The 226,209-nt window shown below is 60.5% G+C and carries 222 protein-coding genes, 2 other RNA genes, 3 pseudogenes and 1 riboswitch (2 of these 228 only partly in view); of the genes and pseudogenes, 134 read left to right on the forward strand and 93 right to left on the reverse strand.

What is annotated here, in order from left to right:
* A protein-coding gene (locus AAIA72_RS14895; protein WP_369600308.1) for an ISNCY family transposase crosses the window boundary here: on the forward strand, positions 1–371 show its end. 799 nt of this gene lie to the left of the window's left edge; only the last 371 of its 1,170 coding nucleotides appear in the window; the start codon falls outside the window, past its left edge; the stop codon is at positions 369–371.
* Positions 372–542: 171 nt separating this feature from the next.
* Here AAIA72_RS14895 and AAIA72_RS14900 read toward each other — a convergent pair whose 3' ends face one another.
* Positions 543–2,162: a diguanylate cyclase gene (locus AAIA72_RS14900; protein WP_369601079.1), complete on the reverse strand. Its 1,620-nt coding sequence runs from the start codon at positions 2,160–2,162 to the stop codon at positions 543–545.
* A gap of 196 nt (positions 2,163–2,358) precedes the next feature.
* Between AAIA72_RS14900 and AAIA72_RS14905 the strand changes: the two genes are divergently transcribed.
* Both AAIA72_RS14905 and AAIA72_RS14910 read left to right on the forward strand, forming a co-directional pair.
* A complete protein-coding gene (locus AAIA72_RS14905) occupies positions 2,359–4,338 on the forward strand; it encodes an EAL domain-containing protein (protein ID WP_369601080.1) in 1,980 nt (659 codons plus the stop codon).
* A gap of 21 nt (positions 4,339–4,359) precedes the next feature.
* Complete coding sequence (locus tag AAIA72_RS14910; protein ID WP_369601081.1) at positions 4,360–5,409, forward strand: DUF2333 family protein; 1,050 nt, start codon at positions 4,360–4,362, stop codon at positions 5,407–5,409.
* Here the strand turns inward: AAIA72_RS14910 and AAIA72_RS14915 are convergent.
* Both AAIA72_RS14915 and AAIA72_RS14920 read right to left on the reverse strand, forming a co-directional pair.
* On the reverse strand, positions 5,400–6,215 hold the full coding sequence (locus tag AAIA72_RS14915; RefSeq protein ID WP_369601082.1) for an aldo/keto reductase: 816 nt from the start codon (positions 6,213–6,215) through the stop codon (positions 5,400–5,402). The two genes, AAIA72_RS14910 and AAIA72_RS14915, sit on opposite strands and share 10 nt — an antisense overlap.
* The gene (locus AAIA72_RS14920) at positions 6,212–7,402 is read right to left on the reverse strand and encodes an FAD-dependent oxidoreductase (RefSeq protein ID WP_369601083.1); all 1,191 of its coding nucleotides are present in this window, start codon (positions 7,400–7,402) and stop codon (positions 6,212–6,214) included. Before AAIA72_RS14920 ends, AAIA72_RS14915 begins: the two co-directional genes overlap by 4 nt.
* Before the next feature lie 177 nt (positions 7,403–7,579).
* Between AAIA72_RS14920 and AAIA72_RS14925 the strand changes: the two genes are divergently transcribed.
* Genes AAIA72_RS14925 through AAIA72_RS14935 form a run of 3 tightly spaced genes read left to right on the forward strand, consistent with a single transcriptional unit; the run spans position 7,580 to position 10,123 of the window.
* Positions 7,580–8,806, forward strand: coding sequence for a hypothetical protein (locus AAIA72_RS14925; RefSeq protein ID WP_369601084.1), 1,227 nt, complete (start codon positions 7,580–7,582; stop codon positions 8,804–8,806).
* A gap of 55 nt (positions 8,807–8,861) precedes the next feature.
* The gene (gene waaA, locus AAIA72_RS14930; protein WP_369601085.1) at positions 8,862–9,926 is read left to right on the forward strand and encodes a lipid IV(A) 3-deoxy-D-manno-octulosonic acid transferase; all 1,065 of its coding nucleotides are present in this window, start codon (positions 8,862–8,864) and stop codon (positions 9,924–9,926) included.
* Positions 9,896–10,123, forward strand: a complete 228-nt coding sequence (locus tag AAIA72_RS14935) for a hypothetical protein (RefSeq protein WP_369601086.1) — start codon at positions 9,896–9,898, stop codon at positions 10,121–10,123. Before waaA ends, AAIA72_RS14935 begins: the two co-directional genes overlap by 31 nt.
* Here the strand turns inward: AAIA72_RS14935 and AAIA72_RS14940 are convergent, their stop codons facing one another.
* A complete protein-coding gene (locus tag AAIA72_RS14940) occupies positions 10,124–11,455 on the reverse strand; it encodes a TolC family outer membrane protein (RefSeq protein WP_369601087.1) in 1,332 nt (443 codons plus the stop codon).
* A 162-nt stretch (positions 11,456–11,617) separates the two neighbouring features.
* Here AAIA72_RS14940 and AAIA72_RS14945 point away from each other — a divergent pair, with 162 nt between their 5' ends.
* The 6 genes from AAIA72_RS14945 (at position 11,618) to AAIA72_RS14970 (ending at position 16,557) form a co-directional block, all read left to right on the forward strand.
* Entirely contained in the window at positions 11,618–12,349 is a 732-nt protein-coding gene (locus AAIA72_RS14945; RefSeq protein ID WP_369603015.1) for an RHS repeat-associated core domain-containing protein, read from the forward strand.
* A 495-nt stretch (positions 12,350–12,844) separates the two neighbouring features.
* On the forward strand, positions 12,845–13,795 hold the full coding sequence (locus AAIA72_RS14950) for an IS5 family transposase (protein ID WP_369601089.1): 951 nt from the start codon (positions 12,845–12,847) through the stop codon (positions 13,793–13,795).
* A gap of 155 nt (positions 13,796–13,950) precedes the next feature.
* Entirely contained in the window at positions 13,951–14,283 is a 333-nt protein-coding gene (locus AAIA72_RS14955; protein WP_369601090.1) for a hypothetical protein, read from the forward strand.
* Positions 14,284–14,697: 414 nt separating this feature from the next.
* Positions 14,698–15,099: a hypothetical protein gene (locus AAIA72_RS14960; RefSeq protein WP_369603016.1), complete on the forward strand. Its 402-nt coding sequence runs from the start codon at positions 14,698–14,700 to the stop codon at positions 15,097–15,099.
* A gap of 53 nt (positions 15,100–15,152) precedes the next feature.
* A complete protein-coding gene (locus AAIA72_RS14965; protein ID WP_369601092.1) occupies positions 15,153–16,037 on the forward strand; it encodes an RHS repeat domain-containing protein in 885 nt (294 codons plus the stop codon).
* Positions 16,030–16,557 (forward strand): hypothetical protein, encoded by a 528-nt coding sequence (locus AAIA72_RS14970; protein WP_369601093.1) that lies wholly within the window; start codon positions 16,030–16,032, stop codon positions 16,555–16,557. The genes AAIA72_RS14965 and AAIA72_RS14970 overlap by 8 nt, the downstream gene beginning before the upstream one ends.
* A gap of 101 nt (positions 16,558–16,658) precedes the next feature.
* Here AAIA72_RS14970 and AAIA72_RS14975 read toward each other — a convergent pair whose 3' ends face one another.
* A complete protein-coding gene (locus AAIA72_RS14975) occupies positions 16,659–17,111 on the reverse strand; it encodes a hypothetical protein (protein WP_369601094.1) in 453 nt (150 codons plus the stop codon).
* Here AAIA72_RS14975 and AAIA72_RS14980 point away from each other — a divergent pair.
* The 5 genes from AAIA72_RS14980 to AAIA72_RS15000 all read left to right on the forward strand — a co-directional run bounded on the left by AAIA72_RS14980 (position 16,995) and on the right by AAIA72_RS15000 (position 22,447).
* Complete coding sequence (locus AAIA72_RS14980) at positions 16,995–18,347, forward strand: RHS repeat domain-containing protein (protein ID WP_369603017.1); 1,353 nt, start codon at positions 16,995–16,997, stop codon at positions 18,345–18,347. The genes AAIA72_RS14975 and AAIA72_RS14980 overlap by 117 nt on opposite strands.
* Positions 18,344–18,895: a hypothetical protein gene (locus AAIA72_RS14985; RefSeq protein WP_369601095.1), complete on the forward strand. Its 552-nt coding sequence runs from the start codon at positions 18,344–18,346 to the stop codon at positions 18,893–18,895. The genes AAIA72_RS14980 and AAIA72_RS14985 overlap by 4 nt, the downstream gene beginning before the upstream one ends.
* 345 nt (positions 18,896–19,240) lie before the next feature.
* Positions 19,241–20,989, forward strand: a complete 1,749-nt coding sequence (locus AAIA72_RS14990; RefSeq protein ID WP_369601096.1) for a hypothetical protein — start codon at positions 19,241–19,243, stop codon at positions 20,987–20,989.
* Between the two features lie 53 nt (positions 20,990–21,042).
* Complete coding sequence (locus AAIA72_RS14995) at positions 21,043–21,927, forward strand: RHS repeat domain-containing protein (RefSeq protein ID WP_369601092.1); 885 nt, start codon at positions 21,043–21,045, stop codon at positions 21,925–21,927.
* Positions 21,920–22,447 (forward strand): hypothetical protein, encoded by a 528-nt coding sequence (locus AAIA72_RS15000; RefSeq protein ID WP_369601093.1) that lies wholly within the window; start codon positions 21,920–21,922, stop codon positions 22,445–22,447. Before AAIA72_RS14995 ends, AAIA72_RS15000 begins: the two co-directional genes overlap by 8 nt.
* A gap of 101 nt (positions 22,448–22,548) precedes the next feature.
* On the opposite strand, the gene AAIA72_RS15005 is transcribed toward AAIA72_RS15000, so the two are convergent.
* A complete protein-coding gene (locus tag AAIA72_RS15005) occupies positions 22,549–23,001 on the reverse strand; it encodes a hypothetical protein (RefSeq protein ID WP_369601094.1) in 453 nt (150 codons plus the stop codon).
* Between AAIA72_RS15005 and AAIA72_RS15010 the strand changes: the two genes are divergently transcribed.
* From AAIA72_RS15010 to AAIA72_RS15025, 4 genes are all read left to right on the forward strand, one after another.
* Positions 22,885–24,273 carry a polymorphic toxin type 17 domain-containing protein gene (locus AAIA72_RS15010; RefSeq protein ID WP_369603018.1) on the forward strand — a complete coding sequence of 463 codons (1,389 nt, stop codon included), beginning with the start codon at positions 22,885–22,887 and terminating at the stop codon, positions 24,271–24,273. The two genes, AAIA72_RS15005 and AAIA72_RS15010, sit on opposite strands and share 117 nt — an antisense overlap.
* Before the next feature lie 7 nt (positions 24,274–24,280).
* Complete coding sequence (gene imm31 / locus AAIA72_RS15015; RefSeq protein WP_369601097.1) at positions 24,281–24,565, forward strand: Imm31 family immunity protein; 285 nt, start codon at positions 24,281–24,283, stop codon at positions 24,563–24,565.
* 317 nt (positions 24,566–24,882) lie between these two features.
* Positions 24,883–25,239 carry an immunity 8 family protein gene (locus AAIA72_RS15020; RefSeq protein ID WP_369601098.1) on the forward strand — a complete coding sequence of 119 codons (357 nt, stop codon included), beginning with the start codon at positions 24,883–24,885 and terminating at the stop codon, positions 25,237–25,239.
* 396 nt (positions 25,240–25,635) lie between these two features.
* On the forward strand, positions 25,636–26,037 hold the full coding sequence (locus tag AAIA72_RS15025; RefSeq protein ID WP_369601099.1) for a hypothetical protein: 402 nt from the start codon (positions 25,636–25,638) through the stop codon (positions 26,035–26,037).
* A gap of 285 nt (positions 26,038–26,322) precedes the next feature.
* Here the strand turns inward: AAIA72_RS15025 and AAIA72_RS15030 are convergent.
* Positions 26,323–27,410 (reverse strand): IS3 family transposase gene (locus tag AAIA72_RS15030; protein ID WP_369600744.1). Its coding sequence is split into 2 segments (ribosomal slippage): positions 26,323–27,155 and positions 27,155–27,410, totalling 1,089 coding nucleotides; the frame shifts between segments, so codons are not numbered across the junction.
* 110 nt (positions 27,411–27,520) lie between these two features.
* Between AAIA72_RS15030 and AAIA72_RS15035 the strand changes: the two genes are divergently transcribed.
* The 11 genes from AAIA72_RS15035 (at position 27,521) to gcvPB (ending at position 37,263) form a co-directional block, all read left to right on the forward strand.
* On the forward strand, positions 27,521–27,772 hold the full coding sequence (locus AAIA72_RS15035; RefSeq protein ID WP_369601100.1) for a type II toxin-antitoxin system Phd/YefM family antitoxin: 252 nt from the start codon (positions 27,521–27,523) through the stop codon (positions 27,770–27,772).
* Positions 27,769–28,191 carry a type II toxin-antitoxin system VapC family toxin gene (locus AAIA72_RS15040; protein WP_369601101.1) on the forward strand — a complete coding sequence of 141 codons (423 nt, stop codon included), beginning with the start codon at positions 27,769–27,771 and terminating at the stop codon, positions 28,189–28,191. Before AAIA72_RS15035 ends, AAIA72_RS15040 begins: the two co-directional genes overlap by 4 nt.
* Before the next feature lie 79 nt (positions 28,192–28,270).
* Positions 28,271–28,393: riboswitch (TPP riboswitch) on the forward strand.
* A gap of 39 nt (positions 28,394–28,432) precedes the next feature.
* On the forward strand, positions 28,433–30,292 hold the full coding sequence (gene thiC, locus AAIA72_RS15045) for a phosphomethylpyrimidine synthase ThiC (RefSeq protein WP_369601102.1): 1,860 nt from the start codon (positions 28,433–28,435) through the stop codon (positions 30,290–30,292).
* Positions 30,293–30,297: 5 nt separating this feature from the next.
* Complete coding sequence (nudF, locus tag AAIA72_RS15050; RefSeq protein ID WP_369601103.1) at positions 30,298–30,921, forward strand: ADP-ribose diphosphatase; 624 nt, start codon at positions 30,298–30,300, stop codon at positions 30,919–30,921.
* Positions 30,918–31,376 carry a DUF1249 domain-containing protein gene (locus AAIA72_RS15055; protein ID WP_369601104.1) on the forward strand — a complete coding sequence of 153 codons (459 nt, stop codon included), beginning with the start codon at positions 30,918–30,920 and terminating at the stop codon, positions 31,374–31,376. Before nudF ends, AAIA72_RS15055 begins: the two co-directional genes overlap by 4 nt.
* A gap of 92 nt (positions 31,377–31,468) precedes the next feature.
* The gene (cpdA, locus tag AAIA72_RS15060; RefSeq protein ID WP_369601105.1) at positions 31,469–32,278 is read left to right on the forward strand and encodes a 3',5'-cyclic-AMP phosphodiesterase; all 810 of its coding nucleotides are present in this window, start codon (positions 31,469–31,471) and stop codon (positions 32,276–32,278) included.
* 6 nt (positions 32,279–32,284) lie between these two features.
* Positions 32,285–32,851: a YqiA/YcfP family alpha/beta fold hydrolase gene (locus tag AAIA72_RS15065; protein WP_369601106.1), complete on the forward strand. Its 567-nt coding sequence runs from the start codon at positions 32,285–32,287 to the stop codon at positions 32,849–32,851.
* 77 nt (positions 32,852–32,928) lie between these two features.
* Positions 32,929–34,011: a glycine cleavage system aminomethyltransferase GcvT gene (gene gcvT / locus AAIA72_RS15070; protein ID WP_369601107.1), complete on the forward strand. Its 1,083-nt coding sequence runs from the start codon at positions 32,929–32,931 to the stop codon at positions 34,009–34,011.
* 23 nt (positions 34,012–34,034) lie between these two features.
* Positions 34,035–34,430: a glycine cleavage system protein GcvH gene (gene gcvH, locus AAIA72_RS15075; RefSeq protein WP_369601108.1), complete on the forward strand. Its 396-nt coding sequence runs from the start codon at positions 34,035–34,037 to the stop codon at positions 34,428–34,430.
* A gap of 8 nt (positions 34,431–34,438) precedes the next feature.
* On the forward strand, positions 34,439–35,806 hold the full coding sequence (gene gcvPA / locus AAIA72_RS15080; RefSeq protein WP_369601109.1) for an aminomethyl-transferring glycine dehydrogenase subunit GcvPA: 1,368 nt from the start codon (positions 34,439–34,441) through the stop codon (positions 35,804–35,806).
* Positions 35,803–37,263 carry an aminomethyl-transferring glycine dehydrogenase subunit GcvPB gene (gene gcvPB / locus AAIA72_RS15085; protein ID WP_369601110.1) on the forward strand — a complete coding sequence of 487 codons (1,461 nt, stop codon included), beginning with the start codon at positions 35,803–35,805 and terminating at the stop codon, positions 37,261–37,263. The genes gcvPA and gcvPB overlap by 4 nt, the downstream gene beginning before the upstream one ends.
* A 48-nt stretch (positions 37,264–37,311) precedes the next feature.
* Here the strand turns inward: gcvPB and AAIA72_RS15090 are convergent, their stop codons facing one another.
* A complete protein-coding gene (locus tag AAIA72_RS15090) occupies positions 37,312–38,187 on the reverse strand; it encodes an HDOD domain-containing protein (protein WP_369601111.1) in 876 nt (291 codons plus the stop codon).
* A gap of 139 nt (positions 38,188–38,326) precedes the next feature.
* Between AAIA72_RS15090 and AAIA72_RS15095 the strand changes: the two genes are divergently transcribed.
* Positions 38,327–38,593 (forward strand): hypothetical protein, encoded by a 267-nt coding sequence (locus AAIA72_RS15095; protein WP_369601112.1) that lies wholly within the window; start codon positions 38,327–38,329, stop codon positions 38,591–38,593.
* Positions 38,594–38,617: 24 nt separating this feature from the next.
* On the opposite strand, the gene AAIA72_RS15100 is transcribed toward AAIA72_RS15095, so the two are convergent.
* Entirely contained in the window at positions 38,618–39,088 is a 471-nt protein-coding gene (locus AAIA72_RS15100) for a DUF962 domain-containing protein (RefSeq protein WP_369601113.1), read from the reverse strand.
* Between the two features lie 81 nt (positions 39,089–39,169).
* Positions 39,170–39,658 carry an Lrp/AsnC ligand binding domain-containing protein gene (locus tag AAIA72_RS15105; RefSeq protein WP_369601114.1) on the reverse strand — a complete coding sequence of 163 codons (489 nt, stop codon included), beginning with the start codon at positions 39,656–39,658 and terminating at the stop codon, positions 39,170–39,172.
* 133 nt (positions 39,659–39,791) lie between these two features.
* On the opposite strand from AAIA72_RS15105, the gene ald reads away from it, so the two are divergent.
* Positions 39,792–40,916 carry an alanine dehydrogenase gene (gene ald / locus AAIA72_RS15110; RefSeq protein WP_369601115.1) on the forward strand — a complete coding sequence of 375 codons (1,125 nt, stop codon included), beginning with the start codon at positions 39,792–39,794 and terminating at the stop codon, positions 40,914–40,916.
* Here the strand turns inward: ald and panP are convergent.
* From panP to AAIA72_RS15130, 4 genes are all read right to left on the reverse strand, one after another.
* A complete protein-coding gene (panP, locus tag AAIA72_RS15115; RefSeq protein ID WP_369601116.1) occupies positions 40,913–42,577 on the reverse strand; it encodes a pyridoxal-dependent aspartate 1-decarboxylase PanP in 1,665 nt (554 codons plus the stop codon). The two genes, ald and panP, sit on opposite strands and share 4 nt — an antisense overlap.
* A gap of 67 nt (positions 42,578–42,644) precedes the next feature.
* On the reverse strand, positions 42,645–43,172 hold the full coding sequence (locus AAIA72_RS15120; protein WP_369601117.1) for a hypothetical protein: 528 nt from the start codon (positions 43,170–43,172) through the stop codon (positions 42,645–42,647).
* Positions 43,173–43,226: 54 nt separating this feature from the next.
* A complete protein-coding gene (locus AAIA72_RS15125) occupies positions 43,227–44,906 on the reverse strand; it encodes an acyl-CoA dehydrogenase family protein (RefSeq protein ID WP_369601118.1) in 1,680 nt (559 codons plus the stop codon).
* Positions 44,907–44,916: 10 nt separating this feature from the next.
* Complete coding sequence (locus AAIA72_RS15130) at positions 44,917–45,546, reverse strand: TetR/AcrR family transcriptional regulator (RefSeq protein WP_369601119.1); 630 nt, start codon at positions 45,544–45,546, stop codon at positions 44,917–44,919.
* Between the two features lie 130 nt (positions 45,547–45,676).
* Between AAIA72_RS15130 and AAIA72_RS15135 the strand changes: the two genes are divergently transcribed.
* The 3 genes from AAIA72_RS15135 (at position 45,677) to AAIA72_RS15145 (ending at position 50,973) form a co-directional block, all read left to right on the forward strand.
* The gene (locus AAIA72_RS15135; protein ID WP_369601120.1) at positions 45,677–49,450 is read left to right on the forward strand and encodes a DUF1631 family protein; all 3,774 of its coding nucleotides are present in this window, start codon (positions 45,677–45,679) and stop codon (positions 49,448–49,450) included.
* 11 nt (positions 49,451–49,461) lie between these two features.
* Entirely contained in the window at positions 49,462–50,052 is a 591-nt protein-coding gene (locus AAIA72_RS15140) for a TetR/AcrR family transcriptional regulator (protein WP_369601121.1), read from the forward strand.
* Between the two features lie 126 nt (positions 50,053–50,178).
* Positions 50,179–50,973 carry a DUF3592 domain-containing protein gene (locus AAIA72_RS15145; RefSeq protein WP_369601122.1) on the forward strand — a complete coding sequence of 265 codons (795 nt, stop codon included), beginning with the start codon at positions 50,179–50,181 and terminating at the stop codon, positions 50,971–50,973.
* Here AAIA72_RS15145 and AAIA72_RS15150 read toward each other — a convergent pair.
* Positions 50,945–53,122, reverse strand: coding sequence for an FAD-dependent oxidoreductase (locus AAIA72_RS15150; protein ID WP_369601123.1), 2,178 nt, complete (start codon positions 53,120–53,122; stop codon positions 50,945–50,947). The two genes, AAIA72_RS15145 and AAIA72_RS15150, sit on opposite strands and share 29 nt — an antisense overlap.
* Positions 53,123–53,302: 180 nt before the next feature.
* Between AAIA72_RS15150 and hemB the strand changes: the two genes are divergently transcribed.
* From hemB to AAIA72_RS15170, 4 genes are all read left to right on the forward strand, one after another.
* The gene (hemB, locus tag AAIA72_RS15155; protein WP_369601124.1) at positions 53,303–54,316 is read left to right on the forward strand and encodes a porphobilinogen synthase; all 1,014 of its coding nucleotides are present in this window, start codon (positions 53,303–53,305) and stop codon (positions 54,314–54,316) included.
* Between the two features lie 26 nt (positions 54,317–54,342).
* Positions 54,343–56,466, forward strand: coding sequence for a polyphosphate kinase 1 (gene ppk1, locus AAIA72_RS15160; RefSeq protein ID WP_369601125.1), 2,124 nt, complete (start codon positions 54,343–54,345; stop codon positions 56,464–56,466).
* 3 nt (positions 56,467–56,469) lie between these two features.
* Complete coding sequence (locus tag AAIA72_RS15165; protein ID WP_369601126.1) at positions 56,470–57,543, forward strand: AI-2E family transporter; 1,074 nt, start codon at positions 56,470–56,472, stop codon at positions 57,541–57,543.
* 140 nt (positions 57,544–57,683) lie between these two features.
* Positions 57,684–58,721: a HAMP domain-containing protein gene (locus AAIA72_RS15170; RefSeq protein ID WP_369601127.1), complete on the forward strand. Its 1,038-nt coding sequence runs from the start codon at positions 57,684–57,686 to the stop codon at positions 58,719–58,721.
* Positions 58,722–58,747: 26 nt separating this feature from the next.
* Here AAIA72_RS15170 and AAIA72_RS15175 read toward each other — a convergent pair whose 3' ends face one another.
* Complete coding sequence (locus AAIA72_RS15175; RefSeq protein ID WP_369600308.1) at positions 58,748–59,917, reverse strand: ISNCY family transposase; 1,170 nt, start codon at positions 59,915–59,917, stop codon at positions 58,748–58,750.
* A 136-nt stretch (positions 59,918–60,053) separates the two neighbouring features.
* Between AAIA72_RS15175 and AAIA72_RS15180 the strand changes: the two genes are divergently transcribed.
* From AAIA72_RS15180 to AAIA72_RS15190, 3 genes are read left to right on the forward strand one after another with little or no spacing between them, the layout of a single operon-like run.
* Complete coding sequence (locus AAIA72_RS15180; RefSeq protein WP_369601128.1) at positions 60,054–60,683, forward strand: GGDEF domain-containing protein; 630 nt, start codon at positions 60,054–60,056, stop codon at positions 60,681–60,683.
* Positions 60,676–61,935 (forward strand): hypothetical protein, encoded by a 1,260-nt coding sequence (locus AAIA72_RS15185; RefSeq protein ID WP_369601129.1) that lies wholly within the window; start codon positions 60,676–60,678, stop codon positions 61,933–61,935. Before AAIA72_RS15180 ends, AAIA72_RS15185 begins: the two co-directional genes overlap by 8 nt.
* 2 nt (positions 61,936–61,937) lie before the next feature.
* Positions 61,938–62,360 (forward strand): hypothetical protein, encoded by a 423-nt coding sequence (locus AAIA72_RS15190; RefSeq protein WP_369601130.1) that lies wholly within the window; start codon positions 61,938–61,940, stop codon positions 62,358–62,360.
* A 34-nt stretch (positions 62,361–62,394) separates the two neighbouring features.
* Here AAIA72_RS15190 and AAIA72_RS15195 read toward each other — a convergent pair whose 3' ends face one another.
* From AAIA72_RS15195 to AAIA72_RS15225, 7 genes are all read right to left on the reverse strand, one after another.
* Entirely contained in the window at positions 62,395–62,937 is a 543-nt protein-coding gene (locus AAIA72_RS15195) for a hypothetical protein (RefSeq protein ID WP_369601131.1), read from the reverse strand.
* Positions 62,938–63,007: 70 nt separating this feature from the next.
* Positions 63,008–64,492 carry a gamma-glutamyltransferase gene (locus AAIA72_RS15200; protein ID WP_369601132.1) on the reverse strand — a complete coding sequence of 495 codons (1,485 nt, stop codon included), beginning with the start codon at positions 64,490–64,492 and terminating at the stop codon, positions 63,008–63,010.
* Positions 64,492–64,752 (reverse strand): YfhL family 4Fe-4S dicluster ferredoxin, encoded by a 261-nt coding sequence (locus AAIA72_RS15205; RefSeq protein WP_369601133.1) that lies wholly within the window; start codon positions 64,750–64,752, stop codon positions 64,492–64,494. The genes AAIA72_RS15200 and AAIA72_RS15205 overlap by 1 nt, the downstream gene beginning before the upstream one ends.
* Positions 64,753–64,796: 44 nt before the next feature.
* A complete protein-coding gene (coaD, locus tag AAIA72_RS15210; protein WP_369601134.1) occupies positions 64,797–65,285 on the reverse strand; it encodes a pantetheine-phosphate adenylyltransferase in 489 nt (162 codons plus the stop codon).
* Between the two features lie 72 nt (positions 65,286–65,357).
* The gene (locus AAIA72_RS15215) at positions 65,358–66,950 is read right to left on the reverse strand and encodes a GMC family oxidoreductase N-terminal domain-containing protein (protein WP_369601135.1); all 1,593 of its coding nucleotides are present in this window, start codon (positions 66,948–66,950) and stop codon (positions 65,358–65,360) included.
* Entirely contained in the window at positions 66,898–67,536 is a 639-nt protein-coding gene (locus tag AAIA72_RS15220; protein ID WP_369601136.1) for a hypothetical protein, read from the reverse strand. The genes AAIA72_RS15215 and AAIA72_RS15220 overlap by 53 nt, the downstream gene beginning before the upstream one ends.
* 71 nt (positions 67,537–67,607) lie before the next feature.
* The gene (locus AAIA72_RS15225) at positions 67,608–69,077 is read right to left on the reverse strand and encodes a coniferyl aldehyde dehydrogenase (protein ID WP_369601137.1); all 1,470 of its coding nucleotides are present in this window, start codon (positions 69,075–69,077) and stop codon (positions 67,608–67,610) included.
* A gap of 160 nt (positions 69,078–69,237) precedes the next feature.
* Here AAIA72_RS15225 and AAIA72_RS15230 point away from each other — a divergent pair.
* Positions 69,238–69,908: pseudogene (locus AAIA72_RS15230) on the forward strand (TetR/AcrR family transcriptional regulator).
* On the opposite strand, the gene yihA reads toward AAIA72_RS15230, so the two are convergent.
* On the reverse strand, positions 69,873–70,523 hold the full coding sequence (yihA, locus tag AAIA72_RS15235; RefSeq protein ID WP_369601138.1) for a ribosome biogenesis GTP-binding protein YihA/YsxC: 651 nt from the start codon (positions 70,521–70,523) through the stop codon (positions 69,873–69,875). The pseudogene AAIA72_RS15230 and the gene yihA overlap by 36 nt on opposite strands.
* Before the next feature lie 211 nt (positions 70,524–70,734).
* Between yihA and AAIA72_RS15240 the strand changes: the two genes are divergently transcribed.
* From AAIA72_RS15240 to AAIA72_RS15250, 3 genes are all read left to right on the forward strand, one after another.
* Positions 70,735–71,349 carry a cytochrome c gene (locus AAIA72_RS15240; protein ID WP_369601139.1) on the forward strand — a complete coding sequence of 205 codons (615 nt, stop codon included), beginning with the start codon at positions 70,735–70,737 and terminating at the stop codon, positions 71,347–71,349.
* Positions 71,350–71,476: 127 nt separating this feature from the next.
* Positions 71,477–72,103, forward strand: coding sequence for a thiol:disulfide interchange protein DsbA/DsbL (locus AAIA72_RS15245; RefSeq protein WP_369601140.1), 627 nt, complete (start codon positions 71,477–71,479; stop codon positions 72,101–72,103).
* A 4-nt stretch (positions 72,104–72,107) separates the two neighbouring features.
* Positions 72,108–72,971 carry an endonuclease/exonuclease/phosphatase family protein gene (locus tag AAIA72_RS15250; protein WP_369601141.1) on the forward strand — a complete coding sequence of 288 codons (864 nt, stop codon included), beginning with the start codon at positions 72,108–72,110 and terminating at the stop codon, positions 72,969–72,971.
* Positions 72,972–73,047: 76 nt separating this feature from the next.
* Here the strand turns inward: AAIA72_RS15250 and rpmG are convergent, their stop codons facing one another.
* From rpmG to radC, 3 genes and pseudogenes are all read right to left on the reverse strand, one after another.
* Positions 73,048–73,203 (reverse strand): 50S ribosomal protein L33, encoded by a 156-nt coding sequence (gene rpmG / locus AAIA72_RS15255; RefSeq protein ID WP_369601142.1) that lies wholly within the window; start codon positions 73,201–73,203, stop codon positions 73,048–73,050.
* Between the two features lie 11 nt (positions 73,204–73,214).
* Entirely contained in the window at positions 73,215–73,451 is a 237-nt protein-coding gene (gene rpmB, locus AAIA72_RS15260; protein ID WP_369601143.1) for a 50S ribosomal protein L28, read from the reverse strand.
* Positions 73,452–73,589: 138 nt separating this feature from the next.
* Positions 73,590–74,269 (reverse strand): annotated as a pseudogene (gene radC / locus AAIA72_RS15265) (DNA repair protein RadC).
* Between the two features lie 75 nt (positions 74,270–74,344).
* On the opposite strand from radC, the gene coaBC reads away from it, so the two are divergent.
* From coaBC to argB, 4 genes are read left to right on the forward strand one after another with little or no spacing between them, the layout of a single operon-like run.
* Positions 74,345–75,562 (forward strand): bifunctional phosphopantothenoylcysteine decarboxylase/phosphopantothenate--cysteine ligase CoaBC, encoded by a 1,218-nt coding sequence (gene coaBC / locus AAIA72_RS15270; protein WP_369601144.1) that lies wholly within the window; start codon positions 74,345–74,347, stop codon positions 75,560–75,562.
* A gap of 10 nt (positions 75,563–75,572) precedes the next feature.
* Positions 75,573–76,028: a dUTP diphosphatase gene (gene dut, locus AAIA72_RS15275; protein ID WP_369601145.1), complete on the forward strand. Its 456-nt coding sequence runs from the start codon at positions 75,573–75,575 to the stop codon at positions 76,026–76,028.
* 29 nt (positions 76,029–76,057) lie between these two features.
* A complete protein-coding gene (locus AAIA72_RS15280; RefSeq protein WP_369601146.1) occupies positions 76,058–78,682 on the forward strand; it encodes a phosphomannomutase/phosphoglucomutase in 2,625 nt (874 codons plus the stop codon).
* Positions 78,683–78,697: 15 nt separating this feature from the next.
* On the forward strand, positions 78,698–79,603 hold the full coding sequence (gene argB / locus AAIA72_RS15285; RefSeq protein WP_369601147.1) for an acetylglutamate kinase: 906 nt from the start codon (positions 78,698–78,700) through the stop codon (positions 79,601–79,603).
* 6 nt (positions 79,604–79,609) lie between these two features.
* Here argB and AAIA72_RS15290 read toward each other — a convergent pair whose 3' ends face one another.
* A complete protein-coding gene (locus tag AAIA72_RS15290) occupies positions 79,610–80,659 on the reverse strand; it encodes a GGDEF domain-containing protein (protein WP_369601148.1) in 1,050 nt (349 codons plus the stop codon).
* A 179-nt stretch (positions 80,660–80,838) separates the two neighbouring features.
* Between AAIA72_RS15290 and AAIA72_RS15295 the strand changes: the two genes are divergently transcribed.
* Genes AAIA72_RS15295 through argA form a run of 3 tightly spaced genes read left to right on the forward strand, consistent with a single transcriptional unit; the run spans position 80,839 to position 84,616 of the window.
* Positions 80,839–82,143, forward strand: a complete 1,305-nt coding sequence (locus tag AAIA72_RS15295; protein WP_369601149.1) for a hypothetical protein — start codon at positions 80,839–80,841, stop codon at positions 82,141–82,143.
* Positions 82,140–83,297, forward strand: a complete 1,158-nt coding sequence (gene argE / locus AAIA72_RS15300) for an acetylornithine deacetylase (RefSeq protein WP_369601150.1) — start codon at positions 82,140–82,142, stop codon at positions 83,295–83,297. Before AAIA72_RS15295 ends, argE begins: the two co-directional genes overlap by 4 nt.
* The gene (argA, locus tag AAIA72_RS15305; RefSeq protein WP_369601151.1) at positions 83,294–84,616 is read left to right on the forward strand and encodes an amino-acid N-acetyltransferase; all 1,323 of its coding nucleotides are present in this window, start codon (positions 83,294–83,296) and stop codon (positions 84,614–84,616) included. Before argE ends, argA begins: the two co-directional genes overlap by 4 nt.
* Here the strand turns inward: argA and AAIA72_RS15310 are convergent.
* Positions 84,562–85,671: an aminopeptidase gene (locus AAIA72_RS15310; protein WP_369601152.1), complete on the reverse strand. Its 1,110-nt coding sequence runs from the start codon at positions 85,669–85,671 to the stop codon at positions 84,562–84,564. The two genes, argA and AAIA72_RS15310, sit on opposite strands and share 55 nt — an antisense overlap.
* An 89-nt stretch (positions 85,672–85,760) precedes the next feature.
* On the opposite strand from AAIA72_RS15310, the gene AAIA72_RS15315 reads away from it, so the two are divergent.
* Both AAIA72_RS15315 and AAIA72_RS15320 read left to right on the forward strand, forming a co-directional pair.
* Entirely contained in the window at positions 85,761–88,694 is a 2,934-nt protein-coding gene (locus AAIA72_RS15315; RefSeq protein ID WP_369601153.1) for a DUF1631 family protein, read from the forward strand.
* Positions 88,691–89,662, forward strand: coding sequence for an EAL domain-containing protein (locus AAIA72_RS15320; RefSeq protein ID WP_369601154.1), 972 nt, complete (start codon positions 88,691–88,693; stop codon positions 89,660–89,662). Before AAIA72_RS15315 ends, AAIA72_RS15320 begins: the two co-directional genes overlap by 4 nt.
* A gap of 42 nt (positions 89,663–89,704) precedes the next feature.
* Here the strand turns inward: AAIA72_RS15320 and glnG are convergent, their stop codons facing one another.
* The 4 genes from glnG to glnA all read right to left on the reverse strand — a co-directional run bounded on the left by glnG (position 89,705) and on the right by glnA (position 94,390).
* Positions 89,705–91,132, reverse strand: coding sequence for a nitrogen regulation protein NR(I) (glnG, locus tag AAIA72_RS15325; protein ID WP_369601155.1), 1,428 nt, complete (start codon positions 91,130–91,132; stop codon positions 89,705–89,707).
* A complete protein-coding gene (glnL, locus tag AAIA72_RS15330) occupies positions 91,129–92,199 on the reverse strand; it encodes a nitrogen regulation protein NR(II) (RefSeq protein WP_369601156.1) in 1,071 nt (356 codons plus the stop codon). The genes glnG and glnL overlap by 4 nt, the downstream gene beginning before the upstream one ends.
* Positions 92,200–92,372: 173 nt before the next feature.
* Positions 92,373–92,885, reverse strand: coding sequence for a DUF4124 domain-containing protein (locus AAIA72_RS15335; protein WP_369601157.1), 513 nt, complete (start codon positions 92,883–92,885; stop codon positions 92,373–92,375).
* Positions 92,886–92,980: 95 nt separating this feature from the next.
* Positions 92,981–94,390: a glutamate--ammonia ligase gene (glnA, locus tag AAIA72_RS15340; RefSeq protein WP_369601158.1), complete on the reverse strand. Its 1,410-nt coding sequence runs from the start codon at positions 94,388–94,390 to the stop codon at positions 92,981–92,983.
* A 358-nt stretch (positions 94,391–94,748) separates the two neighbouring features.
* Between glnA and typA the strand changes: the two genes are divergently transcribed.
* The 11 genes and pseudogenes from typA (at position 94,749) to AAIA72_RS15395 (ending at position 107,168) form a co-directional block, all read left to right on the forward strand.
* Entirely contained in the window at positions 94,749–96,569 is a 1,821-nt protein-coding gene (gene typA / locus AAIA72_RS15345; protein WP_369601159.1) for a translational GTPase TypA, read from the forward strand.
* A gap of 175 nt (positions 96,570–96,744) precedes the next feature.
* Entirely contained in the window at positions 96,745–97,194 is a 450-nt protein-coding gene (gene dtd, locus AAIA72_RS15350; RefSeq protein WP_369601160.1) for a D-aminoacyl-tRNA deacylase, read from the forward strand.
* 491 nt (positions 97,195–97,685) lie between these two features.
* On the forward strand, positions 97,686–98,696 hold the full coding sequence (locus AAIA72_RS15355; RefSeq protein WP_369601161.1) for a porin: 1,011 nt from the start codon (positions 97,686–97,688) through the stop codon (positions 98,694–98,696).
* Between the two features lie 82 nt (positions 98,697–98,778).
* A complete protein-coding gene (locus tag AAIA72_RS15360; protein ID WP_369601162.1) occupies positions 98,779–99,636 on the forward strand; it encodes an inorganic triphosphatase in 858 nt (285 codons plus the stop codon).
* A gap of 54 nt (positions 99,637–99,690) precedes the next feature.
* A complete protein-coding gene (locus tag AAIA72_RS15365) occupies positions 99,691–100,488 on the forward strand; it encodes a DUF547 domain-containing protein (protein ID WP_369601163.1) in 798 nt (265 codons plus the stop codon).
* A 46-nt stretch (positions 100,489–100,534) separates the two neighbouring features.
* Positions 100,535–101,554, forward strand: a pseudogene (locus AAIA72_RS15370) (bifunctional glutamine synthetase adenylyltransferase/deadenyltransferase); the annotation flags it as partial.
* Positions 101,530–103,380, forward strand: coding sequence for a bifunctional [glutamate--ammonia ligase]-adenylyl-L-tyrosine phosphorylase/[glutamate--ammonia-ligase] adenylyltransferase (gene glnE, locus AAIA72_RS15375; protein WP_369603019.1), 1,851 nt, complete (start codon positions 101,530–101,532; stop codon positions 103,378–103,380). The pseudogene AAIA72_RS15370 and the gene glnE, both read left to right, overlap by 25 nt.
* A 33-nt stretch (positions 103,381–103,413) precedes the next feature.
* Positions 103,414–104,337, forward strand: coding sequence for a branched-chain amino acid transaminase (locus AAIA72_RS15380; protein WP_369603020.1), 924 nt, complete (start codon positions 103,414–103,416; stop codon positions 104,335–104,337).
* Entirely contained in the window at positions 104,337–105,386 is a 1,050-nt protein-coding gene (gene waaF, locus AAIA72_RS15385) for a lipopolysaccharide heptosyltransferase II (RefSeq protein WP_369601164.1), read from the forward strand. The genes AAIA72_RS15380 and waaF overlap by 1 nt, the downstream gene beginning before the upstream one ends.
* Complete coding sequence (gene waaC / locus AAIA72_RS15390) at positions 105,379–106,410, forward strand: lipopolysaccharide heptosyltransferase I (RefSeq protein WP_369601165.1); 1,032 nt, start codon at positions 105,379–105,381, stop codon at positions 106,408–106,410. Before waaF ends, waaC begins: the two co-directional genes overlap by 8 nt.
* Entirely contained in the window at positions 106,407–107,168 is a 762-nt protein-coding gene (locus AAIA72_RS15395) for a glycosyltransferase family 2 protein (RefSeq protein WP_369601166.1), read from the forward strand. The genes waaC and AAIA72_RS15395 overlap by 4 nt, the downstream gene beginning before the upstream one ends.
* Here the strand turns inward: AAIA72_RS15395 and AAIA72_RS15400 are convergent.
* From AAIA72_RS15400 to lpxL, 7 genes are read right to left on the reverse strand one after another with little or no spacing between them, the layout of a single operon-like run.
* Positions 107,119–108,147: a glycosyltransferase family 9 protein gene (locus tag AAIA72_RS15400; protein WP_369601167.1), complete on the reverse strand. Its 1,029-nt coding sequence runs from the start codon at positions 108,145–108,147 to the stop codon at positions 107,119–107,121. The two genes, AAIA72_RS15395 and AAIA72_RS15400, sit on opposite strands and share 50 nt — an antisense overlap.
* Entirely contained in the window at positions 108,144–109,337 is a 1,194-nt protein-coding gene (locus AAIA72_RS15405; protein WP_369601168.1) for an O-antigen ligase family protein, read from the reverse strand. Before AAIA72_RS15405 ends, AAIA72_RS15400 begins: the two co-directional genes overlap by 4 nt.
* Positions 109,334–110,443, reverse strand: a complete 1,110-nt coding sequence (locus AAIA72_RS15410) for a glycosyltransferase family 9 protein (RefSeq protein ID WP_369601169.1) — start codon at positions 110,441–110,443, stop codon at positions 109,334–109,336. Before AAIA72_RS15410 ends, AAIA72_RS15405 begins: the two co-directional genes overlap by 4 nt.
* Positions 110,433–111,521 (reverse strand): glycosyltransferase family 4 protein, encoded by a 1,089-nt coding sequence (locus AAIA72_RS15415; RefSeq protein WP_369601170.1) that lies wholly within the window; start codon positions 111,519–111,521, stop codon positions 110,433–110,435. Before AAIA72_RS15415 ends, AAIA72_RS15410 begins: the two co-directional genes overlap by 11 nt.
* Positions 111,518–112,642 (reverse strand): glycosyltransferase family 4 protein, encoded by a 1,125-nt coding sequence (locus AAIA72_RS15420; protein ID WP_369601171.1) that lies wholly within the window; start codon positions 112,640–112,642, stop codon positions 111,518–111,520. Before AAIA72_RS15420 ends, AAIA72_RS15415 begins: the two co-directional genes overlap by 4 nt.
* A complete protein-coding gene (rfaQ, locus tag AAIA72_RS15425) occupies positions 112,639–113,754 on the reverse strand; it encodes a putative lipopolysaccharide heptosyltransferase III (protein WP_369601172.1) in 1,116 nt (371 codons plus the stop codon). The genes AAIA72_RS15420 and rfaQ overlap by 4 nt, the downstream gene beginning before the upstream one ends.
* Positions 113,744–114,676, reverse strand: a complete 933-nt coding sequence (lpxL, locus tag AAIA72_RS15430) for an LpxL/LpxP family Kdo(2)-lipid IV(A) lauroyl/palmitoleoyl acyltransferase (protein ID WP_369601173.1) — start codon at positions 114,674–114,676, stop codon at positions 113,744–113,746. Before lpxL ends, rfaQ begins: the two co-directional genes overlap by 11 nt.
* Positions 114,677–114,864: 188 nt before the next feature.
* Here lpxL and AAIA72_RS15435 point away from each other — a divergent pair, with 188 nt between their 5' ends.
* Together AAIA72_RS15435 and hldE are read left to right on the forward strand one after the other, a co-directional pair.
* A complete protein-coding gene (locus AAIA72_RS15435) occupies positions 114,865–116,034 on the forward strand; it encodes an ISNCY family transposase (protein ID WP_369600308.1) in 1,170 nt (389 codons plus the stop codon).
* Between the two features lie 134 nt (positions 116,035–116,168).
* Positions 116,169–117,599: a bifunctional D-glycero-beta-D-manno-heptose-7-phosphate kinase/D-glycero-beta-D-manno-heptose 1-phosphate adenylyltransferase HldE gene (gene hldE / locus AAIA72_RS15440; RefSeq protein WP_369601174.1), complete on the forward strand. Its 1,431-nt coding sequence runs from the start codon at positions 116,169–116,171 to the stop codon at positions 117,597–117,599.
* Between the two features lie 78 nt (positions 117,600–117,677).
* Here hldE and ppa read toward each other — a convergent pair whose 3' ends face one another.
* Together ppa and AAIA72_RS15450 are read right to left on the reverse strand one after the other, a co-directional pair.
* Complete coding sequence (gene ppa / locus AAIA72_RS15445) at positions 117,678–118,205, reverse strand: inorganic diphosphatase (RefSeq protein WP_369601175.1); 528 nt, start codon at positions 118,203–118,205, stop codon at positions 117,678–117,680.
* Between the two features lie 83 nt (positions 118,206–118,288).
* A complete protein-coding gene (locus tag AAIA72_RS15450) occupies positions 118,289–118,918 on the reverse strand; it encodes a class I SAM-dependent methyltransferase (protein WP_369601176.1) in 630 nt (209 codons plus the stop codon).
* 108 nt (positions 118,919–119,026) lie between these two features.
* Between AAIA72_RS15450 and AAIA72_RS15455 the strand changes: the two genes are divergently transcribed.
* From AAIA72_RS15455 to arsA, 3 genes are read left to right on the forward strand one after another with little or no spacing between them, the layout of a single operon-like run.
* On the forward strand, positions 119,027–119,371 hold the full coding sequence (locus tag AAIA72_RS15455) for an ArsR/SmtB family transcription factor (RefSeq protein WP_369601177.1): 345 nt from the start codon (positions 119,027–119,029) through the stop codon (positions 119,369–119,371).
* Between the two features lie 9 nt (positions 119,372–119,380).
* A complete protein-coding gene (arsD, locus tag AAIA72_RS15460; RefSeq protein WP_369601178.1) occupies positions 119,381–119,740 on the forward strand; it encodes an arsenite efflux transporter metallochaperone ArsD in 360 nt (119 codons plus the stop codon).
* 15 nt (positions 119,741–119,755) lie between these two features.
* Entirely contained in the window at positions 119,756–121,516 is a 1,761-nt protein-coding gene (gene arsA / locus AAIA72_RS15465; protein ID WP_369601179.1) for an arsenical pump-driving ATPase, read from the forward strand.
* Between the two features lie 16 nt (positions 121,517–121,532).
* On the opposite strand, the gene AAIA72_RS15470 is transcribed toward arsA, so the two are convergent.
* Together AAIA72_RS15470 and rpiA are read right to left on the reverse strand one after the other, a co-directional pair.
* Complete coding sequence (locus tag AAIA72_RS15470; RefSeq protein ID WP_369601180.1) at positions 121,533–122,669, reverse strand: acyl-CoA dehydrogenase family protein; 1,137 nt, start codon at positions 122,667–122,669, stop codon at positions 121,533–121,535.
* Between the two features lie 93 nt (positions 122,670–122,762).
* A complete protein-coding gene (gene rpiA / locus AAIA72_RS15475; RefSeq protein ID WP_369601181.1) occupies positions 122,763–123,443 on the reverse strand; it encodes a ribose-5-phosphate isomerase RpiA in 681 nt (226 codons plus the stop codon).
* A gap of 135 nt (positions 123,444–123,578) precedes the next feature.
* Here rpiA and ilvA point away from each other — a divergent pair, with 135 nt between their 5' ends.
* A complete protein-coding gene (ilvA, locus tag AAIA72_RS15480) occupies positions 123,579–125,147 on the forward strand; it encodes a threonine ammonia-lyase, biosynthetic (RefSeq protein WP_369601182.1) in 1,569 nt (522 codons plus the stop codon).
* 79 nt (positions 125,148–125,226) lie between these two features.
* A complete protein-coding gene (locus AAIA72_RS15485) occupies positions 125,227–125,379 on the forward strand; it encodes a hypothetical protein (RefSeq protein ID WP_369601183.1) in 153 nt (50 codons plus the stop codon).
* Here the strand turns inward: AAIA72_RS15485 and AAIA72_RS15490 are convergent.
* From AAIA72_RS15490 to AAIA72_RS15505, 4 genes are all read right to left on the reverse strand, one after another.
* On the reverse strand, positions 125,361–125,972 hold the full coding sequence (locus AAIA72_RS15490; RefSeq protein ID WP_369601184.1) for a 5-formyltetrahydrofolate cyclo-ligase: 612 nt from the start codon (positions 125,970–125,972) through the stop codon (positions 125,361–125,363). The two genes, AAIA72_RS15485 and AAIA72_RS15490, sit on opposite strands and share 19 nt — an antisense overlap.
* 8 nt (positions 125,973–125,980) lie before the next feature.
* Positions 125,981–126,161, reverse strand: a non-coding RNA gene (gene ssrS, locus AAIA72_RS15495) — 6S RNA.
* Between the two features lie 51 nt (positions 126,162–126,212).
* A complete protein-coding gene (locus tag AAIA72_RS15500; RefSeq protein WP_369601185.1) occupies positions 126,213–126,503 on the reverse strand; it encodes a cell division protein ZapA in 291 nt (96 codons plus the stop codon).
* Between the two features lie 2 nt (positions 126,504–126,505).
* Positions 126,506–126,712, reverse strand: a complete 207-nt coding sequence (locus tag AAIA72_RS15505) for a TIGR02449 family protein (protein ID WP_369601186.1) — start codon at positions 126,710–126,712, stop codon at positions 126,506–126,508.
* 148 nt (positions 126,713–126,860) lie between these two features.
* Between AAIA72_RS15505 and AAIA72_RS15510 the strand changes: the two genes are divergently transcribed.
* The 4 genes from AAIA72_RS15510 to AAIA72_RS15525 are packed head-to-tail and all read left to right on the forward strand — an operon-like array spanning position 126,861 to position 131,253.
* Positions 126,861–127,406 (forward strand): UPF0149 family protein, encoded by a 546-nt coding sequence (locus AAIA72_RS15510; protein WP_369601187.1) that lies wholly within the window; start codon positions 126,861–126,863, stop codon positions 127,404–127,406.
* Positions 127,407–127,416: 10 nt separating this feature from the next.
* Positions 127,417–128,745 (forward strand): Xaa-Pro aminopeptidase, encoded by a 1,329-nt coding sequence (gene pepP / locus AAIA72_RS15515; protein WP_369601188.1) that lies wholly within the window; start codon positions 127,417–127,419, stop codon positions 128,743–128,745.
* A complete protein-coding gene (gene ubiH / locus AAIA72_RS15520; protein ID WP_369601189.1) occupies positions 128,745–129,983 on the forward strand; it encodes a 2-octaprenyl-6-methoxyphenyl hydroxylase in 1,239 nt (412 codons plus the stop codon). Before pepP ends, ubiH begins: the two co-directional genes overlap by 1 nt.
* Positions 129,976–131,253: an FAD-dependent monooxygenase gene (locus AAIA72_RS15525; RefSeq protein WP_369601190.1), complete on the forward strand. Its 1,278-nt coding sequence runs from the start codon at positions 129,976–129,978 to the stop codon at positions 131,251–131,253. The genes ubiH and AAIA72_RS15525 overlap by 8 nt, the downstream gene beginning before the upstream one ends.
* On the opposite strand, the gene AAIA72_RS15530 is transcribed toward AAIA72_RS15525, so the two are convergent.
* The 9 genes from AAIA72_RS15530 to ubiE all read right to left on the reverse strand — a co-directional run bounded on the left by AAIA72_RS15530 (position 131,204) and on the right by ubiE (position 137,086).
* Complete coding sequence (locus AAIA72_RS15530) at positions 131,204–131,926, reverse strand: 16S rRNA (uracil(1498)-N(3))-methyltransferase (RefSeq protein WP_369601191.1); 723 nt, start codon at positions 131,924–131,926, stop codon at positions 131,204–131,206. The two genes, AAIA72_RS15525 and AAIA72_RS15530, sit on opposite strands and share 50 nt — an antisense overlap.
* Entirely contained in the window at positions 131,923–132,684 is a 762-nt protein-coding gene (gene tatC / locus AAIA72_RS15535; RefSeq protein WP_369601192.1) for a twin-arginine translocase subunit TatC, read from the reverse strand. The genes AAIA72_RS15530 and tatC overlap by 4 nt, the downstream gene beginning before the upstream one ends.
* On the reverse strand, positions 132,677–132,991 hold the full coding sequence (gene tatB / locus AAIA72_RS15540) for a Sec-independent protein translocase protein TatB (RefSeq protein ID WP_369601193.1): 315 nt from the start codon (positions 132,989–132,991) through the stop codon (positions 132,677–132,679). The genes tatC and tatB overlap by 8 nt, the downstream gene beginning before the upstream one ends.
* A gap of 3 nt (positions 132,992–132,994) precedes the next feature.
* Positions 132,995–133,243: a Sec-independent protein translocase subunit TatA gene (tatA, locus tag AAIA72_RS15545; RefSeq protein ID WP_369601194.1), complete on the reverse strand. Its 249-nt coding sequence runs from the start codon at positions 133,241–133,243 to the stop codon at positions 132,995–132,997.
* Between the two features lie 112 nt (positions 133,244–133,355).
* On the reverse strand, positions 133,356–133,694 hold the full coding sequence (locus AAIA72_RS15550) for a phosphoribosyl-ATP diphosphatase (RefSeq protein ID WP_369601195.1): 339 nt from the start codon (positions 133,692–133,694) through the stop codon (positions 133,356–133,358).
* A complete protein-coding gene (gene hisI / locus AAIA72_RS15555; protein ID WP_369601196.1) occupies positions 133,684–134,091 on the reverse strand; it encodes a phosphoribosyl-AMP cyclohydrolase in 408 nt (135 codons plus the stop codon). The genes AAIA72_RS15550 and hisI overlap by 11 nt, the downstream gene beginning before the upstream one ends.
* A complete protein-coding gene (gene ubiB / locus AAIA72_RS15560) occupies positions 134,084–135,733 on the reverse strand; it encodes a ubiquinone biosynthesis regulatory protein kinase UbiB (protein WP_369601197.1) in 1,650 nt (549 codons plus the stop codon). Before ubiB ends, hisI begins: the two co-directional genes overlap by 8 nt.
* Positions 135,730–136,338: an SCP2 domain-containing protein gene (locus AAIA72_RS15565; protein WP_369601198.1), complete on the reverse strand. Its 609-nt coding sequence runs from the start codon at positions 136,336–136,338 to the stop codon at positions 135,730–135,732. The genes ubiB and AAIA72_RS15565 overlap by 4 nt, the downstream gene beginning before the upstream one ends.
* A 1-nt stretch (position 136,339) precedes the next feature.
* Entirely contained in the window at positions 136,340–137,086 is a 747-nt protein-coding gene (gene ubiE, locus AAIA72_RS15570) for a bifunctional demethylmenaquinone methyltransferase/2-methoxy-6-polyprenyl-1,4-benzoquinol methylase UbiE (RefSeq protein WP_369601199.1), read from the reverse strand.
* Between the two features lie 138 nt (positions 137,087–137,224).
* On the opposite strand from ubiE, the gene AAIA72_RS15575 reads away from it, so the two are divergent.
* Positions 137,225–137,509 carry a polyhydroxyalkanoic acid system family protein gene (locus AAIA72_RS15575; protein WP_369601200.1) on the forward strand — a complete coding sequence of 95 codons (285 nt, stop codon included), beginning with the start codon at positions 137,225–137,227 and terminating at the stop codon, positions 137,507–137,509.
* On the opposite strand, the gene AAIA72_RS15580 is transcribed toward AAIA72_RS15575, so the two are convergent.
* Positions 137,469–138,269 carry a hypothetical protein gene (locus AAIA72_RS15580; protein ID WP_369601201.1) on the reverse strand — a complete coding sequence of 267 codons (801 nt, stop codon included), beginning with the start codon at positions 138,267–138,269 and terminating at the stop codon, positions 137,469–137,471. The two genes, AAIA72_RS15575 and AAIA72_RS15580, sit on opposite strands and share 41 nt — an antisense overlap.
* Positions 138,270–138,329: 60 nt before the next feature.
* Positions 138,330–139,253: an alpha/beta hydrolase gene (locus AAIA72_RS15585; RefSeq protein ID WP_369601202.1), complete on the reverse strand. Its 924-nt coding sequence runs from the start codon at positions 139,251–139,253 to the stop codon at positions 138,330–138,332.
* A 263-nt stretch (positions 139,254–139,516) separates the two neighbouring features.
* Between AAIA72_RS15585 and AAIA72_RS15590 the strand changes: the two genes are divergently transcribed.
* The 5 genes from AAIA72_RS15590 to AAIA72_RS15610 all read left to right on the forward strand — a co-directional run bounded on the left by AAIA72_RS15590 (position 139,517) and on the right by AAIA72_RS15610 (position 144,950).
* Complete coding sequence (locus AAIA72_RS15590; protein WP_369601203.1) at positions 139,517–140,956, forward strand: wax ester/triacylglycerol synthase family O-acyltransferase; 1,440 nt, start codon at positions 139,517–139,519, stop codon at positions 140,954–140,956.
* 101 nt (positions 140,957–141,057) lie between these two features.
* Positions 141,058–142,344, forward strand: coding sequence for a hypothetical protein (locus AAIA72_RS15595; protein ID WP_369601204.1), 1,287 nt, complete (start codon positions 141,058–141,060; stop codon positions 142,342–142,344).
* A gap of 112 nt (positions 142,345–142,456) precedes the next feature.
* Positions 142,457–144,076 carry an NAD-dependent malic enzyme gene (locus AAIA72_RS15600; protein ID WP_369601205.1) on the forward strand — a complete coding sequence of 540 codons (1,620 nt, stop codon included), beginning with the start codon at positions 142,457–142,459 and terminating at the stop codon, positions 144,074–144,076.
* 5 nt (positions 144,077–144,081) lie between these two features.
* Positions 144,082–144,543 (forward strand): DMT family transporter, encoded by a 462-nt coding sequence (locus AAIA72_RS15605; protein ID WP_369601206.1) that lies wholly within the window; start codon positions 144,082–144,084, stop codon positions 144,541–144,543.
* 29 nt (positions 144,544–144,572) lie between these two features.
* The gene (locus AAIA72_RS15610) at positions 144,573–144,950 is read left to right on the forward strand and encodes a DMT family transporter (protein ID WP_369601207.1); all 378 of its coding nucleotides are present in this window, start codon (positions 144,573–144,575) and stop codon (positions 144,948–144,950) included.
* A gap of 2 nt (positions 144,951–144,952) precedes the next feature.
* Here AAIA72_RS15610 and AAIA72_RS15615 read toward each other — a convergent pair whose 3' ends face one another.
* Positions 144,953–145,591: a LysE/ArgO family amino acid transporter gene (locus AAIA72_RS15615; RefSeq protein WP_369601208.1), complete on the reverse strand. Its 639-nt coding sequence runs from the start codon at positions 145,589–145,591 to the stop codon at positions 144,953–144,955.
* 92 nt (positions 145,592–145,683) lie between these two features.
* Between AAIA72_RS15615 and AAIA72_RS15620 the strand changes: the two genes are divergently transcribed.
* Genes AAIA72_RS15620 through AAIA72_RS15645 form a run of 6 tightly spaced genes read left to right on the forward strand, consistent with a single transcriptional unit; the run spans position 145,684 to position 149,874 of the window.
* Positions 145,684–146,580, forward strand: a complete 897-nt coding sequence (locus AAIA72_RS15620; RefSeq protein ID WP_369601209.1) for a LysR family transcriptional regulator ArgP — start codon at positions 145,684–145,686, stop codon at positions 146,578–146,580.
* Positions 146,577–148,163 (forward strand): ABC transporter substrate-binding protein, encoded by a 1,587-nt coding sequence (locus AAIA72_RS15625; protein ID WP_369601210.1) that lies wholly within the window; start codon positions 146,577–146,579, stop codon positions 148,161–148,163. Before AAIA72_RS15620 ends, AAIA72_RS15625 begins: the two co-directional genes overlap by 4 nt.
* Positions 148,160–148,402, forward strand: coding sequence for a hypothetical protein (locus tag AAIA72_RS15630; protein WP_369601211.1), 243 nt, complete (start codon positions 148,160–148,162; stop codon positions 148,400–148,402). The genes AAIA72_RS15625 and AAIA72_RS15630 overlap by 4 nt, the downstream gene beginning before the upstream one ends.
* The gene (locus AAIA72_RS15635) at positions 148,380–148,859 is read left to right on the forward strand and encodes a hypothetical protein (RefSeq protein ID WP_369601212.1); all 480 of its coding nucleotides are present in this window, start codon (positions 148,380–148,382) and stop codon (positions 148,857–148,859) included. The genes AAIA72_RS15630 and AAIA72_RS15635 overlap by 23 nt, the downstream gene beginning before the upstream one ends.
* The gene (locus tag AAIA72_RS15640; RefSeq protein ID WP_369601213.1) at positions 148,826–149,107 is read left to right on the forward strand and encodes a hypothetical protein; all 282 of its coding nucleotides are present in this window, start codon (positions 148,826–148,828) and stop codon (positions 149,105–149,107) included. The genes AAIA72_RS15635 and AAIA72_RS15640 overlap by 34 nt, the downstream gene beginning before the upstream one ends.
* Before the next feature lie 17 nt (positions 149,108–149,124).
* On the forward strand, positions 149,125–149,874 hold the full coding sequence (locus tag AAIA72_RS15645) for a substrate-binding periplasmic protein (RefSeq protein ID WP_369601214.1): 750 nt from the start codon (positions 149,125–149,127) through the stop codon (positions 149,872–149,874).
* A 96-nt stretch (positions 149,875–149,970) separates the two neighbouring features.
* Here the strand turns inward: AAIA72_RS15645 and AAIA72_RS15650 are convergent, their stop codons facing one another.
* The 3 genes from AAIA72_RS15650 to AAIA72_RS15660 all read right to left on the reverse strand — a co-directional run bounded on the left by AAIA72_RS15650 (position 149,971) and on the right by AAIA72_RS15660 (position 153,826).
* On the reverse strand, positions 149,971–150,180 hold the full coding sequence (locus AAIA72_RS15650) for a cold-shock protein (protein WP_369601215.1): 210 nt from the start codon (positions 150,178–150,180) through the stop codon (positions 149,971–149,973).
* A 158-nt stretch (positions 150,181–150,338) separates the two neighbouring features.
* Entirely contained in the window at positions 150,339–152,114 is a 1,776-nt protein-coding gene (locus AAIA72_RS15655; protein WP_369601216.1) for a DEAD/DEAH box helicase, read from the reverse strand.
* A gap of 191 nt (positions 152,115–152,305) precedes the next feature.
* Complete coding sequence (locus AAIA72_RS15660; RefSeq protein WP_369601217.1) at positions 152,306–153,826, reverse strand: aldehyde dehydrogenase family protein; 1,521 nt, start codon at positions 153,824–153,826, stop codon at positions 152,306–152,308.
* A 170-nt stretch (positions 153,827–153,996) separates the two neighbouring features.
* Here AAIA72_RS15660 and AAIA72_RS15665 point away from each other — a divergent pair, with 170 nt between their 5' ends.
* Positions 153,997–154,917 (forward strand): helix-turn-helix domain-containing protein, encoded by a 921-nt coding sequence (locus tag AAIA72_RS15665; protein ID WP_369601218.1) that lies wholly within the window; start codon positions 153,997–153,999, stop codon positions 154,915–154,917.
* Here the strand turns inward: AAIA72_RS15665 and AAIA72_RS15670 are convergent.
* The 6 genes from AAIA72_RS15670 to merR form a co-directional block, all read right to left on the reverse strand.
* Positions 154,912–155,331: a hypothetical protein gene (locus tag AAIA72_RS15670; protein WP_369601219.1), complete on the reverse strand. Its 420-nt coding sequence runs from the start codon at positions 155,329–155,331 to the stop codon at positions 154,912–154,914. The genes AAIA72_RS15665 and AAIA72_RS15670 overlap by 6 nt on opposite strands.
* Positions 155,332–155,726: 395 nt before the next feature.
* Positions 155,727–156,233 (reverse strand): DUF2301 domain-containing membrane protein, encoded by a 507-nt coding sequence (locus tag AAIA72_RS15675; RefSeq protein WP_369601220.1) that lies wholly within the window; start codon positions 156,231–156,233, stop codon positions 155,727–155,729.
* Between the two features lie 13 nt (positions 156,234–156,246).
* Positions 156,247–157,323, reverse strand: a complete 1,077-nt coding sequence (arsB, locus tag AAIA72_RS15680; protein WP_369601221.1) for an ACR3 family arsenite efflux transporter — start codon at positions 157,321–157,323, stop codon at positions 156,247–156,249.
* Positions 157,320–157,742, reverse strand: a complete 423-nt coding sequence (locus AAIA72_RS15685) for an arsenate reductase ArsC (RefSeq protein WP_369601222.1) — start codon at positions 157,740–157,742, stop codon at positions 157,320–157,322. Before AAIA72_RS15685 ends, arsB begins: the two co-directional genes overlap by 4 nt.
* Complete coding sequence (locus AAIA72_RS15690) at positions 157,739–158,065, reverse strand: ArsR/SmtB family transcription factor (RefSeq protein WP_369601223.1); 327 nt, start codon at positions 158,063–158,065, stop codon at positions 157,739–157,741. The genes AAIA72_RS15685 and AAIA72_RS15690 overlap by 4 nt, the downstream gene beginning before the upstream one ends.
* 115 nt (positions 158,066–158,180) lie before the next feature.
* Complete coding sequence (gene merR, locus AAIA72_RS15695) at positions 158,181–158,615, reverse strand: Hg(II)-responsive transcriptional regulator (protein ID WP_369601224.1); 435 nt, start codon at positions 158,613–158,615, stop codon at positions 158,181–158,183.
* A gap of 64 nt (positions 158,616–158,679) precedes the next feature.
* On the opposite strand from merR, the gene merF reads away from it, so the two are divergent.
* The 4 genes from merF to AAIA72_RS15715 all read left to right on the forward strand — a co-directional run bounded on the left by merF (position 158,680) and on the right by AAIA72_RS15715 (position 163,749).
* Complete coding sequence (gene merF / locus AAIA72_RS15700; protein ID WP_369601225.1) at positions 158,680–158,931, forward strand: mercury resistance system transport protein MerF; 252 nt, start codon at positions 158,680–158,682, stop codon at positions 158,929–158,931.
* Positions 158,928–160,337 (forward strand): mercury(II) reductase, encoded by a 1,410-nt coding sequence (gene merA / locus AAIA72_RS15705; RefSeq protein ID WP_369601226.1) that lies wholly within the window; start codon positions 158,928–158,930, stop codon positions 160,335–160,337. The genes merF and merA overlap by 4 nt, the downstream gene beginning before the upstream one ends.
* A gap of 212 nt (positions 160,338–160,549) precedes the next feature.
* Complete coding sequence (locus AAIA72_RS15710) at positions 160,550–161,560, forward strand: hypothetical protein (RefSeq protein ID WP_369601227.1); 1,011 nt, start codon at positions 160,550–160,552, stop codon at positions 161,558–161,560.
* Positions 161,557–163,749 (forward strand): hypothetical protein, encoded by a 2,193-nt coding sequence (locus AAIA72_RS15715; protein WP_369601228.1) that lies wholly within the window; start codon positions 161,557–161,559, stop codon positions 163,747–163,749. Before AAIA72_RS15710 ends, AAIA72_RS15715 begins: the two co-directional genes overlap by 4 nt.
* Before the next feature lie 104 nt (positions 163,750–163,853).
* Here the strand turns inward: AAIA72_RS15715 and AAIA72_RS15720 are convergent, their stop codons facing one another.
* The 3 genes from AAIA72_RS15720 to AAIA72_RS15730 all read right to left on the reverse strand — a co-directional run bounded on the left by AAIA72_RS15720 (position 163,854) and on the right by AAIA72_RS15730 (position 166,612).
* On the reverse strand, positions 163,854–164,966 hold the full coding sequence (locus AAIA72_RS15720; RefSeq protein ID WP_369601229.1) for a hypothetical protein: 1,113 nt from the start codon (positions 164,964–164,966) through the stop codon (positions 163,854–163,856).
* Positions 164,967–164,986: 20 nt separating this feature from the next.
* Positions 164,987–165,481 carry a hypothetical protein gene (locus AAIA72_RS15725; RefSeq protein WP_369601230.1) on the reverse strand — a complete coding sequence of 165 codons (495 nt, stop codon included), beginning with the start codon at positions 165,479–165,481 and terminating at the stop codon, positions 164,987–164,989.
* A gap of 300 nt (positions 165,482–165,781) precedes the next feature.
* Positions 165,782–166,612: a mechanosensitive ion channel family protein gene (locus AAIA72_RS15730; RefSeq protein ID WP_369601231.1), complete on the reverse strand. Its 831-nt coding sequence runs from the start codon at positions 166,610–166,612 to the stop codon at positions 165,782–165,784.
* 209 nt (positions 166,613–166,821) lie between these two features.
* On the opposite strand from AAIA72_RS15730, the gene AAIA72_RS15735 reads away from it, so the two are divergent.
* The gene (locus AAIA72_RS15735; protein ID WP_369601232.1) at positions 166,822–168,591 is read left to right on the forward strand and encodes an acyl-CoA dehydrogenase; all 1,770 of its coding nucleotides are present in this window, start codon (positions 166,822–166,824) and stop codon (positions 168,589–168,591) included.
* 55 nt (positions 168,592–168,646) lie between these two features.
* On the opposite strand, the gene AAIA72_RS15740 is transcribed toward AAIA72_RS15735, so the two are convergent.
* Positions 168,647–169,696: an alkene reductase gene (locus tag AAIA72_RS15740; protein WP_369601233.1), complete on the reverse strand. Its 1,050-nt coding sequence runs from the start codon at positions 169,694–169,696 to the stop codon at positions 168,647–168,649.
* 140 nt (positions 169,697–169,836) lie between these two features.
* Here AAIA72_RS15740 and AAIA72_RS15745 point away from each other — a divergent pair, with 140 nt between their 5' ends.
* Complete coding sequence (locus tag AAIA72_RS15745) at positions 169,837–170,430, forward strand: TetR/AcrR family transcriptional regulator (RefSeq protein ID WP_369601234.1); 594 nt, start codon at positions 169,837–169,839, stop codon at positions 170,428–170,430.
* A gap of 374 nt (positions 170,431–170,804) precedes the next feature.
* Here the strand turns inward: AAIA72_RS15745 and AAIA72_RS15750 are convergent, their stop codons facing one another.
* Positions 170,805–171,713, reverse strand: coding sequence for a mechanosensitive ion channel family protein (locus AAIA72_RS15750; protein WP_369601235.1), 909 nt, complete (start codon positions 171,711–171,713; stop codon positions 170,805–170,807).
* Between the two features lie 9 nt (positions 171,714–171,722).
* The gene (locus AAIA72_RS15755; RefSeq protein WP_369601236.1) at positions 171,723–172,499 is read right to left on the reverse strand and encodes a hypothetical protein; all 777 of its coding nucleotides are present in this window, start codon (positions 172,497–172,499) and stop codon (positions 171,723–171,725) included.
* A 172-nt stretch (positions 172,500–172,671) separates the two neighbouring features.
* On the opposite strand from AAIA72_RS15755, the gene AAIA72_RS15760 reads away from it, so the two are divergent.
* The 4 genes from AAIA72_RS15760 (at position 172,672) to prpF (ending at position 178,739) form a co-directional block, all read left to right on the forward strand.
* Positions 172,672–174,114, forward strand: a complete 1,443-nt coding sequence (locus AAIA72_RS15760) for a DUF945 family protein (RefSeq protein WP_369601237.1) — start codon at positions 172,672–172,674, stop codon at positions 174,112–174,114.
* A gap of 164 nt (positions 174,115–174,278) precedes the next feature.
* The gene (locus AAIA72_RS15765) at positions 174,279–174,950 is read left to right on the forward strand and encodes a GntR family transcriptional regulator (protein WP_369601238.1); all 672 of its coding nucleotides are present in this window, start codon (positions 174,279–174,281) and stop codon (positions 174,948–174,950) included.
* A 7-nt stretch (positions 174,951–174,957) separates the two neighbouring features.
* Entirely contained in the window at positions 174,958–177,564 is a 2,607-nt protein-coding gene (gene acnD, locus AAIA72_RS15770; RefSeq protein WP_369603021.1) for a Fe/S-dependent 2-methylisocitrate dehydratase AcnD, read from the forward strand.
* Positions 177,561–178,739, forward strand: a complete 1,179-nt coding sequence (gene prpF / locus AAIA72_RS15775; protein ID WP_369601239.1) for a 2-methylaconitate cis-trans isomerase PrpF — start codon at positions 177,561–177,563, stop codon at positions 178,737–178,739. The genes acnD and prpF overlap by 4 nt, the downstream gene beginning before the upstream one ends.
* Positions 178,740–178,778: 39 nt before the next feature.
* Here prpF and AAIA72_RS15780 read toward each other — a convergent pair whose 3' ends face one another.
* Positions 178,779–179,318: a hypothetical protein gene (locus tag AAIA72_RS15780; protein ID WP_369601240.1), complete on the reverse strand. Its 540-nt coding sequence runs from the start codon at positions 179,316–179,318 to the stop codon at positions 178,779–178,781.
* A 187-nt stretch (positions 179,319–179,505) separates the two neighbouring features.
* Here AAIA72_RS15780 and AAIA72_RS15785 point away from each other — a divergent pair, with 187 nt between their 5' ends.
* The 8 genes from AAIA72_RS15785 to phrB all read left to right on the forward strand — a co-directional run bounded on the left by AAIA72_RS15785 (position 179,506) and on the right by phrB (position 187,790).
* A complete protein-coding gene (locus tag AAIA72_RS15785; RefSeq protein WP_369601241.1) occupies positions 179,506–180,525 on the forward strand; it encodes a helix-turn-helix transcriptional regulator in 1,020 nt (339 codons plus the stop codon).
* Positions 180,526–180,545: 20 nt separating this feature from the next.
* The gene (locus AAIA72_RS15790; RefSeq protein WP_369601242.1) at positions 180,546–181,490 is read left to right on the forward strand and encodes a metallophosphoesterase; all 945 of its coding nucleotides are present in this window, start codon (positions 180,546–180,548) and stop codon (positions 181,488–181,490) included.
* Entirely contained in the window at positions 181,480–181,830 is a 351-nt protein-coding gene (locus AAIA72_RS15795; protein WP_369601243.1) for a hypothetical protein, read from the forward strand. Before AAIA72_RS15790 ends, AAIA72_RS15795 begins: the two co-directional genes overlap by 11 nt.
* Before the next feature lie 109 nt (positions 181,831–181,939).
* On the forward strand, positions 181,940–182,176 hold the full coding sequence (locus tag AAIA72_RS15800) for a ferrous iron transport protein A (RefSeq protein WP_369601244.1): 237 nt from the start codon (positions 181,940–181,942) through the stop codon (positions 182,174–182,176).
* On the forward strand, positions 182,169–184,334 hold the full coding sequence (feoB, locus tag AAIA72_RS15805) for a ferrous iron transport protein B (protein WP_369601245.1): 2,166 nt from the start codon (positions 182,169–182,171) through the stop codon (positions 184,332–184,334). The genes AAIA72_RS15800 and feoB overlap by 8 nt, the downstream gene beginning before the upstream one ends.
* 300 nt (positions 184,335–184,634) lie before the next feature.
* A complete protein-coding gene (locus AAIA72_RS15810) occupies positions 184,635–185,576 on the forward strand; it encodes a YbgA family protein (protein WP_369601246.1) in 942 nt (313 codons plus the stop codon).
* 1 nt (position 185,577) lies between these two features.
* On the forward strand, positions 185,578–186,381 hold the full coding sequence (locus AAIA72_RS15815; protein WP_369601247.1) for a MerR family transcriptional regulator: 804 nt from the start codon (positions 185,578–185,580) through the stop codon (positions 186,379–186,381).
* Complete coding sequence (gene phrB / locus AAIA72_RS15820) at positions 186,378–187,790, forward strand: deoxyribodipyrimidine photo-lyase (RefSeq protein WP_369601248.1); 1,413 nt, start codon at positions 186,378–186,380, stop codon at positions 187,788–187,790. The genes AAIA72_RS15815 and phrB overlap by 4 nt, the downstream gene beginning before the upstream one ends.
* A 7-nt stretch (positions 187,791–187,797) precedes the next feature.
* Here the strand turns inward: phrB and AAIA72_RS15825 are convergent, their stop codons facing one another.
* A complete protein-coding gene (locus AAIA72_RS15825; protein WP_369601249.1) occupies positions 187,798–190,056 on the reverse strand; it encodes an EAL domain-containing protein in 2,259 nt (752 codons plus the stop codon).
* Positions 190,057–190,216: 160 nt separating this feature from the next.
* Between AAIA72_RS15825 and AAIA72_RS15830 the strand changes: the two genes are divergently transcribed.
* From AAIA72_RS15830 to AAIA72_RS15840, 3 genes are read left to right on the forward strand one after another with little or no spacing between them, the layout of a single operon-like run.
* Positions 190,217–191,350: a mechanosensitive ion channel domain-containing protein gene (locus AAIA72_RS15830; RefSeq protein WP_369601250.1), complete on the forward strand. Its 1,134-nt coding sequence runs from the start codon at positions 190,217–190,219 to the stop codon at positions 191,348–191,350.
* Positions 191,334–192,059, forward strand: coding sequence for a rhomboid family intramembrane serine protease (locus AAIA72_RS15835; protein ID WP_369601251.1), 726 nt, complete (start codon positions 191,334–191,336; stop codon positions 192,057–192,059). Before AAIA72_RS15830 ends, AAIA72_RS15835 begins: the two co-directional genes overlap by 17 nt.
* Before the next feature lie 15 nt (positions 192,060–192,074).
* Positions 192,075–192,893, forward strand: coding sequence for an ATP-dependent Clp protease proteolytic subunit (locus AAIA72_RS15840; protein WP_369601252.1), 819 nt, complete (start codon positions 192,075–192,077; stop codon positions 192,891–192,893).
* On the opposite strand, the gene AAIA72_RS15845 is transcribed toward AAIA72_RS15840, so the two are convergent.
* Complete coding sequence (locus AAIA72_RS15845) at positions 192,894–193,781, reverse strand: DMT family transporter (protein ID WP_369601253.1); 888 nt, start codon at positions 193,779–193,781, stop codon at positions 192,894–192,896.
* Positions 193,782–193,979: 198 nt separating this feature from the next.
* Between AAIA72_RS15845 and AAIA72_RS15850 the strand changes: the two genes are divergently transcribed.
* The 7 genes from AAIA72_RS15850 (at position 193,980) to AAIA72_RS15880 (ending at position 199,689) form a co-directional block, all read left to right on the forward strand.
* Positions 193,980–194,852: a hypothetical protein gene (locus tag AAIA72_RS15850; protein WP_369601254.1), complete on the forward strand. Its 873-nt coding sequence runs from the start codon at positions 193,980–193,982 to the stop codon at positions 194,850–194,852.
* A 6-nt stretch (positions 194,853–194,858) separates the two neighbouring features.
* Complete coding sequence (locus tag AAIA72_RS15855; RefSeq protein WP_369601255.1) at positions 194,859–195,518, forward strand: 2OG-Fe(II) oxygenase; 660 nt, start codon at positions 194,859–194,861, stop codon at positions 195,516–195,518.
* 75 nt (positions 195,519–195,593) lie between these two features.
* Positions 195,594–196,439 (forward strand): substrate-binding periplasmic protein, encoded by an 846-nt coding sequence (locus AAIA72_RS15860; protein ID WP_369601256.1) that lies wholly within the window; start codon positions 195,594–195,596, stop codon positions 196,437–196,439.
* Between the two features lie 74 nt (positions 196,440–196,513).
* On the forward strand, positions 196,514–197,140 hold the full coding sequence (locus AAIA72_RS15865; RefSeq protein ID WP_369601257.1) for a methylthioribulose 1-phosphate dehydratase: 627 nt from the start codon (positions 196,514–196,516) through the stop codon (positions 197,138–197,140).
* A complete protein-coding gene (locus tag AAIA72_RS15870; protein WP_369601258.1) occupies positions 197,137–197,688 on the forward strand; it encodes an acireductone dioxygenase in 552 nt (183 codons plus the stop codon). Before AAIA72_RS15865 ends, AAIA72_RS15870 begins: the two co-directional genes overlap by 4 nt.
* A gap of 3 nt (positions 197,689–197,691) precedes the next feature.
* Entirely contained in the window at positions 197,692–198,369 is a 678-nt protein-coding gene (gene mtnC, locus AAIA72_RS15875; protein ID WP_369601259.1) for an acireductone synthase, read from the forward strand.
* 123 nt (positions 198,370–198,492) lie between these two features.
* Complete coding sequence (locus AAIA72_RS15880; protein WP_369601260.1) at positions 198,493–199,689, forward strand: amino acid aminotransferase; 1,197 nt, start codon at positions 198,493–198,495, stop codon at positions 199,687–199,689.
* Between the two features lie 52 nt (positions 199,690–199,741).
* Here the strand turns inward: AAIA72_RS15880 and AAIA72_RS15885 are convergent, their stop codons facing one another.
* Positions 199,742–200,743, reverse strand: a complete 1,002-nt coding sequence (locus tag AAIA72_RS15885; RefSeq protein WP_369601261.1) for a GlxA family transcriptional regulator — start codon at positions 200,741–200,743, stop codon at positions 199,742–199,744.
* A gap of 99 nt (positions 200,744–200,842) precedes the next feature.
* On the opposite strand from AAIA72_RS15885, the gene AAIA72_RS15890 reads away from it, so the two are divergent.
* Positions 200,843–201,628 (forward strand): hypothetical protein, encoded by a 786-nt coding sequence (locus AAIA72_RS15890; RefSeq protein WP_369601262.1) that lies wholly within the window; start codon positions 200,843–200,845, stop codon positions 201,626–201,628.
* Here the strand turns inward: AAIA72_RS15890 and AAIA72_RS15895 are convergent.
* From AAIA72_RS15895 to smpB, 8 genes are all read right to left on the reverse strand, one after another.
* Complete coding sequence (locus AAIA72_RS15895) at positions 201,625–202,095, reverse strand: acyl-CoA thioesterase (protein ID WP_369601263.1); 471 nt, start codon at positions 202,093–202,095, stop codon at positions 201,625–201,627. The genes AAIA72_RS15890 and AAIA72_RS15895 overlap by 4 nt on opposite strands.
* 99 nt (positions 202,096–202,194) lie before the next feature.
* A complete protein-coding gene (locus AAIA72_RS15900; RefSeq protein ID WP_369601264.1) occupies positions 202,195–202,407 on the reverse strand; it encodes a hypothetical protein in 213 nt (70 codons plus the stop codon).
* A 51-nt stretch (positions 202,408–202,458) separates the two neighbouring features.
* Positions 202,459–202,770: a type II toxin-antitoxin system RelE/ParE family toxin gene (locus AAIA72_RS15905; RefSeq protein WP_369601265.1), complete on the reverse strand. Its 312-nt coding sequence runs from the start codon at positions 202,768–202,770 to the stop codon at positions 202,459–202,461.
* A gap of 29 nt (positions 202,771–202,799) precedes the next feature.
* Positions 202,800–203,075 (reverse strand): type II toxin-antitoxin system Phd/YefM family antitoxin, encoded by a 276-nt coding sequence (locus AAIA72_RS15910; RefSeq protein ID WP_369601266.1) that lies wholly within the window; start codon positions 203,073–203,075, stop codon positions 202,800–202,802.
* 143 nt (positions 203,076–203,218) lie between these two features.
* Positions 203,219–203,575, reverse strand: a transfer-messenger RNA (tmRNA) gene (gene ssrA, locus AAIA72_RS15915).
* A gap of 68 nt (positions 203,576–203,643) precedes the next feature.
* Entirely contained in the window at positions 203,644–204,804 is a 1,161-nt protein-coding gene (locus AAIA72_RS15920) for a hypothetical protein (RefSeq protein WP_369601267.1), read from the reverse strand.
* Between the two features lie 261 nt (positions 204,805–205,065).
* Positions 205,066–206,451 carry a wax ester/triacylglycerol synthase family O-acyltransferase gene (locus AAIA72_RS15925; RefSeq protein WP_369601268.1) on the reverse strand — a complete coding sequence of 462 codons (1,386 nt, stop codon included), beginning with the start codon at positions 206,449–206,451 and terminating at the stop codon, positions 205,066–205,068.
* 71 nt (positions 206,452–206,522) lie between these two features.
* The gene (smpB, locus tag AAIA72_RS15930; protein ID WP_369601269.1) at positions 206,523–207,005 is read right to left on the reverse strand and encodes an SsrA-binding protein SmpB; all 483 of its coding nucleotides are present in this window, start codon (positions 207,003–207,005) and stop codon (positions 206,523–206,525) included.
* 80 nt (positions 207,006–207,085) lie between these two features.
* Between smpB and AAIA72_RS15935 the strand changes: the two genes are divergently transcribed.
* The 3 genes from AAIA72_RS15935 to AAIA72_RS15945 all read left to right on the forward strand — a co-directional run bounded on the left by AAIA72_RS15935 (position 207,086) and on the right by AAIA72_RS15945 (position 209,235).
* On the forward strand, positions 207,086–208,513 hold the full coding sequence (locus AAIA72_RS15935; protein ID WP_369601270.1) for a hypothetical protein: 1,428 nt from the start codon (positions 207,086–207,088) through the stop codon (positions 208,511–208,513).
* A 97-nt stretch (positions 208,514–208,610) separates the two neighbouring features.
* Positions 208,611–208,946: a type II toxin-antitoxin system RatA family toxin gene (locus AAIA72_RS15940; RefSeq protein ID WP_369601271.1), complete on the forward strand. Its 336-nt coding sequence runs from the start codon at positions 208,611–208,613 to the stop codon at positions 208,944–208,946.
* A complete protein-coding gene (locus AAIA72_RS15945; RefSeq protein ID WP_369601272.1) occupies positions 208,939–209,235 on the forward strand; it encodes an RnfH family protein in 297 nt (98 codons plus the stop codon). Before AAIA72_RS15940 ends, AAIA72_RS15945 begins: the two co-directional genes overlap by 8 nt.
* Here the strand turns inward: AAIA72_RS15945 and AAIA72_RS15950 are convergent, their stop codons facing one another.
* Positions 209,236–209,640 (reverse strand): outer membrane protein assembly factor BamE, encoded by a 405-nt coding sequence (locus tag AAIA72_RS15950; protein ID WP_369601273.1) that lies wholly within the window; start codon positions 209,638–209,640, stop codon positions 209,236–209,238.
* A 69-nt stretch (positions 209,641–209,709) separates the two neighbouring features.
* Between AAIA72_RS15950 and fur the strand changes: the two genes are divergently transcribed.
* A complete protein-coding gene (gene fur / locus AAIA72_RS15955; protein WP_369601274.1) occupies positions 209,710–210,120 on the forward strand; it encodes a ferric iron uptake transcriptional regulator in 411 nt (136 codons plus the stop codon).
* 92 nt (positions 210,121–210,212) lie between these two features.
* On the opposite strand, the gene recN is transcribed toward fur, so the two are convergent.
* The 4 genes from recN to AAIA72_RS15975 all read right to left on the reverse strand — a co-directional run bounded on the left by recN (position 210,213) and on the right by AAIA72_RS15975 (position 214,558).
* Positions 210,213–211,877, reverse strand: coding sequence for a DNA repair protein RecN (recN, locus tag AAIA72_RS15960; RefSeq protein ID WP_369601275.1), 1,665 nt, complete (start codon positions 211,875–211,877; stop codon positions 210,213–210,215).
* Between the two features lie 90 nt (positions 211,878–211,967).
* Complete coding sequence (locus AAIA72_RS15965) at positions 211,968–213,128, reverse strand: hypothetical protein (protein ID WP_369600498.1); 1,161 nt, start codon at positions 213,126–213,128, stop codon at positions 211,968–211,970.
* 269 nt (positions 213,129–213,397) lie between these two features.
* A complete protein-coding gene (locus AAIA72_RS15970; protein ID WP_369601276.1) occupies positions 213,398–214,402 on the reverse strand; it encodes a hypothetical protein in 1,005 nt (334 codons plus the stop codon).
* A gap of 12 nt (positions 214,403–214,414) precedes the next feature.
* The gene (locus AAIA72_RS15975) at positions 214,415–214,558 is read right to left on the reverse strand and encodes a hypothetical protein (RefSeq protein WP_369601277.1); all 144 of its coding nucleotides are present in this window, start codon (positions 214,556–214,558) and stop codon (positions 214,415–214,417) included.
* A gap of 323 nt (positions 214,559–214,881) precedes the next feature.
* On the opposite strand from AAIA72_RS15975, the gene grpE reads away from it, so the two are divergent.
* From grpE to greA, 7 genes are all read left to right on the forward strand, one after another.
* On the forward strand, positions 214,882–215,472 hold the full coding sequence (gene grpE, locus AAIA72_RS15980) for a nucleotide exchange factor GrpE (RefSeq protein WP_369601278.1): 591 nt from the start codon (positions 214,882–214,884) through the stop codon (positions 215,470–215,472).
* 98 nt (positions 215,473–215,570) lie between these two features.
* The gene (dnaK, locus tag AAIA72_RS15985; protein WP_369601279.1) at positions 215,571–217,499 is read left to right on the forward strand and encodes a molecular chaperone DnaK; all 1,929 of its coding nucleotides are present in this window, start codon (positions 215,571–215,573) and stop codon (positions 217,497–217,499) included.
* A gap of 126 nt (positions 217,500–217,625) precedes the next feature.
* On the forward strand, positions 217,626–218,747 hold the full coding sequence (gene dnaJ / locus AAIA72_RS15990; RefSeq protein ID WP_369601280.1) for a molecular chaperone DnaJ: 1,122 nt from the start codon (positions 217,626–217,628) through the stop codon (positions 218,745–218,747).
* 9 nt (positions 218,748–218,756) lie between these two features.
* Positions 218,757–219,560, forward strand: a complete 804-nt coding sequence (gene dapB / locus AAIA72_RS15995) for a 4-hydroxy-tetrahydrodipicolinate reductase (protein ID WP_369601281.1) — start codon at positions 218,757–218,759, stop codon at positions 219,558–219,560.
* A 174-nt stretch (positions 219,561–219,734) separates the two neighbouring features.
* Positions 219,735–220,868 carry a glutamine-hydrolyzing carbamoyl-phosphate synthase small subunit gene (gene carA / locus AAIA72_RS16000; RefSeq protein ID WP_369601282.1) on the forward strand — a complete coding sequence of 378 codons (1,134 nt, stop codon included), beginning with the start codon at positions 219,735–219,737 and terminating at the stop codon, positions 220,866–220,868.
* Positions 220,869–220,900: 32 nt separating this feature from the next.
* On the forward strand, positions 220,901–224,131 hold the full coding sequence (carB, locus tag AAIA72_RS16005) for a carbamoyl-phosphate synthase large subunit (RefSeq protein WP_369601283.1): 3,231 nt from the start codon (positions 220,901–220,903) through the stop codon (positions 224,129–224,131).
* The gene (gene greA / locus AAIA72_RS16010) at positions 224,128–224,604 is read left to right on the forward strand and encodes a transcription elongation factor GreA (RefSeq protein ID WP_369601284.1); all 477 of its coding nucleotides are present in this window, start codon (positions 224,128–224,130) and stop codon (positions 224,602–224,604) included. Before carB ends, greA begins: the two co-directional genes overlap by 4 nt.
* A gap of 53 nt (positions 224,605–224,657) precedes the next feature.
* Here the strand turns inward: greA and AAIA72_RS16015 are convergent, their stop codons facing one another.
* Positions 224,658–224,978: a YhbY family RNA-binding protein gene (locus AAIA72_RS16015; RefSeq protein WP_369601285.1), complete on the reverse strand. Its 321-nt coding sequence runs from the start codon at positions 224,976–224,978 to the stop codon at positions 224,658–224,660.
* Between the two features lie 62 nt (positions 224,979–225,040).
* Here AAIA72_RS16015 and rlmE point away from each other — a divergent pair, with 62 nt between their 5' ends.
* Together rlmE and ftsH are read left to right on the forward strand one after the other, a co-directional pair.
* Positions 225,041–225,664 carry a 23S rRNA (uridine(2552)-2'-O)-methyltransferase RlmE gene (gene rlmE / locus AAIA72_RS16020; protein WP_369601286.1) on the forward strand — a complete coding sequence of 208 codons (624 nt, stop codon included), beginning with the start codon at positions 225,041–225,043 and terminating at the stop codon, positions 225,662–225,664.
* 92 nt (positions 225,665–225,756) lie between these two features.
* On the forward strand, positions 225,757–226,209 hold the 5' end (the start) of the coding sequence (gene ftsH, locus AAIA72_RS16025; protein ID WP_369601287.1) for an ATP-dependent zinc metalloprotease FtsH. It continues 1,497 nt past the right edge of the window; the window shows 453 of its 1,950 coding nt (coding positions 1–453); the start codon lies at positions 225,757–225,759; the stop codon falls past the right edge of the window.

The raw sequence follows: 226,209 nt of genomic DNA on the forward strand, positions 1-226,209 counted from the left end.
CCAACCGCTACCTTCGGGAGCACTACCTGCCGGCCTTCAACCGGGAGTTCTGCGTCAAACCCGCCGTCGAGGGCAGCGCCTTCGTGCCTTTCATCGGCCCTGGACTGGACGACATCCTGTGTGAGCAGTACGAACGCACCGTGAACAAGGACAACTGCGTCTCGTTCGAGGGACTCAAGCTGCAGATCCCTGCCGACCGCTATCGGCGCCATTACGTCAAGGCCAAGGTTCGGGTACACCGTTATCCTGATCGCTCCCTGGCGATCTTCCACGGCCCCAGAAGACTGGCCAGTTACACCCCAGAAGGCCTGCCCTTCGACCCCCTCGAACCTATTGATCAGGCACCGGCCAACGTCCGCTGCCAAGTCTGATCATCAGTGGACCCAAAGCGGACAGTTTATGTGCTACAAAACCGGACAGTTCTATTTGTTGCTAACAGCACGTTCGCGACACAATGCATCGGACTTTGGTCGCAGTGGCGGGGCAGGCAGAGCAGCTTGCCCGGGAAAAACGGGGCGAAGGAATGGTGGTTGGGTGAAGGGTCAGACTGCAGGCGGTGCGCAGCAGACCTGATTGCGCCCGCGGTGCTTGGCTTCGTAGAGTGCCTTGTCGGCCTGATCCGTGAGCATCTTGACCGTGCCGTCCTGGGTGGCCGCGATTCCGGCACTGAAACTGACCGAGATTTCGTTCCGGTCCGTGGGATGACGGATGGCATGGAAGCGCTGCCGGATGTCGTCGATCAGGGCGCGGGCGTCGGCCAGCCGGGTGTCCGGCAGAATGATGGCAAATTCCTCACCGCCATAGCGCCCGATGCTGTCACTCTTGCGCAGCCGTTGCTTGAGAAACAGAGCGAGGCTTTTGAGGATGCGGTCGCCGACCGGGTGGCCCCAGGTGTCGTTGACCGACTTGAAGTGGTCGATGTCGATCATCACGAAGCTGACCGGGCGGCCCGTCGTGCGTGCGCGGGTGAGGGCATCTTCCAGCAGATTGAGCGTATGGGTGTGATTGAACAGACCGGTCAGGCTGTCGCGGACCATCTGGGCCTTGAGCGCACGGGCGCGCCGGCCCCGGTTGTGGATGGTGGCCAGCAGCTGGCGCGGATTGATGGGCTTGACCAGAAAGTCGTCACCGCCCAGGGACATGGCATGCAACTGCTTGTTGACGTCGTCTTCCGCGGACAGATAAATGATGGGCACCGAAACATAGCGGTCGTCCTGGCGGATGACCTTGGCCAGTTCGGTACCGTTGCAGCCCGGCATGTACATGTCCATGATGATGATTTCCGGGTTGAACTCGTACAGGGCGGTGAGCACATCCATGGGTTCGGTGACAACACGCGGGATCATGCCCGCCTTGCGCAGCACGGTTTCCGCATAGGTGGCCTGTGCCCGGGAATCGTCCACGACCAGCACGCGGTAGGGGGTCTGCAGGTTGTGCCGGGTAAACTGCTCGACCTTCTCCACCACAACGGTCGGGTCCACCCTGCCTTCCAGAAACTCCTCGCCACCGCTGCGCGTGGCGGAAAGCCGGACGGAAAGGGGGGCCGGTTCCGTGCTGATGAAGATCACCGGAATGGGATGGCTGGCCGCCTGCTGTATTTCCAGTGCACAGCGCAGACCGTTCTCGGGACCACCGAAATGGACGTCGATGACCATGGTCTGCGGTGAATGGGCGCGGGCCTGTTCAATAAGGTCCCGGGCACTGTTCACACTGACACCACGAAACCCGAAGATGGACAGCTGATTGACGACCTTGTGCGTGTCAATGGGGTCCGAGAGGGCTACCAGTACCGGGTCCTTGAGCAGGATGCGAGGCTTGGTGTCGGATGCATCATCCGAGCGCCGGCGCGTGATGTCCTGAAGCCGGTCAAACTGGCTGGCCAGCGTGCCCTTCACGTTCTGCAGGTTGACCGCCTGTTCCAGACGCATCTTCTTGAGGACGGACAGCAACTGGTTGGCGGCTGCAATGTGTTCGTGCATGTCGAAGCGGGCCGCGTAACGGCCGAGCTTTTCCGCCTCGTCATAGAGTTCGTCCACCCACCCGTGGTGAGCCGGAGGATTGGCCTGTATGCGGTTCCAGCGGTCGATCAGCAGACGTGCCTGGTTGGTCACCCGGCGCGCAAAGTGCTTCTTCAGTTGTTCCCGCTGGTCTGGACTGGTCATGGCTGAGGTATCGGGTGTGTGTACAGTTTTAATTCCACCTGAGTATAGACAGTGCGTCAGAGTGTGTTAGCTTTAATGCAGTATAGGGAAGAGAAGGTTCACATGGCAGAGCGTTCAGGATGCTGTTTTGTAACAGATTGTAGGCATGTTAACCTGTTCCCGGAAAGCCCGACAATAACAAGACAAGGCACAGAACATGGCATCAGTTTCTGATTCGGATGCCCCCTCCTTCCGGCGTGTCATGGCGTGGGCAGGCATGGCGGGGCTGATCCTGCTGCTGGCAGGCAGCATCGGCGTCAATGCCTGGATCAAGCGTACACATCTCCAGGCGCAACTGAGCAGTGTGGCTCAGGATGCCGCAACGGCCCTCGGATTTGCATTGTCGTCCGCTCCCCGGGTGGACTGGGTGCTGGCCGGCTCCATGGCGGACGCCATGTTTGACAGCGGCACCTACGCAGACATTGTGATTGAAGACGTGCAGGGGACGACCGTCGTTGAGCGGCATGCCCGCCCTGACCGTACCGTACCGGACTGGTTCCGCGCCTGGTTGCCCCTTGAGGCACCGGAAGGCCGGGCGGATGTGGTGTCCGGCTGGCGCAGGCTGGGTACGGTGCGTGTCCGGGCCAGCCTTGAAGACGCCTACATGGAAATGTGGCGCACGCTGGTGAGCTTTGCGGGCTGGTTTGCGGTGGTCGCATTGCTGGTGCTTGCGGTGCTCGGCGTGCTGATCGCCCGGTTGCTTGCGCCGCTCGGGCGCATGGAGGAAGTGGCGGGCCGGCTTGCGGATGGTGAACTGGATGTGGTGTGGCCGAACCCGCGGTTTCGCGAACTGATTCGCGTCCGGGACGCCCTGGCGCGCATGAGCGAGCGTCTGGCGGTGATTTTCCGCGAACAACTGGCCAGTATCGAACAACTGCGCACTCAGGTCATGCAGGACGGCGTGACCCGTCTGCCCAACCGGCGCGCCTTCCTGGCCCAGCTTCGGATTGCACTGGAAAGTCTGGACGAGGGACGGCCGGGAACCCTGGTGTTGCTGCGTTACGACGATTTCGCCCGCTTCAATCGTGAAGAGGGGCACGCACAGGGGGATATTCTGTTGTCCCAGATGGGCGAGGTGATCCGGGACGTGCTGGCACCGCTGGACGGCGCCTTCGCGGGGCGGCTGAAGGCAGCGGAATTCGCCCTGTTCCTGACCGATGTACCGGCCTCGGACATCCCGTCACAGGTGCTGTCGGACCTGCTGCCACGGCTGAGACTGTGCCCCGCGTTTCAGGGGCGCACGGTCGAACGTCTGGCTGCAGCCAAGGTGGAGGTCGGGCCCGGCCTGATGGTGGTTCAGGCCATGGCCGCAGCCGATGCGGCGCTGGAGCAGGCGCTGAGCGATGAGGTGGGGCAGGATTGGGCAACCGGTGAGCCGGAGGGCCATGGCGAACAGGTGGTAAGTGCCACGGACTGGCGGGCGGAGATTGAACAGGCGCTGGCCAAAGAACAGATTGATATCCTGTACCAGCCGGTACTGAGTACAATGGGGCGCGAGGTGCTCTACCAGCAGGTGGTCACGCGCCTGCAGATCGAGGACGACGAGCTGCCCGCCGCGCGTTTTCTGCCGCTTGCCAGCCGGTTCGGACTCGTGGCCCGGCTCGACCGGCATGTCCTGCGCAAGGTGGTTGAGGTGCTGAACTCGGACGCCGGGCTGACGGTGGGCGTGCCGCTGGCGGTGGATACGCTGCGCGAGTCGGATTTCATGGATTGGCTGCGGCGGCTGCTGACGGATTACCCCGGTGTGGGACGGCGCCTGATTCTGGATGTGCCGGAGCCCGCCGTTCTCCATGCCTGGGCGACCGTTGATGCCCTGGCCCGGGAACGGTCGCGTCTTGGGTATGCGCTGGCCATCAACCGCTTCGGGGGTGCCGGTCAGCCCTTTGGCTACATTCAGCGCTGGCGGCCGGACTGGTTGCGCCTGGATGGCGCACTCTGTCACCGCATGTCATCGGGTCAGGACCACCGCTTTTATCTTGAATCCCTGATCATGGCGGCACACAGCCAGGATGCCAGAGTCATTGCCACCCTGGTGGAAAGCCAGAGCCAGGTCGACGCCTGGCGGGATTTGGGTGTGGACGGGGTGATGGGCTATTATCTCGCCAGACCTCAGGCCACGCCTGTGCATTTTGCCTGACCGACGCAAGGAAATTTGACGATGTGGAACCAGATCAAGACGTTTATAAGCGACCGCTGGGATGACCTGCAGGACTACCTCGGCGGAGGCAGAACCGCCCGCCTAGTGGCCGGAATCCTGGGAGTCTATCTGCTGGCGGCGGCCGCGGTGGGCATGTACTGGAGCCTGGAGCCTGATCTGTTCGATGTCCGGGCCGTGGCCGAGCAGGAAGCCCGGGCACAAGGGGTGCAGCCGGCAGTGGGCGTGACCACCACGGCAACCCTGATTCATCTGGCGGATACCCTGCTCAGCAAACCGGGCGGCTATCTCTCCAACGACGTCTTTCCGCCCGGACTCTGGCTGGATAACATGCCCAACTGGGAGTTCGGCGTGCTGGTCCAGATCCGGGATCTCAGCCGGGCCCTGCGCAAGGATATCAGCCGCTCACAGAGCCAGTCTGCCGAGGACCCGGATCTGATCATCGCCGAGCCGCAGTTCCACTTTGACAGCGATTCCTGGATGATTCCCTCTACCGAAGGTGAATACAAGGCCGGCATCAAGGCCCTGCGCCGTTACCTGCGCCGTCTCGCTGACCCTACAAAGCCGGACGCCCAGTTCTATGCGCGGGCGGACAACCTGCGCAACTGGCTTGCCGATGTGGAGACACGCCTGGGCAGCCTGTCCAATCGTCTGAGCGAGAGCGCGGGCAAGATACAGTACAACCTGGATCTGGCCGGAGACAAGGCCGCGCAGCAGTCCACGCCCGGGCTGAGTGTCCAGGAAGTGCGCACACCCTGGCTCAAGGTTGATGACGTGTTCTACGAGGCGCGTGGTACGGCCTGGGCGTTGATTCACATTCTGAAGGCCATCGAAATTGACTTTGCCGAAGTGCTGAAGGACAAGAACGCCCAGATCAGCCTGCGCCAGATCATCGTCGAGCTGGAGTCCACGCAGGACACCGTGTGGAGCCCCATGATTCTCAACGGCAGCGGCTTTGGTGTGCTGGCCAATCACTCCCTGACCATGGCCAGCTACATTTCACGGGCCAATGCGGCCATCATCGACCTGCGCAGCCTCCTGTCTCAGGGCTGATCCGCGTGGCCGGCGCGTGCCAGTGCGCGTCCGGCCTTCTCCACATTCTCCCTCAGGTGCGCCGGATTGATGGTGCCCAGGATCACGCAGCCCGTTGCCGGGTGGGCGAAGGCGTGATCCAGCGCCGTCTGCACCGGGTCCGGATCATCGCGGAGGATCAGGTGACCGCTGGCCAGCGCCTTCTTCACCAGAATGCCCTTGTGGTGTGAGGCGGCATAATCCAGAACCGGGGTTTCGTCATCGTAGCCGGGATGACGGGTGACCATGGCCACATCGCCCTTCTCCAGCGTCGCCAGACCGCCCGCCACTGTCTTGGTGGAAGCACCCACGGCACGGATCAGGCCCCTGGCCTTCAGCTCCAGCAGGCAGTCCAGCGTGCCCCAGCGGTTCAGGGCATCCAGATCCTGACCATCCGAATGAATGAGTACCATGTCCAGCCAGTCGGTCCGCAGGCGTCCGAGACTGCGCTCGACACTGAAGCGCACATGCTCGGGCGTGAAATCAAAGCGCGACTGGCCGTTCTCGAATTCCTCGCCCACCTTGGTCACGATAATCCAGCGCTCCCGGTGGGTGAGCAACTGGCCCAGACGTTCCTCGCTGCGACCATAAGCCGGCGCCGTATCCACCACGTTGATGCCCAGGTCCGCCGCCAGTGCCAGCAGCTCGCGCACGGCCTGGTCGTCGGGGATGCGGAATCCGGTGGGATACTTGACGCCCTGATCCCGCCCGATCTTGACGGTACCCAGACCGACCGGGCTGACGTTCAGGCCCGTATCCCCCAGCGGCCGGAGAGGCAAGGCGCTCATGTGAAGGCCTCCTCCCAGGGAGTCGGCGCCAGCGGCGGCTCGGGCAGCCTGAGCAGATGCAGATCCGGTTGCGGCACGGCGGGGAAAATGTCGTCCGCATGCAGTTGCTGAATAACCCGGTCCGCCAGATTGGGGCTCAGTGCCAGCTTGGTGGGCCAGCACACCATCAGCGGACCCTCGCTGGCCACAAAGGCGCTGTCCGGACGTGTCAGGTTGCTCTGCTTCGGCTCGGCACGGTTGACGCGCAGCGTGGCCCAGTCCGCCTCGCCCAGATCGACCCAGGGGAGCACTTCGCGCAGCAGCGCCTGTGCCTTGCCAATGAGTGCTTCCGGCGTGTCCTGAACGCCATCTTCGGCCAGTTGCCCGCCCAGATACCAGACCTTGCGGCCATCCGGCAGGGCGTGCGTGGTGATGGTCACCAGCGGCTTGCTGCCAGCGCCGATGCAGTGTGCGTACACCGGATGCGGATAGCGATGGCTGACCATGACCATGTGCAGCGGCCGGCGCTGCATGGCCGGTCCCGAAAGCCCGTGACGGGCCAGCAGATCCTCGGTGCCTTCGCCTGCGGTCGTGATGACGCGCCGGGCATGAATGGCCACATCCGGACGCGGCTTCAGCACGAAGCCGTCCCCATCCCGGGTCAGTGAGCCGGGTTCGCCCAGGTCGGCCTGAATGAAGGTGCCCTGATAGGGCAGGGCCAGTGCATTGAGCACTGTCGGCACATCCAGCACAATTTCATTGAGGGCATAGACCGCGCCGTGAAAGTCCGGGTGCTGGAACACCTTGGGGCGTGCTTCGGGCTTGAGGGCATCCACCCGCCCCCGCAGCGCCTTGCTGGCAAAGAAGGTGGTCATCCGCGAGGCGAGACGGCCCCGTGACCACATGTAGTGATGGGTACTGAGCACGCGCGCGGTACCGAGATCCACCTCCCCGTGGCGCTCCAGGCAGTCCTTCCAGCGCTGGGGCATGTCGGCAATGGCATTGGCCGCCTGGGTGAGCACGCCATTGAGGGCATACTTGGTACCGCCATGGATGATGCCCTGGGATTTGACCGTCTGCTCACCGCCAAGATAGCGTTTCTCGAACAGCAACGCCGAATAGCCGGCACGCCGCAGCCGGTTGAGAAGCCACAGGCCGGCAATGCCGCCCCCGAGAATTGCGATATCGACCCGGATTTCCGGTTTCATGGACTACCCTCTGTCTGATCTGGCGGCCATTATAGCGGTCAGAGAAGGGCAGCCCAAGTCAGACTCCGACAATGCCCGAATCCCCGTGAAACCCGGTTGTCACAAACCCGGGTTAAAGTGTCGGGCCGTGTGCCGGAGAGGGTTTCGGTACGAGTGAAAATGCATGAGGAAATGGATATGGGATTTGATCGCTCGCTGGTCTTGGGATGGGTTTTGCTGGCAGGAGGGCAGGCGTTCGCCGGGCAACCGGTTGCCTCGGAAGAGTCGCTGCGCCAGGCATTGCGGGATGCCGCCGGGGCCTCGTCCCCCGTATCCGTGGTGCTGGCCGAGGGTGTGAATATTCCGGTACACCAGCCACTGGTTTATGCCGGGAGCCAGCCGCTCACGATTGAGGGCAATGGCGCGCTGCTGGACGCCGCGCATGCCGGCACCTTCACCATGAATACAGACGGGTCTGCCGTGACGGAGGATGCAACGCTCCTCTTCAGAACTGCGGCATCCGTCACGCTGCGCAATCTTGCGGTGGTCAACAGCGCCACGCGCGGGATTGTCGTGACCGTGCCGGAAACAGCGACCGGAGAAGTTCGGGTTTCGCTTGAACACGTTACCGTGGACCGGGCGGCGCTGTACGGCCTGCATGTGGATGACAATGCCGACGCATTCGATGACGGCCAGAAAGGGTCTGCAGCCGGCATCCATCTGGTACTCGAAGATGTGCTGATCCGGGGTGCGGGTACAGGGGCGCTGGACTTCGACGGCGTGCGCGTGGACGAACGCGGGGAGGGCGGCATCCGCGCAGAGTTCAGGCGGGTGCGCGTTGAGAACAACGGAGGAGATGGCATCGAGCTGGATGAAGCCGGGCCCGGAGATGTGCAGGTGTCCGGTCAGCATGTCGTTCTCAATGACAATGGCTTTTACAATGATGCTGATCTGGATGATGGCTTTGATATTGATGAAGCGGATGAAGGGAACCTGATTGTTGAACTGAGCGATACCGGACTGAACGGCAATCAGGATGAAGGGCTGGATTTTGACGAGGCCGGCGATGGTGATGCCAGGGTGATGATAACGTCATTGCAAGCCCGGCGCACGCGGGGTGAGGCGATCAAGCTCGATGAGTCCGGTGCGGGCGACCTGGAGGTTCAGCTCAGGCAGATCAGGGTAGAGGAGGGTGGAGATGATGGTATTCAGCTCACGGAGCAGGGGCCAGGGCAGATACAGGGCGAACTGACTGACGTCAAGGCTGATCGCAACAGGAAATTCGGCATCAGGATCGGTCAGTGGCTGGTCGAGGATGAAACGGTCACATCGGAACCATCCGGCAGTCTGCGTCTCCGGAACGTGCAACTGCATGGCAATGGCAAGGGAGATGAGATCAGTACGCACCAGGTCCGGCTCAACTGATGCCGGATCGTGCGCCTGTGATACACTAGGCCGCCTCTGAACCCGGAGGCCGCCCGTGCGAGTGATCTACACCCTGCTGTTTTACTTCATCCTGCCCTTTGCCCTGCTGCGCATGCTCTGGCGCAGCCGGAAAGCGCCTGCCTATCGGCAGCGCTGGGGCGAGAGATTGTCACTGACCCCGCGTCGTGCGCCGGCGACCGGTGTCATCTGGTTTCATTGTGTTTCCGTGGGCGAATCCCTGGCCGCGGTGCCCCTGATCCGTGCCGCCCGCGCCCGCTGGCCGGACGTGCCGGTGCTCGTCACCACGACCACCCCGACCGGCAGCGAACGGGTCCGCGCTACCTTTGGTGATACCGTTTACCATGTATACCTGCCGTTTGATCTGCCGGGGATGATGGCGCGCTTTCTCCGGCGCTGGCAGCCCCGGGTGCTGGTGGTCATGGAAACGGAGCTCTGGCCCAACCTGGTGGCGGCCTGCGCACGGCGTCGCCTTCCCGTCATGCTGGCCAACGCCCGGCTGTCAGAGCGTTCGGCCCGGGGTTATGCCCGGATCAGCGGCCTGACACGCCCCATGCTCCGCAGGCTGAGTCTGATTGCCGCACAGTTCGAGCCGGATGCTCGCCGTTTCATCAGTCTGGGCGCGTCGCCCGACCGTGTTCAGGTAACGGGCAGCCTCAAGTTTGACCTGCATATTGACCCGGAAAAGGCCGCGCTGGGCCGGGCGCTGCGCCAGCAATGGCAACGCCCGGTATGGATCGCCGCCTCCACCCATGACGGGGAAGACCGTCCCGTACTGGCGGCACACCGCCGCCTCCTGGCCCAGCACCCGGATCTGTTGCTGGTGCTGGTACCGCGCCACCCCGAACGCTTTGATGGCGTCGCTGCGCTGGTCCAGTCCGAGGGGCTTGCCTGTGCCAGACGCAGCCATGACGAGGCCGTAACGGCGTCAGTCCAGGTCTATCTGGGGGATACCATGGGGGAGCTGCTGGGCCTGTTTGGCGCAGCGGATGTGGCGTTTGTGGGGGAAGCCTGGTGCCCACCGGCGGGCATAACCCGCTTGAGCCGCTCGCCATGGGCGTGCCGGTCATCATGGGGCCGCATGTATTCAACTTTCAGGTGATCTGTGATGCGTTGAAAGAGGCCGGGGCACTGGTCACCGTTCAGGATGATGAAGCCCTGGCGGATGCCATCCGCAGGCTTCTGGAAGACCGAGTGCTGCGGGAAAAACAGGTGGAAGCGGGGCAGGCCGTGCTCGCGGCCAATCGCGGCGCGCTCGACCGTCAGCTCGACGGCCTCGCGCGCCTGATGGAGTGCTAGTTAGTTGGCTGCCACCGTGTTGACGGGCCGGGTGAGCCACTGGTTCAGCTCGTCCACATCCGCCTGACTCAGGGTGCCGGCAGCCTGCTTGAAGGTCAGCAGGTTGACCACGAAGTCATAACGCGCGCTGGCGTAGTTGACCAGTGAATCATAGTACTTGCGTTCCGCATCCAGCACTTCGACGATGTTGCGTGTGCCCACGTCATACCCTGCACGGGTCGCCTTGAGCGCACTTTCGTTGGAGACGATTTCCTGATGCCGCGCCTCAATGGCCTGCACGTTGGTGGTGAGGACAGAGTACAGGCGGCGGAGCTGAACACGGGTATTGCGCTGTGCCGTATCCAGGCTGAAACGGGCCTGACGCAGCAGCGCCTGAGCCTGACGCACACCCGCGGAGATGGCACCGCCGGTATAGAGCGGCACACCCACTTTCAGTGTCAGTGACGCGTCGCGTGTGGTTTCATCGGAAGGATAAAAGCCGTCCAGGTCGCTCCAGCTGTAACCGGCTTCCACGGAGACCACCGGCAGGCGGCCCGCCTGGCTCGCAGCCAGCTGTTTTTCCGCCGCATCCACGGCCCACCGGGCAGCAATCACCTGAGGATTGGTTTTCAGCGCCTTGTCTTCCCAGCCTTCCACGTCTGCAGGCAGCAGAGCCTTGGCAGAGAAATCCTCGCTGAGGGCGTTCACCTCGGTGGTGTATTCACCGATGATCCGCGCCAGATTTTCCAGCGCCACATCCAGTTGCCCGCGTGCGTTGATGCGCGCCACCACGCCGGAGTCGTACACGGCCTTGGACTCGTGCACCTCGGTGATGGCAATCAGGCCCACGTCATAACGCTCGCGCGCCTGCCTGTAGGCCTGCTCGAAGGCTTTCTCCGTGCTCTGGGCCGACTTCAGCGCCTCCCAGGCGCGCAGCACATCAAAATAGGCCCGGGCCGTGCGGACGATGAGATCCTGCCGGCTGGCACGCAGCGCCGCTTCGGCCTGCTCCGCCTGTGCCTGAGCACCGGCGTACTGCTCCCGGACCGCCTTGTCATAAAGTTTCTGACTCAGCGTCAGGCTCAGGCCCTTGGCGGTATAGGTATCATCCGGGCTGACCTTGCGGGTCAGATCGTGCAGGGCATAAGAGCCACCGGCAGAAATGGAGGGCAACAGAGCCGACTTGCTCAGGGCCACCCCTTCGATCTGCGCGTCACGCTGGGCCGTGGCCGCTGCCAGCTCCGAGTCAAAATCGCGTGCCTTGGCATAGGCATCGCTCAGATCCAGTCCATAACTATGTGAGGATACAAGAATAAAGCTGCTTGCAAAAAGGCTCAAAATCGATCGTTTCATCACGCACATCCTGAGTGGGGACCATACAAACGCCTACTATGCGGCCCTTGCGCCGGGATTTCAATAGGCAAACCCACCGAGTGCGGGGATCTGATGGGGTTGATCCCCCATTGGGGGCATGGGCTTCTGGTCTGAGATAGTGCCGGACAGCTGGTCTACTACATCAACGATCACCTTGGCACACCCATGCGCATGGTGGCGAAAAACGGTGCCACCGTCTGGCAGGCGGACTACCGGGCATTCGGTCAACTCACCGGCGAAACGGCCACCATCCCCAACCCGCTGCGCTTTCCGGGCCAGTACCACGACCCGGAAACCGGCCTGTACCACAACACCATGCGCGACTACGACCCGGAACTGGGCCGTTACCTGCAGCGCGATCCCATCGGCCTGGCCGGCGGGCTGAATGTGTATGGGTATGCATATCAGAATCCGGTGAATTACTATGATCCGGATGGTCGGCTGGTTTGGTCGGTTGTTGGGGGTGTTGTAGGCGGGGTGGTCGGTGGCATTACATCGGGCATTGCTGCAGCGAGTGGTGCAGTAGCAGGCGCAATTGCTACTGCTCTGCCAGCAAGTACCACGCTTCTTATCAATGGAGGCTTTTCTTTCGCTGGGACATTGGGAAATCAGCTGTTTAGTAGTCGTGATCAGTTTGATCCTTATATCTTTGGTTTCGACTTTATTGTAGGGTTGGGAGCTGCCTATGCAGGAGGATTGGTTGGTCGAGCGGGTGCAATAAAAATTTTTTCTGGTCTGGCATCTCCTCGAAATAAGGGCAGCGCACTTCCGGCATTACACATGACCCAGGCTATAGGAGCAGGTGCGATAGGTTCTCTCGTTTCAGTAACCGCATCCTATTTTACCAATAATGCTATACATGGCAGAAACTAATATGACATATGATAAATGTGAAAGGTGTGGTAAACGTCTTGGCAGGTTGTCAAAAGAATCCTTGATGAGAGGTTTTTTTCACGAGGGAGATACATACGCGCCGGGCATTAGGTGCAGATATTGTGGGACGCGATATAGAGTGGTGATTTTGTTTCATGTGGTGTGGTTCGGGTTCGCTATATTGGGGCTTCGATTTATACGTGATAGTGGTGTAAAGCTTGAAGGTGAATTCCTATGGTTATTTATATTTGTCATAGGTGGTATTTTATTTCTTGGATATCTCTTGGCGTGGTTGGTGACGCCTTTTACTAAGGTCTAAGAATGTGTGCAATATTCAGTGGTCCTGAATTTTTTGGGTGAATATATGAATATGCACGAAGTTTTGATTGTTTCTATTTTTGAAGAAGGTATGGGAAATATGAAAGGAACCTCTGAAAAACTCCCCGAGTCTGGAATAATACGCCATCAGATACCAGCAACGCCCAGGAGCAGCCCATGGACTATCAGCCCACCTTCGCGGAACTTGAGTATCAGCACAAGAAGCGCAAGATCCGCCGGGAAAAGTTTCTGGAACAGATGGAGGCACTGATTCCGTGGGCGGAGCTGGAGAAACAGGTTGCCCGGTGTTACCGGAAGCATCGTATTGGTTGCAAGCCGTATCCGGTATCGGTCATGCTCCGGATTCACATGATGCAACTGTTCTGGAACCTGAGTGACCCGGCCATGGAGGATCACCTGTACGAAGTCGAATCCATGCGCCGCTTTGCAGGGCTGCGGCTGGACGGCCCCATTCCGGATGAGACGACGATTCTCAACTTCCGGCATCAGCTGGAAAAGTGCAATCTGGGGCAGAAGATTCTGGAAACAGTAAACGGCGTTCTGGCACAGAGAGGGCTGATCCTGCGCAGCGGAACCATCATGGATGCCACGATCATTGAGGCGCCTTACTCGACCAAAAACGCGTCAGGCAAGCGTGACGAAGAGATGCACCAGACCAGAAAAGGAAACCAGTGGCACTTCGGGATGAAGATGCACGTGGGTGTGGATGATGTGGCCGGTATCGTTCATACCGTAGAAACGACGCCAGCCTACGAGCATGACCTGAATGTGGCGGACAAGCTGCTGCATGGCGAAGAGAAGCGCGTCTGGGCGGACGCCGGTTACCGTGGGATCCAGAAGCGTGACGCCCACAAGGACCGGAAGGTTGACTGGCATATCTCGGCGGGACCGGGCCGGCAGCGGAAAATGACAGGCGACTCGAAAGAAGCCCAGAAAATCATCAGCAGCGTACGTGCCAGGGTCGAGCATGTGTTTTTCTGGATCAAGTGCGTATTTGGATACCGCAAGACCCGCTATCGTGGCCTGAAGAAGAATACCAACCGTCTGGCCACGCTCGCCGCACTGGCAAATCTGATGATGGCGAGGCGATTTTTGTTGTCCTCATAGGGCAATTGCGCCCGAAATGCGCCTTCAGGGCGCAGATTGGGCAGAAAACAGGCAGAAAATGGCTGGCTTTCAGCCAAAACAGACCAAAAAGTGACCGCCTGGCTGCTGAAAGGCGGCCAATGGCGCAAAAGGCGAAGTTATTCAGAGGCTCCTGAGTGGCATTTAAATGGCATGTGTTTTTAGTAAATGTAGAAGATGTGGAAAAAAACCTTGATCGATACAGTTTAGAGTCATTTATTCAAGGATTGTTCAAAGATGGTGATACATATGCGCCAGGTATAAAATGTAAAGGATGTGGAGAGCGCTATAGAGTATGTTTTGTTTTTCATGTCGTCTGGGGGTTGATAACAGTTTCTGGTGTAAAGTGTATGAAAATGGTTGGTCCTGAACTTATAGGTGTTGATTTTTTTTATTTTGCTTTATCTATATTTTTGCTGGTTGCCGGTTACTTAATTGCTTGGTGGATTTCACCTTTTACAAAGGTATAAAAGAGGATGTTCAACATTCTGTGTCAATCCTCTGAAATATTGGGTGTCATCCAGGCAACTCACGTCGACTGGCAAAAGCTAACGCCATAGCTGCTCTTTAATAATCAGGCTTATTTTCTTGCGGAGCGGCCCAGCCGCGTCACCGAATACACCTGGACCGCCCACGGCCAGCCGGACAGCCTCCGCATCGAAGGCGAGGGCACCCTCCTGTACGGTCCCTACCTCTGGAATCGCCCCCAGGCCCTGCAACTGCCCGGCGGCACCCGGATCGAATGCTAGTACGACGGCCTGCAGCGGCTCACCGGCCTGAAGGTCACCGACCCCGCCAGCCAGCTGCTGCAACAGCTCACCTACGCCTGGGACGCCGACGACCTCATCCTGCAGAAGGGCGACACCGCCTAAACCTACGACGCCCTGCACCGGCTCACCGAAGCCGTCACCGGTGACAGCACCGACACCTACACCTACGACGGCGTCGGCAACCGCCTCAGCCACAACGACGACAGCGGCTGGACCTACAACGCCGCCCACCAGCTCACCGAACGGCCCGGCGTTAATTACACCTACAACGCCAACGGCCACCTCATCCGGGCACAGTACAGCAACGGCATCGAGCGCACCTACACCTACGACGCCAGCGAACGACTCATCCGCATCGAGGAAAACGGCCTCCTCAGGGCCGAGTTCGGCTATGACCCCTTCGGCCGCAGAACGTTCAAACGTACTCCAGCAGGCACTACCTGGTATCTCTACAGCGAACAGGGCCTGGCCGCCGAATACGACGACAGCGGCAACCTGATTGCCGAATACCACTAACCCCCGGCCAGAGCTGGATGACCGAGCCCGTGTACCAGAGAAGGGGCGGACAGGTGATCTACTGCATCAACGACCACCTTGGCACGCCCATGCGCATGGTGGCGAAAAACGGTGCCACCGTCTGGCAGGCGGACTACCGGGCATTCGGTCAACTCACCGGCGAAACGGCCACCATCCCCAACCCGCTGCGCTTCCCGGGCCAGTACCACGATCCGGAAACCGGCCTGTACCACAACGCCATGCGCGACTACGACCCGGAACTGGGCCGTTACCTGCAGCGCGATCCCATCGGCCTGGCCGGCGGGCTGAATGTGTATGGGTATGCGTATCAGAATTCGGTGAATTTTTCTGATCCACTTGGACTATTTTCAATGGATCCGGTGTTTGGATTTGTTTATGACGTTACTGGTGGGTGGACGCCGGATCAGTCAACAGTAGATATGGTGGCTGGGTTTGGGGATGGGGTTTCTTTCGGTTTATCAAGTTACATAAGAGATTTGCATGATATATCAGGAGGAGTTGATAAATGCTCGGGCGCATATGTATTTGGAAGTCGAATAGGAGAAACCATATCTGCTGTCAATGTGCCCTTAGGAAGGCTAGCATATGCTCTTGAGGCAAAGTCTCTTTATCGCTATAGACTGTTGCCTGCGCATGATATGGATATTGCGAAGCTTATGTTTGAAGGGCGTAACTCGTTAAAGTTAAAATACAGGAGCGTTTTAAGATGGCCTATGGTATTGTTGTCGAAAATTCCTTTTAAACCTTTCAAGGGTTGGGGGCTTAAAAAATGGAGCGAAATTGGTGATAAATATAAAAATCGCTGGAGGGACATTCAGAACGCATCAACAAGAACGAATAATGCATATCATCTGGCAGCGGGTGGTTATGGGGTATATAGATTACGCTCTATCGGAGGCAGATGTAGTTGTGAATAGCATTTATATGGTTGATTATGATTCCTGTGGGCTTCTTTATAGGTTGAACCCTTGTGACGGTATGCTGCATTATTGTGGTTCGATTGATGAAAAGAGGAATAAAGGTGTGCCGACGGTTGGATTTGTTTCTCGGTTTTGGTGCCGCTATGCTGCTTTTTTTTACTATGATGGGGTATTGTGGTTTTCTGATGATAGAGTTGCTTGTGATTGTGGTGATGGCCGGTTTAAAGTTGAACTGGAAGGTTTGCTTCTGAGACGCTTTAAGATATTTTATAATAAGGTTCTGGTGAGTGAATGTAGATATATTTACCCATTATTTTCTTCTCTATTGGGTGATCCATTTGAAAATCCGGAGCCAGACTTTTTTTCATATGTTTATGAGTGCTTTGTTTCATCGGAGGCCTATTCAAGAATGTGTACAAGCTATCAGAAAAGACTTCTGTCAGCTTCTGGCCCACGTTTTTTTCAGACGGGGGGCAGGCCACTGAAGCAGCTTGCGTTTGTAAATTGTAACTTGTGACGATAGTGTTCAAGATTCCGGAGGGCGGGGTTCTTAATATTCTGTGTCAGCCCTCCGAAATATTGGGTGTCATCCAGGCAAATCACGTCGACTGGCAAAAGCTAACGCCATAGCTGCTCTTTAATAATCAGGCTTATTTTCTTGCGGAGCGGCCCAGCCGCGTCACCGAATACACCTGGACCGCCCACGGCCAGCCGGACAGCCTCCGCATCGAAGGCGAGGGCACCCTCCTGTACGGTCCCTACCTCTGGAATCGCCCCCAGGCCCTGCAACTGCCCGGCGGCACCCGGATCGAATACCAGTACGACGGCCTGCAGCGGCTCACCGGCCTGAAGGTCACCGACCCCGCCAGCCAGCTGCTGCAACAGCTCACCTACGCCTGGGACGCCGACGACCTCATCCTGCAGAAGGGCGACACCGCCTACACCTACGACGCCCTGCACCGGCTCACCGAAGCCGTCACCGGTGACAGCACCGACACCTACACCTACGATGGCGTCGGCAACCGCCTGAGCCACAACGACGACAGCGGCTGGACTTACAACGCCGCCCACCAGCTCACCGAACGGCCCGGCGTTAATTGCACCTACAACGCCAACGGCCACCTCATCCGGGCCCAGTACAGCAACGGCATCGAGCGCACCTACACCTACGACGCCAGCGAACGACTCATCCGTATCGAGGAAAATGGCCTGCTCAAGGCCGAATTCGGCTACGACCCCTTCGGCCGCCGCGTCTTCAAGCGCACCGCCTCAGGCACCACCTGGTACCCTTACAGCGAACAGGGCTTGGCCGCCGAATACGATGACAGCGGCAGCCTGATAGCCGAATACCACTACACCCCCGGCCTGAGCTGGATGACCGCCCCCGTGTACCAGAGAAGGGGCGGACAGGTGGTCTACTACATCAACGACCACCTCGGCACCCCCATGCGGCTGGTGGCAAGAAACGGCGCCACCGTCTGGCAGGCCGACTACAGCGCCTTCGGACGGCTCACAAGCGAAACGGCCACCATACCCAACCCGCTGCGCTTCCCCGGCCAGTACCACGACCGGGAAACCGGCCTGTACCACAACTACATGCGCGACTACGACCCGGCACTGGGCCGCTACCTGCAGCGTGATCCCATCGGCCTTGCCGGCGGGCTGAATGTGTATGGGTATGCGTATCAGAATCCGGTGAATTACTATGATCCTTATGGTTTGTGGTCATGGGGTGATCCGCTGCCACAATGGATGGTGGATGGAGCTGCTGGTTTTGGAGATACACTGTCCTTTGGTGTGACAGACTGGATCAGATCACAACTCAATATCAATGGCGTAGTTAACAAATGCTCGGGTGCTTACAGTGCAGGGGAGTGGGCAGGGATTGGCATAGGTTTGGCGTTTAGTGGGGGGACTTTAGGTCGTCATGCTCTGGCCAACGGATGGAAAAGTATAATAAGGGAGAAGCGTACTTTTCAAACAATTAGTAGAAGGTGGCACAGACGGTTTCCGAATGGCGGTATGATAAATCTAGATCATATGTTTATTTCAAGAAGAATAGCGAGTAGGCTCGGAATAAAGAACATCAATATTGGATTAAACCTGGTTCCAATAAGCAAAAGGTTAAACCAAGTTTGGTTGAATCCAAATAATTTCTTCTGGACTAGAAAGCATAGGCTGTTTGGAAAGTTTGTTCCACAAAGTTTGCGCACACTGTTTCAATCGGGGACAGCTGGCTTATGGGGGGCGCGCCCACCGGGGTTGTACGTAAAGCTTCAGGAAAATGTGAGTGTGGATAAACTATGAGAGAATTTTCTCAATCTAAATTACGCAGTGAGATTTTTGGTTTTTTCTGTTCTGCCCTTTTCTGGAGTGTGTTGGCTGGGGGAGCCTACGTTTTTGGGTTGGTATGGTTGGTTTATTTTTTGGGTATAATGGCAGCGATATTTGTGGCGAAGTTGTTGCTGTATTCGTTAGCCCTTTTCTTAGGGGAAGATAAAGGTTTTTCGCCTACAACCTTTTTTGAAAGGCTGAATGACTTGGATAGTGAAGAGGAGGTGGTGAATGTTTACTTGTTTGGAGGTGTGTTTAAGTTGATAAAGTCTAAGGGGCAAGATGTTGATGGCCTCTTAGATTCCTTTAATAATGGTGATATTGATTCAATTCTGTGTGAGATGAGAGGGAAATTGTATGATGTTGTGAAAGGAACTAACCTGGAAGATGCTATTGGTGAAACAATTATTGAAGGGTTTGAGGTTGAGAGTGAGTCTTCATTGTTCGTCTATTTGTCGCCTCCTGTGGGTAGATATATATTGGCCAGATATGATGGTAAAGATTGGGATTTTATTTTCTGAGTTGATGTCAAGATACCTTTTCGCCCGAAAAGGAAGAGGTTGGGGGGGTGTTAAATATTCTGTGTCAGACCTTTCGCGATCAGTAAAAGCTTATGTCAAGGTTGCTCTTTAACAATTAGGCTCTACACCCGGGAGGGTGTTCAATATTCTGTGTCAGCCCTCCGAAATGTTGGGCTTCCTTCGGACAAATCGCGGCGACAGGCAATAGCTAACGCCTGTATTGCTCTTTAAAAATCAGGTTTCACACTCAGCCTGCCGGACGGCACCACCACCCAGTACACCTACGAAGGCCCGGTCACCCGCATCACCCGCAGCGGTCCCGGCATCGTCACCGGCACCGAAATTGTGGAAGAGGATGCCTGGGGCAACGTCATCCGTCATGTGGATGCGCTCGGCAACGTCACCACCTACACCTATGATGACTTCGGCAACCGCAAGACCGAAGTCACCCCCGAAGGCCACGAATGGTCCTGGACCTGGGATGCCGCCGGCAACCTGCTGACCGAAACCAATCCGCTCGGCGAGACCACTCGCTATGACTGGGACGCCGTCGGCCAGCTGATCAAGGTTACCGACCCTGAAGGCGTCGTCTGGCAATACACTTACAATGCCCTCGGCAACACGACGCGCATCGATCTGGACAACCTCGCCCGGCCCCTGCGCCTGACCGACCCGGCCGGCAACCTCATCACCTGGACCTGGGATGCCAACTTCCTCAAGGGCATGGACTATCCCACCTACCGGCAGCAGTACCGCTACAACACCCGGCACCAGCTCTGGCAGCGTGTGGACGAATGGGACGGCCAGAGCCGCAGCACCGTCTATCAGCGCAATGCCGAAGGCGACCTCACCGCCATGACCGACCCCGGCGGTCATACCACCACCTACACCCCCGATGCCCTCGGCCGCGCCGCTGAAATCCGTGACGCCCTCGGCGGCCTCACCCGCATCGACCAGCGGGCCGACGGCCAGCCCAGCGAAGTCACCGACCCGGAAGGGCACACCACCCGCTATGAATACGATGCCCGCGGCCTGCTCATCCGCGAGATCAGCGCTGCCGGCACCGATGAAGAACGCATCCGCCGCTACGACTACGACGCCGACGGTCGCCTCACCACCGTCCACCTGCCGGACGGCGGGCGCAAGGTCTACACCTGGAATGCCGCCGACCGGCTCATCCGGGCCGACTACTACGCCCCCGGCGCCGACGCCCCCGCCATCACCCACACCTGGGACTACGACAAGGCCGGTCGTCTCACCGGCTGGAGCGCCCCCGGCCTCAGCGGCACCTACACCTACAACACTCTCGGCCAGCGCACCGAAGCCACCACCCATTACGGTGCCTTCAGCAAGACCCTGAAATACGCTTACGACCCCGCCGGCCGCCCGCTGCGCTACACCAGCGCCGAGAACCGCGTTACCGAATACACCTGGACCGCCCACGGCCAGCCGGACAGTATCCGCATCGAAGGTGAGGGCACCGTCCTGTACGGCCCGTACCTCTGGAACCGGCCCCAGGCCCTGCAACTGCCCGGCGGCACCCGGATCGAATACCAGTACGACGGCCTGCAGCGGCTCACCGGTCTCAAGGTCACCGACCCCGTCAGCCAGCTGCTGCAACAGCTCACCTATGCCTGGGACGTCAACGACCTCATCCTGCAAAAGGGCGACACCACCTACACCTATGACGCCCTGTACCGGCTCACCGAAGCCGTCACCGGTGACAGCACCGACACCTACACCTACGACGGCGTCGGCAACCGCCTCAGCCACAACGACGACAGCGGCTGGACCTACAACGCCGCCCACCAGCTCACCGAACGGCCCGGCGTCAATTACACCTACAACGCCAACGGCCACCTTATCCGGGCACAGTACAGCAACGGCATCGAACGCACCTACACCTACGATGCCAGCGAACGACTCATCCGCATCGAGGAAAACGGCCTCACCAGGGCCGAGTTCGGCTACGACCCCTTCGGCCGCAGAGCGTTCAAGCGCACTGCCTCAGGCACCACCTGGTACCTGTACAGCGAACAGGGCCTGGCCGCCGAATACGACGACAGCGGCAACCTGATTGCCGAATACCACTAACCCCCGGCCAGAGCTGGATGACCGAGCCCGTGTACCAGAGAAGGGGCGGACAGGTGATCTACTGCATCAACGACCACCTTGGCACGCCCATGCGCATGGTGGCGAAAAACGGTGCCACCGTCTGGCAGGCGGACTACCGGGCATTCGGTCAACTCACCGGCGAAACGGCCACCATCCCCAACCCGCTGCGCTTCCCGGGCCAGTACCACGATCCGGAAACCGGCCTGTACCACAACGCCATGCGCGACTACGACCCGGAACTGGGCCGTTACCTGCAGCGCGATCCCATCGGCCTGGCCGGCGGGCTGAATGTGTATGGGTATGCGTATCAGAATTCGGTGAATTTTTCTGATCCACTTGGACTATTTTCAATGGATCCGGTGTTTGGATTTGTTTATGACGTTACTGGTGGGTGGACGCCGGATCAGTCAACAGTAGATATGGTGGCTGGGTTTGGGGATGGGGTTTCTTTCGGTTTATCAAGTTACATAAGAGATTTGCATGATATATCAGGAGGAGTTGATAAATGCTCGGGCGCATATGTATTTGGAAGTCGAATAGGAGAAACCATATCTGCTGTCAATGTGCCCTTAGGAAGGCTAGCATATGCTCTTGAGGCAAAGTCTCTTTATCGCTATAGACTGTTGCCTGCGCATGATATGGATATTGCGAAGCTTATGTTTGAAGGGCGTAACTCGTTAAAGTTAAAATACAGGAGCGTTTTAAGATGGCCTATGGTATTGTTGTCGAAAATTCCTTTTAAACCTTTCAAGGGTTGGGGGCTTAAAAAATGGAGCGAAATTGGTGATAAATATAAAAATCGCTGGAGGGACATTCAGAACGCATCAACAAGAACGAATAATGCATATCATCTGGCAGCGGGTGGTTATGGGGTATATAGATTACGCTCTATCGGAGGCAGATGTAGTTGTGAATAGCATTTATATGGTTGATTATGATTCCTGTGGGCTTCTTTATAGGTTGAACCCTTGTGACGGTATGCTGCATTATTGTGGTTCGATTGATGAAAAGAGGAATAAAGGTGTGCCGACGGTTGGATTTGTTTCTCGGTTTTGGTGCCGCTATGCTGCTTTTTTTTACTATGATGGGGTATTGTGGTTTTCTGATGATAGAGTTGCTTGTGATTGTGGTGATGGCCGGTTTAAAGTTGAACTGGAAGGTTTGCTTCTGAGACGCTTTAAGATATTTTATAATAAGGTTCTGGTGAGTGAATGTAGATATATTTACCCATTATTTTCTTCTCTATTGGGTGATCCATTTGAAAATCCGGAGCCAGACTTTTTTTCATATGTTTATGAGTGCTTTGTTTCATCGGAGGCCTATTCAAGAATGTGTACAAGCTATCAGAAAAGACTTCTGTCAGCTTCTGGCCCACGTTTTTTTCAGACGGGGGGCAGGCCACTGAAGCAGCTTGCGTTTGTAAATTGTAACTTGTGACGATAGTGTTCAAGATTCCGGAGGGCGGGGTTCTTAATATTCTGTGTCAGCCCTCCGAAATATTGGGTGTCATCCAGGCAAATCACGTCGACTGGCAAAAGCTAACGCCATAGCTGCTCTTTAATAATCAGGCTTATTTTCTTGCGGAGCGGCCCAGCCGCGTCACCGAATACACCTGGACCGCCCACGGCCAGCCGGACAGCCTCCGCATCGAAGGCGAGGGCACCCTCCTGTACGGTCCCTACCTCTGGAATCGCCCCCAGGCCCTGCAACTGCCCGGCGGCACCCGGATCGAATACCAGTACGACGGCCTGCAGCGGCTCACCGGCCTGAAGGTCACCGACCCCGCCAGCCAGCTGCTGCAACAGCTCACCTACGCCTGGGACGCCGACGACCTCATCCTGCAGAAGGGCGACACCGCCTACACCTACGACGCCCTGCACCGGCTCACCGAAGCCGTCACCGGTGACAGCACCGACACCTACACCTACGATGGCGTCGGCAACCGCCTGAGCCACAACGACGACAGCGGCTGGACTTACAACGCCGCCCACCAGCTCACCGAACGGCCCGGCGTTAATTGCACCTACAACGCCAACGGCCACCTCATCCGGGCCCAGTACAGCAACGGCATCGAGCGCACCTACACCTACGACGCCAGCGAACGACTCATCCGTATCGAGGAAAATGGCCTGCTCAAGGCCGAATTCGGCTACGACCCCTTCGGCCGCCGCGTCTTCAAGCGCACCGCCTCAGGCACCACCTGGTACCCTTACAGCGAACAGGGCTTGGCCGCCGAATACGATGACAGCGGCAGCCTGATAGCCGAATACCACTACACCCCCGGCCTGAGCTGGATGACCGCCCCCGTGTACCAGAGAAGGGGCGGACAGGTGGTCTACTACATCAACGACCACCTCGGCACCCCCATCCGCATGGTCGCGAAAAACGGCGCCATCGTCTGGCAGGCGGACTACAGCGCCTTCGGCCAACTCAAAAGCGAAACGGCCACCATCCCCAACCCGCTGCGCTTCCCGGGCCAGTACCACGACCCGGAAACCGGCCTGTACCACAACACCATGCGCGACTACGACCCGGAACTGGGCCGTTACCTGCAGCGCGATCCCATCGGCCTGGCCGGCGGGCTGAATGTGTATGGGTATGCATATCAGAATCCGCTCGCGTACTTTGACCCTACGGGCGAAGTCGTGCCAGCTGTTGCGATGGATTATGCACGCTGTCTGGGTGGGTGCCTGGGCGGTGTTGCTGCGGGTTACGTTCTTGAAAAGCTGCTCATGGGGTGCGACGCAGACGGACTGATCGGAGCCTTGGGTGGTGCTGCTGCAGGTTGTGCGCTGGGGGGTCTGAATCCGCTGAAGTGGTTCAAGGGGCCAAAGGGGCCGAAGCTGGATCGGAAGGACAATCCGCTTGGGCGGCTGGAGCCAACGACTGGAAAACTGGTTCCTGATCGTGTTACAAAGACTGCAGCGGATTTACCGTTTGATCCACGTGGTACTGCAGGAACAGCGAAAGCATGGACGTCAATAAAAGGCAGATTGAAAGCAGCAGAACTACCAACTACCGGTAAAATTAGATTTGTACCGCGTAAAGGGTACGATCCGGCTAACCCTTTGGCTAGAGGTCCCAACAACGGTTATTTGGACCGATTTGGTAACGAGTGGACGAAAGGCCCGTCGAGAACACAAGGTCAAACTTTTGAATGGGATGTTCAACTTTCGAAAACAGGAAAATCTAAACTGGGTTGGGTAACGCGCGATGGTAGTCATGCAAATGTTTCTCTTGATGGTCGGATTACTCGTAAATAGGTTTACGATGCAAGCTCTGTATAAATTCTACGAAGTGGTGAAAGTAGTTTCTCCTAAACCAACGCTTTCTGAAATTAACGGTCAGGAGGCTGCAATATTAGGAATGGTTCAGAACGATTGTGGCGATTGGTTGTACTCTGTGCAAATGATCGAATCTGGAGAGGGTTGGGATGTTGCTGAAAACGAATTAAAACCTACTGGGCGAATGATGGCTCGAGAGGATTTTTATGGTGGTGACTCGGTGACAGTCGAGGTCGACCCTATCTCAGGGGAAGGGACTATTAAAAAGTAACAATCCTCTAATGTTACAAAGGGCGCAGGGAAGGAAATTGGAATACCGCGTGATGCCGCCAAAGGTAAAGGTAATTTTGGTTTAGGCTCGGGAGCGAGGGCTGAAGCTGACAAACTTGGTAAAGCTGGGTTAGTGATGGATATAAAGTTGCCAGGGATGGAAAAACTTTGGTCAGCAAGGATGGGTTGAAGCAATACAGGCCGCCTAGCTACAAACCGAGGTTGGATAAAACTCAAGCCAATTTTGAGCAAAGGTTCCCAGGTCAGCAGTCAAATCGATGGCAATCAAATGGCCATCTGGATATCACGGATTAAACTATGAATGCAGAATTAAAACGGCTTCATAGCCCCGATATTTATGACCTCGAAAATTACCGGCCTGAGAACCCGGAAATGTTCGGGTTCCTCCTTCAGGCCATGGTGGGTCCCGAAGGAAAAGACGGTGAAGAATCGTTTGATATAGAGGTGTGTACGCCAAGATGGTTAGAGGAAACCTACGGCATAGATGAGGTTGTTATTGGTCGTCATCATCTTATTGTCCGTAGGTACAACTACCAAAGAATTGTCGGCGCTATCAAAGATTTCCTGCGGGATTGTTCTGGTGAAAATTGGAACGAAGTTGCGGAGAAAGTATCACGGTTAGGGAAGTGGGAATTTGAAGATTACACGGAATGAGACAAAGCCCGAATCGGCGGGCTTGTTCGTTATTGTGTAAGCGACATGACGGTCTCCTGCGCAACAGGCAGGCGTACCTTAGCCGATTCGCCGGGCAGATTTTAGATGGGGGTTATGGATCGCTTACGAACGATTAACACAATTAGCCTTTGAAAAAGGGAAACCAGTTCCAGGTCGCCCGAATGTCCGGGAACATGATTTTGGAGTATCGGTAGGAACCGGGCCAAATGGTGGTATGCAAACGAGAGTACGAGTCTGCCAGGATTCAAAAGGTCGTATTCATGGTCACCCATCTGGACCTGAGAGGTATTGATGATGACAACTCAGGATATACAAATGCTGTCAGAGATGGTTAAGAATGCATATAGGTCGTTAGAGCGACCGGATTTCTCGTTCGTGAGTAAAGCTATTTCGTTAAGGCCCTATGAGTTTCTAATTCAGAAAATACGAAATATTTTTGAGGTTGAAGAATTAACCGATCCAAATGACGACGTTAGTTTTCGTTATCTGCTATCTAAATCAAAAAAACAGTGGGTGTTAGAACTTTCTATGCTAGGACGGTATGCAACGATTCTTAGAATACCGGAAGTTGGGCCTATAAGAGTTGTAAGTAAAGATACTTCAGTTCAAGAGGAGAAAGACATTTTATCACTGCTGATGGAAAATCAGTTTAAGGTTTTAGAGCAACAAGATTTGGAGCAGCCATTTTCACTCAGGTTATCGAACACAGAGCCTGAAAAAGTATGTGTTTATCAAGCACTATTTTCTGATACAGATGTTCTCCCGTGGAAGGCGTAGCTGTAATGTAAGCGATCCATAACCCCCACCCTTTTCAGGTGGCTGGCTTCATGTTCTAGGGCAGGAGAGCGTCATCGCTGTCTGCCTGCGGTAGCCTGCAAACAAACAGTTTTTTTCGGCCAGTGCCGAGCGTCAGATGCCGTTTTCAACGCCGTTGTTGTCTATCGGCAGGCAGCCTGACTCCGCTTTGCGCACCATCCAAAAGTGGGGGAATACCGAATGGTGGATTGATCAACACTGCCATACTGGTATTCCCCCCATTTTTAGAGGTGCGCAAAAGTGGAGTCAGGCTGCCTTATGCAGCTTGTATCGGGGCGGTACACCGCCAAGGGCCATATTCGGCCGCTCGTTATTGTACTTCCATAGCCACTTGGTCGCGAAGTCCTGTACCTCTTCGAGTGTTTCAAACAGATGCCGATTCAGCCAGTCATAGCGGACGGTGCGGTTGTAGCGCTCGACATATGCATTCTGCTGCGGATTCCCCGGCTGAGTATGCATCAGCTCTATTCCGCGTTTCTCTGCCCACTCCATGATTGTCTGGCTGATGTATTCCGGGCCATTGTCACACCGGATTTTCTCAGGCTTGCCCCGCCATTCGATGACCTGATCCAGAACTCGTGTCACACGCTCTGATGGCAGTGAGAAGTCCACTTCAATTGCCAGCCCTTCCCGGTTGTAGTCATCAATGACATTCAGGAGCCTGAATTTACGCCTGTTTTCAAGCTCATGGTGCATGAAGTCCATGGACCAGACCTGATTGACGCGTTCAGGCTCGGCCAGCGGTTCCGGCTTTTGCCTCACGATTCTCAGGCGCGGTCTGATGCGCATGTTCAGCTCCAGTTCCTTGTATATCCGGTAGACGCGCTTGTGGTTCCATCTGAACCCCTTGACATTGCGCAGGTAAAAGAAACACAGGCCAAATCCCCAGTTCTGCTCATCGGCAGTGAGCCTGAGCAACCAATGGGCGATCTCTGCGTTCTCTGAGCTCAGAACCGGTTTGTAGCGGTAGCATGTTTCGCTGATGCCGAAGACTTCGCAGGCCAGGCGGATACTGATGCCTCGCTCCCTGACGACGCGTCTGGCCATCTCCTTGCGGTGAGATGGCCTTACAACTTTCCCTCCAGGGCATCCTTGCGCAACTCGGCCTTGAGGCGCTCTTCGGCATACATCTTCTTGAGCCGGGCGTTTTCAGCCTCAAGCTCCTTCAGGCGCTTCATCATGGACGCGTCCATACCACCGTATTTTGAGCGCCACTTGTAGAACGTGGCGCTGCTCATCCCATGCTCTCTGCACAGCTCAGGAACCGATGTCCCGGCCTCTACCTGTTTCAGGATGCTGATGATCTGGCTGTCTGTGAATCGTGATTTACGCATGTGGAATCTCCTGTCTGTAAGTTACTGGAAAATTCCACTTATGAACACCGCTTTTTTTCGGGGGAATACCTACTATAATCTGACCAGTCTGGTCAGAGTGGAGGTGTGCCATGCGTCGTTGGCAAATGCAGGAGGCCAAGGCTAAGCTCTCCGAAGTCATCAAGGATGCCGAGCGCGAAGGTCCCCAGGAGATCACGCTGCACGGCAAGCCGGTGGCGGTCGTTTTGTCGCGCGAACACTACGAGCGGCTGACCGGCACGGGTGAATCGCTGGTGGCCTTCATGCGTCGTTCCCCTCTCTACGGTGTAGAGGAGGTTGATCTCGAGCGGGACAAAAGCCTCACGCGCGAGGTCGGGCTTTGAGTTACCTGATCGATACCAACGTCCTGTCCGAATTGCGCCGCAAGGAGCCGAACCCGGGCGTCGTGGCATGGTTCGAGGAACGGCCGGCGACCATCTTGTACGTCAGCGTGCTCACCCTCGGAGAGATCCGGAAAGGCATCAAGGCGCTCGGCAAAAGCCAGCGCAAACTCAAGCTGCTGGACTGGCTCGAAACCGAGTTGCCGGCATTTTTCGCGGGGAGAATACTGCCCATCAATGATGAAGTGGCCGATCGCTGGGGGCGGTTGCTCGCTAGTGCAGGGCGTCCTCTCCCGGCCATTGACAGTTTGCTCGCTGCTACCGCCTTGACATACGGACTGGCACTGGTCACCCGCAACGTGGATGACTTTCCTCACCCGGGTCTCGAAATCATCAATCCTTGGGAAACAGAAGGAATGTAAGTCCTTTGCAAGCCGCTCCTTGCCCTGTCTTCTGTCACAGCCCCCATGGACACGGCCCTGCACACATTCTACACTTGCAGCCTTGTGGTCGGGGTGCCCTCCGGGGCTGAGATCATTCGCACCGCCTCCCGGGGCGTTGTCGGATGGAACCCGTGAACCTGAACCGGATAATGCCGGCGTAGGAAACCCATGCTGTCGAGTTTTCCGCGCCCTCATTGTTCCCAGAATGAGGCTGTTACACATGACTGATACACTCACCTTGCTCAAAGAACGCGCTCAGGTGGATGATGCGGCGATTCAGCCGTTTCCCAACTCGGAAAAGGTCTATCTCGAAGGCTCGCGCCCGGATATCCGCGTGCCCGTGCGGCGTATACGCCTGAGCGACACCCCCACGTCCCTGGGTGGCGAGTCCAACCCGGACGTGTACGTGTATGACACCTCCGGCCCCTATACGGACCCGAACGTTCAGATCGATCTGCGCAAGGGCCTGCCACGCCTGCGCGAGCGCTGGATTGACGAGCGCGGGGACACGGAAGTGCTGGCGGACTACACCAGCGCCCATACCCGCCGCAGCCTGCAGGACCCCACGCTGGAGCCGCTGCGCTTCGGGTATGCCCACCGGCCGCGCCGGGCCAGGGCCGGGCACAATGTCACCCAGATGCACTACGCCCGCAAGGGCATCATCACGCCGGAGATGGAGTTCGTGGCTATCCGCGAGAACATGCGCCGGCTGGAAGCGCGCGAGGCGGGGATGCTCAATCACCAGCATCCCGGCGAACCCTGGGGGGCCCGGATTCCGGAGGAAATCACCCCCGAGTTCGTGCGTCAGGAAGTGGCGGCCGGCCGCGCCATCATCCCGTCCAACATCAACCACCCGGAAGCGGAGCCCATGATCATCGGTCGCAACTTTCTGGTGAAGATCAACGCCAATATCGGCAACTCCGCGTTGGGTTCGAGCATCGAAGAAGAAGTGGAAAAGCTGACCTGGGCGACCCGCTGGGGGGCGGACACGGTCATGGACCTGTCCACCGGCAAGCACATCCACGAGACCCGGGAGTGGATCATCCGCAACTCACCGGTACCCATCGGCACGGTGCCCATCTACCAGGCGCTGGAAAAGGTGGGCGGCGTGGCAGAAGACCTGACCTGGGAGCTGGTGCGCGATACCCTGATCGAACAGGCGGAGCAGGGCGTGGACTATTTCACGCTTCACGCCGGGGTGCTGCTGCGCTATGTGCCGCTGACGGCGAACCGCATGACGGGCATTGTCTCCCGCGGCGGTTCCATCATGGCGAAATGGTGTCTGGCCCATCACAAGGAGAACTTCCTCTATACCCACTTCGAGGAAATCTGCGAGATCATGAAGGCCTATGACGTGGCCTTCTCGCTGGGGGATGGCCTCAGGCCCGGGTCCATTGCCGATGCCAATGACGCGGCCCAGTTCGGTGAACTGGAAACCCTGGGCGAGCTGACGAAGATCGCCTGGCAGCATGATGTGCAGGTGATGATCGAGGGGCCGGGGCATGTGCCCATGCATCTCATCAAGGAAAACATGGACAAGCAGTTGCGCGAGTGCGGGGAAGCGCCCTTCTACACGCTCGGTCCGCTGACCACGGACATTGCACCGGGCTATGACCACATTACCTCCGGCATCGGTGCGGCCATGATCGGATGGTATGGCTGCGCCATGCTGTGCTATGTTACGCCCAAGGAGCATCTGGGGCTGCCCAACAAGGATGATGTCAAGACCGGCATCATCACCTACAAGATTGCCGCCCACGCTGCGGATCTGGCCAAGGGCCATCCGGGGGCGCAGTACCGGGACAATGCCCTGTCCAAGGCGCGGTTCGAGTTCCGCTGGGAGGATCAGTTCAATCTCTCGCTGGACCCGGACACGGCGCGGGCCTTTCACGATGAAACCCTGCCCAAGGAATCCGGCAAGGTGGCACATTTCTGTTCCATGTGCGGCCCGAAGTTCTGCTCCATGAAAATCACACAGGACGTGCGCGATTATGCGGCTCAGCAGGAGGCCGAGCAGGGCATGGAGGCGCAATCCAGAGCCTTCCGCGAACACGGAGGGGAGTTGTATCACAAGGTATAGGATACATGACCGACACCTTTACACATGACGACGTGGAAATCCTGAAGCGGGAGCCGCTCTCCGACGGGTTTCTGAAAGTCTATCGCTACCATCTGCGCCACCGCCTCTTCCGGGGCGGCTGGTCGCCCGTGCTGACCCGTGAGGTGGTGGTGCGCCACGGCGCCAGTTGCCTGCTGCCCTACGACCCGGTGCGGGATGAAGTGGTGCTGGTGGAGCAGTTCCGGGTGGGGGCGCTGACCAGCCCGCGTTCGCCCTGGCTGCTGGAGCTGGTGGCCGGCATCCATGATGACGGCACCTCGGCCGAAGAGGTGGCCCGCCGCGAAGCGGAGGAGGAGGCGGGCCTGACCGTGACGGACATCCTGCCCATCTGCGAGTTTCAGGCCTCACCGGGCGGGCTGGCGGAGCATGTGTATCTGTACTGTGGCCGCGTGGACACCTCGGCAGCCGGTGGCATTCACGGCCTGGCGGAAGAGGGGGAGGATATCCGCGTCCATGTGATGTCCCGAGAGGAGGCGTGGCGACGCCTTCAGGCCGGAGAGCTGGACAATGCCCCGGTCATCATTGCCATTCAGTGGCTGATGCTGAACCTGGAACGGGTGCGCAAGGCGTGGTCGGGAGCGGCCGGGTGAAGCGTATCGGCCATCGGTATGTGCCGGATCTGGCGCTGATGGATGCCCTGTGCGAAGGTAACTACCACAAGCTCAGTCGCCTGATCCGGGACTGGGATCATTGTCACGAACGGGAAATCGAGCTGGTGCACCGGGGGCAGCCGCTGGGGCGTGTCGCGCTGGAGGTGACTGAAGTCTGCCGTTACACCAACACGGTGGTGGCGCGTCAGACCCGGGCCACGGGGCCCTGGCTCAACAATCCGGACATGGTCATCCGCGTCTATCACGATGCGCGCTCGGCGGAAGTGGTGCGTGTGGCGGGTCACGGGCGGCTGCACGGGCACCGCTACTATCCCAATGAGGCCATGCATCTGCCGGACGAAAAGGCCCAGATGAACCGCTTTCTTTCGGACTGGCTGGGCTTCTGCCTGCAGCACGGTCTGGCCAGCGGCATCAAGCCCTCGCCCATTCAATGATTTAGATGGCTTTCTGTGAAGTTCATACTGGAAAATTCGCGGCAAGCGCTTATAGTTCTGAAATAGAAACCGTCAAGTTCGTGGAGCCTTGAGTGACTGATCGGAGTGCGGTGCTCTCCATCGTCCAGATTTCCGATGCGCACCTGCGCCGGGAAGCGGATGGTCAACTGCTGGGAATGAATACCCGCCACAGCCTGTCTGAAGTGCTGAAGCTGGTGCGCGAGCACGCCCGTCATCCGGACATGGTGCTGGCTTCCGGTGACATCGCGCAGGATGGCAGCCCGGAGGCCTATGCCGCCTTTGTCCGGCTGCTGGACGGACTGGAAGACAGCCTGTACTGGTTTGCCGGCAACCACGATATCCCCGAGGTCATGAACGAAACGCTCGGCCCCGTCTGCGGCGGGCAGGGTGCCCCCTGCGTGGTGGATTGCGATCCCTGGCGCATCATCCTGCTGGATTCTTCCCTGCAGGGGCAGGTTCACGGAGAGCTGGGGGCCGGGCAACTGGCCTTCCTCGGGGAAGCGCTGGAAACCTCGGACAGGCGGCACGTCATGATCGCCTTCCATCATCATCCCATCGACATCCGGAGCCGCTGGCTCGACACCATCGGTCTGAAGGACCGGGATGCCTTCTTTGATCTGGTGGATGACTTCGACAATGTCCGCCTCATCCTCTGGGGCCATATCCACCAGGAGTGGGACAGCAACCGCAACGGTGTGCGACTGCTGGCCAGCCCGTCCACCTGCGTGCAGTTCAAGCCCGGATCCCGGGAGTTTGCGGTGGATGAAGCCGCCCCCGGATTTCGCGAGATCGAGCTGTTCGACGATGGCAGCATTGAAACCCGGGTGATACGCGCCGAACATATCGCCTTTGAAGTGGATTACACCAGCAAGGGCTACTGACAGCGCGTGAAACTGCTCTACCTGCACGGTTTTCTTTCCTCGCCCCAGTCGGCCAAGGCCACCCTGATGCAGCGCTGGCTCCGCGAGCAGGCACCGGCGGTGGAGTGGATCTGTCCCCAGTTGCCTGTGGTGCCTCACGAAGCCATCGAACTGGCCCGGACGCTGGCAAGCGGACCGGACACGGTGGGCGTGGTGGGCAGTTCCCTGGGAGGCTTCTACGCCATGCATCTGTCGGCCGAACTGGGCCTGCCTGCCGCACTGATCAATCCGGCGGCGCGTCCCTGGCTGCTGCTCGAAGACTATCTGGGGGAACACGAGCATCCCTGGACAGGCGAGCGCTTTGTGGTGGACCGGGACTACCTCTCCGTGCTGGAAGGGCTCAACCGGGAAGCGACGCTGGACCGCAAGCGCCTGTTCCTGCTGCTCCAGACCGGCGATGAAGCCCTCGACTACCGCGAGGCCGTGAAGGTGCTCATGCCCTGCCGGGCCTGGCTGGAGGGCGGCGGTGACCATGCCTTTGCCGGATTTGACCGCTGCCTGCCCGCAATTGGCGCCTTTTTTGGTCTGATCTGACTGCACAGCACTTTTCCCTGTAGCCCTCGGCCAAAGTTGGCTAGAATGAGCACGACTCTCACAAGGAGAACAAGAATATGGGTAACCGTACCGCGCTCTATGACGCGCACCTTGCTGCCGGCGCCAAGATGGTCGATTTTGGCGGCTGGGACATGCCGATTCACTATGGCTCCCAGATTGAGGAGCACCACCAGGTCCGGCGCGATGCCGGGATGTTCGATGTCTCTCACATGACGATTGTGGATGTGACCGGTCAGGATGCGGAATCCTGGCTGCGCTGGTTGCTGGCCAACGATGTGGCCCGTCTGAAGGAGAACGGCAAGGCGCTCTATACCGCCATGCTGAATGAAGACGGCGGTGTACTGGACGACCTGATTGTGTACCGCATGGCCGATGGCTTCCGTCTGGTCGTCAACTGCGCCACGCGCGAGAAGGATCTGGACTGGATGAGCCGGCAGGCGCAGGGCCGTGATGTGACACTGACCGAGCGCCCGGATCTGGCCATGATCGCAGTGCAGGGGCCGCAGGCCCGCGACAAGGCGGCAAGCGTGCTGCCGGACGGCATGGCGGCGCCCATGCAGGCCCTGAAACCCTTCACCGCAACCGTTCAGGGCGAGTGGATGATCTGCCGCACCGGCTACACGGGTGAAGATGGCCTGGAAATCATGCTTCCGGCAACAGAGGCGACGGATTTCTGGAACCGGCTGCTGGAAGCCGGTGTGCGCCCGTGCGGACTGGGTGCGCGCGATACGCTGCGGCTGGAAGCCGGCATGAATCTCTACGGTGCCGACATGGACGAACAGGTCACGCCGCTGGAGTCCAACATGGGCTGGACCGTGGCCTGGACGCCGGAAGACCGTGACTTCATCGGCCGCGCGGCCCTGGAAAAGCAGAAGGCGGAAGGGGTCCGCCGCAAGCTCACCGGTCTGGTCCTGCGTCAGCGGGGTGTGCTGCGTGGGCATCAGAAAGTGATCACACCACAGGGTGAAGGCGAAATCACCAGTGGTACGTTTTCGCCCACGCTGGGATTCAGTGTGGCGCTGGCACGCATTCCTGCCGAAGCGGAAGGCATCGTTCAGGTGGAACTGCGTGGCAAACCGGTGGACGTGGAGGTGGTCAAGCCGCCCTTTGTCCGCAACGGCAAATGTGTTTTCGAATAATCAACGCCTGAGAGGGTCGAATCATGAGTCAGATTCCTGCTGAACTGAAGTACGCATCATCACACGAGTGGGTTCGTGTGGAAGAAGGTGGCATTGCCGTGGTGGGCATTACCGATCACGCCCAGGCAGCCCTGGGTGACATCGTGTTCGTGGAAACTCCCGAAGTGGGCAGCACCGTATCTGCCGGTGACGAAGCCGGGGTGGTGGAGTCCGTCAAGGCAGCGTCCGACATCTACGCGCCGGTCAGCGGCGAGATCATCGAAGTGAACGAAGCGCTGGAAGACGCGCCGGAGACCGTCAACAGCGATCCGTACGGCGATGGCTGGTTCTTCAAGGTCAGGATGAGCGATCCTTCCGAACTGGATGCCCTGCTCGATGCCGACGGATACCGTGAAGTCTGCGAAGCTGAAGACCACTAGGAACTGCCATGCCTTTCATACCCCATACCGATGAAGACAGGCGCCTGATGCTGGAGGCGATTGGTGTCGCCTCGGTGGAAGACCTGTTCGACGAAATTCCTGCTGACCTCAGGGCCGGCCCGCTGACGCGGGTGCCCGAAGGGCGCAGCGAAATGGCCATGCTGCAGCACATGCAGGCCGCGGCCGAAAAGGATCGTGGCGCCTTGTGTTTTCTCGGCGGTGGTGCCTGGGAGCACCACATACCGGCTGCCGTGTGGGACATTGCATCCCGCGGCGAGTTCATGACCGCCTACACCCCCTATCAGGCCGAGGCCAGCCAGGGTACGCTGCAGCTCATCTACGAATACCAGACCATGATGGCCAACCTGATGGCCATGGACATCTCCAACGCCTCCCTGTATGACGGTGCTTCGGCGCTGGCCGAGGCGGTGCTCATGTCCGTGCGGCTGCAGCGCAAGCTGAAAAACCACCGGATCCTGCTGCCCCGGACCGTCAATCCGCGTTACCGCAGTGCGGTCCGTGCACTGGTGGAGCCTCAGGACATTGAACTGGTGGAAGTGCCCTTCAATCCCGAGACACTGACCACGGATCCGGAGGCACTGGAAGCGGCGCGGGGAGAAGGCGCGACCGCGCTGGTGCTGCCATTCCCCAATTATTTCGGCAAGCTGGAGGATGTCCACGCGCTGACGGACTGGGCGGCGGGACACGGCATGCTGGTGATCGCGCTGGTCAATCCCCTGGCCATGAGCATTCTGACGCCGCCCGGCGAATGGGGCGCAGAGGGTGCCGACATTGCGGTGGGAGACGGACAACCCTTTGGTCTGCCATTGAGTTCCGGCGGCCCCTATTTCGGCTTCATGGTCTGCCGCGAAAGCCATGTCCGGCAGATGCCGGGCCGCATCATCGGCCAGACGGTGGACGGCGAGGGCAAGCGCGGCTTCACGCTCACCCTGCAGGCGCGGGAACAGCACATCCGCCGCGGCAAGGCCACCTCCAATATCTGTACCAACCAGGGACTAGCCGTGACGGCGGCCACGATCCACATGGCCCTGCTGGGTGCGGAAGGTCTGGCCAATGTGGCGCGCCAGTGTCACCACAATGCCTGGACGCTGCGGGAAAGTCTGCGCGACATTCCCGGCATCTCGCTTCCCGGCGCAGAGGCCATGTTCCACGAGTTTGTAGTGCGCACGGACAAGCCGGTGGCTGACGTGCTGGATGCCATGGATCAGCGTGACATCCTGGCCGGCATTGACCTGAGCACCGATTACCCGGAGCTGGGTGACGCCATGCTGGTGGCCGTGACGGAAACCCGTACGCCGGACCACCTGGCAACCTACAAGGCCGCACTGGCAGATGTCATGGGAGGGCAGGCATGAGCAGCGAACTGATCTTTGAACGCAGCAAGCCGGGCCGCAGTGCCCAGGCTCAGTATCCGCGCGAAGCGGCGCCCCTGCATGGTCTGCCCGGGACGCTGCTGCGCAAGACGCCGCCGCTGATGCCGCAGGCCTCGGAGATGCAGGTGGTGCGTCACTACACCAACCTGTCCCAGAAGAACTTCTCCATCGATACCCATTTCTACCCGCTGGGTTCCTGTACCATGAAGTACAACCCCCGCGGTGCCCACCGGGCTGCCAGCCTGCCGGGCTTCCTGCAGCGTCATCCGCTGGCGCCGCCGAGCCGGAGTCAGGGCGTACTGAGCTGCCTGTACCACTTGCAGGAAATCATCGCCGACGTCACCGGCATGGCGGGCGTCTCCCTGGCCCCCATGGCGGGCGCACAGGGTGAATTTGCCGGTATCGCCATGATCCGCGCCTATCATCTCTCCCGGGGTGATACGGAGCGCAACGAGGTGATCGTGCCGGTGACGGCCCATGGCACCAACCCCGCCACCGCCACCATGTGCGGCTTCAAGGTGCGGGAAATTGCCGTGCGCAAGGATGGTGACGTGGACATGGCGGCGCTGGAAGCGGCCCTGGGGCCGAAGACGGCCGCTCTCATGCTTACCAACCCGTCAACAGGTGGCGTGTTCGAACGCAATATCCGCGAGATTGCCGACAAGGTGCATGCGGCCGGCGGCCTGCTCTATTACGACGGCGCCAACCTCAACGCCATTCTGGGCAAGGTCCGACCCGGTGACATGGGCTTTGACGTCATGCACCTGAACCTGCACAAGACCTTTGCCACACCGCACGGCGGTGGCGGGCCGGGTGCGGGGCCGGTGGCGTTCGTGGAGCGCCTGCGGCCTTTCCAGCCCACGCCGGTCGTGGTGCAGGAAGAGGGTCAGTACCGCTGGGCCGACAAGCGCGACCTGCCCGAGTCCATTGGCAACCTGTCTGCCTTCATGGGCAATGCGGGCATCCTGCTCAGGGCCTACGCCTATGCCCTCATGCTGGGCCGGGAAGGCATGGTTCGTGTGGCTGACCACGCGACGCTCAATGCCAACTACATGGCGCGCAAGCTGGCCGAGGCCGGGTTCCGGCTGGCCTATCCGGAGCGCCGGGCATCCCATGAGTTCATCATCACCCTGGCGCCCGAGCTCAAGGCCACGGGTGTCAGCGCCATGGATTTTGCCAAGCGTCTGCTGGATTTCGGCTACCATGCGCCGACGACCTACTTCCCGCTGCTGATTCCCGAATGCTTCCTCATCGAGCCGACGGAAACCGAATCCATCGACGAGATCGACGGGTTTGTCGAGGCCATGAAGGCCATCCGGGAAGAAGCCTTCACGCAACCCGACCGGGTGAAGACCGCGCCCCACACCACGGTGGTGCAGCGTCTTGACGATGTGAAGGCAGCGCGTGAGCTCAACCTCAAGTACGTGCCGTCCGAGTAGGCCGGTCACTTCCCGATACCGGGCCCCGCGGGGCCCGGTTCGTCAACGCTACCGGTAGTTGCAGACGGAAATGCCCATGGCCGTGAAGGCCGAACGCAGATCCTCCACGTCCACATCCGTCAGTCCCAGATATTCCAGCGCCGACTGGCCGATTCGCTGCCACTCGTGATCCTCGGTCTGACCGCCCAGGATGTGGAAGTTGCCGCAGATGTGTTCGGACAGCTTGAGCAGGCTCATCAGGGTGCGCTCGTTGGGGCGGGCGGTGCTGCCCGAGTCGAAGTAGCTGTCAGCACGGTGATGATCGGCGATCACCTTGCACAGGTGGGCGGGCAGGTTCCAGCTCCGGGCCGTGTAGTAGCCGATCACCGCATGGTTGGTATGATAACGCCGGTTCTCCACGTCCAGCAGGCTGGTGCCCGCTTCGGCGTAGCTGGCGGCCATCACGTCACTGTAATCGGCAAAACGGCTCATCATCAGCGGGATGCCGCAGTTGTGGAACAGGCCCACCGTGTAGGCCTCGTCCGGGCTGTGATAGCCGATCTTGCGCGCGATATTCAGCGCAATGTTGGCGATATCCGTGGCCGTGTCCCAGAAGCGGGTGAGGGCGACGATGGTTTCGTCGGACATTTCCCCCTTGATGGCCAGCCCGTTGACGATGTTGATGACGCTGTTGATGCCCAGCAGCGACACGGCCTGCTGGATGGAGGTGATCTTGTTGCTGAGCCCGAACAGCGGAGAGTTGACGAACTTGAGAATGGTTCCGGACAGCCCCACATCCTGACTGATCAGGCTGGCGATACGATCCAGATCCGGGTCGGGCATCACCTGTTCCATTTGCAGGTCCACCAGGATTTGTGGCTGGGGCGGAATCTTGATGCCCTGCAGAATCTGGTTGATCTGTTCCGGTGCCAGTTCGATGGCCATGACGGGGTGACTGCCTTTTGCAAAGGAAAGGGAACGATGGATTCAGTATAGGTCAATCTTTGCGGATCAACATATTCAAACCGCGCACGGCCGACTATACTTGAGCCAAAGCAAAGAGAATAAAGAGGAGAGACAAACGATGCCCACTGCACTGGAAGCCCAGCAGGCGAAAACCATCGAGGAGCTGAAGGGGTTTATCCGCAAGGTTCTGGCTGACCCGACCATTCCGGCGGTCTGCATGGATATTGCGCGCAAGTATCAGAACGATCCCGATGGTCGCCGCAAGATGGCCGAAGAAATCAGTGCCTCCACCAATATCCGCATCCCGGAGCAATGGAGCGAGGCGGACAAGCTGTTCCTGGATGCCATCCACGACGTGCTGGAGGATGAGCAGGCGCTGTACTGACAGCGCCTGTGCGGGCAGGGCATCCTACAGGGGAATGCCCAGCTTGCGGTAAATGAAGTGCATGAGCCACGCTGGCCCGATGAGCAGGAACTGAAGATCCTTGAAGAAGGACGGGCGCTTGCCCTCGACGGCGTGGCCGATGAACTGAAGGATCCACATCACCACAAACAGCACCAGCGACATCTGCCACACCGGCCAGTGATTCAGGCTGTCATACCAGGCCACCAGCACCACGTCCGCCACCATGAACAGTATCATGCCCAGGGCCAGCGTCCGGGACAGGCGCAGGTACCAGAGTGCCGTCAGCGCCATGGCCAGGGTGGCCCAGTTCAGACCGGGAATGCCGGCCATGAAGCCGGGTACGGGAATGGCCCACAGTAATCCGACCACGGTGGTGAAGATGGTGGGCACCGCGATCCAGTGTATGGTCTTGTTGACCGGGTTCTGATGGCTTTCGCCGTAGGCGTCCATCCATTCCTGAGCAGTCCACGTCATGTCAGGTCTCTCCTGTTGTTTTGACATAACGCAACATAACATGGCTGTCGGTCGGACGTCATTGATAAATCACGCCACCCTTCAGCCGTCCTCCGGTTCCCTGGGCAGGGGAATGTTCAGGGTTTCCTTCACCGTTTCCATCACCACATAGCTGCGGGATTCCCGCACATGGGGCAGGGCCAGAATGGTCTCCCCCAGGAAGTGACGGTAGGCGTCCATGTCCGCCACCCGGGCCTTGATCAGGTAGTCGAAGTTGCCGGAGATGAGGTGGCACTCCTGGACTTCCGGTATCCGGGCCGCAGCCGCCTTGAAGTCGGCAAAGATTCCCGGCGCGGTGCGCTCCAGGCTGATCTCGATGAACACGACCAGATTGGTTTTCAGGCGTCGGGCATTCAGGTGGGCGTGATAGCCGCGGATATAGCCCTTTTCTTCCAGCCGGCGGACCCGCTCCAGACAGGGGGACGGACTGAGATTGACGCGGCGCGAGAGTTCGGCGTTGGTGATGCGCGCGTTGGCCTGCAGTTCGCGCAGAATGGCCAGGTCGATGCGGTCTATGGTTTTCAGGGTCATTTGCGGAATATTCTCCCGTGAAAGTGCCTGTAAACAATCATTATAAGTTGTAAATGACATTTTTTCGGGAAAATATTTTTCGGGATACCGCTAGACTTAAAGGATCACAAACGGGGTTGATTGAGGAAATCCAATGATTGTCGGTGTACCCAAAGAAATCAAAAACCATGAATACCGTGTGGGCCTGACGCCCGCAGCCGTCCACGCACTGGTGGAGGCTGGCCATCAGGTGGTGGTGGAAAGCGGTGCCGGGGCGGCGATCGGCTTTGACGACGCGCTGTACGCAGAAGCCGGTGCCCGGCTGGTGCCGGATGCTGACGCCGTCTTCGAACAGGCGCAGCTCATCGTCAAGGTCAAGGAGCCTCAGGCCGAAGAGCGCAAGCGTCTGAAGCCTCATCACACCCTGTTTACCTATCTGCACCTGGCACCGGATGTCCCTCAGACCGAGGACCTGCTGGCCAGCGGTGCGACCTGCATTGCCTACGAGACGGTGACTGACGCGGCAGGCCGCCTGCCGCTGCTGGCGCCCATGTCGGAGGTGGCCGGTCGCATGAGCATTCAGGCCGGCGCCCGTTGTCTGGAGAAGTCCGTTGGCGGACGCGGTGTCCTGCTGGCGGGTGTGCCGGGCGTTGAGGCGGCACGGGTACTGGTGCTCGGCGGCGGTGTGGTGGGCTTCAATGCCACGCAGATGGCGGTCGGCATGGGCGCACACGTCACGGTGCTGGACAAGAACATGGACGTGCTGCGTCGCTTCGATGCCCTGTTCGGCAACCGGGTTCAGACCGTCTTTTCCACGGCGCATGCCCTCAATCAGTTGCTGCCGGAGGCGGATCTCGTCATCGGTGCCGTGCTGATCCCGGGCGCGGCGGCACCCAAGCTGGTGACCCGCGAGCACCTGAAGGTCATGAAGGAAGGTGCGGCTGTGGTGGATGTGGCCATCGATCAGGGCGGCTGCTTTGAAACCTCACGTCCCACGACCCATGCGGATCCCATCTTCATTGAGGAAGGGGTGGTGCACTACTGTGTGGCCAACATGCCGGGCGCCGTGGCACGCACGTCCACGCTGGCGCTGAACAATGCCACACTGCCGTTTGTCCTGGCGCTGGCCAACAAGGGCACGAAGCAGGCCCTGGCGGATGACCCGCATCTGCTCAATGGTCTGAACGTGGTGAAGGGTCAGCTGACCTGTCCGAGCGTGGGTGTGGCGCAGAACCGGCCGAGCCTGACCCCGGCTGAAGGATTGGCGCTGGTGGATTAACCTTGGCGCCGGGCCTTGCGGGCAGCAGGGGTTGCCAGCAGGGCCTCCACGGCATCGCGTTCTTCGGCGAGGAAATCCTCGCGCGCGATGCCGGCCTGTTCTTCCAGAATATCCTCCAGAATCTGTTCCGTTGTCAGCGGGTTGGCCAGAACGGCCCTGAACACGATGCAGGGCTGATGCTGGTAACGTGCCGGCGTCAGGCGGGTGCGCGATACAAAGGACTTGCCGCGTGCGCGCTGTGTCTTCTGGATTTTTTTCGTGATCCGTGACAGATGGTCGTTGACTGCGATGCGCACCGCATCCGGGGCCTGAGCCAGGGCTTCCTGAACCGGTGCCGGGCACCAGCGATAGGTCAGAATGTTCAGTTCGGGCTCGGTAATCAGCTCGAAGTCGGGATGGGCGTCAATCAGCCGGGCAAACCGGCGTGCCTTGTCGATACCCTGATCGATGAGGATTTCATACCCTGCGCGACCGATGATTTTCAGTGCGGACTGTACCAGCATGGCCATGCCGGGGCGCGAGCCTTCCAGCGTGCGGCTGCCCAGATCCCTTGAGCCCGGGCGGATGATGTACTGGGCATGATGCTGAATGTGACTGAGTTGGGTGGGATCCCGGAACACGACCATGCCCACGCCCATGGGCACATAAAGCTGCTTGTGGGCGTCAAAGGTCACCGAGTCGGCGCGCTCGATACCGCGCAAGCGTGTCCGGTGGGTGGACGAGAACAGGGTCGGGCCACCCCAGGCGGCATCCACGTGGAAATGCACGCCGAATTCCCGGGCAATGTCCGCCATCTCGGCCAGCGGATCCACATGGCCGGTTTCCGTGGTGCCGGCAATGCCCACAAGGGCGAGAATGCGGGTTCGCGAATTGATGAGCCTCAGGCAGGTTTCGCGCAGGGCGTCCAGCCGGATGCGGTTGTGATCATCGGTTTCGATGGCGATGATGGCATCACTGCCCAGCCCCAGCACATCGGCAGATTTGCGCAGGGAGTAATGTCCGCGCTCGCTGACGAGGATGACGGCGTCATCGTAGCCATATTCGCGCAGGGCGCGAACCAGCCCGGCTTTCTGGACGCCCCGGAATTCGCCCCGGGCCGGAAAGGCCGCGTTGCGCGCCACCCAGAGTGCCGTCAGGTTGGCAATCGTGCCGCCGGAACACATGGCACCCAGCGCCACCGACGGATCATGCAGATGGGCCTCGTAGAAGGCGTCATCCTCGTTGTAGACCAGCCGGTGAATCATGCCCAGCACCTGACGCTCCAGCGGCGTGAACGCCTTGGAGGTTTCCGTTTTCACCAGGTTCTGGTTGAGGGCAATCATGATCTTGGACAGCGGCAGCATGAAATAGGGCAGCGCGCTGGTCATGTGACCGATGAAGCTCGGCGAGGCGGTGTGTACGGACTGCGCGACCAGCTTGTCGAGCAGGAACTGCGCCTGCTCGGACACAAAGACCGGATTTTCCGGAATCCGGGTGTCGGAGAAGTCCGCTTCCATTTCGGAAAGGTCCTTTTCCGTGGCAACGATGTGCTCACGCAGGAAGCCTGCCAGATTCTGGGAGATCATGCGGTTGATGCGTCCCAGCGTGGAATCGGGCGCCTCCGGTACCGTGAAGATCCGGTACATGGCCTCCAGACTGGCTTCAGCGACTTTCTTGCTCATGATCGGGTTCCGGAATGAAAGGTGTATAGTGTCGCGCGATTGGTGCCCGTCGTCAAACGTCCGGGCATCAGGGCTTGTACTCGGTGGGGATGTCCAGAACCCCTTCACGGATGAGCTTCTCAAGGAGTGCGGCCCGGTTCTGATCTTCCCTGTGCCGGGCCAGGGCCGCGCGGATGCTGTCGCGCAACTCGCTGTAGGGGGCTTTCAGCTGGTCCTGGTTGGCGGAGTAAAAGGCGGCCACCTCGTCATCGCTGACCTCGGTGCCGAGCAAACGCTTGCTGACGGCTTCCGGCGTGCTGCCTTCCGATTCGGCCACGCTCTCGAACCAGGCCCGCAGGGCGGCGCTGGTAATCAGGCGGTATTCCCAGTCCTTGACCTGGTCATGAAAGGCCTTCCATTTGCTGGCCTGGGGTTCGGGCAGGTCGGCGGCACGCCAGGACTGGCCGTTGAGGGTGAACAGTACATCATGGGCGTTATCCCGACCGCTGTCGCGGGCCCTGGAGCCGGTATGAATCAGCGTGGCCACGAACAGACCGAGGGCGAACATCACGACCGCGAGATAGTAAGGGGGCAAACCGGGTTTCTTGCCTGACATGAGTCACATTTCCGCTGGTCTTTCCCCAAGCATAGCAGAGGGTCGCCCTTGCCGTCAGCGGGCAACCGGTGCCGCGCGCGCAATGATGTCCGCCAGTGGCAACTCCTTCGGCAGGGCGCCGTAATGATGCGCAAAGACCTCGGGGTTCATCCGGCTCCGGATCCAGGCATCCGCCACCCGGTCGCTGCCGGCACGCAGCAGGCAGGCGGCCTGCAGGCAGACCGCGATCTGGTTGGTCAGGGTGCGCGCGGTGGCCTGATCGTCCTTCTCCTTCAGAAGTGCGGCGAGCCGATCCAGGCCGCGATCATACAGGGGATGGTGGCCACGCCAGGGCGCCAGCTCTGCCATGACCGCATCCACCGTCCCGGGTGACTTGTGCATGGCGCGCAGCACGTCCAGACACTGCACGTTGCCGCTGCCTTCCCAGATGGCATTGACCGGCGATTCGCGGAACAGGCGGGGCATGATGCAGTCTTCCATCACGCCGGAGCCGCCGATGCACTCCATGGCCTCATAGGCATGCTGGGGTGTGCGCTTGCAGATCCAGTACTTGCCCACGGCAGTGGCCAGACGCATGAACAGCCGTTCGCGCTCGTCATCCTGATGATCCAGACTGCGTGCCAGGCGGAAGCTCAGCGCCAGCGCCGCTTCCTGTTCGATGGCCAGATCCGCCAGAACATTCTGCATCAGAGGCTGGTTGACCAGGTAATCTCCGAAGGCCTTGCGGTGGGTGCAGTGATGGATGGCCTGGACCACCGCCTGACGCATTCCGGCACTGGAGCCGATCATGCAGTCAAAGCGGGTCAGGGAGACCATTTCGATGATGGTACGAACGCCCCGGCCTTCCTCTCCCACCATCCAGCCCAGGGCGCCTCTCAGCTCCGTTTCGCTGGACGCATTGGAGGCATTGCCCATCTTGTCCTTGAGTTGCTGAATCTGGATCGGATTCTTGGTCCCGTCCGGGCGCCAGCGGGGTACCAGAAAACAGCTCAGTCCGCCCGGTGAGTAGGCCAGCATCAGGAAGGCATCACTCATGGGGGCGGAGACAAAGTACTTGTGTCCCACCAGCTCGTAGGCCTGCCCCGGGCCGCCGGTGCCGACCGGATAAGCGCGTGTGCTGTTGGCGCGTACGTCCGACCCCCCCTGTTTTTCGGTCATGGCCATGCCGATGGTCAGGCAGGATTTTTCCGTATGGGGCACGTTACGCGGATCGTAACCCAGCGCGGTAATCTTGGGCAGCCAGGCGTCTGCCAGTTCGGGCTGGTGTCGCAGTGTGGGGACGCAGGCGAAGGTCATCGTGACCGGACAGCCATGGCCGGCTTCCACCTGTGTCTGCAGGTAGTTGAGCGCTGCCCGGGCCACATTGGCTCCCGGCACGGGAGTGCGCCAGGGCAGTGCGTGCAGGCCCCGGGTCAGGGCTTCCTTCATGAGCTGATGGTAAGCCGGGTGAAAGGTCACCTCATCCACCCGCTGCCCGTAGCGGTTGTGGGTGCGAAAGCGCGGTCGGTTGTAGTTGGCTTCATGCCCCAGCGCCTGATATTCGGCTGTGCCGGCCAGCGCACCGAGATCGCGGATTTCGCCCAGCCATGGCGTGGCTTGCTCCCGTGCAACGGCTTCGCGAAGCGCCTGATCCGTATCAAACAGATTGAGCGGCGTCAGCTCCGGAGGCATGTTCTCGACCTGATGGGTTTCGGCGAGCGCGCGTGCGGCTTCCGGTGTGTGGGGCAGGTTCATGGTGTGCTCCTCAGGTTGTCTTCACCAGTGCGTTGATGCCGAACTGTTCCATGGCAGTGACCACCGCTTCGTCCGACAGGCCCGTTTCGGCGCCTTCACCTTCACTGAGGCGCTGGGCCAGCGGCCCGACCAGCGCCTCGGCCAGTGCACCCACCAGCGCCGCTGCAGCCACCTTGGCATCCACCTGATGAAAGCGGCCGCTGGCCTGACCGCGCAGGATCAGGTCCTCGAAGACGTCTGCATACTTCTGGCGATAGTGCAGACGATCCGCATCCACCAGCGGGTCAATGGGTTCGGCGATGAGTGCATAGGCCATGCGGCGTCCCTTGAGGGCGCGGCGGGCAAAACAATGGATTGCCGCGCGAAGCTGGTCCGTTTCCGTGCCGGGGCCGGTGCAGGCAGCCTGAACCTGATCCACCTCACGCTGGCTGGCCATGCGGAACACTTCCGCACAAAGCTCGGCCTTGGAGGTGAAATAACGGTACACACTGCCGGTTGCAATGCCTGCTTTTTCCGCTATATCCGCTATACTGGTCTCGCGGAAGCCTTTCTCGCTGATCAGGGTGCGGGCAGCGTCCAGAATGCTCTGGCGAATCCGCTCCTTGCGGGAGCGGGTGCGCTCCGTTTCCCGGTATGCCATGATGTGAATCCCGATTCATTCTTTTCCGTATAGTAACGCTGCATTCAAACCGAGTCAATTGTCCGAGGGCTTTGTCAGGGCACGTCAGACCCGCTAGACTGACGAGAGACGATCAGGAGAGTTCGACCGCATGTCACGTCCCCGCACTGAACAGCGACGTTATCCCCGCATTCCCTTCAGGCATGATGCCATTCTGGTGATTGCCGGTTACACGCCGGTTGCCGTGACGCTCGAAAATATCTGTGAAGGGGGCGCACTGGTGGGTGGCGTGCAGAGTGAGCGGCTGTCGCGGGCGCTGGAAACACCGGAAAGGGTACCGGTCAGTCTGCACGTGTTTTTCGACCGGCCCGGGCAGTCCGAGCAGGTTGTCCGCATCCGGGGGCGCTGCGTGCGCGTTCAACCGTCACAGGCCGGCCTGTCTCTCGGTATCGCCTTTCACGAGCCGGTGACGGCGCTGATTGAGCAGGTCAAGGCGCTGGGCGGGCAGGGGATGCATCTGAGTGCGGCACGGCGGGAACAGCTGGAGCGCCGTTTTCACGAGGTGACGCGGGATTTCTTCGCGGCGCTGGTGCGGGGGTTGGCGGAAGAGATCAAGATTCGCCTGAAAGACCGGCTGGAGCGTGCGGAAAGCTTTCAGGCCATCAATGCCCTGCGTGACACCCAGGTGGTCGTGCTGGAGCATCAGACCGCCTTTTCCAAGGCGCTGCTTGAGCGATTGCGGGTGGGGCTGGAACACCTCTATTCCGGAGAGCCGGAAGCCGCGCGGGCAGGGCATCTCGAAGTGGTGGACAAGGCCGTGTTCGAGCAGTGGCTGGAGCTGCAGATGATCGGATCAGCAGTCGCCAACCGGTTCCGGGAGCCCCTGTTTCGCCTGCACCAAGTGCTGTCAGCCGTATTCCAGACCCATGTGGACACGACGAACAATCCCCTGGGACCGCGCTTGTTGTGCGAGGCGCTTCAGGATGTCTATGCCCGCATGCCGGCACTCAGCGTGATCGAGGATGACCTGCCGGGTGCCTTTGAGCATGTGCTGCTGGAATACCTGCCCGGGCTGTATCGGCAACTTCTGGAAGACGCCCGCAATGCCGGAATCCGCACCATCAGCGAAGCCGAGCAGTTGCCGGTCAGGCCGCAGGCGTCGCCGGCCCGACGGGTATCGCCGATTCCATCCGTCGGGCAGGATGGTGAGGGTCCCCATGCGGATTCTCCGCCGGGCAAACCCCGCACGGACGAAACGAAGCCGGGGCAGGCGGCGGGCGGGCGGGCCGTCCAGACCCTGCTCCGTCTGGTTGAGGCGGTGTCCGGAGAGGCCGGCACCGGAGAGGATACCGGAGACCCGGAAACCGAGGACGATCTGCATCGCCTTGCCAGCCTGCTCCACCAGGCCAAGGGAGCGCTTGCCCCGGAGGCTGGCGATGAGACGGAGAGCGTGCAGGCGCGGCTGGAGAATCTGGCGGAAACCCATCCCGAGATTGGCCGCCGCATCGGGCCTGTGGCCCGCAACCTCGCCGTGATCGTCGACCGGCTCTTTGGTGTGCTGGCGGAAGCCTCAAGTGGGGACGGGCTCGTCAACCGGCTGCGCTTGCCCCTCTTCGAAATGATTCTGGAAGACCTGGATTTTCTGGAAGACCGCGATCATCCGGTACGCCGCCTGCTGGATGACATTGCCAGCCTGACATCCACGGATCAGGCCGGCAGCAGCGTGCTGCGGCGGACGCTCGAGCCCATTGTGGAAGCGCTGGCACAGGGCCGCTACAAGGACAGGGCATTCATTGAAGAGGCGCGCGAACGCGTTCACCGTTTGGTGGAGCGTCAGGAAAAGGCGTTCCTGCGCAATGCGGAGCGGATTGCCAGAACCCATGCCGGGCGCGAGAAGCTGGAGCGCGCCAGAAAGGCGGTCCGGCACCGGCTGGATGCCATGCTGCGTGAACAGCAGATTCCGAAAGTGGTGCTGGAATTGCTGGAGGCGGGCTGGGAGCAGGTCATGGTACTGGCGGTGCTCAAGGAAGGTGCGGACAGCGTGACCTGCATGGAGCACTTCAATACCCTGAGTCAGCTTCTGGACTGGCTGTTGTTGGACGAAACGGAAGCCGATGCGCTGTTTTCGCGGGACCTGGAGCTGCCTGCAGTGCTGGAAATGCTCGAACGTGAAATGGCTACAACCGGTGAGCCGGCCAAAGTGGCCAGAGCCTTGCGGCACCTGAAGGAGGTGTTTGACGATGCCGTGCCGGTGGAAACCCTTTGGGTGCCACAGTATCCTCTCCAGCAGGAAGCGCAGGGAAGCGGGACCGGTAACGTCATTCATGTGGCGCCGGAGCGCTGGCGCAAGCGTGCCCACGAGCTCTCCGTCGGCGACTGGATCGAGATCGAGCTGCGTCCCGGGCAGATGCAGCGCATGCGGCTGGTCTGGGCCAGCGAGAGCAGTTACAAGTTTGTGTTCCTGAGTCAGAACGGGCTGCAGGAAGTGGAGATGCCGCTGAATGACATGGCCAGACAACTGGCCGAGGGGAGGGCCCGGCGCACCGATCATGACAGTGTTTCTCTGGTGGACCGGGGGCTCTACGATGCCATCCAGGCGCTGTATGCGCGCATGGCCAGCCAGGCCACTCACGATCCCCTGACCGGCTGCATTCAGCGCCGGGAGTTTGAAAAGCACCTGGAACGGGTACTGCTGCTCACCAAGCATGCCGGTGCCGAAAGTGCGCTCATTGTGTTCGATATTGATCAGTTCGCCCTGATCAACAGTCAGTACGGCACCCGGACCGGGGATGCCCTGTTGCGGGAGATCCCCCGGATTCTGGATGAAAGCCTGGCCAGTCACGCCGGCGAGATGCTGCTCGGGCGAAGTGGTTCCAATGAGTTCGCCCTTCTGCTCTATCCCTGTTCGCGGGAGCAGGCCATGGACGTGGCAGCCCAGGTGGTACGGTCAATTGCCCGAATGGAGGTGGTGAAGGGTCAGTCCGTTCATGTGACGACCAGTGTGGGTGTGGTAGCCATTGACAGCGCGTCACCGGATGCGGGCACGCTGATGGCTCAGGCCTCCAATGCCTGCAATGTCCGCAAGCGCGAAGGCGGCAATGGCTGGCAGCTCTACGTGGAGGACGATGCCCGGGTGGTGAAGGAGTCGGTCATGATGCGCTGGGCAAGCCGTCTCGACCGCCCCTTTGATGAAGGGGATCTGGTACTGACCGGTCAGCTCATCCGGAGTATCAGGCAGACAGACCGTTATTCCTGCGAAGTGCTGCTGCAGACCCGGGATGAGCGCGGGCAGCCCTGTTCACCGGTCACCCTGATTGAAGCGGCGGAGCGGTTCAACCGTATCGTCCAGCTTGACCGCTGGATCGTGGAGGGGGTGCTGGCGTGGATGAAGCGCTCTCCGTCCGTGCTGGAGACGCTGGATCACGTGAACGTGAATCTTTCCGGCCACAGTCTTAGTGATGACGGCTTTCTGGAGTGGCTGGACCGGGTCCTGGCAGCGCATCCGAGACAGGCCATGAAGCTGTGCTTCGAGGTCACGGAAACGGCTGCGGTCAGCCGGATACACTATACCGCCGATTTCATGCACCATGTGCGCAAGAAGGGGGTGCGCTTTGCGCTGGATGACTTTGGTACCGGTCTGTCGTCCTATGCTTACCTCCAGCAGTTGCCCGTTGACTACCTGAAAGTGGACGGTATCTTTGTGAAGGATATTGACTCGGATCTGACCCATTATGCTATGGTCAAGTCCATCAACGAACTGGGGCATTTCATGGGACTGGAAACGGTGGCGGAATTCGTGGAGACAGAGGCCATTGCCGAATCCCTGGCCGAACTGGGCGTGGACTGGGCGCAGGGCTATCTCTACAGCCGGCCGACGCCCCTCGACAGCCTGGATGAAGCCCTCAGACAGGCACGCAAGAGGTAGCCGGTACGCTTATGGGACGACCACTTTCCTTTGATCGCCAGACTGTTCTGGACCGGGCCATGCAGGTGTTCTGGCGTCAGGGCTACGACACCACCTCGGTCAACACCCTGCTGTCCGAAATGCAGATTCAGCGCAGCAGTTTCTACCATGCCTGGCAGGACAAGCGCAGCCTGTTCCTTCAGGTGCTCGACCGCTACGGAGCCCGGTCGCTGGCCCGGATTCGCGCGGCTCAGAATGCGCTGACACCGGAAGCGCTGCGCACCTTTGTCGGACGCATGATTCTGGGAGAAGCCGGAGAGCCCTGCCGGGAAGGTTGTCTGCTGGTGAATACGGTGCTGGAGCAGTCGGGCGTGGATGAGGAACTGGCGGCCTGCGCCCGGGCGCATCTGGCACGCAATCAGGCTGCCTTTGCTGACTGGATCGCCGCAATGCAGGCGGCCGGCACGCTGGCGGACGACCCGGATGCACAGAGGCGCGCCCGTTCATTGATGTGCCTGGTGAAAGGGGCGCGTGTCATGGCCCGGGAGGGGGAATCCCGTCAGGCAATTCAGAGTGTGATCGACGATTTTTTCCGTTGCTGGACGGCACCTTCATCTTCTTGAAATGACGCCTGTTTTGGGACGCGCGTCACATTCTGTTGCGAGACATTGAACCTTTGTCTTATACTGTACAGCCTGAGCATCAGGTCTTTTCTGCTGCTTGAGTACAACAACAAGAAGGCGAACGAAATGGATATTCTCATGTTGCTGGTAGGGTTGACGCTTGCGGTCACCGGCTGGTTTCTGGCGTGGGACTACGCCCGCAGTCTGTTCAGCGCGTACACCGCCCGTGGTCGGGTGGTTGCCTTGCAGCCCGGGTTCGGGCGTCGCATCCCGGGGGCCTGCACCCCGTTCTTCCCGGTCGTCGAGTATCTCTGGCAAGGCCAGCCGGTGCGTTTCACGGCGCTCCATGAGGACGACGTGACCAATCTCCAGATCGGCGACATCATTGAAATCATCTTCTCCCGTTCCCGCCGGACCCAGACGCGTCTGGGACGGATGGTGCTGACGTTGCTCTTCATGCTGGTGCTGGTGCTGGGCGGCATGTTCGGAACGGCGCTGGTCACCTCGAAAACGCTGGACCTGACACATATTCTGCTGCCGTCGGTGGTGCTCAGCGGTTGCTTCTTTGCCATCGTGCTCTACCTGCGTCAGCAGGATCAGGCGGATACCGGCGCACCCATCCAGCGACGCACCTCCCTGTGCCGGCTGTTCATTCAGGAACCCACCCATGTCTGTCACTGGATGAAGCGGGCCAATTGCCCGGTCATGGGGCGCGGTGCCTTTGGTGCAAGGCTCTGTGGTGCCCTGTGCATGATGATGGGTGTCGGCATCATGGCCTGGTCCTCCGTCGGATTCAGTCGACCGGCTCTGGCCGGCAGTCTGGCACCGGCCGAGGCCCGGCAGGCGCCGGCCGCCGAAGTGGCCCCGGCCGTGCCCGAGCCCCGCATGACCGTCACGGTGCAGGTGTTCCGGGAGAACTGATCCCGGATTTACCGCCACGCCGCCAGGCGTGGTAGCGACCGACCCATTCCAGCAAACGCTGCGGTGCGTGATTGCGTTTCCACACGCCCGCCGCATACTTGTTGGCCTCGGAGAGAGTGGGGTAGATGTGAATGGTGCCCAGAATGCCGTTGAGGCCGATGCCGTGCTTCATGGCGGACACGAACTCGGTGATCAGCTCCCCGGCATGGTAGCCCACGATGGTCGCGCCAAGGATCCGGTCCTTGCCGGGCACCGTCAGTACCTTCACGAACCCGTGAGCTTCTCCGTCAGCGATGGCGCGATCCAGATCGTCCAGTCCGTAACGAGTGACCTCGTAGGGAATGCCCTGTGCCTGCGCGTCGGTTTCGTTCAGCCCCACGCGACCCACTTCGGGATCCGTGAAGGTGGCCCAGGGAATCACGCGGTAATCCACCGCAAAGCGCTTGAAGGTGCCAAACAGACTGTTGACTGCGGCATACCAGGCCTGGTGGGCGGCCGTATGAGTGAACTGATAGGGGCCGGCCACGTCACCGCAGGCATAAATGGTCGGGATGCTGGATTGCAGGAACTCGTTGACCTGAATGGTGCCGTTCGGGTTCATGGCAATGCCCAGCTCTTCCAGTCCGAATCCCAAGGTATTGGCCCGCCTGCCAATGGCCAGCAGGGCCTTGTCGAACGTGATCTCGACGGTGTCGTCACCTTTCCTGGCAATCAGCACGGAGGTGCCGTCTGCGCGACGCTCGAAGCGTTCGGCACGGCAGCCGAGATGCAGCTCTATTCCCTCTTCCACGAAGCGGGCCTGTACGGCGGCTGACACGTCCGGATCTTCACGCGGCATGATCCGGTCGGACAGATCCACCTGAATCACGCGCACTCCCAGCCGGTTGAAGCTCTGGGCCAGCTCGCAGCCGATGGGGCCGCCGCCAAGGACCAGGAGGCTCTCGGGCTTGTCGCGCAATGACCAGATGGTGTCCGACGTATACCAGGTGACCTCGTGCAGTCCCGGGATGGGGGGCACAAAGGGACGGGCACCGGTGGCCACGACGATGTTCCGCGTGGTCAGAATCCGGCCGTTGACCTCGACACGCCAGGGATCCAGGATGCGGGCTGCGCCTTCCACACACTCCACACCCAGTGCGGTGTAGCGTTCCACCGAGTCATGGGGCTCCACTTCGCGAATCACGTTGGCCACCCGTTCCATGACCGCCGTGAAGTCCACCCGGGCATCCGGCACCTCGATACCGTATTCCCTGGCCGAGCGGATCTCATGGGCGACGGTAGCGGAGCGGATCAGCGCCTTGCTGGGCACGCAGCCGGTATTCAGGCAGTCACCACCCATCTTGTGCTTTTCGATCAGGGTCACTTTGGCCTTCACCGCAGTGGCGATGTAGCTGGTTACCAGACCGGCACTGCCGGCACCGATGACCACCAGGTTGCGGTCAAACTGCCTGGGGCGCGAGAAGCCCTTGAGGGCCCGGCGTGCCTGCAGGCGATTCATGATGTGGCGGGCGATGAAGGGAAAGAGGGCCAGCAGTGCAAAGGAGCCGATCAGTCCTGGTGACAGGAGCCCTGAGAGACTGTCGATCTGTGCCAGCTGGGTGCCCGCATTGACGTACACCAGGGTGCCCGGCAGCATGCCCAGCTGACTGACCCAGTAGAAGGTGCCCGTTCTGATGGGCGTCAGCCCCATGGCCAGGTTGATCAGGAAGAAGGGGAAGACAGGTACCAGACGAAGTCCGAACAGGTAGAAGGCCCCGTCTTTTTCGATGCCGGCATTGAGTGCCTTGAGTTTCTGGCCGAATTTTTTCTGCACCCAGTCATGCAGCAGGGTGCGCGAAGCCAGGAACGCCAGGGTTGCACCGATGCTGCTGGCAAAGGACACGATCAGCGTGCCTTCAAGCAGACCGAACAGAGCCCCGGCGGCCAGCGTCATCACGGCTGCACCGGGCAGGGAAAGTGCCGTCACCAGCACATAGAGCGCAAAAAAGGTCAGGGCCGAAAGCAGGGGATGGGCGTGCGTGCTTTCCAGCAAGGCATCCTTGTGTTCGCGGAAGGTGTCCAGACTCAGGTAGTCATTGAGTCCGAAGCCGAAGAATGCGGCGACCAGCAGGGCGATGCCGGCCAGCAGAAGCCATTTCCTGGGTGTCATGCAGATGTCCTTGTTCAGGTGGATCATGTTGATTCGGGGTAGTATAGACGTTCAACCCCGGTCGGGGTTCCCGGGCAGCGGTAAAGATTTGTTCATGATCGGCCCGGGGGCGTGATGTTTTGTGCCGGCATGGTAAGCTATGGCAAAACCCAAGCGTGATCCGACAGGACAGGAGTTCCCATGAAACCCGTACCCCGCAGATTTCCCGTGACACGTATGCGCCGCATGCGCGCCAGCGACTTCAGCCGCCGCCTGATGCGCGAAACCACCCTGAGTGTGGACAATCTGATCTATCCCATGTTCGTGCTGCCCGGATCCGGCCAGCGCGAGGCGGTGCCGTCAATGCCCGGCATTGAACGGCTGTCCGTGGATCTGTTGCTGGAAGAGGCCGAAACGCTCGTGGCGCTGGGCATCCCCGCGGTGGCCCTGTTTCCGGTGACGCCCCCGGAGCACAAGAGTGATGATGCCCGGGAGGCCTGGAACCCCAACGGCATTGCCCAGACAGCGGTGCGGGCGCTGAAACAGCGGTTCCCCGAACTGGGCGTGATCACGGACGTGGCGCTGGATCCGTTCACCTCCCATGGTCAGGACGGGCTGGTGGCCGAGTCGGGCTATGTGCTCAACGACGAAACCGTGGAAGTGCTTGTCCGCCAGGCGCTGTCCCATGCCGAGGCGGGAGCGGATGTGGTGGCACCCTCGGACATGATGGACGGACGCATCGGGGCCATTCGTCAGGCGCTTGAGGAAAGCGGCTTCATCAATACGCGGATTCTGGCCTACTCGGCGAAGTATGCCTCCAGCTATTACGGCCCCTTCCGCGATGCCGTGGGTTCCGCTGCCAATCTGGGCGGGGGCAACAAGTACAGTTACCAGATGGACCCGGCCAACAGTGACGAGGCCATTCATGAAGTGGCCATGGATCTTGAAGAGGGGGCCGACATGGTCATGGTCAAGCCGGGCATGCCGTATCTCGATATCGTCTACCGCGTCAAGCACGAGCTGGGCGTACCGACCTTTGTGTATCAGGTCAGCGGTGAATACGCCATGCACTGTGCGGCCGCCGCCAATGGCTGGCTGGATGGTGACCAGGTCATGATGGAGTCGCTGCTGTCCATCCGGCGTGCCGGTGCGGACGGCATCCTGACCTACTTTGCCAAGCGGGCCGCGCAGTGGCTGCGCCGCTCGGGTGGCTGAAACCTTTATTGCTGAACAGGGATACCATGGCTGAAACAGTGGATACACTCAAATCCCGCCTGCAGGGTACAGAGCCGGCCGACGGCCCTGACCTGAGCGCACCCGAGCTGTACTTCAACCGGGAGCTGAGTCACCTGCAGTTCAATGTGCGGGTGCTCAATCAGGCAATGGACGAGAGTCATCCGTTGCTCAATCGTCTGATGTTTGCCTGCATTTTCAGCAGCAACATGGACGAGTTTTTCGAGATCCGGGTGGCGGGCTTCAAGCAGCAGATCAAGTACGGCCGGGAGACGGTGGGTCCGGATGGTCTGACCCCCCAACAGATCCTCGAGCGCGTGGCGGAAGAGGCCCACGTCCAGATCGAGCGCCAGTACACGCTGCTCAATGATGTGCTGTTGCCGGCACTGGAGAAGGAAGGTATCTACTTTCTGCGCCGCAGCGAGTGGACGGAGGAGCAGCGGGCCTGGATCGAATCGTACTTTGATAATGAGGTTCGCCCGGTCATCAACCCCATCGGCCTGGATCCCAGCCATCCGTTTCCGCGCCTGGTGAACAAGAGTCTCAACTTCATTACCGAGCTGGAGGGGCGCGACGCCTTTGGCCGCGAGAACGGGCTGGCCATTGTCCCGGCCCCGCGGTCGCTGCCTCGCCTGGTCAAGCTGCCGGACGAGCTGTCCCGGGCCGGAACCTCTCTGGTATTCCTGTCGTCCATCATTCACGAATTCGCCGGGCAGCTCTTTCCGGGCATGACGGTCAAGGGCATGTATCAGTTCCGTCTGACCCGCAATGCAGACCTGGTGCTGGAAGAGGACGACATGGAGGATCTGGCCAAGGCCTTGCGTGGCGAGCTGCTCAGTCGCCGTTTCGGTGACGCGGTAAGGCTGGAAATTGCAGATAACTGCCCTGAAAATCTGGAAAAGTTCCTGCTGGACCAGTTCGGTCTGCAACCCTGGGAGTGTTACCGGGTGGCCGGTCCGGTCAACCTGGCCAGGCTGATGGCCGTACCCGGTCTGGTGAACCGTCCGGATCTGATGTATCCGCCCTTCACACCCGGTCTGCCGGCCAGCCTGCGCCAGAAGGAAGACCTGTTCGCCCAGATAGCCCGGCAGGACATCCTGCTGCTGCATCCGTTCCAGAGCTTTTCCCCGGTGGTGGACCTGCTGCGGCAGGCTGCACGGGATCCGGACGTGCTGGCCATTCGCCAGACCCTCTATCGTACCGGCAGCCAGTCCGAAGTGGTGGCGGCGCTGGTGGAGGCGGCACGGCGTGGCAAGGAGGTGACGGTGGTCATCGAGCTGCGCGCGCGCTTTGACGAGGAGTCCAATCTGGAGCTGGCCAGCCGGTTACAGGAGGCGGGTGTCATCGTGGTGTACGGGGTGGTGGGTTACAAGACACACTGCAAGCTCGTTCACATCGTGCGTCGTGAGAAGAGCGGGCTGAAGGGTTATGCGCACCTGGGGACAGGAAACTACCATGCCGCCAATGCTCGGCTGTATACGGACTATAGCTTGCTGACCGCAGACCGCATCCTCTGCGAGGACGTGAACCGCATCTTCCTGCAGCTCACCGGCATGACCAAGGCCATGAAAATCCGCAAGCTGATGCATGCCCCGTTCACCCTTCACGAACGCCTGCTGGCGATGATCGAGCGTGAAGCGGACAATGCGCGGGCCGGCCGCCCCGCCTTCATCCGGGCCAAGGTCAATGCGCTCACCGAGCCGCGTATCATTCAGGCGTTGTACCGCGCCTCCCGGGCGGGTGTGGAGATTGATCTGGTGATCCGCGGCATCTGTTGCCTGAGACCGGGTGTGGAAGGGGTGTCCGACACCATCCGGGTGCGTTCCATCGTCGGGCGCTTTCTGGAGCATACGCGGGTCTACTGGTTTCACAATGACGGCAAGGATGAAGTCTATTGCGGCAGTGCGGACTGGATGGAGCGCAATCTTCTCAACCGGGTGGAGGTGGGCTTCCCCATCGAGGATGCCCGGCTCTCCGAACGGATCCGCCTGGAATTCGAAGCCTACCTCAAGGACAATCAGCGCGCCTGGGTGCTCAATAGCGACGGGTCCTACAGCCGCGTTGTCCCGGCAGAGGAGGAGGCCCCCTTTGATGCCCAGCAATTCCTTCTGACCTCACTGGCCGCGGGGTAGATCATGGCAGAACACGGACAGTTTTCTCCCGGGGCACGCTTCATCATCACGCTGGCGGCGTTTGTCATTGTGGTCATGGGGATCAGGCAGGCCGAGTCCATCCTCTCCATGCTGTTTCTGTCCGCCTTTTTCACCATCCTGTGCACGCCGCCCTACGTGTACCTGCAGCGCAAGGGGGTGCCCGGCTGGGCCTCCCTGATCCTGGTGATCATTGGCGTCACGTTGCTGCAGATTGCCGTCGTGTCCGTGGTTGTGTCCTCCGTGGCGGACTTCAAGTCACAACTGCCGGCCTATCAGGAGCGCCTGCAGGCCGTGACCCGTTCGCTCATTGACTGGCTCCAGGCGCACGGTGTGCCCGTCAGTGTTTCCGTGATGACCAGTTCCTTCAACCCCGGTGCCGTGCTCAAGAGTGTGGTGAACATGCTCGGCGGACTGGGCGCTCTGCTTTCCAACACCTTTCTCATCATTCTGACCGTCATCTTCATGCTGGTGGAGGCCTCCACCTTCCCGGACAAGCTGCACCGTGCCTTTGAAGGGCGTGTGGACTTCGGCCCCATGGATACCTTTATCGACCGGGTCAAGAAATACATGTCCATCAAGACCCTGGTCAGTCTGGCGACGGGTGTGCTGATCCTGGCGTGGAACGCGGTGCTGGGAGTGGATTACGCCCTGCTGTTCGGGATGCTGGCCTTCCTGCTCAACTTCATTCCCAACATCGGCTCCATCATTGCCGCGGTGCCTGCCGTGTTGCTGGCGCTGATCCAGCTGGGGCCGGGACATGCGCTGGCCGTTGCGGCCGGGTATGTGGTGGTGAACGTGGTCATGGGCAACATGGTGGAGCCGCGTTACCTGGGGCGCGGACTCGGGCTCTCCACGCTGGTGGTCTTCCTGTCACTGGTGTTCTGGGGGGCGCTGCTGGGCCCCGCCGGCATGCTGTTGTCCGTACCCCTGACCATGATGCTGAAAATGGCGCTGGAAACCAGCGAGGACACCCGCTGGCTGGCCGTACTGCTGGAGCCGGAACACGGCAGTCCGGCGACGGGGCAGTCACCGGACAAGGAGGGCGAACCGGGATGACCGGCGCCTTCCCGGTTGCTGACGATTTCTGATTCGGCACCGAACAGATCTCCACGCGACAGAATCGGCCGGATGGACTATGCTGATGGCAGGCTGTCCGGTTTGTCCGGACATTCATGTCGCGCCGAAAGAGGATTCCTGTGGTCATTCGGTGGACGCTGCAGCGCAAGCTCAACAGCGTGCTGATTCTGTGCGGGCTCGTATTCATCGGTGTCAGTGCGCCGCTCATCAGCTATTTCAGCTTTGAAGCCTACAAGGCCGGTGCGCTTGAGCAGCAGGCCAGGCTGGTTGGTGCAGTGCGCACTTCAGCGGCCATCGCCACCTTTGTGGCCAACGAAACCATCGCCCATGACGTGCTCGCCGGTTTGCTGCAGGATGATGAAATCCTGGCAGCAGAAATCCGCGGGACAGACGGCTTTGTCCAGCGGGCGGACAGCAAGGAGGCTGAACGAGTCAGTCCCGGCTCGCTGACGGAAAAACGCTACCCGCTTTACTCCCCTGTCGATGAATCCACCCAGGTGGGGACGCTGACTGTCTGGTCCAATGATCCGCTCATTGCCCGTCGCGCCCGCGCCGGAGTCTGGCGCAATATCGGCTTGCTGGCCGGACTGGTGATGGTGCTGTCACTGGCATCGGTCTGGGCGGCCAACCGTCTGGCGGGTCGTCCGCTGCGTGAACTGGCGGAACAGGTCAGCCGGGCCAGTCCGGAAGCGCCGGGCGAAATCCGCGTGTCCAGGACGCACCGTCACGACGAGATCGGCCTGCTGGCCGAAAGCGTCAACCGGTTCCTGCAGAGTGCGCATCAGGCGCTGACCCAGGAGCGTACCCTGCGTGAACGGGTGGAAAAGATGAGCCGTCACTTCAACCGGATGTTCCGGCATTCCCGGGTCGGGGTGCTGGTGCTGGATTCGCAGGGCATGGTGCTGCACCACAATCCGGTGGTGTTCGAGCGTCTGATCCGGCTGGGAAACGGGGAGCCGGAGGATATCGAAGCGGTTGCGGATCTGTTCGGTGCGGCCTTTGCCTCACCGGCCGAGGCCTGGCAACTGGTCAGCCGGGCGCGCCATACCGGACTGAGTGCGGAGGCCGATCTGGCGCTCAGGGCCGCTTGGTCGGAACCCTGCTGGGTACACCTGATGTTAGCAACAAATAGAACTGTCCGGTTTTGTAGCACATAAACTGTCCGCTTTGGGTCCACTGATGATCAGACTTGGCAGCGGACGTTGGCCGGTGCCTGATCAATAGGTTCGAGGGGGTCGAAGGGCAGGCCTTCTGGGGTGTAACTGGCCAGTCTTCTGGGGCCGTGGAAGATCGCCAGGGAGCGATCAGGATAACGGTGTACCCGAACCTTGGCCTTGACGTAATGGCGCCGATAGCGGTCGGCAGGGATCTGCAGCTTGAGTCCCTCGAACGAGACGCAGTTGTCCTTGTTCACGGTGCGTTCGTACTGCTCACACAGGATGTCGTCCAGTCCAGGGCCGATGAAAGGCACGAAGGCGCTGCCCTCGACGGCGGGTTTGACGCAGAACTCCCGGTTGAAGGCCGGCAGGTAGTGCTCCCGAAGGTAGCGGTTGGCCGCCGCCATGGTGGTAATGCCCTGGGCTGCAAGTTCCTTGGGCAGGCGTCCCTGATGGGTGGCGAACTGGCGCTCACAGCGGCCCCGGGCCTCGGGGGAATAGGCGGGGATCATCTCGACCCCGAGCTGGGCCATGGCCCTGCCGAACTGGGTGAGGTTGGACTTGTCGACCTTGCCGCCGGCCTTGGGGGTGTGCCAGTAGTGACTGCCCCGGTCGGTATAGAGGCTCGAGGGAAGGCCGTGATCGGTGATGACCTCTCGCATGGCCTGGAAGCTCGAAGCCGTGCCTTCCTCCTCGACGAAGAACATGGAGTAGTGCTCAGAGGTGGCGTCATCGAAGGTGATGATCAGATCCCAGTGGTGGCCGGGAACCCATTCGTGGGTGGAGCCATCCTGGTGGAGCATCATGCCGACCATGGGCGCCCGCTCGCGGCGTCGACGATGCTTACCCCGAGCCGGTGCCTTCTTGACCAGGCCTGCCTTCTGCAAGGTGTTCCGTACCCAGGTATAGCTGCGTGTGCCGCCGTGACGGTCGCGGTAGAAGCTGTAGAAGTGTTTGATGTTCCAGCCGTCGTAGCGCTCCTTGTAGAGCGCCTCGAGGCGTAGAACCTCATCCACCGGGGCCTTGCGGTGGGAAACCTGACTCAGGCGCTTGTCGATCAGGCCGTCGAGGCCCTCCTCCTCGTAGCGGTCGATATAGCGCCGGAAGGTCCGCTCACAGACCCCCAGCAGCCGCGCCGCCTCTTCCTGGGTCAGCCGTTTCTCGGTCCATCCCGTATAGGCTTCTTCGAATCGCATTTTCCGGATCTCCTGTAGCAGTTCTGTCCGTCTCATGGCTCACCTCCTTGGTGATCATGAAACCGGACAAATCACGTGCTACAAGTCCGGACAGTTTATTTGCTCCCAACACTGCTGGGTACACCTGATTGTCAGTGTGGCTCATGATGAAGAATATGATGATGAGGTGATCGAGTGTGTGATGTACGACGTCACGGAACGATTCCGGGAAACGGAAGAGGCACTGAGACTGGCAGAGACCGACCCGCTGACGGGGATTCTCAATCGCCGTGGCTTCGAAGTGCACTGCCTGAACTGTCTGAGCCAGCCTGACATGCGGGATCAGTGTGTGGTCATGCTGATTGACCTCGATGGCTTCAAACCCGTCAACGATCAGTATGGTCATGCGGCGGGTGATACGGCGCTCAGGGTTGTCGCGGAACGCCTGCGGACGCACACACGGAGTGACAGCGACCTGGTGGCCCGGCTCGGTGGCGACGAATTCGTGCTGGGACTGCGGGTTCCCGATGGCGACAGGGAGCGCGTGCGCCGGATTGCACACAAGATTCTCGATGCGATCCGTGCACCGGTAACGCTGGAGGACGGTACGCAGGTTCGCCTCGGAGCGAGTATCGGTGTGGCATTCGGTCGGGAACATGATTCCTGTGAGGCAATGATTGCGGCCGCGGATGCGGCCATGTATGACGTCAAGATGCATGGCAAGAACGGGGTGGCCTTTGCCGGTCACCCGGAAGGACAAAAGGGGGCAGAGCATACGCATGGCTGAGCGGGGCATCGGAAAATATCTGGCCTGGCTGGCCTTGTCCGGACTGGTTCAGCCCGGCACTGGTTATGCGGCGATACCGGTACACCTGTCGGGCTTTGGTACGCTGGGCGTTGCGCTGGAGCATCACGCCGATCTGGCACCTTTGCGTGACAACAACCAGCGCAAGGATCCGGGCAAGAATATCAATACGGCAGACTCCATTCTGGGCGTTCAGCTGGCGACGGCACTGTCCGACCAGTGGCGGGCAACGGCTCAGTGGACTTGGCGGGAACGGCCGGAGCAGGGGCTGGATGAATCCACGGAGTGGCTGTTTCTGGGTTACCGGCCACGACCCGAGTGGGATGTGCGCGTTGGCCGGGTGGCGGTGGACATGTTCCAGCTTTCGGATTTCAGGCGCGTGGATTATGCCAACCTGTGGGTACGCCCACCGACGGAGCTGTATGCTTGGATTCTGCCGGCATCCCTGGATGGGGGAGATGTGGCCGTGGACATCCGGGACGGCGAGCGGTACTGGCGATTCAAGCTCCAGTACGGCAAGACGGATCCCTGGCTGGACGCGCCGGACGGGACACAAACCTTCCATACCGAATTCAATCAGTTTCTGGTGGCCACGGCCACGCTGGACTATGAAAACTGGAAAGGCCGGATCAGCTACTCCCAGGCCCGGACGGCAGATTCCGTACCCGGATTCGTTCCGGCACTGTCAGGCCTGGCGGCCATACCCGGGATACCCGGGCCAGTGGGGCAGGAAGCGGCTGAGCTTGCCCGGCGATTGTCCACATCTGCGGAACGTGTCCGCTATTGGCAGGGCTCGCTAGGTTATGATAACGGCAAATGGATCCTGGATACGGAAGTTGCCCGTCAGACCACGTCCGGGACCTTTGCACCGACGGGTACGGCGGGTTATGTCAGCGTCGGCTATCGCTGGGGAAACTGGACACCCTACCTGGTTCATGCACGGTTTTTTCCGGATGCGGAACCCTTTGAAAGCCAGGCGGACTGGAATGCGGTGCCCGGTATCGCAGGGCTGCGCGATGCGGCGCTGGATATCATTAACGGTGTGCTGATCAGTCAGCGTACCTGGTCTCTGGGTGCACGCTGGGATCCGGCCCCACGCTATGCCTTCAAGATGCAGTGGGACCACACCCGCGTGGCCAGTGATCAGTATGCGCTCTGGGCGCACCGGAACGGACGGTCACATGAAGATGCCGTCGTCAATATCCTGAGCTTTTCACTGAGTTTTGTATTTTGAACATGATACGTACCTGGCGCTGGATCATCCTGACGCTCCTGATGGTGGCGGGCAGTGTGCAAGCTGACATTTACGTGGTAGTGCATCGTGACAGCCCGCTGACCCGTGTGACACCCGAGCTGATCCGGGATCTGTATCTGGCCCGGGTGCAGAGTCTGCCGTCGGGAGAGCGACTGATTCCCGTGGATCGTGCGGATGAGGCGCTGCGGGCCCGTTTCATCGAATCGCTGATCGGCATGGATGTGCGCCGCTTCGATGCCTACTGGGCCCGGCTCGTGTTTGCCGGGCGGGTGCTGCCGCCGGTGAAGGTGGAAAGCGAGGATCAGCTGTCGGGCACATTGAGTGAAAGGCCGACGGCAGTCGGGTATACCGACCGGCCGCCGGCGTCAGCAGAACTGAGAACGGTTCTCGTCATTCCCGGCTGAACCGGCGACGGCCTTCCGTACCCGTGCATCGCCGTCAGTTCAGCTGCAAGGCCTCCTCGCCGTTTTTCAGGCGCTGCAGGCGGCGCATGCGATCCAGACTTTCGCGCAGCGCTTCGTCCATCTGCTGTCCGTAGATATCCAGCCAGGTGCGTGATCCGGGAATCATGCGTGCCAGATCGTACATGCCGGTCTTGAGCGCCTTGAGAAAGGATTGAATGCTTTTTTCCTGATCCAGCAGAATTTGCTGCAATGCCGGGGTACTGCTGTTGGTGACCAGGGCCCGGAGCTTCGGCAGTTCCTCCGTGAGGGCCGGCAACTGTCCCCGGAGTGCCTCGATGTCTTCGCGCAGTCTGGCGTTCTCCTGTTTCAGCTGAGCCAGTTCCTCACGAATCTGAGGCGTCGGGTCTTCGGAGGTCGCGCTGAGCATCAGCCAGGTAATGCTGACAGAGAGGGAGACCACGGCCAGAATGGCGAGAAACAGCAGAATGATCCGGTTGAGGGACATGCTGCGTTCCAGCATCTGGATGCGCTGCTCTTCGGAAAGGCTCTGGTCGTCTTCGGTATCCCGGGTGCTCATGGTGTTCTCCACTTCCAATCGGTGTCCGGACAGATCATAACGAATTGTTTGTCAAAGTATAGCCTCTCTGTCAGGGCTGCAACGTCCGGACCAGCGCACGTGAAGGGTTGTGTGCATCTTCAGTCAGTGCGTTGGGAACGCGCTTGCGGGAGGCGCGGAGCACACCGCTGACATGATCGCCGGTGGTGCCTGCCGTCACGGTCAGGCCCTGTGAGGAAAGCTGGCCACGCAGGCGTGCGGCGGCCGGATCCGGTGTCATCAGCGTCCGATGCCCGAGATAGCAGAGCGGGGCCTCGGCTTGCCAGATCCGGGCAGGCAGATTCCCGGCCAGAGCCTGAACGACCCGAAACAGGGGCCAGGCCGCATCCTGCGGATGACTGACTGCCAGCCAGGCGGTGCCCGCTTCCCCCTGCCAGTGGGCCACGGCCTGAGCCGAAGGCCAATGGGCCTGTTGCGGCAGGCTGGCCACGCCGCCCGGTATGCCGCCCACATCAAAGACGGTCAGCCCGGTTCCGGCAAGTTCAGCGGCGCGCGCACCTGCAGGAGGGCGCCAGAACACCAGCAGCACGTGATTGCCGTGGCGGTCTTCGATGGCCAGTGTGGCGGGCGCCGGGGAACACGGCTGGTCAGGTGCGGACAGGTCCGGCGTCACCGGTGCGGGCGGGTGGCGTCGGTATTCTTCCAGCTCCGTGCGCAGGTCTGCCAGGTCGCTGTCGCGCGGATTTTCTGCTCGCCACAGAACGTCCGGCGTTGCGGCAGGTTCACTATCGAGCAGTAGACGCCAGGCCAGGACACGATCCGTAAGAGTCGGGAAGGGTATCCGCTCCAGCAGCGCTGACAGCGTAGCGAACCGGTAGGTGGCCAGCGAGGCAGAAACCGGCGCGAGTGAAAGCTGGCCGAGCGGGGTGTTCAGTGTCACCGGGGCCACCTGCCGGGGGCTGTACCGGGCCAGGTCGTCATCCGTCCAGCGCCCTCCGGCCTGCGCCACATGCTGCCTGAATGCCTGCGCGAACGGCCCTTGGTAAAATCCGTCGCTGCCCCGCAGTGCCAGGGCCTTGAGTACGCGTACCGGCGGCCGGATTTCCGGGTGCCCCGGCACACCTCGTTCAGCCAGCCTGAGCGCGTCGGCGTAAAGACGTCCGGACGTCTGTCTGGCATGCTTCCGGTAGAGGTGATCCAGACCGGCCGCCACCCCGGGGATCAGCAGTGTGCGGGTGTCGTCGGCTTTCCGGGCGCTTTCGGGAAGCGCCGGCAGGCTGTCCAGAACGTATGCAGGTTTGCCGGCCGCCTCGACCCAGATCAGAAGGCCTCCGCCCAGCGGTGCCTCATCGGGGGTGACCACGGCCAGGACACTGGCCGCGGCAATGGCCGCGTCAAAGGCATTCCCGCCCTCGTCCAGAATGCGCAGGGCAGCCTGGGTGGCCAGCGGATGACTGGTTGAAACGGTCTGGTAAGCCGGAGTGACGGGTTGGCTGGTGCAGGCAGGCAGCACCAGCACGAGCATCACAAGGAGGGCAGAAAGCCGGCGGGCCCGTTCCCTGAGCCGTAACTGCATCAGGCTGCCGGCTGCTTGCCAGTCAGTTTGTAGTATTTGGCCCAGAGTTCGTCTTCCGTTTCCACGCGGGACGGATCCAGCGGGATGCAGTCGACCGGACAGACCTGCTGGCACTGGGGTTCGTCATAGTGCCCCACGCATTCGGTGCATTTGTTCGGGTCAATGACGTAAATCTCTTCACCCGGCGAAATGGCCTCGTTGGGGCATTCGGGTTCGCATACATCGCAGTTGATGCAATCGTCGGTAATCATCAGTGCCATGTCGGGTACCTCTGTTGGCGCTTCAAACCTCTAGTTTACCAGAATCAGGCCTCGCTGTGCCCGAATTTGCGACGCAGGGCTTCTGCGACCGCCGGATGGACAAATTCGCTCACATCCCCCCTGAGGGCGGCTATTTCCCGGATCAGGGTGGATGAGATGTAGGAAAGATGATTGGCCGGCGTGAGGAAAATGCTTTCCACCCCGGGGGCCAGTTTCCGGTTCATGTCTGCCAGCTGGAACTCGTATTCGAAGTCGGAAACCGCCCGCAGGCCGCGCAGGATGATGTTTGCACCCTGTTCCGGGACAAACCGGGCCAGCAGGCCACGGAAACCGGTCACCCGCACGTTGTCCAGATGGGCCAGTGCGGTTCGGGCCAGTTCAACACGCTCGTCAAGGCTGAACAGGGGCTGTTTCTTGGGGCTTTCGGCCACGGCGACAATCACTTCGTCAAACAACCGGGCGCCGCGCTCCACCAGATCCATGTGGCCCTGGGTAATGGGATCGAAGGTGCCGGGATAGACTGCTCGGTTCATGCAATACGCCCCGCTGATTGACAGGGGGCAAAGTTTAACCGAAGTGGCACACATGCGCCAGAGCAGTGGCGCTCAGGCGCTGCCCAGCTCGCGGAGCAGTTGACGCGTGTTCCGGGCGGCCAGGGCGTACACCGTCAGTTGGGGATTGGCGCCGAGGCTGGTCGGGAACACCGAAGCATCCATGACCGAGAGGTTGCCGAGCTGGTGGTGCCTGCCGTAACTGTTGACGACACTGCGCTTCGGGTCCTCGCCCATGGTACAACCGCCCATCTGATGCGCGGTGAACAGGCGGGCCTGATGTGCACGCATGGGCAGGGACAGGATGGCATCCCGGTATTCCGGCCAGCTCCGGTAGTCCCGGGCAGACAGGTGAATGGGCCTGACCCGCCTGGCGCCGGCAGCAAAGGCTGCTTCACCCATGCGCAGCCAGGCTTCGCGAATGCCTTCCCAGAGGTAATCGGTCAGCGGATAGTCAAGGTCCGGGCCGCCATCCTTGCGGATGCCCACGGTGCCGCCGGGGGAATCCGGGTGAAAGCCGTCGCGCATGAGCGCAATGACCGAATGCATGTGCGGCAGGCGTTTCATCCAGCGGGTCAGCTCATTGCCGTGGGTGCCGGTCACCCCTGCGGTGAGCACGGGATGAAGGGGCGGGACTTCGAGCTTGAAGCCCATCTTTCCGGTCGGGCCGTCGCGCCACACGAATTCGTCGCTGTAGATGGATTGGGGCGCGCCATAGTAGGGCTCCGTTTTCTCCGGCATGTCGGCCAGAATGCCGTTGACGGGATGCAGGAAGGTTCGCTTGCCCAGAACACCGTAAGGATCGGGCGCCTTCGACTTGAGCAGGATCAGGGGGGAACCGAGGGCGCTGGCGGCCAGAATGTAATGACGGCCACGCAGCCGGATCGGGTGCCCGACCGGAGTCTGTGTTCCGGGCTCCTGCGGCATGGCGACAAGCTCGGTCACCTGATCCCCCTGCCAGACCACCTGTTCCACCTGGGTATTGGTCAGCAGCCGTGCACCCTGCGCCAGAGCCCCGGGCACGGTGGTCACCAGCATGGATTGCTTGGCGTTGGTGGGGCAGCCCATGCCGCAGTATCCCAGGTCCCAGCAGCCCTTGACGTTTCTCGGAATGGTGCCCCAAGACCAGCCCAGCTTTTCGCAGCCAATGCGCAGCAGATCGTTGTTGCGGTTGGGCGGCACCTCCCAGGGGCGAATGTTGAGCCGCTTTTCCCGGTCTTCGAAGAAGGGGCGCATGCTGTCCGGCGTGATATCCCGGACCCCCAGCGTTTCCCAGTAGCGGAGCGTCTCATCCGGCGTGCGGAAGCTGCTGGTCCAGTTGACCGTAGTGGATCCGCCCACGGTGCGGCCCTGCAGGATGGAGATGGCGCCATCCCGGGTGGTGCGGCTCATGCCTTCCTGATAGAGGCGCGGATAGAGCGAGGCCTCGTCCATGGTGAAGTCTTTCTGATGGAGCAGGGGGCCAGCCTCCACCATGATCACGCTGTATCCGGCCTGGGCGATCAGTTCGGCCGCCGTGCCGCCGCCGGCACCGGTACCCACTATGATGACATCCGCTTCCAGCACGGACTGTTCCGGCAGCGTCCGGCCGTCCTCAATGGACCAGTTGCGGGCTTCCGGCAGAGTGTAGGGATCGGGCAGGCTCATGAGTGATTCTCCCTGAACTGTGGCAAGGATCGCAGGGCTCTTTCGGGGGGCCGGGATAGCCGGTGGTCGCCTGCACTTCGGGCTGGCCGTAGAGTGCGGCACCGCCCAGACGTGTGACGCTGGCATAGGCCAGATTGAGCTTGGCCAGTGAGCTGTGCCGCCACCGGTGCAGCGTATCTTCCGCTTCGCCTGCCGATACTTCGCTCCAGCCTTTCCAGTGACCGGCCAGCAGCCAGCGCGAGGGCGCCAGGGCCAGCAAACCGAAAAGCTGCTGCAACTGATCCTGATTGTGGAGGCTGAAGAAATGTACGGTACCGTCAATTCCCCTGAGCCAGGGGTCCTCCACCGCGTGCAGGGTATCCGGATTCTGGCCGCGACCCAGTGCCGGCAGCATGGCGCGCCAGAACGCGCGGGTATCGCTGTCAAGATAGCGCCATGACGTGTCGGGTGACCCTTCGGTCGATGGTGTGCGGCGTGACGAGGAGGTAGCGCAGCCACTGAGGCCGCCCGCCATGGCGGTGGCAGACAGTGCGACGGCCGAGGTCAGCAGACGCCGTCGGCCGGGTGAGAAGTCCGGGTGAGGCATGAAAAGACTCCTGTTTCTTGTTGTTGTTCTTCCGGTCGGGGGCAGTCCTGCTGCCCCCTGCCATGCGGGCACTAGCGGATGAAAAAGCGGTAGATCGCCTTGTGCAGTGCTGTGCCGTAGGGCGGGTAGACCAGCTGCCCGCTGTGCAGACGCTGCTTGGCATGGACACCCCGGTGATTCGAGAAGGTGAGAAACCCTTCATACCCGTGATAGTGCCCCATGCCGGACTCGCCGATGCCACCAAAGGGCATGTCATCCTGTGCCACATGCATCAGCGTATCATTGATGCACACGCCACCGGAATGGGTTCTGTCCAGAATGCGACGCTGTTCCGCCTTGTCATAGCCAAAGTAGTAGAGCGCCAGCGGACGGGGCCGCGCATTGATGAAGGCAATGGCATCAATGATGTCTGTATAGGGAATGATGGGCAGCAGCGGCCCGAAGATTTCCTCCTGCATGACCGTCATGTCATCGGTCACGTTGCGGATGAGATGAACCGGGAGCTTGTTGGTTCCCTCATCGAAGGACTCGTTGGCCGGATTGATGACAATGATCTCCGCACCCTTCGCCCTGGCATCTTCCACGTGGGCCAGCAGGCGCTCGCGCTGGCGGGTATTGATGATGGAGGTGAAATCCGGATTGTTGCGCACGCTCGGGTACATACGTGCAAACTCTTCCCGGAATGCCTGAATGAACTCGTCCACTCGGTGTTCCGGCACCAGCACATAGTCGGGCGCGACACAGGTCTGTCCGGCATTGAAGCTCTTGCCGAAGGCGACCCGCTGGGCCGCGTCCTTCATGGGCACATCATGGGAGACGATGGCCGGGGACTTGCCGCCCAGTTCCAGGGTCACGGGCGTCAGATTTTCGGCTGCGGCTTTCATCACCTGCTTGCCGACACGGGTAGAGCCGGTGAACAGCAGGTGATCGAAGGGCAGTCGTGAAAAGGCTGCCGCCACATCGGCCTCGCCGGTGAAGACGGCAATCTGATCCAGGGAGAAGTTGGCCTCGATGATTTCCTTGAACAGGGCAGAAGTGGCCGGCGTATATTCGCTCATCTTGATCATGACCCGGTTGCCGGCGGCCAGTGCGGCGGTCAGCGGCCCGACGGCAAGGTACAGCGGGTAGTTCCAGGGCACGATGATGCCCACCACACCCAGCGGTTGGTAGTACACCTTGTTGTCTGCCGGCATGAACAGCAGATCCACCTTGCGCTGGGAGGGCTTCATCCACTCCTTCAGGTGCCTGAGCGTGTAGTGAATGCCCTGTACGGACGGCATGAGTTCCGCCAGCCGGGACTCGTCACGGGAACGGCCGCCAAAGTCCAAGTCCAGGGCGTCGAGAATGCGCTCCTGATTGTCCAGCAACGCCTGCTTCAGGCGATTGAGCATTTCCTTGCGCTGGACAAAGGTCGGTGCAGGATTCTGGTTGAAGGCGTTGCGCTGCAGGGTCAGTGTTTCCTGCAATGCAGCGGAGACTGGATGGCTTTCGGCCGGTGTCTCCGGTTGCGTGAAGCGGACGACTTTGGGGCTGGCACTCATGACGGATCCTCCCGTTGTAGTTGTGATATGACCCGTGGTCAGGATTAATTAGAGTATAAGCTCTAGAAAGGGTGCATGCAACAGGGTAGAGTGAATGCTCTAGAGCCGCAGCGGATCACCCGTTATAATGCGGCCCTCCGCTGTACAGGACTGCCTTTGAATGAAAACACGTGACCGCATCATCCTGACGAGCCTCGAGTTGTTCAACGAGCAGGGCGAGCGCAATGTCAGCACCAATCACATTGCTGCTGCGCTGGGCATTTCGCCGGGCAACCTGTATTACCACTTCCGCAACAAGACCGACATCATTTACGAGATCTTTCACCACTATCAGCTGCTTGTCGATCATTACCTGCAACTGCCGGAAAACCGGCTTCTGACCGTGGATGACGAATTTGATTATCTGGAGGCGGTGTTTGACGGGCTCTGGAGCTATCGTTTCCTGCACCGGGATCTCGAGCATTATCTGGAGTCGGACCCGCGCCTGAGAGAGAGTACCGGGATTTCACCCAGCGCTGCCTCAATGCGGTGATCCGCATTCTGGACGGTCTGGCCGATGCGGGGATTCTGATGCGCCTGCCGCGCGAGCATCTCGAATCCATGAGCCTCAATGTCTGGCTGGTGGTCACATCCTGGATGTCGTTTCTGAAAACCAGTCATGCGGCAGATGGCGACACCATCGGCAAGGACCGGCTGAAAGAGGGGATCTATCAGGTGGTCACGCTGCAGATTCCCTACCTGACGGATGAATACCGGGAAGCGGTGCTGGCCCGGCAGCAGGCCTATCTGCCGGACTCACTCCGGCAGATGTTCGCCCATGGCCGCGGGTGACAGGTACTGGTCCAGCATGGCGGCCAGTTCCTGAAGGCCGGTTCGCTTGAGCGAAGAGAAAAGCTGAACACTGGCATGGGGCGCAATGGCCCGGATGTCGCGGCCAGTCTTGAGCAGCGTGTTCTTGGCGGCGCCCGACTTGAGCTTGTCCGCCTTGGTCAGCAGAACATGAACCGGCATGTCCCGGGTGGCACACCAGTCCAGCATCTGGGTATCGAACGGCTTCAGCGGGTGACGGATGTCCACCAGCAGGACCAGCGCCACCAGATTGGCGCGGGACTGCAGGTAGTCCTCCAAATGGTGCTGCCAGTTGTCAATCTGGTCACGCGAAACTTTCGCATAGCCATAGCCGGGCAGATCCACCAGCCGACCCCAGCCATCAGGCAGGGCAAAGAAGTTGATGAGCTGTGTGCGTCCCGGTGTCTTGGAGGTGCGGGCCAGCTTGGTCTGGCCGCACAGGGCATTCAGCGCCGAGGACTTGCCGGCATTGGAGCGCCCGGCGAAGGCCACCTCGTTCAGGGTGTCGTCCGGGCACTGATCCAGGCGTTCCGCGCTTTTCAGAAAGCGGGTCTGGCGGTAAATCCGGTCAAGGGAGTCTGTCGTGGGCAAGGTCATGTATAAATGCATTAATGTTTGAAAGGTTTTATGTATAATACCACACCGATTTGGGCCGGTGTGGCAAAGATGCAGGCAAATGCGGACAGCTGGCTTTTCCGCAGACTTGCCCTGGATCAAGCCCGGATGTGCGAAGATGGTGCACACTGTCCGGCACGGAGGCGACACAACAACACCGATGCAAGCTGTTGAAGAGTAGATGGGGCCAACTATGAAAAAACTGTTTTCCGGAGTGGTAATGGTGCTGGGGCTCGTGTCCATGGCGTGGGCAGGTGGCGATGCCGCAGCAGGGCAGGCCAAGGCCGCAGTATGCGGTGGCTGTCACGGTATGGATGGCAACTCGGCGGTGCCGAATTTCCCGAAGCTGGCAGGACTGGGCGAGCGCTACCTGCTCAAGCAGATGAAGGACATCAAGGCCGGTGAGCGGAAAGTGCCCGAGATGACGGGGCTGCTGGATGCGCTGAGTGATCAGGATATGGCCGATATTGCAGCCTACTACAACAGTCAGACACGCACGGAAGGTGTGGCGCCTTCGAAGGAACTGGCGGAAAAGGGACGCAAGATCTATCTGGCAGGCATCAAGTCCAAGAAAATCGCGGCCTGCATGGCCTGTCACAGCCCGACCGGTCAGGGCAATGATCCGGCAGGATTCCCGGCGCTGGCCGGCCAGCACGCTGCCTATATTGCCAAGCAGCTCAAGGATTTCCGCAGCGGTGAGCGTGCCAATGACGGCGATACCAAGATGATGCGGACCACCGCATACAACCTGCACGACAGCGAGATCGAGGCAGTATCCGCCTTCATTCAGGGGCTGCGCAAGCAGTAATCCTCTGCGGGTGGTCGAAAAAGGGGCGTACGCCCCTTTTTCGTTTGGTCGGGGTTACGTCTTGGAAACTTGAGTCCGGGTCCTGCGCCCGCTATCTTGTGGGCAAACATTCTGAGGAGACAGAAACATGAAAAACTGGTTCTTGGCACTTTCCCTGATATTCGCCCTGGTGCCGGGCGTCCAGGCGGCGAACTATGTGGCTGGCCAGCACTATCAGGTGCTGCCGGCACCGGTACCCACGGAAGATCCTTCCCGTGTCGAAGTGGTGGAGCTGTTCTGGTACGGCTGCCCGCACTGCTACCGCTTTGACCCGCTCGTGCACGCCTGGAAGAAGAAACTGCCCGAGCATGCATACTTCAAGGCCATTCCGATGGCCTTCAACGCCCAATGGGCATTTCATGCACAAACCTACTATGCCTTGAAGGCGATTGGCTGGGAAGAGAAGGTGCATCAGGCGGTGTTTGATGCGCTGGCACGAGATCACAAGCCCTTGCTGGATCTGGACAGCATGGCATCTTTCCTGGCCGGGCTCGGTGTACCGGAAGAAGAGTTTCGCAAGGCGATGAATTCGTTCGCGGTCAAGGGGCAGGTCAACAAGAGTCGCAAACTGGGCACGGATTATCACGCCGATGGTGTCCCGGCGCTGGTGGTCAATGGCAAGTATCTGATCACAACATCCGGCGCCGGCGATTTTCTGACCATGCTGCGCATCGCGGACTTTCTGATTGAAAAAGAAAAGGCAAGCCTCAGGTAAACGTATGGTCAGGCGCCTGCTGGACCGCGTATCCATGTTGCTGCCCGATCGCACGGCAGGCGAACGCTACCACTGCGCGCCCGATATCGAGCCGTTTCCCCGGCACCGCTACGTGCGGCTGCTGTCCTTCAACATTCAGGTCGGGATTTCGACCTCCGCCTGGCGCCACTACCTGACCCGTGGCTGGCAGCACGTTCTCCCCACCGAGCGGCGCTTTGACAATCTGGACCGGATCGCGGAGCTCATCCGCCAGTACGATATTGTCGCCTTGCAGGAGGTGGACGGGGGAAGTGTGCGTTCCGGCCAGGTGAATCAGGTGGAGTATCTGGCCCAGCGCAGCGGTCATCCGTTCTGGTACCAGCAGCGCAACCGTAATCTGGGGCCCATTGCACAGCACAGCAACGGCTTGCTGAGCCGGTTTCAGCCGCTGGATGTGGCCTCTCACCGCCTGCCCGGCATCATTCCCGGGCGTGGCGGTATCGTGGCACGCTTCGGTGATCCGCAGGAACCGCTGGTACTGGTCGTGCTGCATCTGGCACTGGGCGCGCGGGGGCAGAAGCAGCAGCTTGACTATGTGGCCGAACTGATCGAAGGGTACCGGTATGTCGTGGTCATGGGCGACTTGAACGCGCCGGCGAATGAGCTGCTGGAGCGCAGTGTGCTGGGGGAGGCGGGGCTGATCGCGTTGCCGGAGCTGGCCAATACCTTTCCAAGCTGGAAGCCGCAGAAGGCGCTGGATCACATTTTTGTGTCACCTGCGCTCAGGGTCCGCAATGCCGGAGTGCTCTGTTATCCGGTTTCCGATCATCTGCCGATCGCCATCGAGGTGGCTCTGCCGGAAACGGAAGAGATGATGCGGAAAGAATAGCAGGAAAAATAATCCCGGTGTGGCCAAACAAAAACGCCGCACCCTGAGGCGCGGCGTTATCGGAAAAGCCCGGACCTTACTTGATCTTGGCTTCCTTGTACATCACGTGCTTGCGAACAACCGGATCGTACTTCTTGATTTCCATCTTTTCCGGCATGTTACGCTTGTTTTTGGTCGTGGTGTAGAAATGACCTGTACCGGCACTGGATACCAGACGAATTTTCTCGCGCATGACTCCGCTCCTTATACCTTGACGCCGCGGGCACGCAGATCGGCCAGAACCTGATCGATACCCTTCTTGTCGATGATGCGCATGCCCTTGGTGGATACGCGCAGTTTAACAAAGCGCTTTTCGCTCTCAACCCAGAAACGGTGTGTTTGCAGGTTGGGCAGGAAGCGGCGCTTGGTTTTGTTGTTTGCGTGTGAAACGTTGTTACCGGTTACAGGACCCTTGCCTGTCACCATACAAACTCTGGACATTCTAATCGCCTCCAACCAGCGTGGCTGTATTCGTAATCCTGCCGAACCAACCCGGCAGAAGACCCCTGAAATTTGAGCCCGACTTTATAGCAAAAATTGATCAGCAAGGCAAAGGAAATTTTGAAAACCTGCCGGCGCTCAGGCGGGCATGCAGCCGCGTTCCGCCAGAGACGTGATCTCCCGGTCGCCCACCACCAGGTGGTCCAGCAGGCGCACATCCACCAGTTCCAGTGCCGCATGGAGGCGATGCGTGATCTCCACGTCGCCGGCAGACGGTTCGGCGCAGCCGGAGGGGTGATTGTGTGCCACGATCAGGGCCGCGGCATTGAGCGCCAGGGCCCGCCGGACCACCTCCGGGGGTGGACGCTGGCGCGGTTGATGGTGCCGTGGAACAGTTCTTCACAGGCAATCAGCTGATGCTGGTTGTCGAGAAAGAGCGCGGCAAATACCTCTCGCTCGTGATGCCGCAGGCGACTGGCCAGATACCGGCGGGTGGCATCCGGCGACGTCAGGGCATCGCCCCGGCTGAGACCGGCTTCCAGATAACGCCGGGTCAGCTCCGTGGCGGCCTGAAGCTGGGCATACTTGGCGCTGCCCATGCCCGGTGCGGCACAGAATGCCTCCTGTGGTGCTTCGAGCAGTCCGCGCAGACCGTCAAACCGACACAACAGATCCCGGGCCAGTTCCACTGCGGACCGGCCGGGAATCCCGGTGCGCAGGAAAATGGCCAGCAGCTCGGCATCGGAAAGTGATCCGGCGCCGCGACTGAGCAACTTTTCTCTGGGCCGCTCACTGGCCGGCCAGCACTTGATGGACATGGAGACCTCCCTGTTTCAATGACGTTCCGCCTTCCGGTATGCTATCTTAACGTTAATTGTTTGAGGATCAATGTCATGGAGCTCGAGGGGCGGCGGGTTGTACTGGGGGTGACCGGAGGGATTGCAGCTTATAAAAGCGTGCAGGTTGCCCGCACTCTGCGCCAGGCAGGTGCCGAGGTCCAGGTGGTGATGACCGAAGGGGCCAAGGCATTTGTCGCCCCCATGACCTTTCAGGCCGTCACCGGGCGCCCGGTGCGTGACCGGGTGCTGGACACGGATGCCGAGCAGGGCATGGGGCATATCGAGCTGGCACGCTGGGCCGAGTGCATGCTGATTGCGCCGGCAACGGCGCACTGCCTGGCGAGACTGGCCGCCGGCATGGCCGATGACCTGCTGGGCACGCTGGTTCTGGCGTCCGGTTGCCCGCTGCTGCTGGCCCCCGCCATGAATCAGGCCATGTGGCGCAATCCGGTGACCCAGGACAACCTGAAGCGCCTGCAGGCACTGGACGGCCGTGTGCGGGTCATCGGGCCGGACAGCGGTGATCAGGCCTGTGGCGATGTGGGCCCCGGTCGCATGGTGGAACCGGAGCAACTGGTCGAGGCCGTCCGTCTTGCGCTCAACCCGATGCCGTCCGTGCTGCAGGGCAGGCGCGTGGTCATTACGGCCGGCCCCACACGGGAGCCCATTGATCCGGTACGCTACATTACCAACCACAGTTCGGGCCGCATGGGCTATGCTTTGGCGGAAGCCGCGCGCGATGCGGGGGCGCGGGTGACACTGGTGTCCGGCCCGGTCAGCCTGCTGGCGCCCGGCGGAGTGACGCTCCGGCAGGTCACGACCGCCTGCGAGATGCTGGAAGCGGCAGACGCCGCCATGCAGGCGGGCGCGGACATGCTGATCGCCTCGGCCGCGGTAGCGGATTACCGTGTGGCGGAGGTGGCCGGCCACAAGATCAAGAAACAGGGTGACGCGTCCGGTCTGACCCTGGAGCTGGTGGAAAATCCGGACATTCTGGCCACGCTGGCGCAACGCTATCCTGACGTGTTCAGCGTGGGCTTTGCCGCAGAGACGCGGGATGTGGTGGCGTATGCCCGGGACAAGCGTGTTCGCAAGGGTGTGCGCGTGATCGTGGCCAATGATGTTTCCCGGCCGGATATCGGTTTCAATGCCGCGGAGAACGAGGTGGTACTGGTGACGGAAAACGGTGAGGTCGCCTTGCCACGAATGCCCAAGTCTGCCCTGGCCCGTGAACTGATCCTGCGCCTGGCGGAACTGATGACAACGCAGTAAGGACATTTCGGTGAAACAGGTACTCAAATTCAGAATTCTCGACCCCAGACTGGGTTCGGACTTTCCCTTGCCGCACTATGCCAGTGAGGGTGCTGCAGGCATGGACATGCGCGCCTGCCTTCAGGCGCCGCTGACACTGGAGCCCGGTCAGGCGGAACTGATTCCCACCGGTCTGGCCATTCACCTGGAGGATCCCGGATTGGCGGCCATGTTGCTGCCCCGCTCCGGACTCGGACACCGGGGGCTGGTACTGGGCAATCTGGTGGGACTGATAGATTCCGACTACCAGGGAGAAGTGAAGATCTCCGCCTGGAACCGCGGCCACGAGCCCATCACCATCGAGCCGGGCGAGCGTATCGCCCAGATGGTCATTGTGCCGGTGGTTCAGGTGACCTTGCAGCAGGTGGAGACATTCGAAACCAGTGCGCGTGCCGGGGGTGGCTTCGGTTCCACCGGTACCCGCTGATTCTGAAGGTTTGAAGGAGAGCTGTCCGCATGGCGCTGTTCAAGAAGAAGAAAGACGCAGTGGTGGAAGAAGTCCGGGCCGGGGATGCCGACAAGCCGGCAAAGCCTGACCGGAAGTCCCGTGTACGCAAGGGTGCGTCGCTCGCTGCAATGCTGTCCCCCCTGTTGGTCGGCGGCATTCTGGCGCTCGGCGTGCTGCTGGGTGTGCTCTGGGTGCTGATCCTGCAACCTGCGGACGACGCCTTGCGCAAGGCGGAGGCCAACAGCGCGCTGAAAGCCGTGGTAGCAGCCACCAATGCCCGCCTGGAGACCCTGAAGCACGGGGTGGAGCGCTGGGCCGGTCACCCGTTGGTGCTGGATGCGATGGGCAGCCCGGAGGCTCAGTCTGATGTGCAGCAGTGGATAGTGCCCGCTCTGGATGGCGCCGTTCGTGCTGTCCTCTTTTCGCCGGGCAGTGCCGCCCGGGATTTTTCCGAGCCGGTCCCGGTCGGCTTCGCTGCCCTGGAAATGATTCGCCAGGTGGAGTCCGGCAAGCCGGTTGAGCCGGAGGCCTTTGCGGTCAATGACAAGTGGTATGTACAATACGCCGCGCCGGTCAGAAAGGGCGATGCGCTGGCGGGTGTGCTCATTGTCTTTTATGACGCAGCCTATCTGAAGCCGCGTCAGGTCAGTGGCCGGGTTGAGCTGCTCCAGAAGGTGGATCAGGCCCGCAAGGCCTTTGTCAGTGCTGGCAATGGACAGGGCCCCGAGTTGATGGCGGCGCTGGCGCACCCCTTGTGGCAGGTGCGTTACCAGGCTGCAACGGTCACGGCAGGCGGGCTGGACTGGCAGGGAGGTCTGGCTGGCGCAGGTGCCGGGCTGGTGCTGCTGCTGGCCGCCTGGCTTCTGACGGTTCCGAGAACGGAGAAACGCCTGCATCAGGAACTGTCGGACCTGGTGAGTTTTGTGCAGGTACGGCTGAGCGGCCAGGGGTCACGGGCAGTGCCCGAGCTCAGGATCGCGCTGGTGAACGATGCTCTGACATTGATCGCACAGCTGTTCAAGGCCTATGCGCCGGGCGGTCGGCAGGGTGCGTCGCCATCCGCCGCCACCGCCGCAGTTGCGAACAAGGCTGGCGGCGCTCCGGTGGAAAGTGCCCCTGCCGCAGCGGAAGAGCCCCTGTTCCCCGGGCTGGATGATCTGGATCTTGAGGATGCGCTGGAGGGTGGCGGGACAGGCTCGACGCCCGCCACGCAAGTAAATGTACAGGAAGACGGCATGGAAATTATCGAACAGGAACGTATTGAGGTACCCCGGAGCATTTTCCGGGCCTACGATATCCGCGGCATTGTCGGGGAGACCCTGACGAAAGACATTGTCCGGGTCATTGGTCGCGCCATTGGCAGCGAAGGGCGCAAGCGCGGTGTCAGCACGATCTGTGTGGCCTGGGACGGGCGCCAGTCCAGCCCGGCACTTGCAGAGGCGCTGACACAGGGGCTGACGCAGGCCGGAGTGGATGTGATTCGCGTGGGGCAGGTTCCCACCCCCGTGCTGTACTTTGCCACCCATCACCTGAATACGGGATCGGGTGTCATGGTGACCGGCAGCCACAATCCCTCGAATTACAACGGTCTGAAGATGATGCTGGCGGGCGAGACCCTGGCGCAGGACACCATTCAGGATCTGTGGCGGCGGATTCAGCAGCATGATTTTGCCGAAGGGCAGGGCAGCGTGACCGACATGGACGTGCGGGCAGACTATGTTGACGTCATCGTCAATGACATCGCCGTTGCTGCCCCGCTCAAGGTGGTGGTGGATGCCGGCAACGGTGTGGCCGGAGAACTGGGCCCGCGTCTGCTTGAAGAGCTGGGCTGTGAAGTGATCCCCCTGTACTGCGACATTGACGGCCGCTTCCCGAATCACCATCCGGATCCCGGCAAGCCCGAGAATCTGACCGATCTCATTGAAGCCGTGCGCACCCATCAGGCGGATGTGGGGATTGCCTTTGACGGCGACGGAGACCGGGTGGGGGTCGTGACCAACACCGGAAAGATCATCTATCCGGACCGCCTGCTCATGCTGTTTGCCAAGGATGTGGTCTCCCGCAATCCCGGCGCCGACGTGATCTTCGATGTGAAGTGCACCCGCCGTCTCAATACCCTGATTTCGGGCTATGGCGGCCGCCCCATCATGTGGAAGACCGGGCATTCCCTGATCAAGGCCAAAATGAAGGAAACCGGTGCGTTGCTGGCCGGGGAAATGAGCGGACACATCTTCTTCAAGGAGCGCTGGTACGGCTTCGATGATGGCCTGTACAGTGCGGCGCGGCTGCTGGAGATTCTGGGGGTGGAAGACCGCACCTCGGACGAGGTGTTTGCGGACTTCCCGGAAGACGTGTCGACGCCCGAAATCAATGTGAACGTCACTGATGAATCCAAGTTTGCCCTGATTGAAGCGCTGGCCCGCCTGGGTGACTGGGGTGACGGCAACGTTTCCACCATTGATGGCGTCAGGGTGGATTACGCTGACGGCTGGGGCCTGTGCCGGGCTTCCAACACCACACCGGTGCTGGTGCTGCGCTTCGAGGCCGACAACGAGGCGGCGCTTGAGCGCATCAAGGCCATATTCCGGGAAAAACTGCATTCAGTGGATCCCGGGTTGCAACTGAACTTTTGACGGAGACAACATCAGGTGCTGGATCGAGACAGTGCACAGCAGATCGCACAGGTTCTGAGCCGTGCGCTCCCGTACATACAGCGTTTTGCGGGCAAGACGCTGGTGATCAAGTATGGCGGCAACGCCATGACCGACGAGACGCTGAAAAATACCTTTGCCCGCGACATGGTGCTCATGAAGCTGGTGGGCATCAACCCGATCATCGTGCATGGCGGCGGGCCCCAGATCGGTGATCTGCTCGGCCGGCTGAACATTCAGAGCCGCTTCGTGGATGGCATGCGGGTGACCGACAGCGAAACCATGGATGTGGTGGAAATGGTGCTGGGCGGACTGGTGAACAAGTCCATCGTGGCACTGATCAACGCCAACGGGGGCAAGGCCCTCGGTCTGACCGGCAAGGATGCCAACTTCATCCAGGCGCGGAAGCTGGAGGTGCGTCGTTCCTCGCCGGACCTCAAGACCACCGAAATCATCGATATCGGTCATGTAGGGGAGGTGGAACGGATCAATGCGGAAGTGATCCGCATGCTGACCGACAGTGACGTGATTCCGGTCATTGCGCCCATCGGTGTGGACAAGGCGGGCCGTACCTACAACATCAATGCGGACCTGGTGGCCGGCAAGGTGGCGGAAGAGCTGAAGGCCGAGAAACTGATCCTGCTGACCAACATCGCCGGGCTCATGGACAAGTCGGGCAAGGTGCTCACGGGGCTCAGCGCGGCCCAGGTGGATGCGCTGATTGCCGACGGCACCATACATGGCGGCATGCTGCCCAAGATCGAGTGTGCGCTTCAGGCCGTGCGCGGCGGGGTGAAGAGCGCGCACATCATTGACGGGCGTGTGCCGCATGCCACGCTGCTTGAAATCTTTACCGATGAAGGCGTGGGTACCCTGATCACTCAGGCGGGCGTCAACGGCTGACGGCCTTCATGCCGGGTGGGGTGCCTCGTCGGCGACTTCCACCCGGTTGCGCCCGTTCTGCTTGGCACGATACAGGGCCGCATCAGCCCGGCTCACCAGTGTATCGGGCTCTTCCCCGTAAACATATTCGCTGATTCCCGCAGAAATGGTGACGTGTCCGATGTGCTGGTTTTCCACGCTGTCATGCAGAACCTGGGCGGCAATCGCCCGACGGATATTCTCTGTCGCGGCTTCCGCGCCCTGCAGGGGCGTCTCGGGCATGATGATGGCAAATTCCTCGCCCCCGTAGCGGGCAACCGTATCCTTGCCCTTGGTCTGCCGTCGCAGTACGGATGCAATGAAGCGCAGCACCTTGTCGCCCACCAGGTGGCCGTGGGTATCGTTGACCTTCTTGAAATAGTCGATATCCAGCATGACGACCGACAGTGGCTGGCCGTTGAGCTTGGCCGAGGCAATGGCGTTGTCCAGTGCAATGTCGAAGGCCCGCCGGTTGGCCACGCGGGTCAGCGGATCCGTATTGGCTTCCTGATGAAGACGTTCCACCTCCTTGCGCAGCGCCCGGATTTCATCTGCCATGGTTTTTACACTGGCCTGAATGTCCGATGTGGAGGCCCGCTGTGACCGGGTTTCTGACAGCAATTCGCCCACCAGCGCAGGCAGGTCCACCTGTGACTGATCGCCGGCCAGCTTCTGCGAGGCGGACTCCAGTGTCGTCAGGTAGGTATCCAGGCTCTGGCCCTGTCTTTCGGCCTGATGGAGCATTTCATTGATCAGCTGCCGCACATTTTCGCGGATGTTGTCGATGGCGGCCTTGCCCCGGTCGGCAATGAACTGCTGGTACAAGCTGTCGTTGAACGCTTCGGTAAAGGGTGCACCGGAACCCTTGCGGGCATCAATCAGGGCATTCAGCTCCGGATTGTGCCCGAGCACGTACTCATACCAGACCGCATAGTTGCGCGGCGTGGCCGGCACCTTGTGTTCGGTCATTTCGGGCAGGGCCAGCTGCAGGTAGCGGACGGCCCGGTTCAGATCCGGGTTTTCGGGCTGGTCAGACATGCAGTGCATCCATTCCCTTTGATATGAAAGACAATTGTGACAATTTTGGCAGAAATCACCAGGCCACCCGGTATCAAGTCAAAAGTTGTGGCAAAATGAGACACCCGGCAGGCACAAACGTGCGCCAAGGCGTATGCTATCACCTGTCTCAACAGGATGGAAGGAAGCGTAAAGCTGTCATGAAGCGATTGATTTTCTGGCCTGTTTTTCTGGCTGTGGTGCTTTTTCTGGCGTTCAAGGTTTTTGTGTGGCTGGCTGTCCAGGAAAGGCTGAATGACGTCAAGAGAGATCTGGCGCTGACCGCCGCGCTGAGCACCGGCTGGATCGAATCGGATCTGAACGGGCATATCACCATCCGCGACGTGAAACTGACCCCTTTCCGGCTCAGGGATACCCTGACCCTTGAGCGGATCACACTGGAGTTCCCGTCCGTCTGGTCGCTGCTGGGAGCGCTCTCGCAGGCCGAAAATGCGTTGCCCGGGCAGATGCGCATTATCCTGGCAGGGGGAGAAATGCCCGTGCGCGTCCATCCTGATGTGCGTGAAGAGCCGGCACTGCCCGGGCCACTGGCAAAACTCCTCTTTCCCCGGCCCTGCGGGGGCGTGGAGACGGTTCAGGCTGCACAGCTGCTGGAAATGGGATACGGATTTATCGGCTTCGACGGTCAGCTGTCATGGACGTTTGACCGGTTTGACCGCCGTTTGCGGCTGGATTGGGAGCTGACCGGAGAGCACCTGTCCCGTGTCAAGTTGTCTGCCGACCTGCAACTGCATCACGATCTGCGCTGGCCACCGCCGGCCGGTGCCAGGCCGCCGCGGGTCATTCATCTGGATCTGGATCTGGCTGACCTGGGATACGAGCAGCGCCTCAATCGTCTCTGTGCGGCCAAGTCACGGATGACCGAGAGTCAGGTGGTGGACACTGCCGTCACGGAGCTCGGGCAGACCCTGGAGTCACTCGGTATCCGGCCGGGCCGGGGCTGGCTGGAGGCCAGTCGCCAGTGGATGCAGGGCAATGCGGATGTCCGGATTGTGCTTGATCCGTTGCCTGACTTTGAATACAACATGGTCAGCTTCATGAGTGCGGACAGTGTGCTCGATGCGCTGGGCCTGAAGCTGGTTGTCAATGGCAGTCCGGTGCAGGACCTTGGTCTGGTGGTGGATAATGCCACCCTGAAGAAGGCGCTGGCCCCCCCGGCTGAGCCGTATGCGCCAAAGGCCGTCCGGACACCGCCCAAACCGGTTGTGCAAAAGCCGGAGAATGGCCCGGCATGGGTTGAGGTGGACACCACGGATGTCACGGCCTGGCTGGACCTTCCCGCACGGGTGACCCTGCATTCGGGCAAGGTCCTGGAGGGGCGTCTCATCCGTGCCGATGAGTGGCAGATTGAGCTGACCCAGCAGGTCGCAGGCGGGGAAGTAGGCTATCCTGTCAAGAAGGTACAGATCGCCAAACTGGAAATTTACACGAGGCCCACCCCTTGAACCTGAATCGGATCCGGGAACAACTGGCCCGCCTGGTGGCGGAACCCTCCGTCTCGTCCGCCCTGCCGGAATGGGATCAGAGCAACAAGGGCGTCATTGATCTTCTAGCCAACTGGTGCGAGGATCTGGGTTGCAGGGTTGAAGTGCAGCCCGTATCCGAAGCCCCCGAAAAATACAATCTCATCGCCACGCTGGGGGAGGGGGAGAATGGCCTGATCCTGTCCGGCCACAGTGATACGGTGCCCTGGGACGCGGACCGCTGGCGCGACGACCCCTTCACCCTGACGGAGGCGGATGAGCGCTGGTACGGTCTCGGTGTCTGTGACATGAAAGGTTTCTTTCCCATTGCCCTGGCGGCCATGGCGGCGCAGAAGTCCCGGCTCAGGCGTCCGGTGACGCTGATTGCCACCGCCGATGAGGAAAGCTCCATGTCCGGCATCCAGCGCCTGGTTCGGTCCCATGGTCGTCTCGGGCGTTATGCCATTATCGGTGAACCCACCGGCATGGCACCGGTTTATCAGCACAAGGGCATTCTCATCAGCTCGCTGTCCATCGAAGGCCGCAGCGGTCATTCTTCCAACCCGGCATTGGGTGCCAGTGCGCTGGAGGCCATGGCCGATGCCTTGCATGCGTTGCGACGGGTGCGGGCATCCTGGGCCGACCGCTACCGCGACCCGGCATTCGAGGTGGCCGTCCCGACATTGAATTTCGGTTGCATACATGGCGGGGACAATGCGAACCGGATCTGTGGTCATTGCGAACTGCAATTTGATGTCAGGCTGCATCCGGGCATGGACATTCGCGAGACGGAATCCATGCTGCGTGATGCGGTCGCGCCGGTTGCGGAGGACTGGGGCGTCACCATCCGCCTCAATCAGATCTTTGCCGGCGTGCCGCCTTTCCGGCAGACCCCCGAGGCAGACCTGGTTCGTTTCAGCGCCGACCAGACCGGACAGCCGCCCAAGTCCGTGGCCTTTGCCACGGAGGCTCCTTTTCTTGCGGCGCAGGGCATCGAAACGGTGGTGCTCGGGCCGGGGCATATTGACCAGGCGCATCAGCCGAACGAATATATGGATCTCAGATTTGTTCCCGCCATGCAGCGTTATCTGGAGGCGGCAGTGGATCGGTACTGCACAGGGAGCACCCCCGGTTGAACACAAGTTCCACAGATCAGGTAGCCTGGTTTCGCCACACATCACCCTATATTCATGCACATCGGGGCAAAACCCTCGTCATCATGCTGGATGGCAGCGTGTTTGCAGATGAAAGCTACAAGCGAATCGTCGCGGACGTGACCCTGCTCAACAGCCTGGGACTCAAGACGGTGCTGGTCTTCGGTGTCCGGCATGACGTGGAGCATGCCCTGGCCCTTTCCGGAGAACCTTCACGTCTGCATCATGGCATGCGGGTGACCGATGAACACGCCATGGAAGTGGTGGCACAGATGGCCGGTGCACTCAGGGCACGCCTTGAGGCGCGTTTCAGCATGGCGTTGCCCAACTCTCCCATGCATCACAGCTCGGTGAAGGTGTGTTCGGGCAACTTTGTCACGGCGCGTCCGGTTGGTGTGCTCGATGGCGTGGATCTGTGCCTGACCGGGACGGTGCGCCGGGTAGACGCTCAGGCCATTCAGAGCCTGCTGGAGCAGGGATTTGTCGTGCTGATTCCGCCGATCGGCTGTTCCCTGACGGGGGAGCTCTTCAATCTTTCTGCCGAAGACACCGCCGGCGCAGTGGCCGCAAGCCTCAGGGCGGACAAGCTCATACTCTATGACGCCCTGCCGGCACTCGAAAATGCCGATGGCAAACCCTGTCGTGAAATCACGGCGCAGGAGGCCCGTCATCTTGCGCGTACCTTGCCGCCGGATTCGGAAAGGCGTCGCAAGCTGGAAGCCGGCTGCCGTGCGCTGGAGCAGGGTGTGCGGCGGGTGCACTGGATCAGCTGGAAGCGGGATGGCGCGATCCTGGAGGAGTTGTTCACTCGTGACGGTGTGGGGACGCTGATTACCGATGAGTCGTACGAGCAGGTGCGCACGGCGACCATCGAGGATGTGTCCAGCATTCTCGAACTCATACGGCCTCTGGAGGAATCGGGCGTTCTGGTACGCCGCTCCCGCGAAGTCCTGGAACGTGAAATTGACCACTTCATCATTGACGAGCGGGACGGTGCCGTGATCGGTTGTGCCGCGCTGCATCCGTTTGAGGGCGAAAATGCGGCGGAGCTGGCCTGCGTGGCGGTGCGCCCGGATTATGCCGGGCAGGGACGAGGCGAGCGCCTGCTCGCCCGTGCCGAGCGTCTGGCCCGCGAGCGCGGTATCCGGAGGCTGTTTGTGCTCACCACCCAGACCGCACACTGGTTTATCGAACACGGCTTTGAGCCGGCAACGCCGGATGCCCTGCCGGTCACACGCCAGAAAACTTACAACTGGCAGCGAAACTCCAAGGTGTTCGTCAAGACGCTGGAAGACGCGTGAGCGTCCAGCTCCTGTAAGGTGGCCTGGCGCTGAGCCTCCGGCCGGGTCGCCAGTTCCCCGAACCAGGCGACCATGGCTGGCCAGTTCCGGTGCAGTCGGCCGAACTGAACCTCAAGTGCACCTACCCAGCGGGTATAGCTGCGAACGGTCAGCAGACGGGCATTGTTCAGCGGTGTCTGCCAGCTCCGTGCCCAGGGCTTCAGCGCCGGATGCCGGTCGGCACAGTCCCCGAGAGACTGTGCAAAGCGCCTGAACAAAGGCTCGCGACGCTCGCGTGCCTGTTCGGGTGTGGAGGCCGCGTACAGGGGCTCCAGCGCCTCAATCAGCTGTCCGACCAGATTGGCGAAGGCGGCTCGTGCTGCCTGCCTCCTCTGATAGGCCATGAGTTCCGGCAGCCATCCCTGGTCCTGAGCAAATGCCCGGGCGCCGGACTGCTCAACAAAGGTGGCCCAGCTTTCGCTCAGGGTGATATCACCCTTGACCCAGACAGTCTTGTGCGCCAGTTCATGAAAGATCAGCGCAGCGGTATCCAGGGGAGCCGGGCCGAGCATGGTGCTGAGTACCGGATCATCAAACCACCCCAGGGTGGAATAGGCACTGGCTCCCCCGATCCACACATCGTCTTCCGCAAAACGCCGGGCGGCCATCTCGGCGTCCATGCGGTCAAAATAGCCCCGATAACCCACACACCCGGCCACCGGGAAGCACCAGGTACGCAACTGCAGACGATTGGGCGGACTGACGAACAGATTCCACACCACGGCTGGTCGGTCCAGCGCGACCCAGGTGGTATAGCTGTCATCCACGCGCAGGCTCATGCGGTCGCGGGCAAAGGTGCGTGCGGACTGGACGGCCAGCAGATGCCGGCGGATGGCTTCGGGGGTATGCTCATCCGCGAGGACTTCCCGGACGGGGCGGGCCTGGCGCATGAGGGACAGATGTCCGGATGCAGCCTGCCAATAGTAGGCAAATGATTCGCAGCCCGCTAGAATAACGGTCAAAATGAGCCATGGCAGACGCCACAGGCGCCGTGTGCCCAGACCTGATCCGTTCATGACTGCCTCCTGCTCGTGAATCGGGTCTATACTACCTCAACCGGGCCCGATTCTCAGGCCTGCGCAGATATCAGGACACAAGGATTCTTATGGAACGACGGGTCAGTCCTCGCAGGACCATTCAGCTCAATGCCTCGCTGACCGGACCGAAGGGTCGTACGTGGCGGATCCAGATCCAGGACTTCTGTTCCGGCGGACTGTTCTTCAATATCAGCCCCCAGCAACCGGACGGGGTCATTCCGCAGGGCATTCAGGGCGTGGGACTGAAGTCCGGGGACATGGCAAGCATTGCCTTTGCGGATGTCCTCACGGCGCGGGAGTATGTGCTCAACGGCGAGATTGTGCGTGTGCTGCCCGAAGGGGCGGCCTTGCGTCTGGACAAGCCCAATCCTGCGGCGATTGGTGCCATGCTCCGCATCAGTGCGGCGGAAAATCTCCAGTCCGAAACCCGTGTCCGTCCCCGCAATGCCGTCAGCGATGCCTTGCGCGGTGAAGTGCGCAAGCGTGTGGATGCCCAGGTCCGGCCTCTCGTTCAGTCCGCACTGGAGCAGATTCCCGATGCCCTCATGGCCGCCGCCAGCCGGGCCGGGAGCGATCAGGAGCAGAACCGCATCGCCGATGCAGCCACTCTGATCCGGCATCAGGCGCGCAGACTCCTGAGCACGGCGATGGACGCACTGCCACGGATGATGCAGCCGACCGCAGCCGTCAGTTTTGCGGGTTCTCCGGCAGGACAGAGCAACAGTACACTGAGCCTGGTGGACAAGGACGAGTTCGAGGACTGGCTGGTACTCAAGGTCATGTCCACGCGCGCCGAGACCCGCTACCGGAACCTGCTCCTGCAGCTGAAACTGCGTCTGGATGCCGCCGATATCGGCGCGCTGCCCGGCCATCACCCGGTGGGCCCCGCGGTGCTTTGCCATGCCTTCCGTGAAGCGATCAAGCCGCTCGGCCAGGGCGTGGCCATCGAGAAGCTCTGTTATCAGGTCTTTGACCGGGAAGTGCTGCAACATCTTGATCCCTTGTATGAAGATCTGAACCAGTACCTGATCAAGGCCGGCGTGCTCCCGGATCTGGACCTCAGCCGTTACATGTCCGCGGGGGTTCCGGCTGACAAGACGGCAAGCAAGACGGTGGAAGAGAAGCCGGTCGCCACCGCGCCCGGGTCGGATGAAAAGGCACAGGGACAGGCGCCGGCCAGGGAAACACCCGGAGCCAGACCCGGGGCTGAGGGCCGTCTGGGTGGCAGCGCATCGTCCCTGCCGGAAGATACGACGGAAACGCTGCGCCGGGCCCGGCACCAGCGCTCTGCGACACGAGAGGCCGCTTCCCGCATTCATGAAGGGCTGTCAAGCGCGGAGCACTCCTTTTCAACCGTGCGCAACCTGTTCAGGCAGCTGGAAACACTGCGTTCACGCCGAGCGGTGGCGGATACGGAAGAACCGGCAGTTCCTGTCACCGAACAGCCTCAGGATGCCGTTTCCAGCGAGGAGCTGATCGAAACACTGGCACCCACGCAGCCCGCACCGGCGATACCGCTGGAAGAATTGGAGAATCGGCAGAACTCGCTGAAGGCACGCCTGCGCAAAGCCTGGGCATCCGGCAAGATGAAACCCCTGACGCCGAAACAGGGGGAGGCCGTGGATGTGGTGGACCAGTTCTTCATGAGCCTGCTGCAAAGCCCGCGGGTCTCCGATACCGCCAAATCCCAGATCCGCAGTCTGGAACTGCCCCTGTTGCGTCTGTTGCTTCGCAATCCGGAATTCTTCGAGGATCGGGATGCGCCGGCACGCAAGGTCATCAACCGGCTTGCTCAGATTGGTGTCAAGGGTGCACGCCTCAGCCCTGTCAATGTACAGCGTGTCAATGCGCTGGTCGCCCGCATCCAGCAGGAAGCCGCCAATGATCCGGATGTGTTTGATGAAGTGCTGACCGAGCTGGATGAACTGGTGGAGCGTCAGAATCTGCTGTACCGGCGCAACGTGGAGCGCGTGACGGCGGCCGCGGAGGGACAGCAGAAGGTCGATCTGGCCCGGCGTGCGGTAACGGAAGCGCTGGCGCGCCGGATTGCAGGCCGGAAGGTTCCGAAAGCCCTGGTGACGCTGCTTGATGGCGGATGGCGTGATCTGCTTATTCTGACCCACATCCGGCAGGGCGAGCAGAGCGAAGCCTGGCAGAACTACCTGAGCGTCGTGGACCTGTTGATGGCCTTTGCCGAGAATCCGGAGACGCCGGTCAACCTCCGCGATCTGCTTGCCCTGATTCAGGAGGGGCTGGCCACCATTTCCAGCAGTCACCTGCCATCGGGGCATATTCGTGATGCGCTGAAGGATTTTCTGGTTCGCGGTGTCAGCGAACCGGTGGAAAAGGTGGATCTGGTGGAGGAAGAGGTGGCGACGCCTCCCGATCCGGAAGTGCTGGCCGAGGAAGCCAGAAAGGCCGGATTGCATCGCTGGCTGAGCCGCGCCCAGCAGCTGAAGACCGGAGACTGGTTGCGGCTGCAGCAACCCGGAGAGGAAGCGCCGCAGTTTATCCGGCTCGTCTGGATTGGTGCGAACTTCAGTCGTTATGTCTTCGTGAACCACCAGGGCATGAAGGTGGTGGATCTGGAGCCCCTCACGCTGGCCCGCTATCTGCGTGACGGCATTGCCGTACCGGATCCGGAGCATGACAAGGAGATCGTTGACGAAAGTCTCGACATCATGGTCAAGAACCTGTACGAGCAGCTTTCATTCGCATCGACCCACGATGAACTGACGCGGGTGATGCATCGCAAGGAATTCGAGCGGCAGCTTGCCCTGTGGCTTGAGCAGAAGGCCCCGGACAGCGTCATTGAAGTGGTGCTGGTTTCCCTGGAAGGCTTCAGGCTGATCAACGATTCCTTCGGGTTTGACGCCGGTGATGAGGTGCTGCGCACTCTGGCCGGCCGCATGCAGGCTTTCTGCCAGGGCCGGGAACTGGTGGGGCGCTTCGGGGGGACGAATTCATTCTTGCCCTGGACGGGGGCGGCGAGCCGCGGGTGACGGCCCTGCTGAACGAGGTGCTTGGCGAGCCCGTGCCCATCGGGACGGACCGGGTCAGTGTCAGGGCGGTTGCCGGTTTCGTATCGGTCACGGCAAGGGAATCAGCGGCCACCAGTCTGATTGCTGCAGCCAAGTCGGCGGCAGATGATGCGGCCCGGCAGGAGAAACGTGTGGTGGCCGGGCATCTGGATGATCAGGTTCAGGCGCGCCGGGAGCGGGTACTGGCTGAGGTGGCACGCATCCATGACAAGCTTGACAATGAGCGCCTGTTGCTGCGCTGCCAGAAAATCATCCCGCTCAAGGCCGACACGGCACTGGGGCCACAGTATGAAATCCTCCTGAGTATCCACGACTCACAGGGACAACTGATCCCCGCTGTCGATTTCGTCCGTGCGGCAGAGCAGTACAACCGCATGCAGGATGTGGATCGCTGGGTGGTGGGCCGGGTGCTGGACTGGATGGTGGCCAACCGCAGCCGGATCGAGTCTCTGGGCGGCATTTCCATCAACCTTTCCGGGCATTCGCTGAATGATGAAGTGTTGCTGGAATACATTTTCGAGAAACTGACCCATTTCGACTGCCCCCTGGACAAGATCACCTTCGAGATTACCGAAGCCTCTGCCATTACCCAGCTTGCTGACGTGGTGGATTTCATCAACGAGCTGCACGAATATGGTGCCCATTTCTGCCTGGGCAACTTCGGTACCGGGGTCAGTTCGGTGCAGTTTCTCAAGCAACTGCCGGTGGACATGATCAAGATCGACGGCTCATTCATCCGCGATCTGCATACGGACAAGAATGATCAGCTGATGGTGCGCTCCATGACCGAAATGGCCCACTTTTTGGGCAAGGAAGTGGTGGCGCCGCACGTGGAGCACCGTGAAGTGGTCACCACGCTCAAGATGCTGGGCGTGGACTACGCCCAGGGATTCCACATTGAACGTCCGCGGCAGCTGGACACCCTCTGACGGGCGCAATGCAGTCCGGCACCTGATCCTGCACCAAGGCTGTCAGTCCTCCGAATCCGCCGTATCGTGCATGCCCAGCTCCTTCAGCTTGCGGGTCAGGGTGTTGCGTCCCCAGCCCAGCAAGTCCGCTGCATCTTTCTTGCGCCCGCCGGTGTGCGCCAGGGCCACCTCAATCAGGGTCCGCTCAAAGGCAGGTACGGCCTGCTCCAGGATGGCCGTCTCCCCCCGCTTCAGGGCATCGGTTGCCCACTGGCGCAGCGCCGGTTGCCATGCAGGCGTGACCTGGTGGGTCGCGGGTATTTCCGGTCTCAGTTCCGGAGGCAGATCCTCAACCTGAACCTCCTTGCCGGCCGCCATGACCGTCAGCCAGCGACAAAGGTTTTCAAGCTGCCGCACATTGCCCGGCCAGGGCAACTGTTTGAGAAAGCTTTCCGCCTCGGGTGTCAGCACCTTGGGTTCTGCATTCAATTCGCGCGCGGCCCTGGCGAGAAAATGGCGCGCCAGTCTGGGAATGTCTTCCCTGCGGTCACTCAGTCTGGGCAGGTGAATCCGGATCACGTTGAGCCGGTGGAACAGATCCTCGCGGAAGCGGCCCTCGGCCACCAGTGTTTCGAGATCCTGATGCGTTGCCGCAATGATGCGCACATCTGCCCGCACGGGGGTGGACCCGCCCACACGAAAGAACTCGCCGTCTGCCAGCACGCGCAGCAGCCGGGTCTGTGCATCGGCGGGCATGTCACCGATCTCGTCCAGGAACAGAGTCCCGCCACGGGCCTGCTCGAACCGCCCCTGTCGACTTGCCGCAGCACCGGTAAACGCCCCCTTCTCGTGGCCGAACAGTTCCGACTCGATCAGATCCTTCGGAATGGCAGCCATGTTCAGCGCGATGAAGGGCGCATTCCGGCGCGGGCTGTGCTGATGCAGTGCCCGCGCCACCAGTTCCTTGCCGGTACCGGACTCCCCGTTGATCAGGACGGTGATGCTGGATTGCGAGAGCCGGCCGATGGCACGAAACACCTCCTGCATCGCCGGTGCCTCACCGATGATCTCCGTCGTCTGTTCCGAGGGCTCGGTAGCCGGCGCGTGAATCCGTCTGGACTCCCGGGCGTGATGGATGGCCCGCTGAATCTGGGCTACCGCTTCGTCCAGGTCAAACGGCTTGGGGAGATATTCAAAGGCACCCGACTGGTAGGAGGACACCGCACTTTCCAGATCAGAGTGGGCCGTCATGATGATCACCGGCAGTTCAGGCCAGCGCTCGTGAATTTCCGACAGCAATGACAAGCCATCCTGACCCGGCATGCGGATATCGCTCACAATCACATCGGGCTGATCGGATTCCAGCAGGTTCAGGACGCCCTCTGCAGAGGAGAAGGTCCGGCACCCGATGCCAGCCTGTTCAAGCGCCTTTTCAAGTATCCAGCGAATGGATGTGTCGTCATCAATGATCCAGACCAGTCCGTCCGTCATGCGTGTGCCTCCAGCGGCAGATAAACCATGAATTCCGTATGTCCCGGGCGGGACTCGCACTCAATCAGCCCACCATGCTGGCCAACGATACTCTGGGCAATGGACAGTCCCAGGCCCGTGCCCTCGGCACGGCCGCTGACCATGGGATAAAACAGGCTTTCCTGCATGCGCGGGTCAATGCCCGGCCCCGTATCCACCACACTGACCTTCAGCACCAGCCGGTGCCGGGCCTGTCCGATCGTGAACTGACGCTGAGGGCGTGTGCGGAAAATGATGCGCCGCTCGGGCAGCTCCGGTGCCTCCAGCAGGGCCTGCATGGCGTTCCGGGCAAGATTGAGAAAGACCTGAACCAGTTGACTCCGGTCTCCCGGAATTTCCGGCAGGCTGGGATCATAATCCCGTACCAGCGTGATCCGCCCGGCAGCCTCGGCCTGAATGAGCTGGATCACCCGCTCAAGCACTTCATGAATGTTCAGCGGTACCCGTTCGGGCAACCGGGTCGGACCCAGCATGCGGTCAACCAGGTGTCTCAGTCGGTCAGACTCTTCAATAATGATTCGCGTATAGGCCCGGCTGTCATCATCCGGCAGCACGCGCTGGAGCAGTTGTGCGGCACCGCGGATGCCTCCAAGCGGATTCTTGATTTCGTGTGCCAGCCCGCGAACCAGCAGCCGGGTGGCCTCCTGCTTGGCCAGCAGGGCCTCTTCACGGCTGATGCGATCGAGGCGGTCACGTGCGGTAAACTCCATGATCAGGTGTGTATTGAGCGCATCCTGAAGCCGGCTGACACTGAAATCGACATGGATGGTGGCTCCGGAGGCCAGTGTCAGGGTGCATTCCCTTTGCGTGAAGGTCTGACCGGTCTCCATGCACTTGAGCAGCACTTCGCGCGTACTGTCCTCCAATACCAGGGCAGTTTCCAGTGGCTGATCACAGAGATGGGACGCGCTGGCCTCGAGCAGACTTTCGGCTGCGGGATTGAGGTAGACCGGCTGAAGCTGCCCATTGAGCACCAGGATGGCGGTCGTCAGGTGTTCGGTCAGTGCTGACACGATCGGTGTGTTCATCCACAATTTCCTGTTTGAGTCAGTCCTGATTCAGCAAGAAACGCGCCATCATCTGTGCGTGCGTTGTTGGCGCAACAGGCCCGCGGAGGCGGGCCATGCCGGCTGCCAGGCGGGAGTCAGACACCAGTTTAGCGCATTCTGATTAATAAACGCACCAAAATGGTGCGGCCGGGTTATCTGCGAACGCGGGGGCGCTGGATGGTGAAGGTGATGGCGGGGGTGCTCTGGATGACCTGTCCGTCACGCATGACGTTCACTTTGAGAGAGTGCGTGCCCCGGTACACATTGTTGAGTACCAGTACGCCACCGCTTGCCGGAACAGGCTGACCGTCGAGCACCGCTTGCAAGAAATGGCCCGGTTGAAGAGGAGGGTCCATATCCACCAGGACGGTCACGTTACCGTCACCGGAGAAAAAGGCGCTCTGGTCTTCCGGGAAGCGGATTTTCAGTGTCTTGTAGGGGAGAGCCGGCGGTTCAGGGGGTGTCTGCCGGGGCCGAGAAGGCACTTCGCTGGCCTTGGGCAGGGAAATGATCTGTACAGGGGGCAGTTCGACCTTCTCGGCTCCCTCACGGGGCGAGTCGCTGTATTCCACGTTACCCTGCGGATCCACCCAGCGATAGATTTCTGCCTGAGCATTCAGGATAGTCAGGCCGAGAGCGATACAAAGCCAAGTCCGTGTTGTCATGGTGTCCTCCTGTACTCATCAATGTACCAGAACCGCGGACAAAAAAAACCCCGGCAATGCACGGGCATGCCGGGGTCCTCTGTCCCGGAAGGGGATCAGATGGAGTAGTACATGTCGAACTCGACCGGGTGGGTGGTCATGTTCAGACGCTCCACCTCGCCACGCTTCAGGTCAATGTAACCCTGAATCATGTCTTCGGTGAATACACCGCCACGGGTCAGGAACTCGTGGTCGCGCTCCAGATAATCCAGCGCCTGCTCCAGAGAGCTGCACACGGTCGGAATGCCTTTGGCCTCTTCCGGCGGCAGATCATACAGATCCTTGTCCATGGCATCGCCCGGATGGATCTTGTTCTGGATACCGTCAAGGCCGGCCATCAGCATGGCGGCGAAAGCCAGGTACGGGTTGGCTGTCGGATCCGGGAAGCGAACCTCGATGCGGCGTGCCTTCGGATTGGTCACAAACGGAATCCGGATGGAAGCCGAGCGGTTGCGGGCAGAGTAGGCCAGCATGACCGGCGCTTCGAAGCCCGGCACCAGGCGCTTGTAGGAGTTGGTGGAAGCGTTGGTGAACGCGTTCAGTGTCCGGGCATGCTTGATGATGCCGCCGATGTAGTACAATGCTTCGTCGCTCAGGCCGGCATAGCCATCACCGGCAAAGATGTTCTTGCCGTCCTTGCTGAGAGACTGGTGGCAGTGCATGCCGCTGCCGTTGTCACCCACCACGGGTTTCGGCATGAAGGTGGCCGTCTTGCCATAGGCATGAGCCACGTTGTGTACGCAGTACTTGAGAATCTGAACTTCGTCAGCCTTTTTCACCAGTGTGTTGGCGCCAACACCAATTTCGCACTGACCCGCGGTGCCAACCTCGTGGTGGTGGACTTCAATCTCCAGGCCCATGGCTTCCATGGCGGCGCACATGGCGGCACGAAGATCGTGGAGTGAATCCACCGGCGGTACCGGGAAATAGCCGCCCTTGACACCCGGACGGTGACCGATGTTGTTACGGTCGAAATCTTCGCCGGATACCCATGCGGCTTCCTCGGAGAAAACTTCGTAGAAGGAGCCCTTCATGTCCGTGTTCCACTTGACGCTGTCAAATACGAAGAACTCGGGCTCCGGGCCAAACAGTACCGTGTCTGCAATACCCGTGGATTTCAGGTACTCTTCCGCACGTGCTGCAACAGAGCGGGGATCGCGCTCGTAGCCCTGCATGGTCGTGGGCTCGACGATGGAGCAACGCAGGTTCAGCGTTGTGTCTTCCGTAAACGGATCAATGACGGCTGTTTCATCGTCCGGCATCAGGATCATGTCGGATTCATTGATGCCCTTCCAGCCCGCAATGGAAGAGCCATCGAACATCTTGCCTTCCTCAAAGAAGCCCTCTTTGGTGGCTTCTGCGGCAGGAATGGTGACGTGTTGTTCTTTCCCGCGCGAGTCGGTAAAGCGCAGGTCAACCCATTTGACGTCGTGTTCTTTGATCAGGTTCAGAGTTTTCTCTGACATTCCGGTTACTCCGTTTTGTAGCATTGATGTTGTGATGTTCCGGGCGCTGCGATCCGGAAAAGTCCTTACGGGCGAAAGCGTATCAGAACTGCCCGAAAAGTGCTCTGGTTTTTTGAGAAAGCAAGGACGATGCCATATTGCATGGCTTGTCCAAGTTGCTGATTCATATGAGAAGAGGCTGTTCGGTGAAATCAGCGTGCGCACCAAAATGGGGCGTGAAGCGTATCGGTAGAGTGTGAGTGCACCAAAACAGTGCGCAACCAAAGGTGGCTTTGGGTAAGCGGGCAGGGTCCCGTATACGGCTGACCCCAACACCTGTATAATGTGCGGCCTTGAAAAAACCGAACGGATAGCAACAGTGATCAGTAAACTACGTAACATCGCCATCATCGCCCACGTTGACCACGGCAAGACAACACTCGTGGACAAGCTGCTGCAGCAGAGCGGCACACTCGGGCGCAAGCAGGTGGACGCCGAGCGCATCATGGACTCCAACGATCAGGAGCGGGAGCGCGGCATCACCATTCTGGCCAAGAATACCGCTATCCGTTGGAACGACTACCGCATCAACATCGTCGATACTCCCGGACACGCCGACTTCGGTGGTGAAGTGGAGCGTGTGCTGAGCATGGTCGATTCCGTGCTGCTGCTGGTGGACGCGGTGGATGGCCCCATGCCCCAGACCCGCTTTGTGACCCAGAAGGCGTTCGAGCGTGGCCTGCGTCCCATCCTGGTGGTGAACAAGATCGACCGGCCGGGCGCCCGTCCGGACTGGGTGATCAACGAGGTCTTTGACCTGTTTGACCGCCTGGGTGCCACGGACGAGCAACTGGATTTCCCCATTATCTATGCGTCGGCCCTTCAGGGGATTGCCGGTCTGGATCCGGATGACATGGCCGAGGACATGACGCCGCTGTTCGAGATGATCGTCAACAACGTGCCGCCGCCCGAGGTCAATACCGACGGCCCCTTCCAGATGCAGATCAGTGCCCTGGACTACAACAGCTATGTCGGGGTCATCGGCGTGGGGCGCATTACGCGCGGTACGGCCCGGACCAACATGCCGGTTGTGGTGGTGGACCGTGACGGCAAGCGCCGCAATGGCCGGATCCTGACCGTCATGGGTTATCACGGCCTGGAACGGGTCGAGGTGGAAACGGCCTCCGCAGGGGATATCGTCTGCGTGACCGGTCTGGAAGTGCTCAACATCTCGGATACCCTCTGTGACCCGGCACATCCGGAGGCCCTTCCGCCGCTGAAGGTGGACGAACCCACCGTCAGCATGACCTTCCAAGTCAACGACTCGCCCTTTGCAGGCAAGGAAGGCAAATATGTCACCAGCCGCAACATCAAGGAGCGTCTGGAGAAGGAGCTGATCCACAACGTGGCGCTGCGGGTCGAGGAAGGTGACAGTCCGGAAAAATTCAAGGTGTCCGGCCGTGGTGAGCTGCACCTGTCCGTACTGATTGAAACCATGCGGCGTGAAGGCTATGAGCTGGGCGTTTCCCGTCCTGAAGTGATTATTCGTGAGATTGATGGCGTCAAGCAGGAACCCTACGAGCACGTGGTGATTGATGTGGATGATGCGCATCAGGGCGCTATCATGGAGGAAATGGGCAATCGTCGTGGCGAGCTGAAAAACATGCAGCCTGACGGCAAGGGTCGCACGCGCCTGGAATTCATTGCGCCGTCCCGTGGACTGATCGGCTTCCGCTCCCTGTTCCTGACGCTGACCTCCGGCAGCGGCATCCTGACCCACGTTTTCGATCATTATGGCCCCATGAAGGAAGGTGGCGCCGTGAAGCGCAACAACGGCGTACTGGTATCCAACGTGCAGGGCAAGGCGCTGGGTTATGCCCTGTTCAACCTGCAGGAGCGTGGCCGCCTGTTCATCGGACCGGGTGTGGAAGTGTATGAGGGCATGATCATCGGTATTCACAGTCGTGACAACGATCTGGTCGTGAATCCCACCAAGGCCAAGCAGCTCACCAACGTGCGCGCCTCGGGTTCCGATGAGAACATTCTGCTGACCCCGCCGATCAAAATGACGCTGGAGCAGGCGCTGGAATTCATTGATGACGACGAGCTGGTGGAAGTGACGCCTTCCTCCATCCGTCTGCGCAAGAAATTCCTCAAGGAGCACGAGCGCAAGCGCGCGTCGCGAGCGGAGAAGGGCTGAGATATTTCGGCTTTCCCTGATGCGGCGCCCGGGCTCGGATGTGCTAAGGTCGCCGCAGTGCCTGACTGGCTGTGTTGCTGGATGATGGCTGGCAGGCAAAGTTAGTATGTTTATTCAAGAGAAGAACAATAAAGTTTATGCATCGGATTGACCGCCAAAAAGGTACAGGCCGCGCATGAAAGGATTGCTGCAGCGGGTCACAGAGGCTTCCGTTACGGTGGGTGGCGATGTTGTGGGCGCCATCGGCCGCGGGCTATTGCTGTTTCTCGCGGTGGAGCCGGAAGACAGTGAACGCACGGCAGATCGTCTGCTGGAAAAGGTGCTGGCCTACCGGGTCTTTCCCGATGATGATGACCGCATGAACCTCAGCCTGTCGGACATCTCCGGCGATCTTCTTGTTGTTTCCCAGTTTACGCTTGCAGCCGACACCTCTCGCGGCCTGCGTCCCAGCTTTTCATCTGCCGCCGACCCTGAGAAGGGCAAGGCTCTCTATGATTACTTTGTGGCAAGGGCGCGTGAGCAGGTGATCAACCTGGCGACTGGCCGGTACGGGGCTGACATGAAAGTCCGGCTGGTGAACGACGGACCTGTGACTTTTTTGCTTGAGGTCAAGTCAAATGATTGAGAGGCGCGGCATTATACAAAGGTAGGTGCCGGCTTTGCGCTTGCTTTTGCTATAGTAAGGCAGGCTGGCAAGTGTGGTGTGCAACAAGACGCTGATATTAAAGAGGAAGCCGGAGCAGTGCCGGAAACTGGCCGGGAACGTGCGATAAGATGCCGGCTTCTTGTGACAAAAAAGTTTAAGTTTTTTCGAGGGAACAGGTTGCAAAATTAACAACATTGTATTACATATTGTTCCTGAGAATGAGTATTAGGTCATTGGTCTAACCAACTGTTAGGCAAGGGGAATTGTCCCTTCAGGGAAGGCAATGAAAGAAAACCCCTCAACGCCGGAAACGACAGGAGGAAGTGCCGTAAAAAATTTGACTGACAGCAAAATGTCATGTAAATGACATATGGCCTGACTATAAATGGGCACGCAAGTGGCCGAATAACGAAACAGAATCCAACAACCGGCTTCGCAAGAAGTTAACTGACACACAAAAGGAAGACGAAATGAAAAAGACTCTGATCGCTTCAGCAATTGCTGCTGCAACTTTCGCATCCTCCAGCGCTTTCGCGATGGACCCGGCTGCTGAGCTGGCTGCCAAGATCAACTCCATGCCGACTGTATACGGCAACATCCAGCTGGGTTACTTGAACAGCGAAACGGACAACGGTTCTACCACAACCACCACCAATAGCGTTTTTGACAACGGTTCCACCATCGGTGTGAAGCACTCTCACGAGATTGCACCGGGCATCACCGGCTTCCTGAAAATGGAATTCGATGTGGATGCGGTCACCAGCGCTACGCAGTTCTCCACAGACGAAGCCTACATGGGTGTAAAAGGTGATTTCGGTTCCGTACAGTTCGGTTCTGATGACACGGTATACGAGTGGGTCAAGGTAGTTCCGGACGAAGCCATTGATCTGTCTTATGACGATGTGGCAGGTGTCAACGAATCCAACAACTTCCAGTACACTTCTCCCAAGCTGGCAGGTATGGCAACTGTGGGCGTGACGCTGCCGACAGACGCCAGCCTCAACGACGAGAACCACGCACTGGCACTGGCTGTCAAGGCCGCTCCGGTTGAGAACCTGAATGTGGTTCTGGCCTATGCCATGGGTCGTGAGCAAGGCGCTCTGGATACAGGTGACAGCATTGGTCTGTCCGCAGCTTACAGCATGGACAACATTACAGTAGTTGGCCAGTTCCAGAAGAAGAGCGCAAACAGCGTTAGTGGCACAGACGACAAAGAGTCTGACCTGACTACCTTCGCGCTGCGCGGCACTGTCGCACTGGGCGCCAACAGCCTGTCTCTGGCCTACCGCACCACTGCTACCGATGCGGACACTGCAGGTCAGAAAGACACCATCAGCGGCTTCTGGCTGCAGGGCATGCACAACGTGTCTGACAACATGTACGTATATGCTGAATACGTGGCAGAAACCACTGAGTACAAGGGTTCTTCAGCTGATACTGACGTGAACACCTTTGCTGTAGGTGCCACCTACTTCTTCTAAGTTCCCCTTGGAACCTGGAAGTACCGAAAAGCCGGCTGATGCCGGCTTTTCTCGTTATGGGTCAGGCCAACAGGGGCCAGGTATGCAGAACGAAGTAGAAATCAAGCTGGGCGTCGCGGGCTTTGCACAACCGGCTATCGAAGATGCCCTGATTGCACGGTTAGGGAAGCCGGACACGCGCATGCTCCATAACCGGTATTTTGACACACCGGACCGTGCCCTCTGGCATCAGCGCATGGCTGTGCGCTTGCGTGAAAAGGCTGGCCAGTGGCAGATGACGCTGAAAGGGAAGGGCGGGCAGGCGGGTGGCCTGCATCGCCGGCAGGAATGGGAATGGCCGGTTCAGTCACCCGATCTGGATGTGGAGCGGCTCGTGGCAACCGGAATGCTGGACGCAGAAACGGTGGCGCGCCTGGCGCCGGTGTTCGATACGGATTTTGAGCGCAAGATCTGGTATGTCACAGGCGAGGATCTCCATGCGGAAGTCGCGCTGGACAGCGGCTGGATATGCGCCGGGGAAAAACGGGAACCCTTGTGCGAGCTGGAGGTCGAATTGATGTCAGGCTCTGCTCAGGCCTTGGTTGCCTGGGCGCAGACGTGGTGTGCCGTCTGGCCCGTGTGGCCGATGACGGCAAGCAAGGCCCAGCGAGGCTATGAACTCGCTTCGGGTGAGTTGTCCGGCCGCGGTGGCATGGTGAGGCGTGCCGAAGTCGCATTTGAAGGCTGGAGCCGGTGGTGTACGGACCATCTTCTGACGGCTTCTTCGCGGCAGGAAGCCTGGGCGCTTCTGGCGCGCGAGGGGCGGGAACAGGCCCGGGATCTGGTGGATGCACTGGGATTGAATTCATCGCCGGCGCGATGGCATGAGGACGATTGGGAGCAGGGAATGGGAACCTTGTGTGCGGACATTCTGAAACACATGGTGACATCCGGAATATGACAAATTTTGTACAATCCGGTACAGTCAGAAAAAATCCTGGTTTGGGGGTGGGATATGAGTGTCAGGCGTTGGGCAGGTACAACCGCAGTATGGCTGAGTCTTCTGGTGATGAGCCTGCCGGCACAGGCACGTGAACCGGACTGGTCCCTCTATGCACGCATTCTCAAGACCTATACCTACCAGGGCGAGAAAAACGGCATGCCTGCCGTGATGGTCCGCTACCGTGACCTCAAAAAGGATCCGGATTTCCCGAAGGTTGTGGAACAGTTGGCGAAATTCCCCAAGTCCGCACTCAAGTCACATGAAGAAAAGCTGGCGTTTTACCTGAACGGTTACAACGTCCTGGCAATCAAGATGGTGCTGGACCACTGGCCCATCGAGAAACTCAAGGCGTTGGGAACATTCTACCGGCCGGTCTGGGTGCACCCTGCCGGTACGCTGGCCGGGGAAGAAGTGACCCTGCGCTATCTGGAAAATGGTGTCCTGAGGAAAATGGGTGACCCCCGGATTCACATGGCGCTGAACTGTGCGTCCATGAGCTGCCCGGATCTGAGGCAGGAGCCCTATACGGCCGCACGGATAGAGGAACAGCTCGCTGATCAGACACGCGTATTTCTGAAAACCAACAAGGCTGTCCGGCTGAGCGGGGATACCCTGCATGTGGCCATCATTTTCGACTGGTTCAAGGAGGATTTCGAACCCGTAGGCGGGGTGGAGGCCTTTTTGCGCACCTATCGTCCGGATCTGCCGCCCTACAAGCAGCTCGTTGCAGACATGCCCTACCATTGGGAAATCAATGAGCATCTGACCATGCGTGAAAAGCAGCAGTGGCTGGCCCGCTTCAGCTGGTAAGTGCCTTTGCGCTATAGTAGGTGCTCTGACACGTACGGAGCACCTCATGACTGCCATTGACGAACGTGCCCGCGCCCGTTTCAGCGACTGGTGCACGGCGCTGAATGGATCACCGGATCCCGTCACCCTGACACCCGCCGTTCGGGAAGGGCTGGTTGCCGCCTTCGCCGTCTCGGATTTTCTCTATCGCGTCGCCCTGCGCTGGCCGGATTGGGTGGTGAGCCACATTGAGTCCGGTGCCCTTGACGCCCCCTGGTATGCCGGAGAGGATCATGGCACACCTGTGCGTCTGCCGGCCGACTTCCCGAACGAGGAGTCCCTGAAGCAGGCGTTGCGTCACTACCGTCAGCAGGCAATGTGGCATATCGTTTACAGGGATCTGGTACTCAACCCGCCTCTCGAAGAAACCGTATCGGACATGACCCGCCTGGCGGAGCAGACGCTGGACGTGGCGCTGGACTGGCTCTGGCAGGATGCCTGCCGTCAGTGGGGCACTCCGACGGGGCCCGATGGAGAGCCCGTGCGCATGGTCGTGATCGGCATGGGCAAGCTGGGGGCCGGTGAACTGAATGTGTCCTCCGATATTGATCTCATGTTTGCATACGAGCATGGCGGGCAGACCCGGGGCGGTGCCCGTACGCTGGAGCATTCGGCGTTTTTTACCCGGCTGGGTCAGCGGCTCATTCAGGCACTGGATCAGACCACGGCGGACGGGCAGGTCTTCCGTGTGGACATGCGGTTGCGTCCTTACGGGCAGAGTGGCGCGTTGGCACTCAGTTTTGATGCCATGGAGCAGTACTACCAGTCTCAGGGACGCGAGTGGGAACGCTACGCGATGATCAAGGCGCGTCCGGTTGCGGGGGATATCGGGGCGGGTGCAAGGCTCATGGACGCGCTGACGCCCTTTGTGTATCGCAAATACATTGATTTCGGGGTGCTGGAATCCCTGCGGGACATGAAACGCATGATTCAGCGGGAAGTGGCGCGCCGCAATCTGGAAAACAACATCAAGCTGGGCCGGGGAGGCATCCGGGAAATCGAATTTGTTGTCCAGGCCATGCAGTTGTTGCGGGGGGGCAGTTGCCGGCGCTGCGCCAGCGCCAGGTCCTCCGGGTACTGCCGGCACTGGCTGAAGCCGGCCTTCTGCCACAGGAAGACGCGAAGGTGTTGGCCGAGGCTTACCGTTATCTGCGCAAGCTCGAACACGCGCTGCAGGGCATGGATGATCGCCAGACCCAGACACTGCCCCAGGATGAGCTGGGCTGGCAGCGTCTGGCGCGCATCATGGGGGCCGATGGTCCGGAAGCTTTGCGGCAACGTACCCTGTCCATACGCAATGCCGTGGCAGAACGATTTGAAGCCGTGGTGGCCAGCGAACATGATGAGGCGCGCGAAGGCGCTGATGCGCTGCACTGGCGGGATCTCTGGCTCCGCGTCCGACAGGGGGAGGGAAGTGATGCCGAAGACAGTGGCCCGCTGGTGGAGGCGCTCCGGAAGCTGGTCGCAGGTTCCCGTTTCCGGCACATGCATCCCCAGGCCCTGGAACGGCTGGATCGTTTTGTCCCGCTGTTGTGTGCGGTGCTGGAAGACGGGCAGGCGACGGAGATCACGATTCAGCGCGTGTTCCGGCTCGTGGAAGCCGTGTTGCGCCGTTCCGCCTATCTGGCCTTGCTGGTGGAAAATCCCGGCGCGCTCAAATTGCTGGTTGAACTGTTCGCCGCCAGTGACTGGGTGGCCTCGCAGATCACGGCGACGCCTGCATTGCTGGATGAGTTGCTCAATGAAGCCACCCTGACGCGGCCGCCGGAACGTTCGGAACTGGAAAACGAGCTGCGGCAGCAGTTGCTTCGGGTTCCGGAAGATGACCTGGAAGGCATCATGGAGACCCTGCGGCAGTTCCGGCATGCACATGTTCTGCGGGTGGCGGTTTCCGAGATCCGGGGCACTCTGCCGGTAATGAAAGTGAGTGACTACCTGACCTGGCTGGCAGAGGTCATCCTTCAGGCCGTATTCGACGTGGCCTGGCAGGACATGGTGCGCCGCCACGGCTGGCCGGAGGCGGAGAGCGAGCAGGCTGCGCGGGAGCAGTTTGCGATGGTCGGCTATGGCAAGCTGGGCGGCATTGAGCTGAGCTACAGCTCCGATCTGGACCTGGTGTTCGTGCATGGCGAAACCGGTAGCCGGACGACGGGCGAGCGGTCATTGGACACGGCCGTATTCTGGGCGCGGCTGGGCCAGAAAATGGTCCATTTGCTCTCCACACGAACCCATTCCGGCATTCTGTACGAGGTGGACATGCGCTTGCGTCCTTCCGGAAACGCCGGACTGCTGGTCACGTCTCTGGAAGCATTCCGGAAGTATCAGCTCAATCAGGCCTGGACCTGGGAGCATCAGGCGCTGGTTCGGGCGCGGGCCGTTGCCGGCGGTCAGGTGGCCTCTGCAGAGTTCGAGGCGGTACGTCGGGAAGTGCTCTGCCAGCCCCGGGACCCGGAGGTTTTGCGACAGGCGGTACTGGACATGCGCGAGCGCATGTACCGGGAGCTGGCAGACCGTCACGCCGGGGAGTTTGATCTCAAGCATGATGTCGGCGGTATCGTGGACATCGAATTTATGGTTCAATATCTGGCACTGCGATGGGCCCACGTTTATCCGGACGTGGTAGAATACAGCGATAACATTCGTATACTGGAAGCTCTGGGTCGTCACGGGCTGCTGTCCCAAGAGGATGCGAACGCGCTGATCGACCTGTACCAGGCACTGAGAGCACGCATCCATCTCCTGGCACTGGACCGCAAACCGGCCCGTGTGCCTGAGGGCACCCTGGATGATGCACGCAAGTTCATCCGGTCCGTCTGGCAGCGTGTCATGGTGGCGCCGCAAGGTGCCGGTTGAAGTCAATGAATCGGGTTTCGAAGGAGAAGAATGATGTCAATGGCAGATCGTGACGGTCTGATCTGGTATGACGGCAAGATGGTTCCCTGGCGCGAGGCCAATACCCATGTGCTGACCCATACCCTGCATTATGGCATGGGCGTGTTTGAAGGTGTACGGGCCTATCCCACTGAGCGCGGACCGGCCATTTTCAAGCTGCGGGAGCATACGGACCGGCTGTTCCGTTCCGCACACATCATGAACATGAAGATGCCGTTTACCAAGGAAGAGGTGAATGAAGCGCAGCGCATGGCCGTGCGCGAGAACGGGCTGAAGGATGCCTATCTGCGCCCGATGGCGTTTTTCGGGTCAGAGGGAATGGGGCTGCGTGCCTCGGGCCTCAAGGTGCACCTGATCGTTGCAGCCTGGAGCTGGCCCAGCTACATGTCCCCGGAGGCCCTGGAGCAGGGGATCAAGGTCAGGACATCATCCTATACCCGGCATCACGTCAATATCAGCATGTGCAAGGCCAAGGCGAACGGTCATTACATCAACTCCATGCTGGCACTGAACGAGGCCCTGTCAGGCGGCGCGGACGAGGCGTTGTTGCTGGATCCGGAAGGCTATGTTGCGGAAGGTTCCGGCGAGAACATTTTCCTGGTGCGTGATGGCAAGCTCTACACCCCGGAACTGACGTCCTGTCTGGATGGTATTACCCGTCGTACCATCATGCAGTTTGCGGAGGAGCTGGGTGTGGACGTTATCGAAAAGCGGATCACCCGTGATGAAGTCTATGTGGCCGATGAAGCCTTCTTTACCGGCACGGCGGCGGAAGTCCTGCCCATCCGCGAGCTGGATGGTCGCCAGATCGGCACCGGCCGCCGGGGCGAGCTGACCACCACATTGCAGAAAATGTACTTTGACGCAGTGCACGGGCGTTCAGAGAAGCATCTGGACTGGCTGACGCTTGTAGGCTGATGCCGGAAACACTGCCTTTCGATTCGCCGCCACGCATCCTGATCGTCGGCCCCTCGTGGGTCGGCGACATGGTCATGGCGCAGTCCCTGTTCATCACTCTACAGCAGTATTATCCCGGTGCTGTGCTGGATGTGCTGGCGCCGGCCTGGAGCGGTCCGGTGCTGGCCTGCATGCCCCAGGTGCGACGGCATCTGCACATGCCCGTGGGGCACGGACGGCTGGGCTGGGGAGAGCGCCGGGCGCTGGGGCATCAGCTTCGGGGACAGTATGACTGGGCCATTGTGCTGCCCAACTCGCTCAAGAGCGCTCTGATTCCCTGGTTTGCCAGAATTCCCGTGCGTACAGGCTGGCGCGGAGAGCTGCGCTATGGCCTGCTCAATGATCTGCGTGTGCTGGACAAGGCGCGCTACCCGAAAATGGTGGAGCGCTTTGTGGTGCTGGCGTGGCAACGGGGTGCGGAGTTGCCCGGCCAATTGCCCCGCCCCCGGCTGGAGGTCGAGGCGACACAGCGTCAGCAGGCCCTGGAAGATCTGTCGCTCTCGCAGCATCGTCCGGTTCTGGCCTTGTGCCCGGGTGCCGAATTCGGGCGCGCCAAGAAGTGGCCGGAAGACTACTATGCGCAGGTGGCGTGTCGCTGGATGGACAGCGGCGGGCAGGTCTGGATATTCGGTTCGCAGAATGATCTGGATACCGCCCGGACCATCGCCGGGCAGGTGGACGGTGATGTGCAGGTGCTGGCCGGCCGTACGACACTGGAGCAGGCCGTGGCGTTGCTGTCCTGTGCGGATCAGGTGGTGAGCAACGATTCGGGGCTGATGCATGTGGCCGCGGCCCTTGACCGGCCACTGGTGGTGGTGTATGGCTCCACTTCGCCCGGATTCACCCCGCCACTGAGCGATCAGGCTCACACCGTGCAGAGTACCATTGAATGCTCGCCCTGCTTTGAGCGTACCTGCCGCTTTGGGCATTATGCCTGTCTGACAGAGCTCAAGCCCGAAACCGTGATGAAGGAGATCCGGCACTGGCCGGATGTGATTGCCCGTGGCTGATCCGCTGCTGATCAAGACCTCGTCCCTGGGGGATGTCATTCACATGCTGCCCGCGCTGACCGATCTCCACCAGGCGCGCCCCGACGTGCGTGTGGATTGGGTGGTGGAAAAAGCCTTTGCGGAAATCCCGGCCTGGCATCCTGCCGTGGGGCGGGTGATTCCCGTCGAGATACGACGCTGGCGCAAACAGCCGCTCCAGTTCTTTCGGTCCCGGGAGTGGGAAACGTTGAAGGGTGTGTTGCAGGACGCACCACTGGCCGTGGATGCTCAGGGACTGCTCAAGAGTGCCTGGATGATGCACTGGGTGTCCGGCGAGCGCATCGGCTATGATCGCGAGAGTATCCGGGAGCCTTTGGCCAGCCTGTTCTACAGCCGCCGTGTCCGGGTATCGCGGGCGCTGCATGCCATCGAGCGGAATCGTTTGCTGCTGGCCGCGGCATTGGGTTATCCCTGCCCGGATACGCCGCCGGATTTCGGAATCGGCGACACCTTTCGTGCGGCAGAGAAGTCCGGTGAGAAAGAGTCTCCCGGTGTATTTCTGTTGCATGGCACCACCTGGCGTACCAAGCATTGGCCGGAAGCATACTGGTCGGAACTGGTCGGCAGGCTGGTGTCAGCGGGCATCCCCGTGACCGTGACCTGGGGCAATGAAACCGAAAGGCAGCGGGCGGAACGGCTCCAGGCCGAGGGCGCCCGCGTGCTGCCCAGGGGCAGTCTGACCGGGTTGGCGCATGCGCTCGCACGCGCGCGTGCGGTGGTGACGGTGGATACAGGCCTGGGGCACCTCGCCGCGGCCCTGGATTGTCCGGTGGTGGCCCTGTTCGGCCCGACGTCCGCCCAACTGACCGGCTTGTATGGCCGCGAGCAGACCTCACTCCAGTCCACATATCACTGTTCGCCCTGTTTCAGAAAGCAATGCCGGTATGCGATGTTGCCCGATGTCAGTGATCCGCCTTGCTGGCAGGCTGTCAGCCCGGAACGGGTATGGAGAGCACTGAAGCCCTGTCTGAAGGAGCTGACATGAGCCGCGTGCCCTTGTCGTTGGTGGTGATCACCCTGAATGAAGCGGCCAGGCTGGAGAAATGCCTGCGCAGCGTTCCCTTTGCGGACGAGATTCTGGTCGTTGATTCGGGATCCACGGACGGCACCGTGGCGTTGGCACGTGAGCTGGGTGCCCGGGTTATCCATCAGGACTGGCTGGGTTATGGCGCGCAGAAGCAGTTTGCCGTGGAGCAGGCGAAACACGACTGGGTGCTGTGCCTGGACGCGGACGAGTGGCTGAGCGACGAGCTTGCACAAGCTATCGAGCGTGTGCTGGCCGCACCCGATGCCGACGGCTACTGCTTCCCGCGCTGCAATCGCTTCATGGGCAGGTGGCTGCGCCACGGCGAAGGTTACCCGGACCTTTCCTTGCGCCTGTTTCGCAAGTCACGGGGGCGCTGGAGTACGGATCCGGTGCACGAGAAGGTGATGCTTGAAGGGGCGGTAAAGCGGATCAGGGGAGATCTCATGCACGAGTCCGAGGAGACGCTCGGGCAGTATCTCGCCAAGCAGAACCGTTATACGGATCTGCAGGCGGAGCAGTTGCGGGCGCGGGGGAAACGCTTTTCCCTCGTCAAGGCACTGACGTCACCCCCGTTTCGTTTCATCAAGTTCTACTTTCTGCGACTGGGGTGTCTCGACGGGGTGCCCGGACTGGTGCATATCTCCATCGGATGCATGAACAGCTACTTCAAGTACATGAAGCTGTACGCGCGGTCAGACGATCGAGTGCAGCCATGACATCCTCCGGTGCAATATCCTTAACACGCTGACTCTCGGGTTGCAGAAGCTCGTAGGGTGATCCGTGAGGATACCAGCGCTGGCTGTCCGTATCGCCGAAGAAGCAGACCATTGGACGTCCCAGGGCGGCGCCGATATGCATGTGCCCGCCATCACTGAGAATCAGTCGATCACAAAGTGCCAGTCCGGCGATGAGCTCGCGCAAATGCCGGGTAGGCACCGGGATGACACTGCCGGGCGGGCAGTTTTGCACGATCTCTCTGGCCAAGTCATCATCTCCCGGATGGCGTGGGTCATCCTGCTTGCCTGGCGCCCAGAACAAAGCCACCTGATGGCCGGATTGGTAAAGCTGATGAATCAGCCGGATCCAATGGTCTCTCGTCCAGCGGTTTGCGGGGCGTCTTGCGCTGATATGGCATCCCGTCAGCGTACGTTCCGGCGTTCTCTGTGGCATGTGCCCGAGAATGGCCCGTGTTTCCTCTGGCGCCACGACCAGTCGCGGTGCTGGCGGGGGTAACAGATCAAGCCCCAGCGGTACAAGCAGTCGCATCATGCGGAAGGCTTCGTGCTCCCGGGAAGCGGGCAGGGCGACCGGATCGGTGACAGAGCGGGATTGGCCCGGCTCACAGAAACTGATGATGCGCCGTGCGCCGGCCAGGCGTGCAAAGCTGACCGCTCGCCGGTTGAATCCCCCGCTGGCCGCAATGGCGACGGACAATCCGGCTTTGCGCAGCCTCAGAAAAGTCATCAGTTTCTGAATGTACACGGCCAGCAGGGACTGTCCTTCATCGCGATGCTTGCCCTTCGTGTAGACGTGAATATGGTCAATGTAGTCCAGCCCCTGCAGTACCGGCACATTGTAGCTGTTCACCAGCACGTGGAGCGTGACCTCCGGCCTGTGCTGCTTCAGCGTGGCAAGCATGGGGAGGGTGCAGATCAGATCACCAATATTGTCGCGTCGGATGACCAGAACGTTCATGTTTGCCTCATTCGGGTGTGCATGTGGTTCCAGGCCAGGACGAGAAGGACCCAGAACAGGATCAGCGGGCCGCGCGTATAAAAGTCGTCGGTGAGGTTCTTCACCAGCATGATGGTAAGAAGGAGCAACCCGGTGACGGCGCTTTTGCGTGTTGCTGCGAGTCCGAGTCCGCCCATGAACTGCCGCGCCACACCAGCGATCATGTAGAGGAAGGCCAGCAGACCGGGTAGGCCGACGCTCGCATAGATATTCAGGAATATGTTGTGTGCGTGGCTGACCAACGGATGTTTGGCCACAGGATGCCGTGCCTTGTCCACGTGATTGTAATCGGCTGACAGATCCCGGCCGTAACCATACCCGAGAACCGGGCGCTCGGCGATCACTTCCATCCAGTAGTCCCAGATTTGCCAGCGTACGTCCCGGGTATAGGTGTTTTCCAGTTTCTGGAGCTGATCGCCCTGCAAGCCGCCGGACTTGGGTGTGTTGACCGAAACCAGAAAGACCAGCACGGCAATGCCCGCCAGTGCCACGCCGACCTGCCGCGAGCTGAACTTGCCGGACAGCGGTGTGTAGATCAGAAGCGCCACGGCCAGTGCGGCCCAGAACATCCGGTTGGAAGTCAGCCAGGCGGTGTAGAGGATCAGTGTCGTCCACAGCAGGATAAAGAGCACACGCAAGGGACCCTTTGCAGGGCGCGAAAGCATGGCCAGCGGCAGTGCCAGCAGCAACACGGTGCTGAGGTCACCGACCCCGGGATCGTAATATCGGAGTTCATGCTGCCAGGTGTTCAGTAGTTCCGGCAGCCCGGGTTGGTAGAGAAATAAGGCCAGCGCAATGGCAGCAAAGCCGGAGAGGGTTGCCGTGGCCAGCAATCTTTCCGAATGCCGGCCTGCCAGGAGCAGCACGATGAGCAGTGGAGGCAGTATTTCCCGCTTGAGAAAACTGAGGGTAATATCCGGATTCACCGACCAGATCAATGATGCGGTGGCCACGAGTGAAAACGGCAGGATACAGTTCAGCATGGGCTTCTGATATTCCCTCATGGGGGGCATCAGCGGCCAGCTGAGCAACAGCAATCCGAGCCCGGCCCACATGAGCCCGGGGGTATGATGGAAAAAGCTGCCAAACACCATGCTCGCCACGGCAACATGAAGACAGATGGTCGCAAGATGATTTCGGTTCAGCGTCATGGGGACTTTTCCTTGGTCATGTCACTCAGCACGTCCCAGACTTCCCCTGGCTGAATCAGATCCATGCACCGCACTTCCGGGCAGCTTTCCAGAGATCTTGCACAGCGGCTGACCCAGGGGAGTGACCGCTTGAACAGGTAGGGCTGATTGCGGCAGGCAATGGGCTTCTCGATGGCGCGGAAAGGGATGGTGCTGAAATACGTGCTGTCGGTGTACAGGCTCGCCGAACCGGGACCAAAGAGGCCCACCGCGGGGGTGCCGGTCAGACGTGCCAGGTGAAGCACCCCGGTATCCGGACAGACGATAGCCTGTGCCCTCTGAACCAGGTGCCAGAGTTGGTCCAGCATCAGATTTCCGGGAAAACGAGGCCAGTGCGCAGGTGCATCCAGCGCATCGATCAGGGCGCGCTCGCCCGGACCGCAACTCAGCACCGGTACCATGCCGTGCTGTTCGATACGTTGCGCAAGGGCTTGCCAGCAGGCGGGAGGCCAGAACTTGGTGGGCGAGCTGGCACCCAGATGCAGCACCACATAGGGGGAGTCCGGTGTCTCCGGAGGTGATTGCGGTGTGACTCGCCACGCATCGGCTGACCAGGTGACATCGGGTAATGGTGTGTCGGGCATCAGCATCAGGTTCATGTCCGGCCAGGCCACAGGGTTCCGGGGTAGCCTGACTTGCTCGTGCACGGGCCAGCTCTTGTAGCCCGGCCGGTCACCCTCAAAGGCACGGATCCAGCGCGCACCCATGGCTAGTGCCAGCCAGCTGTAGCGATTGTCCCCCGGTACAAGTGCCAGGTCCCATCCCTGATTGTCCAGCAATGCCCGTACCGTATCCGGTTTTTTCGGATCATAGGGCAGCGGCAGGACGCCGTAGGGACGGTGCCGGAACAGGGGAATGATCAGCGGATCCATGGTCATCGCGATCTCCGCCTGCGGGTATCTGGCCCGTAGCTGAGCCAGCAGGGGCGCCAGCATGAGGGTGTCTCCGAGAAGCAGGTGGTGGCTGATCAGGATACGCTGCGGTTGTTCCGGACGTTTTCCCGGGCGCAGCCCGTGCCAAAGCCACCAGCGCCATTGCATGCGCCTTGCGCGAGTTCTACCGCTCATCAACCACTTTCCTGAAGATGGCGTCCATCTGTTCGACCATGCTGTCCAGCGTGCAGTGGCGTGAGGCGAACTCATGGCCGGCTGAGGCCATCGCCTCACGGACGTCCGCGCGTTCATACAGATGGGATAGTGCCTGTGTCAGGGCATTGCTGTCCCTGGGAGGTACCAGCCAGCCGGTTTTCTGGTGATGGATGATATCCTCAATGCTCCCCACCGGCGTCGAGACCACCGGGATGCGACAGAGCATGGCCTGCATGAGGCTCTGGGGCACACCCTCGTTGGCATAGGATGGCAGCACGAAGAGATCCAGGGCCTGCAGCCAGGGGGCAACCTCCTGCTGGTGTCCCACAAACCGGACGCGATCCGCCAGTCCCAGTTCCTGTACACGGGATTCAATGGCTGTTCGGTTCGGGCCGTCGCCGATCACCAGAAGGTGAATGGCATCCGGCAGCCGGGCAAGGGCTTCGACAAGATAGGCATGGCCTTTCCACGTGCGTATGGTGGCAACGATGCCCAGATAGAAGGCCTGATTGTCCAGACCGAGGGCGGCGCGTGCCTGGTGCCGGTCCCCTGGCCTGAAGCGCTCAGGGTCAATGCCGGTATGAACGGATGCCACCCTGTCGGGGTGGACAAGGCGCTTTTCAATCAGCTCGTCGCGAATCCGCGTGCCGGTCGTTACCACATAACGGGCGGCCTTGCCATAGAGCCAGCGGTTGCTGACGGAAGGGCTCACCGGTGCCGAGATGTGGCGGGTCCGAACAATGGGGGCAGGGGAGGCGCCGAGCAACTGTGCTACGGCAGTCAGCCAGCTGTCAGTCGAGCTGTGTGTATTGATGATATCCGGTTCCCAGGCGCGGATGAGACGATACATGGCGACCAGACCGCGCCAGTTCTTGCGGTTGATGGGCGCAGGGAGAGTGACCAGTCCCCGCTCCCGGGCTGCTTCGTAAATGGGGGCTTCCGGGGGACAGGCCAGCGCAACTTCATGGCCTTTTTTCATCAGGCCGGTGGCCTCTGTCAGGATGCGGATTTCCTGTCCGCCCCAGCCACAGGAGTTTTCAGTATGGAGAATTTTCATGTGCGTAGGAGTTCCTGGTAAAGTCGGCGCAGGCTGGTGGCCATGCGATCCAGACCATATTCTTCGGCGGTGAGGCGGGCGGGCGGGCGCCATGTCTTGCAGTGGTCAAGGGCCTGACGCAGTGCCTCGGAAAGGGCTTCGGTGTTCCCGGTTTCAAGGATCACACCATGACTCCCGGAAATCAGTTCATGTGCGCCGGTCTGACAGGTCGTAATGACGCCGGTTCCGCACGCCAGTGATTCCAGAACGACGTTTCCAAAAGGCTCGTACCAGGCCGGGTGAACCAGTATATCGGCACACTGGTAGTAGCGCTCCGGCTGGCGCACCGGCCCACGGAAGTACACCCGGTGTTGCAGGCCAAGGGCGTGGGCGAGTGACTCATAATGCTTGCGATGCTTGTCCTGTCCGCAGATCACGAGGTGAACGGCATCCGGAACGCTGGCCAGAGCCTCCAGCAATAGTGACAGGCCCTTTCTCTTGAAGCCGCTGCCCATGAACAGTGCAAGGCAGGCTGCTTGAGGCAGGCCCAGTTCCTGTCGCAACTGCTGTCTTTCTTCCGGGGAAGCCGGTCTGAATCGCTCCAGATCCACGCCGTTGTAGACCAGCGTCAGCTGGTCGTCCCGGAGGTCAAAACGGTTTTTCAGATCTGCTTTTACCATATTGGAAATGCAGATCACCCGCTTCAGTTCGGGCGACTGATACAGCGCCTGTTCCTGCCGGAGAAGATAGCGGTGAAACGGATCATGCCGGGTCCAGAATCGGGTGAGCGGCCCTTCCATTCGTTGCTTCTGTTCCAGCCAGGTGGCATGGACACCGTCTCCCGCCCGGTAAACGGGAACGCCCGGAATGCGCTCAAAGGATTGCACGATGTCAAAGGTGTTTTGCCGGAGCAATTCCCTGACCGACTGCGTGAAGGTCTGCTGCTTCCGCAGGCGTGACCAGCCGGTTCGCCGGGCCTCCAGAAACCGGATTTCCGGGCGTTGTTCCGGTGATTTCTCCCACTTGTGGGCGATGACTGTAAATTCGGTATCCTCGCCGGACAGTGCGGAAAGCGTATTCATGACCATGCGCTCGGCGCCGCCATCCACTCTGAACTGTTGTCGGATCAGTGCAATCTTCATATGCTTGAGTCTGTCAATGTCGAGACGGCATCAATGACCCTTTCAGGGGTGACTTGCCAGAGACAGTCACTGATCTTGCCTCCTCCGCAGCCATCCTGCCCGCACGGCCGACAGCTCAAAGGGGTTGTCAGAACCGTGGACGGCGACTGCCAGGGGCCCCATTCCTGTTCGCTGCTGGGGCCAAAGAGTGCGACAGCAGGCGTCTGACAGGCCGCAGCAAGATGCATGGGCACGGAGTCCAGCCCGATGAATGCGGCAGCACCGTCAATGACGGCTGCCAACTCCTTGAGGCTCAGCTTGCCGGTCAGATTGACCGGAGATGTCCGGCAGGAGCGGAATATGGCGTGTGCCAGCGCAAGTTCGCGTTTGTCCGGCGCGGCGGTTACGACCACTTTCCAACCGCGATCGGACAATGTATCAATGACCCGGCTGAAATTCTCCGGTGGCCAGCCCTTGAACATCCATCGGGATGTAGGGTGGACAACCAGATACCGGTCAGAGTCTTTCAGGCCGCTGTCCCGAAGCAGATCCCGGATACGGGTCCGGGCGGTTTCGGGGATGTCGACACTCAGGGCCGGCGGGTTGGCGGGGTGCAGTCCGATACGTCTCAATGCATCCAGGTGCAGGTCCACCGTGTGTCGCCGGGGCACGATGGGGTAGAGGTGAGTGAATGTGCGTTTCCACAGCCGGCTGTTTTGTCTCCGGCGATACTTGCCCGCCACACTGAACCGGGGGCGAATGAAACGCGTCAGGATGACGCCCCGCCAATGTTCAGTGAGGTGGATGACGAGATCATAACGACGATCCTGTAGCTGCCTGATCAGGTGCCACTCATGCATCAGGTGCTGCCGGGTGCCGGATTTGCGCCACTTGCGGTCGATGCAGTGCAGTTGTGCAAGCTGAGGCAGGCCATCCAGCATGTCCCGGGTTTCAGCATAAACCAGTGCATCAATTTCTGCCTCGGGAAGCTGTTCAGCCAGGCTGGTAATCACCGGGCTGGTCAGCAAGACATCCCCGTGATGCCTGAGCTTGATGACCAGGACCCGACGGATTGTGTCGCGCGGAACCGCGTCAGACAGATTGAAAAGCCGGAGCAGATCGTTATTTTCCACCGTACCGCCTGTGATTGTTGCCGTCAGGTTCCGTCTTGAATCGCCGGTGCATCCAGAGATACTGATCCGGATGTCGGCGGATGGCCCGTTCTATTGCCTGATTCGTCCGCGTTGCGTCGGCCACGTCATCACCCGAAGGGTAATCCGCCAGCGCCGGTTCAAAATGGAGTGTGTATCCGCTGTCATCATCTTCCCGGAAGTGACTGAAGGGCACCACGGCGGCACCCGTGCGCCGGGCCAGTCGTGCCGTGGTGGTCAGTGTCGCGGCAGGCTGGCCGAAAAAGGGGGCAAACACGCTGCCCTGGCGTCCGTAATCCTGATCGGTGGCGTACCAGACCACGCGATTGTGGCGCAGGCAACGGATCAGCCCGCGCAGATCATCCTTGTTGAGTACCGTGCCGTACAGGCGTTGGCGCGAGCGGGTCATGACCAGATTGAAGACCGGATTGTCATGGTCACGCTGCATGACATCCGCCTCGGCAAACAGGGTGTAGAGTGCACCGCCCAGATCCAGAGTGCTGTAATGCCCACCCAGCAGGATGACCCCTTTGCCCTGCTGCAGCGCGGCTTTCAGGTGCTCCAGCCCTTCAACGCGGGTACGCGGGCGCATGGATTCGGGCGACCGGAACCACGCCCGTGCGGCTTCAAAGAGTCCGATGCCATTGGACTCGAAGGTTTTGCGCAGCAATGCCTGTCGCGCCGGTTCGCTCAGTTCCGGAAAGCACAGTTTCAGGTTGGTGTCCGCAATATGCCGGCGCTTGGGCAGTGCGCGCATGGCCAGACGCCCCAGTGCCCGGCCCAGCGCATACTGTGCGCGCAGGGGCAGCCACGCGGCCAGCCACAGCAGGGCGAGGCCCAGCCAGGTCGGCCAGTAACGGGGATGCAGATGCTCGCGGCGAAGTCGGGCACGTATCTCGGACAAAACGGGGGATTCCGGCTGACAATGTGGAGCGTATTTTACCGTCTGACTGTGGGAATCGCCACTGCAGACTTGGGGGCTGTTGGGAGCAAATAAACTGTCCGGACTTGTAGCACGTGATTTGTCCGGTTTCATGATCACCAAGGAGGTGAGCCATGAGACGGACAGAACTGCTACAGGAGATCCGGAAAATGCGATTCGAAGAAGCCTATACGGGATGGACCGAGAAACGGCTGACCCAGGAAGAGGCGGCGCGGCTGCTGGGGGTCTGTGAGCGGACCTTCCGGCGCTATATCGACCGCTACGAGGAGGAGGGCCTCGACGGCCTGATCGACAAGCGCCTGAGTCAGGTTTCCCACCGCAAGGCCCCGGTGGATGAGGTTCTACGCCTCGAGGCGCTCTACAAGGAGCGCTACGACGGCTGGAACATCAAACACTTCTACAGCTTCTACCGCGACCGTCACGGCGGCACACGCAGCTATACCTGGGTACGGAACACCTTGCAGAAGGCAGGCCTGGTCAAGAAGGCACCGGCTCGGGGTAAGCATCGTCGACGCCGCGAGCGGGCGCCCATGGTCGGCATGATGCTCCACCAGGATGGCTCCACCCACGAATGGGTTCCCGGCCACCACTGGGATCTGATCATCACCTTCGATGACGCCACCTCTGAGCACTACTCCATGTTCTTCGTCGAGGAGGAAGGCACGGCTTCGAGCTTCCAGGCCATGCGAGAGGTCATCACCGATCACGGCCTTCCCTCGAGCCTCTATACCGACCGGGGCAGTCACTACTGGCACACCCCCAAGGCCGGCGGCAAGGTCGACAAGTCCAACCTCACCCAGTTCGGCAGGGCCATGGCCCAGCTCGGGGTCGAGATGATCCCCGCCTATTCCCCCGAGGCCCGGGGCCGCTGTGAGCGCCAGTTCGCCACCCATCAGGGACGCCTGCCCAAGGAACTTGCAGCCCAGGGCATTACCACCATGGCGGCGGCCAACCGCTACCTTCGGGAGCACTACCTGCCGGCCTTCAACCGGGAGTTCTGCGTCAAACCCGCCGTCGAGGGCAGCGCCTTCGTGCCTTTCATCGGCCCTGGACTGGACGACATCCTGTGTGAGCAGTACGAACGCACCGTGAACAAGGACAACTGCGTCTCGTTCGAGGGACTCAAGCTGCAGATCCCTGCCGACCGCTATCGGCGCCATTACGTCAAGGCCAAGGTTCGGGTACACCGTTATCCTGATCGCTCCCTGGCGATCTTCCACGGCCCCAGAAGACTGGCCAGTTACACCCCAGAAGGCCTGCCCTTCGACCCCCTCGAACCTATTGATCAGGCACCGGCCAACGTCCGCTGCCAAGTCTGATCATCAGTGGACCCAAAGCGGACAGTTTATGTGCTACAAAACCGGACAGTTCTATTTGTTGCTAACACTGCAGACTTGGGGGCGAATCGGCGCCATGCTAGACTTCGCCGGAACGAATACAGTGGAGAAGACGAGTGCAGATTTCAACGCCTGCGTTTCAGAAGGCCCGTGTACTGGTGGTGGGTGACATCATGCTGGACCGTTACTGGCATGGCGATACCTCGCGCATCTCGCCGGAAGCACCGGTACCAGTGGTCAAGGTGGGGCAGCATGAGGACCGCCCCGGTGGTGCCGCCAACGTGGCGCTCAACATCGCCGCGCTGGGTGCGGCCTCCGTGCTGGTGGGCATGACGGGAGAAGACGAAGCCGCCGCAGCGTTGGCCCGGGCCCTCGGCAATGCCGGTATTCTGACTGATTTCTCGCAGCAGGCTTCACATCCCACGATTACCAAGCTGCGGGTCATGAGCCGGCATCAGCAGTTGCTGCGCCTGGATTTCGAGGAGAGCTTCGCGGATGTGGATCCTGCGGATCTTCTGGCCCGGGCCCGGACTCGGATGGAAGGTGCGCAGGCAGTCATCCTTTCCGACTATGGCAAGGGAGGCTTGTCCGATCCTCAGGCCCTGATCCGGGAGGCGCGCGCCCGCAACCTGCCCGTGCTGGTGGATCCCAAGGGCACGCATTTCGAAAAGTATCGTGGTGCAACGCTGATCACGCCCAATCTGGCCGAGTTCGAGGCCGTGGTGGGGCATTGCGAGACCGAAGCGGATCTCATCAGCCGGGGCAATACCCTGATGCAGGCGCTGGAGCTGGACGCCCTGCTGGTGACGCGTTCCGAGCACGGGATGACGCTGTTGCGGCCGGGGCAGAAAGAGCTCCATTTCCCGGCACGTGCCAAGGAAGTGTACGACGTGACCGGTGCCGGCGACACGGTGATTGCGACGCTTGCGGCCGCACTCGCTGCCGGTTCGGCACTTGAGGAAGCCGTGGCGCTGTCCAACGTGGCGGCGGGCATTGTGGTTGGCAAGCTGGGTACGGCGACCGTGAGCGGGCCGGAACTGCGTCGGGCGGTCAGTGCGGAACAGGGCGTCGAGCGAGGGGTGCTGTCCCCGGAGCAGCTGGCGCTGGCAGTGGAGGACGCGCGTGCGCACGGTGAACGCATTGTCATGACCAATGGCTGCTTCGACATCATTCATGCGGGGCACGTGGGCTATCTGGCCGATGCACGCAAGTTGGGCGACCGGCTGATCGTGGCGGTCAACAGTGATGCCTCCGTGCGTCGCCTGAAGGGTGAGGGCCGGCCAGTCAATCCGCTGGAACGTCGCATGACCGTGCTGGCGGCCCTGGAAGCCGTTGACTGGGTCACCTGGTTTGATGAGGATACGCCCGAGAAGCTGCTGGAACTGATCAGGCCGGATGTGCTGGTCAAGGGTGGCGATTACACGGAAGAGCAGGTGGTGGGCTGGCAGATCGTCAAGGCGTATGGCGGCGAGGTGCGGGTCCTGGATTTTCTGGACAACTGCTCGACCACGGCCATCGTGAACAAGATTCGCGGCGAAGGGGGATAAGGCAAAGCCTCGGCAGGCGGACCGGCCTTGCCGAAACGGGAAGACCGGGGCGTGCAGCGCACCGCCCCGGACTGAGGCTTACTTGCCGGCGTTCTCGACGGCAGCCATGATGGCCTTGCGGGCCGCGTCGGCAGAATCCCAGCCGCGCACCTTGACCCACTTGCCCGCTTCCAGATCCTTGTAGTTCTCGAAGAAGTGCTCGATCTGCCTGATCAGCAGTTCAGGCAGATCGCTGGCCTCCTGAACGTGATCGTACAGCTTGGTCAGCTTGCTGTGGGGGACAGCCAGGATCTTGGTGTCCTCGCCGGACTCGTCTTCCATGTTCAGCATGCCCACCGGACGGCAACGGATCACGGAGCCGGGCATCACCGGGTAAGGTGCGACGACCAGCACGTCAATCGGATCACCGTCATCAGACAGGGTGTGCGGAATGAAGCCGTAATTGGCCGGGTAGAACATGGGCGTGGCCATGAAACGATCCACGAATACCGCCCCGGAATCCTTTTCAATTTCGTACTTGATCGGATCGCTGTTGGCCGGAATCTCAATCACGACGTTGAAGTCGTCCGGCAGGCTCTTGCCTGCGGGGATGTGTTCAAAGTTCATGGACCTGCTCCCTATAGTGGATGACAAAACAGCCGCTGATTATAGGGGGTTTGGTTAGCCAAGACCACACTGAAACTTTGGTATCAGTCTGCCGGACGCCGGATGACGAGTTGGGCGATGGCGCGCGGCTGGCCTCCGGTGTCCTCGATGCCTTCCCGGTAGAAGAGCGGCGCTACCCCCGGCAACCAGGTGAGCACCTCTTCGGGTTCGAGGAGGAGGTCCGGGTTTCGGGGGCGTCCGAATCGCGCCTGTTCGCGCGTGAACGTCTCGTACATCAGAATGCCCCCGGGCTTGAGGGCTGCCAGAATGGCCGGTATCAGCGGGCGGTGGAGGTAACGAAAAACCAGTATGGCGGCATAATGGGCGCCGGGGAGCATGGGACGCAGACCGCTCTCCAGGTCCACCTTCAGAAGCCGGTGGGTGCCTGCCGTGCCAGCCCGTCGCGGTTCGACGCACTCGCTGGTTTGGCACAAGCAGGGGTGTCCATCCCTTGCCAGTACCGTCCGGATGTGTGCCAGCGCCTCGTCCGATCGGTCCACGAAATCAACCGTGTAGCCTTGCTGTGCCAGCCACAGGCCGTTCTGTCCCGATCCGCAGGCCAGGTCCAGTACAGGACCTTCGTCAGGTCCCGTGTTCAGCAGTGCCCATTGACTGGTCAGCAAACGTGCAGGTAAAGCCTCAGGATGGTGGGTGGCGGGTAATTGAATCGGCATCTGAAATCCTCGTCTCCACCCAAGTATACCTTCATTGACAAAAAATGCAGGGCATCATTTCAATAGTTGTTGTATTATTGAAATATGGACAAGCACACGGCAATCCGCATGTTCGAATCCTTGTCTTCCGGCGTTCGGCTGGATGTCTTTCGTTTGCTGGTCCGTGCCGGCCATGGCGGGATGGTTGCCGGGGAAATCGGGGCCGCCATTGGCGTTCCGGCCAACAATCTTTCGTTTCATCTCAAGGCACTGAAGCAGGCTGGCATGATCACAGCCGAGCAAGAAGGACGCTTTTTGCGCTACCGGGCCAATCTTTCGCTCATGATGGATCTCGTCGCTTACCTGACGGAGGAATGCTGTGCGGGCCATCCGGAGCAGTGTGCGGATATCTGTATCCCGCCTTCCGGTGCGGAAGCACGGCAGACGGCGAACTATCAACCTGATATTGAATGAGGACAGATCATGGCAAGAATCGAAATTTTTGATCCGGCATTGTGCTGCAGCTCTGGCGTATGTGGTGCGGAGGTGGATCAGGCACTGGTCACCCTGGCAGCAGATGTGGAGTGGGCTGTCGGGAATGGCGCAGAAATTGAGCGATATAATCTGGCCCAGCAGCCGCTGGTCTTTGCAGAGAACGCGGTGGTCAAGGCGTTTCTGGAGCGCTCCGGACAGGAAGGTTTGCCACTGATTCTGGTGGACGGCGAGGTCGCGCTTGCCGGGCGCTATCCCTCCCGGAAGGAGCTGGCACGCTGGGCCGGAATTGAGGTCAGCGACGCGGAGACATCACAGGGCGGGTGCTGTTCCGGCAGCCGTTGCTGCTAACCGGAGATGCAGGCCATGCAGTTTCTCAATGAACCGCCAAGATATCTGTTTTTTACCGGCAAGGGGGGCGTGGGTAAAACTTCCATTGCCTGTGCGACGGCCATCCGGCTTGCGGGCGAAGGCAAGCCCGTGCTGCTGGTCAGTACCGATCCGGCCTCCAATGTGGGGCAGGTTTTCGGCGAAAGCATCGGCAACCGGATCACGCCGATCCGCTCGGTGCCCAACCTCTCTGCGCTGGAAATAGACCCCCAGGCTGCGGCTCAGGCCTATCGTGACCGGATTGTCGGCCCCGTGCGGGGCGTGTTGCCCGACGCGGTCGTCAAGGGAATCGAGGAACAGCTGTCAGGTGCCTGCACGACCGAAATTGCAGCATTTGACGAGTTCACGGCGTTGCTGACGGATGATGCACTGGCAGAACGCTATGCCCATATCGTTTTTGATACTGCCCCCACGGGACACACGATCCGGCTGTTGCAGTTGCCTGGTGCGTGGAGCGGCTTTCTGGAAGCAGGCAAGGGGGATGCGTCATGCCTGGGCCCCCTGGCGGGACTGGAGAAGCAGCGTACGCGCTACAAGGCGGCGGTGGATGCACTGGGCGACCCGCAACGGACACGTCTGGTGCTGGTTGCGCGGGCCCAGCGTTCAACACTTGCGGAAGTTGCGCGAACATGCCGTGAACTGGCCGAAACGGGCATTACCGGGCAATTTCTGGTGATCAACGGTGTGCTGCCGCCTGAAGAAGCGGAACAGGACGAGTTGGCAGCTGCCATTTACAGCCGTGAACAGGCTGCGCTGGACACCTTGCCGGAAGTGCTTCGCGCCTTGCCCCAGGACCGGGTGAGCCTGAAACCGTTCAATCTGGTGGGCGTTGATGCGCTGGAACAACTGCTGTCCGAAACCTCTTCATCACCCGCCACGCCGGAGGCAGGCGCGCCAGTGGCGCTCGATGCGCCGGGGTTGCCTGCCCTTCTGGATGACATGGCAACGGCAGGGCATGGCCTGATCATGCTCATGGGCAAGGGCGGGGTGGGCAAAACCACTCTGGCCGCTGCGATTGCCACAGGGCTGGCCCGCCGGGGCTATCCGGTGCATCTGACGACCACGGATCCTGCCGCGCATCTGAATGAGACGCTGAGCGGTTCCCTGGAGAATCTGACGGTCAGCCGCATTGACCCCAAAGAGGCGACAGCACGGTATCGCGAGCACGTGATGGCAACCAGGGGGAGCAAGCTGGATGCCGCGGGACGGGCATTGCTTGAGGAAGATCTGAAATCTCCCTGCACGGAAGAAATCGCGGTGTTTCAGGCCTTTTCCCGGACCATCCGTGAAGCCAGCAAGCAATTTGTGGTCATGGACACGGCGCCCACCGGTCATACAATGCTCCTGCTGGATGCAACCGGCGCCTACCATCGGGAAGTTGCACGCCAGATGGGAGATCGTGGCGTGCACTTTTCGACACCGATGATGCAGCTTCAGGATCCGGAGCGGACCAGGGTACTGTTGGTGACTCTGGCAGAAACCACGCCGGTTCTGGAAGCCGCCAACCTGCAGGATGACCTGCGACGCGCCGGCATCGAGCCGTGGGCCTGGATCGTCAATAACAGTGTGGCGGCGGCCAGACCCACATCCCCGCTGCTGCGGCAGCGGGCACTGAATGAGCTGCGGGAAATCCGGCAGATCGCCACCCGGCATGCCCGGCGATATGCCGTCGTGCCACTCCTGAAGGCTGAACCGGTGGGGGTGGATCGGTTACAGGCGCTGGTGGGCGACCTCTGAGGCAACGGGGCTCGGTTCAGAGCCCCATTTGTTTGGCAATGACTTCACGCATGATCTCAGTGGTGCCGCCACCGATGGGCAGGATGCGCACGTCCCGGTAGAGGCGTTCGATGGTGCTGTCCCGCATGTAGCCCATGCCACCGAAGATCTGTACGGCTTCGTTGACGACCCACTGGGCCACGTCGGTGGCAAAGTTCTTGGCCATGCACACCTCCCTGATGGGCTGTTTGCCGGCGGCAACCGTGGCAGCCACCTGCAGCGTGAATGTTCTGGCCGCCGTGACGCGGGTGGCCATTTCCGCCAGACGGTGACGCTGAACCTGAAACTTCGCCAGAGGCCGGCCGAAGGCTTCACGCTGCCTGGCCCAGTCCAGTGCCAGATCAAGGGCCAGCTCCGCCGTGCGGTAGGCCATCACCGCCAGGGCCAGCCGCTCGGAAACAAAATTGGCCATGATGAGCGGGAAGCCGGCATTTTCCGCACCAATCAGGTGTTCGGTGGGTACGCGCACATTGTCGAAAAAGAGTTCCGCCGTATCGCTGCACCACCAGCCCATTTTCTTCAATGGCTGACCGCGGGTGAAGCCGGGGGTGTCCCGCTCGATCAGCAGCAGGCTGATGCCGCCAAAACCGTCACCTCCCGTCCGCACGGCCACGGTGTAATAGTCGGCACGCTGGCCGCTGGTGATGAAGGTCTTGCTCCCATTCACCACGTAGTGGTCGCCCTCGCGCACGGCACGTGTCTTCAGGTTGGCCACATCCGAGCCGCCGCCCGGCTCGGTGATGGCCAGTGCAGCGATCTTTTCGCCCGCCAGGACGGCCGGTACCACCTTGTCCCGCACTTCGGGGCGGGCCCACCGGATCACCGGCGGCAGGGCAATATCCAGCGAACCCAGGCCGGCCACCAGACCGCCGGAGGTGCTGCTCATGAGGCCTTCGGTGGCAGCGACCTTGGCCAGCACATCACCTTCGAATGTGCCACCCAGTGCCTCGGGGTGTCCGATGCCGAGAATGCCGTCCCGGCCGGCCTGGAGATAGAGGTCTCTCGGAAACTGGCCGGCTTCTTCCCAGTCCTGAATGTGCGGGGTGACGTGTTGCGCAATGAAGCGCTCCACGGTATCGCGGATCTGCCGGTGGGTGTCGTTGAAAACGTCCATGCGCAGGCCTGCCTCATGTTGGAATGATGCAGGCCATTAAAGCAGACAGATTGCCACCAAGCAAGCGCTTGGTCGGAGTTGTCGTGGATGATATCAGCCCTTTCTGGCGTAAATTTCTTCCACACCGGAGGCTCTGCCCAGCAGCAGCACATCTGCAGGCCGGTGCGCAAACAGGCCGACCGTCACCACGCCGGGGATCTGGTTGATGGTGGTTTCCAGACCGAGCGGATCGGTGATGCGCAGGTTATGGACGTCAATGATGATGTTGCCGTTGTCCGTGATCACGCCTTCCCGATAGACCGGGTCGCCGCCCAGTTTGACCATCTCGCGGCCGATGAAGCTGCGTGCCATGGGGATCACCTCGATGGGCAGGGGAAAATCACCCAGTACATCGACCCACTTGCTTTCGTCAGCAATGCAGATGAAGGTTTTGGCCACGGCGGCCACGATCTTTTCACGGGTCAATGCGGCACCGCCGCCCTTGATCAGCTGCAGCCAGGGGTTGGTTTCGTCCGCACCGTCGATGTAGAACTCCAGCTCCGACACGCTGTTGAGGTCATAGACCGGAATCCCGTGTGCCTTCAGGCGCTGGGCACTGGCTTCCGAGCTGGCCACGGTGGCCTCGAACTCGTTGCGGATGGTGGCCAGCATGTCAATGAAATGGTTGGCTGTCGATCCGGTACCGACACCGATGATGCTGTCGGACTGGAGGTGAGGGCGGATTTTTTCCAGGGCGGCTTCTGCGACCTGTTTTTTCAGCTGATCCTGATTCATGGCGGGCCTCTCGTTCGCGGAGCGGCAATTATAGCCGCTCGGGGCGCTTGCGTGTAGACGCACACCCTGCCAGGGCCTATTATTTGGCGCTGGCCTGACAGGATACACACACATCTCCGGAGAACAGAAACCCCCATGCCACATCGTTACATCAAGAAAATACTCGACTCCCGTGTCTATGACGTGGCTCAGGAAACCCCGCTGGATCATGCCCGCCTGCTCTCTGCCCGCTTTGGCAATGCCATCTGGCTCAAGCGGGAGGATCTGCAGCCGGTGTTTTCCTTCAAGATCCGCGGCGCATACAACAAGATTGCCCAGTTGAGCGAGGAAGAGAAGGCGAAGGGGGTCATCTGCGCGTCGGCCGGGAACCATGCCCAGGGCGTGGCGTTGTCGGCGCAGGCGCTGGGGATCCGGGCAGTGATCGTCATGCCGCAGACCACACCGGAGATCAAGGTCAACTCGGTGCGTTCCCGTGGCGCGCGGGTGGTGCTCAAGGGGGACTCCTTTGACGAGGCGGCCGCTCATGCGCGCAAGCTGGTGGAGGAAAAGGGCTATACCTACATTCCGCCCTATGACGACGAGGACGTGATTGTCGGGCAGGGCACCGTGGCCATGGAAATTCTGCGCCAGTGCAAGGCGCCCATTGATGCAGTGTTTGTGCCGGTGGGCGGTGGCGGGCTGGCAGCCGGGGTGGCCGTGTATGTGAAATACCTGCGTCCGGAAGTGAAGGTCATTGCCGTGGAGCCGGAGGAGGCAGCGTGCCTGGATGCGGCCATGAAGGCCGGTGAGCGCGTGATCCTGCCGGAAGTGGGGCTCTTTGCGGATGGGGTGGCCGTGCGTCAGATCGGCGAGTTGCCCTGGGAGATCTGCCGGCAGTATGTGGATGAAGTGGTGACCGTCTCCACGGACGAGATCTGCGCGGCCATCAAGGACATCTTCGAGGATACCCGGTCCATTGCCGAGCCGGCCGGGGCACTGTCACTGGCGGGGCTCAAGAAATACGTGCAGCTCAGTGGCGTTGAGGGGCAGAACCTGGTGTCCATCGTCAGTGGCGCGAACATGAACTTTGACCGGCTGGGCTATGTCACGGAGCGTACCGAGGTCGGTGAGCAGCGCGAGGCGATTCTGGCGGTCAGGATTCCCGAGCGACCGGGAAGCTTCAAGGCGTTTATCCGTGCGCTGGGCAGGCGCAACATCACCGAGTTCAACTATCGCTACAGTGACCCGGAAGAAGCCCAGATATTTGTCGGCGTCCAGATTTCGGGTGGGGCCGAAGAGCGTGCGGCGCTGCTGTCCTCGCTTCGGGAGCAGGGGCTTGAGGCGCTGGATCTGACGGACAACGAACTGGCCAAGATGCATATCCGGCACATGGTCGGCGGGCACTCGGCGCTGGTTGCCGATGAAAAGGCCTTCCGTTTCGAGTTTCCGGAGCGGCCGGGGGCGCTGATGAAATTTCTCATGTCACTGGGGTCGCGCTGGAATATTTCCATGTTCCACTATCGCAATCACGGCTCCGCGTACAGTCGGGTGCTGATGGGGGCTCAGGTTCCTGATGATGAAATGCCGGACTTTCTTGCGATGCTCGACAAGGTGGGTTTCCGGTACTGGGAAGAGACCGGAAATCCTGCCTACAACCTGTTTCTCGGCATGGGAAACCGTGTGAATGGCAGGAAAAACGAAAAAAATCGATGTGAATCATTGTAAATTGGGGGAAGGTCTTTATAATGCAGTCCAAATTGGCGTCATAGCCAGTTGGATTTTCACATATATTTCGGTGAGCATCGTGAAGCGTAAACCTGACATGCTGAAAACGGTGCTGATGGTGTTTGTGGTGGGATTGCTGGTTTCCGGTGTCACCACCCTGACCCACGCCGAGCGAAAGGATGCGCCTGCGATATCAGCCACCTGGGCTCCCGATCAGGGCGCTCTCCGGTGACGGAACAGCCGGATCTGCTTGTCCGTCACCACTGCATCCAGCGGTACATCCCAGGGTCCTCTGGGTAGTTCTTCCTGTCTCTGGAACTCATAGGCCAGCCCGGTCAGTCGAGGCCAGCGTGGTGCCGGCCTGCGGGGATCAAAAGTCCTGTCATAGTATCCGCCACCCATTCCGAGTCGGAATCCTTCGTCGTCAAAGGCAACCAGCGGCAGGCATACGTGTGTCAGCGACCAGGGTGTGCGCCGGCGGTGGCTTCTGAGGATGGGCTCCGGAATCCCGTAACGATTCGGCCGCAGGGTGTCGCCCTTGCGGTAGCGCACAAACCACAGGCGATTGTGGTAGACCGGATGCAGAACAGGAAGATAAACGTTAATCCCTTGGTTCAGCAATGCGGCCAGCAAGGGCTGGGTCGGGATTTCGCCATCGCTGCTGAAATAGAGGGCAATGTGGGGCTTGCGATGACTGCGCAGCAGTCGGGTTGCCTTGCGGGCCAGTCCGCGACCGGCCTTGCGGCGTTGTCCGGGAGATAATTGCTGCCGCTTCCGACGCATCAGCCGGCGGATTTCGCGCTTGGCTTCAGAGAGAGAGGTCATGGAGGAAGACGTTCCCCAAAATGCCGCTGTCGGAGGCAGCCCTTGAACCCTGGGGTTCAAGGTGGTCGCCGCCGGTGCAAATCAGGCTTTCCCTGTGGCGGGACATGCACACATTGCACCGTGGTGGCAACCTGGGTGTGAATTCATCGGCTCGAGGACCTTTCCAACTGGCGCACACCTCAGGGAACGTGGAGTCATTATACAGAATTTTTGCCACAGTGAACCCTGATTTACATCATTTTACGCGGCGGGCTCGTCCGGCAGGACGGCTTCGATCTTGTCGATCATCTGACGAATGGCATCCTGATGCGCTGCCGAGGCGGCCTGTCCATTCAGCAACTCGTAGGTCAGGTTCAGTGCGGCCATCACGGCGATACGATCCGTGCCCAGTACGCGTCCGCTGGTCCGGATCTGTTTCATGCGTTCATTGAGCAGGCGCGCCGCCATCCGGAGGCCCGCTTCCGCTTCGGGCGGACTGGCAATCAGGTATTCCTTGTCCAGAATGGTGAGGCTGACAGTGTTCTGGGTCATTTTCAGCGTTGCTCCATGGCTTTGAGTCGACTGATCATGGCTTCAATCTTGGTGCGCGCCATGTCATTTTTCTGGAGCAGGCGCGCACGCTCCTTCTGCAGCTCGTCCTGAGCCTGACGAAGTTGCGCATTTTCCTGTTCCAGCTTTCGCACGCGGTCAATCAGCTGGTCAATGCGCTGGTTCAGCACATCAAGCGGGTTCTGTTCCATGGAGAGGCATACCTTGCAACGGTCTGGTGTAACTATAAGGGCGGTGTGGCAGTGGGTCAAATGCTCCGGTAATACGGTGCCCGACAGTCTGTCAGAACGCGCGTCAACCGTGATAGCATAGGGACAATTCATCGTGAAGTACGGAACCATGACAGCAGAAATCAAAGAACAGCTGGATGCAGTGTTGCCTGGCGGTCAGACAGCTGCCATTCAGGGGCTCATGTGCGGCATGATTGTCGGGGGAGCACGCAGGCTGGAGGGCACGGGCTGGCAGGCGCTCAGGGATCTGGCCGCCATGCCGGACGAACAGCCGCCGGAATCGCTCCGCGCCATTTTCGAGGCCCAGTTTGCCGCGCTGGAATCCGAAGCCTTTGGTCTGGACCTGGCCCTGCCGGAAGATGCCGTGCACTGTTCCCAGCGCGTCGAGGCGCTGGCGGAGTGGTGCCGGGGCTTCATCGAGGGGCTGATTGCCGTGGCGCCACGCATTCTGAACGAACATGAAGATATTGCCGATCTGGTTCAGGATCTGATGAAAATCGGTGAGGTCAGCCCGGACGTGGAAGGCTCGGAAGAAGACGAGCGCCACCTGCTGGAGCTGACCGAGTTTGTGCGCGTGGCTGTGACGGATGCCTACCTGACGCTGGCGAAACTGCGCCAGCCGGGGCCTGCCGGGGCATCCTCCACGCTGCACTGACGGCCTCAACATGTCATTCTCCGGGGGTATTGTGAACAAGTCTGAATTCGGAAAACGCCGGCATCGCCTGCTGGGCATGATGTCGGAAAACAGTATTGCCATCCTGCCGGCCGGCAGCATGAAAACCCGCAGCCGGGATACGGAGTATGTGTTCCGGCAGGATTCGGATTTCTGGTATCTGACCGGTTTTCATGAGCCCGAAGCCGTGCTGGTGCTGGTGCCGGGCCGGGAGCACGGTGAGAGCATTCTGTTCTGCCGCGAGCGGGATCCGGATTTCGAGCGCTGGAATGGCCGGCTGCTGGGGCCCGAAGGTGCGCAGGAAAGCCTGGGCCTGGACGATGCCTTTCCCATCAAGGACATGGATGAGATTCTGCCCGGTCTGATCGAAGGCAAGTCCAGGGTCTATTACACCCTGGGGCAGAGCGAAACTTTCGACAAGAGCCTGATGGGCTGGATCAACCATATCCGCAGCAAGGTCAGGGCGGGGGCCCGTCCGCCCGGTGAATTTGTGGTGCTCTCCCACCTCATCCATGAGCTCCGTCTGTTCAAGTCCGCGGCAGAACTGAAGGTCATGCGCAAGGCTGCGCGGATTTCGGCAGAGGCCCACTGCCGGGCCATGCGCGCATCAAGGCCGGGGCTTTACGAGTATCAGCTGGAGGCGGAAATCCTGCATGAATTTGCGCGTCAGGGGGCACGTGAACCGGCCTACACCACCATCGTCGGCGGTGGTGCCAATGCCTGTGTGCTCCACTATATCGACAACCGGGCGCCGCTCAGGGATGGCGATCTGGTGCTGATTGATGCAGGCTGCGAGCTGGACATGTATGCGGCGGACATTACCCGCACCTTTCCGGTAAACGGGCGCTTCTCCGCGGAGCAAAAGGCGGTTTATGAGGTGGTGCTGGCGGCTCAGCTGGCCGCCATCGAGGCGGTGAAGCCCGGAAACCACTGGAATCATCCCCATGAGGCAGCCACACGCGTGCTGACTCAGGGACTCATTGATCTGGGAATTCTGCAGGGCGATCTGGACACGGCACTGGAACAGGAGGCGTACAAGCCCTGGTTCATGCACCGGACCGGTCACTGGCTGGGCATTGATGTCCATGACGTGGGGGATTACAAGGTGGGTGATGAATGGCGCCTGCTGGAACCGGGCATGGTGCTGACGGTCGAGCCCGGCCTCTATTTTGACGCGGACGACGAGCGTGTGGAGGCACGCTGGCGGGGGATTGGCATCCGCATCGAGGATGATGTGGTGGTCACCCGGGACGGGCATGAGGTCATGACCTCCGGCGTACCCAAGACCGTGGATGAGATCCAGAATCTGATGGCCGGCTGATGGCACGCACGGAGACCCATGACATTCTGATCGTCGGCGGCGGGCTGGTGGGTTCCAGCCTGGCCCTGATGCTGGCGCGGGAAGAGTGTGCACACTTGTCCTGTGCACTGGTGGAGGCGCGTGATTTTCCGGCATCGGTGGCAGATTATCAGCCCGCCTTCGACGAACGCTCCACGGCGCTGGCCTGGGGCAGCCGTCTGATTTTTGAGTCCCTGGGGCTCTGGCCAGAACTGGAACCGGGTGTGGCGACCATTCGCCACATTCACGTTTCTCAGAAGGGGCATATCGCGACAGCACGCTTTCATGCCGACGAGAGTCCCTGGCCGGCCTACGGGCACGTGATGCCCAATGTCTGGGCCGGGCGGGTGCTGGGTGCGGCGCTCAAGGCTCAGTCCCGCGTGGCCCTGCATCTGGGTGAAACGGTTGAACGGGTCACACGTCAGGACAATGTCTGGCAGGTGGGGCTCAATTCGGGGCGTGTGATCGGTTCGCGGACGCTTGTCCTCGCGGATGGGGGGCGCTCTGCGCTCGGTGAGCAGCTGGGCCTGCAATTTGACTCCCGGCCTTACGGGCAGAGTGCGATTGTGACCAATCTGGCCGTCAGCAAGCCGCATGATGGCTGGGCCTGGGAACGCTTCACGCCGGACGGACCGCTGGCCTGCCTGCCGCTGCCGGATCAGGACGGGCAACACCGGCTGGCCCTCGTGTGGACAGTGCCGGAGAAACAGCTGGACGGCATTCTTGCGCTGGATGACGAGGCGTTCGCGGCGCGTCTGGAGTCCCGGATCGGTTTGCGGATTGGCCGCATTGATCAGGTGGGTGAACGGGTCAGTTACCCCTTGTCCCTGACCACCTGTCGGACGCCCGTGCGGGAGGGATTGGTGGTACTCGGCAACGCCGCTCACACACTGCATCCGGTTGCCGGGCAGGGCTTCAACCTGGCTCTGCGTGACGCCTGGGCACTGGCCCGGCGCTGGGCTGAAGTGCCTGCGGATAAGTGCCATACCAGGGATGTGCTGAACGGCTACCTGAGCGACCAGCGTCTGGATCAGCAGCGCACGGTGCTGGCCAGTGACTCCTTGGTTCGTCTCTTCACGGGGCGCGAATGGCTGGCTCCGGCCCGCGGGCTGGGGCTGCTCGGGCTCTCCGTCAGTCGTGCCCTGCAGGTGCCGTTTGCCCGAACCGCCATGGGGCTGGGCGGACAACTGTTCGACAGAGGATTCTCATCTCATGATTGAAACGGACATCCTGGTGGTGGGGGGTGGTATGGTCGGTGCCGCCCTTGCGCTGGGTGCAGCGCGCATGGGGTATGCGGTCACGGTGGTGGATGCTGGCCCCGCACCCCGGCCACCCGGGCCGGCCCGGACGGTCGGGGATCACGATGTGCGGGTCAGCGCCCTGACACGCAGCTCCGATTATCTGTTGCGTGCTCTGGGTGTCTGGGAGGCGCTCGGGGGGCATGCGACACCGTATCGCCACATGCATGTCTGGGAAGGGGAAACACCCCGGTCGGGTGCCATTCGTTTTGATGCGGAAAGCGTGTGCCAGCCCGATCTGGGGCATATTGTGGAAAACAGCCAGACGCGCTGGGCCCTCTGGCAGGCGCTGGAAGCGCAGTCTGGTGTGGCCTGCCTGCCGGAGACCCGGCTGAAGACGCTTCAGGTTCTCGATGACGGTGTTGAGGCCGGGCTCGCTGACGGTGATGGCATCCGGGCGGGGATGCTGGTCGGGGCAGATGGTGCCCGGTCATGGGTGAGGGAGACGCTCATGTGGCCCACGGATGAGCGGGATTACCCCCATCACGCACTGGTGGCCAATGTCCGCATGGCCCGGTCTCACCGGTATACGGCGTGGCAGCGCTTTCTGCCCTCCGGTCCGCTGGCGTTGCTGCCGCTGGGCGGACAGGGTGACGAGACGCTGATCTCCATTGTCTGGTCGGCCTGGCCGGATACCCTGGACGGACTGATGGCCCGTTCGGATGAGGCCTTTCTGGAGGCGCTCACGGACGCCAGCCAGGGCGTGCTGGGCGATGCCCTGGAGGTGGGGCCGCGGCAGGCGTTTCCGCTGCGTTACCGGCAGACACAGCGCTTTGTGCAAGGGCCGGTGGTGTTGCTGGGGGATGCCGCGCACACCATTCACCCGCTGGCGGGACAGGGGGTCAACCTCGGATTCCGCGATGTCATCGGTGCGCTGGATGTGCTGGCGCGTGCACGGGAACTTGGCTTGCCTCTGGCCGAGCCAAGGCTGTGGCAGGGCTGGCAGCGCGAACGACGGCTGGACGTGACACGAACAGCGGCTGCCATGCAGTTCTTCTGTGAGGTGTACGGGATTGCGCTACCCGGCTTCATGCCACTGCGCAGGCTGGGGATCTCCGTGGTCAACCGCCTGGCACCGGTCAAGCGACGGATCATGTGCGAGGCCCTGGGGATTCCGGACGTGGGCACGAACCAGCCGCCCGTCAGTAATAGAGCTTGCCGATCACGGTGGGCAGTACTGTCTCCACCCTGAGAATGCGCGGGCCCAGTGAAAAGGCCTGGCAGCCCGCCTCGACCAGCTTGTTCACTTCGTACGGGATAAATCCGCCTTCCGGTCCGAACACCAGGACGGTGCCGGCGCCTCTTTCCGGCGGCGGGGAGGGCTGTTCGGGGTAGGGATGGGCCACGTGGCCCTGACCCCGTTCGGCAATCAGTCCGGGCAACTCATCTTCCACAAAGGGCTTGAAGCGCCGGCGCAGACCGATTTCGGGCAGCACGGTGTCACGCGCCTGTTCCAGTCCCAGCAGACACTGCTCTCGCAGCGCTTCGGGCTCCAGCCAGGGGGTTTGCCAGTAGCTCTTTTCCACCCGGTAGCTGTGAATCAGCCAGAGCTTCTTGACACCCAGTGCGGTCAGGCCCTGAATGATTCGGCGCAGTGCCTTTGGCCGGGGTAGTGCGAGCACCACTGTCACGGGCAGGGGCGATGGGGGCGGCTGGTTGAGCGTCAGCATGTCGAGCTTCCAGCCACCGTCTTCCAGTCGCTGCGCCCGGGCTTCGCCCATGAGGCCGCCGATACAGCCCACGCGCAGACGGTCTCCTGTTTCCGGCCGGATCACTTCGCTCAGGTGTCGGGAACGGCGATCCGAGGGCGCCAGCCACAGGCAACCGGCATTGACTTCTTCCGGAGTCAGCAGCAGCAGGTTCACGAGGCGTCAGCGGGTTTGCTGTCTTCTTCTGAATCGTCCCGCGCAATCAGCCCGGCGAAGAACAGTCCGCCTTCATAGAGCATCCACATGGGGACGGCCAGCAGCGTCTGGGAAATGACATCGGGGGGCGTCAGCAGCATGCCGACCACAAAGCAGGTCACGATCACGTAGGGCCGCTTTTCCCGCAGGGAAGAGACGCTGGTGACGCCGGCCAGCACCAGCAGGATGGTGGCGATGGGAATCTCGAAGGCCACACCGAAGGCGAAGAACAGCTTGAGGACGAAGTCCAGATAGCTGCTGATGTCGGTCATCATGGTGACCCCTTCGGGGCTCGTTGCCGAGAAGAATGCAAAGGCAATGGGGAACACCACAAAGTACGCAAAGGCGCCGCCGAGGTAAAACAGAATGACGCTGGTGACCAGCAGGGGGATGGCGATCTTCTTTTCATGCTGGTACAGACCCGGCGCAATGAAAGCCCAGATCTGGTAGAGAATGTACGGGATGCAGACGAATATGGAGGCTACCAGCGTCAGTTTGAACGGTGTCAGGAAGGGCGAGGCTACCTGGGTGGCGATCATGGTGGCGCCTTCGGGCAGGGTCTCGCGCAAGGGCTTTGAAATCCAGGCGTACAGATCGTTGGAGAAATAGTACAGTGGCCCGAAGACAATCAGCACCGACAGCACGGCCCGCAGCAGGCGGTCGCGCAGTTCGATCAGATGCTCGATGAGCGGAAGTTCCTGGTTGACGTCTTCAGTCATGTTCGCGCTTGGTGGTTGTTGACGGTTCGGTCAAATGTTCATACTGCTTGGCTTCCTGCAGGGCCTCGTCCACCGTGGACTGGATTTTTTCCAGGCCCAGTGTGTCGCCTTCTTCCTTGAGCTTTTTACGCAGTTCGTCGGCCTTGATCTGCCGGTCCAGTTCTTCCGAGAAGCTGGAGACCATGCGCCGGATCCGGCCGACCCACAGGCCTACAGTGCGCACCGCCCCGGGCAGGCGCTCGGGGCCCAGCACGAGCAGGCCCACCAAGGCGACGAGCAGCAGCTCGGTGAAGCCGATATCGAACATGGATCAGGCAGATTTCTGATTGTCTGGTGTGCTGTCCGCTGTTTTTTCAGCCGGCTGTGCGGCATCAGCTTCAGCCTGCTTCTGGGCTTCAAGCGCCTTGGCCTGTTCCTTTTCACCCTCGCTCACGGCTTCCTTGAAGCCCTTGATGGCGCCGCCCAGATCGCTGCCGATGTTGCGCAGTTTCTTGGTGCCGAACAGCAGCATGACGATGACCAGAATAATGAGAAGTTGCCAGATCGAGATACCACCCATGTGCTTAGCCTCCTGACGGTTTACGTCAATTGTACCTGATTTTGTGCCGGAAAGATGCACGCCTCTGGTCTGGCATTATGCGTAACATTCAACGACGCCGGGTTGACGGGCATCAAGGGTTTTTTGATCTTTGTGCCTTTTCTTCCAGTCCGGACAGGCCAAACCGGCGTGCCAGTTCCTGAAGAATGTCATCCGGTGACAGTCCCAGATGGCTCAGCATGACCATGGAATGGAACCAGAGGTCTGCGGTTTCATAGATCACGTCCTTCATGTCACCACTGTGCTCCGCATCCTTGGCGGCCAGCAGGGTCTCGGTACACTCCTCGCCCACCTTTTCGAGAATCTTGTTGAGCCCCTTGTGATACAGGGAGGCGACGTAGGAGCTGTCCGGATCTGCCGCCTTGCGGGCTTCCAGCACGGCGTGCAGTTCGGCAAGAATGTCAGTGGCCATGATTGTCTCCGTAGATATCCTCGGGGTTCTTGACGGGGGCGTGGGCCTCTACCCACTGGTCGCCATGCCGCTCCAGAAAGAAGCAGTTGCGACGGCCCGTATGGCAGGCGATGCCGCCCACCTGTTCCACTTTCATGAGTACCGTGTCCGCATCACAGTCCAGATACAGGGCGTGGACCTTCTGCACATGGCCCGAGCTTTCGCCCTTGCGCCATAGCGCCTGACGTGACCGGGACCAATAGACGGCCGTGCCGCTGCGCAGGGTTTCTTCCAGGGCGTCCCGGTTCATCCAGGCCAGCATGAGGACGTCACCGGTATGGACGTCTTGGGCAATGGCGGGGATGAGGCCGTCTGCATTGAAGCGGACCGTGCTCAGATCGGGCAGCGTTTCAGTCATGGGATTTCTCCGGTTTGAACAGTAGCCAGCCGCCGGCCAGCGCGGTGATCCAGGGCAGTTCTGCCGGGAGGGTCCAGGGCAGGGCGGGACCACTCAACAGCCAGGCGGTTGCGGCCAGCAGGGTGCCCGCCTGCCAGAGACGACGCTGCTGCCGGCGCTGGGCGGCGGCCTGACGCACCTGAGCCTGTTCGGTGCGGACGGCTTGCTGGACCAGGGTGTCCAGGTGGCGGGCCTGATTGAGTGCATCCCAGATGGCCTGAGGCAGCTCCGGTGTGGCGTGGAGCCAGTCCGGCAGCTTGCGGTTGACCTGCTCCAGCAGTCCCTTGGGCGCGATACGCTCGCGCATCCATCTTTCCAGGAATGGCTGGGCGGTTTGCCAGAGATCCAGGTCCGGGTAGAGCTGGCGGCCCAGGCCTTCCACGTTCAGCAGGGTCTTTTGCAGTAGCACGAGCTGCGGCTGGACCTCCATGTTGAACCGGCGTGCGGTCTGGAACAGTCTCAGCAGGAAATAGCCGAAGGAGATGTCCTTCAGCGGCTTTTCGAAGATGGGCTCGCAGACGGTACGGATGGCGGACTCGAACTCCCGGACCCGTGTCTCGGGGGGAACCCAGCCGGATTCCACGTGCAGCTGGGCAACCTGGCGGTAGTCTCTGCGGAAGAAGGCGAGCAGGTTGCGGGCCAGGTAGTTCAGGTCGTCGTCATCCAGGGTGCCGACGATGCCGCAGTCGATGGCGATGTAGCGGGGGCGCTCGGGAAGGGTGGCATCTACAAAGATGTTGCCGGGATGCATGTCGGCATGGAAGAAACTGTCCCGGAAGACCTGGGTGAAGAAGATTTCAACACCCCGCTCCGCAAGCACCTTCATGTCGACCCCGCGGGCCCGGAGGGCGGTCACATCAGAAATGGGGATACCGTGGATGCGCTCCATGACCAGCACCTGCGGCCGGGTATAGTCCCAGTAAATGCGCGGCAGGTAGATGAGGTCGGACTGTTCGAAATTGCGGCGGATCTGGCTGGTGTTGGCGGCTTCACGCTGCATGTCGAGCTCATCCATGATGGTGTGGTGGTAGTCGTCCACCACCTCCACCGGATGCAGCCGGGGCCCTTCTTCCCAGTAGCGTTCAATCAGGCGGGCCACGCTGCGCATCAGGCGAATGTCCTTTTCGATGACGCTGGCGATGCCGGGGCGGATGACCTTGACCACGACTTCTTCCCCGGAGTGCAGGCGGGCCGGGTGAACCTGTGCCACGGAGGCGGATGCCATGGGGGTGCGTCCGAACTCGGCAAAGATCTCGTCCACCGGGCGCTTCAGGGCGCGTTCGATGATCTGCACGGCGCTTTCCGGATCGAAAGGTGGCACCCGGTCCTGCAGTTGTGCCAGTTCCCGGGCCAGATCGTCAGGCAGCAGATCCAGCCGGGTGGAGAGGATCTGACCGAACTTGACGTAGATGGGGCCCAGTTCGATCAGTGCCCGGCGCAACCGTTCGCCACGGGGCATGTCCGGCGCCGGCATCAAGGACCAGGGGCCGAGCCGTACCAGCACGCGGGCCCAGAGGGGAAGGTGCTGGCGCGGTATGAAGGTGTCCAGCCGGTAGCGCGTGATGACAATCAGGATGCGGATCAGGCGGCGCAGGCTTTTCACGCTTTGCGGTCCTTCAGCCGGGCTTCGATGGCAGCGATTCGCGCTTCCAGTTCGTCAGTGCGGCTGGCCAGGGCATGGGCATCCCGCTCCAGGGCGTTGACAGCCTCCGGATGAGGTACCAGCCCACTGTCGTTCAGCAGGTACTCGCGCACATCTTCGAGAAACTGGCGTTTTACCTGTCGCAGCAATCGGGTGCCTTCGTTGAACAGGGGGGCCAGAAACTCTGCCGGGGTCTTGCCGGTCAGGCGGGCCAGCAGGGGCTGCAGATCCGGCTCTTCGATCTGGAAGATACCGTGCAGTGCCTGGAACAGATCTTCCGGGCCTTCCCATGCCGGCGGTTCTCCCGGCTGACCGGTGAGGAAGCGGATCAGGGTGAGCGGCGTGCCCTTCAGGGTGCCATCGGCGTCGTCCGCTGCAGCCAGCACCCGCAGGGGGCGGCCGGGTTGCAGCCATAGGGCATCGGGGAGCGGGCGCACTTCGATGCGGATCAGCCGGCCCTCCAGTGCATGCAGCCTGGCGTAGACACCCAGATCCAGTTCCGCCAGACGGTTGAGGAGGTTTTCCAGGGCGATGGCCGTGGCCGTGCGGGTGGTATCCAGACTCATCTCAGGGCTTGACTCCTGTGTGCAGGGCAACAATGCCGCCGGTCAGGTTGGTGTAGTCGCAACGGACGAAGCCTGCCGCTTCCACCATGCCCTTGAGGGTTTCCTGATCCGGGTGCATGCGGATGCTTTCCGCCAGATACTGGTAGCTGTCCCGGTCATTGGCCACCAGCTCACCCATCACCGGCAGCACCTTGAAGGAATATTCGTCATAGATCCGGGACAGGGTTTCGCTGGTGGGCTTGGAAAATTCCAGCACCAGCAGCCGTCCGCCCGGTTTCAGGATCCGGCACATTTCGGCCAGCGCCTTGTCCTTGCGGGTGACGTTGCGCAGACCGAAGGCAATGGAGACGATGTCGAAATGATTGCTCTTGAACGGCAGGGCTTCGGCGTTGGCCTGTACATACTCGACTCGGCCGTAGCCCTTGTTGATCAGGCGGTCACGGCCCATCTGCAGCATGGATTCATTGATGTCCGAGAGAATGACCTGACCCGTGGGGCCAACGCGGTCGGAAAACATCATGGTCAGGTCACCGGTTCCGCCGGCGATATCCAGTACCTTCTGTCCCGGGCGTACGCCGCTGCGGTCAATGGTATAGCGCTTCCAGAGCCGGTGAATGCCTGCGGACATGAGGTCGTTCATGAGGTCGTACTTGCCCGCAACGGAGTGGAACACGCGGGCCACATGCTTTTCCTTTTCCTGTACGGGAACCTTTCTGAAGCCGAAATCTATGGTCTGGTCGTCGCTCATGCCGAATCCGTTGCGCTGGTGAAATCAGGGGCACATTCTAGCGTCCCTTGCCGGTGGATGCACCTGTACGGTATTCCCCGACGGGGAAATGGCCTCATTTTTGGTATACTGCGCGGCCAGTCCATGATGGAGGTCAAGGTGTCTGTCATTCAAATTCAGCGTTCACACCAGCTCAGCCAGAAAGAGGCGCATGCCCTGGCCGACGAGCTGGCGCGTGATCTGGCGGAGCGGTTCGGTGTCCGTTGGCACTGGCGGGGCGACACGCTGGAATTCAGCGGTCGGGGCGTAAAGGGGTCACTGGCCCTGCCCGAGGGGCGGCTCAGTCTGATCATGGAGCTGGGACTGATGTTCCGGCCTTTCCGCAGCCGGGTGGAGCAGTCCATCAACCGGCATCTGGATGAAGCTCTGGGGCCTGAAGTCTGATCCCCGAATCGGGCGCATGCGGGCGCTGCGGCCAGTCCGGTGCCGGATCGCACTCGAACAGGTGCACCATGATGGCGGTTTCGCGGCGCTGAATTTCATCGAGCAGCACGGGGACGTTCTGCAAGGTCGAGAAAGCCTCGAATCCGCGCTGCAGAAACTGATGCAGCTCGCCCAGGCCCTTGCTTTCCGCCAGCCCGCGTGTGGCACTCAGGGTCCAGCGCAGGACGTGTGAGTGGACATAGCGTTCCAGGGCCACCCCGGCATCATGGATGAGTCTGAGCTGCTGTTCCCGCAAGGGCCGGTTGTCACAGGCGCGATAGGCCTGTGCCCAGGTCAGCGCGTCCAGGGCGTCGATGCCGGTTTCGGCGGTCAGCCGGGACAGCAGATCCAGGTCCAGCTTTTGCGTGAGGTGGTTCAGTTCCACCAGGTCGGCCACCAGATCCAGTACGGCGTCGGGTAACAGTTTGACCATCTTGGGAAACACCCGTTCCAGATCCGCATCCCGCTGGCTGAAATCCTTCGGTGCATAGAGTTCGTCAATCAGAAAGTGCAGGGCGGTGTGATAGGCCGGATCCGAATAGAGATCCCGGTGGGTCGTTTTCAGGCGTTCAATCTGCCATGCGCTCAGTGCGGGCAGATCCGGATAGCAGGGATGGCTGATCTTGTCCTGGCGGAAGTGATGGTAGGCCACCAGCACCCGTTGCAGCCGGTGAGCCGCTTCCGTTCGGGGAGATACATCCAGCAGTTTTTCCAGTGACATGCGCCCGTCTCCTTGTTGGCCGGGCGCATGATAGCAGATCTGATCGTCCGGGAAAGCGGATCAGGCCACATCTGCCACCGGAACCTGGTCCAGCGGCGGCACCCATTCCAGTGAGTCCAGGGTAATGAAGTGGCTTTGCGCCTGTGTTTCCACGATGCGCCAGGTGTTCGGGGACTGTTCCGCACTGGCCAGCATGGCGCCGCGATCCAGAATCCGGTCCACCTTGGGAATCAGGAAGGTACCGTGCTCGATGGGCGTGTACAGTTCCGGGCCGTGTTGCTCCATCCAGTCCAGAATGTTCTCGATGTTCCGGACAATGGTCAGGTGATCCCGGGTCGCGGTGAACAGCTTGTCCAGCAGGACGCGCTTGCGCGGGTTCATCTTGCCGAAGAAGGTCTGGCCATAGACGTTGGAGGGGGAACTGTTGACCAGGCGCACCACCCAGGGCCACATGCCGTGGCTGACGGGCTCCAGCAGGGCGGTGACCAGCGGATGCAGCTTGCCCTGAGGCAATACGGGGGCTTCCAGCACCACATCCACATTGCGGAACAGCTCCGGCCGCTGCCGGATGGCGTCCAGGATGACGGCGCCACCCCGGGAATGACCATGCACGCGAATCCGGCGTGTGGTGGGCAGATGTTCGAGTGCCTGCGTGAGGATGGCGGCATCGTATTCGATGGTCGCCACGGCGTACTTGATTTCCCGCTCCCAGGGTGCCGGTTCGGGTACCGGGCCACTGACCGGAATGTGGTAGTTGGAGCAGGTGAGCAGAATCAGTTCCGTATCCGGGGCCTGATAGGTCTGTGTAAAGTAGCAGTGGTTCTCGAGAAATCCGTGAACGCCAATGACGGTGTGTTCCGCCTCGGCACTGTGGTTGCGGACGGACACCGCGCCCTGGCCGACGGTATATACCCGGCCGGAGAACATTTCGCGGTAGGTTTGCGGTATGGGCCGCAACAGCTTGCGAGCGTGTGCCGCTTTCATCTGAGATCCTCCACAGTCTGGCCGAAGCCATTTATTCTTGTACTGTTCTCTAACTTGTAACGCATTTTTGACGGGGGCGCCATCTTTGATCGTGTCATTTTGTGGATTGCGTCGTGAATTGCGACCAAAGTCCAAAGGCGCTCGCCGGCCCGCACAGGGCCTCACATTTACCAGTATAAGATGAAACTGGTACGCGTGTGTTAATTTTTGTAAGAGGGAGAACTGGTGCATAATGGGGTGACGGCAATGGTGCAGGACAAGGCATGACGGAACAGGCGTGGGAACCGGTCAACGGGGCGGATGCGGTCTGGCTGCGGCTGGAACGTGCGGACAACCCCATGGTCATCACGGCAATGGCGGTGACGGATCCCATGCGCCCCGCCGATTTGCGCCGCCTGATACGGGAACGGTTTCTCACCGTCGAACGGTTTGGCTGGACGCCTGTCAACCACTCCGGCATCTGGCTCTGGGAGCCGGATGCGGAATTTGACCTGGATTTTCACGTGCGCCACGTGGCGTTGCCCGGCGCTGCCGACGATGCGGCGCTGGCCACGCTGGTCGGTGATCTCATGAGTCAGCCGCTGGCGGAAAATCATCCGCTCTGGCAGTTTGTGCTGATCGACGGCTACGGTGACCGGTCCGTGATTGTCATGCGCGTGCACCACTGTTACGCCGATGGCCTGTCACTGGCGGCCCTTTTCGGCGCCATGTCCGATGATGCGCCCAACGTGCGGCCGCTCGCGCCACGCCGCGCAGCGGAAACGCGACCCGACCCCGGGCTGGCGGTTCGCTACCACGGCATCCGCGACACACTGCGCCGGGCGCTGGAGCGCATCACGTCCATCAGTGGTGAGTGGAGCGAGAAGGCCGCACGGCTGATGGCGCTGGCAGACAACGGACAATCACCGGGGCAGGTGGCGGCAGCCGTTCTGGCAGAGGTTGCCCAACTGCTGGCCCTGCCGCCCGAATCGCCCTCACCGTTGACCGGACAGCGTCTCAGTCCGCTCAAGCGGGTGGCCTGGTCAGATACGATTCCCCTGACTGAACTGAAACGCACGGCCCGTGCGCTGGGCGGTACGGTCAATGATGTGCTGCTGGGCGGGGTATCCGCCGGGCTGGCGGACTGGATCGGCAGCCGGGGTGATGAGGCGCCTTCGCGCCTGACGGCGGCCATGCCGGTCAACCTGCGGCCGCTGGAAACGGCCGAAGCACGGGCCAGTCTGCTGGAAATGGGCAATCATTTCGGGCTGGCGCTGGTGCCGCTGGCTCTGAATGCTGCCAACCCTCTGGAGCGGCTGTACCGGGTGCGGTACGAGGCGGAGCGGTTGAAACGGTCCTGGCAGCCGGCACTCGCGCACATCATGATGAGCATCATCGGCCTGATGCCGGGGCTGCGGGATGCGGCACTGGATCTGATCGGTCAGCGGGCATCGCTGGTGTTGTCCAATGTGCCGGGTGCGCCTCGCCCCCGCTATCTCATGGGCCGAAAGGTGCATGACGTCATGTTCTGGGTGCCTCAGGTGGGCCGGATCTGCACGGGGATTTCTCTCATCAGCTACTGTGGAGGGCTGCGCCTGGGGGTGGTGACCGACCGCAATCACGTGCCGGAACCGGCCCTGCTGCTGGGTCACATGTCGCAGGCCCTGTCCCGATACGGCGTCCTTGCCAGTGACGGCTGGCAGCCTGCGCGGGTCTCACGCTGACCTCCGAGTGCCGAATTGCCAAACCCGTCAAGGTAACCTTGGGTTCCAGACTCTAGTATTGCAGTCTGTAATCCCTGTTTACGGAATGTGACGGACAGATCATGCGTAGCAAAGTGTGGAATACCGCCTCGCGGTGGGTCATGGTGGGCCTGATGGCGAGTCTTGCCGCCTGCACCGAGACACCAGAGTTCAAGGATCGGGAGTTTGTACCCCTCAGTTTTGATCTGGAAGGTTACTTCAATGCCTCCGAAGCCGACTTTTCCAGGGCGGAAGGTCAGTGGGGGCAGCTGATTGTTTCGGTCACGGGAAAGGCCAGCCTGCTCAATCTGCTTCGGGATGATACCGATGCAGACGGGAACGTCACCTACGAAGCCACGACTGCCGGCATGGAAATCCGTGGCGAGACCGGACAGGGCGATTTCAAGGATCGCCGCAACAGCTATGCCAAGGGGATGTACGATACCACTGCCAGCGTGGTGTCCTGGCTGGATCTGAACAAGATACGCTGGAAACTCTTTGCCAGGCAGCTGACTCCCGATGCCGCCACTGAAGGCACCGGTGACGGCACGGAGGCGGTCAGAAAGATGATGGCCGGTGAGTATCATTGCCTGACCTGGAGCCGGGAAGATGCCAGCCAGGAGGGTGTGGACATGTACCTGAGCCAGTTCTTTCTTGACGGAACCCGTGTCGACCAGTTCATTTCGGGATCCCCGGCGGGGCGGTCATCAGGTGCCGCAGCCTACCAGTATGAAGTGACGGCCGAGGGCAGGCTGACGCTGACCAATGATATGCTGAAGCAGGCGCAGCAAGCGGCCGAGGCGAAACTGGCGGCCATGGACGAGTGCAAGCCCGAGGGCGGCGGAACAGGGCTGAACGAGCGTTGTTCTGCCCGGGCGGGGTTGTTCGGTTTTGTCGGTCTGAATGGTGATCTGATCTCCACCAGCAAGGTGGTGGACAAGCGCATCAAGCCTGTGCTGGCAGAAGGCGAAACCCTTCAGCCTCAGGATGAATGGGGAACAGGCGGCCGGTTTGAAATCTGTCTGAAGAAGGGTCGCGAGCATACGCAGGCGGAACTGGCTGGCGAATACTGGGTTCACCTGGTGGAGAAAGTCGGCGGCAGCTGGCGCGGTGCGCGCGGCGTGCTGACGCTGGATGCCGAGGGTGAAGGCACGCTGACCACCCTGGATGTGAGTGCCGGTTCCAGCCCGCGAATGCTTGCGGTATCCGTGCATGTCGAGAGCGATGGTCAGCTGACGGTCAATGGCAAGAGCGGTGCCCTGTCTCCCAATGGTGATCTGTGGATGTTTGATGCGTCGGATGAGCTGACCGAGCCGGTCACACTGGGCATGGCCTGGGTCATGCGCAAGCGCCCCTTGCCTCAGGAGTAAACTTTCGGTAAACCGCTATGCGGATTCGCCCATCCGCGCATTGCGGTTGACTGCCGTCAGGCGCACACTTGAACCCCACGGACAACACTGACATGTTGCGATGGGGTAGGGGATGAAAGACACCGAACAGATTACCGGCATGGCGCGGCTTCAAAATCCGCGCCTGAACAAGTCCACGGCCTTCACGGAAGAAGAGCGGGAACGCTACAAGCTGGCAGGCCTGCTGCCGACCGTGGTCTGTGACCAGAATACTCAGCTTCGGCGGGTTCGCGAGAATCTGTCACGCAAGACCAGCGATATCGAGCGCTACATCTTCCTCATGGCCCTGCACGGCCGCAATGAACGGCTGTTCTATCGCCTGGTGCAGGAGAATATCCGCGAGATGCTGCCGCTCATCTATACGCCGACGGTGGGCGAAGCCTGTCTCAACTACGCACATATCTATCGCCAGCAGGCGGGCATGACCATTTCGCTGAAGCACCGGGGCCGGATCCGTGACGTGCTGCACAACTGGCCGGATGACGATGTGCGCATGATCGTGGTCACGGATGGCGAGCGCATTCTGGGGCTGGGTGATCTGGGTGCAAACGGCATGGGTATTCCGGTGGGCAAGCTCATGCTGTACACCGCCTGTGCCGGCATTCCGCCCGAACAGTGCATGCCGGTCATGCTGGATGTGGGCACCAACAACACCGATCTTCTGGAAGATCCGCTCTATCTCGGGTTGCGTCAGCCCCGGATCAAGGGTGACGACTATCTTGCCCTGGTGGACGAATTTGTCGAAGCGGTGCAGGAGGTGTTTCCCCGGGCCCTCATCCAGTTTGAGGACTTCCTGACCCCGAATGCCTACGCGCTGCTTCAGCGATACCGTGACCGGGTGCTGTGTTTCAATGATGATGTGCAGGGTACGGCCGCCATGGCGCTGGCCGGCATCTATGCCGCCGGCGGGATTCACAAGAAGCCGTTCCGGGAGCAGCGGATCCTGTTTCTGGGGGCCGGCTCGGCAGCGACGGGCATTGGCGACCTCATTCGTCAGGCGCTGGTGAAGGAGGGGCTCACTGATGAAGAAGCCCGGCAGCGTCTGTGGTTTGTGGATGAGCATGGTCTGATCTGCGCCGAGCGTGATGATCTCATGCCTCACAACCTGCCCTATGCTCATGAGGCCCCCTTCCTGTCCTTTCTGGGCGCGCTGAACCATATCCGCCCGGATGTGCTGATCGGGGCAACCGGTGTGGGGGGAACCTTCACGCGCAAGGTGGTCAAGGCCATGTGCCGGTTCAACGAAAGACCGGTCATCATGGCGCTTTCGAACCCCACATCCCGGTCAGAATGCACGGCAGAGCAGGCCTACGAGTGGAGTGACGGCAAGGCCATATTTGCCAGCGGCAGCCCCTTCGAGCCGGTGACGATAGATGGTCGCCGCTTTGTGCCGGGGCAGGGCAACAACGTCTATATCTTCCCGGGACTCGGCCTGGGGGCGCTGGCTGCCTCGGCACGCCTCATTCCGGACGAACTCTTTCTCGTGGCGGCTGAAACCCTGGCGAAACAGGTCACCAACACCGAACTGGTGAGTGGTACGATTTACCCCTCTCTGGAGCGGATTCAGGACATCTCGCTGGAGATTGCCACGGCGGTGGCCGAACGGGCCTTCGCGCTGGGCCTGAACCGGGTGGAACGGCCGGATGACCTTCGTGCCTCACTGGTGGCCGGCCGGTACAACCCGGTGTACTGATGGTGATGGCGGACAGGGAACGTCGGGCCTGGCTGCTCGGCCTCAGCGCGGTACTGCTCTGGTCGACGGTGGCGACGGCCTTCAAGCTGGCGCTGGCGCAGATGTCGCCCCCCGAACTGGTGTTCTGGGCCAGTCTGGTTTCCGCGCTCGTGCTGGGCGGCGTGCTGGGCTGGCAGGGCCAACTGGTCGCGGCCCTCAGGGGGTTGAACCGGCACGGCTGGCGCGCACTGCTCATGGGGAGCCTGAACCCGGCTGCCTACTACCTGATCCTGTTTGAAGCCTATGATCGCCTGCCCGCCCAGATTGCCCAGCCGGTCAATTATACCTGGGCGCTGGTACTGGCCGTTCTGGCCGTTCCCCTGCTCGGACAACCGCTGACACGGAGAATGATTGCCGCCCTGATGCTGGGGTACCTGGGGGTGGCGGTGCTGGCAATGGGGGGCGGGCGCTGGGACCGGTTGACCTGACGGGGCTGGGGCTGGCGCTGCTGAGTACGGTGCTCTGGGCCGGTTACTGGATTGCCTGTGTACGCGATCCGCGGCCACCGGTGGAAGGCCTGTTCCAGAACTTTCTGATGGCCATTCCGCTGCTGGCCGTCTGGGTGCGACCTCAATGGCCCGATCTGCCGGCGCTGGCCGGCGCACTCTATGTGGGATGCTTCGAGATGGGCCTGACCTTTGTGCTCTGGGTGTCCGCATTGCGGCTGACGCGCCACGCGGCCCGGATCAGTCGGCTTATCTTTCTTTCGCCTCCGCTGTCACTCATGCTGATTGCGGCCGTGCTTGGCGAGCCCATTCAATGGCAGACCTGGGCGGGTCTGGCACTTATCCTGGGGGGCGTCTGGGTCGGGCGCCAGCAGGTCGCCGAAACCTGAGTTCAGCCCAGGCTGGCCAGCGGCGTGTCGCCGAGCAGGCTCAGCGTGCGTTGCCAGAGGGCTGTGGCCAGCCCCCACATGATGGCCGCGACCAGCGCATCGAGGATGCGCCAGGCGGCCGGGCGGGAGAACAGCGGCGCGAGGCGTCCCGCACCGTAGGCCAGCGAGAAGAACCAGATAAAGGATGCGGTGATGGCGCCTGCAGCAAAGACCAGGCGGCCGGATGGTGGGTATTGTCCGCCGATGCTGCCGATGAGGAGCACGGTATCCAGGTACACATGGGGATTGAGCAGGGAAATGGCCAGCGCCGTGACCACCGTCTGCCGCCGTGAAAGCGGTTCGCCGCCTGCCGTTGCCATGGCACCGGGGCGCATGGCCTGGAAGGCGCTGCGCAGCCCATAGAGCGTGAGGAAAAGGGCGCCGCCTCCCGAGGCCAGAGCCAGCCACTCGGGGTGCGCGTTAATGAGCACGCCAAGGCCGGCCACGCCGGCGCAGATCAGCATGGCATCAATCAGGGCACAGGTCAGCGCAATGGTGCCCACATGCTGACGGCGCAAACCCTGTGACAGCACCCAGGCATTCTGTGCACCGATGGCGACAATGAGTGATCCGCTGATCAGAAAACCTTCCAGCCAGGGCATGATTCAATCCTCCCGTTAAACGATGCAGGCAGGTTAACCGGTGATGGAGTATAATCAAAATTAAATAAAATCAGATGGTATTAGGAAGTCTTATGAAGGTGGATCTCCGTCAGCTCGAAGCCTTGTCGGCAGTGGTGGATGCCCGGGGCTTCGAGCGGGCTGCACAGAAACTGGGCATCACTCAGTCAGCCGTATCTCAGCGCATCCGGGCGCTTGAAACCCGGCTCGGCAAGGTTCTGCTGCGCCGCACGTCGCCGCCGGAACCCACGGAAGCGGGGCGGGCCGCTCTGCGTTACTTCCGGCAGATGGACGTTCTGCAGGCGCAACTGGCTGCTCATTTCGATCTGGCGGGGCAGGACGTGCGCAGTCTGCCGATCGGCGTCAATGCGGACAGTCTGGCCACCTGGCTGTTCGATGCGCTGGATCCCGTGCTGCGGGACAGCCGCTACAGGCTGGATTTTCGCGTGGCGGATCAGGATGTTACCCATGAACTGCTGCGTAACGGGGACGTCATTGGTTGTATCAAGGCATCGCCGGAGCCGGTGTCCGGCTGCAATGCCTTTCCGCTGGGAGTGATGGTGTACCGGGCACTGGCATCCGCAGGATTTCATCACCGCTGGTTCTGTGGCGGTGTGACCGAAGCGGCCCTGCAGGCCGCTCCTTGTGTGGAGTTTTCTGCGCAGGATGCCTTGCAGAACACCTGGCTGAAACAGTATCTGAACATGGAGCCTCTCCGGGTGGCGCACAGGGTGCCTGCCGTGGACAGCTTTCTGGAATGCATCCGCCGCGGTTACGCCTGGGGTTGTGCGCCGGATGTGCAAACCCGTACGTTGCTGGCCAGGGGAGATCTGGTGGAGCTGATTCCGGATACGCCCGTGAGGGTGCCCCTGTACTGGCATATCTGGGATCTGCGGACTCCGCTGAATCAGAAACTGACGGATGCGTTGCTGGGTTACGCACCCCGGTTACTGCAGGAGGCGTCCGTTTGAAAGGCGGGCGGTCGGAAAGCCGCTGGGCTATACTCTGGCTCATGCTGGTCGATGCTCTGGCGGCAGGTGGAAACGGACAGATGTGGCAGTATGAGGCCCGCAAGGGTGCGGCAAAAGTGATGGTCATGATCGGTTGGAAAAAAGGATGCGCCTGGGCGCTTGGCCTATGGATCAGCACCTGCACCGCGATGGCAGACAACCTTGCCGAGGACATGACCGACTGGATCAGCCTGTTCACTCCGTCCACCCTGACGCCTGCGCAGCAAGAGGCGGAACTGCGCTGGTTTGCAGAGGCCGCCCGACCTTACCGTGGCATGACGATCCGGGTGGTATCCGAGCGGATAGACACCCACAAGTTTGAAGCCAGCACCTTGGCGCGCGTGTTCTACCGACTGACAGGCATTCATGTGGTGCACGAGCTGACCGGTGAGGATGATGTCATCAAGAAGCTGCAGACGCAGATACAGACCGGTATCAATCTGTACGATGCGTACATCAATGACAGTGACTTCATCGGTTATCATTTCCGGTCCGGCCACGTCGTCCCCATTGACGAGTTGACGAAGGATCCGGCGACAACCCTGCCGACGCTGGATCTGCAGGACTTTATCGGACTGGATTTTACGACCGGTCCGGATGGCCGGATCTATCAGCTTCCGGATCAGCAGTTCGCGAATCTCTACTGGTATCGTGATGACTGGTTCCGGCGTCCCGATCTCCGGGAGCGCTTCAGGGCGCTTTACGGATATGAACTCGGCGTGCCTCAGAACTGGGCGGCGTATCGCGACATTGCCGAGTTCTTTACCGTGCACGTGAGGGAGATTGACGGCAAGCGGGTCTGGGGACACATGGATTATGCGCGGACGGATCCGTCCCTTGGCTGGCGGATTTCCGATGCCTGGCTGTCCATGGCGGGCGCCAGTGACAAGGGATTGCCGAACGGTTATCCGGTGGATGACTGGGGTATACGTGTCATCGGCTGTCAGCCCGTGGGAGCGAGTGTCGCGCGGGGCGGTGCAGTGGACAGTCCTGCGGCCATCTATGCGCTCCAGACATTCCTGGACTGGCTGAACCGGTATGCGCCACCTGAAGCCAAAACGCTCAACTTTACCGAGGCGGGAGACTGGCCCGGACGCGGGCAGATTGCGCAGCAGATTTTCTGGTATACCGCCTTTACCGCGTCACTCACCCGCCCCGGGCTGCCGGTGATGAACGAGGACGGCACGCCCAGATGGCGCATGGCGCCTTCGCCTCATGGCAAGTACTGGCAACCCGGCATGAAGCTGGGCTACCAGGATGCGGGAAGCTGGACATTTCTTCGCCAGACCCCGGATGAGCGGCGCAAGGCTGCCTGGCTGTATGCCCAGTTTACCGTGTCCCGGACGGTCTCCCTGAAAAAGACGCTGGTGGGCCTGACCCCCATCCGCAAATCGGATATTGATTCGGATGTGATGACCGAGCGGGCCCCATATCTGGGGGGATTGGTCGAGTTCTACCGATCCGGGGGCGAAACGTGTGGACCCCCACGGGAACCAATGTGCCGGACTATGCCCGGCTTGCCGGCTTTTGGTGGCAGCACGTGAGTCGGGCGGTTGAAGGTCGGGTGACGGCCGCCGAGGCCATGCAGGGACTGGCCCGGTCCATGGATGAATCGCTGGCTCGGATGGCCCGCGAGCCATCCCTCAAATGCGCGCCGGTACTCAATGATCCGGAACCCGAAGAGGTCTGGCTGAAGCGGCCCGGTGCACCCTGGCCGGCCATGGATGAACCGGAAAAAGGGGTGACATTGCCTTATGAAGATGCAATCAAGGTCTGGCGCTAGCCTGCTCGTTTTGTGGCTGGGCCTGGCAAGTGCCTGGCTGCATGCCGAAACACCCTTGCGGGTTTTCAGTTACGATGAGCCGCCTCTGGTCATGTTTGGCGAAGGGAAACCGGACGGGGTGCTCATCCGTGTGATGACGCGCCTGTTCGAGCGGGCGGGTATCGATTGGCGACTCTCTCTGCTGCCCCCGAAGCGGGCGCTGCTCATGGCCCGGACCACCCCCGGAAGTTGCGTGTTTCCCATCGAGCGCAGTCAGGAGCGGGAAGCACAATACGTTTGGATCAGCCCGGTCAGCATCTCCCGGCATGGTGCCTACTTTCCGCCCGGCCAACAGCCCAAAATCATCACCCTGGACGATCTGCGTCCCTATACGCTGGGAACCTATCTCGGCAGTGGCCTGGGGAATATCTCGAATCCTTTGGCATGCGTGTGGAATACGCCCCCCGGAATGCCCTGAATCTGGAAAAACTGCTGCGCGGGAGAATTGGTGTCTGGGTTTCCGATACGGTTTCTGCGGACTGGATGGCCCGGCAGAAAGGTGTCAGACTGGGGGAGCCGGCGCTGGTTTTCTTCACGACTGTACGGGCCATGGGTTGTCATCGGGATCTGGCCCCGGACGTGCAGGCGCGCCTGCAAACGGAACTGACCCGCATGTACGCTTCTGGTGAAGTGGATCGGTTGTATGCGGCGTTTTTCGCCAACTGAAAGGACGGGAGCGGGCCATGAAGGGCAGCCGCATGGTAGGGATGGTGCTCTGGCTATGGAGTGCCTGTGTCTGGGCAGACCCGGTAAGGATCAGTACCGGAGAATGGCCGCCACTGATTGATTCGTCAGCGCCGGGCGATGGGCCGCTGGCCCGGGTGGTTCGGGAAGCCTTTGCCCAACAAGGGATTGAGGTGGAGTTCGTCTTTCTGCCCTGGAGGCGGGCACTCTGGGAAGTGGAAAGTGGTGCGGTACCCTTGAGCATGGCGTGGCGGCACACACCCGCGCGGGACGCGCGCTTTCTCTTTTCCAGCGAGAACGTTTATCAGGGAGAAAACCTGTTCTTCTACAACCGTCTGTCCCGTTTCGACTGGAAATCCCCGGATGATCTGGCCCGTTACCGTCTGGGTGGTGTGCGCGGCTATGCGTACAGCGATGCCTTCGATGAGGCGGCCCGGTCGGGCAAGCTCAACGTCTTTCGGGTCAATGATGAGAAAAGCCTGATTGCCATGCTGTTGGCGGGGCGCATTGATGCGTTCCCGGCTGACCGGCAGGTGGGACGCAATCTGATCTATCAGTATGCGGGTGACAAGGCGGATCAGATCGGGGTGCATCCGTTGCCGCTGACGCGCAAGCCCCTGTATCTGGTGGGGAGCAGGACTGATGCAGCGCAGCAACTCATGTCGCGCTTTGATGAAGGATTACGACAGCTCAAGGCAAGCGGGAAGTTTCGGGAAATTTACATGCCGCGGGAGATGGCGGAGAAGTAGATCTGTTCCGGCCGGGGTTGCCGGAATTGACGGGTTGGTCAACTGCAGAAACAAAAAGAGGCGGACAAGTCCGCCTCTTTTTGGCTTTTTACAGGCTTACAGAACTTCTACGTTCTCGGCCTGAGGGCCTTTCTGGCCCTGACCTTCAGTGAAAGACACGCGCTGGCCTTCCTGAAGGGTACGGAAACCGCCACCCTGAATGTTGCTGAAATGCACGAACAGGTCGGAACCGCCTTCGCGCGTGATGAAGCCATAACCTTTGCTTTCGTTGAACCACTTAACGGTTCCGGTCAATTTCTCAGACATTGCTATATAACCTTAATCATTTGTATCTATGCCGGGGGCAGTTGTTTCGTGTTGGGGGGAACGGGCAGTGGCAATCTTCTGGAAGGCTGTACTGGTCCGTGTCTCCGTACACGCAAGATCAAGTCTATAGGTATTGAGCTTGCGCGGCAACACATTTTTCATGAATATTTTTTGTTCGACCGCTGGCCGCCCTTGCGGGGACGACTCTTGTCCAGAGACAGCTTGCCCGTGCGGGGGCGGCTGACCGGCATGGAGCCATCCATGGGTTGCAGACCCAGCCTGCGGCCGCGCACAAAGACGCCCTGGAGATGGCGGAAAACGCCATCGGGCATGCCGCGCGGGAGATCCACGGTGCTGTAGTCGTCAAAGAGCTGGATGCGGCCGATATGGGCGCTGTCCATGCCGGCTTCATTGGCGATGGCCCCGACGATATCACCGGGGCGAACGTCGTGGTTGCGACCCACGGCAATCCGGTAGGTGACCATGTCCAGGTCGCGGTCATGGGCGGCGCGATCACGCGGATTGCGGGGCGCCCGCTCTGCGGAACGCGGACGGCCTTCGCCACGGGGTTCGCGGCGGCTGCGTTCGCGCTCAGGCGCTCCCACCGGATCCGGCGTTTCCGGCATCACCAGCGGTTTGCCCTGATTGGCCATGAATGCCAGGGCGCCAGCGATTTCGACCGGATCCTTGCCGGTCTCGGCGATATAGGTTTCGATCAGTTGCGTGAAGAATGCGGTATCTTCCTGATCAATCACATCCGTGATGCGCTGCTGGAACTGTTCCACCCGCTTGAGATTCACTTCCTTGCGCGAGGGCAGGGACATGGGCGGAATCTTCTGACCGGTGGCGCGCTCGATCATGGACAGCATGCGCCGTTCGCGCGGCGCAACGAACAGGATGGCCTTGCCCTGACGGCCAGCACGGCCGGTACGTCCGATGCGGTGGGTGTAGGCCTCCGTATCGTAGGGGATGTCGTAGTTGATGACATGGCTGACGCGCGCCACGTCAATGCCGCGTGCGGCCACATCCGTGGCGATCAGAATGTCGATGGCACCGGACTTGAGCTGTTCGATGGTCTTTTCCCGGGCCGACTGGCTCATGTCGCCATTGATGGCTGCGCTGCGGAATCCTCGGGCTTCCAGCTTTTCAGCCAGTTCCGCAGTCTGGGTCCGGGTGCGCACGAAGATGATGAGGCCGTCCGTTTCTTCAACTTCGAGAATGCGGGTCAGGGCATCCAGCTTGTTGAGGCCCTTGGCCAGCCAGTAGGACTGTTCGATGTTGGCTAGGCTGGACGTGCTCGGCTTGATGCGGACCTGAACGGGATCCTTCAGGTAGTTGTGGATGATGGCCTGAATGGGTTTCGGCATGGTGGCCGAGAACAGGGCCGTCTGACGTTCTGCCGGCGCGCTCTTGAGAATTTCCGTGACGTCGTCGATGAAGCCCATGCGCAGCATTTCGTCCGCTTCGTCAAGGACGATATGCCGGATCCGGCTCAGATCCAGTGTCCGGCGGGACAGGTGATCCAGTGTCCGGCCCGGTGTGCCGACAATGACATGCACGCCGCGTTGCAGCGCCCGGATCTGCGCCCGCATGTCCTGACCACCGTACAGCGGCAGCACGTGGAAGCCCTTGATGTGGCTGGCATAGGACTGAAACGCCTCGGCCACCTGGATGGCCAGCTCCCGGGTCGGGACCAGCACCAGTGCCTGCGGGGTGTTCTGGGCCAGGTCGATCCTGCTCAGGATCGGCAGCGCGAAGGCGGCGGTCTTGCCGGTGCCGGTCTGGGCCGTGCCCAGCAGGTCGCGGCCTTCGAGAAGGGGCGGAATGGCCTGGGCCTGAATGGGTGAAGGGGTTTCATAGCCGATGCGGCGCAGTGCGTCCAGTACGGGCGCGGACAGGTTCAGTTCTTCGAACCCGATTTCAATATCTGACATGTAATAATGTGCCTTGAGGTCAAACGTGGGGCAATAACGACGAACAGCAGACGAGGAGTCGGAGCGGGCGTATTGCAAATTAAATTCCGCGCACAGTATGCCATGTCGGTGGCTGAAAGTAAATGCGCGGATTTTGATCAATCGGAATGCCGGACAGGCTGAGAGGCCTGTCCGGAGCGGGGCGTCAGAAGTCAGAAGAAGCCGAGCGGATCCGTGGCGTGGCTGACCAGCAGGTTCTTGGTGTTCTGGTAGTGCTCCAGAGCCTTCTTGTGGGTTTCGCGGCCGATTCCGGACTTCTTGTAGCCACCGAACGCCGCGTGGGCGGGGTAGGCATGGTAGCAGTTGACCCAGATGCGCCCGGCCTGAATGCCCCGGCTCATGCGCCAGGCAAGATTGATGTCGCGTGTCCAGACGCCGGCACCCAGACCATACTCGGTGTCATTGGCAATCCGGAGGGCTTCCTCGGGCGTGCGGAAGGTGGTGATGCCCACCACGGGCCCGAAGATCTCTTCCTGAAAGACCTTCATCTCGTTGCTGCCCCTGAGCAGGGTCGGCTGGATGTAGTAACCGTTTTCCAGCCCGTCTTCGAGTGTTTCCACGCCACCACCGATCAGAACTTCGGCACCTTCCTGACGACCGATTTCGATATAGCTCAGGATCTTGTCAAACTGCTCCCGAGATGCCTGGGCGCCGACCTGGGTTTCCGTATCCAGCGGGTGACCCCGCTTGATGGCGCGCGTGCGGGCGAGTACCTTTTCGATGAAGGGCTCGTAGATGTCTTCCTGGATCAGGGCGCGTGAAGGACAAGTGCAGACTTCTCCCTGGTTGAAGAAGGCCAGCACCAGTCCTTCCACGCATTTGTCCAGATAACTGTCTTCGTGGTCGAAGATGTCCCGGAAATACACGTTGGGGGATTTGCCGCCCAGCTCGACGGTGGAGGGAATCAGGCGTTCTGCCGCGCAACGCAGGATATGCTGACCGACGGCCGTGGAGCCGGTGAAGGCAATCTTGGCGATGCGGTCGCTGGTGGCCAGTGCCTGGCCCGCTTCTTCCCCGAAACCGTTGACGATGTTCACGACACCCGGTGGGATCAGGTCGGCGATCAGCTCCATCAGGACCAGGATGGATGCCGGGGTCTGTTCGGCAGGCTTGAGGACCACACAGTTGCCGGCTGCCAGTGCCGGCCCCAGCTTCCAGGCGGCCATGAGCAGAGGGAAGTTCCAGGGGATGATCTGGCCGACCACGCCCAGTGGTTCGTACACATGGTAAGCCACGGTGCTGGCGTCCAGTTCTGCGAGCGAGCCTTCCTGGGCGCGGATGCAGCCTGCAAAGTAGCGGAAGTGATCGGCACAGAGGGGAATGTCGGCAGCCAGCGTTTCACGAATGGGCTTGCCGTTATCCCAGGTCTCGGCAACGGCCAGCATTTCCGTGTTGGCATCGATCCGGTCGGCAATTTTCAGCAACAGGTTGGCACGTTCGGTGACGGAGGTCTTGCCCCAGCTTTCGGCAGCCTTGTGGGCCGCATCCAGGGCCAGATTGATGTCTGCGGCATCGGAGCGGGGGATGTCGCAGATCCTGGAGCCATCCACCGGGGAGTGATTGGCAAAGTAGCGTCCGTTGACCGGGGGGACCCAATCACCACCGATGAAGTTTTCGTAGCGAGGCTTGAAATGTACCTTGGCACCTTCGGTGCCGGGTGCAGCATAGATCATGGTCGCAGTCCTCTGTTTTTGTTGATGTTGAGGTGTTAGGATCGAGTGATCAAAGAATGGACACTCACAGGGTCAGGTTAACCGGACAGAGATGTGAAGACTTGCCCGTGAGTCCGGATCAGTTGACCGGGAGTCCGGCACCGAACAAGAACAATATCAGGGGTGCAGCAATGAAAGTGATCGAGCGGCCGGTGAAAACACTGGTCGAGAACCGTGTTTCCTTTGGCGGTCCCAATGCGGAGCTGAGTATCTACGACACCTGGCTGCCTGCCTCCCAGGTCAGGTTGCAGGCCGGGGAGGTATTGTATTGCGGCATGGTGACAGGCAGAAAGGTGTTGCATTGTCCGGACCGGGGCATCCTCCATTTTCTGCCCCACGAGTCCTTTGTGATGGCGCCGGGGACACAGGTGGCCATCGATTTTCCCGATGCCGATCCTTCGGCACCCACCACCTGTCTGACCATTGAAATCACCCGTGAACGGGTCGCTCAGCTGTGTGACCACCTGAATCACACCCGGCCACTGGAGCCGGTTCTGGAAGGCTGGCAGTATCGGGATGTGCCCTATCTGCTGACCTCGCACACCACGGCAACCGAGGCCTTGATAAGGCGCTTGCTGGATGTGTTTTCGGAAGATGATTCCGAGCGGGATGTGCTGATTGATCTGGGTATCAGCGAGCTGGTTGTGCGAATGTTGCAGCATCAGACGCGCGGTCTGCTTCTGCAGGTTTGTGAACGGGCACCGGATACCAGCGGACTGACCGCAGCGGTCAGTCACATTCGTGCGCACCTGAGCGAACCGATTGAAATCGACACGCTCTGCCGCCTGGCCTGCATGAGCCGGACCCGCTTTTATGAACAGTTCCGGCTTCAGTTGGGGTGTACGCCCCAGGCGTTCCAACTGCAGTTGCGCATGGAGGAGGCATGCCGACGGCTGGCGCGCGGCGAACAGGTCACGCGAGTGTGCTACGACCTGGGATTCCGCAATCCAAGCCATTTCACGCGCCGCTTCCAGGCCTTTTTTGGGGAAACACCGACCTGCTATCGCAAACGGCATGTGCAGGTCGGTGCGGAGTTGGCGGGTGGGCTATGAGCAGTTCCGTGAGCTGTTGCTCTCGAATGTTTTCAGTTCAGCCTGCAGGGCATCCAGACCGGCTTCCAATCGAGTGATCAGGTCCTTGACCACTTCAATGTGAAGGTTTTCCTTCTTGATCTGTTCGATCACGGAGAATCTCGATGGCTGGGGCTGCGGTTCCGCCAGGGCGCGTAGTAGCAGATCTCCCTGAAACATGTCATGGACTTGCCGGAACGTTGCACTCTCAAAGGGAACGGGTTGGGGTTCCGGACCGGGCAGCGTCGGCACCGCCGACCCTATCCTCCATAGTCCAAGATATCTTGAGAGGTACTGTGTTTCCAAATGTACACGAAAGAAATTACTATACGCCGGCTTTAGCCGCACGGCATGTGTCGCCGGGTCGAACTCGAAAATGGGGGCTTCGAAGGGCATGTTCGTCTCCTTGGTTGTTCCGTCAGACCGGGCCCCGAGTCGGGCCTGGTCAGATAAATGGTTCACTGCAGTGGTATGGTTGGGTGCACCTTTATGACAAGCGGACCTTGCCTTCTTCAAAGGTCAGCAGCACGGCCTGCACCTGAAACGTCAGCAGGCTCAGCAGTACCCCCAGCACGGTTTGAATGATGGTTCTCATCGTCTATCTCCTGTTCTGGTCAGTCCGTTTGTGGTGCCGGAGCGCCTACTGCCCGGGTGGTGACCGGCATCGGTCAAATCCAAGCATGTGCCATGCCTGTTTTCAGGACTGACCTTGAATCAGCAGGATACCGTTAGTTTTGTTGGGGTTGATGAGAAGTAAGTGCAAACTATTCTGACAGTTCTGGGGGGTGAATTCAGATTTCGTACTTTGATTTGTCACCGATATCGTAGTCCAGCGGCATGCGCCACTTGGCGACCGCCAGAACCAGGAACAGCGCGGCAGCCAAGATACCTGCCCCCGTCGACAGCGCGGCGATATCAAAAGTCAATCCGCCCCAGAACAGTGCGACCCAGAGGGGCTGAAGCTGCAGGCCCGGCACCCGGAAGCAGTGATATTCCTTGAATCCCAGGCCGCCCAGCGTCACCAGGGCGCCCCCCAGGGCAAACCCGGACCAGCCGGCCAGTGCAACAAGCAGGCCGCCCCAGGTGGCCCACTGGAGCACGGTGCGGATGCGTTTGTCGTAGATGTGCAGATTGGCTGCGCACAGTACGGCGGCCAGCCAGACGGGCAGATGCGGATGCTCCGGATGAAAGAGCAGTACCAGCAGTGCCGGGCCCGAGAGTGTCAGGCCCGTGCGGTAGAGGATGATGCTGAGGGTATCCAGCCCGTCCATCTCGGGCCGGATATGCGGGTCCGCCATGCGGCGCTCCGGTTCAGGCTTTGATGCCCTGATTGTACCAGTCGCGTGAACGGTTGACGATGTTGACCACCAGCAGCATGACGGGTACTTCAATCAGTACCCCCACCACGGTGGCCAGGGCAGCGCCGGAGTCAAATCCGAACAGGCTGATGGCGGCCGCGACAGCCAGTTCGAAGAAATTGGAGGCCCCGATCAGAGCTGACGGGCCGGCCACGCTATGTTTTTCGCCCACTGTACGGTTCAGGTAGTACGCCAGCGAACTGTTGAACAGCACCTGAATCAGGATGGGGATGGCCAGCAGCAGGATGACCAGCGGTTGCTCGATGATGGCCTGTCCCTGGAAGGCAAACAGCAGCACCAGTGTCAGCAGCAGCGCGGCGATGGACAGCGGCCCCACCTTTGCCATGGCTGCGTCGAACGCTTCCTGTCCCCTGGACAGCAGATGCTTGCGCCACAGTTGTGCCAGAATCAGGGGGATGACGATATACAACCCCACGGAAATCAACAGCGTATCCCAGGGTACATGAATGGAGGAGACGCCCAGCAGCAGCGCCACAATCGGGGCAAAGGCGAAGACCATGATGGTATCGTTCAGGGCAACCTGAGTGAGGGTGAAAAGCGGATCGCCATTGGTGAGCCGGCTCCAGACGAACACCATGGCCGTACAGGGTGCGGCGGCCAGCAGGATCAGTCCGGCGACATAGCTGTCAAGCTGGTCAAACGGCAGCCAGTCTGCAAACAGGTTGCGGACAAACAGCCAGGCCAGAAACGCCATGGAGAAGGGCTTGACGAACCAGTTGACGAACAGGGTCACGCCGATGCCCTTCATGTGCTGCCTGACTTCATGCAAGGCACCAAAATCCACCTTGACGAGCATGGGAATGATCATCACCCAGATGAGCAGACCAACAGGAAGATTGACCTGAGCCACTTCCATACGGCCGATGGCCTGAAAAATGCCCGGAGCCAGCTGACCCAGAACGATGCCGGCCACAATGCAGAGTGCGACCCAGAGAGTCAGGTAACGCTCGAACACACTCATGGGTGCGCCGGCGGCCTGCTGTTGTGAAACTTCACACTGTGCGGTCATGATTTGGGCACCTCCAGATTCAGTGCGTGGCAGACTTCACGAACGAGCCGGTCGCGGATTTCATCCCGGACGCGGATGAAACTTTCCAGCGGCTCTCCATGGGGATCATGGAAGGGGACGTGAATGCGCTTCACCTTGCCGGGAAAGACCGGGCAGGTTTCATGGGCGTTGTCACAGACCGTGACCACCAGGTCCAGATCGGCATTCAGAAACTGATCCAGTGTCTTGGGTGTCAGTCCTTCGGTGGGCAGCCCCGCCTGCTTCAGTGCTTCAATCGCACCCTCAGCGACCTTCGGTTGTGGATGGGTTCCCGCCGAGAAGGCCTGAACCCGACCGGCCAGATCATGATTGAGAATGGCTTCTGCCATCTGGGAGCGGCAGGAGTTGCCTGTACAGAGTACGAGCACCTTGTAGGTCATTCGGTTTCCTCGCATTGCAGGGTTGTCGGTGTGCAGGGTTCGCCCCCGCAGCAGTTGTGTGTCAGAAAGGCCACCAGATCATTCATCAATGAAAAGTTGGCCGAGTAGTAGATGTAGCGGCTCTGCTTTCGGCCGTCGATCAGTCCGCAGCGTGACAGATGAGACAGATGGAAGGACAGGGTGGGCCCGGGCAGATCCAGCTTATCGCCCAGCTCTCCTGCGCTCAGCCCTGCCGGCCCGGCCTGGATCAGCAGACGAAAGATGGCCAGCCGGGTTTCATGTCCCAGGGCTGCAAGCAGTTCCGAAGCGTTATTCGTTTCCATATTTCCAATAATATAGAAATATGAATGAACGGGCAATCAGGCGGTGCAATTTTGTGGTCTGCCAAGGAGGCAAACCTGAAGGATGCGCAGGGTGGATGGGGCCGGCAAGATGATGTCAGGTTTTTGGTGGGCTGGTGGGCGCCTGACCCGGGAGCACGTAAAGTGCGTCAATCAGCGGGCAGCACAGATTGCCGCCTTCCGTCTCGCAGCGTTCGACCAGGGTCTCCAGCAGCGCTTCGATCTGCCTGAGGCCTTCAATCTTCCGGCGGACATCGGCCAGCTTGCCCGCGGCCAGTTCACGCGCATCCTCGCAATGCGTGCCATCATCCAGCCGCATGAGCTGAGCCACCTCCTCCAGCGAAAACCCCAATTGCTGAGCATGGCGGATGAAGGCCAGTCGTCTGGCATCCTTCTCGCCGTAGCGACGGATGCCGCCGGGTGGCCTGGGGGGTGTGCGCAACAGGCCGCGGCGCTGGTAGTAGCGTATGGTCTCGATGTGTACGCCGGAGACCCGGGCCAGCTTGCCTATTGTTAAGGTTTGTTCAGACATGGTTGATTCCGTAGTCAGGTACGGAGTTAAGGTTAGCACAAACGAATCACACCGGAGTTATCCAATGCGTCCGAATACATTGTTGAAAACCGGCATCATCGGCACCGTTGTTGCGGCATTGTGCTGCTTTACCCCCGTACTGGTGGTCCTGTTCGGTGCCGTGGGGCTCTCGGCCTGGGTGGGGTATCTGGATGTGGTGCTGTTCCCGGCACTGGGCATCTTTCTGGCCATCACGGTCCATGCCCTGATCCGGCGCAAACGCAGTGAGGCATGTTGCCCCACGCCTTCGAATACACAGAGTGGAGATCATTCATGAACTGTTGCAATCAACCCCTGAACATTCTGGTCATCGGGTCGGGCGGAGCGGCCACGGCGGCTGCCCTCAAGGCTGCCGCGCGGGGGGCGAAGGTGACCGTCGTGGAGCGCGGCACCCTGGGCGGTACCTGTGTCAATGTGGGATGCGTACCGTCCAAGGTGCTGATCAATGCGGCCCATGTGGCTCATGTGAGGCGTGAAAGCCCGTTTGACGGCGGGATTTCTCCTGGGCAGCCGGCTATTGACCGCAAGGCGCTCGTGCAACAACAGCAGCAGCTGGTTGAGACCCTGAGGCAGGCCAAGTATGCGGATGTTCTGGCGCAGCATGACAATATTGAGGTGATCCGCGCGGAGGCCCGGTTCGAGGATGAGCGACATGTGCGCCTGAGTCTTCCGGATGGGCGCACGGAAATCCGCGCCTTTGACCGCTGTTTCATCGGTACCGGCGCCCGACCTGCTGTTCCGGAGATTCCCGGTCTGGCGGGATCACCCTTCATCACGTCCACGGAAGCCCTTGTGCTGGAGAACATTCCGCCCAGGCTGATCGTGCTGGGAGCATCGGTGGTGGCACTGGAGCTGGCTCAGGCCTTTGCCCGCCTGGGGAGTCGTGTCACCGTGCTTGCCCGCAGCCGTGTGTTGTCCAGGTGGGACGATGCGATCGGAACAACCTTGCAGACCCGGCTGGAGGCAGAGGGGATGGAAGTGCTGACGCAGGCGGGTGTTGAGGAAGTGAGGCATTACGGTGCGGTGTTCCATGTCCGGACCCGGGACGGCCTGCGTGAAGCGGAGCAGTTGTTGGTCGCGACAGGGCGTGTGCCCAACACTGAAGCACTCAATCTGGCCGCGGCGGGCGTGGAAACACGGGCTGGCGCCATCGTGGTGGACGAGTCTCTCCGGACTACCGCGGCACACATCTACGCTGCCGGGGATTGTACGACCTTGCCCCAGTTCGTGTATGTGGCGGCGGCCGGTGGAAGCCGGGCCGGGGAGAACATGACCGGAGGCGAGGTGACGCTGGATCTTTCCGTGGTCCCCGAGGTGATCTTTACGGATCCGCAGGTTGCGCGTGTCGGGCTGTCCGAGGCCGAGGCCCGGGAGCAGGGCATCGAAACAAAGGTCCGGACGCTGGCGCTGGCGCATGTGCCTCGCGCCATCGCCAACTTCGATACCGAAGGGCTGGTCACCATGGTGGCGGAAAAGGACTCCGGCCGGCTGCTGGGGGTTCAGATGCTGGCACAGAATGCCGGGGATGTGATTCAGTCTGCCGCACTGGCCATCCGGGCCGGGATGACGGTTCAGGAACTGGCATCGGAGCTGTTCCCCTATCTGACCATGGCCGAAGCCCTGAAGCTTTGTGCCCAGACCTTTGATCAGGATGTTTCGGCGCTGTCCTGCTGTGCGGGATGACAAAGTAAGGAACTGTCACGCTGAAATCTTCGTGTGAGGTTTTTGACTGGCAAAAAGTGACTTGTGTCACGTAAAAATGACTACTGCGTTCGCGTCGGCGGCGTAGACCGGAAGGTATAATCGGATCGCCTGGCAGGGAGGCCGATCCGGTGAAGTCCCCTGTCGAGCATAAAAAACGATAACTAATGACAGGGAAAAGGACTCGAAGCAGTATGAAAGGCCAGAACGACAACCTCGGCAGGCTGCGCAAGGCAGCTCTTTTCATGATTGGTGCGTTGGTCCTGACTGCATGCAGCAGCAGTGACGACCCGCAATCCGATACAAACTCGCCCGCGATTGTGGCGGAAATGATGTACCACGCCACGAGCGTTCCGGTGTCTACTGACTGCCCGGCAGGTGGCATTTATGTGGATATCGGTACGGATACCAACCGCAACGGAATTCTCGATACCAATGAAATCAAAAGAACGGATCAGATCTGTAATGGACGGAACGGTCAGGATGGTCGCGATAGTCTGATTGATGTCATGGATGAGCCGGCCGGTGAAAACTGCGCGGCAGGCGGCTACAAGCTACGTGTGGCGACTGACGCCGACCACAACGGCAAGCTGGATGATGACGAGCCCAATCTGCAGGTGAAATACCTGTGTCATGGGCTTGACGGAAAGGACGGTCAGGCTGGCCGCGACGGGCTTACTTCGCTGGTTGCCAATGAAGCCCTGACCTATGGTGATGACAACTGTCCAACTGGCGGTGTGCGTATTCGAACCGGTCTGGATCTGGACGGAAATGGTCAGCTGGCCGTGCCGGATGAAGTGCAGACGACGCAGTACGTTTGCAATGGTGAAAAGGGTGAGCCGGGCGTCGATGGGCTGACGACGCTGGTTCGCACCACCGTCATCACCGATAATACTGTCTGTCTCAACGGTGGCGTGCGTCTGGAGTATGGGCTGGATGACGATTTAGATGGGGTGCTCAGTGACGCGGAAATCGATAACGCTCAGAATGTCTGCAACGGTGTCAACGGAACTGATGGGCAAAACGGCACCGATGGCCAGAATGCCTTGGTGAAAACCGTGGCGGTGGCTCCGGGTAGTGAGTGTGCTGCCGGGGGACACGTATCCACTACGGGCGGGATGCCAACCGTAACAACACGCTGGATGCCGGAGAAGAGAGCGGCAGCACGCTTCTGTGTAACGGCCAGGATGGAACTGACGGTGTGAACGGGGTCGATGGCCTCTCCACGCTGGTCAGTTTGGTCTCGCTTGCCGAGGGCTCTGAGGTGTGCCCCAGTGGCGGCACACAGATCGTGTACGGCGCCGACAGCGATCGGGACGGTACGCTGGACGAGGCTGAAGTTCAGGGGCGTCAGAACGTCTGTAACGGGGCTGACGGCCGTGATGGCGTGGATGGTCGTGACGGCACCCCCGCACTGGTGAAAACCGAAGCCTTTGCGTCATCCTCTAACTGTCCGGCCGGTGGCATCACCATTCATCACGGTCAGGATCTCGATAACGATCAGACGTTGGATGAAAATGAAATCCTGGGCTCGACAGAAGTCTGCAACGGTGCAGACGGAGCCGATGGTCAGAATGGTGCTGATGGTCAGAACGGCTTCAATGCAGTCACTGCCACGCAAACCGTCATATCGGGTACGGAGGGCTGTGCCGCCGGTGGCGTCAAGGTCATTTTTGGCCTGGATGTGAACCGCAATGGCAGCCTGGATGCTGGTGAAGAGAGCAGCTCGCAGGTTCTTTGCAATGGGCGCGACGGTGTTGATGGCTCGGACGGGGTTGATGGGCAGGATGGTCTCAGCACGGTGATTGCCACGGAAACCAAGACAGCCGATAAAGACTGTCCCACAGGTGGTTTATGGATATACACCGGCCTGGATGACAACCGAAATGGCAAGCTGGATCTGCAGACTGAAAAGGATGCGACCGCCTACGTATGTAATGGTGTCATCCCGGAAGGCGTGGCCTGCTACCTGCAGAGTTATAACGACGGTTCCCGCTACTTGCAGTGCGGTGATGATGAACCGGTGTTGATCGAGGAAGGCATTGATGTGGTGGAGGTTACCATCGATGCCATCACAAATGGCTACCGGATCCGGGATCGTTGGGAAACCGGGGCGGGGCTCTCTAATCCGCAGTTCCGAAGCTATCGCAACCCCCATTACGTGTTCGAGGTTAATTCTGAATCCACGTTGACGTATCGCGTGAGTGCCGCCTCCGGAGGGCGAGTCATTCTCCTGGATGATCTCGGGGTCGTATTGAACGGTAGCTCGGGTGCTGTCAGTGGTTCGAAATCCCTTCAGCCAGGGCGATATATGGTCATCGCTGCGTCGGATTCAGAGGGGCAGGAAGAGCCCTTTGAACTGGAGTTAACCGGGGATATATCACGGCCACAAAAGGTTGCCAGTGAGTCAGTCTCTTTGACCACGCGTTGGGTGGATGGAACATATCAGAGTGCTGACACCGATCCGGATAACCTGTCTTCACGTAACCCATGGTTCAGCTTTACGATTACCAGGGACAGCTATGTGGATATCGCCCTCACCACGAGCAAATCCGTTGCCACTCATGTGATTGATGAATCTGGATTCCATCTGGGGCGTTCAGGTCGCCACAATGTGGTCTGGTTGTCAGCCGGTAACTACAAGATGGCCGTCACCGCCGATGCACAGGATGAGGTATTTGTGCTGAGATTGACAGGGCAGGTGGCGAACTTGATGCAGATCCACCCGAATGTATTCACCCATACCGGCACCATTGATTTTGGCTTTGGCAAAAATCCAAACACCTATCGGTATGGCCACTATACGTTCAGCATTTCAGAGCCGACACGTGTGGACGCCACGTTGAGCAACAGTATAAATAGTGTGTACCTGGCGTTACTGGATAACACGGGGCAGGTGTACATAGAAAGGAACGTCAACAACAAGGAATCTTTGGGTATTGGCCTGCTCCAGCCCGGACAGTACGAGATCATTGCCGGTGTGCCAGTGAACACGGCAACGGACGTCAACTATACACTAAAAGTGTTTGGCCTGGATGAGGCGCCAACCCAAGTGCAGGGAGCTGATTTCAATCATACGGGGACCTGGGATGCGGGCGGCAACAGCTGGCGTTACTATGACATTGATGTCACTGAGGAGACAGCATTGCATCTGGTGGTTCGGGATACCGAATTCACAACACCCTATTACCGTTTGCTTGATGAGCACGGTGTTGTCAGGGCATATGGCAGCATGAGTATGTCCAATGGTAAGACCGTGCACCAGTATATCTCCGATCCACTCCCCGTCGGCCGGTACAGGCTTGAACTCAAGAGTTACGACAATGTGGGAGGCAATTATGAGCTGCACGTGAATGGCCTGATTTCTGGTGTAGAGGAAGTGATCCCGCAATAAATGGCCCGCGACCTGCAGCGGGTAGTGAGAATTATTGCGTACCGCAAGCCCGGGGAGTTATCCCCGGGCTTTTTTATGTTGCTGGATGGGTTATCGCTTGTGGATCACGGATGGCTCGGTGCTGCAAAGCCGGTGGCCGTAATGGTGTCCCAGATACTTGCGTCGGAGAAATCCCTGGTGAACAGATCAAGCTGAAGACCGTCCGGTGGCGCCGGGTCATCCACTTCGACTGTATCGGAGCCATCCAGCGTACCATCCAGGTTCCTGTCGTAGTCGAAACCGAGGGCAGGGTAGTAGGTGCAGCTGTTGGTCGGTGCATAGGTGATGTCCGAGTTGTCCGTCACCGTGCTGTCCAGCTCGAACAGGTTGGTTGTCAGATTCTGGCGGATCACCTGTCGCTGTACCCTGTCTGCCAGTGTACTGTGGTCGTTACCCGGGCCGGCCCAGTTGCAGATCATGCCCTTGAACGTGGGTGCCGTGGTGGTCTGAACCCGATCGCCAAAACCGAAGTAGGCGGTACCATGCAGCGCACCGGTACTCTGGTCGGCAGAGAGGTTGAGCATCAGCAAACGGGTATGGGAATCCCCGCTTCCAGCCTGCCAGGCATAGAGATACTTGCCTTCACCCGTCTCCGGGGAAAAGTCGGCAACATAAATATTGTAATTGTCCTTCCAGTCCTGACCGGGATCCATGATCTTGGCGCCCGTCAGCGTCGATCCGGTTTCAACATCCGTGAGCGTGGTGTTGAGCAGATCAACGGCTGCCCTGACATCATCGCAGGTCGTGGCAGATTGATTCTTGATGGACAGGTCGCCGCTGCTGTCGCGGATGTAGTGAACAGAGCCCATTTCCGTCACTTTGGGATAGGTGGTCGAATTGCAGTTGCCTCCCGTGTTGGGTCGGTCGATCTTGTAGGTCATCACACCTTCCACTTCGCCCGTGGTGGCATCGGCGACCCGGTGCGTCAGGGCAAGCTCGACACTGGTGTTCCTGGTGCCATCGTCATACTCGAATGCCAGGTCATAACGCCAGAGGTTGGCATCGGAACTGTCATGTTCAATGGTGGCTGACAGGAAATTGAAACTGGACAGCCCCAGCCCGTTCAGCGCGGTCACCAGGTCCTCGCTGCTGCCCGCTGCAATATCATCCGGCCAGTTCTTGCCTGTGGAGGTTTCATATACCTGGATGAGGGCGGCCAGGCCAATCATGCCTGTCATGACCTTGTCCCGGGTTGCCTTCATGCGTGCGTTGAGCTGGGCTGCAGCGCAGGCTTCAGTCGTGGTGCCTTCGGTGTCTGTCCAGATACCCAGATCTCCCCCGGCAGTTCCCCCGAGTTCGGGGTTGCACCGTCCGGGTGATCCTTGTACTTCATGGCCGGGCCATAGCAGTTGGCCCGTCCCGGCTCCCGGAGCAGGTTATCCGGGCTGAGCAGGGTTGCACTCAGGGTTGCATCCCCGTCCATGAGTTCTGCGATCAGCTTCTTTGCGTTCTTGAGCGTGGGTGCCAGGGCACGGCCAGTGAAGGCAGTGGTGTCCGAGTCCACGGGCGACGCGACCACGACTTCGCTGGGAAAGGCCGCGGAGGCACTGTTGGCTGAAGAGGTTGTACCGGTCGAGCCGGATGACGAACTTCCGGAACTGTCAGAGGAAGAGCTCCCGCTGCCACCACATGCGGTGATCAGCGCGGAAATGGAGATGAAAGCGAGTGTCCGTAAAAAAGCGGGGCGGGTCATATCCTGTCTCCTTGTTGTTCTTGTGACTAAAATTTAAGCAGAATAATCGGGTGGGTGCCCCCGCTTTCTTAGACGGATTTCTGATAGGAGAGCGAGTGCTTATTCACTGATCCTGCATGATGTCCGGCTAACCGGACAGTGTCTGGGCGGCCGGACAGGATGGGGCTCATGGTGTGCAAGTGTCTGGTTCAGTGAGCAAGGTCTGGTTGCGCCGGGGGAGAAGGGACGGGGCGTGAAAAGAAGCATCCCGACCATGATGGGCGGGATGCTTGACGGACGTCTGTCTGGAAAAGGTTGTGTTCAGCCCTTCGCCGGAACCTGATGCAAGTGAACATCCCGCTGGGGGTAGGGGATGGAAATGCCCACTTCATCGAACCGCAGTTTCACATTTTCATGCATGTCGAAGTAAACCCCCCAGTAATCCGGCGAGTTGACCCAGACCCGCACCGTCAGGTTGACTGAACTGTCGCCAAGTTCCGAGACGGCAATCAGCGGAGCGGGATCCTTCAGAATGCGGCTGTCTGCCTCCACCAGTTTCTGGAGTTCCTGCTTGGCCTGACGCAGGTCATCGTCATAGCCAATGCCGAAGACCATATCCACCCGGCGCGTCGGCTCGGCGCTGAAGTTGGTCAGGGCGTCACCGGTGATCTTCGAGTTGGGAATGATGATGCGCTTGTTATCGGGCGTCTTGAGTATGGTGTTGAAAATCTGGATCTCATGCACCGTGCCGGTTTGGCCTGAGGCGGTCACGACATCTCCCACCCTGAAGGGCTTGAAGACCAGAATCATCACGCCGCTGGCAAAGTTGCTCAGGTTGCCCTGCAAAGCCAGGCCGACGGCCAGACCGGCAGCACCCAGTACCGCGATGAATGAGGTGGTTTCCACGCCCACCATGCCCAGCACGCTGACAATCAGCAGCGCCTTGAGACCCACGCTGGTCAGGTTGTGGAGAAACTTGGTCAGGGTCGGATCGAAGCGCGACGACAGGGCGCGATCGGAGGCGTTCAGTACCTTGTTGATCAGCCACAGGCCGATGAACAGGGTGAGCAGGGCCAGTATCAGCTTGGGACCGTAGGCCATCGCATAGCCGATGGCCATGTCGAGATACTGTTGCAGGCGTGCTTCATCCATAGAGGGGGCTCCTTGAGGTGAGGTCATCATGTTGTCGGAATCGGGAGGATGTTAGCACAGTGAGACCATAAATGAAAAAAGTGAACATTAATTCGGCGGTACCTTTGACATGAGTCATCGCAGTCTGCGTTCAAAGATGTTAAAAATGCATGGATTGAGCAAAAATAACCTTGCGTGCACTGTGCACAGCAACAGACGGAGAGTAGAGGATGAATATACTGGATTTGCCACGCAAACTGCTGTTCAGCAAGCATGCCGAAAACCGGGAAGCCGTACCCAGGGATCTGTTCCTGAATCCCAGGACAACGGATTGGTCCCATCTTGATCCCAAGTCACGCGAACTGATTGAAAAGACCATCGCCTTTTTCGAAAACAAGGGCAAGGCGAAGCTTAAGGAAGACGACCATGAACGCCGCTGGTATGCGGACTTTCTGGAATTTCAGAAGAAGGAAAAGCTGTTCTACACCTTCCTGACACCCGAAGGCTATGGTGACAAGGACTGCCGCTGGGATACCTGGCGCAACTGCGCGCTCAATGAGGTGCTGGGATTCTACGGCCTGGCCTACTGGTACACCTGGCAGGTCACCATCCTGGGTCTGGGGCCCATCTGGATCAGCAACAACGAGGCCGTGAAGAAGAAGGCGGCCCAGTTGCTCAAGAAGGGCGGCATCTTTGCATTCGGCCTGTCGGAGAAGGAGCATGGTGCCGACATCTATGCCACGGACATGATTCTGACACCCCAGGAAGACGGGACTTTCCGCGCCAACGGCAGCAAGTACTACATCGGTAACGGTAACGAGGCGGCACTGGTCTCCGTGTTCGGCCGTCGTTCGGATACCAATGAATACGTCTTCTTCGTGGTGGAATCCAAGCACCCCAATTATGAGCTGGTCAAGAACGTGGTGAACTCGCAGAACTATGTTTCCGAGTTCCGCCTCAATGACTACCCCATCACCGAGGCCGATATCCTGGCTCAGGGGCAGGACGCCTGGGACATGGCCCTGAATACGGTCAACATCGGCAAGTTCAACCTCGGCTGGGCATCCATCGGCATCTGTACACACGCCTTCTACGAGGCCATCAACCATGCATCCCACCGCCGGCTGTTCAACCACTATGTGACGGATTTCGTGCATATCCGTCAGCTCTTCACGGAAGCCTACGCCCGGCTGGCGGCCATGAAACTGTTCGCCCAGCGGGCCATTGATTACATGCGCATTGCCAGTCCTGAAGACCGCCGTTATCTGCTCTTCAACCCCATGGTGAAGATGAAGGTCACGACCCAGGGCGAGGAAGTGATCAACAACCTGTGGGATGTCATTGCCGCCAAAGGCTTTGAAAAGGACATGTACTTCGAGATGGCGGCACGTGATATCCGCGCCCTGCCCAAGCTGGAAGGGACGGTTCACGTGAACATGGCGCTGGTGCTCAAGTTCATGGGCAATTACTTCTTCAAGCCCAAGTCCTATCCCGAGGTACCGCGCATGGACAAGCCGGCCAACGATACCTTCCTGTTCCACCAGGGACCGACCAAGGGGCTGGGCAAGACACGCTTCCATGACTACCGCAAGGTGTATGACAGCTTCGATCTGCCCAATGTCAATGTGTTCAAGAAGCAGATCCGCACGCTCAAGCTCTTCCTGCTGGCGGGCAAGCCGAGTGCGGAGCAGCAGAAGGATTTTGACTTCCTGCTCAAGCTGGGCGAGCTGTTCACGCTGGTGGTCTATGGTCAGCTGATTCTGGAAAATGCCCGCATCGTGGGGGCCGGGGACGATCTGATCGAGACCATCTTCGATGTCATGATTCAGGACTTCTCGCGGCACGCCCTGCAGCTGTCCCTGAAGCCGAATGTGACGCTCATTCAGCAAACACTGTGTCAGCGCATGATTCAGCGCCCGGTACCCGATCCGGATCGCCAGGCGCGTGTCTGGAACACCCAGATTGCACCGCTGGCTGACACCTACGAAATGAATCCCTGATCTGTACAAAAAAGGGGAGACCGCAAGGTCTCCCCGAGCAGGGGGTGTGTTCTGATCACACCAGTTCGGCAAGCATGGACTCGTCGTACTCCCGTAGCGGCTCGCCCTTGCGAATCCGGCGGATATAGTCGGGGTTGGCAATGAAGGGCCGGCCAATGGCGACAAGATCAAAACGGCCGGCTGCAATGGCTTGTGCTGCCGATTCGGCGGTGTAGCCGCCCACGCCCACCAGTGTGCCCTGATAGTGCTCGCGCAGATAATCCGAGGCGCGTCCTCCCAGATAGTCAAACGTCATGCTGTCATCAAAGATACCCAGGTGCACATAGGCCAGGCGGCGTTTTTCCAGTTCCGGAAGCAGGTAATCGAATACGGCCCGGTCGCGCGGATCGCCGGTCAGGTTGAAGTAGGCACCCGGAGAAAGCCGGATCCCGGTGCGGTCCGCGCCCACCCGGCTTGCGATGGCATCCACCACCTGAAGCGCAAAGCGGGCCATGTTTTCCGGTGAGCCTCCCCAGTCATCCGTTCTCTGGTTGGTGCTGTGATGGAGGAACTGGTCGATCAGATAGCCGTTGGCACCGTGAATCTCGACACCGTCAAACCCGGCGTCCGCGACAGCGTTGACCGCTGCCTGAGCGTAATCATTCACCAGCGTGCTGATCTCCTCCGCCGTCAGGGCGTGCGGGGTTTCATAGGTGAGTTCGCGCATGCGCGGCACGGAGCCTTCCGCGGCAATGGCGGACGGGGCCACCGGTGGCTTGCCGGAGAAATGGCTGTGTGCTACGCGCCCGGTATGCCAGAGCTGCAGGAACATTTTCCCGCCGGCGTCATGGACGCGACGTGCCACGCGGCTCCAGCCTTCAATCTGTTCGGGGGTATAGATGCCCGGGGTGTTGGGGTAGCCCTGGCCGTCGGGTCGGATGATGGTGGCTTCGCTGATGATGAGGCCTGCGTCTGCACGACGTGCGTAGTAGGCTTCCATGGCATCCGTGGGCACCAGTCCCGGGCCGGCCATGCAGCGGGTCAGGGGAGCCATCAGGATGCGGTTGTTCAGGGTCAGGGTGTCGTTCAGGGTGTAGGGCTGAAAAAGAATGTCTGTGGTTGCCATCGGTGGGCTCCGTCAGTGCAGGATCATCTTGAATGTTTGTTCAAGATATATATTTTTGAATGGCTGTTCAAGATCTTTTTTGAATGTTTGTTCAGTTAAGCAGTACAATGGGGGCTCCGCCGTCAACCGTGAAGGGCATCATGCGTAAAGCCGAGTTCGACCGCGCCGACGTACTGCGCAAGGCCATGTGGGCATTCCAGAAAAAGGGTTACGCCAGAACCACCATGCAGGATCTGGTCGAGGCCACGGGGCTTCATCCCGGATCCCTGTACTGTGCTTTCGGTAACAAGCGGGGTATCCTGATGGCCGCCATCAGCCAGTATCAGGCGGACCGGGTCGAGCAGTTCGCGGCCTGTACGGCGGGGAAGGCGCCGCTTGAGGCGCTGCGTGCCTATCTGGATTCGGTGGTGGAGGAATGTGCCTGCTGTGAACCCCAAGGGGCCTGTCTGGTGGCCAAGGCCATCAACGAACTGGCCGAACAGGATGATGAGGTGCAGGCCTATCTGACCCGCATCATGGCGGAGCTGGAAACCGGCATTCACCAGCTGTTCGAGCGGGCCATGGCGGAACGGTCTTTGGCGGACGGGCCTGATGCGCGGCGCCGGGCCCGGTTTTTCATGATGGGGATCTATGGCCTGCGCACCTACGCACACACCCACCCCGGTCGGGATGTCCTCCGGGCGCTTGCGGACCAGCTGTTCGCGGCCACCACCCGCGGCCTGAGCGGGCACTGAAACCGGGGCACAGGGCCCCGGCCGGACGGACAACGTTACCGCTCAGGCGGTGTCATAGTTGTCGCAATCCAGGGAGAGGGCCTGCATCGGATCTTCAAAATGCAGGGGGCCTCGCCCGATCCAGCGGCACAGCCGCCAACGTCGCACGTTCATGGTCTCCTCCTTGCTGAACTTCAGCTCAGATGCCGTTGTTGTCTGACGTTGTATGGCGTGTTTCCCCTGTGATCACCCTCCACGGCCATTCAGCCACAAAGGATTAGAGCCGAAAACCTAAACAGGCGGTGGATGTGCTGAACCCCTGTGCGGATTCTTACCCGTTTCCGGCTGCCTGCGTCCGGGGTGCCGGGAGGCAGCGTGCCGGATCATCGGAACCGTTACCGGGTTGGTTTGGAGGCCTGTTCGGGTGCGCAGGCAGGTGCGGTCGGGCGGGTGTTGGCGACTGCCGGAGCCTCTGTCTCCAGCCTCACCGGGAAGGGCGCCGTCACCGAACCGGTGTACACGGACACATGCGGGAAGGGAATCTCGATACCTTCGGCATCAAAGCGGGCCTTGATGAGCTGGAGCAGCTCGCTTTTCACATCCAGATACAGTTCGCGGCGCACGAATACCGACAGCTGCAGATCCACGGAGGAAGCCCCCATGCCCGTGACCCAGACCTTGGGTTCCGGCTGTTCCAGACAGCGGACGTGGCTGTCTGCAATGTCCAGCAGAATCTGCCTGACTCGGACAATGTCCTCCTTGTAAGCCACGCCGACCGGCAGATCCAGGCGCCGGATGGGGTGGCGGGTGACGTTGAGGACGATGGACTTGATGAGTGTCTCGTTGGGGACCCGGATGGCAGTATTGTCCGGCATGCGCAGGGTGACCGACAGCCAGTCGATGGAGATGATTTCGCCCCGCTTCCCCTCCACTTCGATGACATCACCCACCCCGAAGGGTTTTTCGGCCAGCAGGAAAAGACCGCTGATCAGGTTGGATGTGGAGGTCTGGGCCGCAAAGCCGATGGCCACGGTGAACACGCCCGCGGCGCCCAGCAGTACGCTGAGCCGGAATCCCAGTTCCCGGAAGGCGGAAACCAGGAACAGGCCGAGAATCAGGTAGCTGACGACCTTTGACCAGATCTTGATGCGGGTGGGCGCCAGCTTGCCTTCCAGCAGCCGTTCGCTGCCATGGCGCGCAATGCGCGACAGCAGGATGCCCAGGACCAGAAGGATACCCGCCTTGAGCCACTGATCCGGCGCAATGCCGGCAAACATGCCAAACAGGGAATCATTGGTTTCCATCGCTTGTCCTCACTGTAACCAGCGCCCGAGTACGCGTTTCAGGCGACTCGTCTGGCTCTGTATGCGCGGTTCTGCCACCTTGCGCACGGTCCCGAGGTGATGCCAGGGGCGTGACCGCAGGGTGAGCTCGGCTTCCTTGCGCTCTTCGTTCAGTTCCACCGACACGTCATTGGTGCAGAGGAAGCCCTGGTCGTCCTCGTAAAGGGACAGATAGGGAACCGGCAGGCAGATCCTGTCCACCGAAATGGCTTTGGAGGCCTGATTGTAGATGTGCATGCAGGTCAGCACCCGGCCATGGGAACGGGAAACGGCGTCCAGATAAAGCCGTGCGAGGGTTTTCACCGCGTAACAGAGTTCACCCTCCATGGGGGTGGGGCCGAACCAGGTCTCGGTTTCCTCCCGCACGGGGACTTCGTGGTGCGCCGGCTGCCCCTCTCCCGGCAGGCTCACGTCCAGCCACAGGGAGGTGCTGCAGAACATGGTGATATGTGTACCGGGCGCAACCAGTATGGGGGAAAACGGTCGCACGACCACCGGCAGCGGGGCCATGCGAGGCAGTATGTCCAGGCGCGCACCGCTTTGCCCGACGGCATAACGGAAGGGCGGTGTGGCTGACGGAACACGATAGTCGGCCACGCATTCGGTACGGTTCAGATCCGGCTGCTCGAATGTCTGGGTGATCTGCCATTCCTGCAGCAGGCGGGCAATGTGCAGGCGCAGGGTACCGAGCCGGATGTGAAGGATCTGTCCCTCGTTCAGGTCGAGATAGTCGTTGAAAATCCGCATGGTGCGCCTTGCTGCTGACCGGAGGAGAAGAGTGTAGCAGAGTGGCCGGCGGACTGAACAGGCATGCGACTGGTATCCGCCCCGCAGGAGTGCTAGATTGCTGCCGGGCAGCGGTGCCTTGGGTCCCCCTGTCCGAACCGATTCCGGACTGACATAGAGAGAGACTGAGAGGATGTTGAACAAGCGCAGGGTAGCCGCGGTGATCGCTGTGGCCGGGTTGGCAAGCTTGCCGGCCGGACTGGCCTGGAAGGCCGAACAGCAGATTCGCGCAGAAGTCGCCGCCACCAATGAGGTACTGTCGGCCCAAAAGGTGCCGCTGCGGGTGGAGCTGAAACACTATGAGCGCGGCTATCTGCACTCCACCGGTGTCTATCGCCTGAACTGGCTGGATGGCGAGACCCGGGAGGTCGTCGGCTGTGTGGATCTGGCCAGCGACATGACCCATACACCGCTTCAGTTCTTCAAGGGGTTCTGGGTGGAGGCGCGCAGCACCCTGATCGCGGATGACGCCAAATCGGATTGTGCCTTTGCACAGCTGATCCGGAACACGCCTGCCGGGCAGGCGCTGTATGAGAAATTCGGTTCCGAAGGCCCGGTCGAGATCCTCTCCAGTATCGCCGTATCTGGCAGGCTGCATGATCAGGTACGCAGCCAGGCATTTCTTCTCTCAGGCGGTCAGGAGGAAACCGCCTGGGAACTGGCAGTGGAACCGCTGGATCTGGAAGTAGCCACGGATCTGGAGGGGCTGTTTCTCGAGATCAGTGGCACGTGGAAGGGGTTGCGTTTCCGGCAGGGGGATGAGGCCCTTTCTCTGGGTGGCCTGACGATCCGCACTGCCCAGCGCAAGGCACTCGAGGCGCTGGACATGGGGGAGATGCACCTTGATCTGACCGATATCCGTGCCACTTCCGCGAGCAAGGCATTCCCCGGCTTCGTGGCGGACAGGTTTACGGTCGGCACACTGACCGATCTTCGTCATGGGCGGCTGGTGACCACAACCGAGATGGTGGCAGCCGGCCTGGAAGTGGGTGACGTGGGCCTGGGTGACTGGCGGATGCGTGTATCGCTGGAGGATCTGGATCCCCGCGCGGCCAACGCGCTTGCGCTGCAGTTCCGGGCGCTGAACCCGGATACCGGCCTACCGGCAGAATGGGACACGGCGGAGGGCAAGGCACAGGCCAACCGGTCGTTGCAGGAGCTGTTGCGCCGGAGTGTTCTGAAAGTGGATCCGGTTCAGGTGAACCTCGAGGGTGAAACCGGTGAGCTGAAGGCCTCTTTCCGGCCGGTCAATGTGGAAGCACTGGATCTGGATCGTCTGCAGCAACAGCCCATGTTCGTGATGGGTTTGTTCGAGGGCGAGGCAGAGCTGGTGTTCGGGCAGGCGTTTGCCCGCAAGTTCGGTGTGCTGCCCCTGCGGCTCAAGGCTCAGGAAGCCGGAGTCACGCCTGAACAGATGAGTGCCATGGTTGTGCAGCAGACCCTTCAGACGGACAGCATGTTGGACAATTTCGTGGCGCAGGGCATGCTCACCCGGGACGACAGTACGGGCCTGTATCACCTGAAGCTCACCTATGCGAAGGGTGAGCCGCGCATCAACGGGCAACCTCTCCGATAAATCATTCTCCTGCCGGCTCCGCTGCAGGCCGTGCTGCGGAGCCGGTCTTCCGGCCGGGTGTCACCTGGGCATAGATCATTGTCGACAATAAGCGCATCATGTATTGAGTTTTTGGGCTTGAATGGCTATTGTTGTCGACAATAAGTCATGAGGAGAGCTGCTTGATGCGTGATGTGCCCCTGGTGACCCATGCGGACCGGACCTTTGTTGCCCTGCGGGACGCCATTGTCGATGGCCGGATCGCGCCGGGCAGCAAGCTCAGCGAGCAGGAACTGGCCGCACGCCATGGCGTGTCCAGAGCCGTGGTCAGGGAAGCCCTGAACCGGCTGGTGGCCTGTCGTCTGGTCGAGCGCCGGGCCAATGTGGGCGCCCGCGTGGTCCGTCTGACGGCGGACAGTCTGGTGGCACTCTATCAGGTACGGGAGGCGCTGGAAGGCATGGCTGCCCGGCTGGCCGCCCTCAACATGACCGACGAGGAGATCCGCGCGCTGCATGCTCTCCTGGATGCCCATCAGGCCAACTGCCTGAAGGCGGGCGAGACCTATTATCAGGAAGCGGGCGACGTGGACTTCCACTACCGCATCGTGGTGGGCAGCAAGAACGAGCAGCTCATCAGTCTGCTCATGGACGACACCTATCACCGGGTTCGCATGTACCGTGTCCAGTTGGGCATGGCCGGCCCCCGGGTCACCACCGCCTTTGACGAACACCGCCATGTGGCGCGCGCCATTGCCCAGCGCGATGCGGAGCTGGCAGAAATGCTCATGCGTCGCCATATCCAGTACACCTGCAACACCCTGTTGCAACGCATTCAGAGTGAGACCCCCGATGAGTGAGACCAGGATGAACAGTCTTTACCGCAAGCCCCTGCCGGGCACCGACCTTGACTACTTCGACACCCGCGCCGCCGTGGAGGCGTTGCGGCCGGGGGCCTGGGACACCTTGCCCTATACCAGCCGCGTGCACGCGGAGAATCTGGTGCGCCGCTGCGATCCGGACATTCTCGAAGAATGTCTGCTGCAGATTGTGGAGCGCAAGCGCGAGCGTGATTTTCCCTGGTATCCGGCCCGGGTGGTCTGCCACGACATTCTCGGACAGACGGCATTTGTGGATCTGGCCGGTCTGCGGGATGCCATTGCCGCACGGGGAGGAGATCCGGCAAAGGTCAATCCGGTGGTGCCCACTCAGCTGATTGTCGACCATTCGCTGGCGGTGGAATATGCCGGCCATGACCCCGATGCCTTTGCCAAGAACCGGGAGGTGGAGGAACGCCGCAACGCGGATCGCTTCGACTTCATCTACTGGACACGGAAGGCCTTCCGCAACGTGGATGTGATTCCTCCCGGGAACGGCATCATGCACCAGATCAACCTGGAGCGCCTGTCGCCGGTGATCCAGGTACGCGATGGTGTGGCCTTCCCCGATACCCTGGTGGGAACGGACAGCCACACCCCGCACGTGGATGCCCTGGGTGTCATCGCCGTCGGCGTCGGGGGGCTGGAAGCGGAAAGCGTCATGCTCGGACGGGCATCCTGGATGCGGCTGCCGGAAATTGTCGGCGTGGAGCTGACCGGCAAGCCGGCGCCCGGCATCACGGCAACGGATATTGTGCTCTCTCTCACCGAGTTCCTGCGCAAGGCGCGGGTAGTCTCCAGCTATCTGGAGTTCTTCGGCGAAGGGGTGCGGCATCTGACGCTGGGCGACCGGGCCACCATCTCCAACATGACGCCCGAATACGGGGCCACGGCGGCGCTCTTTGCCATTGACGCCAATACCCTGGACTACCTGCGACTGACCGGACGCGAGCCGGAACAGGTCGCCCTGGTGGAACGCTACGCGAAGGAAGCGGGCCTCTGGGCGGACAGTCTGAAGGATGCCCGGTATGACCGGGTGCTGACCTTTGACCTGTCCACGGTTGAACGTACTCTGGCCGGCCCTTCCAACCCCCATCGCCGGGTACCGGTGCGCGAGCTGGCCGAGCGCGGCATCGCCAAACCGGTTGAAATGCCGGAAGACGGGCGCATGCCGGAGGGCGCAGTGATCATTGCGGCTATTACCAGCTGCACCAACACCAGTAACCCGCGCAACGTGGTCGCCGCCGGCCTGCTGGCCCGCAATGCGGTTGAAAAGGGGCTGATCCGCAAGCCCTGGGTCAAGACCTCCCTGGCACCCGGCTCCAGGGCGGTGGAACTGTATCTGAAAGAGTCCGGCCTGTTGCCGAGCCTGGAACAACTGGGCTTCGGTATCGTCGCCTTTGCCTGTACCACCTGCAACGGCATGAGCGGGGCGCTGGACCCGAAGATTCAGCAGGAAATCATCGAACGGGATCTGTACACCGTTGCCGTGCTTTCCGGAAACCGGAACTTTGACGGCCGTATTCATCCGTATGCCAGGCAGGCCTTTCTGGCCTCGCCTCCGCTGGTGGTGGCCTACGCCATCGCCGGGACCATTCATTTTGATATCGAAAAGGATGTGCTGGGTCACGACAGCGCCGGCAACCCGGTGACCCTGAAGGACATCTGGCCCAGCGACGAGGAAATAGATGCCATCGTCGCCCGCTCGGTCAAACCGGAGCAGTTCATCAGGATCTATGACGAGATGCTCAAGCCGGCAGCGGATGCGGGTGAAACCGTCTCTCCGCTCTACAACTGGCGTCCCATGAGCACCTACATCCGCCGGCCGCCTTACTGGGAAGGTGCCCTGGCGAAGCCACGCCTGCTTCGCGGCATGCGGCCGCTGGCCATTTTCGGGGATAACATCACCACGGACCACATTTCCCCGTCCAACGCCATCCTGCCGGACAGTGCAGCCGGTGAATACCTCGCCAAAATGGGCCTGCCGGAGGAGGACTTCAATTCCTACGCCACCCACCGGGGTGATCATCTCACCGCCCAGCGGGCCACCTTCGCCAATCCCAAGCTGCTCAACGAGATGGTCAGGGATGAAAAGGGAGAGGTGATCCAGGGCTCCCTGACCCGGCTGGAGCCGGAAGGCAAGGTCATGCGCATGTGGGATGCCATTGAAATCTACATGGAACGGGAGCAGCCGCTGATCATCATTGCCGGTGCCGACTATGGTCAGGGATCCTCCCGCGACTGGGCCGCCAAGGGCGTGCGTCTGGCCGGCGTGGAAGCCATTGTCGCAGAAGGCTTCGAGCGCATTCACCGGACCAACCTGGTGGGAATGGGGGTTCTGCCGCTGCAGTTCATGAACGGCGATACCCGTCACACCTACGGTATTGACGGCACGGAAACCTTCGATGTGGTCGGGGAGCGGGCGCCGGGGACCACGCTGACACTGGTCATCCGCCGTCGCAACGGGGAAAGCCTTGAAGTGCCGGTGCTGTGCCGTCTGGACACGGCGGAAGAAGTGAGCATCTACGAGTCCGGCGGCGTGCTGCAGCGCTTTGCTGATGATTTTCTCGCGGCGGAAGGGCAGGGGCAGTCATGAGCGGACAGATTCGCATTCCCGCCATGTACATGCGTGGCGGCACGAGCAAGGGGGTGTTCTTTCGCCGTGAAGATCTGCCCGAGGCGGCCCGCGAGCCCGGCCCGGTTCGGGATGCGCTGCTGCTGCGGGTCATCGGCAGCCCTGATCCCTATGGCAAGCACACCGATGGCATGGGCGGAGCCACCTCCAGCACCAGCAAGGTGGTCATTCTGGATACCGCGACACGCCCCGGGCACGATGTGGATTACCTGTTCGGCCAGGTCAGCATTGATCAGCCTGCCATTGACTGGAGCGGCAACTGCGGCAACCTGACCGCGGCCGTCGGCGCCTTTGCCATCCACGCCGGCTTCATCCCCCGGGAGCGGATCCCGGATAACGGGAGCGTGACTGTGCGGGTCTGGCAGGCCAACATCGGCAAGACCATTCTGGTGACCGTGCCGGTCCGGGATGGCGAGGTACTGGAGACCGGGGATTTCGAGCTTGATGGCGTGACCTTTCCGGCGGCAGAAGTGCAGGTGGCCTTCATGGATCCGGCGGAGGGTGAAGGCGCCCTGTTCCCGACGGGTAATCTGGTGGATACGCTGGACGTCCCCGGATTCGGGACGCTGGAAGCGACACTCATCAATGCCGGCATCCCCACGGTTTTCGTGCGGGCCGCCGATATCGGCTACACGGGTACCGAACTGCAGCCGGATATCAACAATGATGCGCAAGCCCTGGCGCGCTTTGAAACCCTGCGCGCGTACGGTGCCCTGAAGATGGGCCTGATCCGCGATCTGTCCGAGGCCGCCGGCCGGCAACACACGCCCAAGATCGCCTTTGTGGCGCCGCCGGTCACCTATACGGCCTCAAGCGGCAAGGTGATCGGGGCTGGCAGCATTGACCTGAACGTGCGGGCCCTGTCCATGGGCAAGCTCCACCACGCCATGATGGGAACCGCTGCCGTGGCCATAGCAGTAGCGGGCGTCATTCCCGGCACGCTGGTGAACGAAGCGGCCGGCGGGGGCGAGCGCGACAGCATCACTTTCGGGCATCCGTCCGGGACACTCCGCGTGGGCGCGGAGGCCGAAGCAGTGAACGGTCAGTGGGTGGTGCGCAAGGCCATCATGAGCCGCAGCGCCCGTGTGCTGATGGAGGGCCGGGTGCGTGTGCCTGAGGACGTCCCGGGAGCATGAAAGCCCCCGGAACGTGACGGTTCGCGCAGAGAACCGGACCTATGGCGACTGCTTCAGGCGCTTGATTTCACAGGACCTGTCGTGGTCACCGTTCTCCCAGAGAAGAACCGTTTCGGCAAGACCACCGCGTTCAGGCACCGGCGTGAACTCCAGCAGACCCAAGGATGGGGATTTGACCCGTACGGTGACGGTCAGCATGTAGTCCGAATCCAGAATGAAGTCGTAGGTGTCCAGCAGCACGGCAGCACGAGGCGCGACATTCCGATAGCTCCGGCAACCTTCCGTCGCGCTCGTATCTTTCCCGGCAGTGGTGCTGTCCCCGTCGGGAATGTGGCATCCCTGATTCAGTGTGATCGGCGTGTCATCAATGGTGGTAAATCCCCCGGGTGAGGCAATCACCCACTCCAGCATTTCTCCGGTATCGTTGACCAGGTAGAGACCGCAATCCTTGCGGGTAATCCAGAGCAGTGGGCGTCGATGTTCAACGGGGCGGTTGGGCGCGGGCGGACCGAAGCGGGTCGGACGGTCATGGGGCGGGATCCAGTGGAAAAAGTCATTCAACACAGGTGTGTGATCCATCATGTACCTCCGGTTTGTGATTGAAATGCCCGCTGATTGAATCGACAGCCTCACCGCAGGTTCAGATTAACGCAAGGGTGCGTCATACCGTGACGCACTCATCCCTTACCCTTTCAACCCTGATTTCTCGTGGCGGCCTTTGGTATGATGCTCGGACTGACATGACAGAAAAAAACAGGGAGTGTGAATGAGCGCGAATCAGGAGACGATTTTTCGTTATCTTTCCCTGCTGCAACTGATCCCTCGTTATCCGGGCAGCCGTGATACCCGCTCCCTGATGCAGGCACTGAGCGGACAGGGTTTTCAGGTCAGCATGCGCATGCTCCAGCGAGATCTGGACAAGCTCTCGGGCATGTTTCCACTGATCTGTGACGATGCTCAGAAGCCCTACAAATGGTCCTTTGACCGGGACTTCAAAAGCAACCTGCCGGCGCTGGACACTCCGAAGGCGCTGACTCTGGTGCTGGCCGAGCAGTACCTGAAGCAGCTGCTGCCCCATGCGGCACTTCAGCAGCTTCAACACGAATTCGAGTCTGCACGCCGGCACCTTGAGGCATTGGAAGGAAACCGTCTGGCCAACTGGTCGGAGAAGGTGATGGCCGTGCCCGAGGGCAATGTTCTGCTGCCTGCCGAGTGTGACGAACACGTCTGGCAAGCTGTCACGGATGCCTTGATTTCCGGGCGGGCGCTGGAGGTGCGTTATCTCAGTCGCAGCAAGTCGGAAATGCACGATCTCACGTTGCACCCGCAGGGTATCGTGGTTCGTTACAGGGTCACGTATTTACTGGCCATGGCAGAAGACTATGTGGATGTTCGCCAGTTCGCATTGCACCGTATACAAAGTGCGTGTGTGAGCGAGCAGCCTGGGCGTGTCTGCCCGGACTTTCGTCTGAGGGATTATGTCCATCGCGGGGCTTTCGGCTACCCCATGAGCCCGGATCCGGTGGTGCTGTGCGCACGTGTCCGGCCTGCCGTTGCCTGGTTGCTCAGGGAAACGCCTCTGAGCGACTCGCAGGTACTCTCTTCCGAGCCGGACGCTGAGGGGTGGTATCAGCTGGAGGCCCGGGTACCGGATGATCGGCAGACCCAATGGTGGCTTCAGAGCATGGGGGCGGAAATTGATGTGCTGGAACCCCGGACCTGGCGTGATGCAATTCACCGGCAGGCGAGACAGATACTGGGACAGGAAACAGGGCAGGCCAAATGAACAGCAAAATGAAAAGCGACATGACGAATCTGCATTATGACATTATCGGTGACATACACGGGCACTATGCACCGCTGGTCCGGTTGCTGGAAACGCTTGGATATCGTCAGCAAGAGGGGGTGTACCAACACGCCCGGCGCAAGGCCATTTTTCTGGGTGACTTCATTGATCGCGGCCCCGAACAGAAGCAGGTTTTGAACACCGTCCGCCGCATGGTCGACGCGGGCCAGGCCCTGGCGGTCATGGGGAATCACGAATTGAATGCCATCGGCTATGCCACGCCCCGGCCGGAGCAGCCGGGCGAGTGGTTGAGACCACATTCGGAGAAAAATACGCACCAGCATCGGGCCTTTCTGGATGCCGTTCCTGATGAAGCCGAACGACGTGAGTGGATCGACTGGTTCCTGACGCTGCCCCTGTGGCTTGATCTGGGGGGACTCAGAGTGGTGCATGCCTGCTGGGACGAACGGGCACAGGAGGTCCTCAAGCCCTGCCTGAACAGGCACAACCAAATTGTGAGCGAATGCTTGCCTGCCTTGTTTGCCGAAGGCACACCCGTTTACGAGGCGCTGGAGACCTTGCTCAAGGGCAAGGAAGTTCGTTTGCCGGCGGGGCAGATTTTCCATGACAAGGATGGTCATGAGCGAAACTGTATTCGCATCAGATGGTGGGATGCCGGTGCGACGACCTATCGGTCAGCCTTTATGGGGCCGGAGAGTGTCGCGACACACATACCGGACGAACCCCTTGGGGTGGAGCATCTCATTGAATATGGTCATCAGGCACCGCCAGTCTGCTTTGGCCACTACTGGATGGAAGGGACACCTGCCCCGCTGGCAGCCAATGTGGCCTGTCTGGACTGGAGTGTGGCCAAGCCGGGTGGACGGCTGGTGGCATACCGGTGGGACGGTGAGCGGCAATTCAAACCGGACAAGTTTATTGAGGTAAAGCGAGATGACACCTGAAACCGAACCCGACACTGAAACTCATGCCGAGATGGCCTCATGGGAGGAAGAACTTCACACGCGCGTGGACGAGATCCTGTTCTATCTCTGGGATCCGCTCAATCTTGCCCACAGTACCTGGGTGCGGGACGAATTCACCCGATATGTCCCGGAAGTTGTGAAAACTGCGACGTCCGCTGACTCACCGGAGCCCGTCAGGGCGCTGTTGACACAGTTGAGATGCCAGCGCCTGGGTCAGGATCCGGATGATGCCAGAGACCATGCCATCGCTGAGCTCATCTACGCCTTGAGTCACAATCTGTTTTACTTGCCGGGGAGGCGGTTATTCGAGGTGGACTGACCAGCGAGACTAACCGAATCTCTTGTCCTGGATCAAATCCAAATGAGAATGATTCGATATAATGGTTGCAGATCGTATCATTCTCACACCCTGATCATCAGGACACGCCATGACCTCAACCATCCGGCTCAAACCCCGTACCCGCTGGCGCGTGATCCACATGGCCGGTCTGCCGCCGGCGCTGGGCAAGCGCATGCAGACACTGGGGCTGTTGCCGGGTACCACGCTTGAGCTGGTGCGCTGTGCGCCGCTGGGAGATCCCTGGGTCGTGCGGGTGCGTGGGGCGCTGTTTTCCCTGCGCGGAGAGGATCTGAAAAAACTGGTGGTGGAGGCCGTCGATGGCTGAGAAAACCCTGGCCCTCGTGGGCAACCCCAACTGTGGCAAGACGACCGTGTTCAATGCGCTGACGGGTGCCCGCCAGCGGGTGGGCAACTGGCCGGGGGTGACCGTGGAGAAGAAGACGGGCGCCTTCACCCATGACGGGACCACCTGGCGCGTGGTGGATCTGCCCGGCACCTATGCACTCCATGCGCCGGAAGAGGCGTCCGTGGACGAGTGGATCGCCAGCGAATACGTTCACTCCGGCGAGGCCGATATTCTCGTCAATGTGGTGGATGCCACCACGCTCGAACGCGGGCTTCTGCTCACCACTCAGCTGCTGGAAACGGGGCGGCCGGTCATCGTGGTGCTGAACATGATGGATGTACTGCGGGCGGATGGGCTGGACGTGGATGTTGAGCTGCTTTCCCGGGAACTGGGGTGCCCCGTGGTGCCGGCTGTCGCCAAGCGCAGGCACGGCCTGCAACCCTTGCTGGAGGTGCTGCAGCATCCCGTTCAACCCGCATCGGGCCGGCCCTGGGGTGGTGAGGCGGGATGCGAAGGTGAGCTGCAGGCCCGCTTTGCCTGGATTAGCCAGCTCTGTGCCGGCGCCGTGCACCAGGCGCAGGGCATGCGTACCGATGTCACCGGCTGGGTGGACCGCATCGTGCTCAACCGGCTGCTCGGCATTCCGGTCTTTCTGGGCATGATGTACCTGCTGTTCATGGTTGCCATCAACGTGGGCAGTGCCTTCATCGATTTCTTTGACGGTGTGGCGGGGGCCATCTTTGTGGATGGCGTCACCTGGGCCATGAACAGCATCGGCGCGCCCGGCTGGGTGACCACACTGCTGGCCGGGGGAGTCGGCAGCGGCATCCAGCTGGTTGCCAGTTTCATCCCGGTCATTGCCTGCCTGTTCTTCTTCCTGAGTTTCATGGAAGGTTCCGGTTACATGGCGCGTGCCGCCTTTGTGGTGGACCGGGGCATGCGGGCGCTGGGGCTGCCTGGCAAGGCTTTTGTACCATTGATTGTCGGGTTCGGATGCAACGTGCCGTCGGTCATGGCAGCGCGGACGCTGGACACGGCACCGGACCGGCTGCTCACGACGCTGATGGCGCCATTCATGTCCTGTGGTGCACGGCTGACCGTCTATGCACTCTTCGTTGCGGCTTTCTTTCCCCACGGCGGGCAGAACGTGGTGTTCGGTCTTTACCTGCTGGGCATTGCGCTGGCCGTGGCGACGGGATTCCTGCTGCGTCGCTATCTGTTTACCGGAGAGACCACGCCTTTCATCATGGAGTTGCCCCGCTACCATCTCCCGGGTCTTCGCTATCTGCTCTCCACGACCTGGCATCGTCTGCATGGCTTTGTGGTTCGGGCGGGCAAGGCCATTATCGCTGCCGTGGTCGTGCTCAACCTGCTGGCATCGGTGGGAACGGATGGCCGCATCGGGCAGGTGAAGGTGGATGAGTCCCTGCTGGCGGGTGCGGGGCGGCTGCTGACGCCCGTATTTGCGCCCATGGGGATCGAGCACGACAACTGGCCGGCGACGGTGGGCATGTTCAGCGGGGTTTTTGCCAAGGAGGTCGTTGTGGGCACCCTGGACACGTTGTACCGTGCCCGGCAGGGTGATCAGGATCTGGCGGAACCGCCGACACTCGCCGCCATCTCGGCGCGGGTGGCGGGTGCTATGGATTCCGTGCCGGCCAACCTCGCAGGTCTTCAGGATGTGCTGACGGATCCCCTCGGGCTGGCCGCCGTGGGAGATGCCGAGTCGGCGGTGCATGCCGCCGGCGTATCCGATGCGGCGTTCGGCCAGCTCAAACTGGCTTTTGCCGGCACCGCCGGTGCGCTGGCCTACATGGTGTTCGTGCTGCTTTACACGCCCTGTCTTGCCACGCTGGGTGCCATCGCCCGGGAGCAGGGTCGGTTCTGGGCCGGCTTTGCCGCAGTCTGGACGTTCGTGACGGCGTATGCGGTTGCCGTGGGCGTTTATCAGGTGTCCCGGCTGGCCGCATCGCCCCTGGAATCCGTTGGCTGGCTGGTGGCCATGGCGGCCCTGCTGGGTACAGGCTATGCCGTGCTTCTGCACAAGGCTCGTCCCCGGGTCCGGCGGATGGTGCGCATACCTGCCGTCTGTCTGGACGAGGAAGAGGACTGTACGGCTGCCAAGTGCTGTCATTGACGGGCGCAACGCCTGACCCCCTCCTCTGATCCGGAATACGTTGCGGGATGAGGGGGCTCCTGTCTGTTTCCCGTTCCCCGGGTTCTCCTTCATGCTGTCAGAGTCTGTCGTTGTGCCGGGTCTGATGGTCCGGCACCGACACAGGACCTCTGCGTACCTTCGATCCCTTTATGTCATTCCTTCGGGCGCCTTGGGCAGGCGCATCTCCAGTAGTCTTGACATTGTACAAGAGATTAAATTGTATAATGGCGTGTGAGGTGCTAAGGTGTACATGAAATCAATTTGTACAAGGTAAATCGTATGATTCCTGTCGGTGTCAGTGCCTGTGTTCTGGGTGAGGAAGTCCGTTATGATGGCGGGCACAAGCGCCACCGCTTTGTGACCGACGAACTCTCCCGCTGGTGGACCTATGTGCCCATCTGTCCGGAAGTGGCCATTGGCCTCGGTATTCCTCGTCCGACGATCCGTCTGGTGGAAGTGGACGGGCAGATCCGCGTCCAGGGCTCCCAGGACGCTGGTCTGGATGTCACTGACAAGATGCATGCCTTTGCAGATGAAAAGCTGCCTTCGCTGAAACACTTGTGCGGTTATGTGGTCTGTGCCAAGAGTCCGTCCTGCGGCATGGAGCGCATTCCGGTGTTCAGTCACGGAAATCCTCAGGGCGAGAAACGGGGGGTGGGGCTCTGGACGGCACGCCTCATGGAAGCCATGCCCTGGCTGCCGGTAGAAGAAAACGGACGACTGCAGGATCTGGCTTTGCGGGAAAACTTTGTCATGCGGGTGTTCGCTCTCCATGACTTCTATCGGGCCTTGCCCGAGGATGCCCCGGCGGACGCCTATGTCCGGTTCCATACCCGCTACAAGTACACGTTGATGGCGGCCAGCCAGCAGGAAGCCTCCCGGCTCGGACAGCTCATCGCCAGTGTGGGAACGCAGGCCGGGCCCGAATTCTGGCGCACCTATCGCCAGCAGTTCATGGATGCGCTCAAGACGGTGGTCACGCGTCGCCAGCATGCCAACGTGCTCATGCACCTGCAGGGTTACTTCAAGCAGTTGCTGAGCCCGGAGGAAAAAGCCGAGCTGACGCGGCTCATCCACGCCTACCGGGAGGGGGAGGCCCCTCTGATGGCCGTGCTGTCCGTGCTGCGTCACCTGATGGTCCGGCATCCTCAGCCCTATCTGGAAGACCAGCACTACCTGAACCCGTACCCCGCGGACCTGAAATTGCGTGTGGCGCTCTGACATGAACGAAGACAGCAAGACACGCTACAGTATCAAGCATGTCAGCGAACTGACCGGGGTGCTGGGCGTCACGCTCCGGGCCTGGGAGCGCCGGTACGGCTTGCTCAAGCCCGAGCGCAATGAACAGGGGCACCGGCTCTACACACCGGAAGATGTGCAGCGGATCCGCACCATTGTCGCCTGGCTCAATCAGGGGGTGGCCATCAGCAAGGTCAGACCGTTGCTGGACGCTCAGGCTCAACCTGAGGATTACAGCGAGCCCCTGCCCGAAATGCACGACATTCTGAGTGCGCTGGACGCGCAGGATGAGGAGCGGGCACAGCGACTGCTGGAGCAGACCATGAAGGCGTACCCCCATCAGACGCTGCTGGATCAGATTGTGACACCGCTCGAATTCGAGCTGGCCGCCATGCCGTCTCCGCAGCGGGATCTGGCCATGGCGCTGTGGCGTCTGATCGTGATTCGCTGCTGCGCGCCGCTCATGCGCAAGCCGCTGCCCCGCAATGCACCGGAATGCCGTGTCCTGGCACTGGACTGGCAGGCTGAATCCCTGGCCTGGTGGACGGCGCTGGGCGAATACCTCCGTGGTACCCGGGTGCACCTGATGCCGCTCCCGCAACCGGATGCGGAAACCCTAAGTGCTCTGTGTGCACAGGATCGGCTGCCCTTGTACATGGTCGGGCACCAGCCACTCAGGGAAGATGTACTGGTGTTTATCCGTCAGTTGCACAAAGGTGGCAGACAGGTCATTCCGCTGGGAGCACTGGTGTTCTGGCTGGCATCGAGAACGGAGTCCGTGACATGATCGGTGTCTGGTTCCGCCGGGACCTGCGGGTGCTCGATCATCCGGCCCTGACCGCAGCCGTTCAGGAGGCCGTGCGTCATGGGCTGCCGGTTAGAGCGGTCTTTGTGGCGACGCCGGAGACCTGGGATGCTCATGACCGGGGACCGGCCTGGCTGCGTGTGCTGGGCCGGCGCCTCCTGGCATTGCGGAACAGGCTGGCTGACTTGGGCATCGTGCTGGATGTACTTACCGTGGCCCGGTTTGCGGAGGTCCCTGCGGCGCTGGAAGCCTGGTGCCGGGCACACCATATCCATACGCTCTGGGCGCATCACGAATATGAATGGGATGAGTGTCAGCGTGACGATGCGGTGCAGCAGCGGCTGGACATTCCGTTTCTGAGGCTGCATGAGCGCACACTGGTGACACCGGGCACGGTCCGGAATCAGAGCGGCGAGCCCTACAAGGTGTATACAGCGTTCCGGCGTGCCTGGCTGCAGGTGCTGTCCGGCCAGACCCTGGCGGTGCTGCCGGCTCCGGCGCCTGTCGGCCCGCCCGTCTCGCTGGATCCGCTGAACCTGCCGGACTGGGCCAGCGGTGACACGCCCGTGCCGGACCGTCCGGTGGACGATGATGCGTTGCTGACGGCGCTGGAAACCTTTGCAAACAACCGTCTGGCACGTTATGCCGTGGAGCGTGACCGGCCGGATCTGGACAGCACGAGCCAGCTTTCTCCCTGGCTCTCCATCGGCGCGCTGTCGGCCCGCCAGTGCCTGACAGCCGCGCTGGAAGTCTTTCCGGATGGGCTCGTCAACCCGCAATCGCCGGCCTTTGCCTGGATCAATGAACTGGGATGGCGGGACTTCTATCAGCATCTCATCGTGGCCTGGCCGGCACTGGTCCGGGGGCAGCCCTTTCAGGTCTGGACCCGGCGTGTGGCGTGGCGGCAGGATGAAGCGGCCTTTTCGCGCTGGGCCGAAGGGCGCACCGGCTTTCCCATTGTGGACGCGGGCATGCGTCAGCTGCGGGCGACTGGCTGGATGCACAATCGTGTGCGCATGATTGTGGCCAGTTTCCTGACCAAGGACCTGCTCATCCACTGGCAGGCGGGCGAACGGTTTTTCATGCGACATCTGGTGGACGGTGATTTTGCCGCCAACAACGGTGGCTGGCAGTGGGCCGCATCCACCGGCACGGACGCACAGCCCTATTTCCGGGTCTTCAATCCGGTCACTCAGGGCATGCGTTATGACCCCGAGGGGGAATATGTGCGCCGCTGGGTGCCCGAGCTGGCCGGTGTCCCCGGAAAATATGCTCATACCCCGCTGCTCTGGGCAGAAAAGCGGAACATGCGACTGGATTATCCGGCACCCATGGTGGATCACAAGCAGGCCCGGTTGCAGGCCCTGGAAGCGTTTGAACGGGCGCGTTGAAAGTGCCCTAGCCTGAAGGGCTTTGGGCGACCTGTGCCTGCCACACTTCCAGGAAAGCCTCCGCTGGCATCGGTCGGCCGTAGTAGTAACCCTGCAGGTGGCCCACCCCCTGGCTGATCAGGGCTTCAGATTGCTGCCGGGTTTCCACGCCTTCCGCCACCAGATGAAATCCGAAACTTCGCGCCAGCGCCACGATGGCTTCAATGATGGGCGAGGTCGGGGTGCGTTCTGTCAGGCTTTCCACGAAACCCCGGTCGATCTTGATTTCATCCACCGGTAAGTTCTTCAGATAGGCCAGCGAGGAGTAACCGGTTCCGAAGTCATCAATGGAGAGACGGAAGCCGGCGCAACGCAGCTGCTCCAGTACCATCCGGACTTCCGCCGAGGTGTCCATCAGCAGATGCTCCGTCAGTTCCAATGTGAAGCGTCGCGGGCTCAGGCCCGCTGAGGTCACGATGTCCAGTGTGCTGGCAAGGGGATTGGCGTGGAACAGACTGGGGCTGATATTCACGGCAACACGGAACGCTGAGGGGAGGCGCCCCAAGGCTTCCAGTGCTCGGACCAGATCGCACGCGTGTCGCATCACCACTTTTTGCAACGGGTGAATCAGCCCGGTCTGCTCGGCCACGGGCAGGAACTGATCCGGCGGAATCATGCCCCGCTCCGGATGGGGCCAGCGCACCAGCGCCTCTGCGCCCGTGATCCGTCCCTGCGCATCCACCTGGGGCTGAAACCAGGCTGTCAGAATGCCCGCCTCCAGTGCCTGCTGCAACGCTTCTTCCGTCCGCAGATAGTGATCAACCGCTTCCTGAAGCTGAGGATCATAGAAGGCAAACCGGTTGCGTCCGCTGGATTTGGCATGGTACATGGCAATATCGGCCTGCCGGAGCAGGGCATCAATACTGGCACTCTTTGCATCGATCATGCTGATACCGATGCTGGCACCAATGCGGTACTCCGTACCGGAAAGTGAGAACGGTCGTATGAGTTCGTCCAGAATCCGTCTGGCCGCTTCGGCCGCGTGTTCTGCCATTTCCAGTGTCTGATCCCGGCTGTGATCCAGCACAATGACAAACTCGTCGCCGCCGATCCGCGCCACCAGATCCGATGCGCGCATCAGGCGCCTGAGCCGGTCCGCAACCTGCTGCAGCAGGCGATCACCGATACTGTGCCCCAGCACGTCATTGATGCGCTTGAAGTGATCCAGGTCGAGATAGAGCAGTGCGCCCACTTCATCATGGCGCAGGCTGAGCTCCAGCAGCTCCTCCAGGCGATCGGTCAGCATGCGCCGGTTGGGCAGGAGGGTCAGCGGATCATAGTAGGCCAGATGGCGGATCTTTTCTTCGGCCAGATGGCGCTCGGTCACATCACGGGCCATCCACAGCACGTGACGCCGCTCCGGGCGGGCCGGGTCATAGTGGTCGACCGGTGCCGTCCGGCCTTCAAAGATTCGTGAGCCCTGGGCCAGGGGGAGCTGATATTCAATCGTCTGCTGCTCACCCGTTTCCAGGGTATTGCGGATCACCGCCATGACCTGTGCGGCGGCTTCCGGAGGCAGGACCTCTTCCACGGTTCGGCCGATCAGACTGTCCCGGGGCTGGAACAGCAGCTCGTCCCGGGCTCCATACACCGCCTCGTAGCGGCCCTGATCATCGATGATGAACCCCAGATCGGGTATCAGTCGCGTGAAGGCGCGCAATTGTTCGTTGGTGGCCCGGAGCTCGGCCACCAGCGCCTGTTCCCGCTGGCGTGTCCGGTGGCGCTCGATGACAATGGCGCAGAGGTGAGTAAACCGGCTGATCAGCTCCAGATGCCAGGGCTCGGGGGCCTTGGGTGTCGGATAATAGATGGCAAAGGTGCCCAGAATGGCGTCATCCTGCCCCCGTATGGGGGTGGACCAGCATGCCTTGAGTCCGTGAGGAAGCGCCAGATCCCTGAACTCCGTCCACAGCGGATCGGTGGCAATGTCCGAGACAATCACCTGCTCCCCGCGGCAGGCTGCCGTTCCGCACGAACCGGCTTTCGGGCCGATGGCCACACCATCGACAGCCGCACAGTATGCCGGCGGCAGCGAGGGGGCGGCGCCATGGCGAAGGGTATCCCCCTCCAGCAGGAGTACCGAACAGCGGGCATCGTCGCGGGCCAGCATGGCTTCCACAAACAGACAGACTGACTCAAGCGTCTCCTGCAGGGGCGCGCCCTGGGCTATTTTCTCGATGATGGCCTGCTGTTCGGCCAGCAGGTCAGCCAGATTCTCAGGTTTCATGATCAGGGGGCCTTGGGGGCATCGATTGCAACCGGTTGTTCGTCAAGTGTAGCTCAGATTTCACCACAAGTGATAAAACTGTACCATTCTGGTGCCTGTTTCGTGGACTTGCTGACTTACCTCTGTAGAATGAGGTCTGGTGTGGGCTCAAGGGGAAGATATGGATCTGGTCTTTCAGTTGGTTGCGGCGACGCGCGCCTGGTGGCCGCTGGCTGTGACGCTGCTGATTTCCGTCAGCATACTGGCCGGCACTCACTGGATCCTGCTGGGTCGTCATGAAAACCTCAGCAGTGAAAAGCGCTTTGCCCGGCAGCTTATCATGTTTGGCCTCACGGTCACGGCCATTGCCGCCGTGGTGCTGGCCATGCCCATTCCCGAGGGACTCAAGGGGCAGGTGCTGGGATTCATGGGCTTGCTGCTCTCGGGTGCCTTTGCGTTCTCTTCCACCACCATTTTTGCCAACCTTATGGCAGGTATCATGCTGCGGGTCACCCGGCCGTTCACCATCGGGGATTTTATCCGCGTACAGGGGTTTTTCGGCAGGGTCTATGACCGGGGCCTTCTGGATACGGGTATCCAGACTGAATCGCGGGAGTTTGTCTCCATTCCCAATGCCGTGTTTATCCAGAACCCGGTATCCGTGATCCGCAAATCGGGAACCCTGATCAGCTGTACCGTCACACTGGGCTATGATGTCCATCACGCGACGGTGGAGAAACTGATGCTGGATGCCGCCCGTAACGCCGGGCTGGATGAGGCCTTTGTCATTATCGACAACCTCGGAGACTTCAGTGTGGCCTACCGGGTCAGCGGATTGCTGACGGAGGTCAGTAGCCTGGTCTCGGCGCGCTCGAAGCTCAGCAGCAGCGTGCTGGACAGTCTGCACGGTGCAGGCGTGGAGATCGTGTCTCCCAACTTCATGAACCAGCGGGTGCTTGACCCTGACGTGCCGGTGATTCCCAAGGCGGACTGGCGGCGCTCTGGCAGGCAGGAAGAAAAGAAACGTGTGGAGGATGTCGCCTTTGACAAGGCAGAAACGGCTGCGACCGCTTACGCACAGCGCAAGCAGATACTGGTTGAAATTGATCAGCTGAAGACCCAGTTAAATGAAGCGCCAGACAAGACGACGAAGAAACAGATCGAGGCGCGCCTGCAGGCTCTGGATGATGCACTGAAAGCCATTCCCGAGCCGGATGCCGATGCGGAAGAGCGCAAAGTGAGCCCCGGGGAACCTGAAGAGGTCGCCGGCACAAATCCAGACACACAGGAAAGAAAAGATGTTCCCCATCCGTGACACCATTCCCAGCCGCTATGTGCCCTGGATGACCTGGCTTCTGATCGGCCTCAACAGCGCCATTTTCCTGTTTCAGGTGTCCCTGCCGCCGGAACTCCAGGAGCGTTTCATCTACATGTTCGGATTGGTCCCGGCACGATACAGTCAGCCGGAATGGGCGATCTGGGCCGGCCTGCCGCTGGGTGACTACTGGCCATTCCTCACCAGCATGTTCCTGCACGGCAGCTGGATGCATCTGATTGGCAACATGTGGACCCTGTGGATTTTCGGAGACAACGTGGAAGACCGCATGGGGCCGTGGCGCTATCTCGCCTTCTACATTCTGTGTGGTCTGGCGGCGGCTGTGCTGCACACCCTGCTGAACCTGGATGCCCGCATTCCCACAGTGGGGGCATCAGGTGCCATCTCCGGCGTGCTGGGTGCCTACTTCCTAATGTTCCGTCACTCGCAGATCATTGTCATGGTGCCGGTGCTGATTTTTCCGTTTTTCTTCACCATACCCGCAACGCTCTACCTCCTGGTCTGGTTTGGCATGCAACTGCTGCCGGGCACGGCCAGTCTCTTCATGCCGCAGAACATGGGCGGTGTGGCGTGGTGGGCACATGTGGGCGGATTCATTGCCGGCATGGTACTGTACCGCCTGTTCCTCGACCCCTTGCGCAACCTGCGCTTCTACCGTGATCAGGCCAGCTGGCGAACCCTTTTCTGACAACAGGAGATTCACATGGACATCACCCAACTTTTCTGGCTGTTCTTCATTCTTTCTGCACTTCAGCCGGTGATGCGACAGCGCATGCTGGAAGCGGCCCGGGTCCGGGCCATCGCCCGGCTGGAAAAGGAACGCAAGAGCCGCGTCATCATGATGGTGCACCGGCAGGAGACCATGAGCCTGCTGGGTTTCCCGCTCATGCGTTTCATTGACGTGCAGGATTCGGAAGAAATCCTCCGTGCCATCCACCTGACGGACAAGGACGTTCCCATTGACCTGGTCCTCCACACGCCGGGCGGTCTGGTTCTGGCTTCAGTTCAGATCGCGCGGGCGCTGAAAAAGCATCCTGCACCGGTGCGGGTCATCGTGCCCCATTACGCCATGTCCGGCGGCACACTGATTTCACTGGCAGCCGATGAAATCATCATGGCCGAACATGCTGTGCTCGGACCGGTGGATCCGCAACTCGGACAGGCACCGGCGGCTTCCATTCTGCGTGCCATCGAGCGCAAGCCGGTGGAAAAGGTGGACGACCAGACGCTGATCATGGCCGATCAGGCCCGCATGGCCATTGACCAGGTCAGGGCTGTTGTGCGGGAGCTGGTCTCCGGCCGCATGGATGACAGTCAGGCGGATGAGCTGGCACGCAAGCTGTCCGAAGGGATCTGGACCCATGACTTCCCCATCAACGCACAGATGGCCAAGGACCTGGGCCTGAATGTCTCCACCGACATCCCGGCAGAGATCATGGAAGTGATGGCGCTGTATCCCCAGCCTGTCCGTCACAGCGGGGTGGAGTACCTGCCCGGCCGCCGCGTGACCGAGCACAAGTAATCAGGTCTGTGCCGCCCGGCGTAACAGGACGCGAGGGGAAAAGCCGGTCACCAGCATGGTGCCGGCGACCACCAGTGCCCCGCCGAGGGCGGTGTTCATGCCCACAGGTTCATTCAGGAAACTGTGCCCCCAGAGCACGCCGAACAGCGGGATCAGAAAGGTGACGGTCAGGGCCGAGGTGGGCCCGGCAATGGCAATCAGGCGGAAATACATCAGGTAGGCCACGCCGCTGCAAAGAATGCCCAGAGCCAGGATAGCGGCCATGACTTCCGGGGTCGGCAAGGCTCCGGGAGGATTCAGGGGCAACAGGGGCAGCAGCGCGAACGTGGCCATCCACATGCTGCCGTGTGCATTGTTGAAGGCCGGAACCTGAGGCGCTTCACGGGCATAGCAGGATGCGATCCCGTAGCAGAGTGGTGCGGCCACGGCCGCCGCAAGGGCCCGGAGACCCTGACTGCCGGAAGGCAGCCCGGACAGCCCCACCAGTACCGCAACACCGCCGATACCCAGCACCATGCCGGCCAGCACACGGGCCTCAATGCGCTGCCGGGTCCAGGCTGCCACCACCAGCGCACCCCAGATGGGCGCGGTGGCATTGACGATACTCAGCACTGAGGCCGACAGGGTCTGTGCCGCGTAGTTGTACAACAGGAAGGGCAGGGCGGAATTGATGACACCGAGAATGGCAAAGTGCCGCCGGTGCTGCCAGAAATGCAGCGGACGTTTCAGAAACCGGGCCACGACAAACAGGAACAGCGCCGCCAGGCCCACCCGCAGGTCAGCCAGCCAGGCCGCCCCCAGCACCGGCGCACTGATCCGCATGAACAGAAAGGAGGCCCCCCAGATGGCTGCCAGCAACACCAGTTGAGCGAAGGTTCCTGCAGACATTCACTGTTTCCCTGACTCCCGAGGAAAATTCACTATAACGACACGCCTCAACCAAGACCACCCGTTTCTTGTGCGTAGATGCCGAAGTGACAGCATCAGCGTACTCAAAAGTGCATAAAAGCGTTCGCACGCCACACGGACTGCCTATAATATGAGCCGCCATTCAGACGTTTGATCTTGTTGCTCAGAGGAGTGGAATTGAAACAGACTGCCCGCGCCACAATGGCCCTGCTGCTGTGCCTGTTCCTGTTGGCGCAGGCGAAGGCCCATGATGTCTGGGTGCAGGCCAACCGTGCGGACGCACTGGATGATGCCCCGCCTTTTCCCCCTCTGGATCAGGATAGCCATGGAGGCGGTCTGAGCCTTGAGGTAACCCCGGACAACAGCCTGTCCCTGACCTTCAGCCAGGGCGAAGGCGGTACCGATGAATGGTCTGTGGCCTGGTCCTACCGAGCGGATCCATGGGGGCTGGGCATCTCTTTCGGCCAACTGGACGAATCAGTCTCCCGTACCTGGCAACAGGGACAGGATCACGCCCGGCTTGATCAGACCCGGGATGAACAGAACCTGCGCATCCGGATATCGCGCAACTGGCAGCATCAGGATCAGTTTCTGGAAGGCAGCCTTTCGCTGGCACACAGTGAATCCGATACCACGCGCCAGGCAGCCGTCTGGCGCGAGCACCCAGTGCTCGGCCGGATTCCGCTCATGGCGGGTCGGGAAACAGCCCGCTTCGAGGACTGGACGCTGGACCTGGATCTGACAGCGGGTACTTATTTTTATGGTGAATCCTGGGCGCTCTCGCCCTGGTTGGGCGCAGGCTGGTCAATGGGGTTGAGCGAACAGTCTGAAGGTACCACGGAGGGGTTTCGCCGCCTGTCGCTGAAACGAATCCGGGCCGGCCGGACGGAGAGCGCCTTCGAGTCGACGCCGGATACCGGTTACATCACCGCCGGTGTCACGCTCTATCCCGGTGAACACTGGAATCTGGATCTGTCATGGAGTCGCACGGTCGGCGGGGATGAAGCGCGACCGTTGACCACCCTGACCCTGGGCTACTTTTGGGAGTGAAAAACAATGACTGACGTGGATCTGGAATCGGCCTTGCCGGTGTTCGGCACCGTGCCGGATGCCATCATTGACGCCATTGCCGAGAGGGGATGGTATGTGGGAGAAGAAGTCCTGCCCGCGTCGCTCATGCTCGCACTGCGCGAGGATGCACAGGCGCGCCGGGCCGCTTTTGATGCGGCGGGAACCGGCCGGGGCCTGAACCATGATATCCGTCGCAGGCTGCGTACCGATGCCATCCAGTGGCTGGACGGCAGTTCCGAAGCACAGCGAGCCTGGCTGGAGGGCTGCGAGGCACTGAGGCTGGCCTTCAACCGCCATCTGTTCATGGGGCTGTTCAATTTTGAATGTCACTATGCACGTTACGACAGCGGTGACTTCTATGGCAAGCACGTGGATGCCTTCCGGGGTGAGCGCAACCGCGTACTCACGGTGGTCACCTATCTCAATCCGGACTGGCAGCCGGAAAACGCGGGGGAACTGGTGATCTACAGGCCGGACTCGGATGAAGAACTCACCCGTGTCCTGCCCAGACTGGGTACGCTCGTGGTTTTTCTCAGTGAAGACTATCCGCACGAGGTTTTACCGGCCCGACAGGAAAGGCTGTCCATTGCCGGCTGGTACCGCATCAACACGTCCTCGTCTGACAGGGTGGATCCTGCCCGTTGAGTCGCTCTGGATGAATGCTCTTATCTGGTCTATACATAAGGACAGAAGTGATTACTGACTCATGGGACGGTGTGAATGAACCGGAATGGTTTCAGGGTAGGGCGCTGGTGCAAGGTGGCGGCTATATGCCTGCTGCTTCTGGGTACTGTGACCGCCCGGGCCGACCACCACGAAGGCGACAACAGTTGCCGGACACTCGTGGTCACGGGAAATCCCGAATACCCGCCCTGGTTGTGGTCCGTCAACGGTCCCGGTGGCGAGCTGGAGGGTGCCGCGGCGCAGTTGCTCCGGGAAGCCCTCGACGGCAGCCCCTGGACGCCCGAATTCCGCGCCGTGGAAACCTGGGCCCGGGCCCAGGCAGAAACCCGTCTGGGCCGTGCGGACATGATTGCCGGCGCCTTCATCACCGCTGAACGTCAGACCTGGATGGACTACATCCAGCCCCCCATGGCCGACATGCCCAATGTCATCTTCACCCGCAAGGACGGCGTCTTCGCGTTTGACAAATGGTCGGATCTGATTCCGTACCGTGGCGCCACGCTGCTCAACAACAGCTTTGGTCAGGAATTTGATACCTTCGCACGGCAGAATCTGCGTATCGAGGAGGTCGGTTCCATTGAGCAGGCCTTCCGCATGCTGGCCCGCAAGCGCGTGGATTATGTGGTGTTCGAACGCTACCAGGGCATGATTCTGCTCAATGTCCTCAGGCTGACCGACGTCATCGTCCCGCTGCCGCATCCCGTCAATGCCGAAGGGCTCTACTTCACCGTGTCCAAGGCCAGCCCCTGCAACACGGAAGCACTCAAGGCCCATCTGGCACGTCGGGTGGCCGAGCTTGTCGGGCAGGGCAGACCCGAAGCACTGGCCGAACACTACACGCGCATGTGGGCAGACAGGCAGCCGCCCCGAAAGGCACACTGATCCGGCCCCAAAAACAGGTGCGATGCCCGCACCGGCTTGGGTATAATGCGCCCTCAATACACGGGGGGTAACGCATGTTTGATCTCGCCACCTATGCCCGGCAGGCCGAGGGGCTCATTCAGGCCGGCCGGTTCCTGTACAGCCGCGGCTGGTCACCGGCCACCAGCAGCAACTACTCCGCACGCCTGGACGATGCACATATCGCCATTACCGTCAGCGGGCGGCACAAGGGTCAGCTCACCACTGCCGACATCATGGTGGTGAATCTCGATGGTCAGCCGGTGGCCTGCAATACCCGCCCTTCTGCGGAAACCGGCCTGCACACGGAACTCTACCGCCTGTTCCCGGACGTTGGCGCCGTGCTCCACACCCACTCCGTGGGCGTCACCGTGCTCACCCGTCTCCTGGCTGACGATGCCGAAGTGGTTTTCCGGGATTATGAACTGCAGAAAGCCCTGTGCGGTCAGACCACCCATGAGGGCAAGGTCCCCGTGCGCATTTTCGACAACACCCAGGACATCCCGGCGCTGGCCGCGGAAACCCGTGCCTGGTTCAGCGAACACCCGGAAGTGCCGGCCTACTTCATCCGCGGCCATGGCCTGTATACCTGGGGCCGGGATCTGGACGAATGTCTGCGCCACGTGGAGGCGCTGGAATTTCTGGTACAATGCGAACTCGAACTGATCAGGATACGCTCATGAGCACGCTTTACATCTACACCGACAACCAACCTGAAGCGCCCCAGCGCATTGTCAACGCCCACGAAGACATCGCCTCGCTGCTTTGCAGCAAGGGTGTGCGTTTTGAACAGTGGCCCACACGCGACCTGCCGGAAGGAGCGGATCAGGAAGCCATCTTGGCTGCGTATGCCGATGATGTGCAGCGCCTGAAGGACGAGTGCGGCTTCACCACCGCAGACGTGGTCAGCCTGACACCGGATCACCCCCAAAAGGACGCCTTCCGCCAGAAATTTCTCTCCGAGCACCGGCATGTGGAAGACGAGGTCCGCTTCTTCGTGGACGGCAACGGCCTGTTCTACCTGCATCTGGACAACGAAGTCTGGGTGGTGAATTGCACCCGTGGCGACCTGATCAGCGTGCCGGACGGAACCCGTCACTGGTTCGACATGGGGCCTGCCCCCCGCTTCACCTGCATCCGGCTGTTCTCCAACCCGGAAGGCTGGGTGGCGGACTTCACCGGGGATGACATTGCCGACAAGTTCCCGCGTTACGAAGCGCTGCTCGGATAAGTCATGATTCAGGCCATTGTCACCGACATCGAAGGTACCACCAGCGCCATCTCCTTCGTGCATGAGGTGCTCTTTCCCTATGCGGCGGCGCACCTGCCTGACTTTGTCCGGCAGCATGCACAGGAGCCGGCGGTACGCGAACAGCTGGATGCCACGGCCGCGGAAGCCGGACTGGATCCGGCGGATACGGAAGCCCTGATCGGACAGCTTCTGCAATGGATCCGCGAGGACAGGAAGATTACCCCGCTCAAGGCCCTGCAGGGCATGATCTGGAAAGACGGCTATGCGCGCGGCGACTATACCGGCCATGTCTATCCGGATGCGGCGGAGAGCCTCAGACGCTGGAAGTCGGAAGGCAAGCGGCTTTACGTGTACTCATCCGGCTCGGTGGAAGCCCAGAAGCAGCTGTTCGGGCACTCCGACGCCGGTGATCTGACCTCGTTGTTCAGCGGTTATTTTGATACCCGGATCGGTGCCAAGCGGGAGGCGGCGTCCTACCGGCGCATTCTGGACGAGATTGGCCTGCCCGGTGATCAGGTTCTGTTCCTCTCGGACGTGGTGGCCGAACTCGATGCCGCCCGGGCAGCCGGCATGCGCACCTGCCAGCTGGTGCGGGAAGGCACGGTTGCCGGCGATCAGCACCCGGTCGCCCGGACCTTTGACGAGGTGCCCCTGGACTGACCGGGGCGCCCATGTCGTATATTTACGCACAAAAGCCCCGGCGGCAGTAGGCATGGCCGTCAACTGAGGGTAAAATGTGTCCCCGCATCATCAACACCACAGTGTGAAACTCAAGGGGACACCATGTTTGAGCAGGTCAGTGCCGCCCCAGCGGATCCGATTCTGGGACTTACCGAAGCCTTCAAGAAAGACCCTCGTCCGAACAAGATCAACCTCGGCGTTGGCGTATACAAGGACGAAACCGGTGCCACACCCATTCTGCCCAGCGTCAAGGCGGCCGAGAAGCACCTGCTCGAAACCGAAACCACCAAGAGCTATCTGAGCATCGAAGGCGTGCCCGAATACGGTCAGGCCGTGCAGCGTCTGCTCTTCGGTGCCGAGCATCCCATCGTCAGGGATGGCCTGGCACGTACCGCTCACGCACCCGGCGGTACCGGTGCGCTGCGCATTGCAGCCGAGTTCATGGTACGCCAGCTCGGCGTCAAGCGTATCTGGGTGAGCAATCCCACCTGGGCCAACCATGCCAGCGTGTTCCGTGCCGCCGGTCTCGAGGTGGCCGAGTACACCTATTATGACGCAGAGCGCAAGGACAAGGATTTTGCAGGCATGAAGGCCGCACTGGCCAGTGTGCCCGCGGGTGATGCCGTGCTGTTCCACGGCTGCTGTCACAACCCCACCGGCATTGACCCCACGGAAGCCGAATGGAAAGAACTGGCGGACATGGCGGCGGCCGGCGGTTGGGTCACCCTGTTCGACTTTGCCTATCAGGGCTTTGCCGAAGGCATCGAGGAGGACGCCCGCGGTCTGCGCATCTTCCTGGAGAAGAACCCGGAACTGCTCATTGCCAGTTCCTTCTCCAAGAATTTCGGACTTTACAACGAGCGCGTAGGCGCCTGCACTCTGGTCGCCAGGACACCGGAAGCGGCGGATAACTGCTTCAGCCAGGTCAAGGCCATCATCCGCGCCAACTACTCCAACCCGCCGTTCCACGGTGCGGGCATCGTCACCACCGTGCTCGGCAGTGACGAACTGACGGCCCAGTGGGTGCAGGAAGTGGCGGACATGCGCGAGCGCATCCGCACCATGCGCGACCTGTTCGTTCAGACCCTCAAGGACAAGGGCGTGACCCGCGACTTCAGCTTCATCGCCCGCCAGAACGGCATGTTCTCCTTCTCCGGCCTCAACAAGGCCCAGGTGGATCGTCTGAGAGAAGAATTCGGTGTCTACATTGTCGGCTCAGGACGCATCAGTGTGGCGGGCATGACCCGTAACAACATGGATGCACTCTGCACTGCCATTGCCGAAGTTCTCAAGGGCTGACCTTCGGCCTCGCAATCCAAAAACGCCCGGCCCCGAGCCGGGCGTTCCGTATCTAGCCCCGCTCACCCATCTGGCAGATGCCAAACTTGCGCCGGTAGGCCCCGGGGGAGATACCCGTCCGTTCCCGGAACAGGCGCCGGAACGAATTGGCATCTTCATAGCCCACCTTTTCGGTGATGCGCTCGATGCTGTCCCGGGTGGATTCCAGCAGCACCTTGGCCCGCTCGATACGCAGATTCTGAAGGTACGTATTGGGCGTCATGCCGGTCGCGGTCTTGAAACGGCGGATAAAGGTGCGCGGACTCAGGCCAAAGCGCTCCGCCACGTCATCCAGTGTGGTGAGGGTTGCCAGATGATCTGCCATCCAATCCTGAATCCTGCGAACGACCTCATCCCCATGGCGGGTATTGAAGGTCGTCATCATGTAGGGCGTTTGCGCCTGGCGCTCCGTATCCACCAGCAGCTTCTTGGCCACCTCGCCCGCCAGTGATGCGGAAACCTTGCGCCGGATCAGGTGCAGAAGCAGATCCAGGCCTGCCGTCGCACCCCCGGAACAGGTCAGCCGGTCATCCTCGGTCACCAGCAGATTGGGCTGCAGCCTGACAGCGGGATAGCGTTTGCGGAAGGCATCGGCAAATGCCCAGTGCGTCGTGGCCAGGTGCCCGTCAAGCAGGCCCGTTTCCGCCAGTACAAAGGCACCGGTGCAGATGGCCGCCATGGTGGCCCCGCCGGCGTATTGGTCCCGGAGCCAGGGCCAGAGGGGTTGCGTGGCCGGCAGGGCAGGGAGAATGGCAAACATGAAACCGGGAATGATCACCAGATCCATCTGACCGGCGTCCGCGATGGCCTTTTCCGGTGCCAGACGGAGGCTGCCGCTGGCATGCACAGGCAAGCCGTCTGCGGACAGCGTTGTCAGACGGAAAGGGGGCGGTGTCTTGCGGAACTGGCACAGGGCATTGGCACAGGTCAGCAACTCCAGCGTGCTGGCGACACTGGCGGCGGAACAGCCGTTGGCCATCAAAACGGCCACATTGAGAGCCGGGGCAGCGGACATCATGAACTCCGGATAGCAGTTTTCGCATGCATCATGTCGTTTATGCCTGTATTGCCGCCAGGCGTCAAGCATTAATCTGTACGCGAGAGAGGAGGACGTATGCAAGGCAAAGACACCGTTGAACCTGTAACCCGGCCGGCGGCAGGCAGTCGCCGGGGAAAACTGGTCACCCTGATAGCCAAGGGCACCGATACCACTCCGGCCATTATCCGGGAAATGTGGCGCCTGCGCTGCAGCTACCTGGATCTCAAGATTCCGGAAGCCGAAGACTGGGTGCGTTTTTCCGGCTATTGTCAGCGACCGGAAGTCACGCTGGTCAATTTCTTCGACATGGAGGGCAACCTGGCAGGCTTTTTCACCTTTGCCTACTACCCCATGGCGCACGAAGGCCGGAAAGCGCTGATCATCCATGCCAAATACTACTACGTGCACCGGGAATGGCGCGGCCATCCGGCCTTCACGACTGCCGCCTGGAAACTCTTGCCCGGCATTCTGCGCCGGTACGGATTGCGCAGCATCTACTTCGCGGCGCTGACCTTTCCCACCAGTTTTGTCTCTCTGGCGCGCACTTTCGGCCGGGTGTACACCATTCAGGAAACCACCACGCCGCCTTGGGAGCGTGCTGTCCTGAAGCAATTTGCCATGCTCAGCTATGGTGAGGAATTTGATGCCGAAGCCTGTGTGGCACGCCGTCAGAATGTGCCCCAAGGGGAGAACCGCCCTCAGCCCGAATCCATCCGCAAGCTGGTAGAGCGCTACGAGGCCCTCAATCCGGCGTGGCGTGAAGGCGTCTCCCTGCCCATCATGATGAAGCTGGATTTGCCTACCGTCTGGAGCACCCTGTCCACCAGCTTCCGGCGCATGCTGCGCAAGTTCGGCCGTTAGCCAGCCGGCGCATCGCCGGCGTCCCTCGGTCGTGCCACGGCTGCCCCGTAGATTTCCAGAAACTCCGGGGGCTGTCGGCGCGGCTTGCCCGTACTCAACTCGATACAGACCAGATCCCAGCGTCCCCGGAACACCACCGCCATGTCCGACTCACGGATAATCTGAAACCGGCGCATCATGCGGGTGGGTGCATTCTCTGCCAGCCAGGTTCCCACATGGAGCGCGTCGCCGGCAAAGGTGGCTCGCAAATAATCATACTCGCCGTGATGCACAGCCATAGCCCTGTCAAGCCGGTGATAATCCGCCACACTCAGACCCAGCAACTGTGAGTGGGCCCAGGCCGCCGACTCGCACCAGTTGACGTAACGACCGTTATTGGTGTGATTGAGCTCGTCGAGATCCTCTTCCGAAACCGTGACGCTCCAGATGAAGGGCGTCTCAACGGGCCACAGGCTGTCATCAATCATGTGTGCCTCCGGGTGCGACTGAAACCGCAGTATAGCGTTATGGCCAGACACAAAAAACCCGGCTGCATGAGCCGGGTCGCAAAGGGCCGAGACAACGCCTCAGCTCAACATGGCTTTGAGATCCTTGAGCAAGGCCCGGCTCAGGTCCTTGCGCTGATGTGCCTTGTCCACTGCCCGACTGTAGAAGCCAACCACCACATCACCCTGGCAGCAGACGCAGGTCTGCGCGCTGTTGGCCTTCTGGTTGACGAAAGCGTAGCGCTGCAGGAACTGGTTCAGCGTCTGATATCTGGTTCTTGTGTTATGCGTCACTCCATCTGCGGAAGCGACTTTACCATGAGCAGTCCAGCGGGTTGCTGCGGGTCAAGCGCCTAACAGGCGACGCGCGAGTACGGATTGCATGTCACGGCGTCCATCCGCAATCAGGTAAATAATGACTTGGCTGCCTGCGACACGGCAGATCACGCGGTATGGTTTAAAGAGGGTCTGGCGATATTCTTTGATTCCAAGGCCGACCAGCTCCTTCGTATAGCGGCCGCACTCCGGGAATTTCGACAGACCCTCCACAACGGACATCAACTCATCCAACACATGGTTGGCGTTGGCGACGCAGTCGAATTCGGAGATGTAATCATGGATGGCCTCCAGGTCCTGCTCCGCACCCTCGGTGAGCAAGGCCCCAAACCTGGCAGATGTGCCTGCGATCAGACTGAGGCTCGCTTGGCCCGCAAGCGGGCAACGACGTCGGCCACGGGTTTGACCTTGCCAGCGGCCACATCCTGATTGCCCAGCGCCAGGATTTTCAGCAAGGCCAGTGTTTCTTGCGTCTCCTCAAAAGAGGCGACGTCCTGCAGGACAGCCTTGGCTTCGCCGTTTTGGGTGATGACCATAGGTTCACGCTGCTCCGAGATGCGCGCCAAAACCTTGGCAGCGTTGGCCTTGAGATAACTGATCGGCTTGACTTGTGATGAGTAGCGCATGGTGGTGCTCCGGACTTTAATCAGACCAGTTATAGTCCTTTTATAGTCCGATGGCAAAGTGTGGAGCAGGTCGACTTTTGGCAATTCGGCGCATGCCAGAAAAAGAAAACCGCTTAAAATCAGCGGCTTACGTTGCATAAATTTGGTGGAGGCGGCGGGAATCGAACCCGCGTCCGCCAGTCCTCTGCCTTTGGCTCTACATGCTTAGTACCTTCTACTGGGTTAACGCTTTACCGCCCGAAGGCCAGGGTGTAAAGCGCGAGTCCCTTTAAGGTTTCGCCCAATTGCCTCGGGACAAGACGCTCAGGCTAGCTTGTTCTGTTTGACACCCAGTTCCGCGCTACAAGCAACTTGGAGTGGGTGCTGGCTGGGATTAAGCAGCCAGTGCGTAGTTTTCGTCGTTTGCGACTATTTTTTTGCAGCTTTGGATTAACGAGACTCGCTGCCGTCTCGGCATGCACCTCAGGGTTCGTAACCGGCGTCGAAACCAGGTCGCCCCCGTATCTTTTCAGATATGGGCCATCATAGCAGTTTTCAAGAGCCAGTGAAACCTGGCGTCTCCCCATTTTTACCCCGGCCCCGTGGCGAGAGAACCATTTCGGGCAAACAAGTCATCAATCAGACTTCGTGTTTTTCGTTTGCGCCAAAGTGGCCAGAACAGCATCCGTGCACCTCTGAACAGGTTCTGCCATCCCTTGAGCAGGCTGTAGAACGGGAACTTAAGCGCCTTGTCCGGCTTTTGACGGCGTGAACTTCTGATCAGACAGCTATCCCGGTCCTGCCAGACGGCAAGCAGTCCCCAGGCCAGACTCGCCAGCGCAACCAGATTCTGAAGTGTGGTGAAGCGCCGTGCCGGTACAGACTCCAGCGCAAAGCCCTGCTTGGTAAAGCGGTAGCCTTCCTCGCAGGCCCAGCGGTCCATGTAGGCATGTATCATGCGCTCTCCCTGTCGCCTTCCGCGCACCGGACGCGTGGTAACCAGCACCAGAGGTTCCGGGCGGTCATGGCGGACGACAATCATCCACAAGAGCCTGTCCGGATGCTCTCGCAGCATCACCCGGGTGATACCGAACCTGACGCGGGGGTCTCCCCGTCTGAGTTGCCCCTGATGCTTCAGCGGCAGTTCACGGGCAATCTGCTGCGCTGTTTTATGACGGTCCCGCCAGCACCAGTAGCGCTGATTGGCCGCTCTGACCAGCACCTGCCGTTCACACCGGATCCAGGCATCCCACAGGATTCCCCGGTCGCCTCCCCGGTCTATCACCCAGAGCAGATCCTTCCGAATATGCCGGCTCACTTCATCCATCACCGAGAGAATGTCATGGTTCTCGCTTCTGAATGCCGTGCGCTGCGGGGTGTTCAGGCGGGTCAGCAACGGCAGCGTCTTCCCGCGCCGGATATCCCGTGCCACCACAGTCATCAGCGGATATCCGCCGACAATTTCTCCGGTATCGCCGTCCCTGACGCGGCCCCGCCATTCACTTTTCGGTGCGCCGTCACGGTTCAGATCGCCCGGATCAATGGCCAGGATCATGTCCTGCGTGACGTGCCGGCTGACGAGCGCAAGCTGCACCTGCTCTGCGGCCCAGGCCACTTCACTGTGTCCGGCCAGCATGCGGGAAATGCGCTTCTGGGTATGGTGCAGTCTGCATGGCTCATTGAGTGTGCGGGCAATCTCTGCCTGCGTGAGGGAACCGGAAGTGAGGATGCCGAAAGTGACCTCTGCCATGAGCTTTCGCACAGGCCGTGTGATCTGTTCAGGTGTCTGGTCAATCAGGCTGCAGAGGCGGGCTTTCCATTTTGTCCGATCTGTGGCATGGTAAGGCATCGGGGTTTTTCTTTGGGTTCAGTGACTTATAGGCAATCACATTGTACCTGGAGGGAAACCCCGATTCCGTTACCACATCACGTTTTTCCCTTTAAAGTCAAAAGGTTGAATGGCGCCTTCTGAAAAAAATGGGGAGACGCCAGCCAGTGAAACGCCATAAATTTATGGCCGGCCGTGTGTCAGTCTGTCCAGCTCGAAAAAACAGGTCTCGAAGTGGCCCACGAGCCGGTCGGGGTGCGGCACCAGATTGCGGTCGGCAATGCAGCCGAACAGCACCTGCCCGTCGTAGGTCAGGATGGAAAGTCCCAGACCCACCTCGCCGGACTGGGGCACCCAGAACAACGGATGCCGCAGCCGGCTGCCGGCCAGATACAGCGGTTTCTGCGGTCCCGGCACATTGGACATGACCAGCGATGCATTCTTGCTCAGCACTTCCAGCGCCGTCTGCTCCAGAATGGCCGGGCCGCGGCCGAGTGCACCGAGGAGCCCGTAAAAGAGCTGGGCCTGGAAGGAGCGCTTGAGTTCGCACATGGCGTTGTGCACCTGCTCGAACCGGGTCATCGGATCCTGCTGGCCCACGGGCAACGGCACCATCACCAGTCCGAACTGATTGCCCAGTTCGCGCACGGGCTTGTCCAGCGGCCGCAGATTGACCGGCACCGCAGCATGAAGTACCGCATGGGTCACGTCCTCACCGGTTTCGATGAGATAACGCCTCAGCGCGCCGGCCGCGCACGTCAGCAGGACATCATTGATGGTGGCATTGAGGCGCTTGCCGGTGGCCTTGACATCGGTCAGTGCCAGCGGCGGAGCCCAGCTGACCTGTTTCAGGCCGGTCAGGGGACGCTTGAGCCGGGTTTTCGGGTCGGCAGGCATGGCGGCGATGCGGGCCAGTTCGCTGCCCAGAGCCAGCCCGTCCTGAGCCAGTTCCAGCAGATGTCCCGGGTGCTCCAGGATGCGGCGGCTTTCTTCAAGAACTTCCTGTCCGATGTGGAAGGTTTCCTCCACCAGCTTGCGGGCTGGTTCCCACCAGGCATGAGAGGGCCTGACGGTGCGATCCGGTTGGGCAGGGCGGTGGTCTGGGTGGTCATCCGTCAGCGAAAGCAGCACCCGCACCAGCGCTATCCCGTCGGCAATGCAGTGGTGAACGCGCACGATGACAACGGACCCGCCGTCAAACTGTTCGACCACATGCACCTGCCAGAGCGGGTGTGTGCGATCCAGTGGCGTGGACATCAGATCCGAGGCCAGGGCCTTGAGCGCATGAACATCGCCGGGGGAGGGCAGGTTGACGCAGTGAACGTGGCGATCCAGATGAAACCAGGGATCTTCTTCCCAGAAGACCTGAGTGCCGTTATCCACCACGCGCTGGCGAAAGCGGTCGAAGGTCAGCAGGCGTTCGTTGAGTACCGTCCGGAACCGGTCCATGTCCAGCGGATCGTCCAGTACCAGTACGCCGCCGATCATCATGAGGTTGGCCGGTGACTCCATGCGCAGCCAGGCAATATCCACTGGCGCCATGGGCTGGCGTTTGCCGTTCTGGTTCATCCTGTCACCCTCTGTTCTTGTTGTTATCCAGGGCAACAGTGTAACGCCAAAAACCCCTTTCAGGCTATGGGTTATTTGTTGGCGTACTCGCGCACCAGACGGGCTTTCTGGCGATTCCAGTCACGTTCCTTCTCGGTGGCGCGCTTGTCGTATTCCTTCTTGCCGCGCACCAGGGCGATCTCGCACTTGACGCGGTTGTTCTTCCAGTACAGTGCCAGCGGCACGACAGTCAGGCCCTGCTGTGCCACCTTGCCCATCAGGCGTTCGATCTCCCGCTTGTGCAGGAGCAGCTTGCGCGTGCGTGTGGGGTCGGCCACCACGTGGGTGGACACTTCCTTAAGTGGTGTGATGTGGGCGCCCAGAAGCCAGGCTTCACCATCCTTCAGAAGAACATAACTGTCCACCAGCTGGCACTTGCCCGCCCGCAGGGACTTCACTTCCCATCCGGTGAGTACCATGCCGGCTTCGAACTTCTCGAGAATTTCGAACTCGTGCCTTGCCTTCTTGTTGAGGGCTATGGTATTTGAGCCGGGTGTCTTTTTCGGTTTGGCCATGTATCCTTCCCAATGATATCTGGCGCCTATTGTACCTGCACGGCGCCAGTGGGGAAGAATAAATTTGAACAGGAGAGCAGATGGCGCGTTTCATTCCGCCGGCTTCTGCGCTGGCGGAGCAGAGTGCCGGGCAGCGCTTCGGGCTGGTGGCGCTGGGCATTCTCATGACCTGGGGCATCGCCGACGTCTGGCGGACCCCCATGCTGGTGGCCGATCAGGGCGGGCTGGGCTTCTTTTTGCTGTACATGAGCCTGGTGGGCATCATGGCCATGCCGGCGGTCGCAGCAGGGCTGTCTGTCGGGCGCGCTCACATGCTGCCCGCGCCTCAGAGTCTGTCCATGGCGCTTACCGGCAGGGTTCAGTCGTTTTACTGGCTGGGCCTGCTGATGTTTGTCTGCCTGCTGACGCTTGCGGTGATCTATCTGGTTGTGGGTAGCCGGGTACTTGCGTATGCCTGGTGGGCCGCAACCGGCCAGCTGAATGTGTCGGGACCGGACACGGCCGCTGCGGCGCTGTCACGGCTGTTGCCCGAAGTCTGGCCCCAGTTGGGCTGGCTGGCGCTGCTCAGTCTGACGCTCTGGCTCATCTCCTCGCGTCAGCGGCGTGATGTCATGCGTGCGACGGGTCTGCTCGTGTTCCTGCTGCTGATTCTCATGGGGGTGATGGGTGTGGGGATATGGAAGTATGCCGACCCCGCCGGGGGCATTGCCGTGCTGCTGGCCCGCGAGGCGACCCGCGTGACACCCGCCATGTTTGCACTGGCCGGTGAGCAGGCGTTGCTGGCACTGGGTGCCGGGGTTGCTGTCTTTGTCACCGTGGGGGCCTACAGCCGGCGGCGGTTTCCGGTGGGGCGCGCCCTGCTGACCTGGACGCTTGCCGACGGTCTGCTGATTCTTCTGGCGGGGGTGCTGGTGCTGTCCCTGGCCTTTGCTGAAGGCATGATGCCGGAGGTGGGCGGGAGACTGGTCTTCGCCCAGATTCCCTATTTTCTGTCTTCCTTTCCTCTGGGCAGCTTCTATACGGTAGTCGTTTACATCTGGCTGGTACTGCTGGTGCTGGGTTCCCTGCTGGCGCTCTGTGAGCCTTTGGTGTACTGGATCGAGCATGGGGGGATTTCGCGGCGTGTGGCGGCATTGGTGGTGCAGGCGCTGGTCTGGGTGCTGGCGGTGGCCTGGCTCAATTGGGAGGTTCATGCGCCGGAGACGGTGGCGCTGGCGACGCGGGCCTTTTCCTATCTGATCCTGCCGTTGCCCATGTTGTGCCTGACCGGCATGGTGGGCTACTTCAGGGGTTATCCGCAGTTCTGTCAGGGGCTGGGCTGGCCCATGTCGGCCTGGAAATCCCGGCTGCTGTGGCGCATGCTGCGCTACCTTTCCTTTCCGCTGATGGTTATCATACTCGGCCTGATGATTCTGCGCTGGAACAGTGCGCCCTGCTGGCTGGACACCAACCAGGTAGCGGCCTGCGCACAGGACGGCGCGTCTGCAATGCACAAGGCCGGGGAGTAATCGTGCCAGACGTACAGCGAAGCGCACTTGTCATGTATTCCGCACGCCAGATGTTTGATCTGGTCAATGACGTGGCGCGGTATCCGGAATTCCTCCCGTGGTGTGGCGGCACCCGGATTCTGGAGAGCAAGCCCGACGAAATGCTGGCCAGCATCGAGGTGGCCAAGGGGGGCTGCGACAGCGCTTTACCACCCGTAACCGGCTGGCCGAGCCGGAGCGGATCGACATGCACCTGGTGGATGGCCCCTTTCGCTATCTTCATGGCTGCTGGCATTTCCGGGCGCTGGATGTCAACGCCTGCAAGGTCGAGCTGGTGCTCAGTTTTGAAATGAACACGGCACTTGCCGGCGTGACCATGGGGCCGGTGTTCAACCAGGCTGCGAACACCATGGTGGATGCGTTTGTAAAACGGGCAAAGGTGATTTATGGGTGATGCACGGATCCGGGTGGAAGTGGCGTATGCGCTGCCCGAAAAACAGAAAGTGATCAGCCTGCAGGTGCCGGCAGGTACCACGGCCTACGAGGCGGTGGTGCGCTCGGGCATTCGCGAGTATTTTCCCGAGATTGATCCCTCAACCGCAAAGATGGGCATTTTCGGCAAGGCCATTTCCAACCCGGACACGCACGTCCTGCGTGATGGTGACCGGGTGGAGATCTATCGTCCCCTCAAGGTTGATCCCAAGCAGGCCCGGATGAACCGCGCCAAAAAGAAAGCTGGCTGATTACTCGGGCGCGTCGGACTTGTGTCGGGCGCGGTAGGCCTTGCCCAGCGTCCGGTATTCGTCCGGCAGCAGGGCGAGCTTGCGGATTTCCTGCAGCGTGCCGTCAGGCGTATAGACAAGCTGCACATGCTGTCGCCGGATCTCGCCCCCTCCCAACTGCAGGGTGTAAATGTAATCTTCCAGTGTGGGATCGAAGGTGTCCGTGGACAGGGGGGTACCCAGAACGAAGTGTACCTGGGCCCGGTTCATACCGGGTTCCACCCGGGCCAGATCCTTGTCTTCAATGATGTTGCCCTGCTGAATGTCGAGCCGGTACACGCCGGGAAAGGCGCAGGCAGTCAGGCCGAGTGACAGGGTGCAGAGCAGGGTGAGGGAGCGGAGTCGGGCAATCAGGATGTTTCGCATGGGTTTTTGAGGTACACTGCCATTTATGGTTGAGAATGATAAACGATAGTATGCAGAACAGGGTCTGACATGGCGAATGAGAACATAGAACTTAAAAAAGCCGGGCTGAAAGTCACGCTGCCCCGGATCAAGATTCTGAATATACTGGAAACCTCCGAAAAACGCCATATGAGTGCGGAAGATGTGTACAAGGCGCTCATGGAAGCGGGAGATGACGTGGGCCTGGCCACGGTGTATCGCGTTCTGACCCAGTTCGAAAGTGCAGGGCTGGTACTGAGGCACAATTTTGAAGGCGGGCACGCCGTTTTCGAGCTCAATGATGACGAACACCACGATCACATGGTGTGCGTGGATTCAGGCGAGGTCATCGAATTCTACGATGAGGAAATCGAGCGTCGGCAGCATGAAATCGCCAAAAAGCATGGCTACGAAATCGTGGATCACAGCCTGACACTCTACGTGCGCAAAAAAGCGGAGTAATTCATTACATTGGGCGGATCGCATTTCCGCTCGTGAGCGTGTGGCTGCCCGGGCCGGACAGCAACACGCTCATGTACCATTGAACCCGTGTATCAGTGAAGTTGTCCTCCGGACACCATTTCCCGCGCATGAGCCAGGGTGCTCTCCGTCAGATGCACGCCGCCGAGCATGCGTGCCACCTCGAGTACCCGCCTGTCCGCGTCCAGTGTTTCAACCCGGGAACGCACGCCTTCTCCACTATCATGCTTGCTGACAAACAGGTGCTGATGCCCCTGACTGGCCACCTGTGGCTGGTGGGTGACCACCAGAATCTGACAGTGTGTGGCCAGCTCGCGCAGCAAGCGACCGACAATTTCGGCGGTAGCACCACCAATGCCCACATCCACCTCATCAAAGACCAGTGTCGGGGTGGCGGAGGAGGCAGCACTGACCACCTGAATGGCCAGGCTGATCCGCGAAAGTTCACCGCCTGACGCAACTTTCTGCAGGGGTTTGAGCGGCTGCCCCGCATTGGTGCTGACCAGAAACTCCACGGATTCCAGACCGGTTGCTGACGGCTCTTCAAGTGTAGTCAGTGCGACGCGAAACTCGCAGTGCATGTCCATCAGCCCCAGTCTGTGGGCGACTTCGGCTTCCAGCTCTGCGGCCGCGGCCTTGCGTGCGGCGGACAGTGCCAGGGCCTGCTCGCGATACGCGGCATCTGCCTTCTCCAGGGCTGCCTCCAGGGCTTCAATGCTCTGCTCGCCGCCGGAAAGGGCTTCCAGTTCCTGTTTCAGTGCCCGATGGTGTGCGCAGAGTGCTTCGGGCTGGACGTGGTGCTTGCGCGCCAGGTCATACACGGTGCTCAGGCGGTTTTCCACGTCCTTCAGGGCTTCCGGATCCAGTTCAATGCCCTGTTGCAGGTGACGCAGTTCGGAAGCCGCTTCCTGCAGCTGAATAAGTGCCTCGTGCATGAGTGCCCGGGCGTTGTTCAGTGCCGGTCTCTCCAGCTCCAGATCATCCAGCTGATGGGTGGCACGCTGAAGCTGCTCAAGGATGCCACCATCACCTTCCAGGGCTTCGCTCTCCACGGCATACAGTGTACCCAGAAGTGACTGTGCGTTGCTCAGCTCATAGTGCCGGGCTTCCAGTTGTTCCAGTTCGCCTTCCTGCAGATCGAGTTCGTCCAGTTCGCGGACCTGATATTCGAGCAACTGAACGCGGGCCGCCTGTTCATCCTGGTTTGCCCGAGCCTGATCCAGTGCCTGGCGGGCCTGCATGCGCTGACGCCAGGCCTTGCGGACGGCCTGGACCCGTTCAGGCTGGCCGACGAGGTCATCCAGGATCCGCAGATGCTGTTCTTTGCGCAGCAGTGCCTGATGGGCGTGCTGGCCATGAATGTTGACCAGCAGCTCGCCCAGGGCCTTCAGTTCACCGAGCGGCATGGGCTGGCCATTGATGTACCCGCGGGAGCGTCCGTCAGAGGTAATGGTGCGTCGCAGCACGCAGCTCCCGTCCATCTCCAGTTCCCGCTCCGCCAGCCAGCGCTGCACATCGGGCAGGGCATGGACGTCAAACTCGGCGGACATGTCAGCTCTTTCCGCGCCGGCCCGGACCAGATCGGCACTGGCACGCTCGCCGGTGACCAGCGCAAGGGCGTCCAGAAGAATGGACTTGCCCGCACCGGTTTCTCCTGAAATGACAGTCATCCCGGGCCCGAAGCGGATATCCAGGTTGTCTGCAATGGCCAGATTCTGAATGCGCAATTGAGTCAGCATACCCATCCCTCAATCGTGAATATGTGTATATATACAGTAAAAATACTGTATGAACAAGCAGTGCCTGTTTATCTGGCGTCTCCCCATTTTTTACCCCGGCCCCGTGGCGAGAGAACCATTTCGGGCAAACAAGTCATCAATCAGACTTCGTGGTTTTCGTTTGCGCCAAAGTGGCCAGAACAGCACCCGTGCACCTCTGAACAGGTTCTGCCATCCCTTGAGCAGGCTGTAGAACGGGAACTTAAGCGCCTTGTCTGGCTTTTGACGGCGTGAACTTCTGATCAGACAGCTATCCCGGTCCTGCCAGACGGCAAGCAGTCCCCAGGCCAGACTCGCCAGCGCAACCAGATTCTGAAGTGTGGTGAAGCGCCGTGCCGGCACAGACTCCAGCGCAAAGCCCTGCTTGGTAAAGCGGTAGCCTTCCTCGCAGGCCCAGCGGTCCATGTAGGCATGGATCATGCGTTCTCCCTGTCGCCTTCCGCGCACCGGACGCGTGGTAACCAGCACCAGAGGTTCCGGCCGGTCATGGCGGACGACAATCATCCACAAGGGGCTGTCCGGATGCTCTCGCAGCATCACCCGGGTGATACCGAACCTGACGCGGGGGCCTCCCCGTCTGAGCTGCCCTTGGTGCTTCAGCGGCAGTTCACGGGCAATCTGCTGCGCTGTTTTATGACGGTCCCGCCAGCACCAGTAGCGCTGATTGGCCGCTCTGACCAGCACCTGTCGCTCACACCGGATCCAGGCATCCCACAGGATGCCCCGGTCGCCTCCCCGGTCTATCACCCAGAGCAGATCCTTCCGGATATGCCGGCTCACTTCATCCATCACCGAGAGAATGTCATGGTTCTCGCTTCTGAATGCCGTGCGCTGCGGGGTGTTCAGGCGGGTCAGCAACGGCAGCGTCTTCCCGCGCCGGACATCCCGTGCCACCACAGTCATCAGCGGATATCCGCCGACAATTTCTCCGGTATCGCCGTCCCTGACGCGGCCCCGCCATTCACTTTTCGGTGCGCCGTCACGGTTCAGATCGCCCGGATCAATGGCCAGGATCATGTCCTGCGTGACGTGCCGGCTGACGTGCGCAAGCTGCACCTGCTCTGCGGCCCAGGCCACTTCACTGTGTCCGGCCAGCATGCGGGAGATGCGCTTCTGGGTATGGTGCAGTCTGCATGGCTCATTGAGTGTGCGGGCAATCTCTGCCTGCGTGAGGGAACCGGAAGTGAGGATGCCGAAAGTGACCTCTGCCATGAGTTTTCTCACAGGCCGTGTGATCTGTTCAGGTGCCTGGTCAATCAGGCTGCAGAGGCGGGCTTTCCATTTTGTCCGATCTGTGGCATGGTAAGGCATCGGGGTTTTCCTTTGGGTTCAGTGACTTATAGGCAATCACATTGTACCTGGAGGGAAACCCCGATTCCGTTACCACATCACGTTTTTCCCTTTAAAGTCAAAAGGTTGAATGGCGCCTTCTGAAAAAATGGGGAGACGCCAGGTGCCTGTTTATGGCGTCTCCCCATTTTTTACCCCGGTCCCGTGGCGAGAGAACCATTTCGGGCAAACAAGTCATCAATCAGACTTCGTGGTTTTCGTTTGCGCCAAAGTGACCAGAACAGCACCCGTGCACCTCTGAAAAGGTTCTGCCATCCCTTGAGCAGGCTGTAGAACGGGAACTTAAGCGCCTTGTCCGGCTTTTGACGGCGTGAACTTCTGATCAGACAGCTATCCCGGTCCTGCCAGACGGCAAGCAGTCCCCAGGCCAGACTCGCCAGCGCAACCAGATTCTGAAGTGTGGTGAAGCGCCGTGCCGGTACAGACTCCAGCGCAAAGCCCTGCTTGGTAAAGCGGTAGCCTTCCTCGCAGGCCCAGCGGTCCATGTAGGCATGGATCATGCGTTCTCCCTGTCGCCTTCCGCGCACCGGACGCGTGGTAACCAGCACCAGAGGTTCCGGTCGGTCATGGCGGACGACAATCATCCACAAGGGGCTATCCGGATGCTCTCGCAGCATCACCCGGGTGATACCGAACCTGACGCGCGGGCCTCCCCGTCTGAGCTGCCCCTGATGCTTCAGCGGCAGTTCACGGGCAATCTGCTGCGCTGTTTTATGACGGTCCCGCCAGCACCAGTAGCGCTGATTGGCCGCTCTGACCAGCACCTGTCGCTCACACCGGATCCAGGCATCCCACAGGATGCCCCGGTCGCCTCCCCGGTCTATCACCCAGAGCAGATCCTTCCGGATATGCCGGCTCACTTCATCCATCACCGAGAGAATGTCATGGTTCTCGCTTCTGAATGCCGTGCGCTGCGGGGTGTTCAGGCGGGTCAGCAACGGCAGCGTCTTCCCGCGCCGGGCATCCCGTGCCACCACAGTCATCAGCGGATATCCGCCGACAATTTCTCCGGTATCGCCGTCCCTGACGCGGCCCCGCCATTCACTTTTCGGTGCGCCGTCACGGTTCAGATCGCCCGGATCAATGGCCAGGATCATGTCCTGCGTGACGTGCCGGCTGACGTGCGCAAGCTGCACCTGCTCTGCGGCCTAGGCCACTTCGCTGTGTCCGGCCAGCATGCGGGAAATGCGCTTCTGGGTATGGTGCAGTCTGCATGGCTCATTGAGTGTGCGGGCAATCTCTGCCTGCGTGAGGGAACCGGAAGTGAGGATGCCGAAAGTGACCTCTGCCATGAGCTTTCGCACAGGCCGTGTGATCTGTTCAGGTGCCTGGTCAATCAGGCTGCAGAGGCGGGCTTTCCATTTTGTCCGATCTGTGGCATGGTAAGGCATCGGGGTTTTCCTTTGGGTTCAGTGACTTATGGCCAATCACATTGTACCCGGAGGGAAACCCCGATTCCGTTACCACATCACGTTTTTCCCTTTAAAGTCAAAAGGTTGAATGGCGCCTTCTGAAAAAATGGGGAGACGCCAGGTGCCTGTTTGCCTTGAAAGACCGGGGGGTGCCCCCATATAGGGTGCAAATCCGTTTCAATACGAACATTGGAGAAGCATGCATGTCTGTGGACGAAAAGCACACCGCACAACCGGACGCTGAACCCAAACCCGGCCAGGAGCAGGAGGCAGGCGCAGAACAGGCGTCAGTCGATCAGGTGGAAAAGGAGGTGGCCGAGGATCTCGAAGCCGCAGAAGAAGTGGCCGAGAAAGTGGCGGACGAAATCGGCAGGCTGAAGGAGCAGCTGCTACGTGCACACGCCGAGATGCAGAACCTGCAGCGCCGTACCGCCAACGAGATCGAGAAGGCCCACAAGTTCGGCACGGAAAAGCTCATCAAGGAGCTGCTCCCGGTTGTGGACAGTCTCGAAAAGGCCATCGAGGCCTGTGGCGATGCTGAAGATCCCAAGGTCAAGGCGTTGCGTGAAGGTGTGGAAATGACGCTCACTCTCATGCTCAATACGCTGAAGAAATTCAACGTGGAAGTGATCGACCCGGTGGGCGAGCCCTTTAATCCGCAGCGTCATGAGGCCATGAGCATGGTGCCCAAGCCGGATGCGGAGCCCAATTCCGTCGTGGCTGTGCTGCAGAAGGGGTACCTGCTCAACGACCGGCTCGTGCGCCCGGCCATGGTGATTGTGGCGCAGGGCTGAGGCAGCAAAAGAATCCGGCGCCCGGGGTTGAAAAGCGTCACGCCGGGCCAATATTAGAGACAACAGTTCAGAACGTGTGAATTTCAGGAGTCAGAATTATGAGCAAGATTATCGGTATCGACCTCGGGACCACCAACTCATGTGTGGCCATCATGGAAGGCGACAAGGTCAAGGTGATTGAAAACGCCGAAGGTGCACGCACCACACCGTCCGTGGTCGCCTTCACGGAAGACGGAGAAATCCTGGTCGGACAGGCCGCCAAGCGTCAGGCCGTGACCAACCCGCACAACACCCTGTTTGCAGTCAAGCGTCTCATCGGTCGTCGCTTTGATGATCCGGTGGTACAGAAGGACATCAACATGGTGCCCTACAAGATCGTCAAGGCAGATAACGGTGACGCGTGGGTTGAAGTGCGCGGCAAGAAAATGGCACCGCCCCAGATTTCGGCAGAAGTGCTGAAGAAAATGAAGAAGACCGCCGAGGACTACCTGGGCGAGGAAGTGAAGGAAGCGGTCATCACCGTGCCGGCCTACTTCAACGATTCCCAGCGTCAGGCCACCAAGGACGCGGGCCGTATCGCCGGTCTGGATGTGAAGCGCATCATCAACGAGCCGACCGCGGCGGCGCTCGCCTACGGCATGGACAAGGCCAAGGGTGACAGCAAGATCGCCGTGTATGACCTGGGTGGTGGTACATTCGACATCTCCATCATCGAGATTGCGGATGTGGACGGCGAGAAGCAGTTCGAGGTGCTGGCCACCAACGGTGATACCTTCCTGGGTGGCGAAGACTTCGACCTGCGCCTGATCGACTTCCTGGTTGATGAATTCAAGAAGGAAAGCGGCGTCGATCTGAAAGGCGATCCGCTGGCCATGCAGCGTCTGAAGGAAGCTGCCGAGAAGGCCAAGATCGAGCTGTCCAGTGCCCAGCAGACCGACGTGAACCTGCCGTACATCACGGCGGATGCCAGCGGCCCGAAGCACCTGAACATCAAGGTGACCCGCGCCAAGCTGGAGTCTCTGGTCGAGGATCTGGTCGAGCGCAGCCTTGAGCCGTGCCGTATCGCACTGGAAGACGCTGGCCTGAGCAAGGGCGACATCGACGACGTCATCCTGGTGGGTGGTCAGACCCGGATGCCGCTGGTACAGAAGAAGGTGGCCGAGTTCTTCGGCAAGGAGCCGCGCAAGGACGTGAACCCGGATGAAGCCGTGGCCATCGGTGCTGCGATCCAGGGTGCCGTACTGAGTGGTGACGTGAAGGACGTACTGCTCCTCGACGTCACGCCGCTGACCCTGAGCATCGAAACCATGGGTGGTGTGGCAACGCCGATTATCGAGAAGAACACGACCATTCCGACCAAGAAGTCGCAGATCTTCTCCACGGCGGAAGACAACCAGACGGCTGTCACCATCCATGTGGTGCAGGGTGAGCGCAAGCGCGCCGCGGACAACAAGTCCCTGGGCCGGTTTGACCTGACGGACATTCCGCCGGCACCGCGTGGCGTACCGCAGATCGAGGTGACCTTCGACATCGACGCCAACGGTATTCTGCACGTGTCCGCCAAGGACAAGGGTACCGGCAAGGAGCAGTCCATCGTCATCAAGGCGTCCTCCGGTCTGACCGAGGAAGAGATCGAGAAGATGGTTCGCGATGCCGAAGCGCACGCTGCCGAGGACAAGAAGTTCGAAGAGCTGGTGAACGTCCGCAACCAGGGTGATGCTTTGGTTCACGCGACCAAGAAGACGCTGGAAGAAGCCAAGGACAAGGTCAGCGAGGACGAGAAGAAGCGCATTGAAGACGCGATTGCAGACCTCGAAGCTGCCCTCAAGGGCGACAACAAGGATGTGATTGAAGCCAAGATCAAGGCGCTGACCGAGGCCTCTTCCGATCTGGCCCAGAAGCTCTATGCGGATCAGACCCAGCAGGCCGGCCCGACTGGTGGTGCCAGTGGTCAGGCCGGCGGCAACCAGGCCGCAGATGATGCGGTGGATGCCGAGTTTGAAGAGGTCAAGGATGACAAAAAATAATTTCCGCTTATAGTGTAGCGGTCTGAAACGACAGCGCGGACTCTGGTCCGCGCTGTTTCCGTATCGGGCAGACCTCTCGTGGTCACAGAGAAACCATGAAGAAGTAGCCAGCAGTCGAGCACCGTCATGTCGAAGCGAGATTATTACGAAGTACTGGGCATCAGCCGAGAGGCGACTGCCGTCGAGATCAAGAAGGCCTATCGCAAGATGGCCATGCGGTATCACCCTGACCGAAACCCGGGTGACAAGGAAGCGGAAGAAAAATTCAAGGAAGTGAACGAGGCCTACGAGGTTCTCTCCGACGAAAGCAAGCGTGCGGCCTATGACCAGTTCGGCCACGCCGGCGTGGATGGTGCCGCCGGTGGTGGATTCGGAGGGGGCGGCCCGAGCTTCAGTGATATCTTCGGAGATGTATTCGGAGACATCTTTGGTGCTGGCCGCAGCAGCCGCTCCAACCGCGGTGCCGACCTGCGATACACGCTGGAGCTGGATCTGGAAGAGGCGGTACGCGGCAAGACCGTTCAGATCCGGGTGCCCTCGCATGAGAAGTGTGAAGAGTGCAATGGCACCGGTGCGGAGAAGGGGACGACACCGGAAACCTGCAGTACCTGTCATGGTGCAGGGCAGGTCAGGATGCAGCAGGGCTTCTTCTCCGTGCAGCAGACCTGCCCGCGTTGCCGTGGTGCCGGACGCATCATTCGTGTACCGTGCCGCAAGTGTCACGGGCATGGCGTGGTGGCCAAGGAGAAGACGCTGGAGGTCAAGGTGCCGCCCGGCGTGGATACCGGAGACCGCATCCGTCTGGCCGGGGAAGGCGAGCCCGGACCTCATGGTGGGCCCAACGGTGATCTCTATGTGCAGATTTCCGTCCGCGAGCACCCCCTCTTCGTGCGCGATGGCAACAACCTGTACTGCGAAGTGCCCATCTCCATCGTGGACGCGGCGTTGGGTGGCGAGCTGGAGATCCCCACGCTGGATGGTCGGCTGAAGCTCAAGATCCCGCCGGAAACCCAGACCGGCAAGCTGTTCCGCCTGCGCGGCAAAGGCGTGACACCGCTGCGTGGCGGGGCGCCCGGTGACCTGCTCTGCCGCGTGGTGGTGGAGACACCGGTCAACCTGACCGCCCGGCAGAAAGAGCTGCTGCGCGAGTTCCAGGCCGAGATGGACGGCAAGAACGGCAATCATACCCCCAAGAAGACCTCATGGTTCGAAGGGGTGAAGAAGTTCTTTGAAGACATGAAGTTCTAGGAGATCACCATGCAACGTATCGCCATAGCCGGTGTGGCCGGCAGGATGGGACGCGTACTGGTCGAGGCGGTGACGCAGCACCCGGACGTGAAGCTCGGTGCAGCGACGGTCAGGCCGGGCTCCTCCCTGGTGGGCACCGACGCGGGCCAGCTTGCCGGAGTGGGTTCCTTGGGTGTCGAGTGTGCAGCCTATCTGAGCGAAGTGCTGGATGACTTCGATGTGCTGATCGACTTCACGCAGCCCGAACTGACCGTCGACATGCTCGCCATCTGCCGCGACGCAGGCAAGGCGGTGGTGATCGGCACCACCGGACTCACCGAAGCACAGATTGCCACCATTCGTGAGGCGTCGCGGGACATCCCCGTGGTCTTCGCGCCCAACATGAGTGTCGGCATCAACGTGCTGCTCAAGGTGCTGGAGCTGACCGCACGCGTTTTAGGGGAGGGTTACGACATCGAGATCATCGAGGCGCATCACCGCCACAAGAAAGATGCCCCTTCCGGCACGGCGCTGAAGCTGGGTGAAGTGGTGGCCAACGCTCTCGGGCGAGACCTGTCCGAATGTGCGGTATACGGACGCGAGGGGATCACCGGCGAGCGCCCGGCGAACCAGATTGGGTTCGAAACCATCCGGGCGGGCGACATCGTGGGCGAGCACACGGTCATGTTTGCCGGTATCGGTGAGCGCGTGGAAATCACCCACAAGGCCTCCAGCCGGATGACCTTTGCGCAGGGCGCCGTTCGCGCTGCGGCCTGGCTGGCCGGCAAACCGGCAGGCTTGTACGACATGCAGGACGTTCTGGGATTGCGTTGATCCTCAATGGACAGCCCGGCACCGTGACGATATAATACCGCAGTTTGCGTGGGATCCGTACACGCAGACAGCGCGATTCACAACAAGAAAGCGGGAAGGAGGCAACTCCCTCTCGCTTTTTTGCAACCTGAAATCAGGCGACGTCTGAACAACTGTGGTGCGAACTGGCTGACTATGGAATCCAAAACTCCCGCAATTCTGGTACTCGAAGACGGTAGCGTCTTCAGGGGCTACAGCATCGGCGCAAAGGGCAAGAGCGTCGGTGAGGTCGTATTCAACACTGCCATGACCGGTTATCAGGAAATCCTGACCGACCCATCCTACGCGCGCCAGATGGTGACGCTCACCTATCCTCACATCGGCAACACGGGCGTCAACAGTGAGGATGTGGAATCGGCCGGTGTACACGCCGCCGGGCTGATCATTCGGGATCTGCCGATTCGCTACAGCAACTTCCGCGCAGAAAAGGGCCTTTCCGAATATCTGCAGGAAAACAATGTGGTGGCCATTGCGGGAATAGACACCCGTCGCCTCACCCGCATCCTGCGCGAAAAGGGTGCCCAGAACGGCTGCCTGATAGCCGGCGACCAGCCCGATGAAGCCGAGGCACTCGAAGCGGCACGCGCCTTTCCCGGCCTCAAGGGCATGGATCTGGCGAAGGAAGTGACCTGCGACAAACCCTACGAATGGAAACAGGGTGAATGGCATCTGGGTGAAGGCTATGCCGAGCCGGGCGAGGCGCGCTATCACGTGGTCGCCTATGACTTTGGCGTGAAGTACAACATCCTGCGCATGCTGGTTCAGCGCGGCTGCCGTGTCACAGTCGTTCCCGCCACCACGCCGGCCGAAGAGGTGCTGGCCCTCAATCCGGACGGCATATTCCTGTCCAACGGACCGGGTGATCCGGAGCCCTGTACCTATGCCATCGAAGCCATTCGCACCCTGCTCACCTCCGGCAAGCCGATATTTGGCATCTGTCTGGGGCACCAGCTGCTGGCTTTGGCCAGTGGTGCGCGCACAGTCAAGATGAAATTCGGCCATCACGGCGCCAACCACCCGGTCCAGGATCTGGATACGGGGGTGGTCATGATCACCAGCCAGAACCATGGGTTTGCGGTGGAAGAGGACAGCCTGCCGGATTGTCTGAGAGCTACGCACAAATCACTGTTTGACGGTTCCCTTCAGGGTATCGAACGTACCGACGTACCGGCCTTCAGCTTCCAGGGGCACCCGGAAGCCAGCCCCGGCCCCCACGACGTGGCGCCGCTGTTTGACCGCTACATCAACATGCTGGCCCAGCACGCCTGAAACCCGGACCGGAACGAGAGAGCACGCGCAACATGCCAAAACGTACAGATATAGAAAGCATACTGATCATCGGCGCCGGCCCCATTGTCATCGGCCAGGCCTGTGAATTCGACTACTCCGGTGCGCAGGCCTGCAAGGCACTGCGTGAGGAAGGCTACCGGGTCATCCTGGTCAACTCCAACCCGGCTACCATCATGACCGACCCGGCCATGGCCGATGCCACCTACATCGAGCCCATCACCTGGGAAAGTGTTGCCCGCATCATCGAGAAGGAGCGCCCCGACGCACTGCTGCCCACCATGGGCGGACAAACCGCACTCAACTGTGCGCTGGATCTGGCCAGACACGGGGTGCTGGAAGAGTTTGGCGTGGAAATGATCGGCGCCACCCAGGACGCCATCGACAAGGCGGAAGACCGGGAACGCTTCGACAAGGCCATGAAGGCCATCGGTCTGGAAACGCCCCGGTCGGCCATTGCCCACTCCATGGAAGAAGCCCTGCAGGTGCTTGACCGCATCGGCTTTCCGGCCATCATCCGTCCGTCCTTCACTTTGGGCGGCAGCGGCGGTGGCATCGCCTACAATCGTGAAGAATTTATCGAAATCTGCGAGCGCGGACTGGATCTTTCGCCCACCAATGAACTGCTCATCGACGAGTCGCTGCTGGGCTGGAAAGAATATGAAATGGAGGTCATCCGGGACAAGAAGGACAACTGCATCATCGTGTGTTCCATCGAAAACTTTGATCCGATGGGCGTCCACACCGGAGACTCCATTACGGTCGCGCCGGCACAGACACTGACGGACAAGGAATACCAGATCATGCGCGACGCCTCGCTGGCGGTTCTGCGCGAGATCGGCGTGGAAACCGGCGGCTCCAACGTCCAGTTTGGCGTGGATCCGAAGACCGGCCGCATGGTGGTCATCGAGATGAATCCGCGGGTGTCCCGTTCTTCGGCGCTGGCCTCCAAGGCCACCGGTTTCCCCATTGCCAAGGTGGCCGCCAAGCTGGCGGTCGGCTACACGCTGGACGAGCTGCAGAACGACATTACCGGTGGCGTCACGCCGGCATCCTTTGAGCCCAGCATTGACTACGTGGTCACCAAGATTCCGCGCTTCACCTTCGAGAAATTCCCGCAGGCCGACGCGCGGCTGACCACACAGATGAAATCGGTCGGTGAAGTCATGGCCATCGGCCGCACCTTCCAGGAGTCGGTTCAGAAGGCGCTGCGCGGCCTGGAGGTAGGCTCGGCCGGCTTTGAGCCCAAACTGGATTTCAATGAGCCGGATGCCCGTGACCGTCTGATCCGGGAGCTCAAGATTCCCGGTGCCGAGCGCATCTGGTATGTGGCCGATGCCTTCCGTGCCGGGATGACCGTCGAAGAGGTTTACGACGCCACGGGCATTGATCCCTGGTATCTGGTGCAGATCCAGGACATCGTCGACGAAGAAATGCAGATCCGCAACACCCCCATGGCGGAACTGACAGCGGAGCGTATCCGCGAGCTCAAGCGCAAGGGCTTTTCCGATGCCCGCTTGGCCAGCCTGCTGGATATCAGCGAATCGGCCTTCCGCAAGCTCCGGCACGAACTCGGTATCCGGCCCGTGTTCAAGCGTGTGGATACCTGTGCGGCCGAATTTGCCAGCACCACCGCCTACATGTACTCCACGTACGAGGAAGAGTGCGAGGCCGATCCGACGGATCGGGAAAAGATCGTGATCATTGGTGGTGGCCCCAACCGGATCGGGCAGGGGATCGAGTTTGACTACTGCTGTGTGCACGCTGCGCTGGCGCTGCGTGAGGACGGCTACGAAACCATCATGATCAACTGCAACCCGGAAACCGTCTCCACGGACTACGACACCTCCGACCGGTTGTACTTCGAGCCGATCACCCTTGAGGATGTGCTTGAAATCATCGAGGTCGAGAAACCAAAGGGCGTGATCGTCCATTATGGCGGTCAGACCCCGCTCAAGCTGGCGCGCGGACTTGAACAGGCCGGCGTGCCCATCATCGGCACCTCGCCCGATGCCATCGACCGGGCAGAAGACCGGGAGCGATTCCAGCGCATGATCGACAAGCTCGGTCTGCTGCAGCCCCCCAATGCCACCGCGCGGAGCATGGAGGAGGCGCTCGTCAAGGCGGCAGAAATCGGCTATCCGCTGGTGGTGCGTCCCTCCTACGTGCTGGGTGGCCGGGCCATGGAAATCGTCTACAACGAAGATGAACTGCGCAAGTACATGCGCGAAGCGGTCAGTGTCAGCAACGACTCGCCGGTACTGCTGGATCACTTCCTGAATGCGGCCATCGAAATCGACATCGATGCGGTCAGTGACGGCAAGGATGTGGTGATCGGCGGCATCATGCAGCATATCGAACAGGCAGGCGTGCACTCCGGTGACTCGGCCTGTTCGCTGCCGCCCTACAGTCTGCCGGCCGAGGTGCAGGATGAAATGCGGACCATGGTGGTGCGCATGGCCAAAGAGCTGGGTGTGGTGGGGCTGATGAACGTTCAGTTGGCCTGGCAGGACGACCGCATCTATGTCATTGAAGTGAATCCGCGTGCCTCCCGCACAGTGCCCTTCGTCTCCAAGGCCATCGGGCGCTCGCTGGCGAAGATTGCCGCCCGCTGCAAGGTCGGCAAGACACTGGCGGAGCAGGGCGTCACGAAGGAAATCGTGCCGGCTCGCTACAACGTCAAGGAATCCGTCTTCCCGTTCAACAAGTTCCCGGGCGTGGATCCCATTCTCGGGCCGGAAATGAAGTCTACCGGCGAAGTCATGGGGTCCGGCGAGACCTTCGACGAGGCCTTTGCCAAGGCCGCACTGGGTGCGGGCGTGACACTGCCCAAGGGTGGTACGGCATTCATCAGTGTGCGCGATGTGGACAAGCCCGGCGCAGTGCAGCTGGCCCGCGACCTGATCGAGGCCGGATTCGAGCTGATGGCAACCGGTGGCACGGCGCAGGCCATTGCTGATGCCGGATTGCCGGTACGCCGGGTCAACAAGGTGCGTGAAGGGCGTCCGCACGTAGTGGATGCCATCAAGAACGGTGAGGTGGATCTGATCGTCAACACCACGGAAGGGCGTCAGGCCATTGCCGATTCTGCGGAAATCCGCAAGTCGGCACTGATGCACAAGATCACCTATACTACGACTCTCGCAGGTGGAGAGGCACTGTGCCGTGCCATCCGCTTTGGCCAGCACGCCCTGACAGTGACACGTTTGCAGGACATACACTCAACAATGGGTACAGACGAATGAACAAGATTCCCATGACCAAGGCCGGAGAGGAAGCACTCCGGCAGGAGCTGCACCGGCTGAAAACGCAGGAGCGTCCGCGTATCATCGAAGCCATTGCCGAGGCGCGCGAGCATGGTGATCTGAAGGAAAACGCCGAGTACCATGCGGCGCGTGAACAGCAGGGTTTCATCGAAGGGCGCATCAAGGAAATTGAAGCCAAGCTGTCCATGGCGCAGGTCATTGATGTCACACAGATCGAAAACACCGGCAAGGTGATTTTCGGCGTGACAGTGGACATCATCGACTGTGAAACGGAAGAGAAAAAGACCTTCACCATTGTCGGCGACGACGAGGCGGACATCAAGCAAGGCAAGATTTCCATCAGTTCACCGGTTGCCCGGGCCCTGATCGGAAAGGAAGTCGGTGATGTGGTGACCGTTCACGTGCCCAATGGTGTCATCGAGTACGAGATCGACGACGTCCGGCACGAGTGATGGAAACGGTGATGTGAAACCGAACAGGCCGGGCAAGCCCGGCCTGTTGCATTTCAGAGGCGGCCGCTTTCGAAGCGCAGGATGTTGGACAGTTTGGGGTTGGGCTGCGGATTGCGTCGCAGCATGATCGCAATCTTGCCAATCTGCTGGATCAGCTCGGCACGGCTGAGTTTCAGGGTTTCCTGAATCAGCGCTGCCCGCACTTCACGATCCGGGATGGCGAACTTCACCTTGATCAGCTCGTGCTCGGACAATGCCCGCTCCAGTTCGTTGATGACGCCTTCGGAGATGCCGCCTTCGGCGATGGTCACGATCGGCTTGAGGTGGTGCGCGATCGTGCGATAATACTTCTTTTGATCAGCTGTTAAAGACATTCGTTATACCCGGTTGGACTTTGCCAGAACAAGCCACCCATTCTATCGACCACGGAGGCATCATGTCTACCAGATCCCGCTCCAGCGCACGCTGGTTGCAAGAACATCACAGTGATCACTATGTGCAGAAAGCGCGGGAAGAAGGCTACCGGTCTCGGGCGAGCTTCAAGCTGCTGGAGCTGGACAAGAAGGATCGGCTGTTCCGGCCGGGCATGACGGTCATTGATCTGGGGGGCGCGCCCGGAGGCTGGTCGCAGATTGCCGCGGAGCGCGTGGGGCATCACGGCCGCGTCATTGCCTGTGATCTGCTTGAAATGGACAGTATCGCCGGCGTCACCTTCATTCAGGGGGATTTCACCGAAGAAACCGTGCTGAATGAAATTCTGGCCTCGGTAAATGGCGAACCGGTAGATCTTGTACTTTCGGATATGGCCCCCAATATGAGTGGTAACAAGGCCGTGGATATTCCCCGCGCCATGTATCTCGTTGAGTTGTCCCTGGATCTCGCCCGCACCGTGCTCAAGCCGGGTGGCAACTGGGTGGCGAAAATCTTTCACGGAGAAGGCTTCGATCAGATCCTCGCCGATGCGCGGCAGAGCTTTTCCAATGTGGTCATCCGCAAGCCGGACGCCTCCAGGGCCCGGTCACGGGAAACCTATATCGTGGGCAAGGGCTTCAAAGCTTGAGCAAAAATTAATGGCACCCGGCTGGCCATAGGGCGGGGCCTATAGTATGGTTGACTGAGCACAGTCTGTTTGGAACTTACACGGGGTTACCCTTGAACGACATGGCAAAAAATCTGGTTTTATGGCTCATCATCGCGGCCGTCCTGATGACGGTCTTCAACAACTTCAACGTGCCGGCCGCGGGCAATCAGCTCGCCTATTCCGAATTCCTGCAAATGGTGGAATCCGGACAGGTGCGGCGTGTTGTCATTGATGGGCTTGAAGTGGACATCGAATCCACCAGCGGCGAACGTTACAAGACCATCCGTCCGAATGTGCTGGACCTGGATCTGATGACCGACCTGCGCAAGAACGATGTCATCGTGGAAGGGCGCGAGCCGGAGACCCAGAGTGTCTGGCAGCAGCTCCTGGTCGCCTCGTTCCCGATACTGATCATCATTGCCGTCTTCATGTTCTTCATGCGACAGATGCAGGGCGGGGGTGCCGGCAAGGGCCCCATGGCCTTCGGCAAGAGCAAGGCACGCCTCATGAGCGAGGACCAGATC

This window comes from Thermohahella caldifontis (genome assembly GCF_041153465.1).
Lineage (GTDB): Bacteria > Pseudomonadota > Gammaproteobacteria > Pseudomonadales > Oleiphilaceae > Thermohahella > Thermohahella caldifontis.

What these genes read in the sequence shown, in the direction of transcription:
- AAIA72_RS14900 (WP_369601079.1), bottom strand. Translation starts at nt 2,162, where the DNA reads ATGACCAGTCCAGACCAGCGGGAACAACTGAAGAAGCACTTTGCGCGC.
- AAIA72_RS14905 (WP_369601080.1), top strand. Translation starts at nt 2,359, where the DNA reads ATGGCATCAGTTTCTGATTCGGATGCCCCCTCCTTCCGGCGTGTCATG.
- AAIA72_RS14910 (WP_369601081.1), top strand. Translation starts at nt 4,360, where the DNA reads ATGTGGAACCAGATCAAGACGTTTATAAGCGACCGCTGGGATGACCTG.
- AAIA72_RS14915 (WP_369601082.1), bottom strand. Translation starts at nt 6,215, where the DNA reads ATGAGCGCCTTGCCTCTCCGGCCGCTGGGGGATACGGGCCTGAACGTC.
- AAIA72_RS14920 (WP_369601083.1), bottom strand. Translation starts at nt 7,402, where the DNA reads ATGAAACCGGAAATCCGGGTCGATATCGCAATTCTCGGGGGCGGCATT.
- AAIA72_RS14925 (WP_369601084.1), top strand. Translation starts at nt 7,580, where the DNA reads ATGGGATTTGATCGCTCGCTGGTCTTGGGATGGGTTTTGCTGGCAGGA.
- AAIA72_RS14935 (WP_369601086.1), top strand. Translation starts at nt 9,896, where the DNA reads ATGGGGCCGCATGTATTCAACTTTCAGGTGATCTGTGATGCGTTGAAA.
- AAIA72_RS14940 (WP_369601087.1), bottom strand. Translation starts at nt 11,455, where the DNA reads ATGAAACGATCGATTTTGAGCCTTTTTGCAAGCAGCTTTATTCTTGTA.
- AAIA72_RS14950 (WP_369601089.1), top strand. Translation starts at nt 12,845, where the DNA reads ATGGACTATCAGCCCACCTTCGCGGAACTTGAGTATCAGCACAAGAAG.
- AAIA72_RS14985 (WP_369601095.1), top strand. Translation starts at nt 18,344, where the DNA reads ATGAGAGAATTTTCTCAATCTAAATTACGCAGTGAGATTTTTGGTTTT.
- imm31 (WP_369601097.1), top strand. Translation starts at nt 24,281, where the DNA reads ATGCAAGCTCTGTATAAATTCTACGAAGTGGTGAAAGTAGTTTCTCCT.
- AAIA72_RS15020 (WP_369601098.1), top strand. Translation starts at nt 24,883, where the DNA reads ATGAATGCAGAATTAAAACGGCTTCATAGCCCCGATATTTATGACCTC.
- AAIA72_RS15035 (WP_369601100.1), top strand. Translation starts at nt 27,521, where the DNA reads ATGCGTCGTTGGCAAATGCAGGAGGCCAAGGCTAAGCTCTCCGAAGTC.
- thiC (WP_369601102.1), top strand. Translation starts at nt 28,433, where the DNA reads ATGACTGATACACTCACCTTGCTCAAAGAACGCGCTCAGGTGGATGAT.
- nudF (WP_369601103.1), top strand. Translation starts at nt 30,298, where the DNA reads ATGACCGACACCTTTACACATGACGACGTGGAAATCCTGAAGCGGGAG.
- gcvT (WP_369601107.1), top strand. Translation starts at nt 32,929, where the DNA reads ATGGGTAACCGTACCGCGCTCTATGACGCGCACCTTGCTGCCGGCGCC.
- gcvH (WP_369601108.1), top strand. Translation starts at nt 34,035, where the DNA reads ATGAGTCAGATTCCTGCTGAACTGAAGTACGCATCATCACACGAGTGG.
- gcvPA (WP_369601109.1), top strand. Translation starts at nt 34,439, where the DNA reads ATGCCTTTCATACCCCATACCGATGAAGACAGGCGCCTGATGCTGGAG.
- gcvPB (WP_369601110.1), top strand. Translation starts at nt 35,803, where the DNA reads ATGAGCAGCGAACTGATCTTTGAACGCAGCAAGCCGGGCCGCAGTGCC.
- AAIA72_RS15090 (WP_369601111.1), bottom strand. Translation starts at nt 38,187, where the DNA reads ATGGCCATCGAACTGGCACCGGAACAGATCAACCAGATTCTGCAGGGC.
- AAIA72_RS15095 (WP_369601112.1), top strand. Translation starts at nt 38,327, where the DNA reads ATGCCCACTGCACTGGAAGCCCAGCAGGCGAAAACCATCGAGGAGCTG.
- AAIA72_RS15100 (WP_369601113.1), bottom strand. Translation starts at nt 39,088, where the DNA reads ATGACGTGGACTGCTCAGGAATGGATGGACGCCTACGGCGAAAGCCAT.
- AAIA72_RS15105 (WP_369601114.1), bottom strand. Translation starts at nt 39,658, where the DNA reads ATGACCCTGAAAACCATAGACCGCATCGACCTGGCCATTCTGCGCGAA.
- ald (WP_369601115.1), top strand. Translation starts at nt 39,792, where the DNA reads ATGATTGTCGGTGTACCCAAAGAAATCAAAAACCATGAATACCGTGTG.
- panP (WP_369601116.1), bottom strand. Translation starts at nt 42,577, where the DNA reads ATGAGCAAGAAAGTCGCTGAAGCCAGTCTGGAGGCCATGTACCGGATC.
- AAIA72_RS15120 (WP_369601117.1), bottom strand. Translation starts at nt 43,172, where the DNA reads ATGTCAGGCAAGAAACCCGGTTTGCCCCCTTACTATCTCGCGGTCGTG.
- AAIA72_RS15125 (WP_369601118.1), bottom strand. Translation starts at nt 44,906, where the DNA reads ATGAACCTGCCCCACACACCGGAAGCCGCACGCGCGCTCGCCGAAACC.
- AAIA72_RS15130 (WP_369601119.1), bottom strand. Translation starts at nt 45,546, where the DNA reads ATGGCATACCGGGAAACGGAGCGCACCCGCTCCCGCAAGGAGCGGATT.
- AAIA72_RS15135 (WP_369601120.1), top strand. Translation starts at nt 45,677, where the DNA reads ATGTCACGTCCCCGCACTGAACAGCGACGTTATCCCCGCATTCCCTTC.
- AAIA72_RS15140 (WP_369601121.1), top strand. Translation starts at nt 49,462, where the DNA reads ATGGGACGACCACTTTCCTTTGATCGCCAGACTGTTCTGGACCGGGCC.
- AAIA72_RS15145 (WP_369601122.1), top strand. Translation starts at nt 50,179, where the DNA reads ATGGATATTCTCATGTTGCTGGTAGGGTTGACGCTTGCGGTCACCGGC.
- AAIA72_RS15150 (WP_369601123.1), bottom strand. Translation starts at nt 53,122, where the DNA reads ATGACACCCAGGAAATGGCTTCTGCTGGCCGGCATCGCCCTGCTGGTC.
- hemB (WP_369601124.1), top strand. Translation starts at nt 53,303, where the DNA reads ATGAAACCCGTACCCCGCAGATTTCCCGTGACACGTATGCGCCGCATG.
- ppk1 (WP_369601125.1), top strand. Translation starts at nt 54,343, where the DNA reads ATGGCTGAAACAGTGGATACACTCAAATCCCGCCTGCAGGGTACAGAG.
- AAIA72_RS15165 (WP_369601126.1), top strand. Translation starts at nt 56,470, where the DNA reads ATGGCAGAACACGGACAGTTTTCTCCCGGGGCACGCTTCATCATCACG.
- AAIA72_RS15175 (WP_369600308.1), bottom strand. Translation starts at nt 59,917, where the DNA reads ATGCGATTCGAAGAAGCCTATACGGGATGGACCGAGAAACGGCTGACC.
- AAIA72_RS15185 (WP_369601129.1), top strand. Translation starts at nt 60,676, where the DNA reads ATGGCTGAGCGGGGCATCGGAAAATATCTGGCCTGGCTGGCCTTGTCC.
- AAIA72_RS15190 (WP_369601130.1), top strand. Translation starts at nt 61,938, where the DNA reads ATGATACGTACCTGGCGCTGGATCATCCTGACGCTCCTGATGGTGGCG.
- AAIA72_RS15195 (WP_369601131.1), bottom strand. Translation starts at nt 62,937, where the DNA reads ATGAGCACCCGGGATACCGAAGACGACCAGAGCCTTTCCGAAGAGCAG.
- AAIA72_RS15200 (WP_369601132.1), bottom strand. Translation starts at nt 64,492, where the DNA reads ATGCAGTTACGGCTCAGGGAACGGGCCCGCCGGCTTTCTGCCCTCCTT.
- AAIA72_RS15205 (WP_369601133.1), bottom strand. Translation starts at nt 64,752, where the DNA reads ATGGCACTGATGATTACCGACGATTGCATCAACTGCGATGTATGCGAA.
- coaD (WP_369601134.1), bottom strand. Translation starts at nt 65,285, where the DNA reads ATGAACCGAGCAGTCTATCCCGGCACCTTCGATCCCATTACCCAGGGC.
- AAIA72_RS15215 (WP_369601135.1), bottom strand. Translation starts at nt 66,950, where the DNA reads ATGAGCCTGCCCGATCCCTACACTCTGCCGGAAGCCCGCAACTGGTCC.
- AAIA72_RS15220 (WP_369601136.1), bottom strand. Translation starts at nt 67,536, where the DNA reads ATGCCTCACCCGGACTTCTCACCCGGCCGACGGCGTCTGCTGACCTCG.
- AAIA72_RS15225 (WP_369601137.1), bottom strand. Translation starts at nt 69,077, where the DNA reads ATGAGTGCCAGCCCCAAAGTCGTCCGCTTCACGCAACCGGAGACACCG.
- yihA (WP_369601138.1), bottom strand. Translation starts at nt 70,523, where the DNA reads ATGACCTTGCCCACGACAGACTCCCTTGACCGGATTTACCGCCAGACC.
- AAIA72_RS15240 (WP_369601139.1), top strand. Translation starts at nt 70,735, where the DNA reads ATGAAAAAACTGTTTTCCGGAGTGGTAATGGTGCTGGGGCTCGTGTCC.
- AAIA72_RS15245 (WP_369601140.1), top strand. Translation starts at nt 71,477, where the DNA reads ATGAAAAACTGGTTCTTGGCACTTTCCCTGATATTCGCCCTGGTGCCG.
- AAIA72_RS15250 (WP_369601141.1), top strand. Translation starts at nt 72,108, where the DNA reads ATGGTCAGGCGCCTGCTGGACCGCGTATCCATGTTGCTGCCCGATCGC.
- rpmG (WP_369601142.1), bottom strand. Translation starts at nt 73,203, where the DNA reads ATGCGCGAGAAAATTCGTCTGGTATCCAGTGCCGGTACAGGTCATTTC.
- rpmB (WP_369601143.1), bottom strand. Translation starts at nt 73,451, where the DNA reads ATGTCCAGAGTTTGTATGGTGACAGGCAAGGGTCCTGTAACCGGTAAC.
- coaBC (WP_369601144.1), top strand. Translation starts at nt 74,345, where the DNA reads ATGGAGCTCGAGGGGCGGCGGGTTGTACTGGGGGTGACCGGAGGGATT.
- AAIA72_RS15280 (WP_369601146.1), top strand. Translation starts at nt 76,058, where the DNA reads ATGGCGCTGTTCAAGAAGAAGAAAGACGCAGTGGTGGAAGAAGTCCGG.
- AAIA72_RS15290 (WP_369601148.1), bottom strand. Translation starts at nt 80,659, where the DNA reads ATGTCTGACCAGCCCGAAAACCCGGATCTGAACCGGGCCGTCCGCTAC.
- AAIA72_RS15295 (WP_369601149.1), top strand. Translation starts at nt 80,839, where the DNA reads ATGAAGCGATTGATTTTCTGGCCTGTTTTTCTGGCTGTGGTGCTTTTT.
- AAIA72_RS15310 (WP_369601152.1), bottom strand. Translation starts at nt 85,671, where the DNA reads ATGAACGGATCAGGTCTGGGCACACGGCGCCTGTGGCGTCTGCCATGG.
- AAIA72_RS15315 (WP_369601153.1), top strand. Translation starts at nt 85,761, where the DNA reads ATGGAACGACGGGTCAGTCCTCGCAGGACCATTCAGCTCAATGCCTCG.
- glnG (WP_369601155.1), bottom strand. Translation starts at nt 91,132, where the DNA reads ATGACGGACGGACTGGTCTGGATCATTGATGACGACACATCCATTCGC.
- glnL (WP_369601156.1), bottom strand. Translation starts at nt 92,199, where the DNA reads ATGAACACACCGATCGTGTCAGCACTGACCGAACACCTGACGACCGCC.
- AAIA72_RS15335 (WP_369601157.1), bottom strand. Translation starts at nt 92,885, where the DNA reads ATGACAACACGGACTTGGCTTTGTATCGCTCTCGGCCTGACTATCCTG.
- glnA (WP_369601158.1), bottom strand. Translation starts at nt 94,390, where the DNA reads ATGTCAGAGAAAACTCTGAACCTGATCAAAGAACACGACGTCAAATGG.
- dtd (WP_369601160.1), top strand. Translation starts at nt 96,745, where the DNA reads ATGAAAGGATTGCTGCAGCGGGTCACAGAGGCTTCCGTTACGGTGGGT.
- AAIA72_RS15355 (WP_369601161.1), top strand. Translation starts at nt 97,686, where the DNA reads ATGAAAAAGACTCTGATCGCTTCAGCAATTGCTGCTGCAACTTTCGCA.
- AAIA72_RS15360 (WP_369601162.1), top strand. Translation starts at nt 98,779, where the DNA reads ATGCAGAACGAAGTAGAAATCAAGCTGGGCGTCGCGGGCTTTGCACAA.
- AAIA72_RS15365 (WP_369601163.1), top strand. Translation starts at nt 99,691, where the DNA reads ATGAGTGTCAGGCGTTGGGCAGGTACAACCGCAGTATGGCTGAGTCTT.
- AAIA72_RS15380 (WP_369603020.1), top strand. Translation starts at nt 103,414, where the DNA reads ATGTCAATGGCAGATCGTGACGGTCTGATCTGGTATGACGGCAAGATG.
- waaF (WP_369601164.1), top strand. Translation starts at nt 104,337, where the DNA reads ATGCCGGAAACACTGCCTTTCGATTCGCCGCCACGCATCCTGATCGTC.
- AAIA72_RS15395 (WP_369601166.1), top strand. Translation starts at nt 106,407, where the DNA reads ATGAGCCGCGTGCCCTTGTCGTTGGTGGTGATCACCCTGAATGAAGCG.
- AAIA72_RS15400 (WP_369601167.1), bottom strand. Translation starts at nt 108,147, where the DNA reads ATGAACGTTCTGGTCATCCGACGCGACAATATTGGTGATCTGATCTGC.
- AAIA72_RS15405 (WP_369601168.1), bottom strand. Translation starts at nt 109,337, where the DNA reads ATGACGCTGAACCGAAATCATCTTGCGACCATCTGTCTTCATGTTGCC.
- AAIA72_RS15410 (WP_369601169.1), bottom strand. Translation starts at nt 110,443, where the DNA reads ATGAGCGGTAGAACTCGCGCAAGGCGCATGCAATGGCGCTGGTGGCTT.
- AAIA72_RS15415 (WP_369601170.1), bottom strand. Translation starts at nt 111,521, where the DNA reads ATGAAAATTCTCCATACTGAAAACTCCTGTGGCTGGGGCGGACAGGAA.
- AAIA72_RS15420 (WP_369601171.1), bottom strand. Translation starts at nt 112,642, where the DNA reads ATGAAGATTGCACTGATCCGACAACAGTTCAGAGTGGATGGCGGCGCC.
- AAIA72_RS15435 (WP_369600308.1), top strand. Translation starts at nt 114,865, where the DNA reads ATGCGATTCGAAGAAGCCTATACGGGATGGACCGAGAAACGGCTGACC.
- ppa (WP_369601175.1), bottom strand. Translation starts at nt 118,205, where the DNA reads ATGAACTTTGAACACATCCCCGCAGGCAAGAGCCTGCCGGACGACTTC.
- AAIA72_RS15450 (WP_369601176.1), bottom strand. Translation starts at nt 118,918, where the DNA reads ATGCCGATTCAATTACCCGCCACCCACCATCCTGAGGCTTTACCTGCA.
- AAIA72_RS15455 (WP_369601177.1), top strand. Translation starts at nt 119,027, where the DNA reads ATGTTCGAATCCTTGTCTTCCGGCGTTCGGCTGGATGTCTTTCGTTTG.
- arsD (WP_369601178.1), top strand. Translation starts at nt 119,381, where the DNA reads ATGGCAAGAATCGAAATTTTTGATCCGGCATTGTGCTGCAGCTCTGGC.
- arsA (WP_369601179.1), top strand. Translation starts at nt 119,756, where the DNA reads ATGCAGTTTCTCAATGAACCGCCAAGATATCTGTTTTTTACCGGCAAG.
- AAIA72_RS15470 (WP_369601180.1), bottom strand. Translation starts at nt 122,669, where the DNA reads ATGGACGTTTTCAACGACACCCACCGGCAGATCCGCGATACCGTGGAG.
- rpiA (WP_369601181.1), bottom strand. Translation starts at nt 123,443, where the DNA reads ATGAATCAGGATCAGCTGAAAAAACAGGTCGCAGAAGCCGCCCTGGAA.
- ilvA (WP_369601182.1), top strand. Translation starts at nt 123,579, where the DNA reads ATGCCACATCGTTACATCAAGAAAATACTCGACTCCCGTGTCTATGAC.
- AAIA72_RS15490 (WP_369601184.1), bottom strand. Translation starts at nt 125,972, where the DNA reads ATGACCTCTCTCTCTGAAGCCAAGCGCGAAATCCGCCGGCTGATGCGT.
- AAIA72_RS15500 (WP_369601185.1), bottom strand. Translation starts at nt 126,503, where the DNA reads ATGACCCAGAACACTGTCAGCCTCACCATTCTGGACAAGGAATACCTG.
- AAIA72_RS15505 (WP_369601186.1), bottom strand. Translation starts at nt 126,712, where the DNA reads ATGGAACAGAACCCGCTTGATGTGCTGAACCAGCGCATTGACCAGCTG.
- AAIA72_RS15510 (WP_369601187.1), top strand. Translation starts at nt 126,861, where the DNA reads ATGACAGCAGAAATCAAAGAACAGCTGGATGCAGTGTTGCCTGGCGGT.
- pepP (WP_369601188.1), top strand. Translation starts at nt 127,417, where the DNA reads ATGTCATTCTCCGGGGGTATTGTGAACAAGTCTGAATTCGGAAAACGC.
- ubiH (WP_369601189.1), top strand. Translation starts at nt 128,745, where the DNA reads ATGGCACGCACGGAGACCCATGACATTCTGATCGTCGGCGGCGGGCTG.
- AAIA72_RS15525 (WP_369601190.1), top strand. Translation starts at nt 129,976, where the DNA reads ATGATTGAAACGGACATCCTGGTGGTGGGGGGTGGTATGGTCGGTGCC.
- tatC (WP_369601192.1), bottom strand. Translation starts at nt 132,684, where the DNA reads ATGACTGAAGACGTCAACCAGGAACTTCCGCTCATCGAGCATCTGATC.
- tatB (WP_369601193.1), bottom strand. Translation starts at nt 132,991, where the DNA reads ATGTTCGATATCGGCTTCACCGAGCTGCTGCTCGTCGCCTTGGTGGGC.
- tatA (WP_369601194.1), bottom strand. Translation starts at nt 133,243, where the DNA reads ATGGGTGGTATCTCGATCTGGCAACTTCTCATTATTCTGGTCATCGTC.
- AAIA72_RS15550 (WP_369601195.1), bottom strand. Translation starts at nt 133,694, where the DNA reads ATGGCCACTGACATTCTTGCCGAACTGCACGCCGTGCTGGAAGCCCGC.
- hisI (WP_369601196.1), bottom strand. Translation starts at nt 134,091, where the DNA reads ATGACTGAAACGCTGCCCGATCTGAGCACGGTCCGCTTCAATGCAGAC.
- AAIA72_RS15565 (WP_369601198.1), bottom strand. Translation starts at nt 136,338, where the DNA reads ATGAGTCTGGATACCACCCGCACGGCCACGGCCATCGCCCTGGAAAAC.
- ubiE (WP_369601199.1), bottom strand. Translation starts at nt 137,086, where the DNA reads ATGAGCGACGACCAGACCATAGATTTCGGCTTCAGAAAGGTTCCCGTA.
- AAIA72_RS15580 (WP_369601201.1), bottom strand. Translation starts at nt 138,269, where the DNA reads ATGTCACTGGAAAAACTGCTGGATGTATCTCCCCGAACGGAAGCGGCT.
- AAIA72_RS15585 (WP_369601202.1), bottom strand. Translation starts at nt 139,253, where the DNA reads ATGAAAGCGGCACACGCTCGCAAGCTGTTGCGGCCCATACCGCAAACC.
- AAIA72_RS15590 (WP_369601203.1), top strand. Translation starts at nt 139,517, where the DNA reads ATGACGGAACAGGCGTGGGAACCGGTCAACGGGGCGGATGCGGTCTGG.
- AAIA72_RS15595 (WP_369601204.1), top strand. Translation starts at nt 141,058, where the DNA reads ATGCGTAGCAAAGTGTGGAATACCGCCTCGCGGTGGGTCATGGTGGGC.
- AAIA72_RS15600 (WP_369601205.1), top strand. Translation starts at nt 142,457, where the DNA reads ATGAAAGACACCGAACAGATTACCGGCATGGCGCGGCTTCAAAATCCG.
- AAIA72_RS15605 (WP_369601206.1), top strand. Translation starts at nt 144,082, where the DNA reads ATGGCGGACAGGGAACGTCGGGCCTGGCTGCTCGGCCTCAGCGCGGTA.
- AAIA72_RS15615 (WP_369601208.1), bottom strand. Translation starts at nt 145,591, where the DNA reads ATGCCCTGGCTGGAAGGTTTTCTGATCAGCGGATCACTCATTGTCGCC.
- AAIA72_RS15620 (WP_369601209.1), top strand. Translation starts at nt 145,684, where the DNA reads ATGAAGGTGGATCTCCGTCAGCTCGAAGCCTTGTCGGCAGTGGTGGAT.
- AAIA72_RS15635 (WP_369601212.1), top strand. Translation starts at nt 148,380, where the DNA reads ATGCAATCAAGGTCTGGCGCTAGCCTGCTCGTTTTGTGGCTGGGCCTG.
- AAIA72_RS15640 (WP_369601213.1), top strand. Translation starts at nt 148,826, where the DNA reads ATGCGTGTGGAATACGCCCCCCGGAATGCCCTGAATCTGGAAAAACTG.
- AAIA72_RS15645 (WP_369601214.1), top strand. Translation starts at nt 149,125, where the DNA reads ATGAAGGGCAGCCGCATGGTAGGGATGGTGCTCTGGCTATGGAGTGCC.
- AAIA72_RS15650 (WP_369601215.1), bottom strand. Translation starts at nt 150,180, where the DNA reads ATGTCTGAGAAATTGACCGGAACCGTTAAGTGGTTCAACGAAAGCAAA.
- AAIA72_RS15655 (WP_369601216.1), bottom strand. Translation starts at nt 152,114, where the DNA reads ATGTCAGATATTGAAATCGGGTTCGAAGAACTGAACCTGTCCGCGCCC.
- AAIA72_RS15660 (WP_369601217.1), bottom strand. Translation starts at nt 153,826, where the DNA reads ATGATCTATGCTGCACCCGGCACCGAAGGTGCCAAGGTACATTTCAAG.
- AAIA72_RS15665 (WP_369601218.1), top strand. Translation starts at nt 153,997, where the DNA reads ATGAAAGTGATCGAGCGGCCGGTGAAAACACTGGTCGAGAACCGTGTT.
- AAIA72_RS15670 (WP_369601219.1), bottom strand. Translation starts at nt 155,331, where the DNA reads ATGCCCTTCGAAGCCCCCATTTTCGAGTTCGACCCGGCGACACATGCC.
- AAIA72_RS15675 (WP_369601220.1), bottom strand. Translation starts at nt 156,233, where the DNA reads ATGGCGGACCCGCATATCCGGCCCGAGATGGACGGGCTGGATACCCTC.
- arsB (WP_369601221.1), bottom strand. Translation starts at nt 157,323, where the DNA reads ATGACCGCACAGTGTGAAGTTTCACAACAGCAGGCCGCCGGCGCACCC.
- AAIA72_RS15685 (WP_369601222.1), bottom strand. Translation starts at nt 157,742, where the DNA reads ATGACCTACAAGGTGCTCGTACTCTGTACAGGCAACTCCTGCCGCTCC.
- AAIA72_RS15690 (WP_369601223.1), bottom strand. Translation starts at nt 158,065, where the DNA reads ATGGAAACGAATAACGCTTCGGAACTGCTTGCAGCCCTGGGACATGAA.
- merR (WP_369601224.1), bottom strand. Translation starts at nt 158,615, where the DNA reads ATGTCTGAACAAACCTTAACAATAGGCAAGCTGGCCCGGGTCTCCGGC.
- merF (WP_369601225.1), top strand. Translation starts at nt 158,680, where the DNA reads ATGCGTCCGAATACATTGTTGAAAACCGGCATCATCGGCACCGTTGTT.
- merA (WP_369601226.1), top strand. Translation starts at nt 158,928, where the DNA reads ATGAACTGTTGCAATCAACCCCTGAACATTCTGGTCATCGGGTCGGGC.
- AAIA72_RS15710 (WP_369601227.1), top strand. Translation starts at nt 160,550, where the DNA reads ATGAAAGGCCAGAACGACAACCTCGGCAGGCTGCGCAAGGCAGCTCTT.
- AAIA72_RS15720 (WP_369601229.1), bottom strand. Translation starts at nt 164,966, where the DNA reads ATGACAGGCATGATTGGCCTGGCCGCCCTCATCCAGGTATATGAAACC.
- AAIA72_RS15725 (WP_369601230.1), bottom strand. Translation starts at nt 165,481, where the DNA reads ATGACCCGCCCCGCTTTTTTACGGACACTCGCTTTCATCTCCATTTCC.
- AAIA72_RS15730 (WP_369601231.1), bottom strand. Translation starts at nt 166,612, where the DNA reads ATGGATGAAGCACGCCTGCAACAGTATCTCGACATGGCCATCGGCTAT.
- AAIA72_RS15735 (WP_369601232.1), top strand. Translation starts at nt 166,822, where the DNA reads ATGAATATACTGGATTTGCCACGCAAACTGCTGTTCAGCAAGCATGCC.
- AAIA72_RS15740 (WP_369601233.1), bottom strand. Translation starts at nt 169,696, where the DNA reads ATGGCAACCACAGACATTCTTTTTCAGCCCTACACCCTGAACGACACC.
- AAIA72_RS15745 (WP_369601234.1), top strand. Translation starts at nt 169,837, where the DNA reads ATGCGTAAAGCCGAGTTCGACCGCGCCGACGTACTGCGCAAGGCCATG.
- AAIA72_RS15750 (WP_369601235.1), bottom strand. Translation starts at nt 171,713, where the DNA reads ATGGAAACCAATGATTCCCTGTTTGGCATGTTTGCCGGCATTGCGCCG.
- AAIA72_RS15755 (WP_369601236.1), bottom strand. Translation starts at nt 172,499, where the DNA reads ATGCGGATTTTCAACGACTATCTCGACCTGAACGAGGGACAGATCCTT.
- AAIA72_RS15760 (WP_369601237.1), top strand. Translation starts at nt 172,672, where the DNA reads ATGTTGAACAAGCGCAGGGTAGCCGCGGTGATCGCTGTGGCCGGGTTG.
- AAIA72_RS15765 (WP_369601238.1), top strand. Translation starts at nt 174,279, where the DNA reads ATGCGTGATGTGCCCCTGGTGACCCATGCGGACCGGACCTTTGTTGCC.
- acnD (WP_369603021.1), top strand. Translation starts at nt 174,958, where the DNA reads ATGAACAGTCTTTACCGCAAGCCCCTGCCGGGCACCGACCTTGACTAC.
- prpF (WP_369601239.1), top strand. Translation starts at nt 177,561, where the DNA reads ATGAGCGGACAGATTCGCATTCCCGCCATGTACATGCGTGGCGGCACG.
- AAIA72_RS15780 (WP_369601240.1), bottom strand. Translation starts at nt 179,318, where the DNA reads ATGGATCACACACCTGTGTTGAATGACTTTTTCCACTGGATCCCGCCC.
- AAIA72_RS15785 (WP_369601241.1), top strand. Translation starts at nt 179,506, where the DNA reads ATGAGCGCGAATCAGGAGACGATTTTTCGTTATCTTTCCCTGCTGCAA.
- AAIA72_RS15790 (WP_369601242.1), top strand. Translation starts at nt 180,546, where the DNA reads ATGACGAATCTGCATTATGACATTATCGGTGACATACACGGGCACTAT.
- AAIA72_RS15795 (WP_369601243.1), top strand. Translation starts at nt 181,480, where the DNA reads ATGACACCTGAAACCGAACCCGACACTGAAACTCATGCCGAGATGGCC.
- AAIA72_RS15800 (WP_369601244.1), top strand. Translation starts at nt 181,940, where the DNA reads ATGACCTCAACCATCCGGCTCAAACCCCGTACCCGCTGGCGCGTGATC.
- feoB (WP_369601245.1), top strand. Translation starts at nt 182,169, where the DNA reads ATGGCTGAGAAAACCCTGGCCCTCGTGGGCAACCCCAACTGTGGCAAG.
- AAIA72_RS15810 (WP_369601246.1), top strand. Translation starts at nt 184,635, where the DNA reads ATGATTCCTGTCGGTGTCAGTGCCTGTGTTCTGGGTGAGGAAGTCCGT.
- AAIA72_RS15815 (WP_369601247.1), top strand. Translation starts at nt 185,578, where the DNA reads ATGAACGAAGACAGCAAGACACGCTACAGTATCAAGCATGTCAGCGAA.
- phrB (WP_369601248.1), top strand. Translation starts at nt 186,378, where the DNA reads ATGATCGGTGTCTGGTTCCGCCGGGACCTGCGGGTGCTCGATCATCCG.
- AAIA72_RS15825 (WP_369601249.1), bottom strand. Translation starts at nt 190,056, where the DNA reads ATGAAACCTGAGAATCTGGCTGACCTGCTGGCCGAACAGCAGGCCATC.
- AAIA72_RS15830 (WP_369601250.1), top strand. Translation starts at nt 190,217, where the DNA reads ATGGATCTGGTCTTTCAGTTGGTTGCGGCGACGCGCGCCTGGTGGCCG.
- AAIA72_RS15835 (WP_369601251.1), top strand. Translation starts at nt 191,334, where the DNA reads ATGTTCCCCATCCGTGACACCATTCCCAGCCGCTATGTGCCCTGGATG.
- AAIA72_RS15840 (WP_369601252.1), top strand. Translation starts at nt 192,075, where the DNA reads ATGGACATCACCCAACTTTTCTGGCTGTTCTTCATTCTTTCTGCACTT.
- AAIA72_RS15845 (WP_369601253.1), bottom strand. Translation starts at nt 193,781, where the DNA reads ATGTCTGCAGGAACCTTCGCTCAACTGGTGTTGCTGGCAGCCATCTGG.
- AAIA72_RS15855 (WP_369601255.1), top strand. Translation starts at nt 194,859, where the DNA reads ATGACTGACGTGGATCTGGAATCGGCCTTGCCGGTGTTCGGCACCGTG.
- AAIA72_RS15860 (WP_369601256.1), top strand. Translation starts at nt 195,594, where the DNA reads ATGAACCGGAATGGTTTCAGGGTAGGGCGCTGGTGCAAGGTGGCGGCT.
- AAIA72_RS15865 (WP_369601257.1), top strand. Translation starts at nt 196,514, where the DNA reads ATGTTTGATCTCGCCACCTATGCCCGGCAGGCCGAGGGGCTCATTCAG.
- AAIA72_RS15870 (WP_369601258.1), top strand. Translation starts at nt 197,137, where the DNA reads ATGAGCACGCTTTACATCTACACCGACAACCAACCTGAAGCGCCCCAG.
- mtnC (WP_369601259.1), top strand. Translation starts at nt 197,692, where the DNA reads ATGATTCAGGCCATTGTCACCGACATCGAAGGTACCACCAGCGCCATC.
- AAIA72_RS15880 (WP_369601260.1), top strand. Translation starts at nt 198,493, where the DNA reads ATGTTTGAGCAGGTCAGTGCCGCCCCAGCGGATCCGATTCTGGGACTT.
- AAIA72_RS15885 (WP_369601261.1), bottom strand. Translation starts at nt 200,743, where the DNA reads ATGTCCGCTGCCCCGGCTCTCAATGTGGCCGTTTTGATGGCCAACGGC.
- AAIA72_RS15890 (WP_369601262.1), top strand. Translation starts at nt 200,843, where the DNA reads ATGCAAGGCAAAGACACCGTTGAACCTGTAACCCGGCCGGCGGCAGGC.
- AAIA72_RS15895 (WP_369601263.1), bottom strand. Translation starts at nt 202,095, where the DNA reads ATGATTGATGACAGCCTGTGGCCCGTTGAGACGCCCTTCATCTGGAGC.
- AAIA72_RS15910 (WP_369601266.1), bottom strand. Translation starts at nt 203,075, where the DNA reads ATGCGCTACTCATCACAAGTCAAGCCGATCAGTTATCTCAAGGCCAAC.
- AAIA72_RS15920 (WP_369601267.1), bottom strand. Translation starts at nt 204,804, where the DNA reads ATGGCAGAGGTCACTTTCGGCATCCTCACTTCCGGTTCCCTCACGCAG.
- AAIA72_RS15925 (WP_369601268.1), bottom strand. Translation starts at nt 206,451, where the DNA reads ATGAACCAGAACGGCAAACGCCAGCCCATGGCGCCAGTGGATATTGCC.
- smpB (WP_369601269.1), bottom strand. Translation starts at nt 207,005, where the DNA reads ATGGCCAAACCGAAAAAGACACCCGGCTCAAATACCATAGCCCTCAAC.
- AAIA72_RS15935 (WP_369601270.1), top strand. Translation starts at nt 207,086, where the DNA reads ATGGCGCGTTTCATTCCGCCGGCTTCTGCGCTGGCGGAGCAGAGTGCC.
- AAIA72_RS15945 (WP_369601272.1), top strand. Translation starts at nt 208,939, where the DNA reads ATGGGTGATGCACGGATCCGGGTGGAAGTGGCGTATGCGCTGCCCGAA.
- AAIA72_RS15950 (WP_369601273.1), bottom strand. Translation starts at nt 209,640, where the DNA reads ATGCGAAACATCCTGATTGCCCGACTCCGCTCCCTCACCCTGCTCTGC.
- fur (WP_369601274.1), top strand. Translation starts at nt 209,710, where the DNA reads ATGGCGAATGAGAACATAGAACTTAAAAAAGCCGGGCTGAAAGTCACG.
- recN (WP_369601275.1), bottom strand. Translation starts at nt 211,877, where the DNA reads ATGCTGACTCAATTGCGCATTCAGAATCTGGCCATTGCAGACAACCTG.
- AAIA72_RS15965 (WP_369600498.1), bottom strand. Translation starts at nt 213,128, where the DNA reads ATGGCAGAGGTCACTTTCGGCATCCTCACTTCCGGTTCCCTCACGCAG.
- AAIA72_RS15975 (WP_369601277.1), bottom strand. Translation starts at nt 214,558, where the DNA reads ATGGCAGAGGTCACTTTCGGCATCCTCACTTCCGGTTCCCTCACGCAG.
- grpE (WP_369601278.1), top strand. Translation starts at nt 214,882, where the DNA reads ATGTCTGTGGACGAAAAGCACACCGCACAACCGGACGCTGAACCCAAA.
- dnaK (WP_369601279.1), top strand. Translation starts at nt 215,571, where the DNA reads ATGAGCAAGATTATCGGTATCGACCTCGGGACCACCAACTCATGTGTG.
- dnaJ (WP_369601280.1), top strand. Translation starts at nt 217,626, where the DNA reads ATGTCGAAGCGAGATTATTACGAAGTACTGGGCATCAGCCGAGAGGCG.
- dapB (WP_369601281.1), top strand. Translation starts at nt 218,757, where the DNA reads ATGCAACGTATCGCCATAGCCGGTGTGGCCGGCAGGATGGGACGCGTA.
- carA (WP_369601282.1), top strand. Translation starts at nt 219,735, where the DNA reads ATGGAATCCAAAACTCCCGCAATTCTGGTACTCGAAGACGGTAGCGTC.
- carB (WP_369601283.1), top strand. Translation starts at nt 220,901, where the DNA reads ATGCCAAAACGTACAGATATAGAAAGCATACTGATCATCGGCGCCGGC.
- greA (WP_369601284.1), top strand. Translation starts at nt 224,128, where the DNA reads ATGAACAAGATTCCCATGACCAAGGCCGGAGAGGAAGCACTCCGGCAG.
- AAIA72_RS16015 (WP_369601285.1), bottom strand. Translation starts at nt 224,978, where the DNA reads ATGTCTTTAACAGCTGATCAAAAGAAGTATTATCGCACGATCGCGCAC.
- rlmE (WP_369601286.1), top strand. Translation starts at nt 225,041, where the DNA reads ATGTCTACCAGATCCCGCTCCAGCGCACGCTGGTTGCAAGAACATCAC.